The following is a 230,686-nucleotide window of genomic DNA, read 5'->3' as shown; positions in this document are numbered from 1 at the left end:
GTTAGGGAGTGTCTTATAATTCAGGATCGAAATGATCGCAATGGCTAAAATAATAGCAATGTGAATGAGAAACCAATAGTTGGAATAGGTGAGCTTGTTTTGGCGGAAGGTGGTATCAATTTTAACTCGTTGAGGTGCTCCTACAGTTGTAAGTGATCCTTTTATCTTTTTCATCTTGAAATGAAATAACATATTTAATGCAGCCCAGTACACAATGAAAATCATTGTGCAAACACCGGTAATCATTGCGGTAGACTCTTCATTAGCAGATCGGAGTAAATACAGGCAGACAAGTATAATAATCCCGTTTCCGATTAGACTTACGGTAGCAAACGTTCTCCGTAGCTTACGTAAGACTGGTGTGTAGTAGTTATATTCACTTACCGTAACCCCAAAGCTGATTGTTTCCCTTGTCACATATGGTGCAAAGGATAGAAGTAAGGCTAACGGAGCAAAGATTAAAATGATAGGTAATATACTAAATAGTTGCATACATAACACACTCCCTTGATTCTTTATTCTTTGTTGTGACCTATCTTCACATCATCATACATTTGGTCTAACACCGCAGATAGTTCCTCCTTGGTCATTCCGCGACAAATCGCTTCGGCAATAATCGGTCTTAATTCTCTTTGCTGCTTTTTCAAAAAATCATCCGTTAAATCAGGCATTCCATCAGGGTTCACTACGACTCCCTTTTGTCTATGAACTTGAATGTATCCATCTTGCTTGAGTAGTGTATAAGCCTTGTTGACCGTATGAAGGTTAACCCCAATATCTGCGGCCAAATTCCGAACCGAAGGTAGCGCCTCACCTAGCTGTAACTCACCACTGGCAATACCTTCGATAATTTGATAAACAAGTTGCGAATAGATGGGAAGTTCGGATTGCATATCCAGTTGAATAATCAAGAGTTCACCTTCTCTTTGTTATCTGTTATATATCAAGTATAACAGTTATAACACAAGTGAGCAATATATATGAAAAAAAACCGCATATCCATCGAAAGGGTAAGTTTCCTGACCCTCCACCATTGATATGCGGCTTATCCTGTTGAGCTTATCGATATGTTTCAAGAGCAAACATTAGTGGTGACACATGACACAGTTGTATTTCAAATTCCATTCAGAGCTCAGTCTTATCTTCAACTATCCGATAATGGATTTTGCGAACTATAATTTTGATAATCATATATAGCGGAATAACGATGATCATCCCAAGAATATTTCCCAGATCTGCACCTACGAGCAGCAAGATGACGGTAGTCAACGGATGAATGTCCAACTGTTTGCCATAGACATAAGGAGAGATCAGATTGTCCTGGATCTGCTGGGCGATGACAATGATGACAAGCGACCAGATCGCCATTGAAGGTGATTCAATGAACCCCACAATAACGACAGGAATGGCTGCCAGTAAGGCCCCTACATAAGGAATGAAATTCAGAACAATAGATACGGCCGTCAGAAGCAATGCATATGGCAAACCGAGAAAGAGAAAACCAATATACATCAGGATGCCCAAAGCCACATTGACAATGACACGACCTACAATATAGCTGCTCAAAGCTTCGTCGATTTCATGGACCGTCTCTTCTCCATCTTTACGGTAACGTCTCGGCAGCAACAGTGTGAGATTGGTTCCAAATTTGCTGCCTTCCTTGAGCATGTAATACAGCATAATCGGGAACGTCGCCAGAATAATGACCAGATTGGATACGACCGAGAACAACCCGGATACATAATCCGTTACCTGGGCAATCCCTTGACTCAGAAAATCAGAGAAGCGTGAGAACAGATCGGAATCCTCAGGTATATATTTTGAAAGGAAACCACTTCTTTCGAATTCAGCCAACTGATCACTGAGCGAAGTAACCAGTACAGGGGCATTCTCCACAAAATTCAACAGTTGCTCACGCAGTGAAGGCCATACAAGCACACTGAATCCTGCCATAATCAGCGCAATTACCACGTAAATGATAAGAACGGACAGTGCACGCTTCATTTTGTGCCGTTCCATATAGTCGACGAGCGGACGCAGCAAATAATAGAAGAAACCAGCAATCAGCAGCGGAATGATGATGATGTGAATTAGCGAGGTCAGGGGGCTGAAAATAAAGTTGACTTTATCCCCCAAATACACGATGAGCAGCAGCAAAATAATTGCTGTGCATATACGGTAAAACTTGTTGTTTATCAAGAAACGTGATCCCTCCATACGCTGCTCTGCCAAATACGACTGCGGCGATAATATGTATGTAATGCAATTTAATACAGCATGGGCAGCGTGTTCCATTCCAAGCCGTATTCTTATGTATGATTATATGTACCCTTAAATGCTAGTCATGCCACAGTGGATGATGAATATACTCGCTTTCTGAAAAAGAAATTGGGCAAAAAAAAGAAGCAGGCGATTAGCCTGCCACATCTCTTTTGTTGAATACAACCCATGAGATCAACATGAAAATGACATAATATACAGCTAGCACAGCAATAGAAAACCCAAGTGTCATACCTGCATTTCCATCTTCAAGCAATCCATAATCCGCCGCTGAATCCATATAACGACTGAGATCCATGTTATTGAACAGAACATACTTGGCCCATTCGTAACGAACGGGATTGAAGATCAATGAGAACAAATTCTGTGTAAACATGATAAATAGAGACAAACCGATGGCCAGAGCTCCTGAACGAAACACGGAGGAAACCATAAAGGCAATAGCGAGCGTAATAAACAGGTCCACGTACAGATATCCCCATAGTGCAAATGCGTGTGATGCAGAAGCCCCGCTTCCATCCTGAGTTACGGAATGGGAGAACAGGATATACGACATTACGGTTGCCAGAATAACAACAAGTAATGTACTCAGAATGCTAAATCCAATCACGGTCAAATATTTGGATGCCAGTATTTTGCTGCGTGACCACGGACGAATCAGCAGTAATTTAATCGTTCCCCAGGTGAATTCCCCAGCTACCGCTTCAGCTGCAATGACGACACAGAAGATGGTATTCAGGAAAAAGACGATTTGAACGGTAGTAATAGCTGCTTGCCAGTATGGAACCTCACTGGACCCCATGCCTTGATTAAGAAGAACCGGCATCAACAGCGAGATCAATGCCAGAATGGATAACATAATCCAAGTACGCGGACGACGGAAAATTTTCATGTTTTCATTCATAATGAGATTGCCGAAATTACCCAATGCTTCCGCCCCCAGTCACCTGCAAAAATTGATCTTCCAGCGTATGGGTTACGTTACGGATACCATATACCTGAAACCCTTCACTAACCAGCCTCGCATTCAAGTCCGGAATCTGCTCACGGGATAAACGAATCACAATGGCATTGCCCTGAACTGTAGCCTCGCTAAAGAGTTCGGCTGCACGCGGGGCATCATTTACCTCAAAAGCAACCTCAGTAAGTACGTCCACTCCCGCCTCAGCTCTGAGATTTCTTACATCAATCAATTTGCCATTTTGGATAATCGCAACGGTATCACACATCAACTCCATCTCCGACAACAAGTGACTGGATACAAAGACCGTGATCCCTTCCTGCTGACAGAGCTGACGCAAATAATCCCTAAGTTCCCGTATTCCCTGTGGATCGAGCCCGTTGGTCGGTTCATCCAATACCAATAATTTGGGTTTATGTAATATGGCTTGGGCCACGCCCAGACGCTGGCGCATACCCAGAGAATAGGTCTTTACCTTGTCATGAATGCGAGCTGTAAGCCCAACTCGTTCAATCGTCTCGGCAATGCGTTCCTTCGTAATACCAGGTGACATCCGAGCAAAGTGGACGAGATTCTGATATCCAGTCAGAAACTTGTACATTTCTGGATTCTCGACAATAGCCCCAACCTGAGCTATGGCTTGCTCAAATTCATTCTTCACACTGTGTCCCGAGATGATGATATCTCCTTGACTGATGGACATCAGTCCTACCATCATTCGAATCGTTGTTGTTTTCCCCGCTCCATTGGGTCCTAAAAAACCAAAAACCTGCCCCGGAGAAATATCCAGAGTCAGGTCACTGACCAATGATCGGGAGGAGATGATTTTACTGACGCCCTGAAGACGGACGACCGGCTCCTGCTGCATTCCATTTCCTCCTTCATCAACGAACATTCACATCATGTCCGTTTCTCATATGAAGATAGTGTATCATAATCTTTAGTATATTGTCCCGCAAACTGGGATTTCCCCTGACGTTTCGTATGAACTACACACGCTTCACAGCATCCAAGCGGCATCTCACTCCGATAAAATCCGGTGCGAAATACGTGATTGCCTCCACAGTCCTCTTCCTTTAGTTCGACAGAGCCCCTAGCGACCGACACAATCATCCCACAACTGACACAGTAAAAGCGGTCCATTTCGATCAATGAATTTCCTTCCCCTCACAAGGAGCATTGGAGTCCCTGTTATTTGTCGTTAGACGCTGAATTTTGATACATTTTGTATCTAACTCGTAATTTACTTGACACCGGGACTAATGTCAACCCCCTACAGGTTTAAAAAGAAATGAAATGCAAAAAAAGCTCTATAAATGCGACTAAAGTCTCGCATTTATAGAGCCATTTCAAGTACAAATGATACAATTCGGTTCATCGTATGGGTTGATACTATCAGTCGGCTTTGTCATGCTCAGTCTTGGTATCTCCATTCTTCGGATAATACCAAAGCAGCGTCCAATCGTCCCCATCCTTTACGATATAACAATCCTGCACGATTTGAAATTGACCAAAGGTTCCCGAAAACTTCTGGGTAACACTAATGCGATACGCCTCTGCAAATGGCTTAACGCCATCAATTACCGTAACGTCAAACTCACGCTCTGGTTTTTCCATCTCCAGATCAAAGGTTTCCACCCCAAAGTGCTGCATGAAAATATGCGCTCTGGACTGTAAATAGACGCTTTTGGGAAAGCGCTCTTTCATCAATGGATGAAACAACTCCCATGAACTGCCGAAATCACCCGTCTGCTCATATTCGTAAAACTCTTGGGCAATGGCAGCAGCTTCATCTGGTGCATCTGCACGAAACAGATATGGGATGGTTCTGCCTATGAGCCATAACAGCAGCAGCACAAGTGCTATGAATCCGATCTTTTTAAGTAACGCATTCCGGTTCCTTCTTCGCAGCATGCCCCGTCCCCCCTTGTCCTACTTCCATACTTATGATGGATAGCAAGCAAGTAGAAGCGTGAACTAACGAGCAGCATTTCCTGGGAAATCACTTTCTTTTGACTGAAGAACGCCTTGGGGACCTGAATCTTCTGTAAACAACATTAACACCCATATATAAGGCAATTCCGCCACATCCGCCAAGCAGGTCCACGCCAACATCACGGATTGAACTCGTCCGGTTTGGGCTGAACTGCTGAATATATTCATCAATGGAGGCGATAACCGCTACTACGGTCAACGCAGCAGCGATACAAGCCCACATTCGCAGTTTCCTATATCTCAGCCCACCATAGATAAGCACCGCCAGCACAGCATATACAAATAAATGCGCACTTTTCCGAAATATGAACTCAACAAAATCATACGGTCGTTGTCTTAAGGAATAATCAAGCTCACCGTATGTGAATTGCACATCGGGTAGTGCAAATCCGATCTTCACCTTTTCAGACCATTTATGCAGCCAAGGCTGGATGGTCTGCTGCTGATATGATTGGGTAGAAAAGTGCCAGATCACCAAAACCCAGGCGGCAATCAGCAGCAGTGACAAGATATAAACATAAGGTCGTTGTTTACGCCTATGCTTATGTCTTCGTTTCCCGTAATCCTCCTCCATAAGCAAGGTCCTCACCACTTTCATAAGCCTTCCATTATTTCTGTTTATTTCTCCAAATGTTCTTCAATTATTCCGTGAATGCGATCCCTTTCCTGCTGATCCACGATGTAATAATAAATCCCATTGATTTTCTCGCCTTTACCCTTAATCTCCACCGTATCCACATTCTCCAGATCATTGCGATATTCGAGGAGAAGTTCCTTCATCTCATCAAAAGTAACATCCGTTCTGACATGAGTACCCAGTTCCTCTAACATATTTTGGATATGAAGTACACTGGAGAATTGCATTGTATTCTTAAGCATCTGCTTCAGAACCTCACGCTGTCGATCATTACGCCCCAAATCCCCTTTCGGGTCATCATAGCGCATTCTTGAAAAACCGAGCGCAGCAACACCGTCCAGATGAATATTCCCTTGATCGTACCGCTGTCCCTCATAATCAAATGCAAAAGGATTATTTACGTCCACGCCTCCGACCAGGTCGATGATTTTGGAAAAGCCCTCCATATCCACTTTCATATAATAATGAATGGGGACTCCCAAAAATTGCTCGACGGTATTTACTGACATGTCCACGCCTCCGAAGGCATAAGCATGATTGATCTTATCTACTGTATTGTGTCCCACAATGTCTGTCCGTGTATCCCGTGGAATATTAAACATGAGCACTTGTTTTTTCCCTGGATTTACACTCAGTACGATCATCGTATCCGAGCGCCCTCGATCATTCGGACGCTCATCCACGCCCAAAATCAGTGCGTTAAAAGGCTCTTTGTTGTTGATGTCCACCTGCAGCCCACCTCTGCTATCTGTGACCGAGACGGGCTTTACAGGATTTCGGGGCTCATAAATTTGGTCAGCGGTTGATTTAACGGATTGGTAGAGATATATGGCATAACCAAACACAACAACTACAAAAAAGGAAACAATCCAGATGGTAACTTTCATCCACTTTTTCATGGGTTCTGCCTCACTCACATTCAAGATGATGAATAGCGGTTAGATGATTGCTGCCGCTTTCCCTTCCAGCTTCGTCAAACCCGGACGACCAACAGAATAATATTGAAGAGTAGACGCCTGAACCTGTTCAGCGCTATACAGATTACGACCATCAATCATGATGGGATCCTTCATAATTTTGGCCAGTTCATTCAGATCGATATGAGCGAATTCCTTCCATTCAGTCAACACGCACAGGGCGTCTGCTCCTTCAGCAGCATGAAGCGGATTCTCTTCCCACGTGATGGAGGCGACATCTACTTCTTTACGGAAGTTCGCAGTTGCAATGGGATCATAGGCCTTGATTACTGCTCCGGCATCACTTAAATGCTGAATGATATCGATTGCTGGAGCATCCCGCACGTCATCTGTCTCCGGTTTAAACGCTAATCCCCAGACAGCAATTGTTTTTCCTTTTAAAGATCCTAGCGCCTCTTCCAGTTTGTGAATGACATGAAAACGCTGATCCTGGTTTACCTGGACAACCGATTTTAACAGTCTAAAATCATAATCCACCATGCCTGCGATCTGAATTAGCGCCTGTGTATCTTTTGGAAAACATGAACCCCCATAACCAATACCTGCCTTCAAAAAGGAAGCTCCAATACGTTTATCGTAGCCCATGCCTTCGGCTACTCGTGTAACGTCAGCGCCTACTTTTTCACATATATTCGAGATTTCATTGATAAATGAGATTTTGGTAGCAAGAAATGCATTGGAAGCATATTTAATCATTTCTGCCGACCGAATATCCGTAATGATCAGGTTCTCGGTCAATGGCCGATGAAGTTTTTTTAGTGATTTAATCGCACGATCACTGTCTGTTCCAATGACAATCCGGTCAGGATTCAGCGTATCCTTGACTGCAGATCCTTCTCGAAGGAATTCGGGAACCGAAGCCACATCGAAAGGCTGAGATGAAATACTGCTAACCAGCTCACGAACACGATCATTGGTGCCTACAGGAACGGTGCTTTTGGTCACAATAATTTTGTAGCTTTCTATGTGACTTCCAATCTCTATAGCTACTTGCTCCACATAGCTCAGGTTGGCCTCGCCGTTGGGAAGAGAAGGCGTGCCTACAGCGATAAAGATAATATCCGACTGACTAATCGCATCAGCAATATTGGAGGTGAACGATAGTTTGCCTGCTTGCATGTTGGAAGCCATCAACTCTTTGAGGCCGGGCTCGTAGATGGGCACGTTGCCCTCGTTGAGCATCTTCACTTTGGCCTCATTGTTGTCCACACAGATGACTTGGTTGCCGATCTCCGAAAAGCATACTCCCGATACAAGACCTACATACCCTGTTCCAATCACCGCAATATTCATCTTGTTTTCCCCCAATTCACGCAATTTTGGATAATATCTGTCCATTCCATCTCGATTCGTACGATATCCTCTTCCACCAGCTCACTGCCCATCTGAACTTCAATGATTTCAAGTTCTGTGATAGCTCTTACACTATGTTTTCCGCCAGATGGGATTGAAATGGTATCGCCCTGATTAATCTGTTTTAAATCACCATCCAGAATCAACTCACCTTGCCCGGAAACAACTGTCCAAACTTCGTTTCGTTTCAGATGATATTGGTAAGATAAATTTTTATCAGCCCCAATAATAATGCGCTTGGTTAGTACCTCTTCTCCCTGGGAATTCCGTGTATAATCAAGAACTTTATAACAGCCCCAGCGTCGTTCTTCATACATGGGACGTTCCGCACTATCTTTAAGAATTTCTTTGATTTGTGGACTAGCCTCTTTCTCGCTGACCAGAATACCATCTGGGCTTATAGCTACAATTACGTTTGAAACGCCTAGTACACATACCGGGATATTCAACTCGTTGACCAAATGTGTGTTTAATGAGCTATCTGTAACTACTCCCTTACCCACAATGTTGGTGCTCATCTCATCTGTCAGCGTATTCCATGTGCCGAGATCTTTCCAATATCCCTCGTAAGGTGTAACCACAATGTGACTGGCTTTTTCGACTACCTGATAATCAAAGCTAATTTTCTGTAATCTTCCGTATTGTTTGAGAATCTCTTCATACTGAATTGGCAGTTCAAGAGAGATCAGCAGATTAATCAGATAATTCAGTTTGAATGCAAAAACCCCGCAATTCCAAAGGGCAGATTGCTCTATCATCTCTGCCGCTTCAGTCTCACAGGGTTTTTCTTGAAAACGTGATACTTTGGCGTAATGGTTGTGTTTTTCAGTTCCATGTTGATCGGGAATAATATAACCGTATTTCTCTGAAGGATAGGTGGGCTTCACCCCGATTAATGCGAGTTCCGCACCAGACTCATCCAACACTCCTTCAAGCTCCGTAACTTTATAGAAAAAGGATTCCTCCACATATGGATCAACAGGAAGTACAGCGACCGTTTCGTTCAGACTGACACCCTGTACCGAGTACAGATAAACGGCTGCTAAAGCAATTGCAGGAAAGGTGTCTCTGCGTTCCGGCTCGACGACAAGATCAACCTCATCGCCCAGTTGACTTCGCAAAATCTCCACCTGTGGCTTACTCGTTGCAATCGTGGCCTTTTCGCTTAGCCCCGTGTGCTGCAGTTGCCTCCATACGCGTTGAACCATGGATTCAGTCTGCCCTTCAGGGCCCTCCAGTACTTTCAGGAACTGCTTCGATCTCGTATCATTGGATAAGGGCCATAACCTCTTGCCTGATCCACCGGAGAGAAGTACGATTCTCATGGTTATCACTCCACTCTCTATAGTTTACATACATTGGACCCGGATTTTTTATACTGTTGCGGTTGTTTCCATATAGTTAGGCGCAGGTGGAGAACCGGCTTTTGAAGAGGAATCCATGTTTGCCGTGTTAACTTCATGAGTCCAGATGCTATAATATCCCGAGTTTTTCCCGTAGGAGTTATCAATTAGCACATTGGGTTTTGCCATAAGGCAAGATAAGATGTGTCCATGTAATCTGGAAGAATGAATCATGCGATAGTCTGCGAAACAACGAATAGCCTTGTTCACCAGATAATCACTATATTTCATCCATAAAAACTGTGAAATGGCTCGTGACGCCCGCTTTTTCAATCCTTTACTGATGTAATAAATAAATTTCTTTTCATATCTGTTATATAATGTTGGCCAATCTAAGTAGTCACCCTTCTGTTCTGATGAAATCAAAGATTGTTGAGAGATTTGTTCAATATCTGTTCTAAAAAAATTCAGCTTCTCTTTACGTGGGGAATGTTTCACATCAATTGGCCATAATTGATGTGCCATATCAGGAATTAATGCTACCTGACAGTTGGTAAAATTATGGGAAGCAATTTGGAACGAAGTCTCATCCCGTACATATATATGGAGATCTGGATGTTTATTAAAAATAGCAGCGGTTCTATGAAGAGCAGACTGATCCTTATAAAATATCGTTTGAGGAAGAATCACAATCTTATGATTGGGATAATGCTGGACAATATTTTCTCTCAATTTTTGATGGGCTTCGTATAAATCGCCAAAATTCCCGCCACCATGAAGTACAATAATTTGATCTCGCGGTATTTCAATCTGATAATCAAAATCATAAACACTGTATCTATGGGTGACGTGAATACGATGATCTTTAAAAAAAGTCTCTGTTCCTTTCATAATAAGAAGATCTCCACAATTACTATGAACAGGATAATCAATGTAATAAATTTTGGAATTAGAAGGTATGACATCCAGTATGGATTCAAGCCGTTTTTTCAACTCATCCATGGGATGAATCGTTTGCACGTTTGACATCTTTTCCGGCTCCTTTAAGTATATTTTTCTCTCTCAATCTTTCCTTTAGAAACGTAATATCTTCCTTGTTGTACAACATCTTATGCATAGACATTTTGAAAATAATGGATACTGATGCCAATGACATCAATATGCGAACAAAGGAACCAAGCAATAATGCCAACCCTATTCCGTATAAGCCCAGAAGTGGAGTGAGCACAAAAAATAAAGTAATGGTGACAGCCAATGCTACAATTTGCCGGAGTACAATTACACCAGGTCTGCCCAATGCATTGAATGCCGAAGCCAGAATCCAGGACCCTCCGCCAACAATGCATTCCAGAGATAACAAATAAAACACACCGCTAGCTTCAAGAAATTCCGGTCCGAACAGTATTCCAATAAAAAAACGACCAATCAGCATACTAGGTATGATGATGATCGTCATAAGAACCATACTGATGCGGAAGGCTCTGCCTACTAGAGTCAGCACCTTCTGCTGCTCCATGCCTGCGACCTTCGGAAAGATCACATTCGTTATCGCAGTCTGAACTACGTTAAACATACGTGAGAGGGCAAAAACAACCGAATACAACCCAAAATCTTTGGGTGTAAGCAAAGCTAAAATAATAATTTTATCGAACTGGTTATACAAAGTACCAAGCAGTTCCACACCGTATACTCGAATGCCATAACTGAATAGGTGAACACAGGTTCTAAATTGGCCTGCCAGCTTGCTTACTGAACTGAATATTTGCTGCCGCATGGCATACATGTAACAGATCAATACAAGTATATTCGCTGCAAAACTAACAATAATTGCTCTTTCCACCGTCAATATGCCTGTTATCCACAGGAAAACCAGACCAACAAGATTAAATAAGGGAGCAAACAGCCTGGATAGATTATAAATATGGAATTTATCCGTTCCTTGGGCGGCGGCTGCAAGCACTCCCATAAACAGCATTACAGGAACCATGGATACGGTATACCAGCGAGCAATGGAAACGACCGATTCCGAATACCCGGAGAGCCAGAAAGAGATGCCAAACCAACTTACAATCCCAGCGATCAAGCTGATAGGAATTTGAACTGCAAAACTCATGCTGATGTATGTGGGTAATTGATTGATGTTCTTTTTCACATTGTAGATTAACGAGGTTGGCAGACCAAATGCAGCTAGGCCAGATATAAAGGCGGGCCAGAACAATACAGCAGCAAGTTCACCTTTACCCGTTGCCCCGAACATTCGAGCTGTAATAATAGAAGTGAGCGTTGTCACAGCCATAATAAGAATATTGGCAACACTGGTCATAAAAATGGTCTGCACCATGCTATGCTGTCTTGGCTTTTTGGCAATTGCCATGTTCATCAGGTGTTCAGTCCTCTGCTGTTCCGGAAAGACCCTACGATCGTTCCGTTACGATAAGATATCTTTGCCATTTCACTCATGACCTTTTGGACATTATTAAATGAGATTAATATTAATAATGCCGCCTGAATAATCCTTACAGTATGCTTGAATATTCCCCATCCACTCTTCTTATAACGTGTTGCATCACTAATGCCTTGCCAATAAACTCTTCGCAGTAACCAACGTTTAGTTAACCTACTTTTTGCTATTTTGTGCTCTACAATAGCGTATGGACTGTAAAAAACTTTATACTCTTGACGAACTCGGCCAATTAGCTCACTTTCTTCACTTGACATTAAATTGCTACCTACACGTCCCAAATCTTCTCTAAATGGTTTAATCTGCTGAAAAATACTCATCCTGAAAGCTACATTAGCTCCAAAAGGAATAGAAGGTGCCTGCATTTCCACAATATCGCTCGAAAAATCCATCAGCGTATACAGACTAACGATATCATGTGGTATCCAATCAGGCTTTCCCCCCTCCCAGATAGGTACTATTTTTCCACCAACACAACCAATTTGGGAATCCATATCAAAAATTCTAACGACTTCTTTAATCCATGTAGAACACGCTAGTGCGTCATCATCCAGGAATAAAATAAACTCCCCCTTCGCTTCCTGTATCGCTCTATTTCTTGCATAGGATAATCCTAATTGAGGCTCGAAAATATAGCGAACATGCGCTGGCATGTTAAGAGAGTCGAATAATTCTTTGGTATTATCAGTTGAATTATTATCAATAACCAGTATCTCGTAATCAGCACTACCCGTGTCCCCATTCAAAACACTTTCAACAGCCTGCATCGTGTCTATTGCTCTGTTGTGTGTACAAATGGATACTGAAGCCCTCATGATCTCACCCCAAATATCAGTTTTTATTTTAGGCTAATTGCTTCAACAGCTGTCCGCGATGCGACCATAAGCAATGATTAGTGACCCAGTCATAACCGTTATTTCCCATCGTTCTGGCCAGTCCTTCATCTGTAATCAATTCTTCGATACGATTGGCGATTTCCTTTTCATCCAGAGGATTCACCAGATAACCGGTTATCTCGTCCTTTACTGCGTCAGGAATTCCACCACTATTGCCCGCAATCACAGGTAATCTGTAGTAATTGGCTTCAAGGAATACGATTCCGAAGCCTTCTACATCACCTTTTTCCTTAATATCGCGGCTAGGCATGATGAATAAATCAGAACATTCATATAATTGATGCAGCTCATGGTCAGTAATGCCGCCTGTGAAAACAACTACAGAATCTAATCCGTACTGCCTCACCAAACGTTCCAGTTCCCCTCTGTGTGGACCCTCTCCACATATTAGATATTTCAGATTAGGAATCCGCTCGATCACATGACTAATCGCTTTAAGAGTAACATCATGTCCCTTGCGCTCCACCAAACGAGAGACGGTTATCATCACTTTGTTATCATGCAGATTATATTTATCCCGGATATCTTCATGAAGTCCAGAATTAGCGTTTAATTTGCTTACGTTTAATCCTGGTGGGATAATGACAATTTGCAGCTCTGGAATACCGAGCTCAACCAACTTTGACTTCGTATACTGGCTATTGGCAATCACCTTGTCAGACCGCCTCAAAATGAACAACAGGAGTGGGAATAACTTGCTCTTCACCATCCCCATAACATCCAGACCGTGAACATAAGGGAAATATTTCACTCCAAAAAATGTTTTCATCAACGGGCCAGCGATGCCTACTGGAAATATGTTAACAAAATGTATTTCGTCCGCCTTTTTGCGCCATTTCAGAATAATAAGCTGGAAGACTAGGATAAGCTGCGATACGATGAGCAGGAGCTTATTGGAATTCCAAAAGATTCGCTTCCGGATAATCTCGAAATCGGCCTTCTGGTCAAATTGTTCGGAGGCTGCAACATCCTTTATTTTATTCGTTAGAACCGTGGTCTCTTCTGCCGGAATCTGAGATATAAGTCCATAAGCATAATCATGAATCCCTCCTTTTTCCGGGGGGAAATCAATAGCAACAAAAACCTTATTCATACATTTTATCTCCCTTGAGAGGTCTTATCGAAAGAGTATCTACATCGTGTTCATAATGATGTTCACCGTGTCTTTAGCACATTTGTTCCAGGAAAACAGACCCGAGTGATCTTTTCCTTTATAAGACATTTGCTTGCTTAATTCCGGATTGGATGTAATTTCAATCAATTGTGAAGCTGCTTCTTTCGGACTGTCCGGATTAAAATACAAAACAGCATCTCCACATACTTCTGGAATGGATGCACGAGAAGATACAATAACGGGGCAACCTGACGCCATTGCTTCCAAAGGTGGCAAGCCGAAGCCTTCATACAAGGAAGGAAATATAAACCCAGCCGCATCCTCGTAAAGCGCCTTTAATTCCTCATCTGTAACATAGCCCACCCAATTAACAGCATCGGATTTGGCCCATGTCTGTTCACCAAAAACTTTACTGTTTTTAGAACCAACAATAACAACGTTCAGATTGTGAGCTTCGATCTCAGGTAATACTTCAAAAATCAAGTTGAAGTTTTTATAGGGATTCATCGTACTCACAGCCAAGACATAAGGTGATTGAATACCATATTTTTCGATCGTTCCTGCAGCCGCCTTTTTTCGATGAATGTGATCAATACCCAGATGAGTGACCACGAGCTTGTGCTCCGCTATTTTACAGTGCTGCATCAGTTCTCCTTTGGAGAAGTGAGATACAGTAATAATCTTCTTGGATGTTTTCCCCAGTCGAACCATCAAAAATTTGTACCAGGCACGGAAAGCAAAAGAAAAAGCCTTCGGGTAATTGAAGACAGCAGCATCATGGATGGTTACAATCTGATTTTTGTTAAAAGCCGGACCCGTGTTACACAGGTTGATTAACAATCCTCCCTTGGCATAAAAGGGAAGTTCAAGTTGCTCCCAAAGATGTCCTTTCAACTTACCAACCGCTTTGTGGCGTATATGCTTGAATGCTGGTTCGTTAATTATATTGGAGGGAGATAATAAGCAAAATTCATAACGGTTTCCGTCAATTTCACCCCGATCAATCAATTGATCCATTTCTTTTACAAGCTCCAGTGCATATCGCTGAACTCCGGTTATGGTCTGGGTCAAAAAACGAGCATTAATATATATTTTAATCATGTGCATCTCCAGCTCTCTTCGAAAATTCTAAGCGACTCGTCACGGGTATTTCCTGAACAGAAGCTCCTGTAAACGCCTCATAATAGAGCCCCACAATTTCTTCGTTCATCCGAGAAGCGTTAAATTTATCCTTATAGATGGCATAACCTGCCTCACCCATTGCTACCAATTCAGCCTTATCTAGGTTCTTCAGGATGTTCAACAGTTCATGAGAATGTTCAATATCAAAAATATATCCACTTTCACCATGCTGAATGAGTTCCGGTAAAGCTCCGCGACTACTTCCGATAACGGGTTTCCGATTCTTCATAGCCTCGATAGCAACAAGTCCAAAACCTTCCCATCTGGATGGCATGATGACCGCATCACATTGCTGATAATATCGATCGATTTCCGCATTGTTCACCCAGCCAAGACGAATAATGTTTTCGGGAAATTCCCATACCTTGTCTTCAAGTACGGTGTCTCCGATAACATACAAGCGAATGTGCTGCTGCAATTCCGGATGTTTTTTAAACATATCCAGTACAATATCAAGCCCTTTTTGTCGGTCATACCTGCCCACGAATAACAACTGAATGATATCCGTCTCCTCTGAAGATTTGTTTAAGGGAATAAAGTCACTAGCTTCGCGTTCACGTATACCGTTATAGACAAGTTTGGACTTAGAAGCGGATAAACCCAAACGTAAAGATTGTTCCAGTTCATACTTGGAAATATTAACAATGACATCCGTTTTATATTCCATAAGCTTTTCTATTAAAAAATAACCTTTTCTGTACAATGGTTTGGTGTCCATTAGAAAAGCCCAGCCATGGGAACAATAAAAAACGCTAGCTTTTTGTGGAAAAATAAAAAATAAGCCCCTTGCGAGGATACCCGCAAATGAGCTATGAATATGAATAATATCTGGTTGAATAGACTTAATGGCTTGATGAATTTGTCTCATGGCCGCGAAAAAGTATTTGGGGTGACGTGTATACTTATAACGCAGAATGTGATCTGGCTCCAAATCAAAATCAGAAGCCGAATTATAGTCACTCATCAGCAGATAAACATCGAAAAATTCACGTTGGTATCCAACAACTTCATTAAGATAGGTCGCCATTCCACCAACGACGTATTCGCCGATGTGTAAAATCCTCAATCTTCTCACCCCACTTTCTGTGATATTTCCCCTGAATTACGAGACTGAACAATAGCCATGCCAATGAGCATCCAGAAGAAAACGTTGGCAGGAAACAACTCAAGTACATTCGTTGTAAGACTTGCAGCTGCCACTCCCGCGCCAAGTGCAAGTGCCATCTGAGGCAGACGCAAAGGGCTCGAGTCAGTTGACGTATTCATTTTCTTGACAAGAGAGACAACAATCCACATAATTAAAACGACAAAATAAATGATTCCGATCCAACCTGTCTGCTCGTATAAGGAAAAATACTGATTGTCTACCGCAAAATTGCTAGAGTTCACACCGATCATATACGTTCTCCGGCTTGCCGCCCCTACCGAACCAATGCCATTGCCAATTACTCCATTCATCGTAAACGGAGAAGTAAGACTGTTCCCCCATGTCTGTAACCGATCCAATAAGGAAGAACTGGAAAGCAAATTTTTAGATTCAAGCATTCTGCTCCCGAAGAACACAGCTGCTGGGAGCAGCATGAAAGTAACGCCAATTAGCAGTGTGTTTTTTTTGCTATATTTTCGAATCTGGAGAAAGAACATAATGATTTGATATACAAACCATAGTAACAGTGCTGATCGAATGGTCGACAATAGCAAGAAGCTGATTGTCAGTAATTGAATGATTACTCGAAAAAAACGATGTTTCAATGCCATTTTAGTTCGTTCTGCAATCAAGCCTGTTATAAGCAAAGCATACGCATATCCGTCAGGTGAATAGGTTATAGATGACAGGCGAGGTACACCTTCTAAATAGTTTTTAATGTTCACTCCATAGATAAAACCAAGCGAAATCAACTTTTCAATCCCAAGTGAGTACTGAACCAGCCAACCAACAATTAATAAAATAAATATAATCAGGTTTGTTCTGGCAAACGCATAAATGCCTTGACATTGTGAGATGAGCATCCCGGTAAACATCATAATTAACGGTAAAAATGTGATTTTAATCCCGTATATAAGTGTTACAACACTCGCACCCAGTAACAGATTTAACGCACCTAGTGCAATAACTGAACCCAATATGAATAGAAAAGGCCTAATGAATAAAGTCTGGCTTCGGTATACTTTCCCTAAAGCAAAGATCGCGACCAACACCATGCCTACGTCCTTTAGTGAACGAATGATGATGTTATCGACATAAATAGAGACCAAACCATAGATGGATAAATAGATCAGCAATATATAGACGGTTGTATTGAATAGTGAATAATGTGATTCTGGCTTCACATAAACATACGAATGGGGTCTGGCATTCAAGGAAGTAATTTGCATTTTACCCTCCACGCCTGATTAACTTATCGTATATATTGATATGTTCTTTAAGAAGATAGGCTTCATTAAAAGTCTGGCTATGCGCATAACACTGTTGTTTCAATTGAACCTTATCCTGTTCGGGTAAATGATAATATTGAAGAATTCCTTGAGCAATAGCCTCTGAATTGTAGGCAGGAAATGAAAATTTCCCCGGTTCAACCAGAATCTCTGGCATGCCTCCAACACGAGAAGCATACACAGGCGTGCCTACCTGATACGATTCGATCACAACTCTTCCAAAAGGTTCAGCCCAAGTGGAGGGAACAACGGTGAGATCCATCTCTTTCATCTGTAAGGCAATCTGAGATTTATCCAGTTTCCCTCTGAAAATAATGCGTGATTCGGACCCTGCTAACTGTTTCAAATGGTGCAGCAGTGGACCATCCCCAAAAATATGCAGGTTGCCCACAATATCCCGTCCAAGACTTTTTACCGCATCAATTAGATATTGAACACCCTTTACTTCCGTTAATTGCCCAAAATAACCGATATTCAATGGCTGATGATGGTGAATCTCTTTCTGTGCATACAACTGCTGGACATTGTTGTTCTCCTCTACAATGTTATGAATGACATGTTTGGAGGATTGTTCGAAGAAACCAAGCGTTGTATGACTCCCAAGGATATGATTGGATATACCAATGACCGAAGATATCATTCGGCTGGATCTTCTTGATATTTGCCTATATAACCTGGAGTAGGCAGAAATTTTGATCGGGTCAATTAATGAAAAATCACGTAGGGTATGCACAACCGGAATATTCAACTCATGTGCAGCCTTCCAGATCGCCAGGCTCAGACCAGGGATATTCTGGGTATGAATAATAGCAGGTTGTATTCTGGTTAGAAATGCCTTGATGTATCGATATTGCCTGATATTAAAAATATCCTGGACTCTCCACATCATCTTATTGGCTGCGGACGTTTCTTGTACAGTATCTCCGATCCAGTACCGATTGTTATAAGGCAGCCGCGAGACTTCAACCCCGTTAATCATCTCTGTACGTATTTCCCTTTTCTCGTGCCCACCTACAGTAATGACTTTGACCTCATAATGACGATTCATCGTCTGCGCCAGAATTTGTGTTGATATCTCCGCGCCTCCAATAATATGGGGTGGATACAAGCTGTGAGCAATTAATACTTTTTCCATTCTTCTCAACTCACTTTATCAGCTTCATGAGGTTTCCTGCAGCATCGCCCGGTAATGATCGATCGTAAGTTTTAATCCTTCTTCCAAGCCAATCTCCGGTTCCCAATTTAAAATTTCTCGAGCCTTGTCAATGACCGGACGTCTAACCTTAGGGTCATCTTCTGGCAAAGGTAAAAAAACAAGATTGCTGTCTGATTGCGTAAGCTCTTTAACCAAACGAGCAACTTCAAGTACGCTATATTCTGTGGGATTACCAATGTTGATGATTTCCCCATTCGCTCTATCTACAGCCATCAGCTGCTGTAGTCCTCGAATGTTATCATCCACATAACAGAATGAGCGAGTCTGTGATCCGTCCCCGTATACTGTAATATCCTGTCCTGTCAGTGCCTGTGTTACAAAGTTGGAAATGACACGACCATCATCGTTTCGGAGTCCTGAGGAATACGTATTGAAAATACGCGCTACCTTCACGGGAACACTGTGTTTCGTGTAGTATTCATAACAAAACACTTCGCCCAAACGCTTGGCCTCATCATAACAGGCTCTTGGTCCCCAAGTGTTCACGTTACCTCGATAACTCTCAGGCTGTGGATGAACCTCGGGATCTCCATAAGCTTCGCTCGTACTCGAATACAGGAACTTGGCTCCTTTGGTACGGGCGAGCTCCAACAAATGATAGGTTCCTCGAGTGTTCACCCAGATCGTTCCGATCGAATCCGCCTGATAGAATTTGGGTGAAGCAGGTGAGGCCAGATGATAGACTTCATCTACTGGCTGATCTACCAGAAAATCCAGTGAGTCGGGCAGCGTTACATCAGCTTCAAAGAAAAAAAAGAGGGGGCTGTTAGCCACCTCTTGCAGATTTTTAGAAACGCCTGTTGAAAGGTTATCTATTCCGGTAACCTGATGTCCCTGATCAATTAATGATTTGACTAGATGTGAGCCTAGGAAACCGGCCGCTCCCGTCACTACAACATGTTTCAATGCGATCACACTCCATATTATCTAATGAGTAGGTTAAAATGTATTACTTTTAATCATAACGCCAATGGTTTTAAAAATGATAATGATATCCATCTTTAAGGAAACGTTAGAGATGTAGTGAAAATCATATTGCAGATTGTGGTGAATCGGCTCTTTGCGAACATCACTTACTTGCCATAACCCAGTAATTCCTGGTTTCACCAGAAACCGTCTGCGCTCCAGATCCGTGTAGCTTTCTTCTACGATTCGCTTCATTTCAGGTCTGGGACCTATGAAGCTCATGTCACCCTTGATAATATTCAGCAATTGTGGCAGCTCATCCAGGCTCGTTTTACGAAGTAATCTACCCAGCCGTGTAATTCTCGGATCATCGCTTGTCGTTGGAGATACGCCATATTTGGGCGCATCTGTACGCATCGTTCTGAATTTATAAATACTAAATTTAACTCCGTTTTTCCCGTAACGTTCTTGTCTGAATATTACAGGTCCTTTGGAATCAAGCTTAATCATAAGCGCTGCAACAAGCATGACCGGTGATGTAATCAGCAACAGCACAGCCGCAATAATAAAATCAATAAACGGTTTTATTACGTCAGCATATCCGCCAACACGCTGGGAGTAAGGCTGTTCCAATACTGCCGAAGTGCCATCCTTGGCCAGGGCTTCTCCACTCCCAAAGTATTCCGGTCTTGAAAGTTTCACAGACTATCCCCTCCTGCTACAAGCATTTGGTTCAATTGTTCCTTCATCAGAATCTCTTCGATCGCCATTAGAACCGGCGCACGCAATTCTTTATTTTTGAGGGCAAAATCAAGTGTCGTCAGGATATAGCCCAGCTTCTCACCCACGTCAAACCGGGAGCCTTCAAAGTCATAAGCACTGATTCCTTCATCCCGATTCAGCATTTGCAGCGCATCCGTGAGCTGAATCTCACCACCCGCACCCACATTTTGTTCTTCCAGATACTCAAATACTTTCGGTGTCAAAATGTAACGGCCCATAATAGCCAAATTGGAAGGTGCTGTACCCAAAGGTGGCTTTTCAACCATGCTGTTCACAGAAGATAAACGTCCCTCTGTATGCAGGGGATCAATAATTCCATAGCGGTAAGTTTCACTTGGACTTACTGTTTTTACTCCGAGTACAGACTGGTTGACCTTCTCATATTGCTGAATGAGTTGCTTCGTGCACGGCACATCCGAAACCACAATATCATCGCCAAGTAATACAGCAAACGGTTCATTACCAATAAAATTTCGAGCACACCAGACTGCATGCCCGAGTCCCAGCGCTTCCTTCTGCCTTATGTAATGAATATCAACGTTGGAGGACTTCCGGACTTCTTCCAGTAAGCTGAGCTTTCCTTTTTCGAGCAAATTCTGCTCCAGTTCAAACGCGCTGTCAAAATGATCTTCAATCGCACGTTTTCCCTTGCCCGTTACAATAATAATGTCCTCAATCCCGGAAGCTACAGCTTCTTCAACGATGTATTGAATGGTCGGTTTATCCACAATAGGGAGCATTTCTTTAGGCATTGCCTTTGTAGCGGGTAAAAATCGGGTCCCCAAGCCTGCTGCGGGAATGATTGCTTTCCTCACTTTAGTCATAAATACCACCCTATCCATTATTATTTTTTTATGTTTAAAAGCATGAGTTGGATCATTTAAATCCATGAAACCATGAAATAAATTGATGCAATTCTTACTTTTAATTTCATAAAAGGGCATTAAACCCAACCTCACATCACACCCTTGACGATATACGTCTAAGGTACACTACCCACAGTGTGACCGAGTGCCTACCTTGATAAAGGTATAGTAGACATCACCTTGATGACATTATTTATGGATCAAATGTGTGCATTTGTTACACATTTTCCCCATAGTACGCATTCCGGCTCTTGGGCACCTGTACATTGTTCAAAACTGCTCCGAGGATACGTGCATTCACATGTTCAAGGTGGGCTTTTGCCTTTCTAACCAGATCCCTCTTCACCTTGCCTGCACTTACGACAAGAATGACCCCATCACACAATGAACTAATAATTAAAGCATCGGTAACTGCCAGAACAGGAGGTGTATCAAATAAAATCACATCGTATTCTTCCTTCAAATCCTGGAGCAAGGCCGTCATTTTACGAGATCCAATCATCTCTGAAGGATTAGGAGGTATAGGGCCGGAAGACAGAACATGCAGCCCTTCCACTCCGGTTTCCCGAAGTACTTCCGTAACTTTATATTGGCTGGATAATACACTCGTCAGCCCCACATGGTTAGGAACATTAAACATGCGATGCACCGCAGGTTTACGTAAGTCCGTATCCATAAGCAAAACCTTTTTTCCCTCTTGCGCATAGGTAACTGCCAAATTACCTATCGTTGTCGTTTTTCCTTCACCGGACAACGCCGAAGCAATCATGATCGTTTGAATCTGACTATCAATCGATGAGAATTGGATGTTGGTTCTCAACTTTCGATACGCCTCAGATGACGTAGACTTGGGATTAGCCATGGTTACAAGGCTCCCTTTATCATTGGTTAACCGTGGCATACTGGCCATCACCTACCTGTTTTTGAGATATGGTTGTCTGCTTGGAAAAACGGGCGTCTTCTTTTCGGATTCTGGAGATGACAGCTAGTGCAGGTATACCCAGTTCCTTCTCTAGTTCATCCTCTGTTTTCAAAGTATCGTCCAGGTATTCCAACAGGAATATAAACCCTATAGATAGTAGAAGTCCGACAAAGAAACTGATCAGGATGTTCATAACGGGATTTATATTGATAGGTCCAGAGGAGTCCGTAGGTTTGGCTTCACTCAGAATGGTTACATTATCCACTTTCATAATTAAGGGAATTTGGGATTTAAACACTTTGGCAACGGCATTTACCGTTTTTGCCGCTTTTTCAGAAGATAAACCGGTGGCGGTCAAACTCATAACCTGGGATTCATTCGCGGTGGTTACCCTTAGGCTTCGTCCCAATTCATTACCGTTCATGCCAAGATCGGGGTATGTAGCTGCTACTTTATCGAGGATTGCCGAAGATTTGATTATTTCAATATACGAATTAATCACTTTAATGTTGGTTTGAATTGAACTAATATCGAGGCTCGGTACACCTTGAGCATTATATGCCTGGTTCACGATTAATTTGGCATTCGCCTCGTAAATAGGTACAGTCAAAAAATAATTTTTAACACCTGCCCCAATACAAGCAACCGCAACGAAGGCAATGATGATCCAAAAACGTTTGCGTAAAATTTGCATATACTCTTTTAGCTCCATCTCGTATTCCTCCCATTTAAGTCAGCAAATTATGATGAAGATCGTTTCCTCTTAGCTGGTTACCAGAACAACAATCTACGCTTCATCATTACGGGTTCTTCCGGCTCTATGATTTGATAATTGTTCCATACCGAGCACGCATTATTTTGCAAAGTTTGAACTAGACGACTTCCAAATCGGCGTTCAAGCAGGTGATATGCGGCTTTCATTGAGAATGTTCTTTCTTCCATATTATGGGCGTCTGATGAAATGAAATGAAATCCGTTTTCTTTGCAAAAATGGAAACACCATTTCTGAACTTTTCTTCCGAAAAGCCCCAAGACCGATTGAGCCGTGATTTGACATAGAGCACCTTGCTCAACATATTCAACCAACAAATCGGGATTGTTCTGGATTGGACGATTTCGTTCGGGATGAGCAATAATAGGAATGATACCCGCCAACTTAAGTTCTTGGAGTATCCCGGGGAACTGCGAGGGGATATGACCAAAGGGCAATTCCAGCAACATGTATCGGCTCCCGGCGAGTGTGCAGCACTTTCCTGCATATAAGTCTCCAATCAGGTTGTCATGCACCCTGATCTCCTGTCCGGGACGGATCTCCAAGCGAATGTTGCGTTTGCGAAGTTCTGCATGTAGCAGGTCCACTGCCTGATTGACCACGTTGGGTTTATTGTTGTACTGCCCGTTCAGGTGATGCGGAGTAGCAATGATCGAGGTAATGCCTGAGGCTGCCGCTTTCTCAGCCATCGCAATGGACTGTTCCATATGGACAGGGCCATCATCCAGACCGGATAAAATGTGGCAGTGCATTTCAACCATATCCAAACTTCCTCAATGTATGATCCCCCTCGCCCCTTTATTCATTGCGCAAATGCTTTTGGTGTTAAAGAACTAATGCATAACGCTATGAAATATAGTAAAATGGCGTTAAGTACATGCTTGTTCAGAATATGTTTAGAATGTGTTCATTTCATATGGTAAAATCAATGTAATGATAGGTTTCCTGCAAGTTAGGTGGTTCCGATGCCTTCTCATACTGAAACCGGGAAACAGTCGGAAACTGAACTTCTCGAATCATTGTATTTAACTGTCCCGTTATATATAGTGTCTGCTCTTGCTGAATATGCAAGTTTGAATGATACAATGTGAGCTCACCGAAAGGCTGTTTCCATTGCAACTTTGCGTGGAGTCGCACACATACATGGCTATCTTCTACATCCAAACCAATCAGCATCTCTGGTGATATCGGCAAGTCCAGGTCGCTCAGGAAGGTGATCGCTCGTGTGTCCATACCAAGCAACAGAACGGGGCGTCTTTTGCGGTCCACCCATTTGCCATGAAACTCCTGAATGTACATATGGACATTTAATTTGAGATCCGCCCATTCCTGAATCATTGAATTCATGGCTTCATTCCTTTAGAATGGATTAGCTTGCAAGGTTGCCTATACTCCTTCTCACAGGTATATTGGCTAGGCAACGTGGTCATACTTAAAATATCCCAAATGATACATTTTGTAACTCCATACGTCCAATTTACGATACAATTTGTATCATGTCAAGCAGTATTTGGACATGGTTCTTTTGATTTACGACAATATGAGATGTCCTTAGACAGACCTATATACAACTAGGACTACTAAGGCGTTACGATGATGCAGGAAAGCTGCCCTGATCAAACATTTGGCTCAGGATTGTTTCAATATATATTTGATGGCGTTCAGGGGGAAATAGCATATGAGCTACGGAAATCGCATTGCTGAATTAAGGGAACAGCGGGGACTTACTCAAGAAGAACTTGCGAGCTCCATTCATATTACAAGAGCTGCTCTCTCCCACTACGAGAAGAACCGACGCAAACCGGATTTCGAAGTGTTAACGAGACTTGCTGACATCTTTGGCGTATCCATTGATTATCTCATTGGACGGACGAAACAAAGCGATGTCGTGATGGATGAGGACGTAAGGGAATTCGTGGACGCCCTTGAATTATCGGATAAGGAAGTGTTGGAGCGCTTCGGTCTGATGATTGATGGCAAACCCTTAACAGAAGAAGAGGCACGTCGTTTTATTGCTTTTGTCCGTATGGAACGCAGTATGGATTAAATCCGCAAAGAAGACCCAGCACCGAGGAATATCACGCTCCGGTTTCTGGGCTTTTTTATGTCTTGATTTGATTTCCCTCCATCTATTCGATGCTTGTCGATGTGTTGTCAAGCCCGCTTGTTGTTGTCGGAGGATACGAAATGGTTCCAACGCTCCGGGTCGATTCCGCATTGCAGTAAAACTTTCATGATGTCCATCTGGGTTGCTTCGACTGGTTTACCTTTCGGCTTACGATCGCCCCTGTTTGGATGCTTCATATTCATTCCGCTAACCTCTCTTATCTTTATACTTTCCCTGCCCTCCAAAACTAGCCTTATTATACTTGAGAAAGTTCTTCAATGTTGTCGTCTCATGGCGATAGCGTTTTTTGTGCGGGTTCTAATTTTGTCGAAAACCAAATAGGAGCTCTACAGCGCCGCATTGGCCGCCGTAAAGCTCCTATTATTCTTAATACAACCGGTTCATGCAATCGAACAGGAATGGATTAACCGCCTGTACGTGCAAGTTCACGCATGTTGGCTTCAAAAGCAGCCAGCAAAGCGGCCTCTCCGGTGAGGCCTGTTGCCTGAATCCGTTCGATTTGCTCGGTCATTCGTTTGAAGTCCTTCGGAATAACCCGAACAAATTGATCTACAGATTGCTGCCAGTTATCCAGAATGCGCTGTCCAGCCGCACTACCTGTATTTGCAACATGACGTTGAATCATGCCTCGCAGATCTGCACTCTCAGAGACATCTTCGATACGCTCCAAAAGTACCATTTCCAGATTACAACGTTGCAGGAATGTGCCTTTTGGATCATACACATAAGCGATACCGCCGGACATCCCGGCTGCAAAGTTACGACCTGTATCACCCAGAACGACGACACGTCCACCCGTCATGTACTCACAACCATGGTCACCTACACCTTCAACAACCACTTTGGCACCGGAGTTCCGTACAGCAAACCGCTCCCCGGCGATACCACGAATATAGGCTTCACCACTGGTTGCCCCATATAGAGCGGTGTTACCAATGATGATATTATCTTCGGCATCAAATGTGGCTTTTGGTGAAGGCATGACGATCAGTTTACCTCCGGACAATCCTTTACCTACATAGTCATTGGAGTCCCCTTCAACGGTCAATGTCATGCCTTTAGGTACAAAGGCCCCAAAGCTTTGTCCAGCAGAGCCGACAAATTTGAACTGAACCGTATCTTCAGGCAATCCTGCAATTCCATATTTGCGCGTAATTTCGCTGCCCAAAATGGTACCTACTGCACGGTTTACGTTAGTAATTGGAAGCACCGCTTCAACCGGTTGACCGGATTCGATCGCAGGTTGTGCCAATGGCAGCAACTGCTGCATATCCAGCGTCTCTTCCAATTGGTGATTTTGATGCTGTGTACGGTAACGTGCAGAGCCTTCTGGCATTTCAGGCACATGCAGCAATACGGACAGATCTACACCTTTTTTCTTCCAGTGGTCTACAGCCTCTACCGTTTCGAGGCAATCGGTACGACCAACCATTTCCTGAATCGTACGGAAGCCAAGATCTGCCATGATTTCGCGGACATCTTCAGCAACAAAACGCATGAAGTTGACGACATGAGCAGGATCTCCTGTATAATTTTTACGCAATTCAGGGTTTTGTGTCGCTACACCTACCGGACATGTATCCATCTGGCAGACACGCATCATGATGCAGCCGAGTGCAACGAGTGGTGCTGTCGAGAATCCATACTCCTCAGCTCCCAGCAAAGCAGCGATAGCCAAGTCACGGCCATTCAGCATTTTGCCGTCAGTTTCCAGAACAACACGGTCACGCAGATTGTTCAGCATCAACGTTTGATGTGTCTCTGCAAGACCCAACTCCCAAGGCATTCCCGCGTGGCGAATCGAGCCTTGCGGAGATGCACCTGTACCACCGTCATAACCGCTGACGAGGATAATATCGGCACGACCTTTGGCTACGCCCGCCGCAATCGTTCCAACGCCGACTTCGGATACCAATTTAACGTTAATCTCTGCACGTGGATTGGCATTTTTCAAGTCATAGATCAACTCAGCCAGATCCTCAATCGAGTAGATATCATGATGCGGTGGCGGAGAGATCAGACCTACACCTGGTGTTGATCCACGAACCTCAGCAACCCAAGGGTATACCTTACGTCCAGGCAGCTGTCCGCCTTCACCCGGTTTTGCTCCCTGTGCCATCTTAATCTGAATCTCGTCGGCATTAACCAAATAGTTGGATGTTACACCAAACCGTCCAGAAGCCACCTGTTTGATCGCACTGCGACGAGAATCACCGTTGCTATCTTTAATGAAGCGAGCCGGATCTTCCCCGCCTTCACCAGTATTGGATTTACCACCAACACGGTTCATTGCAATGGCGAGATCTTCGTGTGCCTCTTTGCTGATTGAACCGAAGGACATTGCCCCTGTTTTGAAACGGCGCATAATGTCTTCCACGGATTCCACTTCTTCCAATGGAATCGCAGGACCGACCGGTTTCAGTTTCAGCATGGAGCGAATGGTCAGCAACTGATCATTTTCACCTTGCACGAGTTTGGAATACTTTTTATACAGTTTGTAATCGCCCGTACGTACTGCATGCTGCAGCGTATGGATCGTCTGTGGATTGAACAGATGCTCTTCACCGTCGTTACGCCATTGGTATTCCCCGCCGGAATCCAGTACTTTGTCATTGCCATCTTTGTCCGTAAAGGCACGGTTGTGATGAGTCAATGCTTCGGCAGCCACTTCTTCCAGACCAATCCCGCCAATTCGGGAAGGCGTCCAGGTAAAGTAACGATCAACGAAATCTGATTTCAGACCCACCGCTTCGAAAATTTGAGCTCCGCGATAGGATTGAATTGTCGAGATTCCCATTTTGGACAATATTTTAATAACGCCCTTGGTAGCGGCTTTGATGTAATTCTTCACGGCTTTCTCATGTGAGATGCCACGCAGCAGCCCTTGCTGAATCATGTCATCCAGCGTTTCAAACGCCAGATAAGGGTTCACGGCACTTACGCCGTAACCAAGCAGCAAGGCATAGTGATGAATATCACGCGGCTCAGCCGACTCCAGCAAAATGCTGACTTTGGTTCTGGTTCCTTTACGAATCAGATGGTGATGCAAACCTGCTACAGCCAGCAATGCTGGAATAGCGGCATTCTCGGCGTCCACACCACGGTCAGACAGGATCAAAATGTTATGACCTTTGTCAATGACACGGTCCGCAGCTTCAAAGAGCAGTTCCATCGCTTTGCGAAGTCCTTCTGCGCCCTCTTTGGCAGTAAAGAAGATCGGAATCGTCATGGAACGGAAGCCCGGACGACGAACGTGGCGAATCTTCGCAAAATCCTCATTAGAAAGTACCGGTGTATCCAAACGAATCTGACGACAGCTCTCCGGTTCAGGATTCAGCAGGTTACGCTCAGGTCCGATCGTTGTTGCCGTAGACGTTACAATCTCTTCACGAATCGCATCGATCGGTGGATTGGTAACTTGTGCAAACATCTGCTTAAAATAGTTATACAGACGCTGCGGACGATCCGACAGAACTGCCAGCGGTGCATCATAGCCCATGGAGCCTGTAGCCTCCATACCTGTTGAAGCCATTGGCTCCAACACTTTGCGCAATTCTTCAAATGTATATCCATAGGCCAGCTGAAGCTGGGTGACGTTATCATGTTTTGGATCAGGCAGTTCCGGTGCATCCGGCAGCTCATTCAGATCCATCAGATGCTCATCGAGCCAATCCTGATACGGATTCTCGGCCGCAATGAGAGCTTTCACTTCCTCATCTGCAATGATACGGCCTTGTTCTGTATCGACAAGCAGCATACGTCCAGGACGCAGACGATCTTTATATAGAATTTCTTCAGGAGCGATATCAAGTACCCCTACCTCGGAGGACAAAATAATACGGTCGTCTTTCGTTACATAGTAACGTGCAGGACGCAGACCATTACGGTCAAGAGTTGCACCAATCTGCAAACCGTCGGTAAAGGCCATTGCTGCCGGTCCGTCCCACGGTTCCATCATCGTGCTGTGATATTCATAGAATGCCTTTTTGGCAGGATCCATGCCCTCATCTGTACTCCAAGGCTCAGGTACCATCATCATGGCCACGTGTGGTAATGAACGTCCGCTCAAATACAGGAACTCCAGCGTGTTATCAAACATCGCTGTATCCGAACCATCCGGGTTGATAACCGGTTTTACTTTCGAGATGTCGTTACCGAACAATTCACTCTCAAACAGTGACTGCCGGGCATGCATCCAGTTCACGTTACCACGCATCGTATTGATCTCACCGTTGTGGATCATGAAGCGATACGGGTGAGCACGTTCCCAGCTTGGGAATGTATTCGTACTGAAACGGGAGTGAACAAGCGCAATCGCTGATTCCACGAGCTCTTCCTGTAGATCCAGATAGAACTGTCCCACCTGTTCCGTTGTCAGCATGCCTTTGTAGACGATTTTGCGGCAGGACAAGCTTGGCAGGTAGAATGAACCACCCTCTGCTTCCTCCGCCGAATACCGAATAGCCAGCTCCGCACGTCTGCGAATGACGTACAGCTTCCGTTCAAATCCTAATTCATCCTTAACTTCTGCCGATCTTCCAATGAACACCTGACGTACATAAGGCTTCGCTGCAAGCGCAGAACGTCCCAGCATCTCATCAAACGTAGGCACATCACGGAAACCAAGGAATGTCTGGCCTTCTTCTTCAATGATCTTCTTAAGGCTCTCTTCATGCGCGCTTCGAATGACAGGATCTTGTGAAAGGAACAACATCCCTACACCGTAGAAGCCCTGTTCAGGCAACGCAAAACCAAGACGGTCCGCTTCCTGAGCAAAATAGCGATGTGGAATCTGGATCAAGATACCGGCTCCGTCACCGGAATTCGGCTCACTGCCCTGTCCTCCGCGGTGTTCCATGTTACTGAGCATGGTTAGTGCCTGACTAACGATGTCGTGTGAAGGTACTCCTTTGATGTTGGCAACAAAACCCATTCCGCATGCGTCTTTTTCGAACTGTGGGTCGTACAGACCCTGTTTAGGAGGTAATCCGATGTGTCTCATGGAACGCAACCTTTCTATAATGAAGTATTTCGGAAAGATCAAGAACATAGGCAACAAGCAACAATGAAACGGGAGGAGCGGGCATTTTCAATATGAATAATCGCCGCTAGATGAACGAGGGCGACAGCAATAAATGCTGTCAATCTTACAAGTGCTGCTATTGCGGCAGAGGCCAACCATGAGATGAGCTGATCCAGATCGCCGGCAATCAGCTTGGTATAACAACACGCAACCGCTGGCACGGTCGCTGATATGGAGCGACGTTTTTTGATATAGTTCTATTATTTTAACACCGACCTAACATCAGCGCAATTTAAACTTTTTAATACCTCTGATAAGAAATGTTTTGCAGTACAGCTTTAGTGTACTGACGTTAAAATTCATCTCTTTTTCGAATAATTATACACACTTTATGTCAGAGTACAACTAATTTTAATTGCTGACAAAAGAAAATCATTCCATATGTGGCCTGCGTTTAACCATAGTTGAGCTAAATTCTTATACCTTGCTCCAGCGACTATCTTCATCCCTATGCATTTGTATACAAAAAGAGTCTGCAACCCATTTTTGGGTCGCAGACTCTTTGCACTATTTGACTACTATATTGCATAATTTTGATACTTGAGTTCAAAGTTTATTTTCACTATTCTGTCCTATTCCGGTTCAATTCGGCTTATGCCGTCACCACTTGACCGGATTCAGCCACTTCGACTTCTTTTTTACGACGTCTGCCGTTCCAAAGGAAGAAAGCCAAGGTCAGCAGCACAGATATACCTGCATAGATTGCCAAAATGCCGACCTGATGCCACATCACATCGAAATTGCCACTGGATACAACTGCTTTGAAGCCCATGATGCTGTGCGTCATTGGCAGCCAAGGGCTAAATGCCTGAAGCCACGACGGAATCAGCTCTACCGGGAAGGTTCCCGCACTTGCTGCAAGCTGGAAGACCAATAACAGGATGACAACGTAACGTCCTGGCAAGTCAAGCCAAGTTACAAGAGCCTGAACAATAAACATAAAGGTTAGTCCCGTAAAGATCGTAAACAGATAGAACAGCGGTACGCTGTGTGTTTCCAGTCCAAGACCATACAGCATGAAGCTTGCCACGATTACGGATTGGATAATGCTTACAAAGCCGAATACGAGTGTACGGCTGACAAAACGATTCCAACCCGTTGCGCCCGGTACGGAAGTTTCCCGCATTTTCAAAACAATCGTTGAAATCAGTGATCCAACAAACAAACCGATGGACAGGAAGAACGGCGTCAACCCTGTGCCGTAATTGCTCACGTTCTCTGTTGTGTTCTCGGATGTATTCACAGGTTCAGCGAACATATTCACCACATCGTCCGTTTTCTTGACTTCTGACGTTTTCTGAGCTGCATCATTCAGCTTGGTAGCCAGTTCGCTTGAGCCGTCTTTCAGCTCAGTTAAACCATCTGCCAGCTTGCCTGCACCGTCACCGAGTTGTTTGGAGCCGTCCGTTAGTGAACTCACGCCACCGCTCAGTTTACCTACACCCGTTTGCAGAGCTGTGGTTCCCGAACCCAATTGCTTGGCTCCATCTGCCAGCAATGTACCGCCATTTGCAGCCTCGCCCAGCTTGCCGCTAAACTGCTTCAGACCATCGGAGAGCTTTGCTCCGCCTTGGCTAAGCTGTCCAGCGCCCGCCAGCAATTGCTGCTGACCATCCACCAACTGTTTCGCACCTGCCAGAAGCTGCTCTTGGCCTCCATGCAGCTCGGACGCTCCCGCTGCAAGTTGCTGATTGCCCTGGTGTAATTGATCTGCACCCTGCGCAAGCTTCTGTTCGCTCTCATGCAGTTGCTTACTGCCTTCGGCAACTGCTGCACTGGCTGCCAGCAGCTTCTGTACGTCCTCACTGGCTGCCAGCTCAGGGTTGGATGCAGCAAGCTGCTTCAACCCGTCAGCAACGCCCTGAGCACCGTCAGCAACCTTGCTGCTGCCGTCTACTGCCGATTGCAGGCCAGTGGCCAAAGTGCCGCTGCCTTGCACTGCACTTTGCAGACCCTCGGACAGCTTCGCACTGCCCTGCTCAGACGATTGCAGACCTGCTTGCAGCTTGCCTGCTCCGTCTACGGAAGACTTCAGTCCAGTTTCCAGCTTGGCACTGCCGTCCTTCAACTGATCTGCACCGCTCTGAAGCTGGCTTGTTGCGGCTGTTTGAAGCTGCTGCAAACCGGATACCAGATTCGATGTACCACTTTCAAGTTTGGTAGCACCCGTGTGCAGTGCATTGACACCATCACTTAATGGAGACAAGCCATCCTGAAGTTCCAATGTACCGGACGCCAGCTTCGCCAGATTATCCTTGAGCTTCACCGCCCCGTCATCCAGCTTGCCTGCGCCCGTATTCAAGTCTCCTGCGCCATCGCCAGCTTCAGCCAATCCATCCGATACTTCGGAGAACTTGTCGAGCAGGGTCTCCGCATAGGATTCCGTTACTTTGGCCGAAACCTTAGCTTTCAGATCTTTGATGGCCGTCTTGCCAATCTGCGCACCCACGAAGCTGTAATTACCATTCGGTTCGTAGATCAGATCAGCCGGCTGTGGCTTATCATCAAGCAACGTGGTTGCCTGGGATGAAAAGTTTTCCGGGATCGTGATTTGCATATAATACTTGTCGTTTTCCATGCCTTCTTTGGCTTGGCTGGCACTGACAAAGTCCCATTTAAAATCTGCATTCTTCTTCAGTTCATCCACGAGGTCACTACCGACATGTAGTGATTTGCCTTCCAGCTCGGCACCTTTATCAAGGTTAACAACCGCGACCGGCATTTCATCGACATGACCATATGGGTCCCAGTAGGCCGCCAAATAGATACCACTATATAGAATCGGAATAAACAAAATTGCAATAACGGGGATCAACACCTTCGGGTTTCTCACGGCCGATCCCACATCCTTGAAAAACACGGATAAAGATTTCATGTCATTTTCTCCCCTTGTTCTCTCTGCTTTCCAAGCAGAATAACCATAATGAAATTAATTGATGTGTTCCGGAAAATTACCGAAACACGAAGTGACCACTTTCCTCAAACGGTCACTTTAGAGCAAAAAAACAAACCTGTCTCTCGACAAGCCTCACTGCCTGCAATACGCAAGACTAACCCATATTATAGTAGAATAAATTCGGGCTACGTTGCAGCAGCAATTCCTTCCATTAAGAAAAGGCGAAAGTAATTCTTGATTTCCTCTTTGCTCAGCGGCTCGTGTTGCTTGCTCCAATCTGAGGTGAGGGCGATGTACAAACGAATCATCATAAAGGCTACTACCTGTGGATCACAATCCCGAATCTCTCCGTTGTCTCTTGCCTTCTCAAGCTCCCGTGCCAGAAAATCGGAGATGACTTTCTCCACTTTCTCCAAACCTTCTTTAGCCTGAAGAGTTCCAAAATCCTTAAGCTCCTGGGACAATTTAACCAGCAAATCGTGATCACGGCGAAACTCCAGCAATGAATCAAGCACACGAAACAGATTATCAAAAAAAGCACTTTCCTGATGAACTTCACGATGAGCAATATTTTTCATTTCCTGGATGACTTCCACCAAAATCTGATCAAACAATTGTTCCTTATTCGTAAAGAACGTGTAGATCGTTCCCTTGCCAACATTCGCAATCTTCGCTACCTGATCCATCGTGGTTGCCTTGTATCCAAACATGGCAAAAGACTGCGCGGCTGCATGAATGACCTGCTGTCTCCTGTCAATCGGAGCCATCATATCCCTCCTCGTATTCGTTGATCGTCCTCTTTAAATGACCAAAAATACAATTCGGTCATTCGGTCAAAACCAAGAATACCACTCTCATCATCAGATTGCAACCCTAACATTAAAAATTTGTGTTAAATTTTTTTAACCGAAATGCAGTGGAAACTGCTTCTATCGTCGTCTATAGTGTATGATGACTCCAATAACACGGATAAAGACGAAGTTTCGATGTATCAGAACATTAACTATAGTGTAAATATGTAACGAATGAACATGATTTTCCGCTTCGCTGTATATTCATGTAGTAATGCAACGTGCGGTATGACTATGAATGTTAAATTTAAATTGATGAATAAAGGTGAACTCATGCGAAAACCAAGAGTGCTCTTGTTATCCGAAGGTTTCGGCACCGGTCACACCCAGGCCGCCCACGCGCTCGCAAGCGGCATTAAGAAAGTCAGTCCACATGTGCATAGCCGGGTTATTGAGCTGGGCAAATTTTTAAATCCAACCATGGCTCCGCTTATTCTGTCCGCATACCGCAAGACACTAACCGTTCAGCCCAAGCTGGTCAGTCTGCTGTACCGGACGCAATACAACAAATCGCTAAACGGATTTACCAAACTGGCCTTGCACCGGATTTTCTATACACAGACGGCTCAAGTCGTATCCCAATTGAAACCCGATGCCGTGATCTGCACCCATCCATTTCCGAATGCGGTCATCTCACGACTGAAACGTCAGGGACTTAATATTCCACTATATACACTCGTCACAGACTACGATGTGCATGCAACGTGGATTAATCCCGAGGTCAACAAATATTTAGTATCCACGCCACAGGTAAAGGCTCTGCTTGAAATCAGGGGTGTTGAGCCTTCACGCATTCAAATCACAGGCATTCCTGTGCATCCTGATTTCTGGGAAGCCGGAGACAAAGTGAGCCTCAGACAGGAAATGGGGCTTCAGAACATGCCTACAGCTCTGCTGATGGGTGGCGGATGGGGACTTTCTTTTGATGAAGAGCATATGAAAGCCCTCACGTCATGGGCGGATCGGGTGCAGCTGCTGTTCTGTCTGGGAAGCAATGAGAAAATGATTGCCAAGCTGAAGGAAATGTCCTGCTTCCAGCATCCAAATATACGCATTCTAGGGTATACCCGCGAGGTTAGCAAACTGATGGACGTATCGGATGTGCTCATCACGAAGCCAGGTGGCATGACTTGTACGGAAGCATTGGCTAAAGGCCTGCCGATGTTATTCGTACCTCCATTGCCGGGACAGGAAGAAGAGAACTGTGAATATTTTGTACAAGCCGGATACGGGCAGGTCATTCACTCTGCTGACGTTATTGCGGATCGCTTCAGACATTTGTGTGAGCAGGTCTACGCACCGCATCAAGCTGAAAGCCAGCTGAAATCAGTTCACAATCCAGGTAACAGAAACACCTATGATCCAACGTGTTGTGCCCAGGCTGTCCATGATTTATTGTTCCCGGCTACAGCGGAAGTCACATCGGCACCCAAGGAGCGCTTCACAGCCGGAATTGGGGCAACTTCGCTGTCAGGTACCCGAATCCCATTCTAGCAGCTCTATGACCCCTTCTAGTCGTTCTACGAAGGCGTTTCATCTCTTAAAGACATGCACAAAGAAGGTTCCCCTCCATTGATCCGGAAGGGAACCTTCTTTTATTTCGTTCATATCTCCGTATGATTTGCTGCAAAAAAGGGTAATTTAAATAACAACCCCTCATGTCCAAATAAATTAAAAACGAAGAAATAAAACTGCATTTACAGAGCTTTTCAAGGTCTATGTATCAAATACATAGTTAACTACCCTGCCTGTTTGCAGAATTTACAGGTCAATTACTTGTAAAAAGTATGATGCCCGATCGTTTTTACTTTTTTCTGGGAGCGAGCCACTGTGAGATCGTCCGCAAGCGTCAATGACAAGAAATAATACGTATCATCGGCGACTTCCTTTTTCCCATTCAACGCTGCATTAACTGCCTTGATACTGTCCTCATTGGGAGTAACACGTTTCAAGCGCCCGTTCGCTACAGGACTGAATTGAGATTTCTGGTAGATTACTTTGTAAATGGTATCGGGAAAATTGGCTGACCGCAGCCGGTTTAAGACAACATTGGCTACTGCCACTTTGCCTTCGTACGGTTCACCTTCCGCCTCTGCCATGACGATTTTTTGCAGCAGAAGCAGCTCTTTATCGGACACACTGTATGACCAGGTTGCAAGTTTCGAGTCTTCCTGGTTCAGAAGTTTGGTCCGCGTAAAGTAAAGTTTTTGGGGGGGAGTCGTAATTGCAGCTACCGCTTTGGCACGCTCTACTTTCGCCAATTTGAGAGCAGCCTCTTTCTTCGCTTTGGCCGCTGCTGCAGCTCGGGCCGCATGTTTAGCCTTGGCTTCTTTCTGTTGCTGCTCTTCTTGAGCAGTCGTGAGCCAGTTCTTGGCCGGAAGCGAATTGGTCCAGTTATCAGCCTGGATAGACGCCTCAGTAGACAGACTTGTCCCGTCTTCCATCATCCGCCTGTCTCCGCTAAAAGAATTTTCGCTATTTTCCGCAGAAGCCGCAAGTTCGGTCATCTGTTTGCTATCACTTGCCTCATTCCATTTTCCAGTCGCCTGAACGACATTAGCCCCCACTATACATACAAGCAGCACAGATAACATCGGTGCCACCCAACGATTCTTGCTTATAATATCCATTCGAAGATTCCTCCTGTCGAAACAATTCCCTAAACTTAGTAACCACAAAAAAAGAATTTGAATAACGATGGCTAATATTACATAGGGAATAACGTAATGTCAATGTGATTTTATGTCATATCAATGAGTTTCAGGAAAAAGAAAACGTATCCACGACCTCATACATCGGCGCCTGACCTGGCTGTGTCACATAAAGCACAAAATCTTGCACCATCCAAGAATTAACACCCAAAAAGTGCACTGGAAGCACTTCAAATATTCCTTTATCCTCATTTCCTGGGTCCCCACCCAGAAATTTACGCGCGATCGTAATATGAGGAGAATAAGGTCTTAATTCAGGTTCGAATCCAAGAGAGGAAGTTGCATCCACGATCCGTTTTTGCAAAAGATGCAGTTTGTCCGTTTCCCCTTCAACACCTTTCCACAGTACCTTTGGTGTCTCTTCCAAACCGAACGTTCCCCATCCGGATAATTGCAGTTCAAAAGGCTGGAATCCGGACGCTGCCGAGCGCAGCACTTTCCGAAGTTGGCCAATGTCACTAACAAGGGTATCTCCCAGAAATTGCAATGTAATATGATAATCCCGGTAGTCCGTCCATTTGCGAAAATCAAACTTTCCTTGCACCTGTTCCGCAGACATCCGAAGTGAATTCTGAATATGTGCCGGCACTCGAAGTGCAGTAAATAATCGTTCCCGTCGGGATGGAAGATCCGTATGTGAATGTGAATAGTTATTCATGGTATACACCTCTTCTAAAGTTCGCTTTATTATTTCACAGTCGCCTCTATGGTTTCAAGCTGGTTAAGTATAGAGTGACACAATTTTTGGGATTTGCACATGAGGCTGTATTCCTGCCTTTTACGCACATCACCTTCTTTTCTGCTACACTAAAGCCACAACATATTTCCATTTAGGAGGCCACTAACTATGGGTAAAATTGTATGTTTTCCATCCTTGTCGACAAAGCAGCAGCAACGCATTCTGGATGCAGCACCAGGTTATACACTTACGGTTGGCAAAGCCAGGGAGATTGATACATCGGAGTTAAAAGAAGCCGAAATCATCGTAGGCTGGTCTCCTCTGGTAACCGAGCATGCACTGAAAGAAAACAGTCCTCTGAAATGGGTTCAGGTCTGGTCAGCAGGTGTGGATAACCTACCTTTCTCAGATTTGGAACAAAAAAGTATATTGGTAACCAGTGCTAATGGCGTACACGCCATTCCCATTACTGAAATCATTCTGGGCATGATGTTGTCCCACAGCCGCTGGCTCAGACAAGCGATGCTGCACCAGCAGCAGGCGGAGTGGAAATCACCAGGAAAACCACTGCCAGAATTACATGGTAAAACAGCGGTTATCGTTGGCGTCGGAGAGATTGGATCAGAAACCTCACGTATTCTCAAGGCACTGGGCATGAAGGTCATTGGGGTTCGGCGCTCCGGAAAAGACGTTCCGAATGTAGACCAAATGTACAATATGTCCGGCCTTCATGAAGCACTGGGGCAAGGCGATTACGTCATCAATATTTTGCCACTCACAGATGAAACCCATCATATCTATAATCAGACTGCATTTGAGCACTTCAAATCCGGTTCCTGTTTCGTCAATGTCGGACGTGGTCCAAGCGTGAATACGGAAGCTCTGCTGGGTGCACTTAACAGTGGGCAGGTTGCCTTTGCTGCACTTGACGTATTCGAGGAGGAGCCGCTCCCTGCCAATCATCCGCTGTGGGGTAAAGACAATGTCCTGATTACGCCGCACATTGCAGGCAGTACAGAGCAATACACCGAACGGGCGCTTGATATTTTTGTTCAAAACCTGGAAGCGTATATTGCTGGACAAACCCTCCCGCTCAATCTGGTGAATTATAGTCATAAATACTAAAAACGCTAAATTCTCCTATGTGAAATTGTACAAATCCATGTAAGGTAGTTTCCCTACGAAAATCAAAAACCTCGGTACCGGAAAATGAATTTTTTCCGGTACCGAGGTTTTTTCTGTTATTTTCAGTTCAACCGTTCTATGTGCAGAGCCAAATGTGACGTATAAACGTGCCTTTGCTCACCGTTCGATACTGATCAATGTTCCATCCGGCATCCAAAATGTGCCCCGCTACCCATTCGGTGGAAACGATCACTGCCCGTCCTGCAAGTCTCTTCAAACTCGTCAACATAGCAAGTTGCTCCTCATCCGGAAGAATAGAACAGAGATTATATGGCATGTCCAGAATGGCTGCATCGTAGAAACCTTCCAAATCATTCATATCCCCGAGGGTAATACTGGCTGGATCATACCCATAATGAGGAAGATTAATGCGTGCACCCTGTACTGCCAAAGGGTTCAAATCATTGCCTCTTGCCTCAATCCCCATCGACAACGCCTCAATTACAACGGTTCCCATTCCGCAGCACGGATCGAGCAACTGATGTCCCTCCACTTGCGGAATAGCAATATTGACCAACGCTCTGGCTAACGTAACACCAAGGCCCGTAGAGTAATTTTGCGGCTTCTGATGATGGGTTTGCCACGAGCGATCAGCCTCAGTCCATTGACCGAAGAGCCATTTTCCATTCACCTGCATTAGTCCAAAAGTCACGTCAGGCTGTTTCATCATAGCTTTGCCTTGAATGCACATGCCCAGCTCTTTTTCCAGCAGACGGGAATGTGCATAATCCGGCATGTCATCGCCCTCTTTCAAGCAGACAACCTTGAACGTTTCACCAGATGACAGGGCGACTTGTGAAGCAGCAGGTTTCAGACCTGCTACTGTATCCGCTTCGGCCATCACATCCAGTCTGCCCCGGACAAATGGACTTCTACCTGGTGGAATGCAAATATTGGAGCGTACATAAGCGTGATCTCCTGAACCAATATCTGTTCCACGAACGAGCATCGTTTCCAATTCCAATTCACATAGGGCACGTTCATTCTCATGACAAGCGAAGGTATATACGTAACTTCCGACAACTGAATCTTTGCTGTTTGTAGAGCTCAATATGGTAGCCGTCCTTCATGTTTCTTCTATTATAAGAAGAGGTTTTATATTTTTAATTTTTCAATGGAAGAAAGAAGATCTTCGGACAGGTCTTTCAAGGTTTGAATATTGCCGCTAATCGTTTCCATTGAACTCACCTGTTCCTCAGCCGACGCTGACACTTCCTCTACACTCGCCGCGGATTCTTCTGATACTGCCGAGATTTGTTGACTGAAATCATTCATCCGTCCGCTCGCTTCCTGCATGCCTTCCAGACCATCTGTCATTGTACCAATGACTTGAACCATACCCTCTACCGACTCACTAATGGTACGGAACAGATTGCCGGAATTACGTACTTGCTGCTGCCCTCGTTCTGTTTCCAGTACACCTGTTCGCAATTCCTCAACAACACCCTGAGAATCCTTCTGGATGTCCTCCGTGATGACGGTAATCTCCTCTACAGAAGTTCGAACGGCTTCGGACAATTTCCGCACTTCTGCTGCAACAACTGCAAATCCGCGTCCACTCTCTCCTGCACGAGCAGCTTCGATGGAAGCATTCAATGCGAGCAGGTTGGTCTGTCGCGCAATGTCATGAATGACTTGAACCAACTGCGATATATTTTCGTTTTTGCGGTCCAGCTGTTCCATCTTGTTCATGGAAGACGAAACTACACCAGCAATCTGCTGCATCTGGTTTACGGATTGCTCCATGGATTCGCGACCGGTCAGTCCTTGTTTCAAAATGAGATCTGACATCAGTCTAAGCTGATTCCCCTGTTCGGAATGTTGCTGGATATGTGCGTTCAATCCTTCAACAGTACGGGCAGATTCAACAGCCGTTTCCGCTTGACTCTCTGCCGCTTTTGCCGACTCTTCCATCGTTATGGCAATCTGTCGACTGCCGATCTTAACCTCTTCAGAGGAAATGGCCAGTTCGCTGCTTTGGCGGTTGACGGCTTCAGCGATTCGTCTGACATTCAATACCATCGAGGTCAGATTACCTTTCATGTCATTCACGGCTTTGGCTAGAACACCCACTTCGTCTTCATGTTTGGTATGTATGTCCTGGACATTCAATTGACCTTCCGCAATCAGTTTCACGGCACTGATCACCCGAAGCAGCGGTTTAACGACTTGTGAACGAATAATGGGAATGCTGACGGCTGTAATCACAATCATAATCAGGACACCCACAAAAATGATCATCCTGCCATCTTGTACGGATCGAATGGTCTGCGCGGCAGAGATATTGGACTGCTCCTGATTGTACTGCACCAGATAATCGAGATGAACTTGCATGGAATCAAAGGAAGCTGCCCCTTTTTCGGATACTTCCTTGGCCAACTGTTCCTGGCCTTCATCACTCAGCTTGATGGATTGCGTGTTAATCTTGAGGTACGCTTCCCACTTCATCTTCAGTGCGTCCCAATGTTCCTTTTCTTCCGTAGACTTATCCTGTTGATCATACATTTTAATAGCCTGAGCTGTTTCGCGAATGTATTTAGTACGTTCTTCAGCCAGGTTTGCTTTCTCACTTGCCTGGGCATCATAATGGCGATAACTCAATGACAGAATATGTTCTGTCGTATAGTTCAATCGGTTAATCTGCTGGAGTGATGGTATCCAATTATTGGTGATATCATTCGTGTTATTTTCCATTGAATTCATTCGTGTAATAATCGTGACACTCAGAAGAATTAAACAGAGGATTAATAAATAGAACGCAATGCTGATACGCAGACCGATACTCTTGATCCTGAATCTGCTAAACATGTGATTTCCCCCTTGTGCCCATCTTCGGCCACTTCCGTATTTTAGGTGCTTTTGTCGTTGTTTTACCCTTCTTTTGGCATCTTGTAAAATACTCTTTTCTATATTATATCTATAGGAAAAGAGACGTAAAGTATTATAACATTCTTTTGTTTTAGTCATGCTTTATTTTGTAAAATCTTGTGATTATTTCACACCATCTGTTGAACGGAATCGAATAATGTAAAATTATGACCTAAATGAAGCAAAAAAGAGCTGCAGCATACGGCAAATATCCGATCTGCAACTCTTACGATTTGAATCCATGCAGATGGCAGGTATGGACCCGCCATTCTTTGTATCACAACGGCTAACAGTCGTCCTCTCATGCGTTCATCAGTAACTTATAAGAGGCCAACCTTCGTTCGTAATCCGGTCCAGCTGTCACCACAAGTAGCCGATCCGTATCTAGCCTTTGGCACACCTGTTGCAACTGATCCCAGACCTGTGCAGGTGTACCGGCATAATGCCGCTGTACTCCATTCTCAGTGGCATCAGTGGTCCCGTTGTTATTGCTTGAACTTGTGCTGATGTTGTCAGCCTGCGTAGAAATCTCTTTCCCAACGGCTCTGCGTCTTTCCGCCATTTCGCGGCTCCAGGACAACGCCTCTTCCTGCGTCTCCGCACACAGTACACTGACAGCAACCATAACCTCCGGCTCTTTCCTATTGGCGCTGGGGATAAACCCCTCCCGATAACGCCGCACAGCCTCGGTACCATCCGTATCACTCATAAATTGTCCGAATACATACCCCATACCGAAGCGGGCAGCAAACTCAGCGCTCTTTACATTGGTCCCAAGCATCCATAAGGATAATGGAAGCTCCGGAATCGGGCGGGCCGTCACCGGATGTTCTTCATAGGTATAGCGGTCTTCCAGCAGTTCGGTTAGTGCAGCGAGCGACTCAGGCAACTTGGACACATGTTGCAAGTAATTGCCACTCAAGGCCATCGTTGCATGAGGACCGCCCCCAGGAGCACGACCCAAGCCTAACTCAATGCGCCCCGGGTAGAGCGCCGCCAATAGTCGAAATGACTCCGCTACCTTAAGCGGGCTATAATGTGGTAACAGCACAGCACCGGAGCCAAGCTGGATCGTGTTCGTTAGCGCGCCAATATGGGCAAGCAACACTTCAGGTGATGCTGATGCAAGTTCGTCCATATCATGGTGCTCAGACGTCCAGTACCTTGAATAGCCCCATACTTCAGCATGCTGAGCAAGTGTAACGGATTGTTGCAGCGCCTGTTCTGCTGTGGCGCCGTTCAACCTTGGAACAAGGTCAAGTACGCCTAGATTGTATTTTCCACTGATATTCGCACCCAAGCGTCTCATCTCCCTTCGTCTTGCTTATCTCTAATCGAGATCGTAGATGGAACCGACCTTAAGACCGTATAGTTCATTGTATATTTTCTCGGCAAAAGCATCCGTCATCCCGGCAATATAATCGATCACCATATGCTCCCAAGTCCAGATCGGATTCGCCTTCGCCTGATCCTTCTCATAGCGTTGCAGCCAGTCGGACGGAATAATGGATTTGGACGTTTCCGGGTCAAGGAAAGCATCCCACAGACGCTTGATCATCCATTCACTGCGCTTTTGCAACCTCTGCACACGCAGGTCACGAATCATGGTCACCCAGGCAAAGCTCTTGAGCACACTCACCGTACGCAGCATATCGAGATCCTCGGCACCTTCACGGACAAACGTCACCTTTTTCCAATCTCCGTTATCAATAACCCCCAGGCTAGCGACAAAAAGACTGACCCAGTAAGCCTTGACCTCACGGCGGGTACGTGAGTAATCATGCTCGCAGAACGGCATCTTTTCATTCCAGATGCGCAGGAACGAAGCGAGAACTTCTTCGACTTTTTTGCCAATCGCTTCCCTTGTCCATCCGTTCCAGAACAGATCCTCCAGCGTCGTAATCTTATCCACAATCAATCGATTGATATGCGGATCTTGCAGGAAATGCTCGTGTACTTCGATTTTGCCTGCTTTGATGCCATCTTCCAGATCATGTGCGGAATACGCAATATCGTCGCAGAGGTCCATCAGCTGTGCTTCAAGCGTCTTTTTGCCAGCAGGAATGTCCCAACGATTGCGAATCTCGCGGATATACTGCCATTCATGATGGTACATGCCTTTCTTGCTCTCCGTGCCGGGATACGGATACTTGTTGATGCCGAGCAGCACCGCATCCGACAGGTTCAGCCCATCGATATCTTCCCGTTTTTCCAGAAACATAATGAGACGGAAGTTATGCGCGTTGCCTTCAAAATGCTCGTACTTCCGCTTGAGCTCTGCACGAATCTCCGCTTCCGGTTGAGGTGATTTGGCCCCGCGATTTTTCTTCATGATTTTCTTGACCTCTGTGTTAATGAGACCATCGAGGATGCCATCCAGCACTTCTTCACCTTTATGCCCAAAAGGCGGGTGACCGAAGTCATGCGCAATCGCGGCACACTCCACCACTTCCGAATCAATAATCAGTCCGGGACTGTCCGCCTGGTTCAATTCTACCTCCGGGTAGCGACGCAGCAAGCTTCTTGCTGCTTCTCGTGCAATCTGTGCCACCTCCAGGGAGTGGGTCAATCGTGTGCGATAATAATCGCCCGTTCCTGCGCCAAATACCTGCGATTTGCCTTGCAGCCGACGAAAGGTCGGTGAATGTATCAGTCTGGAATAGTCGCGCTCATAGGCTGCACGAGCCCCATCCAGTTTCGTTAGTTCAGGGTATTGTCTATGTTCTCTCAGATCGTTCCATTGCATGTTGATCACTCCTAGCCGACTGTCTCTATTTTGAGTGATTATACACATATTCTGCAGTTTCGAAAAGCAAAACCTGTCTGCGATTGTCATCTCTTCTCACATCAACTTGTGATACACAGTCGTCTTCTCTTATTATACCCTGCCAGACTATCATCCGTGCACCTAAATGATAATGATATAAAATGACATTATAATTCACTCAAATTTTGAGGTGTTTTTTGTCAATAGGAGTTGCTGTACTGAATTCTTACATACGCCCCTAAGGGTTTAAGATAATATTCTAGGTGCGAAAGTTGAGTTAATAAGTACAACGTATCCCATTGATTAAATTCTATTCAAAAAAAAGTTCGATAAAGTATCCCTCAAAGAATGAGAAATCTACTTTACCGAACATTTAATTCTAAGTTCCGACATCCTCACATTACTTTTGATGATTGAAATTTTGCGAGATTCAAGTTGTGAAGAAGGGGTGATTTTTTTTCTCTCGCTAGCTGATTGTAACTTATCCCCAAAAACAACCATGTAGTCAAGTACGAAAATTCCGGGACGGATATCATTAAGGATACATAAATTATTAGCAAAGAAATTTTAAGACCATCATTAAAATAACTTTTCTTTAATTTAAACATTGGATATAAGAAAAATATACTAAATAAAATAAATCCAATAATACCACTATTAACCAATAACGTAGAGAAAAAATCAGTTGAGCGAACATATCCAAATCCAACCCCGAACAACTTGTTGAAAAATGGCATATGTGAAAAATATTCCAGATGTTTGAACATAGAAGAGGATCTTTGAATTCCAGAGTGGGAATCAATCTTATTAAATAGTAAGAATTCAAGAACGGAAGCAATCCTTTTATAATTTAGGATAGCTAAAATTGCGGAGAAATATATTAGTATTTGACAATACCTATCTCTTAAATGATAACGCAAAACTCTATACATGAAATAAATTAATATTCCTAAAAATGCGGTTGAAGAGGTCGATAAAATTAATGCTATTAGCATGGGAATGTGGAATAAAGGTTTGCGTAAATGTATTGCGAATATCCAGAGAGGTAATACAGTTAGCGCGAAAGCGCTTGGCTCTCCTGTTAGACTCTTCATCCTGAGTGTATCTATTCCAAAAGCATCAGTTCTCTGACTCATGCTCCCCAATCTAGGATTACCGTTAATATCTAAAGCAAATACTCTGTTACTTAAAAAGTCTCCAGTTGTTCCAAATAGTAAATAATAAAACCATTCGTAAAACCCATAAATAAGAAATATAGAAGTGCCTATGAATATGTACTTATTCCACTCCTTCTTGTAAAAGTACTTAGTGTAAAAGCAAATTATTGAAGCAGCAATAAGATAAATGGATTGAGTAAATAGGCTCGATCTTAAAAAAACATGCCCATTTTCGTTAACTAATATAACATTGTGTACGAAATTGTAGTCATATCCTCCATTCATTTTGAATAAGACAGTTAATTGTGCTAAGGCGTTAAATAACGTTAACACGTAAACAAAAATAATTAAGTCTCTATAAAAATAATTGGTTACCTGTTTAACTTCCATATTGTTTTTGAATTTTAGACTAATAGCAAATAAAAGCACAAAAACAACTGATAACAAGGATAAAAGTAGCCCAGGCGTTGTTCCTGGATTTGAAGGCATTAAAACCCAAGAATTTATAGGTAAAACAATGGCCCATATTTTAAAATAATTATCAAAAGGTTTAGGGGCGGATAATACTTTAATATACTTTCACCTCTCAATATCGCTTTTGATACAAATTGTATCACTGAGGATAGTATGTATCAATACCAAAGAAATTTTTCTGTAAAAATAGTTTTATTCATTTTCAAAAAATTGCATCAGTAAGAACCACTATCCATAACACATGACCTACCTACATAGCCTCACTTTGTTATTATCACGAATTGTAAAATGAGATGCGACAGTTCCTCTATGAAAGTTCATATTCGGACAATTCAAATACATGAAATATCGCTGTTCTCTCCAGTATCATCCGCCTCTTCACTACTTCCGCTGTTTTTATTAACAAATCCTGATGTCTACAGTAAAAAATCCGACAGGAAGGAAATACCCTGTCGGAGTGCAGATAGTGGTTGCAAGGGTTAGGCCGTTGCAGGTTACAGAAAGAACTCTACCGTACCTTAAACCCTTACGTTACGTAAAATGTTGTAACCTAGCTTTCTTGTTACACCGTTATATCACTGCAGTATTGCGGATTTTAAACCATAACCTTGCAGATATCGTTGGTGAACTCAACCGGGTCTTGAATTGGCAGTCCTTCAATCAGCAATGCTTGATGATACAGCAAGCTTGTGTAAAGGCTCAGTTTTTCTTTATCCTGTGCAAATGCGTCTTTCAAGGATTTGAAGACATCGTGATTTACGTTGATCTCCAGCACTTTGTCCGCCTGTACATTTTCACTGTTCGGCATAGCTTTCAGGATTTTCTCCATCTCAATCGTCAGCTCACCTTCGGTGGACAAACATACCGGGTGGCTTCTGAGGCGTTTGGAAGCTTTAACAGCTTTTACTTTGCCGCCGAGCTGTGCTTGCATCGCTTCGAACAACTCTTTGTTGTCGTTGTCCTGTGCGTCCGTCTCTTCTTTATCTGCACTGTCCTCGATGCCCAGGTCACCGCTGGAGATGGATTTGAATTCTTTTTCTTTGTAATTCGTGATCATCTTGATTGCAAACTCATCGATGTCGTCGGTGAAGTACAAGACTTCATAACCTTTATCGAGTACACCCTCGATCTGCGGCAGCTTCTCAATCCGCTCAATGGATTCACCCGATGCGTAGTAAATGTACTTCTGATCTTCCGGCATTCTGGAAACGTATTCGTCCAGGCTCACCAGCTTCTTCTCTTTGGAAGACGAGAACAAGAGCAGATCCTGCAGGGTGTCTTTGTTCACGCCATAGTCGCTGTATACGCCATACTTCAACTGACGGCCAAATGCTTGATAGAATTTCTCGTAATTCTCACGCTCGTCCTTGAGCAAGCTTTGCAGTTGGCTCTTGATCTTGTTTTTGATGTTCTTCGCGATCAGACTGAGCTGACGGTCGTGTTGCAGCATTTCACGGGAAATGTTCAAGGACAGATCTTCCGAATCCACCATACCTTTTACAAATCCGAAGTAATCTGGCAGCAAATCACCGCATTTGTCCATGATCAATACACCGTTAGAGTACAGTTCAAGGCCTTTTTCATACTCTTTTGTATAATAATCAAACGGTGTGTTCTCCGGGATAAACAGGATTGCATTGTATACCACTGCGCCATCCGCGCTGATGTGCAGATGTTTGAGCGGTTTGTCAAAACCGTAGCGTTTTTCCATATAGAAGTTGTTGTAATCTTCTTCGGTCAGTTCGCTTTTATTTTTACGCCAGATCGGCACCATGCTGTTCACGGTTTGTTCTTCTTTGTACTCTTCGAATTCGTTCTCTGTACCCTCTTTTGCACGCTGACCAGTCACATCCATCTTGATCGGGTAGCGAATAAAGTCAGAGTATTTCTTGATGATGGATCTCAGGCGGTATTCTTCCAAAAATTCGTCATACGAATCTTCTTCGGTATTTTGTTTGATCGTCAGGACGATTTCCGTACCCACGGAATCTTTCTCTGCTGGAGAGATCGTGTATCCGTCCGCGCCTTCGGATTCCCATTTCCATGCTTCGTCGCTGCCCAGCGTTTTACTGGTTACCGTCAACTTGTCCGCCACCATAAATGCGGAGTAGAAACCAACCCCGAATTGTCCGATGATGTTGTGTCCGTCTTTGGCTTCATTCTCTTTCTTGAACGCCAGCGAGCCGCTTTTTGCGATAACCCCCAGATTGTTCTCCAGCTCTTCCTGGGTCATCCCGATTCCTGTATCAGTGAGCGTGAGCGTACGGTTCTCTTTGTCGATGGTAAGCTTGATGTAGTAGTCCTCTTTGTTGAAAACTAGTGTGTCGTCCGTCAGTGCTTTGTAATATATTTTGTCAATGGCGTCGCTGGAGTTGGAGATCAGTTCTCTCAAAAAGATTTCTCTTTGGGTGTAAATGGAGTTGATCATCATATCCAGCAAGCGTTTGGATTCAGCCTGGAATTCTTTTTTAGCCATGAATGGGTGTCTCCTTTCAAATTGGGGATAGAATGATTGGGTTAAATATAGAAAGTAAACCTTTGAATACTCCCATGCAGAATGTTACGTTACTAGAAAAGCCTTCAATCGCTTTGATCCCTAGATTTTTTTGATTCACTCTATTCCTCATTTAAAATAAGCGCATGATTTTGTGCGGTCTAGCCGTTCCGGTTACGAATCGTTCTTTCGATCGCTGTTATCCCCTAATTTCCTTGATCTCCTTTTAAAAAGGGAGAAATTAGGGGATAAAGGCGAACGCTTCGCTTCTACAGAATCGATTTCGTCCCCTTCACTATTGCCGAACCATTCACCAACTGATTTTAAACATTGAGATTTTAATCAATTGAAAATCTATTGATCATTCTTTCGCGTACCAGGCTTTTTCTGGCTCATTCCACTCTCATGTCCTATTCAAAGTTAACTTAATCCATATTCAAAAACACAATCATTCCATATGTAGTCGTGCAGTAAAAACATCATTTGTTAGCACTCTGATGATCGGAGTGCTAAACCCTTCCTTTTATATAACATATGGGAAAATTGGGTGTCAATACGATGGCGGTTATTTTAACAAAATCATCGAATAACACTTCAAGTTTTGCACATCTCTAACCATTTTAGCTCAATACATCATGCAACACAAAAGCCGCCTCGAACCAAAGTTCGAACCGGCTTGGAGACAGATTGTAATAAGTATGTTGGAAGAGTAGTTAGTATCACATCTTTCCCCTCTAATGTATTTTGAAGGGTCATCCACCTTGCTGTGTAGCAACAGGCGCACTGGTTGACTAACTTAGGGGCGGTTGATAATGGCAAGCCCACGCTAAGGAACCTCACTGACGTTAATTGGTCCCTTTAAGATGTTTTCATATTCTAACAAATCGTAGACACGCTATTTCTTACCTTTAGTCGACCTTTGGAGACTTTCCGCAGGTTTTTCGTAAAATAGCGTGTTTGAAAGTCGTTAGACTGGGAGATGGGCAGTAAATCGCAGAATAAGGCTTCCTAAGTTCGTTAGATTTGGAACAGAAGTTGGATTACAGCTACAAATTACACTTACATTTAGCGTTGGCGTTCAAGCTGCGTTACAGCAAAAGTTAGAGTTACAGAGGTCGGTTATACATTTAGGTTACGGTTACGGTTACGGTTACGGTTACGGTTACGGTTACGGTTACGGTTACGGTTACGGTTACGGTTACGGTTACGGTTACGGTTACGGTTACGGTTACGGTTACGGTTACGGTTACGGTTTGAGATGCAAACCTCTACTTTTTGGCCATCTTTGGATCAAGGGTATCGCGCAAACCGTCCCCGAGCAAGTTGAAACCAAGCACGGTGAACATGATGGAAAGTCCGGGAAAAATAAGCGTCCACGGCGCTTTTTGCAGAAACTGGCGGGAATCCGACAGCATTTTGCCCCATTCCGGGTCAGGTGGTTGCGCACCCATGCCGAGGAATCCAAGTGCAGCCGCTTCAATAATCGCTGTTCCAATCCCCAGTGTGCCTTGTACGATGAGCGGAGTGAGACTATTGGGCAAGATGTGGAGGAACAGAATTCGCATATTGCCAGCCCCCAGCGTACGCGCTGACGTAATGAATTCCTCCTGTCTCAAGCTAAGTACCCTTGAACGCACCAGTCGTCCGTAGGTCGGGATGTTCACGATCGCTATCGCGAGCAGTGCATTTTGCAAAGACGGGCCGAGAATCGCCACAATGGCGATTGCCAGCAGGATAGCGGGGAAAGCGAGCAGGATATCGAACAAACGCGAGATGAGCATATCAGCCCATTTTCCATAATATCCAGCAATCAGACCGAGCAATGCGCCCGCAATAATAGAGCCAATAACAGAAAAGAAACCAACCCACAATGAAATGCGCGCTCCATGCAGCACTCTGGAAAATACGTCACGCCCCAGATCATCGGTACCAAACCAATGCTCTGCCGAAGGGGCCTGCAGACGATCCGTAAGCACCTGCTCTTTGTAATCATACGGGGCAATATACGGGGCAGCGAAGGCCAGCAGGATGAAAAAAACGATAATAATCAAGCCTGCCAGCGCAAGCCGATTTTTCCGAAACGTTCTCCAGGCTTCCCGCCACGGACCCGATGCAGGTGCCGACGCGGCGTCAATGGAAGCTCCGGTATTGGTCGATAATTTGGCCATGCGGCGTCTCCCTTCTGTTCATACTCATTTATAACTAATGCGAGGATCGAATACGGCGTACAGTAAGTCTACAATCAGATTAATCACTACGAAGAAGAAGGCCACAATCAGGATGCCGCTCTGGATCACCGGATAGTCGCGCGAACTAATTGCTTCATATATATAGCGACCGACACCGGGCCAAGCAAAGATCGTTTCCGTCAGCACGGCTCCCCCCAGCAAAGATCCGGTCTGTATGCCGATGACGGTGAGCACGGGAATAAACGCATTTTTCAACGCATGTCCATATACGACGAAAAACGGGCCGAGTCCCTTTGCCTTCGCGGTTCGGATATAGTCCGAACTCATTACTTCGAGCATGCTGGAACGCGTCATCCGGGCAATAACCGCCATCGGAATCGTGCCGAGCGCGATACTTGGCAGCAGCAAATGTTTCGTAACCGTCCACAGCTGATCCCAACGTCCGGCAATCATCGTATCGAGCACATACAAGCCCGTAATGGCTTCAACCGGATCACGTGCATTCATCCTGCCGATGGACGGCAACCAGTGCAGTTTATTCGCAAACAGCCACTGCTCCATCAGCCCAAGCCAGAAGATTGGCATCGATACACCCACCAATGCTATGACCATACAGCAGTAATCGAACCACGAGTTATGTTTCCACGCACTGACAATCCCGGCATTCACGCCAATAATGATCGCAAACAGCATACTCGCCATCGTTAATTCGAGGGTCGCTGTCAGATAGGGCACAATTTCCTGGGCAATGGGAACCTTGGTGCGGATGGATGTGCCCAGATCTCCCTTAAACAGATCGCCCAGATAAGCAAAATATTGTTGAAACCAGGGTTTGTCCAGTCCAAGCTGGTCACGCAGAGCTTGCTTGGATTGTTCGGTTGCCTTTTGCCCGAGTATGGTCTCCGCCGGATCACCCGGAATGGCGTGGATAATGGAAAAGACGATCAGGGTCATGCCCAGCAGTACGGGCAGTAACACGAGTATACGTTTGACGATGTAACTGTTCACTCCTCATTCACCTGCCTTTAACGTATAAAAAGCGCTGGCAGACATGCATGCTTTAGATCGTTACATCCTGATGTGGGTTCTGCCAAGCAATGCGTGTACGCCAGCGCTCTGTAACTATTGAATCCTGATAATACTAAATTCAGCTCGTATATAAGTTATTCAAAGTAGGCATTGGCATAAGATTCCGTGCCCAATGGGGACGGTACGAAATCCTTCAGGTTCGCTTTACCTGCCAGAATAGGCGTGGTGTGCACAAGTGGAATCCATGGAGCATCTTGCTTAATAATCACTTGCGCTTGCTTGTACAGTTCCGCACGTTTGTCCTGATCCGTTTCTTTCTGCGCACTCGTCAGCAACGTATGCAGTTCTTCGTTTACGTAGAAGCTGCGGTTGTTGCCCGGGATTGCATCCTTATCGAGCAGCGTGTACAGGAAGTTATCCGGGTCACCGTTATCACCGGTCCAGCCGAGCATGTAAATATCGTCTTTCTCCCCGGCTTTGGCATCATCCAGATACGTTGCCCACTCTGGTGATTCAATGTTGACGGTCACTCCGATTTTCTCAAAATCGGCCTGGATCGCTTCGGCAACCTTCTTGCCGTCAGGCATATACGGCCGGGATACTGGCATGGCATAGAATGTTACCGGATCAGGCAATCCGTCAGGGTAGCCAGCTTCGGCAAGCAACGCTTTTGCTTTTTCCAGATCATAAGCATAGTCCTCAATACTATCGTTATACCCCCACAGCGTTGGCGGCATCGGGTTCACCGCTGGCTGCGCTTGTCCCGCAAAAAAAGCATCAATAATGCCCTGTTTGTTTACCGCATGGTTGAGGGCTTGTCTTACTTTCACGTTATCAAACGGTTTTTTCTTAAAATTGAAACCAATGTAGGCCACGTTAAATGGTGGACGCTCGATTTTTTGCAGTTCGCTATTTCCCTCAAGAATGGACAGATCATCCGGGTTCAGATCCTCCATGATATCAATCTCGCCGTTTTGCAGCGCATTGAAGCGAGCCGTGTTATCTGGAATGGAGCGCACAATCACTTTGTTCAGCCTCGGCAGTCCCTCTTTCCAATAATTCGGATTCTTCTCCAGGGTGATAGAGTCGTTCCGCTTCCACTCTTTGAATACAAATGGGCCTGTGCCTACTGGCTCGCTCTTGAAATTTTCCTTTTTCTCCTGAATCGCAGTTGGACTTGCAATGCCAAATGGCGTCATCGCAATGTTTTGCAGGAAAGGCGCTTGTGGCTGGTTCAGGGTGAACTCGACCGTTGTCTCGTCAATCGCCTTCACTTCCTTAATCACGCGTCCATCTTCCGGACCAAACATAGAGTCATAATAGTCGAAGGAATCTCCCTCGAATTTATATTCACTGGCTGGATCACTCCATCGGTTGAAGTTGAACACCACAGCCTCTGCGTTGAAGTCAGTACCATCGTGGAATTTCACGCCGGACTTCAGCTTGAAGTCATACTTGAGTCCATCCGCCGAAATCTCCCAGCTCTCAGCCAGCCCAGGAACAACCTCGGTTCCACCTTCTTTGTAATCCAGCAATGAATCGAATACCTGATGTCCAATCTTTAGTGACTCCCCGTCTGTAACAATTGCCGGGTCCAGCGCCACCGAATCTCCGCCGCGTCCCATAATCATCGTATCCTGTGCTGCCACTTCTGCCGGAGGCTCGCTACCCTCCGCCGGAGCGGGGGAATTGCCTGTACCCTCGTTACTGGCGCTGGAGCAGCCTGACAAAATCAACACTGTGCTCATGGCCATTGCCATGACCCCGGATAACCACTTTTTTCTCATTCGCATACGTACAACACCCTTCCCTGTCTCATAATGTGTGTGATACTGGCGTGAAAAAACTCCAATGATTACAATCGATCGGTTTGGTGCCTTGTATCATATGAAAGGCTTTAGATGCCTTTGATACCTGTAATGTAAATCCGGATATGTTAAATCATATATATGAAGTGTAAAACGGAATGTAACCGTACACATTTTGTTAGTTTTTTCGGATGATGTGGCGAGTAATAAATGCCGGTGGTCGTTGCGTAATAATTGAACTTAGGTCAATAAGCAACAGCAGAATGGTATCGACTTGGTGGTGGCTTAACAAGGCTGATTTAGATAGAACGGTAGAGTTGTTTGGAATGGAGTTTGCTTAAGGCTTGACTTAGGGCTTGACTTGAAGTTAAACGTCATGGCTAAAATGTAATGGCTTAAAATCCAATGGTGGCAATTAGGTCGCAATTAGATGGAACAGAAAGTTGGTAAACAGAACATTTTAGTGGTTTCTCAAACAGGTTGGGTTGGATTGTTTCAAAACGTTGTGAGATTGATCTAGAGATGTTGGATTTTACAACAGGGAGACATTACAATAACTTTTCATGTTAAAGTCTTGTCATGATGAGGAGGATTGCGTAAATAAACAGTGGTGAAAATCGATTTCGTGTAACTTACTTTACATCACATTCATCAATTAGACAAGAGATTTACGGACATAAGTCTTCAACTTTATTATATATGTTAATATCATTTACATAAAACACAAAAAAGGAACACCATTCGACAAATAGCGTCGTGTGTCCCTTGTTGTGTTCTCTCTTTTATAACTAGGTCTAACTTATATTTTAAGTTATGTCAGCTTATTTTTTGAATAAACCTCTGCGGTACATGACCGTGATAAAACGGTAAAAATCATAACTCGCCCCACTATCGATGCTGAACAGCGGATTTTTGGTGTCATATGCCAGCGCTGCGTCCACGGCAGCTTTTGCCCAGACTGGAACTTCCATCTGCTGGCGCGCCTGCAGTTTATCGACCTGGGATTTCAGCGCATCAAACGCTGCTTTCTCTTCGGCTGTCATCGGTTCGCCCCCTTTCGGTGGTTCGGTTGGATTCGTGGGATTGGTCGGTTCGGATGGCTCTGGCGGCTTTGGTGTTGCTGTTGCATATCTTGCTCTCAATTCCGCTGCCGATCCTTGGAACTCGTTCATATCCACGTTGCCGCTGATCCCGTTCACCTTGCCCGAATCCGTATACTGCCAGAACGTCCAACGTTTCCATGCCGGCTGGTCATCCGGTACACGTGTGTTGCTGTAACGTGCAATCCATAGATCGTATGAGCTGAGTGATGTGTCAAAATTCCCGGCAAATGAATTGCCCGTGTATATGATCGGTTTCACACCCGTGAGACGTTGCAATTCCGTTAAAAATGCCTTAGCTACCGTGTTGATCTGAGCTTTGCTCAGGTTACCCGGATTGTTCTCGTAGTCCATGACAGGAGGTAATTGCAGCGCCTTGGCGCCTCCTACTTTTTGCAGTGCCGTGGCATAATGCGCCGCCTCAGCCTTCGCACCATCGGTAGTCGTTGCGCGGAAAAAATGGTATGTCCCCACCAGCATGCCCGCCGCCAGTGCGCCAGTCACATTGGTTTGGAAATTCGGATCGGTATACGTCTGCCCTTCAGTCGCCTTGATGAACACAAACGTCATGCCGCTAGCCTTCACTTTGGCCCAATCGATCGTGCCCTGATAACGGGAGACATCAATGCCCTGCGTGTTGCCCGAGCTTCTCGTTTGCATGTTTCTCACACCCTTTATGCGGCAAATTGCCGTTTGTATATAGTTAATGCTTGGGGATCAGGGGTTGCTTGTGTGCATGTCCCTGATGTGTTTGAAATGAACTAAGCCTTGTTCACCCGGACACTCCGATGACAGAATAACCTTCCAATCGCTGTTATCCCCGGATTTTTTTGACTCTCTTTATAAATGGGGAAATCCGGGTATAAAGGCGACCGCTTCGCTTTTTCAGGTTTTTTCTGTCCTCTCCGTTATTGTGTGGAATGTTTAAGTTCAATCTGTATAGCCGCCTAATGTAGCCTTGCTTATTTATATTAGTTCTGTTTAATCCGACATTCGTACTGATCAACAAACGCTTAATATAACTATACACTCGCAATATTAAACGTTACTTAACGTTATCTTTGGTTGTCGGTGATTCTGTGACCTCCGATTCTGGATGGGAAGAAGCATCTTTGGGATTCAGAGAGAAGTTACCGGGGAGTTCCCCGGTTCCCCCCTTACCCTTGAGCACTTCAATGGCTTGCCGAATCACCGGTGGAATTGGTGCGCCCAGTTTGCCCCCGTTCTCAATAATGGACAACAACTCATTTGCGATATAAAAAAAGGCGACCGCATCCCTGAACAAATGTCCGTCTCCCAGAACACCGTCCACCAGATGAGCCACCGATACCATTGCAAATATAAATACCTTTCGTGCGATGCCGAACAGCCCGACATTACTCTCCAGCTTGCCAGTCATTCCTGCTGCCGCGATGCCGGTTAGGTAGTCGAGGATGACGAATACGAGCAATACGCCAAGCACGCCTGACCAGCCTCCGAAGAAGTAGGTTACTGAGCTGGTTATTAGAGCAAGGAGCCATTTCCATAGGGTTTCATGTTGCATGGTTTCGCCTCCCTATACAAGGTTTACGAGCTCACGTTCACTTCATGACAACAAGTCCATTTCCTAACATTACGTCTCTCATATTCTAATGTCTAATACCACAACATGCTCATTATTACATAGGTATAATCCTTGTGTTAGGAATGACTTACCTAATAGATCTTCTGTTGTCCTACATTTATGTTTATAGTGTTAACGATGTCCGCATTTTCACTATGCACCACCGCAATTAGACAAATAGACTTTTGATAAACATTAAAATGAGTGCGATCACAATGAGAGTACAGTATAACCGGTATCTGCCCACAACGTCACACCTTTCCATATCCCCTTTGTTTTCAGTTATCTCTGTATGTCTCTCTGTATGTTGTCATCAAGTTGTTAGCAATCGAATATCGGTTCCCCAACTACCTGCATTCCACACGCTGCTATATACGGCATTAGCATACACTCCTAAAATCATATCGCGTGAACTGTCAAAACCAGCAGGCTTTGCTTCTGCTCCATAAGTAGATATAGAACCGACATTATTAGCAGGCGTAACTTCATTAAGCGCCCAGTTATCTTTAGCACTTAAATATAAAGAAGTGGCAGTGCCTGCGACTAAATTTATTTGCATTCCATAGACCGACACAGCCACTTGGCCTACCCCTCCCCATGCAGATGGTGTCAGCTTCCAAAAAAGTCCGTTTGCGTCTTTTAAGGCAAATGAAATTTGCCCTCCATAGCTTGAACTTATACGCAAGGACCATTGACTTGACCCCGACACAGGCGCCAATGATACCGTCTTTACATTAGCCGGGATCGTTACTAAGTTTCGCACCCAAGCAGTTTGATTCGCTGGCACATTAACATCTGTATAACTTAAAGCTGGTACTGAGGCTGAATACACCCCCGTCTGTATCGCCTGTACCTTAGCCGACAACTGCGCCCATGTGTCATTTGTGGATGCACTTCCACCCTTGGCGTTAATGGCACCCACGATCCCATTTTTAGCATCAACGCCAGATTGAAAAACGTCAGGACTCCAAGGACCCCATATACCACCAGACTTTACACGCATCCGATATGTGTAAGACCTGTCCAATGGATAGGCTACTTGAGTTGCGTAAGAGCTGTCGTGCTTTAACACTTCAAGATGCCACCAACCGGAGTCAGGCGCGTTGACAATACCCACTCCCCTGTAAAAACCTGTAGACATATCACTATTGATATCGTAGCCGGAACTTAGCATCATTGTACTACCGTCGTCAGCAGTAACCCTGACTCTTTGCCAAGGCTTAGCATTTATATAGTCTCTAGCATTGGTTTCAGCCGCATTCGACTTTGTTGCCGCGTCCGTAGCCGCGGCGTTAATCGCCGCCACTCTCGCATCCCTAACTGCCCTCTCCGTCGCCGCCACCGTCTCAGACGTGCCGTCCGTCTTACTCGACAACTGCACCTTCCCCTTCTGCGTCAACGATGCATCAGGAATATCCATCTGACTCACCGCTTCACGAAGCGTATCCAAATCCGCTTGCGTCGCAACGCCTGCATCAATCTTCTCAAAAATTCCATTAATACTCTCCCTGGTTACATTCTCATTCCCCAAGGGCAGAGGCAATTTCAGTCGATTCGTTTCTTGTGGCATTACGCCCACACCTCCAGTTCATTCCACGTCAGAGACGCGGCGTCCAGTTCATCCCAGGTCATCTGTTTACTGTCCAGGTCGTCCCAGATCAGATAGTGATACTCATATTCCACATCCATGTGCGCCGGTTTTAGTTCATCAATCGCACGTTTGAGATCATCGATATTGGGCGGGATGCCCATCGTGTCCACAAAGCTCACCGTAAAGCTCCACGCTTCCGGCTGAAACGTTACATCCACCTTGCCTCCGGCGTACGCCTCAGCCACATTCGCAACCAATTTCCCCGAAAACTTCCCTGCACCACGCAGCTTGGACTCCACCACGGCACGCCGCTGATCCACAGGTTTGAGACGATCCATCTCAAGGCCAAGTTCCTGCTCCCACAAATCCAGGCCCCACGTCGCCGTACGGACAAAAAACTGATCCAATGTCTCATCCAGCGCCTGATACAGCAGATCCAGCTCGGATCCTTTGGTCTGCATATCCGCCTGCATGACGCGCGAAGTCTCGTAATACCGTGGCAAATACGAGAACAACTCCCGCCCTTTCTCACTCGTCAGTCCAACATCTACAATAGAAGGAGCACTCATGCCCTGTCCCCTCCCTTCCTTGCACATCATCATGGAACGTCTCGCTCACGAGCTTCAATCCGGATCGGCGTTCTCCCAATCTTCCTTGGTCTCCGCACTCCCCAATTACTTCCTCATCCACCATCTGCCCCACACTACTCATGCACATCCACCGTCCCCAACACCGCCACCTGACTCGCTTTCATCTCGATATTCTGGTCGCTCACACCGTTCACGGTCAGCTCCGAATAGTCGATAATGGGTGGAATGTCGAGCAGGATTGCCGCAATACGGGTGTAGCGCACAAGTGGATCGGCAAAAGCCAACTGTTTCAAATACGCGGTCACCCCGCGTTCGATCAACGCTCGTACATCTGCCAGTGTTGCATCACTTGCAAGAGTCAGCTTCACCTGAATGTTCATCGGCACTTCCTCTGCTGGCATCACGGTCACCACCGGACCAGCAGGAGCAACGCCTTCACCCTGTCCATCCTGCGTTGGATCTACGTATTTCTGCACCGCCGCTACCAGATCGCCACCCGCGGCACGTTTGTCCGTATCCAGCAAATACAATCCCACCGTGCCCGGCCCTTGCCATAACGGAATAACCCGCGTTGCACCAACACCTGGCACTTCACTGGCCCATTGCACATATTGCGATTTGTTACCGCTTGTCCCCTGATTGCGGACTTTGGCATAAAAGCGTTCCAGCAGCGCCGTATCTGCCTCAACATCCGCACCGCCTTTAATCACCTCAACATTAGTTACAGACGTAACGCCACTCACTGGTGTGGACAGCACAGTTACCGTGCCCGCAGGCACATTACTTTCTTTTCCGGCAACAAGCGCTCGCACGCCTACCACCCCGGAGCCCTCTGCATCCAGTTCCAAACGCCCCACCGTTTCATATTCGAGCGAAGCTTCAGCAGATACTTCATCCGCGAGCGTAGCCACGACCGTTCCCGCAGGCACCACTTTCCCCGGCGCACCTACGAACCTCACCGAACCTTGTGACGCCACCGCAGCCCGCCGCATAAGGCCATGCTCTCCCGCGCGCAGATCCAGCTCTTCCGAACGAAAATTCGGATCACTGCTCGCCGCAGTACTCGCAAAGCCGCGCCGCAGCAGTTCCTGCGCCCAGAGCGCCGCCTCAGACAGCATAAACGCTACCGGGGCCTCCGCATCCCACAGGAACGAACCCTCCGACTTATCCAGATCCGCGGGCAAACGATCCAGCATACGCTGCATAATCTGTTCCTCCGTCTGGTCCTCCAAATAACGCGGAATCTCAGCCATCCCGTCAGATCACCTCACTTTCCAAAATAAACATCTCTTCCTGCACACTCGCCACCCGGCACGAAAACATGCACTGCTCCCGATTCCAATCAAACGTGAACTGGTCCACCGAATCCGTGCGTGGATCAGCCAGCAGCGTCTCCGTAACCATCCGGGTGATCTCACTTTCCATCACACCCCGGCTGTCACCCTGACCAACCAACTCATCCAGCTCCGATCCATAGTTTCGAGAATAGATCACATGTCTGTACCGCGGCGTCTTCACTGCTTTGATACACCACTGTATCCAGGCTTCATGCGCACCCGCCGCAGCGACTTTGCCACTTGGAGTCAGCACAAAATCCCCCGCATCGTAATCGAATCGCCAGCCCCGTCCAAATCTCACCTCTTCCGAAGCCGCCCCCGACAGATCTTCCTCATCTCCCCATACCACACCCGTTTCCGGGAACAAACTAGGCATTCGCACTCACCACCTTACACAGCACCACAATGTCGTTACCGCCATTCACCCGCATCGCCAGCACACGGTCACCAGCTTTCAAGCCTTTCCCCAGAGACCACACCGCTTCTTCCACTTCCCCTTTTTGTAAAAGAAACCGTCCCGTTCCCGTCGTTCCGCCGTTTGCCACGTCAGGTATACCGGAAATCGCGCCAGCAGCCTCGCGCTCCGGCAGTCCAAGCGTGCCCGGCAGCTCGGCCACGAGATAGTCCTGCACTTCGTGCTTGAAATCATCCAGCTTCACGCCGGATGAAGTCATTGTACCCAACACCGCGCCAAGGCCACTCACAGCCTGACGGGTTTGTGTGCTCATCGCCCCCCGCATGACCTCGGCAAAATGCCCATACGGATCATCTTTATTCAAGGTAAACCCTCCTTTTCACCATCTCGACAGTACCCAGCTCCAACGTCATCGTTCCAGGTCCAGCGGACAGATCACGGCTAACCGACATGACGATCAATTTCAGCCCTTTGAGCAGCACCACGTCTCCGGCACGAATCGTATTCACATCTGGTGCAGATACGGTAAAGGTCTCCTGAATACCCGTCAGACGGCTTTTCGCCAGCTTCTTGGCAGCAGTCGCTGTTTTCACCTGATCGTCCTCGATCAGCTTTTGCAGCGTGCCCAGCTCGGCTACACCAGCCTGCTCAATCGCGAGCACTTTGGAAGGAACCTCTTTGCCGCTGCTGGACTCCGAGGCCGCCATCACTTTAACTTTGGTGACCGCACCTTCGAGCGTACGCATCTGGGTCAGATCAATCAGTCGATCCAGCTCGTGCACCTTCGCATTACTGCCAACCTTGAATAACTGCAACCCGCCGGGCGTCATCCGCGGATGATACATATCCCCACCGGATTTCACCGTTTCCTTCAGATCGGCAAACATCATCGAAAAAATCGTCTGCGACCGATACACCGCTTTGCTCAGCTTCGTTTTGGTGTCCGGTAGCGCGGCGTATGGAATTTTCCATTCCTTGGCATACGCTTTGAGTCGCTGCGTGGCAGTCTGGTCTTTCGGCAGCAGGAACTCGTCCTCTGATTTTTCCAGATAAATCATCCGGTCGTAGACGGTCAGGGACAGTCGCTTGGTGCCGCTGTTGGAGCTTTCCACTTCCCAGATGACCGCAGGGTGCAGCAAGTGAACCATGGATTTTTCGCCAAAAGGAATCCCGCTGATCCGCACCGCCATACCCGGTGAGATCGAAGGCAGACCTGAAGACGCAGACACCGCCAGCCGGATGTTGGCCTGATAGGCAATCTGGTCGAGCGAGTCCTTCAGCGAAATCGTCTCCACCAGCTTGGTGATGTCATATTTGTCGTCGACAATGACCTTGTAGGTCATGGCATCACCAACTTTTGCCCCGGCTTGATCCGGTTCGGATCACTGCCGATGGTCTTCACATTGAGCTTATAAATCTCGTTCCATTTGGAACTGCTGCCCAGCTCAAGCTTTGCTATTTTGGACAGGGAATCGCCAGATTTGACGGTGTAGGTCTTACTGCTCGTTTTCAGATCCGTACGAGAACCTGACTTGCTCGCAGACGTTGCACCGCCAACCTTCTCCACTTTGGAATCCCGCCACGTTCGCAGCGTAATGTCAAAGTAAATATCCCCGCTCTCACCGCCTCGGAAGGTGGTATTGTGGGAGATCAGATACACGGGCACGTTCACCCCCGTGTTGGTAATGATGAAGCGCAGCGGCTTTTTCGATACCAGAAACGTATTCAGCATATTCATTGCTACACGCGGATCAGGCAAAGGCTCGTACATGCAATAGGACGCATCATATTCTTTGGGAAAAAAAGAAGAGAAGGTGATCTCCTTCACCTTCTCCCCCTGCGCAAAATCAAACTCGCCATACTCCAGCATATTAATCGTTTCATACCCTTTGGAACGGGAGATCGTCAGTTCTTCCGGTTTCACCGGAAATTGAAACTTCGTTTTCCCATCGATCAGGGTAAATTCCATTTTTACACCTTCCACGTTATCTTTAAATACAGTCATGACAGGCCTCCTTTCTGCTTAGGCCATAATGGTTTTGCGATTTTCCATCGCACGGCGCACTTCGCCTGCAAATCTCATTCCAACTTGATGCGAGATCGCATCGTAGTCGATGGCGTTTTCACGGACAGTCACCTGCACAGCTCCTTGTGGTACGTTTACGGAGATCTGATTGGTCGTCTCTGTTTTAAAATCCTTCAGGTAACCGGACAGACTGCTCATCTGGTCTTCGGATATTTGTACCGTCATCGTAGATGATTTGCCATTGGCATTACCAGCAGTTTGCGCTACGTTACCTAGACCCATGGCTTGAGACTGCATCACGCTTGTTCCCATGAAACCAGCAGATGTAGACTGGCCGACCTTATTGTTCATATATGCTTCCGGACCCGTCATTGTCAGTGCCGGTGGAATATAGGAAGGTGGCATCTGCGGACCTGTTGCTACTTGCGAAGGTGAAGACACTGTTGTTGCCGATACGGTCTTGTTCTCCTTCTTCGAGCCAAAACCGAAGAAACTGGATATGCCATCCGTGATGTTTTTTGTTTTCTCAGAGATGTAATCCGCTGCACCCGACAATGCGTTACCCACACCCTCGGTAGCGTTGGACATCAATTTCCCGATATCTTTGGATTTGTCCCCAATCCATTCCCCTGCTGCACTGCCAGCCCAACCGCCGACAGCGCCGCCAACCCATGTTCCGATGCCAGGCAAAAGAACACTACCGATGGCGCTACCAATCGCTGTACCCGCTGTGCCGCCAATCATGGAACCAACCGCTCGGCCTCGCTCCTCTGGAGGTGCGGTTGCAACGTTAGCTACATCAGCAAGCATACTGATGGGTCCAAGCAATTTCCCGGCCCCCTTAGCAAGCCCACCACTCAGTTTGCCGAAAATGCCATCACCCGAGAAGAGGTTGGACATTGCCATAGGAGAACTCGACATCAAGCCTGATACTAAATTTGACTTTTTGCCACCACTAATTCTTCGGTTTCTGTCCATTTTTTTAGCTTCCTGAAAGGCACGCTCAGATGTGTCTGTATCAATTCGGGACACACTTGGCGTTGGTGCAGGAGTTGGAGTAGCTGCTCTGGAAGCAAACCTTCGTCCCCCTCGTCCACCAGATACTTTCCGGACAGGCGGTTTGCTTGATGTGTCACTACCTGTTCTTGAACTGTTTCGAGTTTGATTCTTACCTATCTTACCTTCCGCCACTTCTGTACTCTTACTGGGATTAGAAGCCTTATCCTTTTTAGATTTCCGATCAGACCGCCACTCTTTAAACTTTTTACCTAAATCAGTAGCATTATTAAGAATATCTAAACCAGTGCTGGTGTATTCTAGTGCTTTTTCCCACCACTTTTTATCTTCTTCTTTAGCTGCATTATTTATAGTTGTATTATTACTCCCAATCACAACTGACATAGAAGGCCCACTCACCGGGTTCATTTTCCCCATCGCCACTTCAACCTTTTGCTTCACCTCAACAGATACCGTTCCTGATGCTTTCACCATCTGATTTCGGAAACTGTTCAGTTTTACCAAAGCGCGATCCAATGCTGGACTGAGCTTATCAATCAACCCAATCGTCGGTGTAATTCGCAGCCTGCTGATTCGCACAGCCGTGCTATAAACACTCTCCAGCCTGCGCCCGGTTGTTCTCAGCTCATTGTTCACCTTGATTAGACTCTGATAGCGAACTCTGCCCAGTCGTTCCGTAGAACGCTGGATCTGATCCAGATACCGGATAGTCGTCCGCATTTCCGCATTGGATTTGGACAAACCCACAATCATTTCTGCCATTTCTTTCACCTCCTACCTTTTTTGATTATCGATTCATTTGCGAGGTGATCGCTGCCATTTCCTCTTCCGAGAAAGCAATCAACAGCGAGCGCTCCCCGCGTGGCAAAGACCAGAATTCTCCGGGCCGTAGATGATGACGAACCCACATGTGAAATAAGAACGTAGTCATCCCGCCGGAGTGAATCAGTTTTTTAGGTCTTCAATCTCCACACCGAAGCCGGAAAGCTCCAGCACCTTGTCGCCTACGGCGTCCAGTTCACCCGCAAGAAGCATGCGGCGAACTGCCTGTTCTCCACCAGACAGCTTCATACGGCCTGTGATACGGTTATCTCCCCATCCGGACAGTTCGAGTCCGCGTACATTCATTTTCACCGTTGCTTCGGAGATCAGCAGGGCGTTAAATGTTTCGGTATCCACCTTTTCCTCGGTGCGGCCTTTGACCGTTTTCCGAATCGTACAGCGTTCGCGAATCTGATCCACTTTGGAGGACGTCAATCCACGCAAAGTCAGCAGCAGATCCAAACGTTGAATGCGTACATTCTCTTCCGGCAGACGTTCTGCTGCTTCAAACAACTGATCCAAAATTTGTTCTTCAGACATATTCTCGTTCATACTCATAGGGTGCGATCTCCTTCTCATTTCACAATTGGGTTAATACATCTCCACATTCAGGGACAACAAAGAGACCGAGAATTTCTCGGCCTACATGTGTTCCCATTTCTGTAAGTCTCGTTGCACATACGCCTGATCAGGCAAGCTTCATTAAGAGGTCTTTTAGAAGTTCGAAGTCATTCCATCCTTAGTTCGCTACAATCGGGTTCAACAAATCAAACCCTTCAAATGTAAAACTTGTTTCCTCCGGTACTTCCTCACCCGCTGTCCAGTTGGCAAGTTGGATTTTATCCACCATGCAGCCTTTTAGCAGGACACTCTCATGTCCGTAGGATTCTGGATCGTCCAGCTTCGAGATAATCTGAAACTTGGTGAACCCGCGCTGGATCATGTCCGAAGTGACTTTGTAACCTGTCATCGTACCTGTTCCTTTTTTCGCACCATTCTTGTGTACTTTCCAGTCGTTGCCGACCAGATTCAGCTCACGCTTCTCAATTTCAACGCTGGCCTCCAGCTTATTAATATTGGTCTGCCACACACCATCGATATGCAGCTGACCGTGGGTACCGAGAATGACTCTTGACGCATCCAACATGACAATTCCTCCTTGAGATTATAAAATATCGTATAAACCATCCATTCAACGAATCGGCGTCTCTTTTAAAAGACAGTTTCCTTCTACACAACCTTATTGCACGTAAAACGTTCCAAACAACTGCTCCATGACATCCGTCAGCTTCACATTCCATTGCAGGAATACCTGATCTGCCTCTGGCTTGAGAATTGGTGCAGCACCATAATACGCTGGATCGAGAACGACATCGTATCCCTCAGCTTCAATGACATTGCTCTGTGCGAGCAGCGCCAGATAGGCTTTCATCGCACCGATTAGCGCCTGCCGGCCCTCTTCCGTATTGTTTACTTTGCCGATATACGTATCTTCAGCAGAGCGCTGCAAATCTGTATTAATCGCATCCATCACACGAATAGAACGGATTTTTTTCCATGCATTATTCTGTCCTGCAGCAGGGGTCACGAGTGTATTCACTCCGCGAAGCGCCTTTACCTGACGTCCATCATGGAAGAAAATAAATACGCCATTCTGTACCGCCTGCTCCTGTTCTGCACGAGTCCAGCGACGCGTCACGTCATCGAACGGAGAAGGTGCGTATGTGGTGGATTCATTCAGACGTTGTCCGGCAATTAGACCCGCGACGTAAGCAGACGTTTCCGCCGAGCTGTAGAACGCATCTCCCAGACGCACACCCGTACCAACATTAATCACACCCTCATGATTCAACGTGAGTGAACGTGCCGACGCCTTCTGTGCTGCTGTAGCAGAGGTGTCATCCGCCGTAGAACCGCCGAATACAGCCATCACAGGTTTACCCTCACTGCGCACACGTTTCACCCATGCTGCAAAGCTCGCCAGCAAAGGCTCATCCGCCGCATGATCCAGTGCCAATACGTCAAATTGCTCACCTTCCAGCGCGCCCTGAACGGCAATATACTCCGCATTGGTCAGCCCATCATTGCCACTTGCTCCACCTTTGAACGCCGCTCCCGCAACGGTTGCAACGACACCTGTACCATCGCCAATCGCCTGAGCGTTAATCCAAATGTTGCTTTCATCCGCATTGATCTCTTTCGCCAGCGACGCTGCCGAAATATCCGCAGTCAGCAGTGCATACAACATGCGGTTGCCTTCAAACAAGCGCACTTCATGCTTCGTATTATCAATTACTCCCGGCTGAATGGTGACGTAGAAGCCGTTACCTTTATCACCCGGATACTTGGCGTCCAGTTGCAGCACGGCTGCATCACTACTGTCTTTCAGCGTAAGCGTCGCTGCTTTCGCCGTTTCCCCGGCTACCCGATAAGCGAGCAGTTTTTTCGGTCCGCCTAGCAGGGCGAGCTTCAAAGATGTATAAGCTGTCCCGTTATCCAGGGCATGCGCCGAGAAAATACGATCAATTGCAGCTTCACTGCCAATTTCTACAAAAGTACCTACCGGACCCCAGTTGGCCTTTATCGGCACAACAACCGTCCCGCGATTACCAGCCTGAATGGCCGATGACGCTGCCGCCTGAAAATTCATATATAAGCCCGGAAGTACCGGACGATTCGTTTGCTCCCAAGTTCCGCCTGCCATTATCCCTTCACCTTCGCTTTCATAAATTGGTTGATGCGTTCCTTCGCTTCCTCAATGGAAAACGTCACTTGCGCTGCTTCGTACAGCGCACCATGCAGCACCTCTGCCTTAACGGCAAATAGGGCTTCTGCATGATTCATCAGCTCGGCCCGCGTATATTGCGTGGCAGCCTGTTTGTTTTTTTTCACTGAGCTTGCCATAACCATCTCACCTCATTGTTTGACTACTGAATTCGTTGAACCTGATCTTTGGACTATAATTTTGACCTATGAATTTTTGTCCCTATGAACCTACGAACCTATGAACCTATGAACCTACGAACCTATGAACCTATGAACCTATAAATTTGAAGCTAACGTATGATATTGAATTTCTCATCTGGAACTCCATCTAGAGTCCCTCTCGACTAACACTTACTCTATCCCTTTGCTATGGTGAATCTCGCGGATCAATGGCACATCCGTACCCGGACGGCGAATACGCTGCTGCAGCGTCAGACGAATCTGTCCGTTCAAATAGGCGTCTGCCTGCAAGTCGGCAGAAACTTCATCCACCGTCACATATCGCGTACCGTCTGTATCCGTCAAAGCAATACGGGGCTGCACAGCCAGTTGTTCAACCAGATGTGTGACCGTTTGACGGACATCTGCTACATTCGCAGCCAGTACATGCCCAATCCATTGCTTACGAATCTCCAGCGCAGAAGTCCCTGTGGTGGTTGTGCTGCATCCCGTCAATCGCCACAGGATGGACTTGGCCTTATAACCACCAGGCCAGACATCCCCATATATGGACCATTCCTGCCCGAGCTGGGTTCGTGTCCAGCCCTGAAGTGCAGCCATCCACGAATCTGTTGCTCCAGCCTGAGTGTATTCCACCGTTTCCGGAACATACACCCCAAATCGCAGGCTGCGCGTAACCAGTCCAGAACTGGCATCCACACGATCACAATCCGAAGAACCCAGATAAATACAGGTAAATGCCCCGCCTTCTTCATCCTCCAGCCTGACCTGATGCAGTCCTTCCATCAGCGCTGCTGACCATGCTTCCACTTGTTCAGCCCCTCCATCTTCGGGGCGTGCATAGGGAGAGATTTTGATGATCCTCCTATACCCCGCCCAAGCAGACTTCGGTACTTCTTCTGCAAAAGCAATTACGGCACAAGGTCCGGCTAATACCTCTCCCGGTGCAGGAATATCCTGTACTCGGCCATTCCATGCCGGGACAAGAGCCTCCAGCTTCTGCTTAATCGTTTGCCTGATGATGTTGCTCACTTGCCCTGTGCTGGCCGTGTTGTTTACCCCACTACTCATAGACACATTCATTTCACCTCCTTCAGCTGCAAGTGTGCGATCTGCCCGCATTGTGCAGCGACAATGCTGCAGCAGCAAATTCCCCCTTTAACTCAGCTCTAAATATACCGGCGCCAAAGCTGGACACCATTCACCGCAACAAAAAGACCGGCCCCTTGTGGCCGATCTGTACATTAGCGTATGTGCTTTCGGTGAGTGTCCTTTGCTATGGATCCGATAATACAATCTTACACCCTTTCATCCCTAGCGCAGATGGTGATTCGTACGACTTCGGTGCGAATAAGGGTGTATCTGGGGTGGAAAAAAGACGACTCAGCGCGTCTCATTCCATCAGTACCTTATTTCAGCGTAACCTTCGGATTCAACGTAATCTCAAACGCACGTCCCCAGATGAAATCAGGGTTCGCATATTCCAGGAGTGCACTGCAATACTCCGCATAGTTTGCTTTGCCATTACAGATTTGTTTGATCGCTACGTCCCCTTGGGCAAAGGCTGGTTTTCCTGCCAACGTTGCTGTATGGGTCTGCATCAGATCTCTGAGTAAAGTTTGCAGATGAGCATAATCTTCTTCCGAGTTAAACAACACCATATTCTGATCCGCAAGGGTCGCCACATTGGTATACAGCGCATGCGCTCTGGAATACGTACGAATATCTGCAATCGCTACTGCTTTATAGTAGTAATCTTTCAGGAAACGTTTAAACAACAATGATCCCTGTGCATTCATGGCATCTCGCAACGCGTGAGCATGGGTTTCGGTTGTGATCAGAGCATAACGGGATTGTCCCATACCCACAGCCATACCGATTTTGTTCCCCGGCGTATTCCATGCACTGTAACCCAGCACCCGGCCCGTATACGGACTGTTCAGGAGTGCTTCGGCTACATCGACGTTGGCTGGACCTTTTCCTACAAAATCAATCAGGACCGAAGGAAGCCCCTTCTCACTATTACTCGTCAATTGCGCCACTGCCGCCTGCACCTGATCCAACGCTGTAATGGCAATAATCTCAATGTGCACCGGTTTTTCACCCGGTTTGCCTGGATGACGATTCGTCATGCGATCCAGCTCAGACGCCATATCAAACGAAGAAGCTTCAAGGGCAGATGCAGCATTCGTTAATTCATTTCCATTCTCCACATCGGAAGTTGTATCCGTTACCACATCAGATTTTGGATAAGCGGAATCCGCTACAACCACACCACCAACAATATCCACATGACGCACCACATTTTCATGCACATTCATATATTCATAGGCATTGATAATCGCGGAACCATGAGGGCCAAAATATTTCACTGCATAACGCGTCTTCTTCCCACCACGAAGCAGTTGGTTCGCCATACGTGCCACCAGAGCGTGACCCAGGCCATCCGCATCTGGAAGGATGATCGCCCGATCGGGATTTTGTCCATCCGTCCCACCGAGCCATTCATTGATTCGTGCTTCCACATAATTGATCTCGTTAATCTGAACGCCTTGCGTATTCGCATCGTCGACGCCTACGGCGAGGAAGTCAATATATCCTTTGCGAGCAAGCTTATCCAGAATGTACAGATTGGTTTTGAATTTATGTTGTCTGGTGTTGTAGTACTGTTCTTTATTAAAATACGTCGTTTCCCCATATTCCGTAGACTCTGGAGAAAGGTTATACCCGTTCACAATATCCTCGAATTCCGTAAAGGACTGGCGCTGCTGCTGCATCAGTGCACGTGATTCGTTGTAGGCATCCAATGTGAGACCATCTGCAAAAGAGGTGGTAGCGAGTCGCATAATGGTATCCATCACAAACACCGGTTTACGTGGATATTTCCCTTTAATGGTTTTGATCACATCAAGCAAACGTGTGGTGTTCTGATCATAATCAGGATATATGCCACCTCCATCTTCACGAAGCTGACGACTGCCAATCAGCCCCCCATAAGCCAGCATATCCGAAGAGATGATGAATCCATCCACTTTGGCGGCATTTTTCAAAATGAAATCATGAATGTTGGACGGTTTCCCATACGTAGGCGTAGACGTTCCAAGCAATGTAGACCCTTCTACCGTTTTCTCGGAATCCAGACGATTTTGAATGTCACCCAGGTGCGGTGTAATGATGTGGATACCGGCTGCTTTTCCTTGTACAACGACGTCATCCAGATTCGCTGGACGATCATCCAGTGGAACATACAATACTGTTTTCATATCCGAAAACCTCCTGTTAGATAAGTTGAACTAGAGATGTTACACCTTGTCACTGCGATTGCAGTACCATCTTCCGATCGCTCTTATCCCCAGATTTTCTTGATCCCTTAGTTCAAGGGTAAAATCCGGTGCTAAAGGCGAGAGTATGCTTACGAAGTAGCTTTCTTGCAGAAAGCTTTCAACTTCGCTTCTTCAGATTGGTTCTGCACTCTCCGTTTTGGTGTAAAAATAAAATTCAACTTAATAATGTTATGTTCGTTCTCCCTTTAGTACCCGATCAGAGCAAGTGTGCAATCACCGCATAAAAAAACGACCCTTGGCTGGACCGTACATTAGCGTATGTGCTTATCGGGATAGGCCACTTGCTACTGATCCGATAATACAATCTTACATGTTTAAATCGGTCGCGCTGTCGGTTGTCCGTATGGATTACGTCTATTTGTTGTTGCTCTCACGGCGGTTAAACGTCGATTTCTTGCAGAGACTTCTGTCGGATAACCCAACAAATCCATTCCTGATGCTGTTTATATGATATAGCAGCCTTTCTAACCCTAATTACAATAAAGGATGGATACAATTATGAAAAAAAAGCTCTGGTTCTATCTGTGGATCGCTGTTACCAGTTATATGGCTGGCCCCGTTATGTATGCATTGACAATGTACACCTTTTATCAGGAAACAGATGCTCTAACTACTTCACTCATTGGATGGACCACTGCAACATTCTCATCCGTTGGTATCCTGTTTATCCTGGTCACAGTCATTCTGCTTCGAGTGCTGCACATCTATTATTTCTGGCTGCAAACTCTGCTTTTTGAGTTACTTTTCCTTGTGTTCGTCTATATGACCACTGTTCTGCTTGGGGTTGGAAACACAAGGTTACCCTCGCTCTCCTTTCCTTTTACGTCCGAAGGCATTCCCTTGTGGATGTTCTGGGGGAGTATCGCGCTTATGAGTTCCTGGGGAATATGGTCTGCGCGTCAGCCCATACGAAAATCACCATACATGCTGGCGTCCAGAGTTATTCTAATCCTGTTTATCCTTGAAATATGGCCCCGTTAAAAAGATAAAAAAGAGCACAGCCTTCTCAGGCTGTGCTCTCTTAAATGTATATTGTTGCTCACGCGATAATATAGCGAAAGTTTTCCCAGCTTTCCGGAACTGAATTTCCGTTTCTGGCATGATGGTAGAAGCTGAATGAAAATTTGAACACATGACCTCCATACCAATCGCGGGAACGTCTGTCGGTGAGCCAGTATTCCAGTTCATGTGGAAGTGCAACAGAGCGTTCTGCACGGATCAATGGCAGACGGTCAACTGGAGATTGCAGCGTCGGCATCTCCTGTTCAACATCCACATCCCGGCTCAGTCGCAGCGCCTTGACCATCGTGAGAAAAGGCGGAATGCCTTTGTGGAACAAAGCAGGGTAATCCAGTTCAAATAATATATTAAGCGCATGCCCGTAGGTTAGCATGTGGCCGATCAGATCATGATGTGCTTCTGCCTGATAGATGGTACGAAATGCGCCAAGCTCATCCAGAATCAGCCGGGACAATTGTTCCGGGCGTTCTATATCAGGGAATCCGTCTGCCTCATTTAACTTCAAGCTGCGAATTTCTTTCACCGTTGTGTTTACCCAGGATCTACCTGGAATGGTTCGTTCAAAAGAATCAATAAGCTCAACCATCTGATTCATGTCCTGCTCCGTACCCCAACCATCCAGTTCACGAATGGCTTTTAGACTAAGGGCACCATAGATGGCCTGATGGCCAACCCAGTGCAGCTCTCCAATGGTTCGATCCAGCGCTGCCGTAATACGCGCTTCGGACTCTTCTCTGGGCAAAACCTCTCCCTTCCGGGAGGTCAAGCCATCTTTCAATCCGTGCTGGCGAAGCATCGCTTTCGCCTCAGCTGTAACACTGCCCGCCGCAAGGGCAGTCAGACGATTTTCCCGCACCCAAAAATAAGCCGCAATAGCTCCCGCCCCATAATGGGCGTGCCACAAATCTCCTGTACGCTCCCGACTGGATACCATAATAGCCAGCCCTTCTTCCAACAAACGTCGATCCAACATGCCACCACCCTTCATCGATGCGAATCCTGATATACACACGACCAGCAACAGTTTTTTAGCAAAACACTCCTTTAAAGCGTTTACTTCTATAAGATGATTCAAATGGTGCACATATGACCGTTTTGCCTGCTGTTCCGCGCATTTTAGCCGATTCGAAGTCTCCCAACATCACGAATGGACACTTCCAGCGGATATATGTTAGCATTTTGCTCGGAAAAGAACCAGACTCGCTCCTTCTTCACCACAATAAACAGACCGTTCACATCCCCTATAGGGGCAAATGTATCGCTAATTGCTCTCCATCGTTTCAATCCCATCTGCTCAAGTTCATCTACCGTAGAAAGCACATCTTCCGTAACAAGTCCCACCTCACACACCTGCAGCAGATCCTTCTCCGAAAAGGCGCGGTCACTCTCGTTATGAACGGTATGATGAGCAATCAGCTCCAGAATGTTACCGACAGGATCTTCGAAATAGAGTGAATTCGAGTTCCAATTGGTTGAATAAGTTTCATCCTCACCTTCATGCCTACTTAAACGGACACGTGCCGCTGCCCACGCTTTGGCCTCCTGAAAACGATTTGCTGGAATCATCCAGGCGAAGTGGTAGAACGGATTCTGATCTGCTTCACTTCGCATGAATATCATTTTCGTTAAACCAATCTGTAGCGTGAAGGAATGTTCGGACTCTTCAGCCATGTTCAACCCCAGAGTGTTGATATAAAAGTGCTTGATGTCTTCCAATCGTGCTGTATATAATTTGACCTCTTCAAAAATCATGCTGAGCCCCCATTCACCCGACCGTGTATCTTCTCCCACTCACTCCATGGCACCATGCCGAGTTCCGGCTTCGCTTCATCCGGGAGCATCGATATGAATTCCAGGAAATGACCATCCGGATCGGTAAAATATACGGACACAGCCGGCATCCATCCAAATACGTACAACTCGCCAATATCATCATCCAGAAAGTTACGCGTCTTGATCCCTTTATCCTCAAGGTAAGTGACAGCTTGCTTCATGTCCTCCAACGATACCTGAAAAGCAAAATGCTGTCGCCGCACCTCGGAAGGGTCCTTTTGCCACAGTCCGAGCATCGCGTTGCCTTCACCACCAATCCAGTAAAAGGAGTTCCCACGTTCCTTCTGCCCATAAGCGTGCTGCAATCCAATGATCTGTTCATAAAAATGATGGGATCTCTCCAGATCCGTTACGTTCAGATGAGTCTCAAATATGCCTTTAATCATGATAAAACCCCCTTTTCTTTTAACTCTCGGACGGCTTCCGTACAGCAGTTAACGTCTCGGCAAGGTGCAGAAATGAACCAATCACGCGTTTGATCCGATCCTCAATGTCCTGACTGCCTTCAAATTCTTCGTATCCGTCAAATGTTGCTTCAAATCTTCTGCGTTGTGCACCACCAATGGAAATCCACTCCTGCGCGTTAATACCATGCAAATTGCGAATAATCGCCTGCAGCTGCAAAAGCGAACTTACTCCCACCGCACCTCCTGCTGAGCTGATGGACAATACCGGCTTACCACTGAAATGAGCCTGGCTCAGGTGATCCAATGCATTTTTGAGTACACCGCTGATGCTGCCGTGATACTCTGGCGTAGACAGAATAATGGCATCTGCGGCAAGCATACGTGTGTTCAGGTCAGACAGATGCTGATCTTCATTCTGTTTTTCATCCGGAGCATAGAATGGGAGCGGTGTCTGATATAAATCGAACAAGCTGGCTTCATGCCCCTGACCGCTAATTACTTCCACGGCATATTCCCCTAAACGTGTACTGGTTGCATTTTTCCGATTACTGCCTGCCAAAATGATAATATTCATCTATGTCACTCTCCTTCGATTTTATATAGACATTTCATCTCTTCGTTTCAACTTTCTCTACTCTCATCTTACCTTGCTTCCACCTCGGAATCGTCGGCAGATAGACTTAACTTGCAGCACAAAAAAACTCAACCTTTTGGGTTGAGTTTCTACGACTTTAGACTGAGAGTATATCGGAATGGATCAGACGACCCAACCATTTCTTACAGCATGAAGCGCGGCTTGTGTGCGATCTGCCAGTCCCAATTTGTCCAAAAGATGACTGACATGGGTTTTCACCGTTTTCTCGGTAATGATTAGTTTGATGGCGATCTCTTTATTACTCAACCCTTGTGCGATCAGCCCCAGAACCTCTCTTTCCCGACGGGTGAGCATGTCCGGTCCATGAGAAGTTTCTTTCCCTCGCCCATCCCGCTCTTGCTCTGGAAGTCGAGTAGATGTATGGGGATTAGCATGCCCAGGCAGGTCATTCATTGATTGTTCAGACGAAGCCATCACATGCATTAATTGTCCTGCTGCGGCTGGATGAAGCTCTACCTGACCTGCATGCACATTGCGGATGGCAGCGGCAAGATCCTCTGGCTCAATATCTTTCAGCAGATATCCCTTCACTCCAGCGCGTACGGCGGGTACGACATGATCCTGATCCGAAAAGGATGTAAGTACAATGATACGGATTCCAGGCAAGATCGAACGAAGCCTTCTCGCCGTCTCAATCCCGTCAAGCACGGGCATATGCAGATCCATTAATACCACATCCGGATGCAGCTGTTCTGCTTGTTCAAGTGCTTCCTGTCCGTTTGAGGCTTCTCCGACGACTTCCATATCTGGCTGAGTGGACAAAAAAACGTGCAACCCGCGCCTCACCATGGCATGATCGTCCGCGAGTAAAATCGTAATCGGCATGTCTTCTTCCCCCTGATTTTATACAGATTCGGACGGAAGTGGAATGACGACCGTTACCGATGTTCCCTTACGGGATGAACTCACAAGTTCAAGTCTGCCGCCCAGCGATTGGGCTCGTTCTCTCATGATGGACAGACCAAGTGAACTGGCAGGCAAGGCCTCACGCTTTTTGGCTCCCCCTTTTCCACGATCTGTAACGATTAATACCGCTTCCTGATCGCTTAGCTGGAGGGATATCTCCGCGGAAGGGACCCCTGCATGTTTACGTACATTATTCAGCGCTTCCTGTCCGATACGCCATAAGCCTTCCTCAATACTTTGAGGCAAGGAGCGCATACCCGTTCGATGTACAACGACCTGCAATCCCTGTCCTATACCATATTCCTGCAAGGCACTAAGCAGTCCAGATTCCAACCCCGCCGGACGAAGCTGCATTATTAAGGCACGCATTTCCTTCAATGCTTCCTGTGACAAGGAACGTATATCCTTCATCGCTTCCGCAGCGGGATGCAGCTGTTGTGATCCGGATAACATGCTCTCCGCCCCTTTGGCTGTCAGGGACAGGGAGAACAAAATTTGGTTCACCGAATCATGCAAATCTCGAGCCAGTCGGTTTCGTTCCTCCAGTCGGGTCAATTCCCGGCGCTTGTATACCAGTCTCAGACTCTCCCACGAGGCTGTAATATGTTCAGCGAGTGCATCGAAAACCTCACGATCTGCCTGAAGGAAGCCATTGGCCGAACCCAATCCAACCACCAGTACTGCCGTTTCGCCAGGGGAACTTAATGGGATGGGCGCAGCCAAGCCCGAAGCCAAAACGGACATAGGGAACCGGGTATTGCAAATGGCAGAAACGTCCTGAATTTCCGTCGCCGACAATACCATCGCCCGATGAGAATCAATCACACGATGCATGCGATTCTCCACCTCTGGAGAGAGTTCGGATTGTGTCATCATTTCGGACTTGCCATGAGCATGAGCCGCCTGTATCATAAAGCTTCCGTTCTTCTGGGATAACAGTGCGGCAAATGGCCAGTCGTAATGATGCCCGAGCAGCTTTACAACCGTCTTGGCCATATCGTCTCCACTGTTGCAATCGTTGACCGTCACGCCCAGCGATCGGCTGAACTCCCCCAGTCTGACATACAGATCCGCTCGCCTTTGCTCTGCGCTATATAATCGCATCCGTTCCATTGCACTGCCGATCTGATAAGCTACAGCCTGCAAAAGCGCCAGCTCACTATCACTAAAATGCTCTTTTCCTGGCGCAGCAACATTCAGCAGTCCCAGCATCTTCTCCCCCGAGCGAAGCGGAACCGTTGCATGATGGGTGATGTCCTGGGTATCTCCCCATTGATGATCGACGGCATCCTCCAGACGTTTGCAATTAATAATATTGACGGCATTGTCCAATCTTCCGTCCCGGAAGCGATTCACGCACCAGCAAGACCCGCAGCGCATCGGCTGCTTGTCATGATGCAGCAGAGCAGGAGGCAGACTGTAATCAGCAATACAGGAGTACTCTCCCTGAGCATCGATCAGGAACACCCAGCCCGTAGTCAAACCCGTCAGTTCCAACAGTTTGCCGAGTACCGTATCCAGCATCAGATTCAGGTCGTTGGATGTGTTGAGCGTTTCCGCGATCGTCTTCAGTGTATACATCTCCTGCATTCCGGCTTGTTCCGTCATGCGGATTCCTCTCCTTTGACTGATCCTTAGTGTTGTTTTCAATTATTGTATACAATCAGCGAAGGATATAAAAGGTTGAACTTCTTGTTTCAATTTAGCCCAGCTTCTGTCGTTCTTTGCGAGAGGCGGATAACGGCTCCATATTAATCAGACCACGGTCCGACAGAGCCAGCGCCATTTTATAGAAAGCACGTGTTCGAATCTTCGTATACGTATCCTTGCTAACAGGTGGGTCAAACACATGGTTATACACTTTATAGTCAAATACATCGTCATCCTTCAGGTAACGCTCTCTGACGAGTACACGTTCCTTCTCGCTCAGTCGAGATACCACAAAATCAATCGTATCGCAGTACGCCTGACGTGCGCGCTGTACATCCACATTATAGATTGCCGTTCTGGCAGTGGAATCCCCGGTCACATTCGTTGCACCATGGAAACGCTCAGCGTAACTCGCCGTCACCATCACCTCGCGTTCTTCAAAAGCAATCGTTTTATAAATCCGGTATTTTTCCAGCGCGGCTTCAACAGCAGTCTGTGTTTTGCGTCGGTCCAATTCGGGCAGCATCAGTTCCATATTCATTCTCCTCCTTTAACATTCGTTATAGAATGAAAGTATAGTAGCTTCGCATGTTCCACTCCGATGACAGAAAAATCTTACAATCGCTGTTATCCCCAGATTTTTTTGATTATATTTTCTAATGTAAAAATCTAGTGATAAATGCGAACGCTACGCTTCTCCAGCTTTTTTCTGTCCTCTTCGTATGCATAACTTAAAGTTCATTCTATAAAAGTTAAACTCGCATTCATCTCATCTTTATTAGAGTTATCCAGTTCTCTGAAATAGTAACGACATTTTTCAAGTTTTTTTCTGTTGCCTTTTGGAATCAATTAAAGTCAGCTATGAAGCAGGAATAATTCATTTTCCTCATTATCCAACTTGTCTCAACTTTACATTTTGTTCGTATTTTGTTCGTATTTCTATTTGAGGATACCACTTTCTGGGGATCGGCGTAAACCTTCATTTTGGGTCGTTTTAACTATAAAATAAAAGCCGCGCTCTCATTTCCTTTACCTTTTGGCATAATTGTTTCATATCCCTTTACCTAATGGTATATATACGATATAGTACAGATAATTAAAGATCCTCGTATAAGTCATTTTCTAGTTTTAATATTGAGAAGGTACATTTGAATATTAGATGAGGGCAGTATTGGCACTTCAAAGAGAGTGGCAGTAGTGAAGGAGACGGAATCGATTCTGAAAAAGCGGTAGCGTTCGCCTTTATCCCCGGATTTCTCCCTTTAGGAAAGGGAAAAAAGGAAATCTGGGGATAACAGCGATTGGAAGAACGATCCGGTTCCGGAACGGGGCATCCGCAGATGGTCAAGCAATACCTCATGCCTGTTCTTCTCAATATTAATTAGTAATACACTTGTACGAATCAAAGGAGTGGAATGAATTGTGGAGCACGCTTTTGGTCCTTATCTGAAACAACTGCGCGAGCAACAGGGATACAGCATTAATCAGCTCGCCGAAGCAGCAGGAATCAGCAACTCGCAAATCTCACGCATTGAGAATGGGGTTCGCGGAGTTCCCAAACCTGCTACCATCCGCAAAATCTCGGACGCACTCTCGGTTCCCTACGCGGATATGATGAAACAGGCCGGATATCTGGAAACCGGAAAACCAGCAAGTGAGCTCCATGACGCTCCAGAATGGGCAACTTACAAGGACCGTCGGGACTTCAAAAAGATGCTCGAGGACGAGGATGATCTGATGTTTGACGGCATCCCGCTGGATGATGAGGATAAGAAACGAATTAAGGATGTCCTGACAGGTCTGTTCTGGGAAGCCAAACAGATGAACAAACGCAAAAAAACGAACGATCCGGACGAGCGCCCATGAAGCATTTCAAGCTGAACAAACTAAAGCAGCAGGTGAGATGATATGGATGACATTGTAACAAAGCTGATTCGAAAACACCGGACAAACTGCCCTTTCAGCATTGCCAGAGCCATTGGAATACAGATCCGGTTCACTAATCTGGGCAAGTCTACCAAAGGACTGTATTTCCGAAAGCTCCGTCGCAGATTTATCGTCATTCACAATGATTTACCGCCGGAATGGCAGCGCTTCGTGTGTGCCCATGAACTTGGACATGACCGATTGCACAAAGGCATAAACCGGTTCTTTCTGGAGGAACACTCTTATTTTGCCCCAGGCAAGCTGGAAAGGCAGGCCAATCGTTTTGCCATACAGCTTCTAACTTCAGGGGTGATGCCAGAGCCGGATGAATCACTGGAGAAATTTTGTTTACGTACAGGACTGCCACGTGAAGTGCAGCATTTTTTTTAGTCTTTTTAAGAACATATGTTCCTTGAACATAAAATTCTCTCTTCATCTTTCACTGTGAAAATCTGATGTCACTTTCGGGTTACCTATTTTTACGTGAATAGCGAGATTTCCTAATAATAGTCTGGTAAAATACAACATGAGTTGTGCAAACGCTCACGTAGATTATTATTTATGGGGAGGTTACTGATTCATATGAAAATCTGGAAGACTTACGTTTCGCTTGTGCTCACGCTCTGTCTGCTGTTCGGCAGTGTAGGCATTGCCGCTGCTGCAACGGATACCAATCCGGGCACGGGTAAACACATTACTATTCTACATACGAATGACATGCACGCACGCGCAGTTGAGTCCTCTCCTGCGATGGGTTTCGCCAAAGTGGCTGGCATTGCGGACAAATACCGTAGCGAAAACCCAAATACCCTTCTGCTGGATGCCGGAGATGCAGTGCATGGTACAACCTTTGCTACACTTGTTAACGGGGAAAGCATTGTTAAAGTGATGAACGAAATCGGTTATCAGGCCATGGTTCCAGGTAACCACGAATTCAACTACGGCTCCGAGCGCCTCATCGAACTTGCGGATATGATGAAATTCCCTATGCTCAGTGCCAATGTGAAAAAGAAAGACGGAACTCGTCTCTTCGAGCCTTACCTCATTAAAGAAGTCGACGGCGTGAAGATCGGGATCATTGCGCTGACTACACCGGAAACGATGTATAAAACAAATCCGAAAAATGTGGAAGGTCTTGATATTACAGACCCAACTGCGGAAGCCAAAGTTCTTGTTAACGAAATTCGCAGCAAAGTAGATGTTGTTGTTGTATTGGGACACCTTGGACAAGACGCGTCCAGCACCGATACTAGCTTCAAAGTTGTAAAAGAAGTGCCTGGCATTGATGTATTCATCGACGGTCATAGCCATACAGTTCTGCAAGATGGACTTGTATCCGATAACGGAACATTGATCGCCAGCGCTGGTGAGTACACTAACTTTGTAGGTGTGATCGACCTGTGGGTTGACGGTGACAAAGTAACGAAAAAACAAGCAACACTGATTGATGAAACGGAAGCAAAAGACATCAAGCCGAATGAGAAAGTTGCCGCATTGGTGAACTCCATTCAGAAAGAACAAGAACCCATCCTGAAAGAAGAAGTAGCGAATACAGCAATCCTGCTGGACGGCAAACGTGAACAAGTACGCGCAGGTGAAACCAACCTGGGTGACCTCCTGGCAGATGCCATCCGTGACATCAGCAAAGCCGATATCGCGCTCACCAACGGTGGCGGTATTCGTTCTTCCATTGAAAAAGGTATCGTAACCAAGGGTGATATCATTACAGTACTTCCTTTTGGTAATCAAGTTGTAACGCTTGAAGTAAAAGGCTCCGATGTACTGGCAGCCCTTGAAAACGGTGTAGGATCTTATCCGGAACCAAGCGGCGGATTCCCACAAGTATCCGGCATGACATTCAGCATTGATTCTTCCGCCGCCAAAGGCAGCCGTGTACACTCCGTTATGATCGGAGATAAAGCCCTTGATCCGAAAGCAACGTACACATTGGCTACGAATGATTTCACTGCTGTTGGTGGTGACGAGTACACGATGTTTGCAAAATACACAACGTCCGGCATGTACGGTGCTATGGATGAAGCGTTGATTGAATACATGCAAAAACTGGGCGCTGTAGACATCAAAACAGACGGTCGAATCAAGGAAGCAAAAGCTCCTGCGGTTGAACCGGAAGCTCCAGTAACGGAAACACCAGCTCCAACTACACCGAAACCAGAGACTCCAAAACCAGAAACACCGTCGAAACCGACGCCAAGCAAACCAGCTCCAGCCAAAGTGCATGTTGTAAAATCCGGAGATTCCCTGTATTCCATCTCCAAACAATACGGTACCACTTGGCAAGCTCTGCAAAAGCTGAATAAGATCAAAAATCCACACTGGATTTATCCAGGGCAACAATTGAAACTGCCTGCAGCCTCTTAAGTTCAGGGACGAGCAAGTAGTTGTACCCATACGCTCCAAAAAAAGGGTGTCCCTCAAGCCATACCCGGCTGATGGACACCCTTTTTTATTTTACATATACATCACTCAGTAGTTAACCTGCCGAGTTGTACACTCCATGGTTTATTTACTTGAATATAGCTTTGCTGCAAAAATAAATCCCCCAAAGTCACTTTAAGAGATCACTTCATCTCATGCCTTTACCATGGACTATTGAAGATATCTCCAAAATTGCCACTCTCATGCGGTTATTTCACATTCAAAACGCTATATTTCTCGTTCCATGATTTGCGTATTTGCACATGCATAGATTCCTGACATGTTACGTCTGAAGCTCTTATGGACAAACCGACTGTATACAGAATACAATTTTTCAAATTCTAGTTATTTGGTATGACAATACGCAAATAGTGTTGCATCCTTACATGACTATAGCCCTCTTTTTAATGCTTTAATCCGTTACATAACCACAAACATCTCTTACCGCATAATATCCGGACCTATTATACATCGTTCTATTATATAGAGGCACGTAGCACGGTTTCATAAGGATATATGTTTTTAATTCCGGACTATAGCTGTTCCTTCACCTGACTTACAGCCTCTTGTGCCGACAGACTGATTCGTTTGGATTCACCTCGTGCTGCAAGAACATGCGATCCAAATTCCACCTGTCCCTCTGCTGCACCTCGGCCAATAACAATCTGGACAGGCAAACCGATCAATTCCGAATCCTTAAACTTCACCCCTGGCCGTTCATCCCGATCATCAACCAGTACGCTGTATCCGGCATCTAATAGTTGTTGTTCCAGTTCCAGAGTGAGTTCGCGTTGCTGTTCATCCTTCCAGCTCATTGGGATCAGATGTACATGATAAGGTGCAATGGCTGATGGCCAACGGATACCATCTTCTCCGGCATATTGTTCAGCAATAGCCGCCATCAGACGAGACACACCGATACCGTAACAACCCATTACAGGTGCGCACTGCCGTCCATTGCGATCCAGGAAGGATGCTCCCATAGCGTCACTGTACTTGGTTCCCAGTTTGAAGATATGCCCGACTTCTATTCCTTTTGTGAATACAAGCGATTCTCCACAGGTTGGGCAGCCGTCACCTTCAGCCGCAAAACGGATTCGGTCTACTTTGTCCAATGCAAAATGTTTACCTGGAACTACATTCGAATAGTGTACATCAACTTCATTCGCTCCTGTAATGGCATGTTCCATTGCAGCTACATCCGCATCAATTACAATCGGCAGATCTAGTCCAATGGGACCCAGGAAACCTACAGTTAATTTCGGATGACCCGCTAAGGCAGTTTCATCAGCCAGAATCAGCTCCTCTGCACCCAATACCTGCTTCAGCGCGATATCATTCACTTCATGATCCCCACGAACAAGTGCAGCGACCAGTTGACCATCGGCCTGATATAGCAATGTTTTGATCATATGCTGAGCATCCTCGCCTACAAAGGCGCTTAACTCATTGATCGTACGTACTCCTGGCGTTTGGATACTAACCAAGGTATCCCCTTCGGCTTTACCATCAGCTTGATCAACCGCTTTTAGGTCAGCAGAAGCTTCCACTAGTCCTGGATTCTTAGCAGAAGATTTAGAAGTCTGATATCCTGCCTTCTCCAGATTTGCGGCATATCCACAGTGTTTGCAGGTTACGATCGTATCTTCTCCCACATCAGCAAGTGCCATGAATTCGTGGGTCTCCCCCTGACCACCAATGGTGCCCGCATCAGCTTCCACTCGAATATATTCCAGTCCACAACGCTCCAAAATGCGCGAATACGCCGTATTCATGGCCTGATAGGTGCGATCCAGCTCTTCCCAATCGGAAGCAAAAGAGTACGCATCCTTCATGATGAACTCCCGTCCCCGCAGCAATCCAAATCTTGGACGACGTTCATCTCTGAATTTGGTGCCAATCTGATAAAGTGTAAACGGCAGCTTCCGATAGGAATTAACCTCGTCACGAGCCAGTGCAGTCACAACCTCTTCATGGGTTGGACCCAGGGCGAATTCCCGTGCATGGCGATCCTTCAGACGCATCAGCTCAGGGCCATACTGTGTATATCTTCCGGATTCTTCCCATAACTCAGCAGGCTGCATGATTGGCAGCAATACCTCCTGACATCCTGCACGGTCCATTTCTTCCCGAACAATACGTTCGACATTCAGCAAAATACGACGTCCCAAGGGCAGATAACTGTATATCCCTGCTGCGAGTTGGCGAATCATACCTGAGCGCAATAACCAGCGATGCCCTGCTGCATCTGCCTCTGCTGGTGCTTCACGTAATGTTGGAACAAGCATTTCACTTTGACGCATCTTGTCACACCCCTTATTCTTCTATTCATTATTGTAAATCAGGTTATAAACAGCAAAAAAACACATCCGTCAAGGGACGAATGTGTCGTGGTACCACCCTTATTTAACTGCACATTGCCGGTTGACCCTGCCATCAAACTATCAAGGCATTCGCTATAAACCGGTTCTCCCGTCTGCAACCTATGCAAAACGTGAACGCGCAGTCCTTCAGGGCATAACGGGCCCATCCGGCGAAGGTTACAGGCCGTTCGGGCCTTCTCCTCCGCAGCTCGCGAGGTAGGAATAACGAAACAGCAACAGAAACCTTGCACTAAATGGTTTCCTCCCTGAAGAAGCTGGCTAACGTAATTGTGTCCTCGTTGATCGCTGTTATCATTTTTGATCACCATAGTGTATTTACAAGAAATTGTCAACCATTCACTCAAATACTACCCCCGAATAATATTCCACCACATCACGGATGAGCATGTACGCGTCTCCATTCGTAAGCTCGTTTTTGTTTGCTATACCAGCAAGCGTGTCCTCGCTTAAGAAGTTCTGCATTTGCAATTGAGTAAGTGCCATTTCAGGTGTAGTTTCAGCTTCAGTAGCTCCCATTGCCAAACATAGCATATATGCAGCCTGATTCAAGGTTAAAGGTGAAGCGGAAGCATTCTTCATGCTCATAACAACTTTATCTGCACTGCCTGTATAAAAGGTTGGAAACATAGCTTGCAATCTTTTCAATTTACTTAAGTAGCGTTCCGGATTCATAGTCGTATCCAGATCCCAACCATCATTATTATAATTACCTGAGGTCATATACATACTCGCAGCAGCAAGTAACCCCCTATAATCCTTATGCTCCATGTACTCAGGCTTCTCAAAATTATGCATCGATAGATCCATGCCTTGTTTCTCCAGCATCTTACGCAATTCGGCTGCACGCTCCTCGGAAGCTGAGATTTCCCGGAAGGACTCCTTGTGCACATATGCCAGTTTGACCGCTGCTCCAGCAGCTTCTCCAGTAGCCATCCCCAGAGGAACGACCCTTGCGCTCCCATGTGGAATCGTGTCATAACTTGCTGCTCGTCCCACTACTAACAGACCATCAACGTTCAACGGAACAAGCGAACGGAAAGGTACGCCATATTGAATTGGACTCAGCATAATTGTGCCAGGATTGCCCACACTCGTACTTTGAATATCGATATCGTATGAACCATAACCAATTGCATCCCAATGATCTCGATTCTCCATAACATCAGCAAGTGTCAGACGATATTCACCATAGATGTGACGTGATTCTCTCACGTAGAGCTCATCCGCCGTTCCGGCATATTCAAGCCCTGCAAATTCCTCGTAATTTTTCTTCAAAAAATCAACGATCAAAGGTGCTTCCTTCCGCCCTATTTCCAGTCCCTCTTTCACAGATGCCGGATCCAGCGGATCCACTCCAAAGATCTGCATCGTATTGATCAAGATCGTATCATCGTTTTGTCTCCCAATGTTCAGACTGCGAATCTTGATGCGTTGCGGATCGGTCGATTCATATTTTCGCGCATCACCGTATCCCCAGGCACTCATTTTATCAACACCCGTACCTTCTCTTTCCCTGAACTTCTGCCAGACTTCATCTGTAACACCACTTAGCTTAAATACGAGCGTAGAGACCATCTTGGACTTGCCATCACCAATGTCCTGTCTGCCTATGGAATATGGAACCCCAGCAGCTGCTGCAATATCTGCATCCTGAGTAGCGTCAATGATTGAACGTGTTGCAATTTTTATAACTGTCCCGTCCTCTTTGGTTATGTTCATCCCCATAATTGTAGTTCGCCCTTCCGAGGCAGACTCAGTAATGGGCTCCACATGTTTAACATTCATCAGAAGGTCAATATTAGGTTCGGAATGAATCATTCGATAGAAAACGTTAGCCGCTGTATGAGTATCAAATGAACTGCCCTCTATTTGGTCAAACCACTCCTGAAAAATCCCTTTATTTAGAAAATCAGGCTGTCGCAGGCTGCTTAACCACTCTGGCTGATCAGGGGAGTAATTCAAATCTAACGTATTAAGTCCCCCTTCGGTCATCAACCCTCCCAGCATATTGCGATCTCGTGCTTCAACCAACAATACACGCATCCCATTGCGGGCAGCAGATAACGCAGCCGTAATTCCCTCCGGATCAGTTCCAGCAACAATAACGTTATAAGAATCGGACAGCGTTGTGCTCGATTGTACAGTCTCCAATGGCTGCCACACATAATTATTATTGAATTTATAGTTCTTGTTCCAGATATAAAAGGCAGCATAAGTTACACTAAATAAAATAATAAATACAGCGACCGTAATTGCTGTTGCTTTCTTTTTTTTGCTAACCAAAATAATTAATCCTCCACTATGTAATGTAAATTCATAAAAACTATTAATGTATCACTAGCTCCGATATTCTTCCAACAAAATACTTGTACGCCCTCCTCTCTAACCATAAAATGTCCAAAAAAAAAAAAACACTCCCCAACGGTTTGCACCATGTCAGGAAATGTTGATTATATCGGCAACATGTCATGATTAAGATCCTACGATTTTGCATAACAATCACAACAAAAACTTGGACTGTATCCTAACTTCATCCATTATAAAGACCCCTTTTTGCAATGTAAAGGCATATCAAATCTATACACTTCATATAAAAAGGAACTTCAACACTCCCCAACTGTTATTACTCACTCTCCATGAATTGATGGGCGATGGCTGACATGGCCGTGCGTTCCCTGTAATATAGAGAAATAGAAACCATGTATTAATTGATAAAGGAGCTTGTCCTATGCCATATATTATTTACGATCTTGAATTCACAGTAAGTCGCAATACACGTTACTCTTCTGAAATTATAGATATCGGTGCCGTCAAAGTAACGGAAGGTGAGCACGGCCTGTTCGTATCGGACTCTTTCCACACTTATGTTCGTCCATCCAATAAATCGGTGCTGTCTGCCGATACGATTCAGTTTACGGGTATTACGCAGAAAGACATCGACGCAGCCCCTCTTTTTCCGGAAGCGCTGAATCAATTTATCGCCTGGATGGGAAGTGAATCCTATTATATGTGCTCCTGGGGACCGGATGACCGCACCAAACTGATCTCTCATTGTCGTACTCATCAACTTGATGTAGCCTGGATCACCAACCACAATGATCTTCAGCAGCAATGGTCGCGCACCGTGCGCAAAGAAGGAAAATTCCGTCAGTTTGGACTCGCTCAGGCTCTTGAACTGTGCGGTATTGAATTCGATGGCACCCAGCACCGCGCTTTGGATGATGCGATTAATACAGCCAAAGTATTCATGCATCAATTTGATCAATTCAAACTGGAAACCAATTGCGCCGCAGATGATGAGGGTATCACATCCAAAGTGGTCTATTCCAGCAATACAGAAGATGACGACAAAGATTCCCCTTTCGGAAACCTTGCACACCTGTTTAAGACCAAAGAGTAATTGCGTACAACACATGTTTGAACTAAGGTACAGCAGCCATGATCTATACTAAAGTTCAGTTGTAGATCTCCCGCCAACGTTCCAGACGTTCTTTCATCATGAGGCGATATTTCTCAGGCTCCAGAATTTCGGCATCGGGTCCATATTGAGACAACCAGGTTAGAAACCCTTCTTCATCACTCAATATGGCTTCAAACAACAACGTGCCTTCCGGTTCAATCGTCAAGATGGGGCGTGCAAAAAACTGCTCCTGCATGACACGCTCCACAGCGTGCAGTGAGAATCTGATTTTGAATGCAGTCCACTCCGTACTGCCGCTAAGTTCCTGTGGCGTACGGAAGTGAGATTGTAAAAGGTAATCATCTTTGCGGAACGTGCGTGGCAAAATCCGAACCCTGTACAAACGGTTCACTTGAAATATTCTCAGTTTCTCTGACAGGTGACAATACGCCAACAGATCAAATCGGTATTCACGAGGAATAAGACAGTAGGGGTCCATTCGTGCAATCCCCTTTTTACCTTGAAACAGATATTCTCCTTCAATAGTGTTCTGGGAAATTCCGGCCTGAAGCAAGGTCACCAGTGAATGATTCAGAAGTTCGGTACTTTCATTTTGCCAAGCAGAAGTACCCACCTTGAACAACCCGCCAATTTGCTCAGACCATTCCACTCGCTCTGTTTTGTTTTTCTGACTCGAAGCAACCACTTTCTCATACGCGCTCTCAAAAGCAGGCTTCAGCAACGGACGAATATTCTCCATGACTTCTGCCAGGTGCATAAAGGCTTGAGCTTCTTCATCAGACCAATTCAGCGGATACATGGCAAAATGGCTGATAAACATGTATCCTCTCCCGTGTCCCATATTGGCGATGGGGATATGCATTGCACTGAGGGCCTCCATGTCGCGGTATATCGTCCTTTCCGTTGTCTCGCACCGCTCGGCAAGCTCACGGGCCAGAATACCCGGCTTGGCCTGCACAAGAGTTATAATGCGCATTAATCGGATCAGTCGGTCTGTCATTTTGCCGGACCCTCCACGATGTTGTTTCAATAAATTCGATACAACTCCATCCATTTTTTTATTAGTATGTTGTTTAGTACATTCGACTTATTCCTTGACTTCACCTTCAAAAAATTATGTAGAAACATTCCTTTCCGCCTCAACATCCCTAGTTCTTTATCCCTATTCACCTAACATCGTTTTTCCGCGATTATGAACCATAGAATTAAAAGTAATCCCGTAATGGTACCGAAGTTTCTCCACAATTTCGGCTTCCGCATAATAATCCAGATCCTGTTTGCGAGCCGCTTCAATTAACAAAGCATCTGCGTGACGACGCAGCATATCACTGCCCTCTTGTGTACGACCTCTTTCATAAGCGCGCAAAGCTTGTTTAATCAGAGGAACGGTTTCGTTTAATTTAATCGTCTTCTCTACCTTAGGATCTTCCGGCTGGCGCAGCATGCCCAGATGACTGGTGTACTGAATATACAACTGTTCTCTGCGCAGCAGCACTCTCTGGCTTTGTTTCAACTTTCGCGTACTCCAATAAGCTGAACATACGGCACTTTTCCCCGATACACGAGGTCCCATGGCGAATTCGAGTAAAATTTGTTTACTCTCTCCCTTGTATACATCACCAAGTCTTAGAACCCAACCGATATCCGTTTCTTTGGAACGACAGCCATAGATACCCTTGAGCTGAATTCCAAATTCCGGTTTGAGCAAAAGTTCCAAGTCTCGGGACACAATTTTGGGTGCTATTTTCCTGAGTCTTTTGGCAGGGGCACCGTTACGCCACTCTACCATCATATATACGGGGTCGGCTCCCCCTGTCGGTATGGCCTCTCTATTCCACGAATAAGATACTTCAAAGACTGAGTTCACTGGTAGTCTCTCCCCCGATTTATATGTATTATCTTCTAAGTTATCAGGGTAAATGGACACTATATTGTCACGGAACATATGTTCGCAGGAAATTTTTCCATAATATTAGTTTCTCGTCCCTAAATCCGTGTAATTACGACAATAAACGACGAAAAAGCTTGGCAGTATGCCAAGCTTTTAGACCACTTTTATATGACAAGTCCTAACTTAAATCGTAGAAGTATTCATTCCCATTTTGTGTGAATTTTGTATAGAATCAGGTTCTGTGATTGGCGCATAAGTAATGCTGTCGATAATCAATTCACGCCCGATCGGCTCCCCATTTACAGTAATCATAATGGTTTTGGTTGTTGCAGCTTGTTTAGTTGTGTACATACGTCTCTACCCCTTCGTATTCACGATCTTCATAAAAATCGGATATATTGTTTTCTCTCATTAAATTACAAATTTCGTTAATATGAATAGCAGGCACCCGGAGCTGAAGTAAAAGAATGAGGTCAAAACCGTCCAGAGTGCTGCCCTGTCCTTCTATTACCCCGACACCCTTAAAATTAAACAGCTGTCCACATGTATTGATTTATTCTCAAATAGGGTAATTAAAACTACATCATCTTGAACCCATTGTCCCGGTTTTGACGTATAATGTAAGAGCCGTATTTCAACAAATGACGACGGAATCGGCAAACGATTATGTAACCGAAAGAAGGTGCCATTTATGCCAAAACCCATTCAGGGTTATTTCATTCGGGTGTTATTCACCACATGTGTATTGTTTACTGTTTCTTTGACTTCTACAGTCAGTGCAGCAAATGCCAATATATTCTCCGATATCTATAGTGGATGGGAACGAGTCTCCGAGCTTCCTGGAGAAGTAAACGCCTTGCAGGAAAGCTATAAACAGACGCTGGAGCAATTGAATCAGACCTCTGCCCAATTGGGACAAGCCCAGGCAAATGTCGAAGCATTCAAGGCCCAGAACGAGCTGCTGCTGGCGCAAAACGAAAAACTGACCGACATGGTGAGCAAGCTGCAAAATGATCAGGATGCCAAAACGGCAACTGCCAAACGCATTCAAACGATGATTATTACTGCCGTTTCACTCATATTGGGTTACTTTGTTCTGATTCGTGTGATGCGCTGGGGAATGCGTCGCCGTTCAGGCCGAGTATAAAAGAACAGGAGCAACCGCATGCACATACACCTGAATAATGCCGAAGCTGGTGGAGCCGGACAAGTGGTCACGTTCTCGTTGATCCAGGACGACCGCCTGCACATTCTCCACCCCCAGCAAATTGTCGCTTTTCGCGGCCCAAGCAGCAGTCGCAATGATAAATTTATGAATATTTCAGGTATCTATCGCAAAAAAAAGCTGATCAAATCTGAAATTACCGGTCCTTGTCAATTTGTGGCCGCCCTGCCTCCCGGATTCACCATGAAGGAAGTTGAACTGAGCGAGAACAGTGATCTGCTGTACGACTTCCGCCACCTTTTCTTCTACTCTGACGGCGTCACGATGCACACCAAAATTCAGAAAATCAAAAACATGCTGATCACTCGCGATGCCGTGAAAATGAAGTTTTCGGGCAAAGGCAAAATTGGATTGCTGACACAAGGTCAGGTCTGCCAGCAGGAACTGCACCCTACCGCACCACTGTATGTGGATGCAGGCAGTATTATCGCCTATCCTGAGAATGCGCAGCTTGAACTTACAGTTTATGGAAACAACCTTGCCAGCCAACATATGAACTATCATTGGAAGATGACAGGACATGGCTCTGTACTCTTTCAGGCTGGCCGTGAAAATCATAGACTGGAACAGGATATGAATGATGAAGGCATATTTAAGCGCATTCTGAAGGAAGTCATTCCTTTTGGAAATGTATTAATCAAATGAGCCCAGATGACGTTAGGCTCGGTTGTATATGGGGTCTCATGAAAAGCATGCTCACCGTATTGGAAATGTGTTATACTGTACCGGACAATTGAAGAAGAAAATCCATGCCAATGGCATGGGAGAGGTTCGCGAACTCCCTCTATAAGACTCGACCTTAACTAAGGTCAATGTAGTCTTGCGTACATTTTAGGTAACAACGTACGTAAAAAACTAAGGACACTAGATCGTGCCTGCATTTTTGAAGCAGCTTACGAGAAGGTGTGTTTTTTGATGGATGCCAGTTCATGAACTTCTCTGTTCTTCCGACACTCTGTGCCTATGTGCATGGATTGATCTTAAGAAGATGGAGAGGTTTTTTTATGTTGAACGAAGAAAAAGCAGTCGTTGTATTCAGCGGCGGTCAGGACAGTACAACTTGTTTGTTCTGGGCCAAACAGCAATTTGCTGAAGTTGAGGTAGTTACCTTCGATTACGGCCAGCGCCACAAGCTGGAGATTGAATGCGCCGCAGAGATCGCTCGCGATCTGGCTGTACAGCAAACGGTACTGGACATGAGTTTGTTAAACCAACTCGCGCCCAATGCACTCACCCGTACGGATGTGGAGATTACGCATGAAGAAGGCGAACTGCCGAGTACGTTCGTAGATGGACGGAATTTGCTGTTCCTCAGTTTTGCAGCTATTATGGCGAAGCAAAAAGGGGCTCGTCACCTTGTCACAGGTGTATGCGAAACGGATTTCAGCGGTTACCCGGATTGTCGGGATTCGTTTGTGAAATCGATGAATGTAACGCTGAATCTGTCCATGGACTACCCGTTTGTTATTCACACCCCACTGATGTGGCTGGACAAAGCCCAGACATGGAAAATGGCGGATGATCTTGGTGCCTTTGATTATGTACGTGAGCGTACACTAACCTGTTATAACGGGATCATCGGCGATGGCTGCGGAGAATGTCCTGCCTGCAAACTGCGCAAAGCCGGACTGGATCGCTATCTGGAGCAGCGCACTGATTCTGCTACTGTTGGAACTGCGGGAGCGGACGTGCGATGAGAGAACCGGGAACATTTCGCATTGTGGAGCGGTTGCAGCGGATTGGAGAAGATATCCTGCCTGCACAGCTTCGCTATCATCGCAAACGTGTGCTTGTCAGCAAGGAGTTTACGTTTGACGCTGCGCATCATCTGCATTGTTATGAAGGCAAGTGCAAGAACTTGCACGGGCATACGTATAAAGTCGTTTTTGGCATTAGCGGTTACCCGGGTGAGACCGGACTGACGGTTGATTTTGGACATATCAAGGAGATATGGAAAACACAAATTGAAGGGTATCTGGATCATCAGTATTTGAACGAAACCCTTCCCCTCATGAACACGACAGCTGAAAATATGGTCGTCTGGTTGTTCGAGCAGATGGAGCATGCCTTGCAGACCGAACCGTATGCTGCAATGACCGAAGGTGGTCGAACAGAGTTTGTCCGCTTATACGAGACGCCAACCAGTTATGCCGAGGCCAGACGGGAGTGGATGATCGATGAGTAGTGTGGAACAGAGCAAAGAGGCTCGTATTCCTGTGATGGAGATCTTTGGCCCGACGGTTCAAGGTGAAGGCATGGTCATTGGGCAGAAAACGATGTTCGTTCGCACCGCAGGCTGCGATTATCGCTGCTCCTGGTGCGACTCGGCCTTTACCTGGGACGGCAGCGGCAAGGATCTGATTCGGATGATTACGCCGGAGGACGTGTGGAACGAGCTGCGACGCGTTGGCGGCTCACGCTTCTCCCATGTGACCATCTCAGGCGGGAACCCTGCCCTGCTCGCTTCGCTGGGCGGATTGGTTAAACTGCTTCGGGAGAACGGCATCCGCACCGCGGTAGAAACGCAGGGCTCCCGTTGGCAGTCTTGGCTGGCGGACATTGACGAAGTCACCGTCTCGCCCAAGCCTCCCAGCTCAGGCATGAACACCGACTGGGCTGTGCTGGATGATCTGATCCACCGACTGGTTGCTCGTCCGGTGGAACGAAGCCACAGTCTGAAAATCGTGATATTCGATGAAACAGACTTGGACTATGCCCGCCGTGTGCATACACGGTATCCGGGCACGGATTTATTTTTGCAGACCGGGAACCCGGATGTCACTTCTGCCGATACGCCAGATCTGGCGTCTTCGCTGCTTGCCCGTTATGAGTGGCTGATTGATCAAGTCAGTGCATCCGATGATCTGAACGACGTTCGTGTGCTTCCACAGCTTCATACGTTGGTATGGGGCAACAAACGCGGCGTCTAATGGGCAGTATGGGTGGAATGGGCGGCATGATGTAATTTTGGAAACAACCAGAGGCTAAGATAGCCTATCATATATACCGGTAAGCTTCGTGCGTTGCCGGAAATAAGGAGCGTTTACGAATCCATGAGACAACCTGATGAAATGCAAGATTTAACGTTGCTGGGTAACCAGGGCGTAAAATATACGTTTGAATATGATCCGGGAATTCTGGAGAATTTCGATAACAAACACCCCTACCGGGATTATTTTGTCAAATTCAACTGCCCGGAGTTCACCAGCCTGTGCCCGATCACGGGTCAGCCGGACTTTGCAACGATCTATATCAGCTACATCCCTGATGTAAAAATGGTAGAGAGCAAGTCACTTAAGCTGTACCTGTTCAGCTTCCGCAACCATGGCGATTTCCACGAGGATTGCGTAAACATCATCATGAACGACCTGATCAAACTGATGGACCCACGCTTCATTGAAGTGTGGGGTAAATTCACGCCGCGCGGCGGCATTTCCATCGATCCGTACACCAACTACGGCAAACCGGGTACGAAGTATGAGCAAATGGCTGAGCACCGCATGATGAATCATGATATGTATCCAGAGACGATTGATAATCGTTAATTGGGTAGATACATCAATTATGTTTTGTACACAATAAATTCATAGAACACACAAAAGCCGAACTCTTCTATCTGAAGAAATTCGGCTTTTTTTTACAAAAAATCCGATAGCAAAGTACAGAGACGTCGATGCAACATAGATAGTCAGAAAAGTCATGACTGCCATCAATAGAATGGTCATCGCCAAATTACGTTTGGCAAGAACATATGGTGATAGCGATTTCATATTGATCAGTCCTTTATCATTTCTGATTTAGCAGACCTTAATAGTAGATTTTTTAAAGTATATCAATAGTTTACATTATAAAGAGAACGTTAATTTCACCTGTTCCCCTTGTCGACCTATCAAATCTGTCCTATTATGTAACAATATGCTTAGGCACATCACATCATCAGGCGCTGATCCCTCGTGACCGCGACCAAAGGAGAACTGTTCATGTCCATGCAAAATTCATTATCCAAAGACGCCGCTGCGCGTTCGAAAGCTCCACCCGGATTGGATGCTCAAGGTACCGTTTATCGGATCTTAATTGCCATCAGTCTGGTTCATTTGTTCAACGATTCCATCCAATCTGTCATTCCAGCTATTTTTCCAATTCTGAAAGACTCCATGCATCTCACGTATACGCAGATCGGATGGATTTCGTTTGCTATTAACTTTACTGCTTCCATCATGCAGCCTGTTGTAGGCTGGTTTGCTGATAGAAAACCGACACCATCCATTCTACCCATCGGTATGGGCTTTACGTTTACCGGTATGCTATTGCTAGCCTTCGCCGACAGTTATATGGCTGTCCTGATCTCTGTCATCTTTGTTGGGCTCGGTTCGGCGGCTTTCCATCCAGAGGGTTCACGGGTATCCCATATGGCCGCAGGGCCTCGTCGGGGTCTCGCTCAGTCAATCTTCCAGGTGGGAGGTAACGCCGGTCAATCTCTGGCTCCATTGCTCACCAGATGGATTTTCATTCCGTTTGGATTGTTCGGCGCCATCGGATTCACGGGCATAGCTGCTGCGGGGATCGCGGTGCAAATCTATATCGCTCGCTGGTATGGACGCATGCTGCAATCGGGAGGGTATTTGCGTAGACAGGCGGCAGCCCGTCGTGCTCCCAATCCGGCATTACGTAAAAAGATTGCTGCTGCCATAACCATTTTGATTCTGCTCGTCTTTGTCCGTTCGTGGTATGTCGCTTCGATCGGGAGCTTCTATGCGTTTAACCTGAAGGATACATTCAACTTGTCCACAGAGGACGCACAGATCTATATCTTCTTGTTCCTGGCGGCTGGGGCTCTTGGTACGTTCTTCGGTGGTCCACTGGCGGATCGCTTCGGTAAACGCAACATGATCTTTCTGTCAATGGCTGGAGCCGCTCCACTGGCGCTGCTGCTGCCTTACGCGAATCTGTTCTGGACAGCCGTGCTGCTGACCATTATTGGTTTCATCATGTTATCCAGCTTCTCGGTGACCGTTGTGTATGCACAGATGCTGATTCCGGGCAAAATCGGAACCGTCTCCGGCCTGATTACTGGCCTGGCATTTGGTATGGGCGGTCTGGGCGCTCTCGTGCTGGGGAACTGGATCGACGTGTTCGGCGTATCTCCAGTCATGCAAATGTGCAGCTTCCTGCCACTGATCGGAATCTTCACCTTCCTGCTTCCATCGGATAAGTTGCTGAACCGTTGGGCGGAAGAGAATGGTAGTGAAGAATAACAAATCCTATACAACATAAACTTCAATGCACAATGAAACCAAAGAACACTGTTACGAATGTTTAGCGAAAAGTAACGTCAGATGGTTAACTAACCTTGAATTTACGCTTGCATGTGCAAACGGGATGAAGCCTTTACCTTTAGGCTTCATCCCGTTTTTGTTTTGTCAGCGTTAGCGTCAACCGTGTGCAGCTTCCACCACGCGGTGCCCTACTTCATGACAAGGGTGGTCAGCCAACAAGAGCGGCAGCAACTGAGCCTGCGAGAAATTTTGGAAAACAGTAGGATCACATGTGTATAACGAATCCAGCGCACATTATTAGCATCATTTCTGACAATCCGCCAATGTAACGAATCGTAGACGCCTTATTCCTCATGTTTTGTGTGTTTTCGCATCATTTAGTATGATTATCATGCAAATAGCGATGGTGATATTCCTTAGAATCAGCGCATCCTTCTATAGACCATAATAGGGTGCCCTCGATTCGTTAGCCTCAGAATCAGAACCGAGAGGCTGTGGTCACATAGCCATTTTTGTGAAAAGACATCATTGCGAAAGGCGCTGAAGAATCAGGCGCTTTTTATATAACATTTTTCCGGCTTCGGCAACATCACGAATCGTATTTTTGTTACTCACCGAACCGAATACCATACCCGCAATCGGAATGAGCTGGAACAGCTTTTTCCATCCAAACGATTCACTGTAGGAATTAAAAACCTCCCGCCAGCCCTGCATTTGAGAGATAACCTCAACCTGCTTATCCGGATTATCGTAATCGGCGAGTTCATCAATAATCGCTTTCTTGCCCACAATATCTGCCGAAGAGAATTGCAGACATTTGACGATAAATATGCGCTCTTGAGGTTCGTCGGGATCATATCCATAGCATAACGCCATCTCCTGCAGCACCTTCAGGGAAAGCCCCATCACCATCGGAATATCCGCTGCAATCGTTACAATGCCCCCGATACCTGTTGCAGCCCCTTGTGCAGCAGCAAACCTCGTCCGACTATCCGTAATACTATCGGCAGTGCGATCCAGCACTTCAAGCGGTAAGCCTTCCACGCTGTGAATTTTCGTCGTATCCTTTGACTCTCCATCCTGTTCATCGTAAGAGGTATCGGCCTTCATGGAATAACCGGATTGGATCGCTTCCTCTCGGAGCAGCTCAGCCACCTTCTTTTTCTGAACGAGAAATTTCCCGCCATTCTGCACATACTGGCCGACTTCGTTCAGCGAGTCGCCAATCTTCTGTTTCAGCGCTTTGGGCATCACTTTATCCAGCATGGCAAATGGCAAACGTCCAATTTTGTCCCAAATAAACAAGTCCTTCTGCCCTTTTTCCCATTTTAAAATCTGTTCCAGCTCCCGGTCCAATGTCTCACGCGAATCCATATATGGCCTCCTAATGTTATGTGTATAGTAAATTGTATACTCCTCATACGCTTTGGTCAGAGGGATGGTTGCTTCTATGTAAGTTTATGGTATTCATCCTCATGCCTTCATACACAATGTTTGCATAAATAAGAGCCCTTAATCAGCGTCATTCGCTAACTAAGGGCTCTTTTGATCCAAAACTTCAATTCTTATTTTGCTTTAGCTGCAGCCTTCCCATCCGGAACAGGGACTCCAAAGTGAGGCGTGCCATCTTCGTTCCAGTGAATGACCTGCGCGCGGGCGTGACGATTCGGATCGTAGAGAGGGTCTCCCTCGATGTCCTTGTAATTTCGTGCGTGATAGATGAGAATATCCGTCTTGCCGTCCGGTGATACCGTAAAGCTGTTGTGACCCGGACCATATTGACCATTCTCTTCACACGTTTGGAATACCGGCTTAGGCGATTTCACCCAGCTCGCTGGATCAAGCAAATCGGCGTCTTCATCCGCAGTGAGCAACCCCATACAATAATTATAGTCGGTCGCACTCGCCGAGTAACCAATGAAGATCCGCCCATTGCGATGCAGCACTGCTGCCCCTTCATTTACCTTGAAGCCGATGATCTCCCAATCATATTCCGGCGTAGAAATCATGACCTGCTCCCCACGCAGCGTCCATGGATTTTCCATTTCGGAAATGTACAGGTTGGAGTTGCCCGGAATGTCCGGGTCCTTTTGCGCCCAGACCAAATAACGGATCCCTTTGTGTTCAAACGTTGTTGCATCCAAGGCAAATGTCTCCCAACGCGTCCGAATCTGTCCCTTCTCTACCCACGCGCCTTCGAGCGGGTTGGGCGAGTCGTTCTCCAGCACATACATGCGGTGGTCGAAAAGGCCCTCATTGGTTTCGCTGGTATGGGCTGCAGCGTAATGTATATACCATTTTCCATCGATAAAATGAATCTCAGGTGCCCAAATGTTGGCACTCATCGGTCCTGTCTCATGTTTGTGCCAAGCCGTTACCGGCTCAGCATCTCGCAACTCTTCCAAGGTTTGTGCACGCCGAATCTCAATCCGGTCAAAGGCTGGCACGGAAGCAGAGAAATAATAGTAGCCATCTGTGTGACGGTACACCCACGGATCAGCACGCTGCTCCAGAATGGGATTGGTAAATGTAATGGAATCAGTCATGGGAATGCTCCCCTTTCAAATGTGTGTGTATGGCTCGGAGTTAAGATTTGTAACCTTGTGCGGTAAACATAAAACCTATTGCTGGTGCACCGCGGGCGCTTCGGGGGTGGCAGGGCCTTGTCGCTCTCTTGTCCTCCGATTTCTTTTTCCCACCGCTCTTGGCGGTTGAAATCGGATGCCAAAGTCGCTCCTTCGGCTCCTTCCTCCCCCTTCACTACTGGTGCACCTCAAAAGCAACAGCCTCGCTCTAACCGCGCTCGCTGAACCAAATCCAAACTCCGAGCCGTCGGTGTGGCTCTGTCTCTATGGGGTCGACTGCTTCGCTTGGTCGACTCTCCCCACTAAGTGCATCGCTGGCCATATTTTTTCGGCCAGCCCTTGGTACACCGCGGACGCTCCGGAGGTGGCAGGGCCTTGTCGCTCTCTTGTCCTCCGATTTCTTTTTCCCACCGCTCTTGGCGGTTGAAATCGGATGCCAAAGTCGCTCCTTCGGCTCCTTCCTCCCCCTTCACTGCTGGTGCACCTCAAAAGCAACAGCCTCGCTCTAACCGCGCTCGGTCGACTCCGCCCTAGTTCGAGCCATATCTAAGGCTCTTTACTTCTCCGCTGCGCTGATCTGCTTGCCCCAGACGGCAATGCCGCGGTCGTTCAGACCAGTGACCACGAGCGCAGGCTGGCTTCGCTCCCAGTCCCAGGACGGGAGCAGCTTGAGCTCTTCTGTGGAAGCTCCGCCCCACGGGCTTTCTTTCCACTCCAGTGTCAGTGTTTGTTTGCCGTCAAACGTCCATTTGCCTGAACCGTTTTCGCTTTTCAATTGGCCATTGGCTTGCAAGGTGTAAGGCACCGCCTGCACCTGTCCGTCCACCGACGGGTCAACAGCCAGTCCTTCCCACTCCCCGGCGATCATCGACTTCGGTATGTCCTGTGCGTATTCACCTGCATAACGTTCTGGTGACACCACAGGCCAGCCGTCCTTGGTCCACAGCATTTTACGTACATGCAGATACGGCCAGTTTTTATCCGTCTCACCTCTCGCATGATGCACGATATAATAATCGTCGCCATCCTTAAGGACCGAGTTATGTCCTGGTGCAACCCAGCCTTCACCTTCGGTGAAGCGATAGCCACCCAGAATTTTGGTTCCGACTTCATATTGAGGCAGATGCTCCGTATCCAGCATGTTCATGCCATTTACGTCCGTGTAGGGGCCAGTAATCGAATCAGCGCGGGCTACACGCACGTTATAATCTTCGAATAAGGAATCATACGAGACGAATAGATAATACTTTTTGAACTCCGGGTTATACACTATATATGGACCCTCCACCGCACCTTCTTCTGTAGCACGATCACGGGCGGCAATGCGAATACCATACCCCTCTTCCTTGAACTTTCCGGTTGCCGGATCGAGAGGTGCAATGTATATCCCATCGAAAAAGGAACCGTAGACCATCCATGAATTGCCTTCGGCATCCAATACCGGATTGGCATCAATGGCATTTAACTTATCCTTTTCATTCTCGGATGTCTTAACAACCAACCCTTCATCTGTCCAAGGACCCTCCGGGGACGAGGATGTTTGCAAACCAATAGCCGAACGCGTACTGCCAAAGGTCGAAGCCGAATAGTACATCCGGTAAGTGTCACCAACCTGAATCACATCCGGTGCCCATAGATTTACCGCCCCTGTCCAATCAAGCGCTTCCTTCGGAATGCCCGGCAAAGCCTGACCTACCCATGACCAGTTGATCAGATCATCCGATTTGCGTACCATGACTCCGGGTTTCGCTTCCCCTGCGACACGGACGTCTGTGGAATAGACGTAGTATCCCTGATCTGTTTTGATAATAGCTGGATCATGCGCATTGTTCACCGTCCAACGGGATTCGTCATCCAGAATGGAGGTGTCATACAATTGAGTATCTTGGGGAGCCTTAGGAAAGACCGGCGTGGACACCGATTCCCCTGCGCCATCTCCAGAACAGCCTGTAGCTCCGACCAACAGCAGCAGCAACATAGAAGCAACAACTCCTTTTCCTGAATTCGTCCACCCGCGGAATGTTCTCCGCTGATTCATCCTTTCACTCCAGAGATCGCTACCGATTCAATAATCTGTTTCTGGAAGATCAGGAAGATGATCAATACCGGCAGCAGCGCAACAATGGATGCTGCCATAATGAGCGGATAATCCGTCTGGATCGCATACGTGGCATTAAAGTTCGCAATAACGAGCTGCAAGGTCTGTTTTTCAGGTGAATTCAGATAAATAATCGGTGCCAGATAATCGTTCCAGATGCCCATGAACCAGAGAATCAGCTGAGCGGCAATCGCCGGTTTAATGAGCGGGAACGTAATGCTGGAGTACAGTCGGAAATAAGAGCTGCCATCAATTTTCGCTGCTTCAATAATGGCATCAGGCACACTAAGCAGATATTGACGCAGGAAGAAGATCATGACGACGTTACCAAATAATCCTGGAACGATAAGCGGCAGCAGTGTGTCCACCCAGCCCAGCTTCGAGAACATGATGAACTGCGGAATCATGACTGTCGGATACGGAATCATCATCGATGCGAGCAATGCTAGAAACAATTTATTTTTATGCGGAAATCTTAATTTGGCAAAAGCAAAGGCAGCGATACTCGACGTAAACGTCCCGACAACGGTAACACTGATCGCCACGATCAAGCTGTTTTTGATCCCGCTGAGTAGCGGACCTGCTTCCCAGATTTCCTTATACTTTCCGAATTGGAACACTTCAGGTATCCACACAGGCGGAAGTGCGAACACATCTTGCTTCTCCTTCACGGAAGTGGACAACATCCAGATCAGTGGTGCAATCATCGCAATAGCACCAAGTGCCAACACGATAAAAATGATAGAGTTCGTTAGTTTCCTCTTTTGACTGTAAGACATCTCCGGTTCACTCCTTTCCTAGACCATTAATCCCCATCATAGGCTGATTTTTCGTTCATTTTGAATTGCACCAAGGTAATGACAAAAATGAAAATACCAAGAATCATGGCCATCGCAGAGGCATAACCCATTTGCAGGTTGCTAAATGCTTTCTGCCAGATGTAGAAGACGATGGATGCAGATGAATATTCAGGACCGCCGGTAGGCGTCATAATGTTCATTTCGGTGAAGATTTGGGAACCACCAATGATATTCGTAACAACGAGGAAAAAGGTAACTGGCTTCACCATCGGCCAGGTGATGTTGCGGAAAATCTGGAACCCGTTTGCTCCATCGAGCTCAGCTGCTTCGTAATATGTACGTGACACACTTTGCAGTGCAGCCAGATACAATAACATCGTATAACCTAGACCTTTCCATACCGTCATAATAATCAGGGCCGGTTTAACTGTATCTTTGTTTGCGAGCCAGTTAGGGCCTTCAATACCGAACAGATCCAGGAATTGGTTCACTAATCCGTAATCCCCGTTGTACGCCCAGTTCCACATGATGGACACCGCTGCGAGGGAAGAAATAACCGGAATATAATAGATTACACGGAACGTCGTTGTGCCGGGAATTTTACGATTCAGACCCATCGCCAGCAGCAATGCAAGCAACAAACCAATCGGGATACCCAGCATCAGATAAAAGGTGTTGAACATCGCTTTGTAAAACAGATCATCCGTGAGCAAATCCTTAAAATTGGCTAAACCAATAAAGTTCATCTGTCCCAAGCCATCCCAATCCGTAAACGAACCGTACAAGGAATATAGGAAAGGGAACAGGACAAAGATCAGCAAACCAAGAACCGGAGGCAAAATAAATAAATATCCGTACAGCCTCTCTTTGCGATACAAACTAGATTTTGTAATCACTGCGCTCACCCCTGTTTCTAATATCAGCATGTTGCATGAATCGATACACGCCTGCTTGCTTGATCAATTCATGCAACATACCCGTATGGAATTCAAAATGATGCCAGCAGCGTGATAGCAGGCTGCTGGCACCGCCTTTTTTTGAAAAACGGAATCTACTACTCTATCCATTTGGCTTAGGCTGCTTCTCTCTGAACCTAACTTCATTCTTATTTCATTCACATGATTTCAGCATGTTGCTAAATGTTTTATTTCTGAGATTTCTTCTCTTGTTCTACCGCTTTGTCTAACAGCTTTTGCATTTTGGGCTGCTGCTGCTTCACATATTCTGCGGCTGTAATCTTGCCATCCAGAACCGGTTGAATGTCGGTGAAGAACAGGTCATACCATTCTGCGTTGTACGTGTAGTTCCCTGGAAGAGAACGGCCATAATCTTCTACGATATCAATGAATTCCTGTTTGTTGGCTGGTTTTGTAGATGTATCCTTAGCCCATTCGTCAGCCATATCGAGCAAATTCGGGATCTGTACTTTGGCATCCACCAACTGCTGCATGCCTTCTTTGGAAGCTGTGAGGTAATTAACCAATGCTGCAGCTTCTTCTGGATATTTCGTTTTGGCCGATACACCGATACCGAGTGAACCGATCCACGTTGCGGATTTTCCGGTAGAGCCCGCAGGGAAAGGCAGCAGGTCATACTCGAAAGGCAGTTTCTCGAATGTACTCATATCCCATGGACCTACAGGGAAGAAAGCCATTTCCCCTTTCATCCAGCGTTGGTACGTATCCAATGTTTGCGCTTCCTCAATGGAAGGCGTGATTTTGTATTTGTTTTGCATGTCCGCAAAGAATTGCAGTGCTTCCGCGAATTTCGGATCATCAATGGTCACTTTTGTTTTCGTTTCATCCAGCCAGTCGGCGCCATTGCTCCATACAAAAGCTTGCAAGGCCCACTGTACGTTAAAGCCTGTACCAAATACGTCCGGTTTGCCGTCTCCATTCGTATCCTTGGTCGCTTGCTGATTTACCTTAATGAACTCATCCCATGTATATGGCTTGTCCTTGTCAGGGAATGGAATGCCTTCTTTTTCAAATAAAGTTTTGTTATAACCGAGTGCAAACGGACCCAGATCTTTCGGCATGCCGTAGAGATCGCCCTGACCTGCCATTTTGCCATCATAGCGATACAGATCCACACCATATTTCCAGATGTTATCGAGATCTACATCCGCATTATTTTCAACGTAAGGTGTCAGATTCATCAACACATTGCTGTTCACATAGGCTTTCACATCGCCAGGGTTAAAATAGAATACGTCTGGCAAGCTGTTGCCTGTAATAGCAGCTCTCAATTTGGTTGCGTACTGATCCGCAGCTGTTACGATAATTTTGACTTTGACACCTGGATGCTCTTCTTCGAATTTCTTAACAACGGCTTGATATGCCTTCTGTTCATCTGTTCCGCCCCGGAACATAAACGTCAGTTCCTTGTCCCCGCTTGAACCGCTGCTGCCACCGCAGCCTGCAAACACGATTGCGCTTACAAGCATAAGAAGCATTATCGTAACCAAACTCTTTTTCTTTACCATCTGAACCCCTCCTGATCTGGATTTGTAACCGTATTCAAGTAGCTGGAAATAAGATTTCTGTTGTTAAATTTATCAAACCCAGATCACTTTAGTCAATACTTTATTAAAACATTTTATATTTATTTAAAATAAATTAGTATGTTGGCCATCCGCTGGAATCCCATAGCAAGTCGTTGATTAGCAATTTTGGATTGCCATTATCATCAGCATCATAGGCGTGGCGCGCAATCACATTACCGTTATACACATCCTGACCACCGGGTCCCTTCCACTTGACGTTCCCCGAGTCCAATATCGTTCCGCCGCCATTCAACATGCTCATACCGTTTTTGTCCACATAAGGACCTGTAATACTCGTTGAACGTCCATAGACCATTTTGTACGTGCTATTTACGCCCTGGCAGCAAGAATCAATCGAGGCAAACAAGTAATAATAGCCATTCCGATACACAATACTTGGAGCTTCAATGGCACCACCATTATTCGGACGCGCCGCAATGGAGGATATGCTTCCGGTCGGTTTCATTGTGTTTTTGTCGAGTTTCACAATCTTCAGACCGCTCCAGAAAGAACCGAAAGCTAGCCACGGGTTGCCTGAAGCATCGATGACCAGATTCGGATCAATAGCGTTATAATTGTTGGCGGTTGTGGTTTGAAGCACTAATCCCTCATCCTTCCACTGACCTGCTCCAATGCTGGTTGCAGACGCAAGCCCGATCGCAGATCTGTTGGAGCCAAAGGTAGAGATGGAATAATACAGCCACACTTTTCCGTTGTACTGCTCAACGTCAGGTGCCCATACATCCAGACCGCTCTGTCCCGGAACGGCAGAGGCCCACCAGGATGGCTTACTCAGGAAAATCTGTGGAACCCGATACCATGATGACCCGTTATCCGATTTCAGTACCTGAATGCCAGGACCTGTTGAGAAGGTATACCATGAGTTTCCTTCTTTGATGATGGATGGATCGTGGACGGCAATATCTCCGCTCAGATTCCAAAATGCCGCGAATGCCCGGGACTGACCCGCCAATAGCAAAACAAGTACAAGTAGTGCAGGTAATGCCCAACGCTTCTTCCTGAATCTTGTCATTCCTTTGAACTTTTCCAAATCGAATTCCACCTCTCCTGATCAAATAGTTAATTTGGTTCATGAAGTATTAAATCAATTTAGGTATACTAGGATTATAAAAGCGGTTACATCACATTTCAATGGTATATTTCAAATATATATGAAATGATTCAAGTTATTTTTTAAAGTAAATATTCAACATTTTATGAATATTACGCTCATTTATGCTATGTATACACGGGATTTGGCTTCCTTTTCTCTGCCCTTCCCTTCCATCGGGTAATCATTTATAATTATCTAAAACAAACCATATAAATGTACAGAAGCCTGGAACTCAGAAGGGCTTTGTTCAGAACGTGGAAAGGAAAACCACCTATGATTTATATTAAAGATCTGATGTCTGGCGTTAATATTTTCAAAGCACTCAGTTCCGAAATCCGGATTCAGATTATTGAGTTGCTTGCCAAGAACCAGAGTCTTAACCTCAATGATCTCGCAACCAAACTGGGGCTCAGCAATGGCGCCATTACAATGCATATTAAGAAATTGGAAGAAAGCGGCCTGATTGAGATCAACACTGCGGTTGGCAAACATGGAATTCAGAAGATTTGTTATCTCAATGAGGAAAAACTAATGGTGGACCTGCGTTCACAGGAGATTTTTAACCGATACGAGGTTGAAATTCAGGTAGGTCATTATAGCGATTATCAGGCAGCTCCTACATGTGGTCTCGCCACCCGAGACAGCATCGTCGGTGAGTTCGATGATCCGCGCTACTTTGCTGACCCACTCCGTATTGATGCAGAGATGATTTGGCTGGCCGAAGGTTATCTGGAGTATCGTATTCCCAACTACCTTAAGCCTAATCAGACGTTCAGCGAAATCCAGTTATCCATGGAATTGGGTTCAGAAGCGCCAGGTTTTTGCGATAATTACCCTTCGGATATTTTTTTCTACGTCAACGGCATCGAGATTGGCTGTTGGACGAGTCCAGGCGATTTTGGCAATACCCGGGGTACGTTCAATCCAGACTGGTGGCCGCCGCATCTGAATCAATACGGGATGCTGAAGCTGATCCGCATCACTCAAGAGGGCAGCTATATTGATGGATGCCGCATCTCCGATGTTACTCTGGACCAGATTGGCCTTGATTACAAAAGCGATATCCACTTTCGGATTGCAGTAACGGACGAACCCGTGAATAAACGGGGATTGACGATCTTTGGCAAAAATTTCGGCAATTACGGGCAGAACCTGCTTGCGCGTGTACTTTATAATGTGCAAGAGGAATAGTTGAGTATAAACTGCGTTACACCTCAAAAATCAACAAACAGCCGCCCAGTTAAAAAACGGACGGCTGTTTTCATTTTCTGTTACTTCACTTCGTTCAGACGTTCCGCCAAACGGTCCCAGGTTTCCGTAATTCCCTGCAACATCCCCATATCCATGACGGTTTGCAATGCCTCTGCGGATACATACTCTGATCGATTAACGATCTTTGTCTTGCCCCCAAGATCAATGAATAGCATGGTTACTTCGGTTGTCGGCAGGTTCTCATCTGTGTTGCCTTCGGCGTCCGAGAAATAATCGATATAAACAATCCGTTCCGGCTCAACAATTTCCTTATACACACCTTTTCCCCAAGATTCCATACCGTAAAAATCTCCCTGGTTCTTATCCTCACATTTCATGCAGTAATGCCAAACACCGCCTGGTCGAAAATCCACATTACAGACAGGAATGGCCCACCCTCTCGGTCCCCACCAGTGCTGAAGATGTTCCGCTTCCTTGAACATGCTGAACACAAGCTCACGAGGTGCGTCAAATACACGCTCAAGTACAAGTACCTTTTCATTTTCCACACTCGACGCCATTCCGTTGTTTAACATTGTCATTCCTCCTTATGAGTTAGCGAATACCTATGGTTTGTCTTTCTTACTTTGCAGTTCACGCAAATAATGATCCAGATTGTCAAAACGGTCTTCCATGATATTCTGAAACGACTGCACCCACTCATCCAATGTTTGAAAAGGTTCTGGACGGAGCTTGTAAATCCTGCGGTTGGCCACGGCCTTTACATCCAAAATGCCATGATCACTGAGCACTTTCAAATGCTTCGAAGCTTGAGGTTGACGTAATCCCAGCTGTTCAGCAATTTCCCCCACAGTAAGAGGACCATCACGTAATAATTCGACGATATGCATACGATTCGGTTCAGCCAAAGCGCCCAGCAAGGCCATATCCATACCCGGATTGTGTCCTGACATGCTGTTCACCTCATTCAGTTAATGTGTATAGGTAGAATCTCATCTCCTTCACCAAAATGTTCTTCTTCCTGATATTCAAAGCATACCCCATAAGGAATATTCCTGTAAAGGAATATTATCGAAATAATTATAACTTTTATTAAATAATTCCGAATGATGTATACTACATCCCGATGGAAATACTGAACGTTCCAATCGATACGATTCAAAGTGTTAAACATCAGCCAGCATTATTCCAGATCAGATTGGATAAATTCATAACCAACACGAAGGAAAATAAAATGTACGGTCAGTGGCATGACAACGGACGGCTATTGGACTATTAAATTTTCCCTGAGACAGCAGACAGGACCTCCCTATAAGGAGGCCCTGTTTTGATGTTTCCAATATTAATGATTCTGCCTGTACGTTTTGGGAGACATGCCATACGCCTTTGTGAACTGCCGGGTAAAATAATTACTGTCGTTAAACCCGCATTCATAAGAAATTTCGGTAATGGACAGGTTCCCCTGTTTTAACAGATAACATGCCTTTTCCAGACGCAGCTTCTGTAAATATGAAATGGGCGTCATCTGATAGTAGGATCGAAATATCCGGTTCAGATGCCTTATAGAAACATTCGACTTCCCTGCAATCTCATCTAAGGTCAGGGGTTCCAGATAATGATCCTCGATATAGGAAATGGCATTCGCCAGATGCATCAGATTAGTGCCCTCAATTCCCTTCTCCTGTGTCTCATAATGCCTCGACAAATAAACAACCATCTCCGTAAAACGGGAGATCAGCATCGTCTGATATCCTTGCTGCCTGCTTCTATACTCCTCAATCATGACAGTGATTAGCGATTCCACGTACTCCAGGTTGGGAATAGGCAAGGCCATTTTACTCGGATAGGAATGAATACTGCGATAAAATGGCTCCAAAACAAACAAAGCCTGAAACCCCTTGGATTTTCTCAGATCCGGTCCGGCAGAAGCAAGCATTTCCGGTCTGAACATAATATTGCATATCTGAAAATCATGAGGATCTCTGTAGGCATGGGGAGTTGAACCATTAATCACAAATACATTGCCCTTCTTAACAAAAAATTCCTCCGTATTGACAACATGTGTCGCATTGCCATTCAGGACAATGACAAGTTCCGAAAAGTCCACATGCTTGTGAAGTTCGGTGTCTTCCTCATGTCCTCCATATTGAATATAGAACGGAAATTCCAGATCAGCTGTAAACCAATTCAAATAGGCGTTGCTCAACAGTTCGCCCTCCATGATTCATGTTGGGATGAATGTCTATATCATGCTACTCCATGACCGAAAAATCAAGGTTTGCCGATCATTGGTTCTCTATAATTCCTCATGTAGCGATGCAAAAACAGCACAAATCGAGGGGGTGTCATTAGTCGTGAAAACCCGATTATATGATTTATTTGTCGGGTGCAAAGGCTTTTTTTAAATCCACAATTGTAAACGCATTCAATACAATAACGGATATTATCAGGGGGGTCATTATGGTTCATTCGATGAGAAAGATTGTAAACTATTCCGTCGCACTCACACTTTCATTAAGCTTGCTGGCAGGGTGCAGTAGTAGCAATGAGAGCTCGGAAAGTAAAGAAGGAAATGCCAGTGATACTTCACCGATGACGTTGACATTCTTCGGAGCAGATTCCAACGCGAACTGGAATAAGATGCAGGATGATGTTGGTAAGGAGATTACCAAGCAGACAGGCATTACACTGGATGCCGAATTCGCAGTGTCAGACCCCGCGCAGAGACTGGCACTGATCGCAGCAAGTGGTGATTACCCCGATCTAATCAGTCCCAAGGGGGATTTGGACAAATTGGTTGATGCAGGGGCAATGCTGGACCTTACTGATCTGATCGATCAACATGCCCCAAATATCAAGAAACTCTTCGGCGACCAAATCAAGCGTCTGCGCTACAGTAACGAAGATCCCTCCATCTATGTCATTCCTACGTATTCAGCCATTGACGGAATCAACTTCGTGGCTGGTGCAGGTTTTGAGCTCCAGCATCGTGCTGTGAAGGAGGCCGGGTATCCACAGATCAAGACACTGCAAGACTATGAAAAGGTCATTCGATCCTATCTGGAGAAGCACCCTACCGATGAGAATGGCAACAAAAATATCGGCATGACATTAAACGCCGATGACTGGCACATTCAAATTACCGTAACAAACCCTGCAGCTGAAACCACTGGTAAATCTGGTGATGGAGAGTACTACATTGATCCGGAAACGCATGAAGCAACCTACCATTTCCGCACGGAAGGCGAGAAAGAGTATTTTCAGTGGCTTAACCACATGTATAATACCGGGTTGCTTGATCAGGAGTCTTTTGTTCAGAAAAACGACCAATATCTGGCCAAAATCGCTTCTGGTCGCGTTATTGGTCTGATTGATGCAGACTGGGGCTACTCTGATGGAGAGAAGGCACTGAAGGCGGCAGGCAAAAATGATCAAACCTATGGACATTATTCTGTCATGCTGTCTGACCATTACAAGGACAACCGATATCAGTCTACTGGGTTCATGGCAGGCTGGGGAGTAGGCATAACTGAAAGCGCTGAAGATCCGGTCCGAGCCATTAAATTTCTGGATTTCCTCGCTTCTGAAGAAGGCCAAATCCTTAATTATTGGGGCGTAGAAGGTAAGCAATATACGATGGAGGATGGTAAGCGTGTTGTACCTGCGGAAGTGCAGCAGCGCATTATCAATGACAATATCGCCTTTAGCAGAGAATCCGGCGTAGGCCTTTACACCAATATGGGTGGTCATTACGGGGATGGCGTGAAAGACTCTACTGGCAATTATTATACCAAGAACTTCCCGGAACAGATTATTGAGAATTACACGGATGTAGATAAAGAGACTCTTAAAGCTTATGATGCAACGACCTGGATGGATCTGTTTCCGAATGAGAAGGATTTCCCGGTAAAACCATGGGGAGCAGTATGGAATATCTCTGTGCCAAGTGATGATGAAATCAACATTATAGCTAATAAGGTGAAGGATATTACATGGAAGCAGATTCCGCAGGCCGTCATGGCCAAACCGGAAGAATTCGATGCCATCTGGAATGACTATCAGCAGAAGCTTGTTGATGCAGGTGTCGAAAAAATGGAGCATGGATTCACTAAATACGTCCAGGATCGCGTTAAACTCTGGAATGAATAGGAGCACTACATGATGACGAACTACAGCAATCCCGTGATTCCGGGCTTCTATCCAGACCCCAGCATCTGTCGGGTAGACGAAGATTATTATCTCGTAACCAGCACATTTGAATATTTCCCGGGTGTTCCCATTTTCCACAGCAAAGATCTTGTGAATTGGCGCCAAATCGGCCATGTTCTCACTTCTGTCGAACAGCTTCCACTTGCTAAAGCAGGCAGCTCCGGGGGCATTTACGCACCGACACTACGCCACCATGATGGCTGGTTCTACATGACAACTACCAATGTAAGCGGAGGTGGCAACTTCTATGTACGAAGCAAGCAACCTGAAGGACCTTGGTCGAATCCTATTTTTGTTGCCCAGGACGGTATAGACCCCTCCCTATTCTTTAACGATGATGGTCGTATTTACTTTCAATCCGCCTGTAATGGCGATGAAGGCGAAGGGATCTATCAATGTGAGATCGACATCTTGACGGGAAACAAGCTGACAGAGAGCCAGTTCATCTGGAGGGGAACCGGCGGTGCTGCACCTGAGGCCCCGCACTTGTACAAAATAAATGACTATTATTATCTAATGATTGCCGAAGGGGGAACCGAATACGGGCATATGGAAACCATTGCGCGAAGCACAGATCCATACGGGCCATTCGAACCCTGCCCTCACAATCCGATCCTGTCGAATCGCAGCATGAAAACCAGTATCCATGCCACCGGTCATGCGGATCTGGTGCAAGCACAAGACGGGAGCTGGTGGGCGGTATGTCTTGGCTTCCGTCCGGCAGCCTACCCCATGCGGCATCACTTGGGACGTGAGACGTTTCTGGCACCCGTGAACTGGACGAGTGACGGATGGCCTATAATCGGTCATGACGGACATATTGAGCCTGTCATGACCAGGCCACAGCTTCCTGAAGTCCAATGGCCTTGCAAGGAAATCCGGGATGATTTCAATGTGACCACACTGGGTCTGGACTGGCTCTTCCTGCGGAATCCGGCTCCAGGCAGTTGGTCACTCACAGAGCACCCGGGCCATCTTGTTCTGCGAGGGAACTCTGTATCTCTCAATGATGGTGGAAATCCCGCCTTTGTAGGTCGTCGCTTGAGCCATTTCTTATGCAGCATGGCTTCCAAACTGAGCTTTGAACCAACGCATGATGGCGACGAAGCGGGATTGACCGTCTATATGAATGAGAAATATCATTATGATCTGGCTATTACGCGGATCGACGGTCACAAAAAATTGATATTCCGACGAACGGTTGGTTCTTTAAGAACCGAAGTAATTCGGGATTGTGAAGCTGGACCTGCGATATTACAGATTCAGGCCCAACGTGATATGTTCACTTTCTCCGTACAGCAAGATTCAACAACTGACTCTTTCCTCGGCTCTGGCGAAACCCATCTGCTCTCCACTGAAGTGGCCGGTGGCTTCACAGGAATCATCATTGCCATGTATGCCCACAATCCATCGGGAGAAGGTGCGCCCAGCCTGTTCGATTGGTTTGATTATGAACCACAGGATTAAATAATGGTGTAACCTTCGAATTTAAATGTAAAAACTATAATATAACCTCTATTACAATCATCCCCTTCAAGTAGATACTCTTTAAAAAGCCTTGTGTGGTAACATAAGGAAAGGAGTGAACTTGAAGGGGATTTTGCTATGGCTAAATCCCTCGATCCGCTCAAGAAACGTTCTGCATGACTCCCCCTTAAATCTCAGAAAAGATTCATTGATTTATTAGAGAAGTTCTCCTAATATTTTTAGTAGGAACACCCAGCAGCTCGGCACCATGGTAATACTTCATTGTCTTTATGAGAGCGCTATCGCTGCAGCTCTAAAGAAAAACGGGAGGTTGCAGATATGAAATGGAATCACTTCAAGTCCAAGCTTCTGCTTAAGTACACGCTATCCTATATCTCCATTTTCCTTATCCCTCTTGTTATATTAACCATCATTATTTATCACAATGCTGTGGACACACTCCGTTCAGAGATCGAACAGACCAATGTCAATCAGTTGACCCAAGCAAAAACGGTCATTGATGACCGCATGAAGGAATTGCAGGATATCGCATTTCGTATCGCCTATGATGAGCAGCTAACCCGTTATTGGACACACCATCCCTATTATAGTCGGGAATCGATTAGTGCCTTGGTCAAATATAAAGCCACCAGTTCCATTATCGATGAGCTATTTCTGTTCTTCCGCGGAGATGATAGCATCTACTCGTCTCAGGGCTCTGAGAACCTGGATGTATTCACGGGCCGCTACAAATTTAATACATGGAACAAAACGGATATGATCCGGGATTTGAATAACGTTCAGTTTCCCACGATACGACCAGCTGAACAAGTCGTTCAAGGAACCAAAGTACCCAATTCCATGCTGGCCTACCTTGTACCGATTGCACCTAATAATACGCCCGCCCACGGCACTGTCATGTACCTGATTCACGAGTCCAATCTGACCGGATTGATTGATTCCATTCTCAGCGACTACCATGGGATGACTTATATTTTCGATAATTATGGGCAGGTGCTGGCCGCCAATTATAAGGGGGAGACCATTACCGAACAGGAAGTCAAAGCTCTGTTTGAACTTGAGCCGGGAACACACAGCCTCTCCTTAAATCAAGAACCGCATTCGGTTGTATCCGTCAAATCAGACGCCGGCTGGACTTATGTAACCGCGATGCCAAGCAATCAATTTTTCAGCCGAATTGTTCATATTCGTACCTTTGTTGTTCTTGTTTTCTCCTTCATGGTGGTGATGGGCACCTTCCTCGCCATTTTGTTGGCTCGCAGACAATACCATCCGATTTCAGACTTGATGGAGTTTATCCGTTTAAAGAATAATCCTGAACCATCCACAACCAGCAACGAGCTGGAATGGATCAAAAAAACGCTGCATGATTACAGCCAGCGTGTGGACCTTCAGGAGCCCTACGCTCGTAATCATATTCTGCTTATGTTACTGAAGCATGGTCATATCGGAGAGCTCCCCTCTGAGTTTACGGACAATCTCGGCATACGCTTTAACCGGTCCCATTATTTTGTCATGACTTTGGGATGGGAAATGCATGCTTTTCCCATCGTAGATCATCCCGAACAGCGTACTATCATGCAGCTGATCAACGATATGGAACTGCCGGAGTTGTCTGCTTATGCTTATGGCGTGGAGCTTCCACAGCCAGACCAAGTAGCCCTCATCGTCGGATTTGATGCCGAAGTCGGGCATGAATCAAGCTTGAATGCTCGTATGGCGTCTATTGTTGAATCACTGCAATTAATGGTGACAGAGCACGTCGGAATCGCTCCCGCGATCGGGATCGGCAACAGCTATAATTCTCCATTACAGCTGAACCAATCCTATATCGAGGCATCAACCGCGCTGGAAGCGTCTATGCTGCACGGACAAGGCAGCAGCACCTTCTTCAACGCCCTTTCCGGCTCTAGTGAAGAGGATTCTTCCTTCTGGGTCCCTAAGGATGTGCTGCTGAAACTGGTTCAGAGCTTGAAACAGGGCAGTTACGATGTGGCGGTTCAGATGGTATCAACCGCGTTGAATACGCTGAAATCCGAAATGCCGTCTGTACCGCTGCTGCGCTGCATCTGCTTCGATATTCTGAATACGATGCTCAAAACGGCCTCGGAGCTTGGCATTCATCACGTGGTTAATCAGCTTCCAAGGATCACTTCCTACGACTCGTTGGAGGATTTGGAGAAAAAACTGACAGGACTTGCCTCCGAGATCTGTGCCCATGTCGAGGCGAAGAGCGAGACGGAAGAAAGCTCCCTGATGGATGAAATCGTTGCTTATATTGATGCCAATTTCTCGGATTATGACCTCAGCCTGGGTACAATTTCATCGAAATTCACGATCTCTTCATCGTATTTCAGCCGTTCCTTCAAAGAGAAGATCGGTATGAACTTCACCCAATATATCTGGCAGAAACGGATGGATGAGGTCATAAGACTGCTGCTGCATACGACCGACCCGTTAAAAGATATCATCACGCGCGTGGGTTATCTGGACACACCGAACTTCATCCGTAAATTCAAGAAAGAAACGGGTTATACCCCAGGGCAGTACCGCAAAATACACCGTCCCAACGACTCCTCCGATTCCCCGGATGACGATGACGAGGAATGCCTTGGTTAATGAATGGATTCGTAAAATAAATATAAACCTCCCCCAACCTTTTGGTTGGGGGAGGTTTTGTATGTTTTTGGCTCATATAGGCAAGCCGATCCTTCGCAACTGACGCTCTTCTTCTATTTCTTTACCGGAACATCTTGAAGCCCTTGATGTATTGCACCCAGCAGACGATGAGTCGGATCACAGCCGTATTCCCAGAACATAATGCCGGCCAGTCCCTGATCCTTCACGTAATCGCATTTGCACTGAATCGATTCTTCATCATCATAAGATATGAAGCTCGACCCATTAAACAGAAACGGTGCACAGGCTTCCTCATCCCAATAACGAATGTAACCATTCTTGTTGATGTATTTCGCTTCCAGTTCGGCAAATGCCGGACCGTAGCCGCCTGTGCTACCGGCCATTTGGTGAAGGCCGTGGTTTCGGTCAGGAACCTCAGTCCAGATCCGGGAGTAGAACGCAGCGCCGATAACGATCTTCTCCTTCGGTACGCCGGCGCGGATGAACAGGTTCACGGAGGCATCTGTACTAATTCGGAACAGATCTCCGGTTGGTGTATACAGATTCGTATGATGTCCGGTCAGAACCTGAAAACCGCCGCGCATATCATAGGTCATCAACTGCACAAAGTCCAGGTACTGCTGCACCTCAGCCATCTCGGTACCGTCTACGTAGTATTGATCAGCCCCAGCCGCAATGGTGAGCAGATAATGACGGCCATCCTCGGAGCCCTTGGCATCCAGCGTTTCCCGGATCGTCTTGAGAAGTAAGGTGAAATTCCGCTTATCATCAGGACTTGATGCGATACCGGCTTCACCGTAACAAGGATACTCCCAGTCCAGATCGATTCCGTCAAAAGGATATTCCTCCAGCACTCTAACCGCCGATGCAGCCATGCTGTCCCTCCCAGCCTGCGTTGAGGCGGCTTCAGAGAAACCACCAGCGCTCCATCCGCCCACGGACAGCAGCACCGTTAGATTGGGATGCTCCCGCTTAATATTACGGACAACCTCTCCGTTTTTTAAATGCTCGGTGGTGATTTCATCATTCTTGACATGACCAAAGGCTACATTCAGATGTGTTAATTTCAACAGATCCTCATCCGTCATGTCGGGAAGAACAGAATCGACGACATAACCAGCAGCAATATATTTCGTCATCCGCTTTCACTCCGATCCATTCAATGATTGAGATATCGCAGCAGCAATCTGCAGAGCTTCCTTGCCTGTACCAATCTTGTAGCCGGAGGCCAAGTATCGGATTTGATCCTGATGATCCAGCACGAACAGATGCGGATAGCCCGCTTCGTGAGCGGCAGGTTTCGAAATGAAACCGGACAAGGACGCATAGCTTGAATCCCGTACAAAAATCGTACATACCGGCAGCTTCGGATAAGCAGCAGAGTCAAAGGAGGTGTTCCATTCTGTATCTCCGATTACCAGCACGATTGGCACGCCCAGCTTATCCAACGGCTCAGCCAGCTCACACAGCTCACGAATCAGATGTTTGGTCGGTTCACGTTCTGGTTCAATCCAAGCAGCAATGGCCCCCTCAGCTCCCAAAAGATCCTTCAGTACCACCTCTGAACCATCCAGACGAGTCAACTCATTGCCGGTTGCCAGTTTGCCCAGCACAGGGATGTCTACCACCGTCTCGCGATAAGTTAGTACTACCTCTGTGGTGTCTCCGGCGCGAACGGTGCAGTAGATGAAGCGGACTCTTACCGTTCCATCTTTCAGACGGATACCGGTCGTTAAGCGATAAGCTCCCGGTTCAACCTCAAATGGATCGCTATAAACATCGGTGTGACCATATGGATAAATCAGCGTTTTGTACACGCCATCCTCCAGACGGGCCAACGAGAAATTCTCCGCATAGGATGCAGCCGGCGCATCCTCCCGAGCCTCTGAATCCTTGAGAAGTTGCAGCATTCCCCAGCTTGAGCTCTCCTGATTTCGAGAAGAAGTTAGACTGAACACTGCATCCTCCCAGCCTTTGTCACTAAGATACTGCGGTTTCTGCTCGCTCGGATGCAATCGGGCCGGAATGCCCAAACTGCGGCACACAGCGACAAACAGAATATCGAGCGACTGTGGATCTCCCTTCATCAGGCTGTAAGTACCTACAGGGTTTCCCTTGCCTTTCAAGTTAGGGAGATCCTCATAATACGAATAGCTCTGTTCCAGCTTGCATACAAGCTTCGAAGGATCTTCCCAGAACGCCGCTGCTTCTTCCTCGGAATAAGCATTCTGGAATACGGATCGATAAGGCACCATCATTTCATAGGAGACTCTTGGGCACAGGATGTACTTCACAAACGTCTCTTCTGCCCATTGTCCACGCTGCGAGAGTGAACCTATAAGATGATCGTCCAGTGTCGGCCGAAAAGTGTCGATCAAATCTTTTTCGTTCATCGACTCCAGCAACTGTAGTGGCCACTCGCCAAATTCACCGGAACGCCCCTCTAGGAAAGCAGCGATTTCGCGGCTGTTGCCCCGTGCCTTCTGTAGAATATCCCGTACGCGCTCCGGAGGCAGTCCAGTTGTATGAGCCAATGCATATGCATCTTCCTCACTCAGGAATGTATCCTCATATCCACTCCGAATCTTCGTACCTTCTTCCAGGCGGCGGTTGTGATTCAGGATCTTCTCTTCTGGTAACGAAGCCACTACTTCTCCCTCCCCTTCCGGAGGAGGAACCATATCAAAATTCAAGATCCCTGATGGCTGCTCTAACGAATTCAACACGAGCTCAACATGAGCGACTTCCTGAGCTTTGAATAGAATTTCACCCCACTTGCCACCACTAACCGCACGAATCACTAGGTCGCCATGACCTGTCTTAAAGGAAGCTTCTCCTTGTGCGTCCGTCTTGATTTCGGCGATCGGATAAAATTCAGCACTATTGTATACCTCAAAGCGGACACTCGCTTCAGACACGGGCGCACCCTGCTCATTTATCACCTTCACGCAGATGGTATGCGCTGGCGCATAGTTCTCCAGTAAATTGATCTCCGTATATCCCTTCTCGGAGAGTGTTATATCCTCCGGTCCCGGATAGTCGGCAAATATTCTCGTATTAATCAGCATGGCCCTGCGGGCTGGTGGACTGAACCATCCTTGATTCAATCCGGCTTCCGGTTCGCATGCCCCAATGTAATACCATTGGCCGTCCGCCCAGGCTTCTACCCAAGCATGATTGCTGTCACAGTGAGCCCAGCGTGGTGTGTAGACCTGACGGGCAGGTATGCCGATGCTACGAAGAGCGGCTACCGCCAGCGTGGATTCTTCTCCACAGCGGCCGCGGGCATTTCGAATCATCGTCAGTGGCGATATCGTTCGCAGATCACTGCCAATATAAGTCGCTTTTTCATGACACCAGTAATTGGTCTCCAAAATGGCATCCGCCATGGATAACTTCGCTGTCCGGTCGGCCAACTCGTCAAAGATAATGCCACGGAAATCTTCAATATTCTCTGTATTGATTCGATAGGGAAGCACAAAATGCAGAAACAGATGATCTGGTACGCGCTCCCCCCAAGGCACACGCTTGCGAATGTCCAGTGCCCGACGCACATGACTGAGGAACAGTTCCCCATCATAATCAGCCAGGTCGTTCACTGGCATGTAGGCATACACATATTTCAAAGCCCATGCCTCTTCTTCAGTTAATGGCTGCTGAAACACATGAAACAGCTTATCTTTGCGGGTATCCGCAATGTTTAACTTCTCCTGGAACTTCTGCTCGATCCGCTCCAAGGACTGTGCATCCATTGAGAACACCAAGGTTTGGCTGGTCATCGCTAGCTCACTCCTTCCACAGCTTTCCGTCTTCCCGAATACAGATTAAGGTAGTGCCATCCGAGGAAGGCGTACTAATCTGGAATAGGCTACGGGTCGTTTCAATTACAGGCTGGCAAATCAACGATTCCTCACCCATAAGTAACTTCACATCTTGTATAAATTCACCATGGGCTTCAAAATAATTGCGTTCACGGTAATAGAGTCTGCGAAGCTCCCATTTAATTCGTTCATCTTCTGGCAGCTCAAAGGGCTGATCCGTTCCGTCATCCGAAAATACGACATATCCCCATAGCTCCGGATAATGCATGTTGATAATACCCATGGGCGACCAGACCCAGTTGTCCTCCGGATAAGGTTTGCCTGTATCCGGATTCAGCACTTTGCGGTACTCACCATCCTGCACCTCAGTCTGCCATTCCACCCGTGAGAAGTTGACACGCCAGAACTCACCCGGTGCTGGCGGACGGTTACCTTCGGCACATTCCTTTAGGCTGGTCCAGGGAATCGCGACCTCGACGCTCCATTTTCGGTTATCGGCGCCAGGTGTGTTCAGCTCCCCATCGATATGTACGGCTGTCTTAAGACCGCTGATATCCCAACCGTTGACCGGAGGTCCACCATCCCGATATGGCTTCACCAATAACAGGTCCCATACTGTATTCAGCGCATTGATCTCGAACTCATAATATTGATGGGTATCCCCGTCGGGATCGATAAAAATCTCAAAATCATTGTCATAGAAAATAACAGAATCCCGCTCGGTCAACGTAGCCCATATCTGATCTTCAATAAGTTCGGCAGCAAAGTAGAAATAGTCGTCATCCCACAGCATTTTTACCCGAGTCTGTTTTCCGGGTTTCGGACGAAGATCCCCTTCGATATCAACGAAATTCTCCGTCCAATCGGCCGCACCCCAGAACGCCTTATCTACGCAGCCGTCCAGCATCAGCGGTTCCTGCGCACGCTTGCATATATAATGTTTGGGAGCATACTCAATCTTCGGCTCAGGTACTCCACTTTGGTTCATATCGCTCTCTCTCCGCTTCATGAGGGAAGGCATGCATCTATAGGTGCATGCCCTCCCGTAATGTTAGTTATGAGTAACAACGGCCCCTGAACCGCCGTACATTTCCAGTTCCTCGTCGAATTCGAGCTTAAGAACCGTCACCTGCTCATGTGTATCCTCCGGAGTCATTTTGATCCACGTTGTCCCCGGGATATTGAACCAAGGCACGCCCCCATGAATCTCATGGTTAAGTTCTTTGCCCGAATGCAGCACAGTAATCTTCTTGATCTTATTGCATAGTCCCTTGATGCATACATTCTCTTTTGGATCGTCATAAACAAACAGATACAATGCCTTTCTATCCTCGGATACGGTGCTTCCCCCCAGATAATAGCGAGGCATAATACCTTCACCCGTTCCGAAGACGGCCTCTTCATGGGTTCGGATCCATTCTCCCAGCCCAAGCAGAATATCCTCCTGCCTCTTATCAATGGTGCCATCCTCGCGTGGACCGATATCCAGCAGCATATTGCCCCCCATTGAAATACAATCACAGAACATCCGAATGATCTGATTTAACGATTTGTATTTATGGTCTGTTGGCACATAGCCCCATGATGTGTTGATCGTGGTGCAGAACTCCCATGGTCCCTCTGGTCTTGTAATCGGAATACCTTGCTCTGGCGTTTTATAATCCCCATAACCTTGAAGGCGGGAGTTGATGATGACATCCGGGTTCAAAGATTGCAGGTAATGCTTGAACTCCGGCAGATTCCACTGCTCGGCGCTCCGCTCCCAGTCCCCATCGAACCACAGCAGATCCACCTTTCCGTAATTCGTCATGATCTCTTGCAGCTGTTGGTTATTGAACTCAAGGAATTTCTCCCATTTCTCCTGATCCTGAACACCATCTACAGGACTTGTATGCCGATTGACATTGCTGAGATCCTCTGGTACCTTTCCACCTTCAAACACGCTAGGATAATCCGGGTGCGACCAATCAATCAGCGAAAAGTACATCCCTAGATGTATGCCTTTCTCCCGAATTGCTTCCGCATATTCCCTCACGAGATCCCGATTCGCTGGTGTCTGTTTAACGACATTGAGGTCACTATACTGCGTATCCCACAGAGCAACACCATCATGATGCTTCGTTGTCAGCACGGCGTATCGGGCTCCGGATTTCTCAATCAAGTCCGCCCACTTCTCCGCATTAAACTTCGATGCCGTAAAGCCGTCCAGCTGCTTCATGTACTCTTCGTAAGAGATCCTTCCATTATAGAAGGACCACGATTCCGAAACCCCGTCGACAGCATAGATGCCATAGTGGATGAATATTCCCAGCTTGGCCTCTTCAAACCATTTCTGCATCCTTGTTCACACCTCTTTCTGGAGTCCTTGTTCTTATTGGCCTGTGTTCCAGCGATCGTAGGCCCCTTGATACAGTTCAACGATACGGTCGCTGCCCATTTTTTTGATCTGCGCAATATACTTATCCCAGTTCTCAAGCGGCTCTTGGCCTGTTACGAACTTCGCTTCCATCTGCTTGACGTACGTATCCAGATCAGATAATAAAGCGGTCGCTTCGCTTTGCTCTTCATTTGTTAAATAAACGTTAGGGAATGGTGATTTTCCGATAGGCACCAACTTCTCTTGATTCTGCTGGTCAAGCCATTCATCAAATTCGGTGCGAAGACCTTTCGCTATATCCGGATCATTAATACCCGGTGTCAAAATGCCATAGTTCGGCGTGATTTTACCGCGATATTCCTCACGATCCCCGCCGCCAGGAACAGGCAGCCACTCTTTTACGAGATTTTCCTTGTCTTTGAATTTCCACAGCAGACCTTCAGGACCTTGATTGAACAGGGTCGCCCCATCATAGCTGTACATATAATCGATCCAACGCATAGTTGCCTCAGGGGACGGGTTGCTACTAGTAATAGCAAAGGTACCACGTGCCGATATGCCTGGGTGTTTACCGTATACAGGTGAGTCTGCGATCTCACTCTTCACGGGTGTCATCAGCGGATGTTTTGTGCTAGGCTCGCCGCCGAGTGTGAAGTATGGATGGTAGTCATTGAACAGCGCAAGCTTGTTGCTTTCGCCTTTTGCTTTTTTCTGATCGCCGGTTTGGGAGAAGGTCTCATGATCCAGCAAATCTTCTTTCCACAAGCGGTTCATGAACGTCAGATAACCTTTGTAGCCTTCTTCTTGGTAAGGATAGTGAACTTTTCCGTCCTTATCCGCATAGATTCCTTCGTTGTACATTCCCCAGAATCCGAAGAAGTACATACGGAGATCATCCAGTTTTACAGAAGTAAGCGGAATTTCATCTTGTTGTCCGTTGCCGTTAGGGTCTTCTTCCTTAACACGCTTCAGGTACGTATATAATTCTTCCGTAGTCTTAGGTTCCTCTACATTAAGTGCTTTTAGGAATTCCCCGTTATACCACATCGGGCCTCTGTACCATACGGCAGCCGTATCAATAAATGGCAGTGCATACATATGTCCGTCAGGCGTTGTAAATGATTTGCGAACATCCGGGTTTTCGTCGAGAATCTTCTTAATATTGGGGGCGTAGCCCTCATCAATGTATTTTTCCAGTGGGATCAGAATGCCTTGAGTTCCATAAGTAACCTGCTCAGCTGGCTTGAGATCCGCAGCATAGAACATATCCGGTAAATCGCCGCTTGCGAATACCAGGTTCTTCTTTGTTTCAAAGCTGTCGATCGGCGAAAGCTGATACTCCAGCTTGATGCCTGACAATTTCTCCATCTCTTGCAGGACTGGCATCGTGTTCCAGTCGGCAACACCCGCATCCTGGGACATGACCTTTAACGTAAGTGGTTTGTCCACAATCGGGAATCCTTCTTTTTTGACCCCTTCGACATTTGAAGTCGCAGAACCTCCATCTTCATTGGAACCACAAGCTGCAAGCAATGCTGCGGATAGGGTAAGGCAGAGTACAATGGATGAAGCCTTGCGAAGCTTTTTCATGACGACAACTCCCCTTTTTTTAGTGTGGATTATGGTTTAAGATCATCCCTTGACGGAACCGATCATAACACCCTGTACAAAGTAACGCTGAAGGAATGGATAAATCGCAATCACAGGTAAGGTTGAAACAATAATGACGGCATATTTGACCAACGCAGCAATTTCCGCTTTGGAATTCATCGCCGTTGCTGAAGAGGTATCGATAGCTCCACCGCCCTGTGCTGCCATCTCCTGAAGTACCAGGATTTGGCGAAGAAAGAGCTGCAGCGGATACTTCGAGGAATCATTTAAATAGATCATGGCACTGAAATAGCTGTTCCAGTGTCCGACTCCGTAGAAGAGCGCCATCACGGCAATGATCGGCATGGAGAGCGGAAGCACAATTCGGATGAACAACCGGGTGTTGGTACACCCGTCGATATGGGCCGCCTCCTGCAGCTCCTTGGGAATGGTCGATTGGAAAAACGTACGGCATACGATAATATTCCAGATAGATGCAGCTCCTGGCAGAATAAGAGCCCACATGCTGTTCACCATACCAAGATCCTTAATCAGCAGGTAGCTCGGGACAAGCCCTCCGCTGAAAAACATCGTTACCATAAACATCGCCATGAAGAATCCGCGTCCCACAAAATCAGAGCGACTGAGCGCGTAGGCTGCCGGAAGAGTGACCATCAGGTTGACGAGTGTACCTACGACGGTATAGATGATCGTATTTTTGTACCCAATCCAGATGTTGGTGTTCTCAAATACGCGAGCATACCCTTCAAACGTAATTCCTTTGGGTAGCAGCCACATCTCACCGGAGCTTACAAATTTGGGATCGCTGATTGAGGCGCTAATGATGTATAACAGCGGGTAAAGCACAATGACGAGCGCTATCGTCAGATAGATGTAGTTGCACCATAAGAACACTTTATCGCTTCTGCTTTCCTTAACCGCGGTTGACATGTGTTTTCCCCTCCTTTTACCACAAACTGTTTTCACTGGTGCGACGTGCAATTTGGTTCACCGTAATCAGCAGAATCGCATTAACTACCGAGTTGAACAATCCTACAGCTGTGGAGAAACTGTACTGTGCATCGACCAGACCGGACCGATAGACAAATGTCGAGATGACATCGGACGAACCCATGTTCAACGGATTTTGCAGCAGTAAAATTTTCTCGAATCCGACGCCCAAAATACTGCCCATATTCAGAATTAACAAAATGGTGATCGTAGGGATGATCGCTGGAATGTTAATATGCAGAATCCGCTTAAACCGACTCGCACCATCCACCACGGCAGCTTCATGCAGTTGAGGGTCCACACCCGAGAGAGCTGCGAGGTATATAATGGTACCCCAGCCTGCACTCTGCCAGACACCTGAGAGTACGTACACCGTCTTGAACCACGCAGGGTCCGTCAGAAATTGAGGGGCCTGAAATCCAAGAGCCTCCACCAAATTGACAATCATGCCTGACGAAGGTGACAAGAAGGTAATGATCATACCCGACATGACTACGACCGAAATAAAATGTGGTGCATACGTGACCGTCTGTACGGTACGTTTGAAGAAGGAGTCCTTTACTTCATTGAAGGCTAACGCCAGAATGATCGGCAGTGGAAAACCTATAGCCAGCTCATACAAGCTGATACTGAGGGTATTCCATAACAAATCCCAGAAATAATACGAATTAAAGAAGCGGATAAAATGATCGAAACCAACCCACGGGCTTCCTGTAACACCAAGCGTCGGGATAAAGTTTTTGAATGCGATTTGTATGCCGTACATCGGCCCGTAATGAAAAATCAGAAAGTATAGAAATGCTGGCGCGATAAACAGATACAACTCCCAGTTTCGAATCATCCTTCTCCATAATTTATTTTTCTTGCGGTTCGGAATCGTGTACACCGATAGGTTTTGCGACAAGGCGGACTTCCCTTCTGGCTGCATCAGTTGTTTCCTCCTTTTCTAAATGAAAATCCGTCCGTTTTGTAAGAAGAGCGAAACACTCCTGTTCAAATGTAAGGAATGAGTCCCGGACCACATTTCTATCATGCGAGGCCCTTGTTCCCCTCGCAAATTGGTAACGCTTACATACTGAGTTTATGGATCATTTCCGAATTCGTAAATATGCTATTTCGATCTTCACTCTTAAAAACACGGAAAGTACTGTTAAAACAGGGGTTTACGCTTTTGGTTCCAGCTTGTCATTGTCATTTCGGAGACATAAAACATGTGGAATTTGACCCATTTCCCTCTTGAAGTTGTCGTTTGGAGTAGCTTCGCATGAACTTGAGAGATGTCCGATCTGAATGAAAGTTGAGAAACAGACCTTAAAGTCAAAACCCACATATGTTTAGGAAAGAGCTATTCCATGTGTAGGTCGCATTCTGGATTCACATCGGTCATACAGGTCGCAAGGTCTTAGCATGCATAGCGCATTACCATCTTGAATGTAATAGAAGTTCCTCTTCATTGCTACTGTGTTTCGACCTCCTCCTCATGCATTTGACCTTCTAATGTCTTTCGGTCTGCTCTTGTAATGGGTGAGGCGCACCTTTTCTCTCTTGATGCTTAGGAAAAGTAAAGGATAGATTTAATTCAACCACATAAATGTAATATTATCTATCACACATTTACCACCTGCATCAAGCTCCCTTATGGCTTGGCTTTATTCTATGAGTTTCTTCCCGTCTCCGTAAATATGTCGTTTTCACCCTTGGCTACAAGGCACATAAACGTAGATAAACACTGGGTATATCCAGTCATATATGTTGAATTTGCACATGACATGGAGATCTTGAATGAATGATAATTTCCGGATCAGGCCAGAAAAAAAGCCGCTCCGTTAACATGAAGCGGCTTTATCACCTCAATAGATATTGATTTACATCTTATACACGACAATCTTAATGTTATTTAACATAACATCAATTACCTTAATTTCACTTTTTGAATTACTTACGAGTTACAAAATGTAACATACATAAATAGAATCAATACTTTTCAGTCGGACTAATCAAGATTCGAACTGAAAGACGGCCGCTCTCCCTACGCAAGCTTTTTCATATCGATCGTCGGTTTCAGAAAAAATAAAAAAAAGCGCGCTCCGATCTCAGATCGGAGCACGCTGGCAAGGCTTGATTATTTTCCAGAAGGCTGTGCTTCTGCAGTGTATCCTGTTGGTATGTCTGTCTCTGCGGTTACATCGGTAATAACCATTGGATACATCATGTCCGGGTCAGGTTGGATAATCGTATACAGCACGATGGCACGTCCATCCTTCTCCAGTTTCACATCTTCAATCTTCAACCCATAACCAGGATGAGGCATTTGCGCGGTCAGTTTGACTTTTACAGTCTTGTCATCCACTTTGGTTGATGTCACGGTAGGCACAATCCCTTGTTGGCCTTCGCCTGGATTCGTTGGAGTCGGTTCTGTCGATCCGCCATTGCCGTGCTTATCTACAAATTCAAGTGCATTGAAGATCATGCTTGCAGCCTCCATACGGGTAAGCGACTGATCTGGACGGAAGTTTCCGTCCTTATCCAGTTCAATGATGTCCATGTTCAGCAGGTTCTGGACCGCAGATTTGGCGTCCTTACCGATTTTATTTTCGTCCTTAATATCATTATACAGCATGATCACCGGATATTCTCCGGTTGTGTTAATCCCTTCAAGGAGCAAAATGGCAAACTGCTCACGCGTCATTTTGGCCTGTGGATTCAACTCCACCGGAATGGACAAACCATTCTGTGTTGCAGCCTGAACCGCATCGGCGTACCAAGTCGTTGGACTAATTTTATTTTGTGCCGAAGCGGCAGCGTATTCATTTTTGAGACCAAAAGCGTTCACAATCAGTTGAACACCCTGTGGCTCGGACAATGCGAGATCCGGACGAAATAGATCCGCCGTTACTCCATTAACAACACCCTTGGAATGTAACGAGTCCACAATCGTTTTTTGTCCTTCATCTTTTACATCCGAAAATGCAAGTACCGATGCACCTCCTGCCGTCAAAGACACGCAGAGCGCAAGCGTTGCAGCCAATCCTTTTTTATGTTTCATTTCTTGGCACCTCCATATTTAGTAAACCCAATTTTTGACCTCTTCAATCCTACAGACGGCAGCCCCCCCTGAAATGTTTCAGTAAAATCGACATCTGGTGAATAAATGATGGAAATACTGCATATATCCCTTACCCTACGGGCGCCGATCTGCTTTCTTTCCATTATGCTTGCTTGCTTCGTTGACATCCTTACCGTTTAGCGCAAAAATAAGAATAGAGAATTCTAGCGAATAACGGATAAACTGCAAACCGGATCGCATAAAGTAAGAGGGCACGACGCGCTATTATCAGGTGTCGGCCCTTTTCTTGACTCCGATTCCAAACCGACTCTCACCCTGAACAAAGGAGAACAAATCTTATGTCCAAGAAAGGATTACTACGAGGCTATGTCATTGCCAACTGGCCCGTATATCTGTTCGCTGTACTACTGATTATTGCCTCCAATGTGGGTCAGGCGTCCTTACCCCGAATTCTGGGCAGTTTCACGGATCAACTCATGCAGAACACACTTCAGATGAATACGGTCATCCGGTACAGTCTTTCGCTTTTGGCTATTGCCATCGCTTATAATCTGTTATTCGGTACCGGACAATTCATGATCATGAAGCTTGGACGCCGCTTCGAATTCATGACACGCGAGCGCATTTTCGGCAAGTTTTCCGAACTTAGCGAGTACTATTTTTCCAAACAGGGAAATGGGAAACTGCTCAGTTACGTCATGAATGATGTTACCTCTGTACGTGAAGCCATCTCCAACGGCGTCACCATGATGACCAATGCAACATTTCTATTATTATCTTGCATCGTGATGATGCTGCTCAGCGGAATCCCGATGAAACTTATTCTGATCAGTATTGTGCCTTTGCTGGCCATTCCCTTTCTGGTCGTTTTTTTCGGTCCGCGAATTCGCAAGCGCTCTCGTGATGTGCAGGATGCTCTTGCAACGATGACGGAATCCGCAGAGGAACAGCTCGGTGGTATTCGTGTAACCAAAACATTTGCCATTGAAGACAGCGCCCGTGAACGATTTGGGTTCACAGTAGATGCAATCAAAAGTAAACAGCTGCGGCTTGTTCGTCTGTCCTCTCTATTTCAGGCCTTGCTACCGCTACTGGGTGCCATTTCATTGGTTGTCTCCCTGCTTGTCGGCGGAATTTTGACGATGCAAAATTCCATTACACTCGGAAGTTTTGTCGCATTGACGTTATATTTGCGGATCATCATGGGACCGCTTCAACAAATCGGTAATGTGATCAATACTATGCAGCGTTCTGGAGCATCACTTGAGCGGGTAAATGATCTGTTGACGGAAGTGCCTGACGTGCGCGAGCTTCCCAATGCGACAAGTCTCCAAGCCGTGAACGACATTACGATTGAGAATCTGTCTTTCTCTTATCCCGGCAGTTCATCCGCTGCGCTCAAAAATATCAGTCTGAATATCCAGGCAGGACGAACCGTGGGTATTGTGGGTAAAACAGGTTCTGGTAAAAGTACCTTTGTGAAGCTATTGCTGCGTACATATGAGCCGCCTGAAGGCACAATCCGCATTAACGGCACCGACATTCGGCAGCTGTCGCTGGAAAGTCTGCGATCCCGTATTGCCTACGTACCGCAGGATGGATTCCTGTTCAGTACAACCATTCGGGACAACATCGCTTTTAGTGACCGCGAGGTTCCGCTGGACACCGTAGAGCACAGCGCACGACAAGCGATGATATACGAGAACATTATCCGGTTCCCGGATCGGTTCGATACCCTGCTGGGCGAACGTGGACTCACGTTGTCTGGCGGTCAGCGTCAGCGCACCAGTCTGGCGAGGGGTTTGATCAAAAAAGCGCAGGTACTCATTTTGGATGACAGTATGAGTGCTGTGGATGCCGTCACCGAAAGTGGCATTCTGCACAGCCTGCGTGAGATTGGTAAAGGCAAAACAACGCTGATTATCTCCCACCGGATCAGTGCAGTCCGGCATGCCGACGAAATTATCGTTCTGGATGAAGGCCGAATCGCTGAACAGGGAACACATGCAGGGCTGATGGCCGCAAAAGGGTTATATGCTGCAACCTATCGTTTGCAGGAGGAGGGATTACATCATGACTGACCGTAACGCTGAAGTTCGTTCAGATGCGGGAGCACAAGCACCGTCAGGCCATGGGTCCGGTTCCGATGCAGGCGCAGACCAGAGTAAGCGGACTTCCTTCAAAGCGATGATGTCCTACGCCCAACCTCATAAATGGGCCTTTGCAGGTATCTTTTTCTGTTCGCTGCTGGGTATTTCCGCCGATCTGCTTCAGCCTTATCTGGTGAAGATCGCGATCGATGATCATCTGGCAATTGGTCAGACTAGTGTAGGCTTTCTTGTCCAGTTGGCAGCTATCTTTTTGGGGCTGGCTGTAATCAGCTTTATTTTTACCTATGTACAAAACAATCTGCTGCAACATGTCGGTCAGAACATCGTCTCTCGCATTCGTAAGGACCTGTTCAAGCATATCTCCAAAATGTCGATGTCTTTCTTCGATCGCTTCCATATCGGCAGTCTGGTGACGAATGTATCCAGTGATACGGAAACGATCAGCAGTTTCTTCACTCAAGTACTGCTAAGTCTCATCCGGGATGGCATGATGCTGGTGCTAATTATCGTCTTTATGTTCCAGCTCGATCCGGTACTCGCAGGGTACTCTCTCATCGTGCTGCCTGTGATCGCCATCGTTGCTGTATTATTTCGGAGCCAACTACGCAGGGCTTATCAGAATGCCCGAACTCGTCTCTCCCGTTTGATTGCATTCACGGCAGAGAACCTGTCCGGCATGTTTTTGATCCAGGCGTTCCATCAGGAAGAAGAGCAGAAGAAAAGATTCACGGAACAGAACCAACTTCACCTGAAGGCCAATATCACACAAGCCCGTTCGAATGTCATATTCAACCGGACGTTTGATATCCTTGGCAATGCGGCGCTCGTTATGATGGTCTGGCTTGGAGGACGTGCCGTGCTGGGTGAATCATTGCAGGTGGGTGTGCTCTATGCGTTTATCAGTTACATCCGCCAGTTCTTCCAGCCGATTAACCAGATCACCATGCAGTGGAACACATTCCAATCAACCACCGTATCCATGGATCGGATCTGGAACATTCTGAGTACCCGTCCGGAAGTCGCTGACCCCAAACCCGGGACTGCCTCCACACTTGAACCACGGAGTGTGATGGGACAGATTGATTTTAATGATGTATCGTTCGGTTATCGGGCAGATCGCCCCCTGATTCAGCATATGAATCTGCATCTCTATCCAGGTGAAATGGTGGGCATTGTAGGCACTACAGGAGCTGGAAAAAGTACGTTGATCTCCCTGCTCAATCGCTTTTACGATGTGAATCAGGGCAGCATTGAAATTGATGGCATAGACATTCGCCATTTCCCGCAGGCCAATCTTCATCGGATCGTTGGTCTGATCCAGCAGGAACCATTCCTTTTCTCGGGCTCCATCATTGACAATGTACGAATGTTCCGCGAGGATATTACTAGAGAGCAGGCTATTCAGGCCTGCCGATTCGTCGGAGCACATGCCATGATTTCACGTTTGCCACAAGGGTATGATACACGTCTTTCCGAACGCGGAAGCGGTCTGTCCGCCGGAGAACGTCAACTGATATCGTTTGCCCGAATCGTGGTCTTTCAGCCCCGTGTGCTTATCCTGGATGAAGCAACCGCGAATCTGGATTCGCATACCGAACAATTGGTACAACAGGCGCTGGAATCCGTCTCTCAGGGAAGAACAACAATTGTTATTGCGCATCGTCTCTCTACGGTCATGCATGCAGATCGGATTCTCGTTATGGAGAATGGTGAAATTGTCGAAGAAGGCTCACATCAGAAGTTGATCGATGCTGAAGGGGTATATGCTGATCTTTACACCCATGCTCGTGAAGCCGGTAATGATTCAGCTATTTCTGGATAGCTCATCGAACCAAGTGGGGTTAAATAAACGTTGAACGTGCCGCTCTGCGATGCAGGCGGCATGTTTGATATATTTTCTGGGAAATGATGTTAAGGAGGCGTATTTATGAAACCTGAATTATATAAATCATCAGAGTCGAAGCTGGAGCATCGACAGATTGGCTATCGCCGTTTCACGGCTGTATGGAAAGGAGCAATATGTCTTCTGTTCTTGCTATTATGTGTCACCCTGTTATGGATCATCTATGAAGATCACGCTGAACAACTGGAGACATTATATTATTCCATCGCAGCCATTCTTGGCATGTGGTTTATCGGGCCCATATTTTTTATGTTTCTGTCCCGGGCAATCGCAAGTCCCCCTGTGTTATTATCCTGGAATGATGAAGGGCTTCGTATCCTTAAACGGACCATTCCCTGGAATGAGATTCGTAAAATTGAGATTGGCTCTCCCGCCTTCAGCAAATGGATATTGTCTGCTTCCCCCATGATTGCCCTGTATTTGAAAGACGGCACCCGGCGTCATATCCAGACCGATCATTTGCTAACCAAAAAAGAGCTCAGTCGAGCAGTTGGTCTTCTGCAGGAGACGCTGCGTGAGAAACAGCAACAGGACATCTGAATTCAGCTCACATCATTCCGACTTTTCGATACCAACAGACAGGTTCATTCTATAATTTCCATACGGCAAAATGGCTTCCAGCAAACTGCCAAGCTGCTCCATTGTTCCTGTGCGTACGATCATCAGATAGCAGCCCTCTCCGCTGACACGGTGAACCTCCACGATGTCTTCACGTGCAGCCATAAATTCACGGAAGGCGGCATGTAGGTCGCCGGAATTCAGAAAAATCATTACAAATGCCTGCAGGCCCAAGCCGAGGCGTTCCGGGTTCCATTTTACCGTATACCCTTCAATAACACCCAGATCATGCAGCTTGCGTACTCTCGCACCTATAGCCTGTCCGGTCAAATGCACCTCTTCGCCGATCTCTTTATGAGAGCGTTTGGCGTCCTGGATCAGGCATTTCAGTATGCGTATATCTGTATCATCAATCGTCTCATTCATCTATTTTGCAATCCTTTCAACTTGAAATTAAAGTGGTCTGTTTTCTTTCAGTGTGTTATTTACGCCCATAAACGGGTTGTATAACATATAGGATAATAACATTAATTCCCGAAGGAGTGCAGCTTCAATGAAAATTCAATTGATTCGTAATGCTACATTATGGTTGGAATATGGGGGTCTGAATATACTGGTTGATCCCATGTTGATGGATAAAGAAGTAATGCCTGCTTTCCCGAACACACCCAATGAGTTACGCAATCCTAGAGTCTCCTTACCCGAGACGGAAACGGATTATGTGAATCCGGATCTGGTGATCGTTACGCATACTCACCCCGATCACTGGGATGAAGCAGCAGCGAAGCAGCTCCGCAAGGATGTACCTCTGCTGTGCCAGCCAGGAGATGAGGCCGTGTTCACTGGAGCCGGATTTACCAACGTTACCGCCGTGAATGAGAAACATGAGTATCATTCTGTACGTTTGGCCCGCACTTCAGGACAACATGGAACCGGAGAAATCGGCGAACGTATGGGCAAGGTGTCTGGTTTTGTATTGGAAGCTGACGAAGAACCTGTCGCCTATATCGCCGGGGATACCATCTGGTGTGAAGAGCCAGCCGAGGCCATTCGTCAATATCAACCTGAGGTGATTGTGGTGAATGCCGGCGGTGCCCGCTTCCTGCAAGGAGATCCGATCACGATGGACGGACCTGACGTAGCTGAAGTGAAACGCCATGCGCCGGATGCTCATATCATCGCTGTGCATATGGACGCCATTAACCATTGCATGATGTCCCGGATGGACCTCGCCAGTTATCTGGCATCCGAACAATTGGACGGACAGGTGCTCATTCCACGCGATGGCGAGAGCTTTGTGTTTGGGCCGGGAGCCGGGTTGGAGTAAAATTTTCGTTGAGACATGTTATGCCGAAAAGGCAGTCTCCGGGTCTTAAGTATGCGCGAATATAAGGGACTGCCTGTTTTGAATATTTCATCGGAATTCCAAAGTTTAGCGAACAATGTTAGTTAACTGTCTAGGGTTGCTGTTTGTCCAAACATCTAAGGAACCCGGGACACTCTATATGGCGAAATAGTACACGTTTTTATATCACGAAAAAAGGCTGGATGCGTATAAACTCGCATCCAGCCTTTTTTCTTATTAAGATCACAGAAATACGGGATCATTCTGCCATCGGAGTGCCCTGTGTTCCGTTGTTCCCTTTATTCCCGGTGCAACCCGCATGAATCTTCCTGATCTACTATTGGACTTTCAATCGGATTACGTTCCACGAAGCTTTGGCCAGGCTTGCCGTGATCAGTGTATCTGATACTTCTGCATCACCACGATTATGCGGAGCAACACGATTCGGCTGTGCTGCGGTATTGGCTGCTTTTAGATCATCACTTTCCAGCACAATATGCTCAATCAAGCGGCACTTCCCAAAGCTGCGCAGATCCACTTCAAGCGGAAGTGATTCTTCCAGATGACGGTTCACGGCAAACACAGTTACTTCACCCTGCTCCTCGTTATGCACCGCAATGCCCTCCAGATAAGGAACATCCGTAATTTGTTTGGTATCATATTTCGGTGACTGAATCAACGGCACAAGTGCTGTTCCACGTCCGAACACGGAAGCATGCATGAACGGATAGAAAATCGTCTGTCTCCATGCAGCACCGCCATTATCCGTCATGATTGGAGCGATCACGTTGACGAGCTGCGCCAGACATGCCATCTTGACTCGGTCCGCATGTTTCAGCATGCTGATCAGCATACAGCCCACAAGCAGTGCATCTTCATGGTTGTATACGTCCTCCAGCTGTGGCGGAGCAATCTGCCATGGGTCCAACTTCTTGTCACTTTCATTGGAGTGGTACCAGACATTCCATTCATCAAAGGAAAGGAACATCGTCTTCTTGCTGCGCTTCTTCGCTTTGATATAATCACAGGTCGCTTTTACCGTCTCAATAAAACGATCCATCTCAAGGGAACGCGCAAGGAATGTTGGCGTATCCTGCTCAGCATTACCGTAATACTGGTGAAGCGACAGATATTCAACATGATCATACGTATGATCCAGCACAGTTGCTTCCCATTCCGGGAAGGATGGCATACCGAGGGATGAACTTCCGCAAGCGACCAGCTCAATCGTCGGGTCTGTCCACTTCATCACTTTTGCCGCTTCAAGTGCAATCCGTCCATACTCTTCTGCTGTTTTGTGACCAATCTGCCACGGACCGTCCATTTCGTTGCCTAGGCACCAGGTTTTGATGGCATGAGGCTCTTTGTATCCATGTTTAATACGCAAATCACTATAATAGGAACCTTCCGGATGATTGCTGTACTCCACGATGTTGCGGGCTGCGTCTACACCCCGTGTTCCCAAGTTGACGGCCATCATCACTTCCGAATTCGCCTGTTTGGACCAATCCACAAATTCGTTAAACCCGAATTCATTGGTCTCGATTGTTCTCCAGGCTAGTTCCAGTCTGCGTTTGCGTTCAGATACAGGCCCAACCGAATCTTCCCAGTTGTAACCGGATACAAAGTTACCGCCAGGATACCGCACAATCGGAACCTGCAGCTCCTTAACCATCTCCAGCACATCACCACGGAAGCCCGCTTCATTCGCTGTAGGATGACCTGGCTCATATATTCCACCGTATACGGCACGTCCCAGATGTTCAATAAATGAACCGTATAAACGTTTATCAACTACGCCAACTGTGAAATCCTTGTCTACCGTCATTTTTGCTTTTTCCATCGTGAAGTTCAGCTCCCTAAGATTAATATAAAAATTAATTGATAATCTATGGATCAACGTTCATATTTATATTAAAATCGATTATGGCAGCAATTTCAACCTGAATTTTGCAAAATGTTATTCTTTTGACTGGATTTATGTTTAACTTAATTCTATAAATCAAAAATGGAGGAACAGATGTGATTAGAGCAAATACCGATGCAGAATGGCTGCCCCTTTACGAAGCACTCGCGAGTGAAGTCCGTCTGCAGATTATCAGGCTTGTCGCGGAGACCCCAATGAACGTGAAGGACATTGCGGCATCACTCGGCCTGAGCAGTGCAATCGTAACCATGCATGTTCGCAAGCTTCAGGATGTGGGCATCATTCAATCCAAAATGATTCGCAAGGATGGCGGCACGCACAAAATGAACAGCCTCGCTGTCGACTGGATTGGCATCTCCATGCCACAGGAAACGGGCACCACCCGCAAGCTTCATGAAGTAGCAATCCCAGTCGGGCATTACACCCATTTTGATGTGTATCCAACTTGTGGACTGGCTACATCCGATCACGTCATTGGACAGTATGATGATCCACGCTATTTTCTGGATCCCGAGCGAATGCATGCCCATATTCTCTGGTTTGGACGCGGCTTCGTGGAATACAAAATTCCAAACTATATCTTGTTAGGCCAACAGATCAGTGCCATTGAATTGTCACTTGAGATAGGTTCAGAGGCCCCTTCGGTCAACCCGAACTGGCCTTCGGATATTACATTCATGCTCAATGGTATTCGACTCGGTGAATGGACAAGTCCTGGAGATTCGGGAAATGGACGAGGCATGTTTACCCCGGATTGGTGGAGCGACAGTGTCAATCAATATGGCATGCTCAAGGTGCTGCGGATCACCCATGAAGGCACATTTATTGATGGACAGCATATGTCCGAAGTTACGCTTGCCGATATTCCCGTGGAACGTAATCAGTGGACATTGCGCCTCTCCGTGGAGGAAGATGCGCAGCATGTGGGCGGGCTGACGTTGTATGGTCAAGGATTCGGCAACTATGATCAGGATATTCTGTTCCGTCTGTACTACCAGGACTAATAAACAACAAAAAGAACCTTCCATCCCCCGTATAGGCAGAGATGGAAGGTTCTATATGTGGTCATTATTTAATAAGCATGCTGGAACTTAAAGTGCACTTCCACCAAACAGGAAACGGTACTCCCAATGTTTGCCGGAGATATCACTAATCGTTACACCGCCGCCAGCGTTGGAATAGGTGTGCAGTATTTTGCCGTCACCCAGATAAATTCCCGTGTGGGTAATCGTAGCAGTGGATTTGTTAACACTAGAATACGATGAAGCCGAACTGCCTTTGTAGGACATAAAGTACATCAGGTCACCACGCTTCAGATTTTTCCAATTGGTCTGAACGGTACCGTTGGCTTTCACATAAGCACCTTGTTTACGCGAATCGGATGGAAGCTTGATTCCAAGTGCATCGATAAATGCCTGGCGGACAAAGCTTGAGCAATCAAACGTAGCCGTACTGTTACGACTTGCCCCAAATTCATAAGGCGTTCCCCAATACTTCATGCCAGCCGCTATGACTTTCTCTACAGAAGCACTGCCTGTAACTGAACTTCCTGTTGTCGTGTTGCCTTTCACGGCTTGTGTATATTTTGAAGAAGAAGATATGTATCCTGTCCGCTTACCGGAGTCCGTAACTTTATACCAGCCTGATCCGGATTTTTGCAGTACCGTAATGGTCTCCCCTTTTGGCACCAAACGAACAATGCTTGCGGAAGAAGATGGTGACGTACGCAAATTTACTCCCCAGATGACTTTAACTTTTGAATTTTCAACTGCGGCTGCCGATGCAGGTGTCGTTAATGCTCCTGTTGTCAGACTTCCCATCAGCATCGTTGCTGTTACACTTGCAGTAATGATCTTGCTTTTCCAGTTCATGATGTCGTGTTCCCCCTGATGTTACAGAATTTTAACCTGGCCTCATTCGCCGGGCTTGCCCCATTGTAAAACGGGCTGTCCATAACGATCATCAGTCCAAAGTCCTGTATTCAATCAGGCAGGCTTGAGCACTAAGAATCAGGGAAACTTCTCACACCCGTTGGCTAAAACTGCCGCAAATCTCTTCTTTTTCAAAGGTTAAATTATTGTAACTATTTGCTGTGCTTCGTTTTACGCAGAAATGAGGCCTAAACCCATCATCACTTGGGACATGCGACATATGACCTATATTTTAATATTTAAATTCTATATTTGGTAAATATTACTATGATTCATTTCTCGATTATCCAAACCTATACTCCTAAAATCATCACAAAAAAGCCGGAGATATCTCCCCGGCTATACTCGTTTCAATATGAATTAATTATGGCTCAATACCCCAAGCATTGACTCCGCCAATATAAGCGGTCACTTTATTCCAGGCGCTGAAGGCCGTTTTGGTCGCATCGAAGGAATAGTCATTGGTCTGATCAAAATTCGTCCAGTTGTTCTTCGAGAAGCGACCTTGGATAATTCCCGTCTCTGCTCCCGCAGCCAGACTGCCTGCTTCGGATTTAAAACCAATCTCCAGATACGTATCCGCTGTGCCTTTGGCCGGATCTACCGTCACAAATTGAGCTTCAACGTTGGCGCTTCCAACCTGAGCGTAATCACACCAGAAACTCAGATCGGATGCACTATCCTTCGTAAAGTAATACCGCACCTTCACCTGACTCAGATCTACTGCTGTCGTGCCTGTGTTCTTGATATTGAACTGCGGGGTCACCGCATTGCCTGACGTCCCTGAACCGCCATTGCGATATTGCACTTCAAGTGCACCTGTTGTTACAGGAGGCGCTGTTGGTGTCACCGTCACTACATTGGACAAGGTCTGCCCGCTTGCATTCACTGCCACCACTCGGTAATTGTATGCAGTACCGTTCACTGCCGTGGCATCCGTGTATGTCAGTGCCGTCAGACCTGCAGCCAGATCGGCGTAGGCTCCACCTGCTACCGAGCGTTGTACCTTGTAACTTGCAGCTCCGGTCGATGCGGTCCATGTCAGCACAGCCTGACTATCGCCTGCCGTTCCCGTAAGGGTTAACACGCCCGGTATGGAAGTTCCCGCTTGCGGTGTTGCAGAGGCTTGAGCAGAAGGTGCAGATTCACCAGCAGTATTCACTGCCGTCAATACATAATAGTACGTTTTTCCATTCGTCAGTCCTGTATCCGTGAAGGTCGAACCGGTAACCCCTGTTGCTATGGAAGTATACGGGCCACCGTTCACCTCTGCACGTTTTACCGTGTAAGAAGCTGCACCCGTGGATGCGGTCCAGTTCAGAACAACCTGCTCACTGCCTGCTGCAGCTGTCAGACCGGCCGGAGCTGCTGGCACTTGGACCCCTGGGCCTCCTGCGTCACCTAGGAGACGATCAAATTCGCCATACGCGGTAGCCATATCCACCTGTGACCAGAAACGGTGATACGTAAAGGTTGGTGCGCCATTTTCCCATTTTTTTGTTGTTGGATTATAAGACGTTTTGTACAGATTATCCAGATAAGCCCATGCCGGATCTTGCTTGATGGCTGGACGCAGGTCAGAATAACCAATGTATACGCCATTACCACCCTTGGCCGGGTCAGAAGGTACGCCGGCTGTACCCGGTATCGTGTTACCCTGTCCGAAGGTTCCCGTCCAGTTCGCCGGAATATAAATCTCTTTGGCGAAGAAGCGGAAGTAGTCTTTACGTACTTCCTCGGTCACAATCCCCACACCATCATTGTAATCCCACGCCGTGTTCAACAGTTTCTCTGCCATATCTTTGGCTGCCTGACCTTTGGCACTGAGTACGCCACCTTCGGCTTGAGTTCCCGCTGCAAAGAACGTCAGGGTTTTGATATAACTTCCTAGCACGCCTGTATCCTGAGCAGGATCTTTGGTTATCACATGGAAATTAGGATTGTTCGTAAAGGAACTGAACCCGTTCCATTTGTCCGGTTGCCCCTGCCATTCCTGGCTGCCTGGAATCCAGAATTCGCCCGGTGCAGGTGTAGTCGCAACCTGTACATTGGTACCGCCAAGAATCCGTTGACCTGCCGCGTTCAGATAATATCCTTCTGCATCCGTCACTGGACGCTCATCAACGAACACATAATCCTTGGCCCAGTCGACCCACTTGGTAATGACTTTTTTGGCCATCTGGAAGTTCTCGGAGCTGAGGTCCCCGCTTTCGGCCAAAATGTAATACATCTCCGCCACGCGCTCCAGCGGCCATGCCTGGAATCCAAACCAGGTGTTGGAATCCGGGTCACGATATACTGGTGCTTCTTGATAGGCCATGTCATAGAATGTGCTTGTTCCTGCCGGATAAGCTGCATATGAACCGCCTATACTGTTGGTTGCTCCCCCGCCGATAGCTCCTTCATGAGATTGTAGCCAAGTGTAGAATTCAAGCTGACGTTTCAGCGTAGCATTCCAATCTGCTTTGGCTGTTGCTGATTTCGGAATCAAGCCGCCAGCCGGATCAGACAAGGCATAGGCTGCCACCGGATTTTGATATGCCTGATGGGTATGACTCGCTCCAATCCGCCAAGCCCAATCCCCACCTTGACCCAAGCCGCCGCCCCATGACGTATACCAGGCCATGAGATACATGTTGGAATCCTTGCCTGTACCCGGAGTTGGTGTACCGTTCTTGGCACTTCCAATCTTTTGGAAGTATTTATCATACATGCCATAGCGAAGATAGTCCCCCATTTTCTTCGCCTTATCCAGATATTCCGTATTGTTGTATCCCATCTCCTTCGCCCAATACAGCACCTGTATAGCACGCGCATCGGCATCCGTTGCGTTCGTGTAACGCCATTGCGCTGACGGTGTCTGATTTTCCTTTGTGAACAAGCTCATGAAGCCTTCGTTTGCCTTACCAAAGGATTTATCATCCTGGGATGGATGCGGGATGGCTTCCCACACAGACTCCTGCTCCCCACGCTGGAACGTGTTCACATAGGTAGCCGTATGCGATGGATTCAGCAAGTTGCCATATCCATACCAATCATCCACATCGACCAGCCAGTGCATGAGATAAGTCTGATTGTCACCATAGGTCGCCTTGAGTTCGGTATCAATTGGGTCTTTACCCGCTGCATATTGACCATTAAGTGGCGATGGATATTGGTCCGGGAAAGGTTTTTCCGCCGCATAGGTAGCAGGGCTGTTCGGGTTGTATGAGCTCATCGTAGGCTGCTCTTCCTTCCCGTCACCTTCGTTGACCGGGATAATATATTTCTCCATGCTGTCCCAAGCCGCTTCCAGTTGAGACCAATCTCCCGTATAGTGACCATACATTGTTTCCAGCCAGAGCCAGTAGCTATATGCCTCGGATGTTGTCATGTGTCCATAATCCGGTGCCTCGCTCATCAGCGTTTCAATGGAATGATAGGGAAGGCCTTCTGGAGAGAAATAACCGTTCGCCGGATCTTTCAGCTGATCATACAATTGCAAAAATCGAGCTTCGTTTATCCCATCCGCCTGAGCATCAATGGTCTGCTCTTCGGCATAAGCCGTTTGGGGGCCCGCCCATAACCCGGAGTATCCGGTCAACATTACAGTCCCTGCAAGCATGGCCGTCAAACTTTTTTTCGCAGCTGATTTCAACATGTACTTACCTCCCTGGAATGGTGAAATTCAATTTGAATTACTTTGGGTCTGCGCATGCTGTTAAACTCCCTTTTAGGTTACGGCTCCATGCCCCAGACTTTCGTCCCTCCCTGAAACCCAGTTACGTGATCCCAGGCAGCAAAGGCCGTCTTGGTTGCATCATAGGAATAGTCGTTGCTCTGATCAAAATTACTCCAATTATTCTTGGAAAAGCGCCCCTGGATCACACCCGTCTCCGCTCCGGCAGCCAGGCTGCCAGCCCCGGATTTGAAGCTGATCTCCAGATACGTATCCGCTGTACCCGTTGCCGGAGTCACCGTGACAAATTTGCCTTCAACATTGGCTGTGCCGATCTGGGCATAATCACACCAGAAGGTCAGATCCCCTGCACCATCCTTGGTAAAATAGTAGCGGAGCTTCACGGTACTCAGATCAATCTCCTGCGTTCCTGTGTTTTTCAGATTAAACTGCGGAGTCACCGCATTGCCGGACGCACCTGACCCTCCGTTACGATACTGCACCTCAAGCGTGCCCGTCGTTGCCGGAGGCGCACTCGGTGTCAACGTCACGATATTGGACAACGTCTGTCCACTCGCATTCACGGCGGCGATCCGATAACTGTACGGCGTGCCATTTACCGCGGTGGTATCGATATAATTCAACACTGCCAATCCAGTTGCCACATCGGCATATGCGCCGCCCCCAACGGAGCGCTGTACCTTATAAGTCTCAGCTCCCGTGGCTGCCGTCCAGGTCAAAATCGACTGGGCGTTCCCTGCTGTACCGCTTAACGTCAGTGCGCCAGGCAACGATGTTCCAGCCTGCGGCGTGGCAGTGGCTTGTGCAGATTCGGGCGATTCCCCGGCTGAGTTAACAGCCGTCACCACATAATAATAGGTCTTCCCGTTCGTGAGCCCCGTGTTCGTATACGTCAAGCCATGTAAGCCTGTCGCTACAGAAGTATATGGACCCCCATTTACCTCGGCACGCTTCACGGTATACGATTCTGCCCCCGGTGATGCTGCCCAGTTCAGGATTACCTGAGCATTCCCCGATACAGCCTGCACCCCCGAAGGTGCAGCAGGCATGACGACCGGTGTGACACCAGGTTCCTGACCGTATATCCGTATTCCCGCATCGTAGACTGGGAGATATACGCTCTTCGTCACATTGCCTGTGCCCAAGCCCTGGAATGAATGATCGTTATTCGCATTCCAGGCGCCTTGCGGGCCGGTAATGCGGAACTGGACCTCTTTGCGATAATGTCCTTCCCCGCCTGGATAGATCTTGGTTCCCGTAAAGTCCGCAGTAACAGCGTAGATTCGTTTCGCCGCATCAACCACAAGCGGTTGGGATACGGTAGCGCCCTCGGCGTATTCGGTTGTAACCTTGACATCAGATACGGTATATCCTGCAGCGTAAACTTCACTCAGATCCACGAAATAGCGAAAAGACAATTTATCCCCCATCCGCGCAGGCCAGCCCGAACGATTGTTCAGTTGAGCCTTGATTTCCGTGTAATTTGAACCGGATGCCTTCACGGCAGCTTCGACAAAGAACTCATCCGTCTTCACTTCTGGAGCCGGAAAATTCGCGATGGGCTGATCATTTTGGCCAAATAACAGATTCATCTTGGCTAACGCGCCTGTAAAGCCTGCATTGTAATCGGTTGCCACCTCATTGCTGACATAGTCACCAATGGAATCGGTATAGGCATCCGTCTCATCCGGTCCACCAACCATCGCTCCGTACAACGTGTGACGGTGCTCTGATGGTGTATTTTCAGAATTCATCCATGAACTGTGGGAGGTTCGGTGATGTGGGTGTTTAGGCGAATTCTGACCATAACCGACCACATAGCTGCTCTGGCGAGGATTATCCCCCAGGATATAGTTCATTTGTGAAACGGCAAAGTCCTGATACCTCGCTTTCTTCACCGGATCACTGACCCAGTCAGAGTACACAAAAGCAATAAAGGATGCATTCGCTGCATAGCGGAGCGATCCCCATGTATCAAGCCAGGCAAGCCCGCCCGGTGTATACTTGATCCGTTGTCCATTCGTGCCTACAGACCAATAATCCAGATTGCGCTCCGTGGATTGAATGAACCGCGTCGCTTCTGGCATGTTCAGGCTCGACGTAATGCGAGCGAGCAGAATCTGGGCTCCGTAATGTTTGTCATCCCAGCCTTGGGTCCATGTGTAGGCCCAATTCCCGTTCTGTCCATCCGCCTGCCACAAATTCGCCGTAGCAATCGCTTTGGACAAGTAAGCGCTATCATTTGTCGCCATATATAACCATGTTGCAGCCCAGGCAAGTTCATCATAGTAACCTGTCCATGAATTGTAGAACGATTGAGCATCTGTAATGCAATCCGAGTATTTGCCTCGATACGTATCACCGAAGCTGTACAACTCCTTGGCATGCTGAAGCAGTTTGTTGGCATAAGCCGGGTCACTGTCACGGAACACAATGGATGAAGAAGCGAGTGCCGCTGCGGTTTCTCCCGCAAGTTCACTTCCCGGACAGGATGCATCGATCTTATAAGCAGGACGGTTCATCTGCATCACTTCAGCCGGTCCCCACCAGGCATGGTCTGTATTGCCTGCTCCAACCTGTCCCCATAATTCATTTGGTTTCGTATGCGCTTTCACAAAATAGTCTGTGGCCCATCTCAAGTTATCCTTAATCTCCTCCAGTTGCCCTGCCTGCTCGTATCCCTCACGGTATTCCACAACAGACCAAGCTAACATCGTAGCCGAATAGGCCATAGGCAGACCAAATTTCACATGATCTCCAGCATCGTACCACCCTCCGGTCAAATCAACCCCAACATCCGCTCCGTCATTTAATCCGGAATCACCACGCCATTCCACCCGATTGTCTTCCGGCAATTTCCCTGAACGCTGTGTTTCATAGAAATAAACCGCCTTCTGCAATGCTTCCGCATAGTTATGATTCCCGGCAGCCGCATCTGCCTTTCCATTCCATGCCTGTATGGATGTACTTCCTGCCAGTAGCCCTGCCGATAACGCAAGAATAGCGATTCGTCTCCACCAGCTTCCCTTCATCTTCAACCATTCATCTCCTTTGGCAATAGTCGTCTCGTCATTCTTCAATTACACTGATGAAATAACCCGCTCCCTTCTATGGTGTAACTCCATGTATTTCCACCATTAATTACCATTATATCCTTTTGTTCCAGTTGCAATATCAGCGCTGGTGACTTCTGAAATAACATTGTTGTGACATGTTTGGGTAGTGATATGACAAAAAAGACTGCCCCTCATATCGCATGAATGCAATATGAGAAACAGCCTAGATATTTCGTATACCCCGTGCTACAGACTAAATTATGATCAAGCCTTTATCCAATCTGAATATCCTTCTTTCGGATCGTTTACACTCTGAATTTGTTGATTTGCTCCTGCAACTCTTCAGCCATTTTGGACAATGAGCCTGCAGATGAAGCAATCTCTTCCATCGAAGCCAGCTGCTGCTGGGTTGCGGCAGATACATTATGTACCCCACCTGCTGCTTCTCCCGCAATGTTGGAGATCTGACCCACATACCCTACCACTTCACTCGTACTTGCAGACATTTCCTCCGAACCTGCCGATACTTCCTGGATTTCACCAGCGACCTTGTTCACTGCATTCGAAATCTGTTCAAAGGCTTGTCCCGCCGCGGTTACAATCTCAATGCCTGCCTCTGTTTCATTGCTATTTACTTTCACAGCCTGCACGGCATGATCTGTATCCTTCTGAATCAATTGCACGAGATCCGTAATTTTTTGAGCAGATTCAGAGGATTCCTCGGCCAGCTTACGCACTTCTCCGGCAACAACAGCAAAACCTCTGCCATGCTCTCCTGCTCGTGCCGCTTCAATCGCTGCATTCAATGCAAGAAGGTTGGTCTGACGAGCAATATTGTTGATAACCTCGGTAATGGTACCAATCTCTGCGGAACGCTCTCCCAGCCCTGTAACCAGTTCTGTCAGTGATGCAATGGAATTGCGTACAGATCCCATCTGTTCAACTGCCTGCTGAATAATCATATTTCCTTCTGCAGACTGATTTGCTGCATCAACGGCAGACACGGATACACTTTGAGCAAGCTCAGCAATCTGTTCCGAACCCAGAGCCATCTCACTCATCGCCTGTGAAGAACGTTTCACCATATCTACTTGATCCGATGTCCCTACAGCCAATTCCTCAACCGTCTCGGAGATCTGTTCTGACGCCCTTGTATTCTGCTCTGCACTCGCGAGAAGTTCTTCCGAGGAAGCGGCTACCTGTTCGGATGTCATCGATACGGATTGAATCATCTCCCGCAGGTTGCCAGTCATCACATTGAAGGAATCGGCCAGCGTTCCCAGCTCATCCTTGTTCTTGAGAACAATCTTCTCACTGGTCAAGTCACCATTAGCAATCAACATCGCTGCTGCATTCATCTTCTGAATTGGACGTGAGATGATGCTTGCAATGAAGAAGGCGATAAACATGGCAATCAGGAAAGCAACAATGGTTACTCCTAAAATAATATTAAATGCTCTTTCGGCGGTCTCAACCGATCCATTCGTAGCTTGATCTGACCCTTGATTCCCCATTTCAATCAATTTGACAATGGAATCGTTGGCTGTATACCACAATGAATAAGCCTCTGTGTGCAGTTTACTGGCCTCGTTATAATCGTTTTTCAATCCTAGTTCAATGAATGCAGGCATCTTTGCCAGATATGCCTCATAGTTGGTGCTAAACTCATTGTAAAGTTTCATTGCCCCTTCATTGCTATTTATGAAAGTTAACAATTGTTTTCGTTCATCTTCTATCTTGCTAAGAAGCTGATTCAAAGCCTCGTTCAACTTGGCAGTTTCATTTTTGTCCTGTTCCACAATGACTGCGAGCGCAAGGCGTTCCACATCGGAAATATCACCATTCATCTGGCCCAACAGAGATACGCTGGGCATCCATGTCTTGTCCACATCATCGGCTTTGTTAGACATATCATGGATTTGAGTCAGCGCATAAATGCTGACAAAAGCTAACAACCCCACTACCATTAAAAATCCGGTCAATAATTTCATACGAATTGTAAATCTAAGCTTCCCCATCACGCTTCCCCGCGTACCTTCCATATTCCCCACTCCTCAACTTAGTGCATAAACTACTACATATTTATAATATATCGACACCTTTCGTCATGAATTGTAGATATCGGAATTCAATTTTTAAAATTTCAGTTAACTTCGAAATAAACACAAAAAAACCTTAAGTCTTTGGCTCCTCAAAGACTTAAAGTTTTCATATCTGAAACTTCTCTTCTGATACCTGCTATATTCAACCGTTTCTAACGGAAAACCCGCTGGTGAATCTTAATGAAGAAATCGGGAATCGACTTGGTATAATTACGCGTAGCAATCAAGATTACACTGACCAGGCTTCCCAGAATGAATCCGCCCAGAATATCCCCGGGATAATGTACACCTACATAGACACGCGACACTCCTGTCAGCACAGCAAGCAACAGCATCCATCCTCCGAAGCGGCGCCCGATAAAAAACGAAGCCGCAGCAAGCGCGAATACAAAGGAAGCATGTTTGCTTGGAAAAGATGGATCTGGCACATGCGGAACCAGTTGATTCACCGTGCCTTCCATGAACGGCCTTGGATGACCTACCACAGGTGAAATTCCCCATTTTGCCAGACCAAGTGCTACGATCGAAGCTACACACGCATAAAACACAATTCGTTGCTTCGAAGGATCGCCAAGAAACCACACAATCACAAGAAGCCCTATCATTACCCAAACCGCATATTCAGCTGATGTAATCATAAACCAGTCCAGAAACGGAATTCGGTCTGCAAACTGGTTGATCCAATTAAATACAGATTGATTCATAAAGTGTTTAATACCTCCATTACACAAAACGCGATTATTTTTTACATAATAAATATACACTAACTATTTGTCAAACATGTCGCCTGATAACCGAACTTTCGAAATCAAAGAGGACATTTCTCTTACTTTTTGTTAAACTAGTTTGGGTTACATAATAGTTCATTCATAGAAAGGTGAAGATTATGCTTAAGAAATGGTTATGGGGGACATCCCTAACCCTGGCACTTGCCATAGCCGGCGTTATTGTATATTACGGATACTCGATTGTTCATTTTGCCAATAGCATCTCAACCGCTTCCGAGACTTCCACTTCTGACACAAACCAAAATACGGACACCCCAACCACCCCTGTTCCCAAATGGGAAGGGAAGGAACGAGTTAACATTTTGCTGCTTGGCGGTGACACCAGAGGGGAGGATGCCGGTCGTTCAGATTCGGTTATGGTCGCTTCCATTGATCCTTTATCCAAGAAAGCCCATCTCTTCTCTGTTCTGCGTGATACATACGTTGATATTCCGGGACATGGCAAGAGCAGACTCAACGCGGCCTTCTCCTACGGCGGAGCGGAATTAACCAAACAAACGGTAGGTGACTTGCTCGGCATTCCTATCCAGCACTACGTGTATACTGATTTTGTCGGATTCATGGCGCTGGTTGATGCTGTAGACGGGATCGATATTGATGTGGAGAAAGACATGTATTACACCAGTAAAGCAGATAAACATATGTACGATATTGATCTCAAAAAAGGACTTCAGCATATGGACGGTAAGACTGCCCTCCAATATGTACGGTTTCGGCATGATGCCACATCAGACTTTACGCGTACCGAACGGCAACGGATTTTCATGACTGAGCTGGCCAAAAAGATGCAAAGCACCACTTCACTCTTCAAAATTCCTGAAATATTGGAAGCTGTCGCTCCATATATCGAGACAGACCTCAGTCCAACGCAGATGTTGAAATTGGCTTCGCTCGGATTTGATATTAACGTGAATGAAATCGATAAACAGCAGATCCCTCCTAACAAGCTGCTTACCAATGAGCTTGCAGGTTCTGCCCAGGTACTCGGTGTAAATAAACCGAAACTCCAATCATACATTCAGAATTTGTTCGAGGAAGATGCAAAATCTTCAGAGGATGAATCAGCGAAAGCACAAGACTTAAACTAAATGGAACGGAAAGAAAACGAAGATGGTATCGTAATTCGAAATGATAACTTTGATTAAAAAGATGGCAGCCGCCATCTTTTTTTGTACCTTTTTTCCCCATTTAATGCAGCCTTAATGTTCAACAGGTACCCTTAAATGATGAATTCCGGTTACACGAAGGAGGAATACACGTGAATAAACCGCGAATCGTGGAATGGACACAACTGCGCGGCCTTGCCTTTCTCGCCATTGTGATGCAGCATAACATCGCGGAATATATATATCGCACCGATATTGAACAACCTGATTCCGTCATGCTGACCATGATTTATCATCTGACTCGTTTTGGTACGCCGACATTTGTCTTTCTGTCCGGTGTAATGCTGTTCTATCATCACAGTCGCACCAAACCGGATTACCCCCGTTTTATCCGTAAGCGGTTTGGAGATATCTATGTGCCCTTTGTGGTATGGACGTTCATCTATTGGTTGTTTGTCCGGATATTCACGCCCGAGTTCTGGCTTTCGGGTATGCCGGATTTCCATAGTCTTGTTCGTGAACTGTTCCTCCCCCAGACGGGATATCATCTTTGGTTTGTTATTATGGTGTTTCAGTTCTATATTCTGTTTCCCCTGTTTCTTGCGGGAGCCAAGTTCATTCAGAGACGTATTGAAAAAGTTACACGTTTCACCCCAATGCAATCCGTCATCACGCTGATTCTCATTGGGATGGCATTATACACGGTGCTTATGAAATGGTCCTACTACAATATGGGTGGATGGGCAGCTTCCTTACCCCAACCCTGGTCGGGTTTGCTGCAGTATCGCTCCTATTCATGGGTTATGTACTGGTTTTACTTTTTGCTTGGCGCAGTCTGTGCCTGGTCAGTGGATAGCTGGAGAAGTTGGACTGCAAAGGCATTGCCCTGGATGGTCTGTCTGTTTATCGGCATGTACATCTGGCTTGGATATGACGTGCTGCGGGGATCGGACGATGTCGTTAACCTCAATATATCAACCTATCTGAAGCCAACAACATTCATCATCATCATGGCCCAGATGTTCATGTTCTATGGGTTCCTTGTACTTCTGCGAGGCAAAGATACACCATTTCAGCGTCTCCTGACATGGATTGGGCGATATTCGTTTGGTGGCTATCTGGTTCATGCACTGGTGATCTACTGCATCGCGTATATCACCCGGCCACTTACACTAACTGGATGGCACCTACCGGTTACATTGCTTTCGTTTCTGGTCACCGTAGCAACGTCTCTTGCAATCAGTTGGGGACTTTCCCAGCTTCCTGGTTCTCGCTTTACCATCGGATTACAGCGGAAGAAACGCCCGGGTTCCCGTTTGCATGATACTGTTTCTGCGAGCAGAACAAGTTCATCCGAGCGTAATCCTTCAGTCAGCGCAAATCGCAGTCCGGAAACTAGCTAATCCTGGTTGAATATAGAAAAGGCGTCTCCCTTCGTGGAAGACGCTCTTTTTCACTTCACTTCTGTGGAAGCGGATCGACCAGGTACAGGTTCGTGAGGACCAGGAGCTTGATGTGTATGGCCCTTCTGATTAACGAACCTTTTCAGGTCACCCGTCAACTGCTCCTTCAGCTTGTCTACCAGCTGCGTTTCACTGATGCCTTTTGACTGAGCAATCTCAGCAAGTGACTTCCCGCTCTGGAGCTGCTGATGGAGCTGCTCCGGAGTGATGCCGATAAAGCGGGCAATAGCACCCTTGTCCATCATTGGACGTCTGTTGCCATGGTGAGCGAACTCACGTCTTAATTCCCGCAGTGGTGTGTTGATTACCTTCTTCAGCTTCGTATCCATCCCTGCTTTGGCTGCTGCTGCCTGCTCTTTCGTGAGACAGCCTTCTTCCGCTGCTTTATCCACTCGCTGAGAAAGCGAAGGCTTCAGCTTCTCTAACAATTGTGCCTCACTAAGTCCCTTGCGCTCCTTGGCAATCTGAGTCAACGTTTTGCCAAGCTCCATCTGTTCTTTTAAATCACGGAGCCCAATACCGAGCAGGTCTGCCGTTTCTCCTATCATAAACAGGCCATGACCTGCTTGCATGCATGGCTTGGTCTGGTTTGTGGAGGAGGATGGTGCCGCTACTTGATCCTCAATAGATCCATTTGGATCAGCGGATGCTGTATAGCCGGTTGATGCTGTTATAAATACGGCTGCCAGTCCGACTGCCATCCATTTTTTCCATTTGCATTTCATTTTTCTTCTTCCTTTCATATGTCAAAATCCTGTGCTCTCTTAGTTTGAGCCTAACCTCCGCTTTTTTATGCCATAAAAATACAAAATGTCATTGTTTTTTTCACAATTCATCACAAAAACTCCTATTTTTTTCAATTCATTTCCGGTATACTGGAAGTAACTTCATGATCTAGTCGAATAGTCCTTAATCACTTTATTATGGGAAGGGCGTAACCAAACGATGCGGAGAGAATGGTTTGATCCGTTTAGATCCGATGTGGAGGTGGTGTTCGCTGCAGCAGAGCAGCTGGTACAGAAATATCCTGAACCAATGTCAGAACATGCACTAGAACAACTTCATTTGGTCAATCCGTTGTTACGAGATTCGGGTCACAGCTACATTGGCTACATTATTCCTTTGTGGATGCAACTCTCGGATGGTTTGCCTCCAGAGAAGGCACACAAACTGAGTACGGCTTGTCTCCTGCATATGCTATATTTTCTGAATCAGGATGAGGTTATGGACGAACAGCCAGAAGATGTGACACTGAAATTATCACTGGGTAATCTTTACTACGTGGATGCGATCTGTGCCTATTCAGAGCTATTCAGTCTTTCTTCCCCGTTCTGGACGTATTTCAGACAGTATGTGGAGGATTGGGCCATGAGCGTCAACGGTGAGAACACCATCGATTATTTCAAGAGAAGCCCGCTATTCATCGCCCAAAAAGCCGCCCCACTTCAGCTTGGAGCTGCTGGCTCACTCCTTCTTCTGGAACAGGAGCATCGCATCACTCCAGTATGTTCTGCCGTCAACATTGCACTGATGACCCTCCAGATGACAGATGACTTCACAGACACGAAACAAGATGCTGTGCATGGAAATTACAACAGCTTCCTCTCCCACATATCCGCAGCACTGGAACACAACTACCCGGTTCATCCGGTAAGCGAACGTATACATGATAATGTATACAATACTCAATTGATGAACTCCTATGTAGACATTGCTCAGCAATATAACATCAGACTAACATCTTCTAACTCGGGAATTACGCATCTCGAAGCGTTTAATTCTTACTTATGCGGCATTCTGGGACAAACTGTTCAGGACATTGAACAACACAAAAAAATGCTTTTTCAAGGCGGGTTTCATTACTGGATCAGCGAGAAACAACATTTGTCCTAATCAGAAAAGAAGAGCTGGTACAGTTGAATTTTAAATATGAAGGGAATGTTGACGATGATGGTATCAGAGAAAACGTTGCACGAGGATATTATTGAAAAGGCCTGGACCGATGAGCACTTCAGACAACAACTGCACTCCAACCCGAAGCAAGCGCTTCGCGAAGCATTTGGCATTGATATTCCTGAACACATTCAAGTCCGTACCGTTGAAGAACAACAGAACGACTACGTTCTCGTGATTCCTCCCAATCCAGCCAAAGTGAATTATGACGTAAATTGCGGACCGTGGAGAAGCTAAACGGATTCAATTGAATATGTAATGGAACGACACAAGGGGTAGCGAACAAAAAAGCCATCGTACACTTCTGCCACTCGTCATTCGACGAACGCGGCAAAAGATACAACGGCTTCTGTTCCTACTCCTTTTGTACTTGTAAAGCTGATCTGCCCATGCATGGCTTCAACGATCCGGAAAGTCACCATCATGCCAAGGCCTGTGCCCTTGATTTTATTCGAGAAATAAGGCTCCCCAAGCCGTACCAGCGCTTCCTCATCCATGCCTTCACCGTTATCCCTAACATGTACCTTGATGACCCCATCTTGGGCATAAGCCCAAATATCAATCTGACCCTCTCCTTGCAGCGCTTCTATACTATTCTTAATAATATTAATAAAAGCCTGTTTGAACTTGGAAGAGTTCCCTCTAATCCATAGATCTGGTGGAATGTCAGTTGTTATTTTGCCGCCTTCCAGATTAGCCATCGGTACAAGAATACCTTCAATATGATCAAATTCATCCGCGATATTGAGAGAGACAATATGATCGAACTCCGGTTTGGCAAACGTGAGGAAGTCGGTAATAATGCCGGAAGCCCGATCAAGTTCCTCCAGAGCAATCCGCACATACCCCTTGTTTTTGTTGTCTTCCTGCTCTGTCATGAGCTGAAGGAATCCTCGCGTCACCTGCAGCGGATTACGAACCTCATGAGCAACCGACGCCGCCAGTTCGCTAATGATCTCCATTTTCTCGGATCGCTGCAATTCATTATTGAACAATTCCAACTCTTTCGAATATTCAAGCACTTTGGTATGTTTTTCAGCAAATCGGCTTCCCAGTATGGCAATAAGTGAGATAATAAAAGCAACCATGGACCATTTCCACCATATCAGATGATATGTTCCATTACGCTGGTAATACCACAGAAGTTCAGCAACACTGATTAAGGCAAATGTGCCGAATCCCGTAGCCAGCAAAAGAGCTTCCCGGCTCCGTTGAAGCGCTTTGGCGATGGTGCCGATCATTAAGATGCTCAACAGGATCACGAGAACGAATCCAATTACATTCTGAACCAGCAAACTATAGAGCATGTCCCATTGACCGCCTGAAATAAAATCAATCATCAGGGCAGCCACAGCTACTATAGAATAGATGAATTGGAATTTTCTTAGTTTGGTAAAGATGCCATAACGACCTGGTCCGATAATTTGTTCAAAAAAATAACAGAGTGCAGGCATGCCCATCAGCATAGCCAGGTCAAACAATACGGAATAGAGATTACCATAAACCTGGTAGAACGTATATAAAAACTGTGAATAAGTGATAATCATCGTTCCGATTGAACCCATCACGATACATAGCGAAATCCACAACCCTTTATGGAATTTGCCCAGGAAAAATGTGCAGCTCAGCATCGTAAGCGCCGTGAATACAAAGGTCGCTCCCAATATCACATCAAGCAGTCCATTGTGAATATACTTTTCCTGTAATGTAGCATAAGGCCCGACCTGAACCGTTCCGTAGATGCCAAGTCTGCCTTTCTCATTCTCGGACCATATATACAGTTTACTATCTGAATTCTCTCTCGATAAGGGTAACAGCACAGCATTGTTGTCATAATTGTAATGATAATTCTCGTACACCTTACGATCGTCCAGATAGATCACAATGTGGTTCCCTTTAATATTTTCAAAACGGATTGCCGAGCTATCTTCGGTTATTTTAGGAATGGTCACACGAGTCCACATGGAACCCGAAGGAGCTTCTACACTGCTGTATTCCAGCCTTTCTGCACCTTGCTTCTCCCAGATCTCCTCCGAACCTTGAACCTCACTGATGAATCCCTGATCGTGTACATTCCCCCACTTTACTTCCCATCCCGTAATGGATACAGGTCTGTCAACTTCTCCTGCATTCGCTGAGACGAAACCATGCGGCAAGCAGAGAATATTCAACATACTTATCCATAAGATGATGATAGCTTTGGGCACATTTTTCATTCACAGCACCTCAAAGTTCTTATTTTCTCTATTCCCAAGTTCTCTCATTTATCATTCGCCACAGTTTAACGTGTCACCTTCTTGTGGGGAAATGAAAATTCACATTTTAGTAGATTTATAGTTTTATTTCCATTTTATTGATAGAATCCGAGTGTTTTCTCCATTATCCGCGCAGATCCTCGAACTGGTTCTCAATCATTTCGCGCTCTTTCTGTTCAATCTTCGTGCGATATTCCAGCCACTGCTCCGTTTCCTCATCGTCATAGATCGTCCATATATCCGAGAAAAGATAATCCCGCAACTGGACAATCTGTCCTGACCATATCCCGCCTACCCAGAACAGCCCGTCCGGGCGGCGTATAACGGTACGGGAAAACCCAGGCGTAGACGCTTTTTGCCCGATTCGGATTTGAGTGATCATATTGCCTAGCGTAAACCAATCCAATTGGAATCCCTCCCTCATATATCCATGTTTTATCATAACATAGGCCAAAGATGAAAAGCTGTAAAACTGACCTGAGCGATTCAATCGTGCCTTCCGGGTGTAATGGTTCCTCAAAGCAAACAATTACCCTTGAGGAGATGATTCAAATGAATGAGCCACACAGAACGGTAGAGGTAGAGCATAAGGATGTCCAACACAAATCGGATTCAAGTATGGTCGCTTCCACGTTTATCAAGTATGCGGCTTATATCATTATTTTCTTTGGATTCCTGTACTTTCTGGTCAAATATGTATTTCCCAAGTTTTAAAGTATATAGATTGAATCTGTAATCCGTACATCGTTCACTTTCATCTTATATTCATATTTGGGGAACACAAGGGAATCCTAATGGGTGCGAGATTACAACGTTAGCCCTTTGGGTAACAACGAATAATAACCTTTTCAACATAACTACCCCGTCAAAAAAACCATTAAATATAATCCACTTAAAGGGAGTGTTATTGATGTCAGACAGACCGATTAGCAATGAAGAGAGCGAACGCTACTACGACCGGTATCAGAGGTCACGTGATATTCCACTGGAAACCGAAGTGCCTGAAGGTGACATAGACACTTTTGATGAAGTTACGGGAAGACGCATCGAAACAGAGGAAACAGTCGATACAGTGAATCCGCCTCTGGCAGCGACTACACAAGAACCGGAATTGGAGTCACGGACAGCAGAGCCTGCACTCGAATCCGTACCTGATGCTGATCTTATCCAACCCAATAGTCCGGTTGATCCCGCCGCACCCGACCCCAATGCCCTTCATGGGACGGACTTGCTAAACGGCGCAGGGGCGGACGCCAAACCGGAGAATAATATTCCACCTCGGCGTTAATCCTCATGTCACAGCCTGAATTAGGAGGTGCAGACACGATGAAGGATGATCACAAGCGACAAGTACATGAGCCCGACAATCTGGTAACCGAACGGGATATTGATCCGAATTTTGGATTGTTTACGGAAGATTCCTTTCCGGATGCCCTAGCGGATGAGGATCAGCTTGATGCTGTTGAACATGCAATCCCGAAGGAAAACGTTTCCCGAAAAGATTCATCCTCAGATGAATAGGAACGCATTACAGATCCAATGAGAATATAAGGAAACCTCTTGGTCAAGAGGTTTCTTTTTGCTTTTATCTTCCTGGTAAAAGACTTATCCTGAAAAAGAGATGGCTACCGTAGCTTTACGGTGCCATCCCTTTTCTACTATCCCAATAGCCATTTCATATTTTGGCGTTTTTAATTACTTCGCCAAAGGTTTGCCCGAGCCGGGCAACTTCTCCTCCAGTCGGGACCATTTCGCCACAATGGCGGTAATCAGAAGCGCTACTCCATTGATGATAAAAATCCACCGAATCGGCAGCCAGCCACCAAGAACACCACCAATTATCGGCCCCGCCATCGTACCGATCTGGGAAGCTGATTGATTCAGGCTGAATGCTCTTCCCCGGAAGCCAGGTTCGGTCACTTGCACAATCATTGCATTAATCGCCGGGAACACCGCAGCAAAGAACAATCCATATACAAAACGCAATATGCCGAATCCAATATAACCTGTAGTGAAAAACTGCAGCAGGTTACCAATCGCCCCTCCAACGAGGCCAATGATCAGTACTTTCCCATACCCGATTCGCGAACCGATTTTACCCCAGCGCGGCGCCATAATGACCGTAGCTACACCAACCGCAGAGAAAATTATCCCTGAGCTGAGAGAAGCACGATCGGGCTGAATGCCCATTTCCATCACGTATACGGTCAATAATGGCTCCAGAATCATCACGGAGAAGGTACATATACCCATCATGCCAAGCACCGTAATAAACAATCGATTGGCCCTGGCTTCGCGTATGTCGTCCATCACATGAGAACGTGCCTTGTTCCGGTTAAAATTCTCTTCTTTGACCCAGAAGGTTGCGATCAACGCCGAGACCAATACAACGATGCTGGAAAATAAAAACGCATTGCGGTTGCCATAATAGTGGCTTACCACCCCGCCAATTAACGGGCCGATTATCCCTCCTGTTGCCCCGGCTGTAGACATGATACCAAGTGCATACCCTGTCTTCTCTTCCGGTGTATTGGTACCGACCAGTGCAATCGCCGCCGGAACAAACCCCGCGAGCAATCCCTGAAACAAACGAACCACGATTAGTGAATAGGGGTCCTGCACAAAATAATTGATCAAATACAAAACCGCAAGGCTGTATCCCGACCGGATCAGCATTGGCTTGCGCCCGTATTTGTCAGCCAGCGATCCCCAGAAGGGAGACACCAGCGCACTTGCCAGAAATGTAATGCCAAAGGCAAGCCCGGACCAGAACTCCAGGTGATCACGAACGCCCAGATCGCCACTCAGAAACAAAGGCAGAAATGGGATGGAGATTGAATAAGCGGTGCTGCAAAAAAATACACCAATCCACAAAATCACCAGATTACGCTTCCACGAGAAGTCCATATACCCGCACGCCCTTTCCGTTACTGACGCCGGGACTGCCGTGTATTGGAGCGGACGGAACAGACCCGTACGTCCCTGACTGCGGAAGCATTTTCCTTATTTTACACCTCTGTAAGCATTTACACCATCCCTTATCGCCCACAATATCCTGCCTTGCATTGCCATCTTGTCCGCAAAAACGGTATGATAGTTGAGGAATTATCCGACAATAATTCGGACTAAACATTTTATGCAGAGATGCAAGGGGGAACGTTCTCATGTCTTTTCGGTGGAAAAAAACAACAGCTATGTCGCTGGTTCTAGCGATGCTGCTTATCGTCATTAGTGGTTGTGGGCGCCCTTCAAGTGGCGCGACGGAAACACCGGTCCCGGCTGCACCCGAAGGGCCAAATCCAGTGGCCACAATTGAAATGCAAGACGGTCAGAAAATCGTCATTGAGCTATATCCCGAAATTGCGCCCAATACCGTGTACAATTTCATTTCATTGGCGAATAAAGGTTTCTATGATGGGTTGATCTTTCACCGTGTTATCCCAGGCTTCATGATTCAGGGTGGTGATCCAAACGGAAACGGAACAGGCGGCCCGGGTTATGCGATCAAAGGTGAATTCACATCCAACGGTCACAAAAACCACCTGAATCATACGCGTGGGGTCATCTCCATGGCGCGCGAATCTGATAATCTGGACTCCGCAGGCTCCCAGTTTTTCATCATGTTAGCAGATGCTGATTACCTGGATAATGCCTATGCCACATTCGGTAAAGTGACAGAAGGTATGGACGTCGTTGATGGAATCGCTGCTCAGGAAATAGGCGAAAAAGACAAACCTGTTACCGATCAGGTGATGAAAAAGGTCACTGTGGACACCCACGGTCTGGAATATCCTGAACCGGTAAAAATGCCTTAAACTTTGAAACGGATCTTAGTAATTCATCTTGATTCACAACCTGTAAGACAAACAAAAGCTCTGTCCTGCGTATGCACGCAAGGCAGAGCTTTATTCAATGTTAGCGTTTACACGAATGACTTTATAAAAAATGCCCTCTTCTGGCACAACTCTATATGCAGCAGCTCTGCAACCCGCTGATTTCAATACATCCATCCCATCAAACGCAACCAACCGATGATCGCAATCCATAGCGGACAGCTGAAAGCAACACCCCATGCAAGCCCTTTCAGTAAACTACGGTTTACTTCCACGAACAACGACTCCTTTCTCCAGGGAATAGTCGCAGTATCGGTAATAATATATGAATTTATACCCGTTTTCATTCGTCACGCTACCCCCTATCTCCTGCTTTTGTTCCGCGATTTCATGGAATGGGTATGGTGAACCTGATATAATATGTTTACTGAACGAGAATGGAAGCTGATTTATGTTTTTGAGAGGAGATCATTCTATGGCAAAATCCAAAAAACACACCCCTGCTCCCAAAGCAGCACAGGATAAACCGACCACACTAAAAGATCTGCTGAGCAGTGATGTGCTAGAAAAACTGAAAGCTCAGGCGGATGAAGCCAAGGCTGCCGAGGCAGACCGCAAAGAGCAGGAGCGCCTGCAGGCGGAAGAAGCGCGTAAAGCTGAACAGAAGCGAAAAGATAATGATTTTGAGTACCTGTTGAATAACAGTTCGATGGACTGGAAGAAACACAAGTAACTTTTTCAGCAATCAGATCATCTTGATATCTAAATTATAGATACAGGGCCGTTCAACGGTCCTGTTTTTTGTGTAATGCGTATGATTCATGACTCTTAAGTCGGGTATGTAGAGATAGAGAGTTACTGATAATTCATACAATACGGAGGGATCAGGATGACTGAACAACGTTTGCAAGGAAAAGTGGCGATTGTAACCGGAGGTGGCTCAGGAATTGGTCAGGCGACAGCCATTCGTTTCGCTGAGCACGGAGCCAAAGTGTTCATGCTGGACCGGACCCCGGAGAATGCAGAGGAAACCAAACAGACGATTGAGAACGCAGGCGGAGAAGCCCACGTTATTGAATGTGATATATCCAAACCGGACAATGTGCAGAAAGCAATCAATCAGGCGGCAGAGCAAGCAGGCCAGCTTGATATTGTATTTGCCAATGCGGGCATCAACGGCACGATGGCTCCGATTGAAACGATGGAACCTGAGGACTGGGATCAAACGATGGGCATCAATATGCGCGGCACGTTCGCAACTGTGAAGTACGCCATACCCCATTTGAAGGACCGCGGAGGAAGCATTATTATCACGAGCTCCATCAACGGTAACCGTGTATTCTCTGGTATTGGCTTCTCTGCATACGCTTCCAGCAAGGCAGGTCAGACGGCTTTTACGAAGATGGCTGCATTGGAACTGGCTCGTTACAAGATCCGTGTCAACGCCGTTTGCCCGGGAGCCATCGATACGAACATCGATGACAACACCTATCCTTCGGACGATCTAAAAGAAGTACAGATCCCGGTTGAATTTCCCGAAGGTCATGAACATCCACTCAAAGGTGAACCTGGAACGTCGAAGCAAGTCGCCAATCTGGTGCTCTTCCTCGCTTCCGATGAATCTTCCCATGTGACCGGTACCCGGATTTACGTGGATGGAGCGGAATCTTTGCTCCGCGGATAAAAGTTAGAAACATACTCCATATGGAGTTAACTACCGAACATCCCGCAAACGGCCTGGATATCCAGAACGCAGCGGGATGTTTGGTTTGAAATATATATAGAAGAACGAAGGAAAAACTCGTCGCTTCCTCCCTGGTTTTGAATGAATTGTTAACCAGGGCTTGTCTTCAAATCTGTTGAATAGAGAAGCGTTCCCGAGCGTGTCCAGCGTACGCAAGTGAGCTGTATTTTGAATGTTCGAGCATGCGCCCTTCATCATGAACGAGCAAACGCTAACGAATCTGAGGCGTCTTATTCAAGGATTTGAAGCGTCCGCAGAAATCTAAGAAACTTAAGACACGTTATATCAGAATAAAAAGCCGGTTGCAGCGTTTTTGCCAAGAGATTTTGGGAAATAACGTGTCTGATGTTCTTTACAATTTAAAAAGAGAGCCTAAAGGCCAAATAAGACGCCCTGTGTTCCTTAGAAAATCATCTGGCCATTCGGTGAGAATCAGCCAGCCCCGACTTCAAGACTTTTTGGAACCCGACCTCCATCATTGTATAGCTTGTCTGAGTTTGAAGACATACCTAGAGCGCAGAACTCTTTCCTCTTTTCACTCGATTATTCAGACGCTCCGGAATCGCAAAGAGCAGGATGTACATCAGAGAGAACATCACTACTGCCAACACCTCTTCCCCAAGAATGTACAAGGGATAGGGACCCAACATATCGAGCACTGAAGGCGTATCCGGTTTGTGTCTCAGGAACATATAATTGGCGTCAAGCACGACATCCACACCGTATACGACCAACGCAGCCACATTCACGAACATCATCGAACCCAACACAGATCTCCAGCTTGGACGAAGCTGCTCCACCCAAGTCATATAGAGCAACGCCAGAATAATACAAGCGTGAGCAGTAAAAAATTGAATGAACCGAAAATGTGCATAAGCATAACCGAGATTAGGCGTTACGATTGCCATCAAGGCTCCTGCTATTCCTGCGAACAGCAATGCTGAATGCAGCAGTCGGCTGCGTGTCAACAATAGCAGCGCCGATAACAATAGTGACAGACTGCATAGCTCCAGTGGCAATGAAGTTTGCAGACTCCACACATCCCCATATATATACCAGAGCTGAAGCACAATTTCACAGCCGAACATGACACATGCCAGAGCGATCCGAAAGGTACGGCGTGTGTTGAATGAAAGTGAGCGCAGCCAAGTACGAAACAGGAACATCAATATAACCAGTGCAGCAATAAGGCTGATCGCCCATAGGTGCGAAGTGGAAAACAGTATAAACGGTTTTGCATCATAAGGGTCTAGCCACTGGGGATAAGCCATGCGCCTCTTCCCTCCTTCTCATTACACAAACAAATATATCTCTTTAATGTTAACTTTTTCATTTTGGCATTGAATGAACAGACTGTCCAGATGGAATTCTAAAATAGGATTGTATTTTAAATATCTTTATGTTAAGATAAATCCAACAACAAAACAAACTAAAAGTTAGTAACTTTCTTTACGGAAATACTATAAGAAATAATTTAACCATCAGGAGGAATTTATAATGCAAATCAAAGGACTTCACCACGTATCCGCTCTAACAGCTCATGCCGATCAGAACTATCGTTTCTACACCAACGTCATGGGATTGCGCCTGATCAAAAAAACAGTCAACCAGGATGACGTGTCCGTTTACCACCTCTTCTACGGCGATGAAAAAGGCAATCCGGGTACTGAACTTACCTTCTTCGAGATTCCGATGGCCGGACAGACTCGTGAAGGCGTAAACAGCATCTCCGCAACGTCACTGCGTGTTCCAAGTGATGCTGCACTTACGTACTGGCAGCAGCGTTTTGACGAATTCGAAGTCCCACATGGAGAGATCGTTGAACGGGGTGGTCGTGCCACGCTCTCGTTCACAGATTTTGAAGGACAACGTCTGATTCTGGTCTCGGATGAAAACAATGCAGGTGTCGCTGGGGGTAAACCATGGGATCAGAGCCCGGTGCCTGCCGAATATGGCATTGTAGGTCTTGGTCCCATCCATCTTACGGTAAGAGATGCTTCCCTTACCGCTCCGGTTCTTACCGAACTGCTTGGTTTCAGAGCGAAAGGAAGTTACCCTGCCTTTACTCCCGGGCAGCCTGATGTTCTCGTCTTCGAATCTGGTGAAGGTGGAAGTGGCTCCGAGGTGCATGTTGAGGAACGAAATGACCTTGCCCAAGAACGTCCTGGACGTGGCAGCGTACACCATGTTGCGTTCCGCGTGGATAATGAGGAAGAACTGAAACAATGGGTGGAACGGGTTCATAACTTCCGATTCCCTAACTCTGGTTTTGTAGATCGCTTCTACTTCCGCTCCCTGTATTTCCGTGAAGCGAACGGTATTCTGTTTGAGCTTGCAACGGATGGTCCGGGATTTGATACAGACGAAGAAATGGAGCATCTGGGAGAATCGCTTGCCTTGCCTCCATTCCTCGAAGGTCGCCGCGCTGAGATTGAAGCGAACCTGAAACCACTGGATACCGTGATCCGCTAATATTCGTAACTGGCGTGTAATTCAGCAAAAAGATTTCAATTCAAAACAAAAATAAAAACGATGTTCACCAGGCAACTCTGAATACCGGATACGGTTCAGGAATCCCTGGTGAATCATCGTTTTTTTATGTTTAAGCTTGCCTTGCCCCTTCTGTAAGGTGGCAAACCTGCAAATTGTGTTTTACTTCGTCAGATACGATGTTGTCAGCGGTACAAACAGAGCCGAACCTGGATCTTCTGACACAATCTCGACATAGACAGCGTCTGTACCTTTAACGTCCACATCTATACTCATCATACCGCTTTCTGGAGTGATATTGAACTTTTTGAGTGTCGCGAGATCCTGATCATAGATATGAATCTCCTGATTTCCTGTTAGCGCGGCAAGTTCCAGGTGCAAAGAAGAATATTTTTTACCCGTATTAATCTGGATGTCGTCCCCCTGTTTTGAAGGATCCTTATGCAGATAAACATCCTTGTAATCCTTGCCTTTATATGTGGTATCCTTAGGATCTTTGGTGTGCCATGCGGTAGATCCCAGTACGGATGTTCCAAGTGCACTCAGCGTTACTTTTCCGTTAGTTACAGGCGCAGATCCATTCGTTCCGCCAATGAGGACGGATGAAGTTGCACTGTCATACGTGATCTCTGTTCCAAGCAAGGATCCCACAGCACGCACAGGCAAATAAGTTGTTCCGTTATACGTAATAGGCAACACCGTTTTACCATTGGCATCTTTGGCTGTCACCGTGGCACCATCCAGTTTTAGCGTAATCTTGCTGTTTAGATAGGCTTTAATCTGTTCCAACCCTGTTGCTGCAAGTGCACCTGTCCCGATCCCAAGCGTTAATGTGCCTACCATCAAACCCAGTACAACCTTCTTCTTCATCAAAATCCCTCCTGAACGTTAAAATAATTTGTCCTTTATACATTTAAACGACTAAAGTGATAATGTCAATTGTTTACTGCATTTTTAGTACATTGTTCCTATCTGTAGGCAGCACAAAACGAGGCTGAATGTCCCGATTTTTTTCAACCTCGTCCTGTTTCCTACTGCCCGATAAGGCAGAAAGGAAGATATTCTTTGCACATCCTTATCTAGCAGAACTTCTCTTTCACCACGAGAACTGCCAACCTTCGTCCCACCAGATGTCTACACGACCCTATCAATCAAAAGATTCATAATATTCTTCTTCATACACTTCCATGCTGTATTTCAAATTTGCAGCTTTCCACTCGCCATCTTGATACACATAAGCGAATGTCAGATCACCAGCATATAAAGCTGCACCGTAAGATCCTGCTGCTGATACGACAAGTTGGCCATCCTCCACGCTGTAATACGTTACTCCACCGAATCCCAACTCTTTGTTATACAAGCCGCCACTCGTGTCTCCTTCGATCCGTGAAGGTTCTGCTTGAACCCCATCAACGGCAACATCAACATCTACACGGTCTGATCCAACCGTAACCTTTGACTCCACATGCTGCTTCACAATCTCATCCAGAGATTGCATCTTCATCTCTTCCAGCGTTATCGGATTAATGATACGGGCTTGTCCCAAATAAATTCCTGTTCCATGACCGGCTGTATACAACACAACAATCTCCTTCTTGCCATCTCCATTCAGATCCAGTTCGTGCACTTCGGGTTTGTAAGACCCGCCTTCTCCCTTCCAATCACTAAATTCTTGTGTCTTACCGTCCACTTCCAGCACCATTCCGTTATATATATATCCTGAACCCTCCACTTTCATGGGATACAGTCTTACGTTCTCATTTTCGGGAGCAACTGAGATGTATTCCTCCTTGACGGAGGATGCTTCTTTCGTTGTAAAAGCTGTTTCATTCATTGTTTCTATATTGGAAGCCGCGACCGCTGAGGTCTGGCTGGATGGATCATCTATGTTAAGCTGTTTTTGCGATTCATTCATGGTTCTGGCAGACGAAGTTGTACTAATCGTAGCTACCGCCAAAATAATCATCAGCAGGATACCTGTCCAAGTTTTCAATATGCTGGGCTCCTTATCTGTTGTGTAATACTACCATTATATCTTCATTTATCGCCCAAGCGTTGCGAATTTGTTAATGTTTCATAAAAAAATCTTTACATATTTCAGTTTTTGCGAAAGAATGTTCGGCTTTAACCATAATAAGCAAAAAAACATCCCGGAAACAGCTCAAGGCTGCATCCGAAATGCTTTCGTTTTGTCCATTAACCGATCCGTTAATTGTCTCAGCTCTTCCGCTGAGGATGAAATCTCCTGCATGATCGCAGTCTCTTCATGTGCCGCATCCATGATCCGTCTCGCCTCATCCGAGAATGTTCCGGCTTTTCCTTGGATCTTTTTCACATGACCATGCGTCTGTTCCACGCGGCTGGTCTGTTCCCCAATTTTGGATCCGATCTCATAAGCACCCTTCATAAACACTTCTACCGTACCTGTAAGCTCCTGCAACGTCTGATCAACAGAGATCGTACGCTCCGACTCGTTCACTACGAGGCCATGCTGTTCATGGATCAGTTGGGCTGTATCCTTGATACGTTGCTGAACACGACTGATCAGCTCATTAATCCGATGCACCGATTGTTTACTCTCATCTGCCAGCTTACGAATCTGCTGAGCCACGACAGCAAATCCTGCACCCTCTTCTCCCGCACGCGCAGCCTCAATGGAAGCATTCAGGGCAAGCAGCCCTGTTTCCTCTGCAATGTTTTTGACAGACTGAGTGATGGCTTCAATATCCGAGGCTTCCTTCTCGAGCAGCACCATGATGTCCCGGGAACGATTATGAGATTCCGTTAGCTCGTCCATTCCTTTCATCAAAGAAGAGAAGGTCTGCTTCGTATGATCTACCGAACGTTCCATCTGGCCGGACATCTCTGTCATACCGATCGACTGACTGTGCATACGCTGAAAATCGTTCAACATCTCATCGGCTGTAATCAACGACTGATGCGAAGTCGTCTTCTGTTCTTCCACACCCACAGCAATATGATCCACCGCATCTGACATCATTTCGATCTGTTCTGCTGCCTGGGCAATTGCTTCACTAAGTGATTGGGCATTCTGCGAGGTTGTACGTGTACTATCTGTAATATCGTTTACAATACTCCTCAGATTGAAAACCATTACGCGAAAAGCATCATATAATACAGTAATTTCATCCTGTGTACGCCGTTCTGGAATCTCGGCTGTCAAATCCCCCGATGAGACTTGTTGCGCCGCACGGGACAAATGTACAATTGGACGAGTCAACCAACGGGAGGCAAACCAGCCCAGAATCGCGTTCCAGCATACGCCCATAATGAGTACGATAGAGATATATAACCAGCTTGGCATAGAGAACGAGAGCCAGTCCTGAAGGAAAAATATAAAAAAGCCGCTAGTTCCGTACGTAATTAGAGAAATCAGTACCAAACCTGCGACGGTTTTTGCGCCTAAAGTCCATTTCATATTCACACCTCATAGTCCTTTTTTCCTATTTTACCAGTAGATAACCAAATAACATGTGATTTAGATCACTGAAAACGACAAATCCACCACTCATCTTATTCTTCATGCATGACTTCTCCTCTAAGTTGAGCATAATTGAAAAGACGAGTTTTGACTGACTAAACCTTTAATCTGCCAAGGTGATATCCTTAATTTAAATTATTTATCGGTAAAAAGGGTGAAATGATTTAGCTTGGCATCCATTTTGCTTAAATGATATACTGAGTGCGCTTCGGCATTGCCGGAGCTGACCTATTTTTGGATGCCACTGGAGGCGAACGAAATGTCTACAATGTCCACAAGGACGGAGAAAGATTTTATTGGAGAAAAAGAAATTCCTGCTTATGCTTATTATGGAATACAGACGGTTCGGGCTGTGGAGAACTTCCCGATTACCGGCGTTCCGGTACACCGGGAGCTAATTACAGCTCTGGCTGCGGTGAAAAAGGCTGCGGCAATCACGAATATGGAGCTGAAGATGCTGCCACGCAAAATTGGCGATGTCATCGTCATGGCTGCTGAAGAAATGATGAAAGGCCATCATCTGGATCATTTTATTGTTGACTCCATTCAGGGCGGTGCAGGCACCTCCATGAATATGAATATGAACGAAATTCTGGCCAATCGCGGACTGGAACTGTTATTGCAGAACAAGGGTGACTATTTCCACTGTAACCCGAATAACCATGTGAACATGTCCCAATCCACCAATGACGTAATCCCAACTGCACTGCGCATTGCTGCGTATCGGTTGTCTGAAACGTTGCTGGATACGATGAAGCGTCTGCAGGATGCGTTCCGCAAAAAAGAACAGGAATTTGACGATGTAGTCAAAGTAGGTCGGACACATCTTCAGGATGCTGTGCCTATTCGCCTTGGACAAGAGTTCGGAGCCTATGCACGCGTGATCGGACGTGATATCGAGCGTCTCGAGTTCGCAAATCGTCGTCTGCTCACCATTAACTTGGGTGCGACGGCTGTAGGTACAGGTCTCAACGCGAAACCGGAATACATCATCAAGGTCACGGAGCATCTGTCCGATGTGACCGGATTGAATTTGCAGACGGCCGAGGATCTTGTGGATGCGACACAGAATACGGATGCCTATCTGGAACTGTCGGCTGCACTGAAAGTATGTGCTGTCAGTCTATCCAAAATCTGTAACGATATTCGCATGATGGCTTCCGGCCCACGCGCAGGATTCAATGAGCTGCGTCTTCCACCGCGTCAGCCAGGTTCGTCCATTATGCCAGGTAAAGTGAACCCGGTTATGGCGGAAGTGATCAATCAGGTATCCTTCCAGGTGATGGGCAATGACCATACGATCTGTATGGCCTGTGAAGCGGGTCAATTCGAATTGAACGTCATGGGTCCTGTTATTGCGTTCAACTTGCTGCAATCGCTGAAAATCATGAATAATGGTATCGACGTCTTTACTCGTTATGCTGTTGAAGAAATGGAAGCAAACCGTGAGCGTTGTGCATTGATCATGAAGCAGAGCTTTAGTGTAATTACAGCGCTCAATCCACATCTGGGCTATGACGTGGCAGCCTCCATTGTGAAGGAAGCGTTGAAGACTGGAAACACCTTGCAGGAGATCATTCTTGAGCGGGGTCTGCTGACACCGGAAGAATTGGAAGAAATTTTGCATCCGGAGCAGATGACTACTCCTGGTATTGCAGGTGAGCACTTCCTGCACAATATGGAACGGTAATAAGCTGTTTTTAAGCTCTACTAATGAATATATACATTGAAATTCCGATGACCGAAAACAACCTTTCAATCGCTGTTAAATCGGAACAAGTAACCCCCGCAGACCGTTACCACGGCTCGCGGGGGTTACTTGTTTCTCCGTTATGTTTTGTTGTTACTGAACCACAGAATTATTTTCGCCAGCGTTTACGCTCAAGTGAAGGTAGAATCTGAAGCTCTTCCCTGTATTTCGCAACCGTTCTGCGGGAGATAACGATGCCTTCATTCGCGAGTAATGTCGTGAGTTGGCTATCCGAGTAGGGGCGTTCCGCCCGTTCAGAACGAATCAGCTCTCTCAATCTGAGCTTCACCGCCGGTGCAGAGGCCATCTCTCCATTCGTTGTTTCAATTCCTGTTGCAAAAAAAGCCTTGAGTTCAAACACACCGTGCGGTGTCTGAACATATTTGCCATTGACCGCACGGCTCACCGTCGACTCATGCATGCCGACAGCCTCGGCAATCACCGCCAGATTGAGCGGCTTCAAACCGGCAGGTCCTTCACGCAGAAAAGATTTCTGTTCACTCATGATCGCCGCCATGACACGCATCAGAGTTCGGCGACGCATGCGCACGCTGCGAATGATCGCTCGCGCCTCTGCTGCCCGGCCTGACCAGACCTCGTCTGCATCGATCTCCCTGATCCAGCGGCAGCAAGCTTCGTTCAGCGATACCCGCGGCACCCCCGCTGAGTTTAAGCGTAGAGACACCTCATCATTCCTTATCTGCACAACGGCATCCGGAATAATATAATGTGCATGTTCCGTACACCCGATGGATCGGCAAGGTTTCGGGTCCAGACAAGCAATATAATCATAGGCTGCCTGAGCCTGCTGCGACGAAATCCCCAATCTTGTTCCCACTCTTCCTGGATGGAAACGAACCAATTCCTCGAGACCGTGCTCCACCATTTGCTCCGCATGCTGGTTAGCGAATGGGTCACGCCCGATCTGAAGCAACAAGCATTCACGCAAATTTCGTGCGCCCACACCTGCGGGGTCCAGCGACTGGAGAATGTGCAGAGCTGCCTCAGCCTCAGGCATCGATACTCCCCTCGCCGATACAACATCCGTCAATTCCATCGTCAGATAGCCATCCTCGTTGACGCAACCAGCCAAATATATAGCTGTTGACTCCATTGCTGGCGGAAGATTCTGCAACCGCAGCTGAGATATCAACAGATGTTCAAGTGTAGGTTCGGCCCCTTTCATCTGTAACAGCGGATCATAAGAGGAGAACCTCTCCCGATTCAGACGTCGGGGAAGACGGGTGCGTAGGGCAGAGGCCTCTTCTAGCTCAAGCACCGGATTTTCATCCGCCGCCTCCTGCAAATAACGAGCCAATTCCTGACCCGACAAGGTCAGCAGATGAATGGATTGCTTCATCTCCGGCGTAATGGATAATCGAATACGCCCCTCCTGCACCAACTGAAATCCTAACATCCGTCTCCCCCCCTTAAGCGCTGCTCAAGCTACTACAGTATACTGACGAACAAAGACTATTTTCAGGAAATGATAGCATATACACCAAGCGATTGTCAGCGGGCCCAAACCCAATTTTTCAACTTAATATTTCTCCGATACCAACTTCGCCTGGGTGAAGAGCAGCAAGTAGTCTCTTCCTCCTGCCTTCGAATCCGTTCCCGACATATTAAATCCGCCAAATGGATGTGTACCCACCAGTGCACCTGTGCATTTACGGTTAAAGTATAGATTCCCCGCAAAAAATTCCCTTCTGGCTTGTTCGAGATGTTCGCGATTGCGAGAGATCACCGCACCGGTCAGTCCATAGTCGGTATTATTGGCAATATCCAGCGCATCCTCGAAGGATTCTGCCTTGATAAAGGCCAACACCGGTCCAAAAATCTCTTCCTGTGAAATCCGTGCTTGCGGGTCGACATCGGCAATAATGGTCGGTTCAATGAAATAACCTGCCTCGTTCCCTGTACTACCACCGAGTACAAGGCGTCCTTCCCCCTTGCCTATTTCAATATATTCTGTGATCTTGGCATACGCCTTGTCATCGATAACCGGACCTACCTGATTTCCGACTTCAAGCGGACTGCCCATGCTCAGCAGCTTGGTCCGTTCAATCACTTTTTGCAATACCTCGTCATATACATCTTTATGAATAATCGCGCGGGAACACGCGGAGCACTTCTGTCCCGAGAAACCAAATGCTGAAGCTGTGATGGATTCCGCAGCCAATTCCAGATCACTGTCGTTATCGACAACAATTGAATCCTTGCCGCCCATTTCGGCAATCACCCGTTTAATCCATTTCTGTCCCGGCGCGGTGCGTGCTGCACGCTCATTGATTCGCAGACCGACGTCTTTGGAGCCTGTGAAGCTGATAAAGCGGGTGAGCGCATGGTCCACCAGATAATCGCCAACCTCACTGCCCGGTCCTGGCAAATAGTTCACTACGCCATCCGGCACACCCACTTCTGCAAGCAGCTCCATAAATTTAGCGGCAATAACCGGTGTTGTACTGGCTGGCTTCAATACAACGGTGTTGCCGGATACCAATGCAGCAGAAGTCATGCCTGCCATAATCGCGAGTGGGAAGTTCCATGGTGGAATGACAACACCCACACCAAGCGGAATATAACTCAATTCATTATCTTCGCCTGCAATTCGTGTGAGCGGCTGTGGTTCACTCAGACGCTGCATCTCACGGGCATAAAACTCCATAAAATCAATAGCTTCGGCTGTGTCCGCATCCGCTTCTGGCCATGTTTTGCCTGCTTCGTATACCATCCATGCCGAAAATTCATGCTTACGACGCCGCATGAGCGCCGCCGCTTTGTACAAATAACGGGCACGTTCATTCGGGTCCGTATGCTTCCAGGTGCGGAATGTTTCCGCAGCCGTCTGGATGGCCTGTTCGGCAAGCTCTTGATCGGCCTGACAGATCTTTCCGACGATCTGATTTTTGTACGCAGGATTCACGGAGGATAACGTGCGGGCGCTCGTTATTTTTTGCCCACCGATAATAATAGAGTATTCCTGGCCAAGTTCAGCCTCCACCTTGCGAAGTGCGTTCTCAAAAGCTTCCCGGTTGGCCGGGACTGCAAAGGATGTGAATGGTTCGTTAACAAAAGGGATATTCATAATGATTTCCTCCTTCAGATGTGGGGGTTCGCTGGCTGTTTGCCTGAGTTGCCATGCATTTTTACTCATCACCCAATATATGTAGCAAGATCCGTGCCAACTCCGGTTGATGAAGGAATATTTTTATAAATAAATGTTTTTCTTCAAAATAACCGCCCGTTATCTTCTATCCAGAACAATCTTGGCATGATTATTGCTTGATCACTTTGTTATAAAGAAACATGATCCATAAGGAGGAACCCCGATGAGTATCGGAACGGAAATGTACCGTAAAACGCTGCTGACCGTCGCAGGTAATAAAGCTGTGGAGAATCTCTCCATCAAATACGGCAAAAAGCTGGCTGGCAAGTTTATCGCAGGCAACACACTGGAAGAGGCTCTCGAAGAGATTCGCGTACTCAACAACAAAGGCATTATGGCTACACTGGATCATCTCGGCGAGGGCATTACCCATTTAAGAGAAGCTGCGCTGTATCGGGATGAGTATATACGTCTGGTGGAAGGCATTGCCCGTCAGAATGCGGACTCCAATGTCTCGCTAAAACCAACCCAAATGGGACTCGCGCTGGACCCTGAGGAAGGTTATCGAAATATACGTGCGGTTGCCACCCAAGCGAAGCTGCATGATCTGTTTGTGCGGATCGATATGGAGGACAGTCCGTTTACCCAAGCGACTTTGGATATTGTGCGCCGTTTACATTCGGAAGGACTGGATAATACAGGTACGGTACTGCAAGCCTACTTGCATCGTACCGTGGAAGATACACGTGATATGATTCGGGAAGGAATCCGGCTGCGTCTGGTCAAAGGTGCTTACAAGGAACCTGCATCTGTAGCTTATCAGAACACTTCAGAAGTAATTGATCAATTCAAAACGATGATTCGCAGCCATCTCGATCAAGGCGTATACACAGCGGTTGCTTCACATGATGACCATATCATTGCCTGGACCAAGCAATACGCGAAGGATCGGGGAATTTCCCCGGATGCGTTTGAATTTCAAATGTTGTACGGCTTGCGTATGGGCGAACAGGAACGCCTGGCCAGAGAAGGCTACCGCATTCGTTGTTACGTGCCCTATGGAACCATGTGGTACCCGTACTACACCCGCCGTCTGGCTGAGAAACCCGCAAATCTCTGGATGGTGGTCAAAAACATGTTCAGATAATTTCCCGGCTGGATTCAGTTATATAAAATACAACGAGAAAAACAAAAACCATGCTGCCACTTTCTTTCAGGGCGCATGGTTTTTGTTCTGTACAACACAGCATTCCAGAGCATCCAGCTTTTCTTTTCTCCGGTTCATCTCTCAATGTCTAAAAAATGAGCATCCCCAATTTAAAATGTCTATTTTTCTGGACACTATTTGATTAGCTGCTCAATTGTTGGATGAGAATGGAAGCATTCGCATTGATCTGTGATCCGCCTGCTAGTGTTTGCAGATCAACAGCCGATGCACTGGAATGATTTCGTAAAGTTATCACATCACCAGGAACAGCGGTAATAATAATCATTCCTGGATTCGGTTGAGTACCAGCTCCTGAACCATAGACACTGCCACCGACAGGGGCTCCGTTTTGATAAAGGGTAAATTGGTTTGCCTGAACACCTGCAATGATAAAGAACACCGCATAGTCCCCAGCATTACCAATATTAATTTCAGCCGTGCCAGGTGTATGAGTAATGTTGGTAAGGTTTTCGTTGCTATCGAAGGTTATATCCGTCTCGGTAGCTACAGACTGAGCTGAGGTGTTAAAGATATAGCCATACGATGCCAAACCTTGGCCTGTAGAACCTGTGGCTCCCGTCACTCCAGTGCTGCCTGTGACTCCCGTCACTCCAGTGCTGCCTGTTGCTCCCGTCACTCCAGTGCTGCCTGTTGCTCCCATCACTCCAGTGCTGCCTGTTGCTCCCGTCACTCCAGTGCTGCCTGTTGCTCCCGTCACTCCAGTGCTGCCTGTTGCTCCCGTCACTCCAGTGCTGCCTGTTGCTCCCGTCACTCCAGTGCTGCCTGTTGCTCCCGTCACCCCAGTGCTGCCTATTGCTCCCGTCACTCCAGTGCTGCCTGTTGCTCCCGTCACTCCAGTGCTGCCTGTTGCTCCCGTCACTCCAGTGCTGCCTGTTGCTCCCGTCACCCCAGTGCTGCCTGTTGGTCCGGTTGAGCCTGCTCCTACACCTGTGGCTCCTGTCGCACCTGTGGCTCCTGTCGCTCCGGTTACACCTGTTATGCTCAGGGCTTCACCCAGCAACTCTTGGGATACCAATCGGTGAGCCGTGACTAACTCGCCTTCGGCGCCTTTGCCCCATACGGAAATTTGCGCTTCCGGGGCAGCGAGGTCTGCTGTGGAAAATATAAACTCGAACGCATCAAAATTTGCGCTATAGTCTTTGGTTATGACCTGATTGGGCAACACATTAAACATTTCTTCCACATATAACGTTCTGACTCCATCGAGATAGTAACCCATAAGATGAACGCTATATGCATCTATTGAATCCCGATTATCGATTTTGACGGTGACGAATTGAGTGGGGCGGGTACCGGTTACACCTGAAATATTATTTTCAATAGGGCCGGTTGATAGAATGGCCATTTCATCAGCCTCCTTTTTTATTCTTCTTCATACGGATTGAGCCTTCGTATAGCATTATTCAGAAGTTTCTTAATGGTGTGGACAATTCATGCTCTATATGAATAATCACTTAACCAGCCCGGTATCGGGATAAGAGGTAACAGTGTAATTTACCATTTCAAATGTTAGTTTTAATAACTCATACCTTACCCGAAATCCTGATTCGTCCATTTTAATCAACAATTATTCCCAAACCATAAAATTGTAAGCGCATAACAAAAATCAACAATCAATACTTCTCCCTTCTATGCCGATAGCATGTATGCTTCATGTCAAAAAATATATACACACTTCATTTGGAAAGCTATAATATGGGTAACCATCATTCTCCCAATCATTTTATATGCAGAACACTTATAAGCAGCTCGTGTAACTGGTGTAGTTTCCGAACGTTATGCTCTAACTGAGGTGATACCGATGAAACATTTACTTCCAGATTTGATGTCCTTATTACGTACAGATATGAGTATCCTGGATTCAAGCCTCTCCATGCCCAGCATCCCTTCAACCACTGGACTGGCCGACGCCATCCCCCTGTTCAATACAAGTCCTTATCTGTTAATTCAGGATGATGGACCTTCGTTGGGCTATATTGCTGTATCCGATGTTCTGCAAGAAATGATGCATGCCCATCGGCTTATGGAGGCTTATTTCGAGACAACACTGGAGACAGCAGGCTCAGCTCTGACGTTGATTAATGAAGAAGCAAAGGTAACCTACTGGACATCTGGTGCGGAGCATGTTTTTTCCATTAACAAAAAAGATATCATCGGCAAACCGGCAGCGGATTTCTTTCCCCCGGATCGCCTTCAATCGCTCAAAACGTTATATACAGGGGAAACTGTGTATCGAAAGCAGCACCAACCAAGACCCGATCTGTTCGCCCTGATTAATGCACGTCCGGTGCATCTCGATGGACGTATTGTAGGCGCGGTTGCCGCCGAAGTGGATATAACAACCGAAATCCGTCTGCATCAAGAGTTATTACATATGACTTCCAAAGTCCAGCATCTGGAGAAAGCCGTTGCCCGTCTGCGGCCGGATTCCGATCCGTTTGCCAGAATCAAGGGCAGCAGCCCGGTAATCAACCAGTGTCTGGAGACTATTCGCAAGATCAGTACCACCTCAGCTACCGTGCTTATTCTTGGAGAGAGCGGAACGGGCAAGGAGTTATTCGCCAAAGCCATTCACGACCTGCGTGAACCGCAGACAGCGCCGTTTATTGCCATTAACTGCGGAGCTATTCCTGGTTCATTATTTGAGAGTGAATTATTTGGCTACGAGAAGGGTGCATTTTCAGGGGCTGATCCCAAAGGAAAAAAAGGGAAAATTGAACTAGCCGAAGGCGGTACGCTCTTTTTGGATGAAATAGGTGAGATGCCACTGGAGCTTCAGGTGAAGCTATTGCGTGTATTGCAGGAGAAAAGTTACTTCCCTGTCGGTGGAACACACATGAAACAGGCCAGCTGCCGGATTATCGCCGCAACCAATCAGAATCTGCTGGGCATGATCGCCCGCAACCAATTCCGTGAGGATCTCTACTATCGACTGAATGTCATTAACCTCGTCATCCCTCCTCTGCGTAAGCGCAAGGAAGATATTTACGAGTTGACACAGACATTCCTGCAAGAGTTTTCCTTGCTCTATAATCGTCATATTGAATTGGTTCCTCCTGAGGTGTTCAAGCTGTTATTCCAATATGACTGGCCGGGTAACGTACGGGAATTAAGAAATGTGATTGAACGGATCACCATTCTCACCACGGATGGCGAGGTTAAGCCCGAATATCTCCCTGACACCTTCATTTCATCCATGGATCAGGCACAATCCATTTTGCACGAGACGGAGCAGCTTCATCCACAGCCTGGCCTGGAATCGGGCTCATCTCCTCTCCCAAGTGGCACGGGCCCATCTGTTCCAATACATGAAGGAGAAAACGAGAAGTCCACGGATACTTCGACCCTATCCTATCAGGAGCAGTTAGACACCTATGAGTCGGAACTGCTGCTGCAATATTTGAAAGCCGCCGGAGGCAACAAAAGAACACTCGCCCGGCAGCTCGGCATCTCCAGAGCAACGCTCTATAACCGCATGAAGAGGCTCGGTCTATGACCAGCCTCTTCTTATCGATATTCTGGTACGGACGGAACCCCATAGCCATTCTCATCCAGATAGAAGAACTGGCCGATTGGTTAGTGGAAACGAAGCGTTAATACTTCCATTTTGACTAACTTATCAGCTTCATGAACCTTGTATCTCATAGTCATCTGATTAAGATTGACACCATCAAAAAAAACACGCAGATCTGGCTCAATTGGCCAGTTACTGTGTGTTTTTTTAGGTTATTTCAATGATTAAATTTCCAGTCAGCCCGCATTATGCTTTCTGTCACTATAGCACTCTTGCCAATCGGACCAAAGCGGCTCGCAGATGCCGATAGAATGTGGCCCGGCTCATTGAGCATGCCTGCGCTGCGGCAGTTGGATTGCCAGCATGTGTCCAATAGGCCGCATATAACAGCAGCTGATCCTGCTGGGAGATACCATGGACCCGACCCTCCAGCAAATCCAGGATATGCGTCTGTAGGTGGATTCCACCCGACATGCCATTCACTCGCGCAGCATACTCATGCAATTCTCCGGGAGAGTGCAGATAAGTCAGCATTTTACGCACGTCCTGTTCGGACCAGGGAACCTGATTCACTCCAGATGCCCCCTGCTGTACCCCACTGCCCTTTGTATCCGGAACCAAGAGGGACATCACCCAATCCCCGAATTGTCCACTGCGCAAATCCAGATCCAGTACATCTGCCTGATCTTCATAAAGGTCACATAAACGAGTACGCGCTCTTTTACTCCGAAAACCAATGCTCTGCAAAAACAGCTTCAGATAAGGATTGGTTGCGACCAGTATAACCCTGGCCCCTTCTCCCAGTAGTGACAGCCGATCCAGCGACATATAACCCACAAGTTCTTCACGTTTGTAACCTGGCACATCAGCCCTTGCTGCAGCAAGTACCGCAAAGTGAGTATCCGTCTGGTCCGGATCGCAATCCAGCTCTTCCGGTGTGAAGCATTCCTGCATTTCGGCTGGAAAATAGTTGCACAACAGCCCGCTGCTCTCCCGGTGCACGAGTACCGTAATGAACATCGCGATCGGAACGCCCTCCTTGTCACGCATTAATACAATTCCCTCAGGATAACGCTGTGCCAATTCGTCTAAAAAAGCTGGATAAGACGGCGCCTGCCACGGCTCCACGCTATATTCACACCACTGTTGAAGCAATTGGTGCAATGCCGGCAAGTCTTCCGCTCGCATCACTTCCAGCGGAGAAAACAGTGAATCAGCCGACACATCAGCGTACTTCCGATGCTGGAGCATGGATTCCTGACACAAAAGGAGCATTTTCCTCGTAATCTGGCGTCTCTCATGCGGACCCGCTTGTTCATGGAGCGGCTTTAACAGACCTGCTATTCGCACACGCATGGCTTGCAGACGCTGTGGTTCGCGTTGGCGAAAATCCCGAAGCAGATGTAATCTGGCCATATCATGCAGCGCCAGACCATTGGGCCCGGAACGAATGAACGACATACGCCTCAGAACGTTATATTCCTCAAGCGTCACCTCTGTTTGCAGCACGGAGGCCAACAATTCCTGATTCGCTGTTTCCAGCAGCGTTAATACCTCAACCATCGGGTGCAGGCGGGGTAGCGTCAATTCAAGCAGCAGCCTGGCGCTAATCATTTGTGACAATTCGGTCCAATCAGAAAAGGGAACATGCCTGCGCTGATCCGCAGCCTCCACAGCAAGCGCCAGCCCGAGCGGATGTCCATCTGTCATACGCGCAATCGTCCCGGCCAAGTTCTTATTCAATGATCCTGCCACCGCAATATATTCGGACACTTCTTCACCCGTAAAATGTTGGAGAGGCATCTGTACGAGGCGCTGCCGCAACCTTGGATGTGTCCGCCACGCTGAACCGGGCTCCGGCCTTGAGGCCAAAATGATAAGTACACCATATAAAGGCAGCTTGGATACGAAGACTTCCATAAACCAACTTTCGAGAAGAGCCAGCTCTTCATAATTATCCACAGCAAGGACCAGCCGCCTCTGTACTGAAGGCTTATTCAGCAGGCTCAATGGCCGCGGGTTACCATCACCCCCCATGGTCTCAAGTCCCAATGTAGAGGAGAGATACTCCAAAAAAACTGACGGTGTCGAGCCGCAGGATCTGCCATCCATCCATATTGCGGTCGCTCCCTGGTTTCGAGCAACGGACAACATCTCGGACAGCAAGGAAGATTTACCGATGCCTCCCATGCCCGTAACTGAAAAAATGGTTAAAGGTGCTTCCGGATTGCCGAGCCATCGGTCCAACATCATCAGTTCCTTGGCTCGACCCACAAAACGTTTTCCATGACCATAGTGGCTATCGTATTGAACCTCACTACTGTTCTCCATCTGTGTCCTCCGTACTAGATACTGGTACTTTCCATATATCTTATTTCCTCACAAGTTGAGACTATATTGAGACGCACAGTTACATGTGAAGTGATAAAATCTAGATAAAAGCCAAATTATAGTAAAATATATAAAACAGCTATATGTAAACGTTTAACACAGGGTACATACAGCTTTCATTCCGCTGTTTAATATAATCGCCATTCCGCTAATCGAGCACACCAATCAAGTGGGCATTGGATGTGATGCAGAACGCTGAAGTCCATTAGCATCACCTATTTTCGAACTTCATGCTTCCCTTTCAGAACCTATACAGCCCGATATTCAAGGAAAGGCGGATTTGTGTGAAAAAAAACCTCGATATCTGTAATCTGAGCGGACAACTAGGAATCAACCGTGAACGACTTGATGAATGGTTGCGTCAAAGCGTTGTTTCATCCAAAAAGATGGAGACGGAAACTCTTCCGGAGCGCAGCTCTTCGCCATATCGCTTGGCCGCTCCCACCTCGTTATCCCTTGCACCTTCCTCCGGACAACCCAAACTGTTTCGCGGCCGCCGTTCGGATTCTGGCACAACCGTATTACCGAGAGAATTACGACAAGCCCGTCGCATCAGTAAAAATTGCTAGACTGTGCATATCTTCCATTGATGCACAGTCCGGACTGTCTTCCAGCCTGATCCATCAAGACGAAAAATCCTGTTCCTCCTCGATCATGGCATGAGCAAGCAGCGCCATCTCCAGGCAGATTCTTCTTTCCTGATCCATAAAATCAGGTCCCATTAATTCTTCTAACTTCTCCAATCTATTGTACAGAGTTTGCCGATGTATGAACAATTGAGCAGCCGCATCCCGCTTGGAACCGAAGTTTTGCAGAAAGGCATCCAAGGTCTCCACCAGCCTTAGATGATGTGTCCGATCATAGTCAATCAGGACGCCCAGATGGTCATTTACAAAAGGCTGTAGAAACGATTGGGGCAATGCTTTTAGCATTTGATATATACCCATACGTTCGTAAAAATGAATATGTTCCAGCTGATCTACGGATCGTGAAACTTCGATAACCTGATACGCTTCCCGCAGACTGTCCGGTAACCCTGTTAATCGGTTACGCACCTTGCCAAATCCGGCATGGATCGTGACCTGCTTCAGGTTGCGACTCGCAAATCTCTTTACATCACCAAGAATGCCTTCAAGTGATTTTACCAGTTGATTTCGTGTGGATGTCTTGCTCTCTTCCTTGGCACAGCATACGTATACCTGATTATTTTTCAGCATGATGAGGCTGGCCAGATTGTTCTTTTTGAGTAAAGAACGCAGCAGCACCAGAATATCCTGATGGTTGGTTTCCATTCGCTCACGGCCGATGCCTTTCAGACGGTGCTCCATCTCAATAACTCCGCCGGCAAACCAGTACTGTCCCTTCACCAACAGACGGAGACCCATTCGGGTCTGAGCCTGCTCCTCATGAAGAATGTTGCCGTTCATCAGATCCTGGATCAGCTCATTCTGGTTGCGTACCATCTTCTCCTCCAGAAACTGGGATCGCAGAGTCAGCGCTGCCGCTGCCTTCGCCGTATAATCGAGCAACAGTTTAAGAAACTCGACGGGTGCTGAAGGATGTACAACCATGCCTACCGCAGAAAAAACCTGACCAAAACATACGACCGGGTGACACAGTAACACCTGTTCATCATCCAGATGGAACCATAGCTCAGTGTCTGAATCATTAAGATCCAGATGCTCAACCTCCTGTTCGTACCATGTGTAGATTGCTTGCTGTATGTCCGAAGGCAGTTCCGGCACAAAACTGCCCGGTTCCATGGACGAGATGTACACAACCGGCTTGGCCGCGTATTCATGCAAAAGGTTAAGTACAGCCGACATGTCTGTACTCTGTAATGTTCGCTGCTGAAGCTGACGGGAATAGGTTTCCAGGCTCTTCAGCAGCTGGTGTTGATGGTTGATGAGCAAAGCGTGGATATCCTGCGTGATCTCAACAAAACGGACCGGTTGCTCAAACACGATAAGCGGGAATTGATGCCTGTCAGCCAGTTCAATCAACTCTTCGGGAATGCCATGAATGCTTGTGCCAAACTCCACGCAGAGCCCTGCCGCTTCGCTCCGGATTAACTGGAGCAGATATTCTTCACGCCCTTCTTCCGATTGAAGCCATAGTCCAGTGGATAAAATAAGATCATGGGGACTTACAAAGGGAGAGACATTGGTAATCTCCAGCACATGAACCCATCCAACTTGACGTGATGTTCCTTCTTTCCCCGCAGCAAGCCGGGCTTTGGCAAAGACGGGGCGAGCCAGAATATCCTTTATCGTAAACACGCGGTCATTTCTCAATATCGATCCCTCATAGTGTCATTTTTTCTTACATTATAAGCGATGGACAAATGTCCTGAATAGTCTTTTCTCGACATTATGTTGATTCATTTTTGCAAAACATAGACATAAGGTAAGGTGCAAAACGATGCTCCAGGTCATAAACTTGTAGTATAAGCTAACAACCATTAAATGGACGAGGTGCATGGCGATGAGAATCGGAATCCCGAAAGAAATCAAAAACAATGAAAATCGTGTAGCAATGACCCCAGCCGGAGCTGCTGATTTTGTCAGAGCCGGACATCAGGTCATGATCGAACGTGGCGCAGGATTGGGTAGTGGATTCACAGACAACGAATATCAATCGGCCGGAGCGGAGCTTCGGGATACAGCTTCAACTGTGTGGGCGGAGGCAGATATGATCATCAAGGTCAAAGAACCCCTTGCCAGCGAATACGCCTATTTTCGTCCTGGCTTGATTCTCTTCACCTACCTGCACCTCGCAGCGGAACCTGCACTGGCAAAGGCACTGATTGAAAGCCGGGTGACCGCCATTGCGTACGAGACACTCGAAGTTAACGGTACGCTGCCTCTGCTCACCCCGATGAGTGAAGTTGCCGGACGGATGTCGGCTCAGATTGGAGCGCAGCTGCTGGAGAAAACGGAGGGCGGCAAAGGCATTCTGTTATCCGGCGTACCTGGCGTAAGCCGTGGCAAGGTCGTCGTTATTGGTGGCGGCACGGTGGGCACGAACGCCGCCAAAATCGCGATCGGTCTGGGTGCGGATGTGACCATCCTCGATTTGAATCTGAATCGTCTGCGCCAGCTGGATGATATTTTTGGCAACCAGATTCATACGCTGGTATCGAGTCCATCCAATATTGCGTCGGCTGTTGCGGCTGCCGACCTGCTGATCTGTGCGGTGCTGATTCCAGGCGCCAAAGCGCCAACCCTTGTCAGCGAGCAAATGGTTACCACCATGGCACCCGGTTCGGTCATTGTGGATGTGGCGATTGATCAGGGCGGAATTGTGGAGACCATTGATCATATCACGACCCACGATGAACCGACCTATGTGAAGCATGGTGTGGTGCATTACGCGGTAGCGAACATGCCAGGCGCGGTGCCGCGCACGTCTACGGTGGCGCTGACTAACGCCACCATGCCTTATGCGCTGCAGCTGGCGAACCATGGTGCAGCCGCCGCGATTCGCGGCAGTTCGTCCATTCGCAGCGCGGTGAACGTGCTGAATGGACATATCACGTATGAGGCGGTTGCCCGGGATCTCGGGCATGACTATGTTCCCGCAGGACAGGCGCTGGAGAATACCGCCGCGGTCCAGTAATCTTGATATGACCGTTCCACCCGGCGCCTTGCCGCTGGCATGTGGAACGGAATAGAAGCGCCAGTCCGGGCAGATCCTGTCCAGGCTGGCGCTTCTTGTTTTATTTTCACATGAAATAGGAATGAGATCTGAAGATGCTTCGGGTGGCGCTCTATACTACACGTTCGCTGCATACCTCACGGAAATTACAGTCCCGGCAAGCGCGGCGCGAAGGCATGGGCGTGAAATACGAAACGTCCTTGGGACGGTTGTAATACTCATCATCCACACAGGAGCGCATCTCCGCAATATACCGCCCCACGTTCTCCTCCACCTTCAGAATATCCTCTTCCGTTGCCGTAAACTCTCGGTGTGTCCCGGTTAACAGGTACTCCACCCGCAGCTCAATCTGCTCCAGCGGAACCCGGTAATGCTCCCTCACATAGGATGCGTACAGCATCAACTGATCCGAGAAGTCATCCTCCTTACCCGTCTTCCAGTCCACAATGACGATGTTGCCGTTGCTGCGGCGATATAACAAGTCCATCTTCACATATACACGCGTATCGTGCAGCATCATCGTATCCCATTTCTCAATCTCCAAAATATCCGTACTCGCACGGGACAGGTCCTCCCATGTAAGCGTCTGGTACAGATTGCCGACACAGGCCGAGGCCCGTTCTTTGATCGTGGCAATCCGGTCATTCAACGTGTCATCCCCGTAATACATCTCGGACAACATCACCCGGTTCTTGGGGTCGAGCCGCCACTGATCCTGATCCATCGATTCCACATACGCCTGATTCAGCAGCTTGCGCATGGTCTGTTCCAGAAAGTGCTCACGCGGTTTATCCTTGCCTTCTTCCCTGCTGCGTACCGCTGATTCACACATCCGATGCGCGAGGTCACCAAATACGAGGTATAGATTACTGAGCTGCTTCAACCGATACAGACGTACCTGCATCTCATCGGCTGACTCTGCCTTCCAGCCGTTATGTGCTCCATAATAATGATAATAATATTTGCGCAGGCACTCATCGAACATACTCGCCCGCGACTGCGAATAAGACCACTGCGGGTATTGTGCCATAAGATATTCTGCCTTTCTGTATGCCGGATCTGCATGAGATCCCTTAATGCTCACAGTATATAGGAAAGGGCAAAAACGCCGCAAGCACCCTTCCGTAATTTTCTTCTATCCGCAACCGTTTCCGATTCGATGCGTAACGTTTATATAGTAACATCACCAAAAGATGAAATTACAGAGTTGAACGTATACTATACTAAAAGAGTACAGGATTTTGCAGTTAGACAGATGAATTGTACAGGCATATCCTAAAAGGAGGCACCACCCATGAATCGACCGGATTGGTTCCAGGCGGAAGAAGCATTACAACAAATCCAAGTCATTGGAAGCGACCGGAATGAGCTCGTGAACATCATTGGCCATGTAGAAGGATTGAATTGTATCGGCACAGGAACGGATGCGGCGGTATTTACGTATGACGGATTGCCGCAGTATGCCTTCAAGATGTACTCAGATCATGCCCTGGACAAACTTGAAAATGAAAAACAGGTATATGAGCAGCTCCAAGGCCTGCCCTATTTCCCCACCTATTACGGCAGCGGCCGGAATATTCTTGTGATCAGTTTTGAAGCGGGAGATACCTTGCTCGAATGTCTGGAAAAAGGAATCCCGGTCCCCGAGCAGGTCATGCTCGATGTGGACGAAGCGCGCGAGGCAGTACGCAGCCGCGGCCTGAATCCACGAGATATTCATCTGAAAAATGTCATTCTTCAGAATGGACGCGGTAAAGTCATCGACGTCTCGGAGTATATTCAGGACGGCAACGATAATCGCTGGGAGCATCTCGTCTGGGCCTATCACAACATTTATCCACGGATCAAAGGCACACCCATTTCCCCACGCATGCTGCAAACGATCAAATGGGGTTACAATCAACTGGATCAGGCCAATATCAAATTGGACGACCTCTCCAAAAAGGCTAATCGATTATTCTCAAAATTCATGAAATAAACATCTTCATAAACAGAATACGTTTCTGATATCTGATATTGATAAAATAATCCGGATTACTCGCGCATCTCTGGCGGTGATCCGGATTTTTGTTTGTTTGTACCATGTTGACGCAAGGCCTTCCTATTTTAATCGCCCCTGCGAGGGTGTCATCCCTTTGTATTGTTTATACAGCTTCGTAAAATAGTTAGCATTATCACAGCCAACCTGGGCAGCGATCTCGGTAATGGTCAGGCTGCTCTCCTGCAGCAGCTGTTCGGCTTTCGTCATTCGGCACCCGTTCACATATTCCACAAAGGTGCGTCCAGTCAGTTTTTTGAACATTTTGCAAAAATGATACGTGTTCAGCCCTACCTGCCCGGCTGCCTCGGTAACGGACATTTTCCCTGTTGGCTCCGCTTCAATCTGCTCAATCAAAAGCTTGAATCGTTCCCGATTGGGAAAATACGATCCCGTTGTTTTATCTGGGAGATGGTGTGGCATAAATGTGCGGGCAAGCAGAGTGAACAAGGCATGCAGCTTGGATTTCACAACCAATTGATAGGCCAGCGGCTGTGAGGCCATCTCCTCGATAGCTTCATCCAACAGGGAGTAATAGCCTTGGCAAGCTATGTCGTGCTCCGCCGGTTTTACCGGGAACCTTACCTTCCCTTCCAGATAGGGAGCAACATATTTCAAGTGAACGGGGTCATGGGTAAAATCATGAAATAACGCACTGTTGAGCACAACCGAATCATAGTGGATATCCCCTTCCTCCAGAGCATACCCGACATGCAGCGCCCCACCAGGAATAATAATGACCTCACCTGCTTGAGCTACGTACGGCCTGCTGTCGATATGAAACAGGGCACTACCCTTCCGCATAAAAATCAGTTCAAAGTGTTCATGCCAGTGCAAGTACAGAATGCATTCTTCCGTTTTCATCCCCCAACAACGATTCTGGAACAGCTGAAATGGATGCGATTTATGGTCAATGCGGGTATTTTCGTGAAGCGCTTTCAGATCCAGCACGCTGTCTCCTCCTTTCCCCACAAGATCAGACTAATATTGCACAAGATTGTATAGAGCCATCCGGCAGATGCCCGGCTATAATGAGTGTGTCACGAAGTACTATAAGCCAATATTGGAGTGAAATACAACCATGAATAATCCGTTACGCATAGGCACCCTTGTAGGTGGACACGACGCAGTCCGCGTCATTCCACAGATTATGAAACATGGCTTCGAATCATTCAATCTGACCTTCTGGCAAACAACTGGTGATCTGAACCTCGCCGAGATGGCCAAACGTGTCCGTGAAATCGTGGATGAACAGGGAATTGTCATCTCTGCAGTAAGTGTGTTTGGCAATCCGCTCACCGGAGCCGGGGATAATGCCGATACACTAGCCAGTTGGGAACGGGTAATTGACCATGCCCAGCTCTTCGGAGCGGATATCGTCTCCGGGTTCACCGGACGACTGACCGATCAACCGATTGACCAATCCATCCCGCGATTCAAAGAAGTGTTTGGAGAACTGGCACGCCGGGCTGCAGACCGGGGTGTACGCATTGCATTTGAAAACTGTGATATGGGTGGTACATGGCAGATGGGGGATTGGAACATTGCTCATAATCCAACCGCCTGGGAGATGATGTTCGATGCGGTTCCCGATGAAAACATCGGATTGGAATGGGAGCCATGCCATCAAATGTCCAGCCTGATCGACCCGATTCCGCAGCTGCGCAAGTGGGCGCCTAAAGTGTTCCATGTGCACGGCAAAGATGCCACCATTGCCTGGGACATCGTCAAAGAATATGGCGTGCACGGCCCACGTGAATTCGTCTGGCACCGTACGCCAGGCTTCGGGGATACCAACTGGTCTGACATCATTACGATTCTGCGCCAAAACGGGTATCAGGGGACGATTGATATTGAAGGCTGGCACGATCCTGTCTACAAAGATGAACTCGAAATGACCGGACAGGTGCACGCACTAAACTATTTAAAACAATGTCGCGGTGGAAACTTTGTTCCCAATCCGGTATAGAAACGGGATTAACATGGAGTGGCATGATGTCCATTGCACGAGCATAGAAAATGAAAAGCATAAGGAGATGATAGGATGAGTCATCCTTATCGGGTAGTTGTGGCAGGCTGTGGGGCCATGTCCAACACCTGGGTGGATTACGCCATGCAAAGGCCGGACACGGAAATTGTGGGGCTTGTCGATCTGTATGAACATACCGCCGTTGCACTTGCTGCACGGCATGGCCTTTCCTGTCCCACGTTTACGGATATCAGTGAGGCCATTCGAGCAACAGATGCCAATATCGTATTTGATGTCACCATTCCAGCGAGCCATCACGGCATTGCCATGACGGCGTTACAACAAGGATGTCATGTATTTGGCGAAAAACCTCTGGCGGAATCCTTCTCTGACTGTGAAGATATTGTTCAGACGGCACGACGTACGGGCAATATTCAGGCCGTGATGCAAAATCGCCGTTTCGATCCACGTATTCGTGCTTATCGGCAGTTGATTGACGACGGAACGATTGGTCAGGTCGGTTTTGCTGGGGCAGATTTCTTCCTCGGACCTCATTTTGGAGGATTCCGTGACCTGATGGATAGTCCACTGCTGCTGGATATGGCGATTCACACCTTCGACCAGGCACGATATATTCTCGGTGCCAACCCGGTTTCAGTGTACTGTCACGAATTCAATCCTCCAGGGTCGTGGTATCAAGGCAATGCGATGGCATTGTGCATCTTTGAAATGTCCGATGGCTCCGTGTTTAACTATCGCGGGTCCTGGTGCACAGAAGGTGTGCCTACTTCATGGGAAGCATCCTGGCGTGTGACCGGCGAAAAAGGAACCGCCATCTGGGACGGACATGATGACATTTATGCTGAAATTGTCTCGGCGCAGCATCTGGATGCAGAAGGCAAACCATCCTTTTTTCAACCATGTGAGCGGATCGAAGGAAAGCAGCCTGTCATGGACAAAACAGGACATCACGGCTGCCTCGAAGACATGTTCGCTGCACTGGAATCTGGACAACTGCCTGAGACCGATTGCAGTGACAACCAGTTCAGCATGGCCATGGTCCTTGCGTCCCTCGAAAGTGCCCGCACAGGTCAAAAGGTGTTCATCGCCGATCTGCTGAAGACTGTATAGCGAAGCCGTGAGTAACATAGCCTTCCTCATAAACCAAGCCCAAACTGCGAATCTTTTGCAGTTTGGGCTTTATTGTTTTTTAACTACTTCCTTTTCCTATACAAGGTACAAAAAAAGTTTCTGATAAAACGCGAAGTAGTGGAGGGAACGAAATCGATTCTGAAGAAACGAAGTGCTCGCCTTTATCCCCGGATTTCGACTTTACAAAAGGCGATCAGGAAATCCGGGGATAACAGCGATCGAAAGAACGATTCGTAACCGAAACGGCCGCTTTACGAGGAGTAAGCAAGCTTTTTTTACATGTATCTTTTATAGAATTCCTTTTTTCATTGCTTTGTACACAAGCTGCGAGAACAGGCTGTTGGACCAAGCAAACCAGGGCCTTGTGAACGTGTTTGGATCATCCGAATGAAAACCTTCATGCATGTACCCAGTGCCTGCATCCGTGTTCTCCAGCAGCTCAATCATCTCCAGCATTTCCTTATCATTGTCTGCGGTCAGACCCTGCATGGACAGCGCCATATGCCAGATGTATCCGGGAGGAGTATGAGGGCTGCCGATGCCTTTGGCTGCTTGTCCTTCATAATAAAACGGATTTTCCTTGCTCAAAATAAAGCGCCGTGTATTCTGGTACACGATGTCCTCGGTGGAAGCATACTCCAAATACGGAATAGACATAAGTCCCGGGGTACCTGCATCATCCATTAGGCAAAAGTTGCCGTAACCATCCGTCTCATAGGCATAGATCTGCCCATACTCGGGGTGACGGTAAATACCGTATATGGAGATACCATGTCGTATCTCTTCTTCCAATTGGGCCATCACGCTGACCAGCTTCTCATCTCGAAATACCCACCTTGCAATCTCCCCCATTTGACGCAAAGTCACCGCTGCGAACATATTTGCCGGGATATTATAATGAAAATCACATGCATCATCACTGGGGCGGAAACCGGACCAGATCATCCCGGTATAGTTTACCGGCATCCCCAATCCTTCGTTACGAAGCGTGTCATGAGCTGGACAATTCCGGCGCATGAATCGATATGGGGACTGCTCACCATGACGCTGCTCCGTTTTCCACAGACTGACTATGCTTTCCATCACCCTCTTGAAACGCTCGTCAAATATATCCGTCAATTCCGTCTCACGCCAATACGCATAGGCGAGCCGCATAGAGAAACAGAGTGAATCCAGCTCAAACTTGCGTTCCCATACCCAAGGCGACATCTCTGTCTCATCATTTGCATCCCAATGCCATCCATTAGCCGTTTCGTTGAACGCATTGGCATAGATATCAATGTCCGCATAGAACGTATGCCGTTTGATCAGCCCCCCAATAATCCGTTGCAACTGTTCGTCTTCCTTCGCGAGCGGAACGTAGTGCATCACCTGCTCCACCGAATCACGCAGCCACATTGCCGGGATATCCCCTGTAATAACAAAGGTTGTCCCATCATCCAATAGCTTTGTCGTCGTTTCCAGCGTGTTGGGAAAACAGTTACGGAACTGTGCCAGCAATCTTGGTCTATGTTGGAGCCGTTCCTCGGCCTCAGTAAGAATGTTCTGCACAGCTTGCGGTAATTCCAGATGCGGCATGGGGATTTTCGGTAATCTGAACTGTTCCATGGATGTCGTCTCCTTTGAATTGAAGTTTCCATATTTGTTTGCATCGTTTCATTCAATGAATTGTGTCGCATTGTTATTTTCGTTATGATAAATTATAATAACATTATTATTTGTAAGTGTACTTTGCCGGAAGATGATCGTCAATTCATAACGGATGGTATATTAAAAAATAAATTGGATCATATGTTGTAGATTGAAATGGCTCGTTGGTTTTATGCAAATTGTTTACATATGAAGGAGTAATGAAATGTCACGTAAAGTATCTATCCAGTCGCTGGCCGACCAGCTTGGATTATCCAAATATGCCGTCTCCCGTGCACTCAGCGGCAAGACAGGCGTCAGCGAAGCGACTCGCGCCCGTGTGCTTGAATTAGCCCGTGCCTTGGGATATCGCCAAAGCACCCCAGGAAGCAGTACTGTTCCAACAGCTACCCACGCAGAACAATCCGAGCCCCCATTTGCTCTCATCTGCATGAATCAGCTCAACCGGGGTGAGCCTCACTATTGGCAGCGCGTCCTCTCCGGCATGATCTCTGCCTGTAATGAAAGAGGATGGCATCATGCCATTGTATCTCCCTCTCTGGGAGTTGCTGATGAACACACACCTCCAGAACGGGCAATCGCTCCTCACTTGGATTGGGAACGTTGTGCCGGGGTCATCGTTATGGGCGCTTTCCCCCATGCTGTCCTGCAACGACTGGCTCAGACAGGTCGTCCCATTGTACTCGTGGATCATCAGGAGCCACTGTTGAACTGTGATACCATCAGCCATGATAACCTGGAAGCAGGCATAACTGTGGCGAGATATTTAATGTCGATGCAGTGCCGTCGCATCGGTCTGATTACGGATGATGGCCGAGCTGCCAGCTTTGCACAGCGGAAGATCGGCATCGAACTGGCCTTGAACCATTTTCACACAGACAGCAGTCGGTTGATCACGTTCAGAGAATGGAATATTCCTTATGAGAACGGCGAATGGATCGACCAATTGGCTGCCACAATCAAAAACATGCCCGCCGACGAACGGCCCGATGCCTGGATTGGCGTCAATGATGATATCGCCTTGCAGTGGATGAATAAACTGCAGGAAATGGGATTCTCCACACCTGAGGATTGCCTTGTCATCGGTATCGACAATGTGCATGCTGCTGCTACATCGTCCCCGCCTCTGACCACAGTCAACCTATGCAAAGAGGAACTCGGTCAGCGTGCGATCGAAGCTTTACAGCGCCGGATTGAACGTCCAGGCACACCGAAGGAAACGGTCATGTTATCCACGTCCCTTATTCCACGGGAATCGGCGTAACTTTAATTTATTGAATACCAAAAAGGCCTCGCATGTTATTATGCGGGGCCTTTCATCACTATCTTGTTATTCATCCAAGCTTATTCCATTCCGTTCTTGGCATTCATAACTGTTATTTCTGCCAAGGCAGACTGGTGTACGACGGAAGATCTACTTCCCAATTCACGTCTCGATACTCACGATTAACTACGGTTCGTTTTAAGGTTAATTTCGTTCCATCTTCTTTGTAAAAACCACGGATGACCAATTTCAGATTGTCTGCAAAGTATTCTCCGTCATTATTAGGCTGGTCTGGATAACCGATTACTTGAACAGGATACTCTTTTCCTTCCGAATCTACGGCCACCCAGCGATCGCCATTAAAAGCATTTCGGAACGTTCCTATTCCCTCCAGGACTAGTGAGTAGTTTTTGTCATAGGATTCCCACACCGGTTTGTAATTGAAGTCAGAAAATAAAATTTCATCTCCATATTGTTCAAATTGCAATACGTAGGTGTAAATTTCAGCATCCTTACGCATCTTTTCCAGATCCACTTCCACGGACTTCTCCTCCCACACTGGGATGGTGTAGCCTTCCAGAATAAAGCGAATCTTCTTCGCATCCACCGTAACAAAAGCAGGGTCCCATGTCTCCGATAACTTCAATGGACCGCCATCCATTAATCCACTCAAATCTCGGAGCCGGAACTTGGCTTGACGGGCATCTGGTCTGCTCCCGTTGAATATTCGATACTCATTCGTTTCAGGAATTTCGAGGTGATACATTAAGTCCATATCATTCGCCCAATTCTCTCCGACTTTGGCACGCAGTTGATCATCCAGACTGATGTTCATGTCAAGACGGGTCCCGTTTGGCGTACGTACAAGCTGTGTCATATCCAGTTTCATGCCCTCAGGAGTGGTGTAGGTATTGTTCATGGGAGCCTCAACAGCCAGTGATTTGGCTTTGGTCATATCGATGTTGAATTGAAAGCTCCAATCTATAACAGCATTTTTATCTTCGTATGATTTTGTCTCAAAATTATAATAGCTGCCTACTTTTAGATGCCCAAGTTCTCCACGCACGATCACCTGATCCGGGATATCATCATGCAACTGGAATATAAATCGTTCAGCTGCCGAACCGCTTGTTCTGGTATCCCGGGCGAGAGTTGCAACCTGCTGCCCCTGATCGTCCGTAATATGAATTCTCCCCGCCTCTGGAGATATCGCAAAAAGCCCTAGCCCATCAGGTGTTGTTTGTTTCATTGTGATCACGATTTGAGAACGATCCACCAACACATCTTCAATCTTAAGCGTGTAGCCCTTATCCTCGATTTGGATGTTGGGATTAACTACGAGACCGAGCGGCTTCAAACGTTTGTAATCATCGGCAAAATAGGAATACTTGAGTTCTTCTGGAACAGGTATGTTAGGCAAAGGCGGGTTATTTACAGCATTTACCGTTGGTTGCGTCGATTTTGCTGTGTGATCAAAAGCAAACCAGGCCCCTCCCACAAGGATTACAACTGCCGCCGCTGTGATTCCCGTACGGCGCATCCAATGGGACTTGGAAGCCTTTTTCGTGAATGGATCCACGTCTTCTGCGCTCTCCATGGACACCCCTTCCAGCTTCCGCATCACCTCAAGCGTAAAGTCCGCATCCGGTTCTTCACGGAATAAATGCTGTTCCCACAATCGATCCTCATCATTTGGAATAGGCTTCATACGTCGATAAACCTCCTTTGCGCTCCATTTGTTTCTTCAACGTTTTCTTCCCTCGATAAAGTGCATTACGCACTTGCGTCGGACTCATGTCCGTGATATCTGCAATCTCTTCATAGCTCAGCTCATTCGTATATTTAAGAAGCAGCACAAGCCGATACGATTCTGGCAGTTGGTCCATCTGGCGATAGATTTCACGCTGCATCTCCTTATGCAGTACATGTTTCTCTGGCGTTTCACCACTGGTTTGTTCCAAACCCGTATGAACAGCGGTCATCACAGGTTTCTGTTGCCGCATAAAATCCCGCATCCGATTCACAGCGATGGTGTATACCCAAGACGAGAAACTGCTTCCTTCCCTTCGTGTCGGAAGATAGCGGTACATCCGGAGAAACGTATCCTGAGCGAGATCCTGTGCATCCTGATGACTCGCACCCATTCCGCGCAAAATGCCGAAGACTTTATTTTTATATCGATCCACGAGCACAGCAAATAACTGTTTGTCCCCCGCAATAATACGCTGAATGAGCTCCTCCTCTGGTATCTGTTGAGTCATGTAATCCCCCTTCTCTACAGCTTCCATGCATGGTTCTGTACTATTTAGACGGAAGCACTTCCTGAAACCTCTCACTTTATCCAAAAAAAAGAATTCGCGCCACCCGGTGTAAACCGGATAGCCGAACTCTGCAACCATTGAAGGTTCATTGTTACTGCTGCACTTGCTGCCATGTGGAGTTTTCTTTTTTGCTTCGTTTATCAGTCCTCTCTGCTTTTCTCGGAGACAAAATCACTAAGCTGTGAATAGATCGCTACGATCTCATCCATCGACATACGCACGAGTCCACTGGATGACGGGGCAACAAACTCATGAATTTCCTTGACGACCGGGTCGTCCTGAAATCCCCATTCTGCTTTGGCACGCTGACTGTACTGGGTGTATACCCCTTTCCCAACAAAACAGGCGATGTCTGGTCGGTATTCCTCCAGCTTTTGCCGTAAAATCTGCCGTCCCTCTGCATATTCTTCCTTTGTAATATCGTCCATACCTTTTGTTGGCCTGGCAACAATATTCGTAAATCCGTACCCCAGCTTCAGCAACTCCCCATCCTCTTGTGCATCATATAAACGAGGTGTCAATCCGGAACGTTCAAGAATGCGCCAGAAACGGTTTCCTTTATAAGCATAATGATGACCCGTCTCTCCAGACGTAATGCTCGGATTGAATCCAATAAATAAGATTGATAAACCATAATCCAGATGATCTGGAATCATAATGAAGAGCCCCCTTATCTTTTTTAGTCAATTACATCTTTGATCTGTGTCAGCATTTTGCATAATTCGATTCTAATCGTTCTCGGGTACAAGATATTGACGAATAGAACCATTTCGATCTATATCTTGCTGATTGAAAGTCACTCTTTGGATTTTTGCAAAATGCTCGTCTATAAAATGATATAATGGTTGAAGTATTTTCGAAATCGGACTGAAATTTTCATGAAAAAGGAAGCTGAACTGATGATTGCAGACATCATGCTTGAAGTCGTCCTGCCCGTCTTTCTCCTGATTGCCGTCGGGTCCTGGATGCAAAAGGTGTTCAAGTTGGACTTGTACACCCTTGCCAAAATCAATTTCTATTGTATTACCCCCGCAGCCGTCTTTATGAGCATGTATCACTCCGATATGTCAGGGGAATTGCTCGGAACTGTAACGCTCTTTTACGCCTTATATGTACTTATTCTCTATATTGTGGGGTCTGTGTTCGCACGCTCGCTTCGCATGAATAAAGGCATGAAGGCCGCCTTCAACAATAGCATCATGCTGGACAACGCAGGCAATTATGGCCTGCCTATCAACTCCCTGGTATTTCGTGGTGATCCACTGGCCTCTTCCATCCAGGCACTGGTCATGTCTTTACAGGCATTGCTGACGTTTACCTATGGTGTGCTTTCCATTCAAGGTGCGAAGCTCAAAGGCAATTACCGTGCGGTAATCATTGGATTTCTAAAAATGCCCGTTCCTTATGCGCTGTTGCTCGGCATTTTTTTTCATATGGGAAATATTCCACTGCCCACTTTCCTGTCCATGCCGCTGACTTACGCGCAGCAAAGTATGGTCGCTGTAGCACTACTAACACTCGGCGCCCAAATTGTAAAATATCCGATCCGCTTGTATCGTCTTGATGTGTATATTAGCACATTTCTGCGTTTGCTGATTGGTCCAGCTATTGGGATTTCCATTGTACTGCTGCTCGGTTTGCAAGGTATCGCCGCTCAGGCCCTTATTATCGCATCCGGTATGCCTACCGGAGTCAATGCGTCCATTCTGGCCGAGGAATACGATAATGAGCCAGACTTTGCCGCCCAGACGGTTCTGATCTCAACTTTGCTTAACATCATTACGATTACCGCACTGATTTCGTTTGCGAAGACATTCTGATGCAATATTTTAAAAAATGTCCAGTTCACTCTCCTCCAAGGAGCAGTGAACTTTTTTTGTTATGCGGATGGATGATATAACAGTTGAACTAAAAAAAGTCCAATGCACCCATATGCCGGATGCCTTGGACCTCTACTATTGCCTGCATATGCCATCTGATCAAGTCATTGTACGACTTACCAGCCTAAAAAAACTAAGATTCACATGTCGTTCGTTCAGGGAACTTACCGCCTTCTCTGAACAAACACCGAACCAGTCGCTGTGCGGCCCGATTGAAATAAAAACTCGGACTGACACCCTCCACCTGAACAGGCTCCAGTTCCTTCACACTTTCTTTGACCTTATTCATTTCAATGAGTCCCATCTTCCGCTCATTCGGTCCGAATCGATAAATAACCTTTTCATCGTCTTCCGTCTGTTTCACCAGCAGAATCATTGACGCCATACAGGTTACCCCCTATCGTTACGTTGTGAGATTCCAATGACCACTTGCTTACTATTAATTATTACCCAGAACGGATAGGAAACATATAGGGCTTTAGTTATTTATATTAACGTTAAAACTCCTAATTTTAATTATCTTGAATGAAATATTTTGACGAAAAATAACAAAAACAGGTTTGGATATACCAAACCTGCCCTATTACCTTGCACCTAAAGGAATCATAAGTCTCATGCTTCATCGATCCTTTTACAAACGTGGGTCCACCGATTCAGACTCCAGATGTGCAAATACGCACGACCTCGTACTTTAATCGCAGGTTGGAGCCCACACCTCTTGCAGTGCAAAACGGAAGATCCGATCCAGTTCTTCATATTGAATAATCTGTTCATTCTCCAGTTGGGATGCCAGTTGTTCATAATGCGCAATCTTCTCAGCCAAAAAAGCCTGTATGGCGGGCAGCTGCGGCTCCAGATCAAGTTCCTCGCCTGCCTTTTTCCGGCGCAGCAGTTCATGAATCTCCGTATACAGCGATGTATTCGCAGGTACAAGTTCTTGCACTAGCTCTTCAAATGCCATCGGTGGCATCGCATCATAACGTTCGATCCACCCACAAGCGAGCAATGGACGAAGAACATAGAAGTACTTTTTAATCCTCACGCGCTCACCTTGTAAATAATCTCGAAAATTGCCCTTCGCCATATTCAGATAATGATACATGCAGGACTTGGGCGAGAAGGTCAACGGTGAAAGGGCCCGGATATGCTGCGCCACGTTATATTGTTCATCATACTGAATCGGAGATTGCAGCCACTCCAGCAGCGGTGGATTCGACTTGCGAAACAGCTTCAAAGCTTTGCGCAAATCCCAACCATTAATATCAAGCTGATCACTGATCGGGCGTTCGATAACATCCCTTTTATCCTCAATGGACAAGTACCATTCCAGCGGTCTCACATACAGAAAACGAACATCGTAATCGCTGTCCTGTGAGGGAAATCCCCATGCCCGACTGCCAGATTCACAGGCATAAATGATCCGTACCTGCTCCTCCTGTTCAATCTGCTTCAACTGTTGTCTGATCGTATCTTTCATTTCTTCATTAACGTAGGTCATGGTCAGCCGCCTCCACATTTTCCAATTTAAATCTCTGTCTCTCTCACCCGGTTCGCGAGTGTATCATATCCTGCCACAGTCTCGGCAATATACGTCAATACCGCTTCACTCCAACCGTAGATATAAAAGGTTTTGCCATCCCGTGGCGGTACCATTGCCTGCTGATAAGGTGCTATATCCACAATAAATGCCTTCAGCTCCGGATTCATCATCCGGCGATATCGCTCAAGCTCGGCATATAACGGGGTGCCTTCATTCTGCTGTTCATCGGTGATCATAATGATCTGATCCACTTTTTCTCCGATATCCCGAAGCTCTCGTACAGGCCGTCTCGTGTCTGTTCCACCTTGTGCACGAATCCGGTGAGCTTGGGAAAGAATGCTTTCATCCATCTTTGGACGAGCATCCTCAACCATATGGTCGAATAACCAGAACAGCGAGTTGCCGCGTGTTTGTTTATATAGCGCCAGTGCCAGCACCGAACCAATCCGCAAATAATCCCCTTGCATGGAACCGGAGCGATCCAGAAAAATGGCGGTTCTTCCCGGCAGCAATGGCAGGTTGCCAATCGATAGCTCCACCGCTTCCCGCAAAGCATATCGCAGCTCTTCTCTTGCGATCATTTCATACGCACTGGCAAATCGGAAAGGCAGGATGCGCGACTTGCGCAGGGCTTCTGCATCCGTTAAACGGCCCGTCACGTAATCGATATTTTTCGATTTATCAAAAACACCTGCCCGATCCATTGCATTCAGATGACGTAACAAGGCAAAGGTCGGCATCTGGGACATCAACGCCTCCCATACCGTACGTGTCGGCTGCATGATCGATGTGACCACCGAATACGGCAGTTTGCCTTTTTCGATCAGATGCATCCGACTCGCCGGGTTTGGGGTAGCTTTCAGCTCTTCCAGCGCCTGCAACTGCGGCAGTTCCGCAAGATCCACCTCATGTCCTCGCAAATAACGGAACAGGGCTTGTTGCTTCATATCTGTCGGCTTGGGGTGTGCTGTAGCGATCATATCGCCCAGACTGTATCCACGTCCGCGCCCGTTGTATTTGATCGCCCAATATTCAGTAATGCCGTTCAAAAATTGACTTACCTGACGCTTCACCGCTCGACCGCCCTGCCCCCGACCTGTTCCTCTTAGAATCGTCAGAAAATCGGCCAAGTCAGCCGGTGTCTGTACGACCTTGGAGAATATCTTCGCAAACTGATCCGGCTCCACCTTGGACAACAGTGCCAGACCGTACAGAGGCTGTAAACGCATCAAGCCTTCATTACGAGCATAGACCAGCGCCCGCGCCATAAACCCTGCATCGACCTCAGCCATCTCCTGATGACTGACCATCGCATCGTCCATCAATTGCTGTGTATCTGCATAGAACGTATTGTTCAATGTATTGGTCATCAACAACTGTATATATTGTTCCTCCACCAAACGCTCATAGGCACCGTAGCCCCCATGATTACGTGTCGTTGGCTGAGGTTGATTGAATAATTGTTTCGCTCTGCTCATCACTCATGACCTCCCGGTGTGAGTCTATTTACTGATATTCCATAATAAAATGTTCCGAGGAAAAAGGTGGGAAGGTATAATACCCGCTCTACCGCTGAGCTACACCGCCATGAACGGCGGCGATTGGATTCGAACCAACGACCTGGTCGATTAACAGTCGAAGTAACCCTCCCTGGCGCCTCGGAACCTTGATCCGCAGAGTTTGTTGCTGCCCCGCTTCACAACCTTATTATGCCTCACACATTTGCACGCGAACATGGCGAAAGTATGGCGACGAATCAATTTCATAACTCATAAAAATATCGTTTTCAACCTCCATAAGTTTAAAATGAAACCAGCCACTCATCCTGATACAATGAAGGGATAACGGTAAATGGGAAGATCACGAATGATTCTATATAATGCAGAATTGTTCTGCCAACATAGTCATCCACTACATCCGCCTGACTCCAGGCCACCAAGGAGTGAATGTTCATGGCTAAAGAGAGCTTTGACAAAGAAATTCAATTTCTGCGCATGCTGTCCCTGACAAGTGGTGCGTATAACCGTAAACAGTATGCCGAACGGCTTGGCATATCCGTACATACTTTTGATAAAACCCAACGCAGATTAAAAGAAATCATGCAGACCGTCGCTGACCAACGCTCAGGCTCGGAACCAAACAAAGAAATGGCGGATCTCGTCCGCTTCCAGTACGGAGAATCTGCTGAGCCCATGCTGCTCTTCCTCTTTCGCGCCAAGTCGATGAAAGAGACTGAAGTTCAGCGTCTTTCTATCCTTTTGCATACCTTACAAGATCAAGCTTTAACCGCCATGGAGTTACTGGATGCCTGCTGCGCGGATCTGCCTGAGGAACTGGCGCTACCTGACGAAAAGACCATTCGCTCCGATCTGAAGTATCTGGAAGAAGTAGGGGTGATCCGCAAGGAACCTGGCGGCAGGCCCTATCGTTACCTTTTGCAGCAGGACGTACTTACGGGTTTAACCGTGGAAGAACAGCTGGAGCTGTATGATTTTGTGGATATTATGGCGAACACCCAGGTTCCGTCCGTACAAGGCTATATATTGCGGGACAGTCTCAAAAAAGCCATTGCTACAAGCTATCCACAGGAAGAAGCCACCGAGCCATTTATATATAAATACCACTATTATTCACGCATTCTGGACGAAGCACATCTGTACACTCTGCTTAGTGCGATTCGTCAGCGAAAGTATGTCCAGTTTCTGTATTATTCACCCAAAAAACCGTCCAGCTACAGCTCGCAGAATACGAATCCGCGCTTCGAACGGGAAGCAGGCGGACGACCCAACCGGATCGTACCGCTTGAAGTTGTCTATGACCATCAGTATGGTCGCTGGTATGTCATTGGATATCAGGGACGCCGAGGCTTTGTGAAATTCCGGATGGAAGGTATTACACAGCTGGAGGAACAGGATTCGATTGAAGAAGGATATATGCTCGAATTGAAACAACAGTGGGCCGAGATCAGCCGCTACAGCTGGCTGGTGGATACGGGGAATACCGTGACGGTTCAAGCCCGATTCTTCCATCCTCAGGACGGCCAGCGTAACTTCATTCTGGATCGGGTTCGTTTGCAAGGCCAGTGGGGAACGATTACGCCCGAAACGGAACATACCTTTCTATATGAAATTCAGGTCAACGGTACCACCGAGATTAAGCCGTGGCTTCGGAGTTTTGGTTCAAGCTGCGAGGTGATCGCTCCACAGAGGCTGCGTCAGGAGATGATTAAGGAATGGAAGGAGATTGCGCAATATTATGAATCTGTTCGAGAAGATGTTCAACTACCAGATGATGACGAGATTGAATGAAACCGGACTGTTCACCTGGACTTCACAGGAAAGAGCCTGGCTGCGCATGATGCTGAATCACCCTGCCGCACCAGAAGCGCTGCACCCTGATACGTTGCACAAAATGCATGACATGCTGGATGCAGAGCAGGATCTGGACCTTCAGGATTACCTGACCGAAAAAGCCAAAAGTGAAGAGAACAGTGTCTTTCATCCACTGCTTAAACCATTACGGCAGATGATTTTGCATCATCAGGGGTTTCGTTTGACAGGGCGTGTCCGCAATGGACGAATCAGCCAGGATCAGTTTGGTTACCCCTACAAGCTCGAATATTCCATGGTCAAAAAAGAATGGTACGTGCTCTGGTATGCTCCACTCTACAACAAACTGATGTCCACCAAGCTGCACAGCATCATTACCGCGGAAGCCCAGCCGCTTCAACCGGAAACCGCTTCTCAGTATGCTGCCAAAATCGCAATTTTAACGGAGAACCGAAAGACAACCGTAACGATCGAAGTGCTGCCGGAGTTTAATCAGGAGTTGTCGCGAATTCTATATGCCTTTTCCTGCTTCGAGAAGCAGGTGGAATTTGTGGAAGCCCAACAGACGTACCGCATTGAACTAACCATTCCCCGGAATGAGATGGATTACGTGCTGTCCAAAATGCGTTTTCTGGGCAAACGGGTACGGATTGCAGACAATGCCGCGCTTCGGGAGCGAATGTCCGAGACAGCCGCCAAAGTATTGGCACGTTATGCTGAATCCGAGCCTGAAGCAAAGCCGGAACGGACTTCTGGAGGAGTGCGGAGCCACCACGGAGAGGAACCTATTGTAAAGAAGGAAGGCAGTGATTCTGCATAATGATTCTGCCTAAAGTATGTCTTTTATTTCCAATCATTTACAGATAACTTGCTAACCAATTGCCGCAAAACACAAAGGGGTTATCCCGAGTCATGAAGATGAGGGGATACCCCCTTTTGATGATTAGCTTACGCGCCACTACCGGCAGCCGAATTCCTTCTTTTATTAATTGCATGCACACCCATCACAACCGCAATCAATTCATACGTATCCAGATGTTCTGATTGGTTGTCTAACACAAACGCGCCGGAACCGAACCAGCCACTTGTACGCTTGAAGCTTGCCACGATTTTGCCGCCCATCCCGGTGATATCATATTCCTGTGAAAACGCCGGAGCGGAGACATCATACACACCACGCGGTCCTGCATCGTACTCATACTTTTTACTGAAGAAGCTGATCCTCGCCCGTAAGACACCCCATTCCCTTCCATCGGCTGAAGTCACATCCCAACGGTTACTTAACATGCGGAATTTACCACTGCAGATGAGCCCCGAGTTATCGAATACATCAAGCGATGAACCAAATGCACTTTTCAAATCGAGATGACCTGCCTGTTCCTGTTCATGGTTCATAATCTCGGTGTACCCAGCATTAAAGAAATTATCTCTGAAATAGAGTTCCATGGAATCCCTCCCTTACAAGAAATAAACCTTCTCCCTTATTGCAAAACGACATATATCCCTATTTACGTATAAGAACTGGGAATTTATTCAAATAAAAAAATCTGCCAGCTAAATTGCAGCTGACAGCATCTTAACTTAAACTTCAACTTTTTTATTATTCAGATATACGGCAACACCAACCAAAATAACAGCCACGATGATTTCAAAAATAATACTGGCCCATGTTCCATCTGACCATGTAATCCGATTGGACGTAAAGGAGAGCGCTGTGCTTTCTTCAGTGAAATGAAATAATTCATTGGTGTTAAAGCGACCCGAGAAGATGATATTCTCCAGCCAGCTAATGACATTGATTAGTACGAAAAATGCGACAATACTAATCCATGGTCCTGTTTTAAAGCGGAAGCTGCCTCCAATCGAAATGGAGAGAAAGATGATTATGATACAGAATATAGCCACCCACCAGAGAAACAGCAACACATTGAGAATCTCCGAAAGATGAATACCCGAATCGTTCATGTAGCTGGTAAAGTTAATCCCTGTATGCGTTGTACTGTAAATAAAGTAGTGAATGGCAGCAACAACCATTAAGCCCAGCCAGCAGAGTGTTCCAAAAATGATCGGAGACAAGACGTGAGACAGCCCTGTTACCGGCACAAGACGGCGGTTGAACGAACGGATATTGGATCGATATGTCTTGATCATTTTCACATAAATGGCCACACCTGCTCCGACATATGCAATGACACCTACAAGACTCCCTGTTACTTCAGAAAAAAACAATGCCAGCCCAATCTGAACGATAATCAATACGGCTAGCCCAGCCAACAATGTATTCCAATTCCTTCTAAAGTCATACTTCAGCAGTGTCATCATTCCGCATAAACCTCCTTGAACATTTCATCCACACTTTTACCGTACTTGAGGCGCAGTGTCTCCACTTCTTCCCGCATTACCAATTCCCCTTCACGGATGAAGATCACTTCATCAAAAATTCGTTCAATATCCGTTACGAGATGTGTAGAGATGATCAGACTGCTGTCTTCGTCATAGAACTTCACAATCGCATCCAGAATTTTGCCACGTGCAACCGGGTCTACCCCGCCAATCGGTTCATCGAGCAAATAAAGACGAGCTTTACGAGAAAGAGCCAGTGTTAATTGCAGTCGTTCATTCATGCCTTTCGACAGATGTCTTACCTTTTCGCCCTCTCCCAGCTTCATGAAATCAAGCATCTCTCTCGCTTTCTCTTGATCAAAATCAGCGTAGAAATCACGGTAATACGCAATCGCGTCCCGTACCTTCATCCAACTCTCGGTTAATGGGCGGTCCGGCATAAAGGATACCAGTGACTTCGTTTCCAAGCCTACCGCTTTTCCCGTAACACGAACATCTCCACTGCTGGGGTGCAGAAGCCCTGCAACCAATTTCATCAAAGTACTTTTACCGCTACCGTTACTGCCCAGCAGACCTACAATTCGGCCTGGTGCAATATCAAGCGTGATATCTTGAAGGGCTTTCTTGCCGCCATACGTTTTGCTCACATGATTCAACTCAAGAATATTACTCATTCACTGTTCCTCCTCTTCCATCACGATGCAGTGATTGCTTTCCTTCTGCAACGGCATCCGCCACGATATTTACGATATCCTGTTCTTCGATGCCCAGCTCCTGCATTCCTGTCAGAAAACGCTCCAGCAATTCACCAGCCATCTCTTTTTTGATCGTCATAATTTTCGACTCCTCACTTGTCACGTATCGGCCCAGACCTCGCTTGGTTTCAACCACTTCTTCCCGCTCCAACTCCTGAAATGTTCGCTGTACTGTATTGGGATTGATCTGTAATTCGGCCGCGAGCTCACGAACCGAAGGAATTTTATCGCCTGCCTTAAGTGTACCGGTCACAATCTGTCTTTTGATGTACTGCATAATCTGCAGGTAGATTGGCAAGTTGTTGTCAAATTCGATGCTCACAATGTCCTCGCTCCTCTCTGTATCTGTGTGTTAGTTACATAGTACACTAGTGATTTGTTGTTGTAAAGCCCATTTATTTAAAATGGCTTCAAATGCAAAAAAAAGAACAGATCCTCAGATCTGCTCTTATTACTCTTGATTCTTTCAACTACATTCATTGTATGATGTAATGGGTCTGACAAGAAGTTTTCTATACGATATCCAAAGGCACTTTGCCCTTAGGTGCAGGGAATGCCTCGTTCAACCGAACAATTTCATCTTGGGTCAAAACAACGTCCATTGCCGCAGCATTTTCGGCAACATGTTCCAGCTGTACAGCTTTCGGGATCGCCAATATGTCTCCATCCCTGATAACCCAGGATAACGCAATTTGGGAGGGACTGACACCTCGATCCTTGGCAATCTCCTGAATGACTGCATGCTCCAGTAATTCTTTACGAAGTCTACCACCTTGGGCCAGCGGGCAATACGCCATCACAGGAATACGGCGTTCCCTCAACCAGGGAAGAAGCTCGTATTCTATACCACGAGAAGCTGCATGATACAGCACCTGATTCACTGCACAATGCTGACCAGCTGGAATGTTCCAGAGCTCCTGCATGTCCTCAATATCCAGATTCGAGACACCCCAGCGCAGAATTTTGCCTGATTGTTTCAACTGTTCCAGAGCTTCAACCGTCTCTTCCAACGGCACACCTCCACGCCAGTGCAGCAGGTACAGATCCAAGCGATCTGTACCCAGACGCGAAAGGCTGCGCTCACAAGCAGTAATCATCTGCTTCCGATCCGCATGATGAGGATACACCTTGGATACCAGGAATACATCATCGCGACAGTCTGCTATCGCCTCACCAGTGACCTCTTCCGCCCCGCCTTCTGCATACATCTCGGCCGTATCTATCACTGTCATTCCACGTTCAATGCCATAACGCAGTGCCTGAACTTCTTCTCTCCGACTGGATTGTTTCTCACCCATGTACCATGTTCCCTGTCCGATTGCAGGCAGTGTTGTCCCATCGGGCAGCTGGATCGTACGCGTTTGATTTCCTTGTTGCATCTTTACTCCTCCAATCTGAAAATAGTCCTCATTATCTATTCATTATTAAACCGATCTAAGCTATTACCTTCACTCGCCCCTTTATTCGAACGCTTCCAACGCTCCACCATCATGATATACAACTGATCCAGTGGTAACGTGAGGCTGTTCTGGGCAATGCTTACTGTCGCATCGACTATGCTGCTGTTTACCGTCATTAATTTGCGTTTCATCCCATTCTGACGATCCAGAAACGCTTTCTCGTCCCACAATTTAACCCCAATCATCTTCTGTCCCATGAATTCATACATAAAAATATTCTCAACATCTTTCCAGGCAATTAACCCTCCTGATGTGTAAGAAGATGAATCCACAAACCCATGCTCATCGACAACAAAGGAAGGTTCCTTCTTAATTATCTTCACCAGGCTGTAGCAGAGACAAAGCCCAAAAAATAAAATGGAGAACATGCCTATAACCGAAGAAATGGCAGAACCTTTGGCTGAAGAATCATCAAACAATAAAAAAAATCCGGCTGCTACAAAAAGTGCCGCCCCCACTGTAAGCCATGCCATTCGTTTCCGGCTCGGGTATTCCACGTGCTGTTGATCATAGGATGTGGACAAAGTGATGTTCCTCCTTCATGGTGACTGAGACAAGAATATTCTATATCAACGAGGTACAGCTCATTAAATGGGCTGGATTACCAAATATACTTAAATAGCATTGTTCATTAAACAGATTCAACTAACATTAAACATCATGTTCAGACAGGTTTTCGTCCATTTCATGACTATTCAAACATTAGGATTCGTCATGCTTCCAATAATTCCTTTCGGGCACAGGCGATATTGTTAAGAAATAGGAGTATGTTCATTCAGAATCGTGTTGTCCTGCCTCATGCTTTCCGTTAATATAAATGGAAAGGTTAGGAAATTAAAACAATCTGATTTGTGGTGGGAGGACAAACAATGAAGAGTCTGCGCGGCATAACATCGGAGGATCTTTTTCAGATTACATGGGTTAATGATCCAACTCCGTCTCCTCAGGGCGGACAATTGGTATATGTAAGCCGGAAAACAAACGAAGCACGAGACGGTTATTCTTCTCACCTGAGACTCCTTAACCTGGAGAACCAGAAGGACAGACCTTTCACATCCGGAAATCAGGATCACGCTCCTGTTTGGTCGCCGGATGGTTCACAGCTTGCTTTTTTACGAGAGCACGAAGGCAAAACACAAGTGTGGGTGATCGCCTCAGATGGTGGAGAAGCACAGCAAATCAGTCATTTAGAACATGGCGTCAGCTCCCTGCTCTGGTCACCAGATGGGCTCACTTTGCTTGTTAAATCATCTGTGGACACGAGCGAAAAAGACGAAGATGGAACTAAAGATATCGATAAAAAACTGCTGCAAGAACTTGTGGTGGATCGAATTCGAATGAAATCTGACAGCGGTGGACTGTGGAACGGTCGCCGAACCCATCTCTTCCGTGTTCCAACCGAAGGTGGAGAGGCGATCCCTGTAACGACAGGCCATTATGACGTTGGGGACTATGCGTGGTCGCCGGACGGAGAGTCCATTGCGTGGATCGCTCAGTTTCCGGAAGAAGGCGAGCAGCATAACGATTACACCCTGACGAACCATGTGTATCGTGCCAAGGCTGACGGATCTGACGTGCAGCAGTTGACTCCGGAAGGATACTCTTTCGGCCGGCTGACGTACGCACCCGATGGACAGTCCTTTGCGTTGCTTGCCAGCGACCGCTCCTATGGAAATGCTACGCTGGTCAAACTCTACACCCTTCCGATCTCGGGCGGCAAACCCACATGTCTGAGCAAGGATTGGGATGTACAGATCAATCACAGCCTCGTTGGTGATATGCGCTCACACCTGACCAATACAGGTCCTGTATTCAGTCGTGATGGTTTATCCATTCTCTGTCTTGCCACTATTGAAGGCAGTGTCCGGATGGCCCGATTTGCACGGGACGGCAGTCATGCCGAATACATTTTGCCGGACGGGAAAGAGTTCTATCAGTTTGCTGAGCTGGAAAATGGACAGATTGTGGCTGCCGTAGCAGACGTACTTCGTCCTGGTGATCTCTTTCTATATACTCAACCTGATGAAGTTGGGGCCGAGCCTATACAATTGACCCATAGCAATCCTCAACTGGTTGAAGAGATTCAACTTAGCACACCCGAGACCTTCTGGTTCGATTCCTCTGATGGCCTGCGACTGCAGGGCTGGATGCTGAAACCAGCTGGCATGGTGGAAGGAGTCAAAGTCCCAACCATCCTTGAGATTCATGGCGGTCCACATATGATGTATGGCTTTACGTTTATGCATGAGTTCCAGATCCTCGCAGCACAGGGATATGCTGTTGTGTATATCAACCCGCGAGGTGGGCTCGGATACGGGCAGCAATTCGTAAATGCCTGCCGGGGTGACTATGGCGGCGGGGATTATCGTGATCTGATGGAAGCCATGGATTATGCGTTATCCCAATATTCGTTTATCGACGAGTCCCGTCTGGGCGTCACTGGCGGCAGCTATGGTGGCTTTATGACCAACTGGATTGTTGGACATACCGACCGTTTCAAGGCAGCCGTCACTCAGCGTTCCATATCTAACTGGCTCTCGTTCTACGGGGTGAGTGATATTGGATTCTTTTTCACGGAGGACCAGATTGGCGGTAATGCATGGGATGACACCGAGAAGTTATGGAAACACTCCCCGCTTGCATATGTAGGTAATATCAACACGCCGCTGCTGATTTTGCATGGTGAGCAGGATCTTCGTTGTCCGATTGAACAGGCTGAACAACTCTATGTTGCCTTGAAGCGGCGCAAACAGACCACTCGGTTCGTTCGTTTCCCGGGAGCCAATCACGAGCTGTCCCGCGGAGGTCACCCTCACTTAAGGGTACGTCGTCTGGAGCATATTGCTGGATGGTTCAATGAGCATCTATAACGCCATCATAAGATCACATTTATGAAATAAAAGGTAAATTTTCTTCCTCCTGCTACCTATGTCTGCCTGAGCGAGAAGAATTCTGGATCAGCAAAAAACCACCAGCAGAATCGGTCATATCATGACCTTCTCTGGTGGTTTTTACTGTTTGGACGTTTAGAAATAGGGTAAATACTGCGTCACTGTCCATACGCACGCTCGAATCATTGTTATTACATGAATAAAGTCCTGGATGCAGCCCCATACAAAATGGAACCCATCTGCTCGTTACAAGTTGCGAAATTATCAAATTTATTAGATAATAATCTGTCGATTGTAGTCGAAGGAACGGATTTCAAGGGGGATTTAAGCAATGAGCAAGAGCAAGAGCAATAGTCATACATTTGACGAGCAGATTAATCGGCTCTCTACGGGATCAGAGAAATGGGATGCGCTTGAGGAGATTTTTGGTGTGACGGATGCACTCCCCATGTGGGTTGCTGATATGGATTTCGCCGCTCCACCATCGGTCATTCAGGCGTTGAAGACTCGAATGGAGCATGGGATTTTTGGCTATACGGTGCGGACAGATGCGTATCACGCAGCGCTATCGGGATGGATGGAGCGACGTCACCACTGGAGTATTAACGATGAATGGGTTGTATTCACCCCAGGTATTGTGCCTGCACTCAGTATTGCTGTCCAACGGTTCACCGAACCGGGAGATGCAGTAGTAATTCAGACTCCGGTGTATGCACCCTTCTATGATGTGGTACTTGGTCAAGGCAGAGAACTGATGACCAATCCGTTGGTGGAGAACGATGGACATTACTCCATGGATCTGGAGCATCTGGAATCCTGCCTGAAGACGGGTCGGGTCAAAATGTTAATTCTGTGCAGTCCTCATAACCCGGTTGGACGGGTATGGACTCATGAAGAACTTCAAAGCCTTGCTGCTCTCTGCGTGCAATATAATGTACTCATCGTTTCAGATGAGATTCATGCCGATTTGGTCCACCAACGCGGTGCGCATACACCAATGGCCCTTATTTCTGAAGCTGTCGCTGAACTCAGCATCATCTGTACAGCACCAAGCAAAACGTTCAACATTCCGGGTCTCTGCACCTCCAATATCATCATTCCAAATGTCAAACTGCGGGAATCATTCATGCAGGGCGTGAAAACGATGGGACTTGCCAACATCAGCACGTTGGGAGCAGTTGCATCCGAAGCGGCCTACAACGGTGCTGAAGAATGGCTGGATGACTGCCTTGCCTATATCCGCGGAAATATGGAATACGTGCAGGAGTATGTCGCAGAGCATATGCCGCAAATCGGAATCCGGCTTCCGGAAGCGACTTACCTGCTATGGATGGATTTCCGGAAGCTGAATATACCGCATGCGCAGCTCTGTACGATGCTGCTCAAAGAAGCGGGACTCGCTTTCAATGATGGAAGTATCTTCGGAGCAGAAGGCACAGGATTCATGCGCATGAATGTGGCCTGCCCACGTTCCACAGTGGAAGAAGCCATGCGCAGATTGTCTGTGCTGGTGGGCAGACTGTCGAGCAAGTAAGTTGAACTACGTTAAAACTATTGAATATGCTAACGAATTGGATACACCTTATTCCGAAGGTTAGCGTGAAATGGGAAAGCTAACGAACTTCAACCTCTTTATTATCGTTTGCATAGCAAAATTCTGTGAAAATACGGAAATACGGGCGTATAAGGCGTCTACGATTCGTTACAACACCAAAACTGTAGAATTTCGTCTGATCGCGCGCGCTCACTTCATTAAAATATTGATTTCGTTAAAATTGAAAAAGGGGCTGTCCTTGTAGTCAAATCCATGATTCATGTTCATGGTGGACTACTCGGACACCCCTTTTATATTGGAAAACGGTTTATACCCCATAAGTTATGAAATTGGCATTTGAACAATCCGATCGCATAACCTGTCCAGTAACTTACGGTCATGGCTGATGATTAATAGTCCCAGGTTGCGCTGACGCGCGATATTCATCACCGTATGCCAGATCTGGGCCTGTGTGATCGCGTCCAGCATGGTGGTCATCTCATCCGCAATGACGTAACGTGTCCCTGTACCGAGTGCGCGTGCAATGCAGAATCGTTGCAATTCGCCGCCTGACAACTCACCGGTCCTGCGATCCAGCCAATTCGTCTGGATACCCAAGTCATTGAGCATCTCCTGATCCTCGATTGCCGCTTCCCCCAAGACACGGCGCATCCGCCAGCGAGGATTCACCGCTTTCTCCGGATGCTGGAATACAAGCTGAACCGGACAGGCTCCGGTTTGCGGAAGCGACTTCCCATCCAGCAGCACTTGACCTGCCATCGGTTCCATATAACCTGCAAGGATTCGTCCAAGACTTGTTTTGCCACAGCCACTGGGACCCCACAAGCCAACGACTTCTCCCTGCTGTACTTCCATACTTATATTCTGAAATACCCAAGCGTCTTTACCATAACGATACCCTGCATTTCTAACCTCAAGTGGCATGAATGCACCTCACTTCCCCACCACGAACCTTGCGCAGCTCAGGACGTTCACTCGTGCAAGCCATGGTCGCTCCAATGCAGCGTGGTGCAAATGAGCATACTTCTAACTGTTGCCGACCTGCTGCAGGCTGGGTACCAGATAGAGGTTGAAATTCATTTTGTGGCAATGCGTTCCAGAGCGCCTTTGTGTATGGATGTCTTAACCGTTCGCCCTTTCCCGTAAAATCACAAGCCTGTGCCGTCTCCACATTGGAGCCTGCGTAAAATACAGATATGCGGTCTGCTGCCGTCAAGGCAGTCGTAATATCATGGGTAATCCAAAGAATGCCGACCCCTTCATTGGCCAGTTGACGAAAATGCTTCATCGTTTCAGCCAGCACTTCGGGATGAATGCCAGGTGTTGGCTCATCTGCAATAATGAGTTTCGGAGCACCAGAGGTAGCTGTTGCCATCAACACCCGCCGAGCCATACCACCTGACAGCTCAAACGGATATTTGCCCGACGTGCCATGAGGCAATCCATAACGTCCCGTCAGCTCCTGCTCTGCCTTTTGCATCGTGAATCGGAGCGTCGATTCGTGCTTACGCCCTGTCTTTTGGCTAACAGGTTGAACCTGCCTGCCCACCTTCAATAACGGGTCCAAATAACTGACCGATTGCGGAATGTACACCAGCTCATCTCCACGCAGATGAAGCTGCCGATCCTTGGTCAGGTGCTCGCCTGCATAGCTAATCTGACCTTCTATCGTCGCATTGGCAGGAAGAATGCCCATGATCGCCTGCGCCAGCACACTTTTGCCAGATCCACTTGCCCCTACGACGGCGACAATCTCCCCTTCATTCACAGACAGATTCAGATCCTGAATAACATGGTTCTCCTCGTGCCCAAACCATCCCCGAGCACGCCGGAACGAAACCGATACTTCCTCCACTTCAAGAAGTGCCATGTTTACATCACCTCCCTTGAACTGCCGGTTCCCGTTAATGTCTTCAGACTACCGCCCAACACATCAAACGCACGGACAACCAACAACAATGCGAGACCTGGGAAAAAAGCCAACCACCACATACCTGCGGATAAATATCTCATCGACTCTGATAAAATAATTCCGATCGCTGGCTGCTGCGGTGACAACCCCAGCCCCAGAAACGTAATCGCTGCCTCATGCAGAATGGCATGAGGGAAGATTAGCAGTACTCCCACGAACAGCTGTGGAATCAGATGGGGCAGCATGTGCTGCACCGCAATACGCATTCGCGAATGACCCAATCTGCGTGAGATGTGAATATACTCGGCTGATCTCAGCTGAATCATCTCTGCCCTTACAATGCGGGCCAGATTCGGCCAATGGGTCAGGGCAATCGCTAACGCCACCCCAGGCAAACCTCCACCGAACACAAAAGCCAACATTACCAGCGACACCAAGTGAGGAACACTCAGGAAGAGGTCAATGATCCATGAAATGACCCGGTCCGCAGCTTTCCCTGAAGCAGCAGCAAGACCCAGCAATAGCGCGATAAGTCCGCCGCCGCAAGCCGCGAGTAACCCCACCTGAATGCTCGTTGCCAATCCTTTCAATGTGCGCATGAACATATCTCGTCCCAGCCAATCCGTACCGAAGGGATGTTCCCAGGCCGGAGCCAGATTCCGATCCATTAATGAAATCAGCGTCGATTCAGCCGGAAGCAGTCTGCCTGTCAGCCACACGGTGGCAATCCAGATCACACCCAGGCCACCCCAGATCATCGCCCATTTGCGCGGATTACGAAAACGAGGATTACTGCCACCTGAATAACCTTTCCCACCATGAGTACGTGGATGGACTGACCTCCAATTCCTCTTGTTCCCCGCCTCACTTCTGGGAGAGTTAACTTTCGGATGCTGTGCAGTCTGAGCCGCAGGCCGGGAGGGACGTTCCAATGTCTGTTTCATCCTGTAGCCTCCTCCTTCATGCGCGGATCAATGATACGGTACAGAATATCGGCAATCATGTTGCCTGTAAACACAAATATCGCACTGCACAGTACAAGTCCCAGCAGCAGCGGGACATCACCGCGCAATCCCGCCTGGACCGTTGCTTGACCCAATCCGGGATAGGAAAACACTTGCTCCGCGAGCACAGCTCCACCGAACAATTCACTAAAAGATGCAAATTGCAGCGTCAAAGCTGGCAGTACCACATGCCTGAACCCATGACGACGAAACAATTGAACACCTCGCTCACCTCGTGCCCTAGCAAAAAGAATATAATCCGAGTCCAGTACATCCACCAGCTTCTGCCGGGTATGCAAGGCAATGGCGGCTACACCCGTCAAGCTCAATGTGAGCGCAGGCAGAATCATGTGTATGACCCGATCGCCCCATGACACTTGATCTGCCGCCATGCCCGCAGGTACACCAAGCCCAATGGGCAGCCAGCCAAGCCATACACCGAATACCATGAGCAGTAACAGCGCGATCCAGAATACCGGCGTGGAAGCCAGTGTGTAACAGTACCAACAGATCAGACGATCCAACCGTGAATCCCGTTTCATGGCAGCAACGACGCCCAGACCGAATCCAATCAGACCGGATAACACCCAGGCCACCGCCATAAGAGCGACAGAATTCATGAATCGTTCCTGGATGATGTCCGCAACCGGCTGTCTATAGATCATCGATGTTCCCAGATCGCCCTGGACTAGTGCCTGCCCCCAAGTTAGCAGCCGTTCTACGGGTGAAGCATTGAGCCCCCAACGTTCTTCAATAAGACTGCGCTGTTCTGCGCTCACCCTGATCATATCTCCACCAATGTAGGCTTCCACCGGGTCCACTGGAGAGAACTGCATTAATATAAACGACACCACACTGACTCCTGCCAGCAAAGATAACAGCCGCAGCATTTTAAATCCGACAAATCTGGCCCATCCCATCCTGTCCTCCATCCAATCTCTCCCCAATTCAGGCTAAAGCTACCGCAGCGTTTCTATTCCGAATCTTCTTCCCAAGACCATTCTTCCAGGTTGGATGTCACCGGCCACCCATGACCATGTGGATGGATCTGCTGTTCACCGATGTTGAGTCCATTCTTCACCAGATACAGATGGTCAATGTTCACCAGCCATGCCCATGGCGCATCGCCCTGGTAACTGAATCCTGTCGATCCATCCCACTCCGCTTTCTGCCAGAAGGGCAGTGCCTCTTCTTCCGTTGTCGCTTGGAGAGCCTGCTGCATCCAGTTGTCCACGGTTGGATTACTGTACAATCCAGTGTTGTAGTACCCTTCCCCTTTATGGGAACTACTGTAGAGGTTGTATGTCTCAAGCGGATCATGACTGCCCCACCCGAATAATACGGCATTGGTATAAGCCAGCTTTTTCGTCTCTTCCCGGCTCTTTCCCTCTACATTGACCTTGATCCCCGCTTGGGCCACCATATCCGCAGCAGCCAGTGCCAACGACTGTCTCGTTAAATCGCCTGCAAAATAAAGCAGATTGAACTCGGCCTTTGTACCGTTCTTCTCGACAATTCCGTCACCATCTGTATCCACCCAGCCCCCATCAGCCAGAATCTGCTTCGCTTCATCCGGATTCGCATCTGCAAATACAGAATCCGGATTGCTCCACGGCAGGTCGTCGCTGACCGAGTAGGCCGGACGACCATGGCCCTCCAGTACCCCTTCCACCAATGCTGTGCGATCAATCGCCACATTTACCGCTTTGCGAATGGAGATGTCGGATGTAACATCATTGCCTGCCGGCAGGCCATCACCAGACTTCACGCCTGCGGGCTGCATCGGGAACATGATGCCCCGGTTATCCACTGTTTTCACTGATTCCAGCTTCATGCCGTTCACCTGCTGCTTGCTGAACGCCGCCGGGATAGCCGCAATATCGACTGTTCCGGCTTGCGCTGCTGCAAAGGCTGCATCCTCATCCAGATAGAGGAACGTCAGTTTATGGAATGTGGACTTTTTCCCGTAATATTGTTCGTTAGCCTCGACGATCGCCTGCTGACCCTTATCCCATTGCACCAGCTTGTATGGACCAGACCCAACCGGATGCTCGGCATAATCAGGACCATAGGCGTGCTCGGGCACAATTCCGAGTGTCGTCAGAAGACTGATAAACGTGGACTGCGGCGACTTTAATGTAAAAACGACAGTGGTTGTATCCGGGGCTTCCACATCAGCCATATTGGTCAAATCGATGACCGAACCGCTCTTGGCAGCCGTTTCAAATGTAAACCTGACATCTTCGGCCGTCAGTGGCTCACCATCGGAGAACTTTACATCATCCCGGAGTGTGACGGTCCAAGTCAGCCCATCTTCACTGACGGAATGCTCTGTCGCCAGATCATTGGCCAGTTGAAGTTTGGCATCCCTTTTTAACAAAGTGCTCTGAAAGAGCGGTGAACCGTACTGTCCCCAACCCGTAGTGGGATCAAATCCGCCCTCCGGTTCCGTGCCAACAGCCAGCACCAATTCGTCTTTGGGGAGAGAAGTCGCCGCCTGATGAACGCTCTCTATTGTTGAGGATGTCCCCTGTGTACATCCCGATAGCCCAACTGTGCATATAAGTAAAATGCCTAATCCCGCTCTAACTGATCGTTTCCCCCATGAAAATCCGTGCATTACGCTGTTCCCCCTTCAATTTTTACGATTCAACCCATTACGTGTTACTTTTTTTGAAAATTGTAGCACAAAATAGTTTTATTGTGTCAACAAACTTAACTTCGAAATCCATTTATTTTCATTTACAGGGAATTTAAACGAGATTAACAGGGGGGTCCGTAGATGGTACAGCGTTTCAAGTTAGGTATTATAACAAAACAAAAAGAACAACAGATTATCGGTAATGGACCAATAATCTGTTGTTCTACATACGTGCTATGGACAAAGTCGGCTAATGCCAATGAATCGGTTATTGAAATTTTGAAAGTTAATCCGTTGAAGAATCAGGAGAATGGTGAGGATGGTGATGACTTTGTTGATTTTGGCTGTGATCATGATTGTGAGGACTGTGGTGGCTTGCCATTTTGTTGAGCTCATCCACATACGTTACGGACAGCTCTGCATACAGTACTCCTTTTTGAACCTGGATCTGCTGATGCAGATGACGTAATCGTCCTAGGTTGCCCCGTACCGCAATGACCTCCAGACACTGATCATGGTTCAGGTGCACATGCATATTGGAGATGATGTCATGGTGTGCCTCGTGCTGCAGCTCCATTAACCGAATAGGAAGATCACTGATATGGTGGTCATACACCATCACAATGGTTCCAGCTACATCCTGCTCGGAATGCAATGCAGAAGGCTCCAGCAATGTTTTACGGACCAAATCACGGAAAGCTTCTGAACGATTCTTATACCCCTGCTCTTCGATATAGCTGTCAAACTGTTCAATCAGAGGCGTGGGAAATGCCACACCGAACCGGGTCAAATCTTCTTTGTCTGCCATTCATATCCTCCTGCCGCCTCGTTTGCTTCGAGTGTACCACAGTCCTGTCTTCTCATCGACTATACTGTTGTTTCTCGGTAGTGGCAAAAAGGATAATGTAGCTCGTATTTATTTAGGTATCTTGGTCAGTTCCTGTCTGACTTTGGTATAGGTAGCACTTACCTTCTGTTCCAGTGTATAGATATGTTGTTTGGAGCCTGCCCATTTCTCCGCTGCTGCGGATAAGGAGTTCAACGAGCTTAATACGCGTGATGACTGGCCTAGTTTTGCACTCTGTTTGAACTGCTGCAACGCGTTTGAATATCGCTCTTTCGATAGGCTCGCCTGTTTTTTGCCCGTTTGAATCTGCTTCTTCACGGGATCAGCTCCAGCCAGTAAAGTACGCAACCGTTTCACTTCTGTGCTCTTTCGTTTGCGGGCTTCGGCAAGCTCCTTTTTCTTGAAACGAATGTCTTGTCGAGCAAGCTGAACAACTGGTTTTAACGTATCCGCTTGGGTGCGAATAGCCGCACTCCATTCCTTGTTTTTGATCGCTTTGGCGGCATCGAGCTGCCTATTCACTGAACTGTACAAGGCAAACAAAGACTCATACCGGGCCTCGGTTTGTTTTACCTTTTCGGTTAGACCAGCGATCTTTGCATCATCGATTTGCCTTATACCCACACGTAATTGTTCCAGCTCCTTGCTATTAGCGGCATGAATGGTCTTTGTCTTTTGCTCCCAAGCTTGTTCCTGCGTCGTCCAGTTGCCAACGTTCTCGTACGCTCGTTGCAGGGACAACTTGGTCTGCGAATCGGCCTTGCTCAGCACCGTCTCCCACGCCTTCTGGGCTGTTACGCCAAGCTCGGGACCCGCCGCTTCAGCAGCGGAGGAATAATACATCACACTCATACTGAATATGATGATGAGTCCCAGGCTCATACGGGTCCATACGTTAGCGCGAAGGTTAGGGCGCGCCCCGCATCGGTTGCTCAGGTTGCTCATGAAACTATGATTCTTCATGCTCCTCATAAGGGATTGATTCATAATCTTTTGGTTGTTATCATTCCCCTCATTTATGCCGTGTTCCCTGATTTGTGTTGCACACGAACAAAGACCCACCTGATGATTTTCCTTTTCTTCCAAAATTCCAGTTTGCATTCTCTTCTACCCCCTCAATGTGAATTGATAATTAGAACCTGCTGGATGTGTCTGTGCGGTGACTCGATTACGATCCCTGATATACAAACTGGCAAAAAACAAAAAAAGCACCCGCAAGTCAGGCGTATTGCCTGCTCTTACGGGTGCTTCCCTCATAAGCCGTTCCATATGGGATTCGCCGAAATGGTCATCATCTCGAATCGAACCATTACCTTTCCCTAATATATTCCATACTTGTATTCTGGTCAAGTCAGATAGAGAAACCAGCATATCAACCGGGAGAACCCTTCCCGCTTGCAGATTACTTTACCGTCCAGCCAGGATGGCTTTCATTTCTTCTGTCAGGTCTTCTTCTTTCAGGATCATGTAAATGTTCTCCCCCTGGGTAACATTCAACTTGATCTGATAGATGGTATCTTTCTCTGTTTGATAACCGGACCTTTGACGTTGAAGCAATTCGCTGATAATTTTTTTATTTTTGGTAGCGATCTGTTTGTTGCCACTTAAATTCCCGTCCACATATTCTGACTGAGGGTACACCATCTGAGGATTTCCGGGACTGTTAATCTCTTGCATCACAAACTGCGCGGAAGCCACCTCATCTACTGAAAATTCCAGTTGTTCGTATAATTTGTTTTCTTTCAGCCAATTCAATACCCGATCATAGCTTGGTTTGATCTCAAAATTCCACATCTCCTTAGGCTGAAAAGGATCATTCGATGAAGAATCCTGATTCATTTCCGCAAATGCAAAAGACTGCCACGGGGAACGTTGCTCCTCGTAAGTCTGGTCCATAATGTCCTGCTTCAGCAATTCCTTGAACTCACGAACTTGCTGCGGATTACTGATATATACCTTCAGATAAGGACTAATGGTTGAGCGAATTCCAATACTCAGCGCGTCCTCTTCCAGCTTATACGTATCGTATGCAACTCTTTTGTAGTCCTGGGTCTGTTTCAAAGTCATTAATTCCTGACGGAACTCCGCTTCGGGAATGTAGTATTTACGTTTCATCACCTTGCCGTTATCCAGCTTGTAATTAATAAACACATACTCGTCATTACGCATACCTGGATTGATGGGATCATCCAGCAAAGACAGATCAGAATCCACGATCTTCTGATGAAGAGCAATAACAGCTTTCATATATTCAGAATCACTTGAATAGAAAGGACCATCATCCATTTTCGATGAGACACCGTTAATATAAGTGTATCTCTCTCCACCTAGCTTGATACTGTTAACCTTGTTCAACTCAGGCACTCGTGCAGCATATCCATTCCAGCTGGCAACAGGCACGTACAAAATCAGTCCGGCGACGATAGCATATAAAACCATCTTGGGCAGCAGCTTGCTGCTCCAAATCAACCACGTCTTGCGAATAATCATCTCGGCTACAATATAACCGACAACTCCACCGAGGATATATCCGAAGATTCCCCACCCCGATGATCCTCTTGGAGCAATAATGGTGAAGTAGGCTCCACTAATTAAAACCAGCGTAAACATTAAACCAAATCGGAATATGGGTTTAACAAGTGTAAATGTCACCGCTTGGGTAGCAGATTCCACCTGTCTCTTCGCATAGAATACGTAAGATAACAGAATGAACAACACTGTCAATATGGAATAAATAATGAGTTCCCAACCGATCACAGGAGCTCCACTAATCGAACCCATGCGAAGAACTAAAGATATTTTTTCTGCATTTCGCCCAACATCATCGTACGGATATCCAAGCAGGTAATGTTGAAGATGCAAGGAAAAAATGAACCATACAACAACAGGCAACAGTAGGAGTGCGTATACGGTGAGTCCCTGTAATACAGACTGTCCAATGCACATGCCTACCACCACGGTCAGCATGAACATAAACAGCGAGTAAATGCTCATACTGAGGCCCCACATCCAGATTGAACTACCACCGAAAGTAAAAGCTGGATGATCCAGTACTGCCCATACCCAACCGGTTATTGCTGCGGTAATCCAGACCGGAACCAAAGTCACGACGAACCCCGTCAACAAATTAACGGTTAACAGATGCTTGCGGCGCAGCGGCAAACTGTGGAACAGATCCGAAGGTGCACCAGATTGCATATAACGGAATAAAAATATACCCGCAGCTACCGGGAACGTAATGGCAAACAGAATTTGCACTTCCCCATTCGCCTGGAACAAGCTGGTAATCTGCTGTGGTACTTCCCGGTACTCTGTACCGATATAGAGCGGCAGCGAAAACAACAACGTGAGCAGATACAAAATGCCAATCCATCCATGCTGCCTGAAATTTTGGAACAGGATGCCCCGGTTACAGAACAATCGGTTGAATATCATATCCTGCATCCTCCATTTCATAGATAAATATTTCTTCCAGCGTCAGCGGCAGCACATCCAGCAGATAGGGATCAAGTGCACGGAAGCGTTCCGTTACAGCCTCGCGATTGCCTTTCACAATAAACAGGGATACACTGCCACGCTTCTCTTCATGCAGAATATTCACCTGTTCCTCCATAGCCTTGGCATGATCCGGATGACGGAATGCGACCTGTATTTTATGCGTATCAGCCTTCAGATCATCCAGATCTTTCTCTACGATAATCCGGCCTTTGTGCATGATGGCAACATGGTCGCACAGGTCTTCAATCTCGCGCAAATTGTGAGACGAGATCAGAATCGTCACCTGACGCTCCGCTGCTTCCTGGAACAGCAGATTCTTGATCTGCTGCCGCATGACCGGATCAAGCCCATCGATCGGCTCATCCATGAGCAGCACTTCAGGCATGCAGCTAAGTCCAAGCCATACGGCTGCCTGACGGCGCATACCTTTGGACATGCGATGCAGTTTACGTTTCACGTCCAGTTTAAATACACTGCCGAGCTGTACAAAACGTTCCTCATTCCAGCGAGGGTATACCGAACGATAGAAGGCAGCCATCTGATGGATGGACGATTGCGGGAAAAAGTATGGCGCGTCTGCCATAAAAATGGTACGTCCCTTGAGGTCCATATTTTCATATATTTCTTGTCCATCCATGCGAACCGTACCGCTATCCTGACGATAGATACCTGCCAGTATTTTGAGCAGCGACGTTTTGCCTGCCCCGTTGGAACCGAGCAAACCGTAGATCGATCCCTTATGTACTTGCATCGTGACGCCATCAACGGCTTTTTCCTGTTCAAATGCCTTAATGACCTGATTCAGCTCAATCATGCGGCTCCCCCTTCTCTATACGGGCCATCGCTTCCTCAAATAAAAGCGTCATATCGGCTTTGCTGAGACCGGAATATGAAGCTTCCGCAATCAGCTTCACCAGAGCGGCTCTGATTTCATCTCTCATGGCTGCATTCGGATGTTCCACGGACGATGATACGAAGCTCCCTTTTCCCTGCAATGAATAGATATAACCTTCACGTTCAAGTTCCCGGTACGCCTTCTGAATCGTATTCGGATTAACCGTGAGCTGCCCGGAAAGTGTGCGAACGGAAGGCAGCTGCTCATCGGGTTGGAGAACACCGTACACGATCATTTCTTTGATTTTGTCCACTAGTTGCTCATAGATCGCCTTACGGCTGCGTACATCCAATTCGAACATCCCGCACCTCCTCTCTATAAAAGTTGTAATACCCTATTGATGAACGATGACTGTATTTTGAAGTGTATGTATCCAACCCTAAGGTGTATTAACTGTACTACTATTATTAATACAGTTAATACAGATTGTCAACCATTTACTTTGACTTCTTATATAATTCGCGTTAGGTTTATATATATGATCAAAGTGACATATTAACGAGCTGAAATAGATCACTCCGCTAGATAAAAGGCGTAATTTTGGGGTTCAGTTTGGTTCGGGCGGGTCTCTCCTGGTGGTAAAATCACTTTTCGGGCTAAATACGTTCAAAGCTTGTTCTGATCTTTCCCCTTCCGTTATGATGGAGAAGAACGTTGTACTTGCATACTGGTTCTCTTGCTCGCTTCGCTCGTTGCTTGTACAGTTGTCCTAACGTCTGACATATGCGTACATATTTTATAGATGGCTTTATAAAAACCTCATGAGGGAGAATCCGGGATGAATGAACAGAAACAGAATGATTCTATAGATCGTAATCGCCCAGAAACTACAAGCGTGTCAAATCGCTTTGAAACAAACGCGACAGCAGCAGCATCGACAAAGCGTGTATTAATCGTAACCGCCGTTGATGCGGAAAAAGAGGCTGTACTGCGCGGCCTGGGTGACCAGGCAGCAGAACGCTTTGATGTTATTGCTGCGGGCGTAGGCCCTGCCTCGGCCGCAGCAGGAACCGCTGCCGCGCTGGCCTTTGCCTCAGCAGCGGCTGGCGCAAGTGCGCTGGCGCAAGGCTCCGCCGCGCCAAGCCAAACTGATGCGGCACAGGCATCTGCCGCATCCTCAAGGCCGGGGCCCCTTGCCGGGACCGGACTGACCCCAGCGTACACGCTGGTGGTCAGTGCCGGCATCGGCGGCGGGTTCCCCGGCCGGGCGGACGTCGGCTCCCTCGTGGTAGCCGACGCCATGGTTGCCGCCGATCTGGGCTCGCAGACGCCAGACGGCTTCCTCAGCGTGGACGAGCTCGGTTTCGGCTCGTCCCGTGTGGCGGCGGACGCGGCGCTTGCCGCGCGCCTGCGCCATGAGCTGCAGCGGGCAGGGCTCGCTGTCAGCGGAGGCACCGCGGTCACCGTATCCACGGCGACCGGAACGGCCGAGACGGCCGCGGAGCTGCTGCGCCGCGTGCCAGATGCCGCCGCCGAAGGCATGGAAGGCTTCGGCGTGGCAACGGCAGCCCAGCAGTTCGGCTTGCCAGCACTCGAACTGCGGGCCATATCCAACGCGGTCGGCCCACGCGACCGCGACGCCTGGCGCATCAAGGATGCCCTGGATGCGCTCCAGGCTGCAAGTTCCATTTTACGGGAGGTACTTACATCATGAAAATTGCATTTTCCCCTTGTCCCAACGATACATTTATCTTTCACGCCTGGGTGCATGGACTGATTCCTGGTGCACCTGAGCTTGATGTCCGTTATGCGGACATTGATATTACCAACGGCCTTGCCGCAAATCCGGATGGACCAGATACACCTGAAGTCATGAAAATATCCTATGCAGCACTGCCTTATGTGCTGAATGATTATGCGCTTTTGCCTGCGGGCGGCGCACTTGGCAGAGGATGTGGTCCACTGGTTCTGACCGCTAACGGCACAACCGATCCGGCCTATCTCTCGGGACGCCGAGTTGCCGTGCCGAGTGAACGTTCAACAGCCTACCTGCTATTCCGTCTCTGGGCAGCACAAAATGTTCCCGGCGGTGTAGGCGAGATTGTCGTTATGCCATTCGACCAGATTATGCCTGCTGTCCGGGATGGCAAGATCGATGCCGGCCTGGTTATCCATGAAGCACGCTTCACGTACCAGAATTATGATCTCAAACTGATGACAGATCTCGGTAACTGGTGGGAAAGCGACACAGGTCTGCCAATCCCGCTGGGTGCAATCATCGCCCGTCGCAACCTGGATGCTCACGCCCTTGCAGGTTGGGCACGTGCCTCGGTGGAATACGCATGGGCGCATCCGGATGAGTCCAAAGCATACGTCATGGAACATGCACAAGAGATGGACCCTGATGTAACTGCACAGCATATCGGCCTGTACGTTAACGAGTTCAGCGCCAACCTGGGCGATGATGGTTACGGTGCAATTACAGCATTGCTTGGACGAGCGATGAAAGAAGGACTTGTTCCCGAGTTCGATCTGGATTTGTTGCGGATCTAATTCGCAAGGGCATCAATCCAAACAATCAATGAAGCTAGGCTGTGCCAATCTCTTTTTCTATTTTCTGCTGGGTACAGTCTCATTGCTAATATCTCGTGTCCGAGGCGCTAACGAATCGGTAACACCTTATTAAGCAGAATTGAGCGGAACGGCAATACTTACGAACCTCAGTCACGTTATTCCGTTAAATCTCAGCGAATAGATAGAAAAAACAGAAAGAACGGCGAAATAACGCTTCTGTGATTCGTTAGATTCCAGTATCCGTGGAATTCCGCATATTAACGTGACTCAAGTTCGTTAGATAATACAAAGGGCTGTCCTATAAAGTCATATTCATGACAATAGGACAGCCCTCTTTAATTTATTTCAATAACAAACCGAACCTATACACACTGATAATCCAAACCTCGGCACATTGATCCCACCACGCGTATAAGACCTAACCACTCAGCGGATCTAACCAATCATCCATTCAATGTAATCTCAAACGTTCTTCTTACAACGATCCAAACTTTATTACACCCCCACTACCGTGCGAATCATAACCCGCAGAGCATCCAGCATCATGGGGATGGGCAGTGACGGCACGGAAGGCTGAAGCACAGCCATTTCTGTTGAAGCTGGAAAATGTACAAATCCGGCACGAATCGGAAGCTGTTTCAACCGGATATGATCCAGCACCCGGTACATCGTATTGTTACAAATATACGTGCCTGCCGTATTGGACACCGCAGCCGGTATGCCTGCTGCCCCCATGTTATTCACCATCGCACGAATCGGCAATGTGGAGAACAGACCGTCCGGGCTGCCTTCCACTATGAGCTCGTCCACGGGATGCTGGCCTTGGTTGTCCGAATAGGAGCCAGGAGGAACATCTTTGACATTAACAGCAATCCGTTCAGGTGTAATGGCTGTCCTTCCTTTGGCCAAACCACAGGCGATGACGACATCCGGTTGATAGGATTCCATCTCTGCGATCAGCAGATCCGCACATTCATCGAAGTGCACAGGCAGCAGGACTGTTTTCAATTCCGCTCCCTCTATCACTTCCTGCACAAGTGCCTCCATCAGCTCTCCCGTCGGATTGATCGCATCCCCGCCAAAAGGTTCAAATCCGGAGATCAGAATTTTCAGCATCGCTTTTCCTCTCCTGTCTATTTCTCGGATTTGTAACGCAAGCCCCACTGCCCGCGGATCGTGTCCATCAACTTCATAATTTCCAGGGATTCGTCCAATTGGATCGTTCTGCTCTCCGTACGTCCTTCCAGAATGCAGCGCCCTGCTTCCTCTGCTTCAAACGCATATCCAATGCACGTCCGGTCATCGGTAAATGTCTCCGGTTCGTCCTGGCCGTTCACGTGCAGATAAGCTTCTTTGCCTGCCAGGAAAAGTGGTAAACGAATATACCCTTCTGTGCCATATATGACCGCTTCGTTACTCAAGTTAAGACGAATGGCCCCATTCAGCGATGCAGAACGACCTTCGGAATAAGACAACAGTACGGAGAACTGTTCGTCCACACCCGTCTGTCCAATATTCGCCGTACTCCACACATGCTGAGGCTGCTCGCCAAAAATCATGGACGCGAAGGAGATCGGATATACCCCTGCATCAAGCAAAGCCCCACCACCCAGATCCGGGTTAAGCAACCTGCCTTCCGGCTCCCAGCCTACGCGGAAACCAAAGTCGGCTTTGACCAAACGTACCTCGCCGATTCTGCCTTCCGCAATCCATGCTCTGGCTTGGGTAATCGGTGGCAGAAAGCGTGTCCACATGCCTTCCATAAGAAAAAGCTTGCGCTCACGCGCCTCCTCGACCAGCTGCTCCAGCTGACGGGCATTCATCGTAAACGGTTTCTCACAAAGTACTGCCTTGCCCGCTTCCAAACAAGCAAGCACATTTTCCTTATGTAACGGATGCGGTGTTGCCACATAAATAATATCCACTTCAGGGTCCTGCAGCATCTCATCGTATGAACCGTAAGCGCGTGCAAAACCATATTCAGCTGCAAACTTCTCTGCGCTTTCAGATGTTCGTGAACCCACCGCCGCTTTTACGGCGTTCCCGGCATGCTCCAGGTCTCGTGCGAACTGGGATGCAATCCATCCCGTACCCATAATGCCCCAATTCACCTTGTCCCGTCCAACAACTTTCGTCATCGTAAAGCCTCCCCTGATATCAACATATTTTAAAAAGATCACGATCTCGATTAGGCCAACACGGAGTCTTCTTTATTTTACCAAAAAGAACCGCTTGCGTCAGACCCGTTTCATCTTTCACATTCCATGATGTCATTTCATTGATCTAATTGAGATCCACTCTCATTTCAATTTTTCTGTATTTTTGCTAAGATGATTGCAGATCACAGATGAAAGGACGACCCGACTTTGTCCACACTGTTAACCATTGATAAACTAGTGAAACGTATCGGTTTAACCGAGCAGCATATTTTATTTGAACATGTGAACGCAATCGTGGATCAGGGAGAACGCATTGCCATACTTGGTGCATCCGGCCAAGGAAAAAGCACATTGCTCCGCATTCTCGCCCTGCTGGATATTCCTGATGAAGGAGACCTGATCTGGAAAGGAATTTCTTATCGGGATTCGGACCCTCGTATCTGGCGCATGCGCATGACTTATGTCGCACAGCAGGCTGTCATGCTGGCAGGCAGTGTGGAAGATAACCTGAAAACCGTGCACCTGCTTCACAGGCAGCCATACGATCAGGACCTCGCCCGCCTCCTGCTTGCAGGAATGGGATTGGAGAATCTTGATATTCATAAGCGGGCCATCGACCTCTCCGGTGGGGAGAAACAACGCATAGCCCTAATCCGTTCCATGATGCTGCGTCCTGAGGTCCTGCTGTTGGATGAAGTGACTGCTTCCCTGGATCGGACCAACGCACGCCTGGTGGAGGAACAATTGACCCGCTGGAGCCAGCAGGAAGGCACTTCGCTCGTCTGGGTTACCCATGATCAGGAACAGGCACAATCATTCAGTACAACCACCTGGTTTATGGGCAATCAGACACTGCTGGAGCGCCAGCCAACAGCTCATTTTTTTGACAACCCGGCTACGGACCTGGCCAGACAATTCATTATGCATCCTGCCCCCGCGGCAGAATAAGGAGAAATCATGTCACTCATCGCTCTGAGTTTTACCATTATATTCGTGATGGTCACCATGCTCATCTCTGTCTGGCAGAAGCTTGATCTGGAAAAAGATATCGCTATAGGCACCGTTCGTTCCGCTGTACAGCTGTTGCTTGTCGGATATATACTTCAATTTATTTTTAACTCGGATCACCCCGCTCTTATCGTTGCCATTGTCGGATTCATGATTATCGTAGCCTCCCTTAATGCTGGCAAACGCGGCAAAGGACTTCGCTGGATTTCCTTGTATATTGCGGCTGCAATTACGGTCACGGAGCTGCTCATGATGGGGCTGTTGTTAGGACTGGGTATTGTAGAGCCTACCCCCCAATACATTATTCCGTTGAGCGGGATGACCATCGGTAATGCCATGGTAGTGTCCGGGCTGTTCCTGAATCAGATGAAACGCGAGGTCGAGTCCTCCAAAGGAGAGATTGAATCCCTGCTTGCACTGGGCGCAACGCCAAGACGTGCTTTTCAGGACGTATTGAAACGTTCCGTAAAATCCAGCATGATCCCCACGATTGATGGCATGAAAACGGTAGGACTTGTACAGCTTCCTGGTATGATGACAGGCATGATTATTGCGGGTGCCGATCCGGTTGAGGCCGTGCGTTACCAGATTCTGATCGTGTTTGCTTTTACCAGCTCAGCCGCCATTACCAGCATTCTGCTCAGCCTGATGACGTACCGGCAGTGGTTCACATCGGATATGCGTCTGCGCTCGCTATGATATATCCACCTTGCGAGGAAAGGAGGTCACACCATGTTAACCCATCCAATCACCAATAATAACGGCAGCACCTCCCATACATTGACCCAGCCGGATCACCCGAAACGCTCTGATGAATCCATGTCCCGAACGGAAATGGATGCTTTTCTGAACGATGCGCTGCTCGAACTGCGTCAGGCAGAGCTGGTTACCGTGAATACGCATTGGCAATGGAGTCAAACGGAGCTTCCACACCATACTTTGGTCTACATGCACAAATTCACGGGCAAGCTGGTAGCGAACGGTATCGAATCCCTTGTCACTCGTAAGTCCGCCTTCTTGTCTACACCGGGAAACTTTCTTGAGCTTATCTCTGATACGGACCAAGAGATTGAATTGTATATCATTCATTTCGATCTGTTTCGGGTGGCTGAGAAAACGAAAGAACGGCGAATATATGAGCGAGAGCTTGGTTCCCCTGTAACAGGATGGATTCAGGGCCCTTACTATGGGATACAGCGAATTGCCGCACAATTAACAACTGAAGCTTCACAGACCAGCCTGAAAGTGCAGCTGCTTCTGACTGATCTGCTTCATATGCTCTGGCCGCAGGAAGGTCAGGTGCATGCGGAAGCACAGGACGAGCCTGAACAATGGCTCAGATCCACCTTGCAGTACATGCGGGAAAACTATATGAACGAAATCAAGCTGGAGAAGCTGGCCGAACTGGCAGGTATGCATCCATCGTATTATTCACAGCTGTTCAAGAGCCGGATGCAGAAAAATCCTATCGAATATATCACTCATTTACGAATGAATCGGGCCAAGGAATGGCTCATGACTTCAGATCTGCGTATTCGTGATGTGGCCCGCCAGGTAGGCTATCGGGACGAATTCTATTTCAGCCGCCGCTTCAGAAATCATGCCGGTTATGCGCCAACTTCCTATGCCAAGCAGGTACATCGAAATATCGTCTCACTCTCCTATCCATACACCGATCACCTGATGACGCTTGGCATCACACCCTGTGCAGCTCAAATCCAGGGCCATCTGCCCCATGTTCCCAAATCGTTGACGCTGCCGTTCCATGCCTATGAACCATGGGAACAGGGACGCCAGGCATTCCTGGATGTGAATCCCGATTTGATTCTGACCAAGGACAACGCAGCCGTTAAAGCGATGGAACATATCGGAGATGTCGCTCCAATCATCACCATCCCTTGGAATCAGACAGATATGTTTGGTCATTTGCAGAAAATTGCCTCTATTGTTGATCGTACTCAAGCGGCTAAGGAGTGGCTGGATCGGCATGAGCGCAAGGCGGAGCGGGCTCGCAAAAAGATCAGGGAGACAGCGGGTCAGGTCACCGTCGCGATCTGTACCTTAACTGCAAAAGGACCGCGCATGTACAGCAATCGTAACTTCGGACATGTATTTTACCGCAGCCTGCAACTGGCCGCTCCTGATCGAATTCAGAAGGAACTAACGGGCAAACCTGCCGGAGTGGGATTCAACTGGATGTCTTTCACGCCTGGAGAATGGGATGGATTGGAAGCGGATGTGCTGCTAATTGCGGTTACGTCCATGCACGAACGTACCACTCTGTTACAGCAGATTACTGCTGATCCATTGTGGAAAAACTATCCCGCGGTAAAGGCTGGGCGCGTACATGTCATAGACTGGAATTCATGGGTCGTATACGCTCCGTATTCCATCAACATCCAGCTCGATGAAGCGCTCTCTATGTTGACGAACCATGCAGCATTTCTGTAATCTAAAAAATGTCCATCTCTATAATCTTAATTTATGCCATGTACGGGCCTGAATTAAGATTTTATAATGTTCACTAATTGATAATGATAATCAATAACAACAGCAATGCGTTGTTGGTACCAAAGGAGTGACCCGCATTCAACATCCGGGACTATCACAACGTCCGTCTAAACCAAGAAAATCCGCAGTCACGGTTGGCCTCATGTTTTTGGCGGCCATTGCCGCACTGCTGCTTAGTATGTTTGTCGCCATTTCTCTTGGTGCCAAAGGGCTCACACTGGAGACCGTATGGACTGCCATATTTCAGTACAACCCGGCTTTAACGCCGCATCAGATTATTCACGAGCTACGGCTGCCACGAGTCATTGCTGCTGCAGTGATTGGTGCCGCCTTTGCTGTGGCCGGAGCGCTCATGCAGGGAATCACACGCAATCCGCTGGCAGACACCGGCATTCTGGGGATCAATGCAGGCGCTACCTTTGTCGTGGCTCTAAGCTTCGCCTTCTGGCCGGGATTGCCTTATGGCTGGATTATGTTCCTGTCATTTGCAGGGGCTGTGCTTGGCACGCTGCTCATTTTCCTGCTGGGTATGGCGGCCCCCGGAGGTCTGACCTCCATCAGGCTTACTGTTGCGGGGGCCGTTATTGCAGCCATGCTGAGTTCGCTCAGCACCGGTGTCGCCATCTATTTTGACTTGAGCCAGGATTTGGCCTTCTGGTATGCGGGTGGGTTCGGGGGAATTGAATGGCGGCATCTGAAGCTGATTCTGCCTGTTCTGCTCGTTACTCTGGTACTCACTTTGCCTATGGCCCGTCGGATATCTCTCATGTCGCTAGGAGAAGAAGTTGCGATTAATCTCGGAATCAACCTCCGCTGGACCAGGCTGTTTGCCTTGACGGCGGTTGTTGTGCTGGCTGGCGTATCCGTTTCCGCTGTAGGCTCGATCGGCTTTGTTGGACTGGTCATTCCACATATTTCCCGCAAATTGGTTGGCGTGGATTATCGACTCATCATTCCGATGTCCTCCCTGCTCGGAGCCGTCCTGCTCGTGCTCGCCGATCTGGGATCACGCATTGTGAACCCGCCTCAGGAACTGGCAGTAGGCATTATGGTCGCCTTTGTCGGTGTACCCTTCTTCCTCTATCTGGCCCGTAAAGAAAGGAGGGCCCTATAGCGATGAACACCAATACACCCTCACGGGGCAAACGTTCCATAGCGGTCAGCGTTGCGCTGCTCTGCATCGCCTGTGCCGTTATCGTGATCAGCCTCAACTCGGGAACAATTCGCCTGTCACCAATAGCCGTGCTTCACACCCTGCTTGGTTATGGCACGCCGGATGATCAGATTGTATTGTTCGACTATCGACTGCCACGCATTCTGGTTACTGTACTCGCCGGAGCGGGACTCGGTGTGGCTGGTGCGGCACTGCAAGGCATTACACGCAATCCATTGGCCGATCCGGGCATCCTCGGCTTGCATGCAGGAGCGGCTTTTGGATTGATGGTATTCGTAAGCTTCTCCCATTCCATGAATGGCTCAGTTGCCTTGCTGATTCCGTTGTTTGCTTTTGCAGGGAGTGTCGCCGCGGCGTTGATTATTATGCTGCTATCCTATGACCGACATAACGGAGTATCCCCCATTAAGCTTATTCTGGTGGGCATTGCCGTAGCAGCCGGTTTCCATGCCCTGACGCTCTATCTGTCCCTGCGTTTGGATGAAGACACCTATTCCTTCGCCGCCCGCTGGCTGGCAGGCAGCGTCTGGGGCAGAGACTGGGTTCATGTTCAGGCGCTGCTTCCATGGATTGTGCTGTGCATCTCGTACATATGGAGCCGCTCCAAAACGCTGGATGCCTTCAATCTGGGAGATGCTGCCGCGACCAGTATTGGTACACCCGTCAGATCCCAACGTGTTATTTTGCTATTGTGCACGGTAGCATTATCTGCCGTCAGTGTGTCCATGGCTGGCGGGATCGGATTCATTGGTCTGGCGGCGCCGCATCTGGCCCGCAGACTGGTTGGCCCGATGCATCGCCATCTGATCCCAGCCGCCGGACTCATCGGCATGGTGATCCTGGTTGCAGCCGATACAGTCGGGCGAACGATCTTTCAGCCCAATTCCATTCCGGCAGGCGTCGTGGTCGCGGCGATCGGCGCACCTTACTTTTTATACCTGCTGGTACGAACCAAGTAATGGCTTTATCGGAACAATCCGAATGAATAATTTTACCGGTACACCCAACATAAAAACGACATCCATGAGATGTTCAAGGAGATTGAGATTACCCATGTTAAAGAAAAACCTGTTGCTCTTCATGAGCATCTGTCTGGTGCTTGTACTCGCAGCCTGCGGGAACGCCAATAATTCATCCTCTGCGTCGGAAGGTTCTACGAAGGACACTTCGAACGCTGCACAGGACACCCATTCCGCTTCTGGAGAACAACGCATCGCATCCATGTCGATCCATCTGACCAATGACCTGCTGTCTCTCGGCATTACCCCGGTTGGTTCGGTGATCGGCGGGGAAGCCAAAGCCTTCCTGTCCCATGTTGCTGACCGTCTTCAAAATACAACGCCGCTTGGTCCCGTTAAGGACCCGGACATGGAAGCCTTACTTGCCCTGAAACCGGATGTCATCTATCTCGACGAAGAATTCTCCGGTGATGATATTGCCAAATTCGAGAAAATTGCCCCTGTACACGTCTTCAATCTGGATGATGGCACTTGGCGCGACCACCTGAAGGACATTGGTAAACTGGTCAACCGCGAGAAAGAAGCCGAACAATACATTCAGGATTATGCAACTGAAACGGAAGAAGTGAAATCCCTGATCCACGATACAATCGGTGACGGCACTGTAATGGCGATCCGTGTTACTGCCAAAGAACTGCGTGTATTCAGTACACGCCGTCCAATGGGCCCGATTTTGTACGAAGATCTGGGGTTAACTCCAGTTAAAGGTATTAAGGATTTCGACTCGTCCAAACCGTATCAAGTTATTTCCCGTGAAGTGCTGCCGGACTTTGATGCCGATGCGATCTTCGTAGTTGTGAACTCGGATGATGAAGCTCAGAGCATGTTCAAAGAACTGCAAAACAATCCGATCTGGCAAGGACTGAAGGCTGTCAAAGCAGGTCATGTCTACCCGATCGGTGCTCAACCTTGGCTGGACTATTCTTCAATCGGCAATAAAATGGCCATGGATGAAGCCAAAGAAATGTTTTCTAAGAAATAAAATGTTCCTTATGCACAACATATAAAAAAACACCAAAAAACCTCTCTTTGTAGATCGAAACAGAGTCAGCGAACATGCTCTCTTCATCCACTCAAAGCAGAGGTTTTTTTATTATCCAAATCGGTATCCCTGTAGATAAAAGTCCGTCGGCATGGCCGAATCACAAGGTACAAACGACGATCTCAACATCCGTTTCGGCAAAAGCATTCTGAATAATGCCCTTCACCTTATCCCACTTCAACCTGTCCAGCCCGCAGCCGATTTGCGGCATCGCCAGTTTGTTGAGCCCCTCTCTAACGCATATGTCACGCATGGATTCCACGGCACGAGTAAACGACTGATAGGTCGGTTTGTTCGAAAACTTGGCCTTGGTGACCAAATTCAGCGTCCGTCCTACCGGATAACATTGTCCGATCTCAAGCGGCTCCTGCTGCGCCTGCTCCTGGAGAACCTCCAATCCAAATCGCTGCCGAAACTGCACAGCAATTCCTGCACCCATGCGGGCATCTGCGGAAATACAGTGTGCAAGCGTGTAACTGTCATCCATGGTAAACAAATCCTGCTGTATTTCGCGAAACTCCATATTGTCCTCTTCCCCTTTACAACTTTTACTTTTTCAATTTCTCCAACTCAGTCTCCCGCCAAACGATCCTCAAACGCCTTGAGCGTTTTCTGTCCTGCTGACCGGTCCAATACGGCAAATACGATTCGTTCAAAGGAATGCCTAAATTTCTCCTCTACCAATACATCATGGAAATACTTCGCTACGTCCGCCGGATCATTCCTGAATACCCCGCAGCCATATGCACCTAGTACAATGGTTTGATGTCCATGCAGCGCGGCCACGTCCAGAATATAGCGAATACGCCCTTTCATGACGGACTCAATCTGCTGCTCATCGGCATCCTCCCGATCTCTCACCACTCCTGCATTTACAGCAGGCGCTGTGATGAATGACGTCAGATAATATTTGCCCAGCAGCCGATCCTCGTCATCGCGAATCACCGGGACAGCAGGCGAATAGATCATGTAGTCCGAGTACAAACAGGATCTCAGCTTTCGATTGTAATCATACATTTCGCTCATTTGGGCGATACATGGGTACAGGCCTGTAGCACGAGCCAAGCTTTCCTCCTGTGCCTGGCTGCCTCCCAGGAAGCCGCCGCCGGGGTTTTTCGCTGATGCAAAGTTCAGGCAAACGACATCTTCCCTTCCTTCATCCACAGAAAGACGTGAAGCGGCTGCGAGTGTGGTCTCGCCCGTAACCTCGATGCGAACGGCCGAAGCTTCGGTGGCAGGTTGCATCTGAACCATTTCTTTAGCTCTCTTTTCTCGAAGATCGATAAGCTCCGTTGGACGATATAATATCGAATCCCGGATCGCTCGCTGTAAATCCATACCGATCTGAACTCTGCGATCATACTCGTTCACGTATTCTCCTTCTTCCAGAATAGCCAGCGTCTGATGGGCGATATGAGATCGTTTGGAACGTTGATTTGTGCTATGGAAATCTGTTGTTTTACTGCGATTGTTGTTCTGTATATTGTTCTTATATTGTTGATCGTTCATCTTCATCACTTCCTATATTTTCTCTAAGACGGGTGAGGATCTCACCCAGCCAGTTGGTTCCCCGCCACGTTTTTCTATTACGGATGCGCGGGTCTTCTTCCGCCAATCCAACACCCCAGATGCGGTCATCCGGGCTTGCTTCCACCAGGGTCGTGCCGCGGGTGGCGAGCAGTGTGGTCAGCAGTTGTTCGTTTTGGGTGAATTTGGCTTCGTTGCCCTCATAGACAATGCGTTTGCACTCCGCTTCCCATACCGTCTGGTCGAACCCTGCGACCTGTCTGCCCAGCTTTTTTTGTACGGAAGCGGAGCTTGCTTTCAGGATCTTGTCTGCAATAATCTGATCGCCGAACAGCAGTGCTTTCTGGTGCATCATATATTGCTCTGCACTCGTGTAATGAATGCCATTCACGGTAAAATCCGCCGGGTGCCACTGTGAGAACGGAGACGCTGTGCGCCAGAAAAATGTAAACTTCTCCATCGATAATCCCTCCTAACTTTATGGGGCCAATCTTTCCGGGTTCAGTCTGTATAAACGAGAGGGGCGATGTCCGGCATTCCCTGTATACTCCCCCGTTTCGATGACCCAATCGGCGATTTTGCGCCGGAAGGCGGCAGCCAGAAGTTTTTTGCCACTGATGGTCTCATATACTTTCTGAAGAGCGGTGAGCGTGAACGTCTCCGGCATCAGATTAAAAGCTATATCGGTATACTCCACCTTCGCCCGCAGACGTTCCAGCGCATAGTAAATGATCTTCGCATGATCAAAAGCAATTCCTTGAACCTCATTCACGGTAATGTTGCTGCTGCGCACTCTGCCTTCCAACGTTTCCTTCGTCTCAATAACAGCCGACAATTCCTCTGTTCCATTGGTCAAAATCAATTGCACCCTGCGCTCCGTCACACGTCCACGCTCATGAATATGGCGTTTCTCCTCCAGAAGCCGTTGCTCCATTCGGAACCAGTCTGCTTCACTGGCATCGTCGCCAGCCTGAAGTTGCAGTTCGCTGCTGTCAACCAGCGCCATGTAGGAACAGCTGATTACACGCGTACGCGGATCACGATGCACATCTCCCCAGGTATACAGCTGCTCCAGATAAATATCATCCAGTCCGGTTTCGGTGAACAGTTCCCGCCTAGCGGCATCTTCCAACGATTCCTGCATGGAGACAAACCCACCCGGAAGCGCCCACTGCCCCATATAGGGATGACCGCCACGACGGATCAGCAGCAACTGGAGCTCAGGTTCCGCAAGCTTGCGATAGTTCTCCTGCGTTTCACTTCGTATTGTAAATACCAACATATCCACCGTTACGGAAGGACGTTCGTAATCGCCCGCGTCATAGGTTTCTAGAAACTGTTGTTCACTTATATTCACGTGATTCTGATGCGCTAATGGATTTTGATCAGAATTACCCTTATGTGTCATTTCGAAAGACCTCATTCTGTTATTAACATTTTGTTATTAACAATTAGTTAATAACAATCTAACATATCTTTTTGACCTAGGTCAATATTTCCAATTAGGAATAAATCAGTTGTTTTATTTAATACAAATGTGTTATTTTATTTTAAAACACTTGTGTTAGAAAAGGTGAGGCAATGAAACGAATC

The 230,686-nt window shown here is 47.1% G+C and carries 195 protein-coding genes and 1 pseudogene (2 of these 196 running past the window's edge); 59 read left to right on the top strand and 137 right to left on the bottom strand.

Features of this window, described 5'->3' with window-relative positions; translation table 11 throughout:
* The 25 genes from BMY78_RS02190 to BMY78_RS02070 all read right to left on the bottom strand — a co-directional run.
* Positions 1 to 492: the beginning of a DUF1648 domain-containing protein gene (locus BMY78_RS02190; protein WP_090894264.1), read on the bottom strand. 609 nt of this gene lie to the left of the window's left edge; the window shows 492 of its 1,101 coding nt (coding positions 1-492); its start codon is at positions 490 to 492; the stop codon falls past the left edge of the window.
* A 23-nt stretch (positions 493 to 515) separates the two neighbouring features.
* Positions 516 to 911 carry a GntR family transcriptional regulator gene (locus BMY78_RS02185; RefSeq protein ID WP_090894262.1) on the bottom strand — a complete coding sequence of 132 codons (396 nt, stop codon included), beginning with the start codon at positions 909 to 911 and terminating at the stop codon, positions 516 to 518.
* 214 nt (positions 912 to 1,125) lie between these two features.
* Positions 1,126 to 2,199, bottom strand: a complete 1,074-nt coding sequence (locus BMY78_RS02180; protein ID WP_090894260.1) for an AI-2E family transporter — start codon at positions 2,197 to 2,199, stop codon at positions 1,126 to 1,128.
* Between the two features lie 214 nt (positions 2,200 to 2,413).
* Positions 2,414 to 3,208 (bottom strand): ABC transporter permease, encoded by a 795-nt coding sequence (locus tag BMY78_RS02175; protein ID WP_090894257.1) that lies wholly within the window; start codon positions 3,206 to 3,208, stop codon positions 2,414 to 2,416.
* Positions 3,201 to 4,109, bottom strand: a complete 909-nt coding sequence (locus BMY78_RS02170; protein WP_090894255.1) for an ABC transporter ATP-binding protein — start codon at positions 4,107 to 4,109, stop codon at positions 3,201 to 3,203. The genes BMY78_RS02175 and BMY78_RS02170 overlap by 8 nt, the downstream gene beginning before the upstream one ends.
* A 527-nt stretch (positions 4,110 to 4,636) precedes the next feature.
* The gene (locus BMY78_RS02165) at positions 4,637 to 5,155 is read right to left on the bottom strand and encodes a hypothetical protein (protein WP_090894252.1); all 519 of its coding nucleotides are present in this window, start codon (positions 5,153 to 5,155) and stop codon (positions 4,637 to 4,639) included.
* A gap of 88 nt (positions 5,156 to 5,243) precedes the next feature.
* Positions 5,244 to 5,810, bottom strand: coding sequence for a VanZ family protein (locus BMY78_RS02160; RefSeq protein WP_177185629.1), 567 nt, complete (start codon positions 5,808 to 5,810; stop codon positions 5,244 to 5,246).
* 44 nt (positions 5,811 to 5,854) lie between these two features.
* On the bottom strand, positions 5,855 to 6,772 hold the full coding sequence (locus BMY78_RS02155; protein ID WP_090894246.1) for an LCP family glycopolymer transferase: 918 nt from the start codon (positions 6,770 to 6,772) through the stop codon (positions 5,855 to 5,857).
* A 39-nt stretch (positions 6,773 to 6,811) separates the two neighbouring features.
* A complete protein-coding gene (locus BMY78_RS02150) occupies positions 6,812 to 8,143 on the bottom strand; it encodes a UDP-glucose dehydrogenase family protein (RefSeq protein WP_090894244.1) in 1,332 nt (443 codons plus the stop codon).
* Entirely contained in the window at positions 8,140 to 9,528 is a 1,389-nt protein-coding gene (locus BMY78_RS02145) for a sugar phosphate nucleotidyltransferase (protein ID WP_090894242.1), read from the bottom strand. The genes BMY78_RS02150 and BMY78_RS02145 overlap by 4 nt, the downstream gene beginning before the upstream one ends.
* 48 nt (positions 9,529 to 9,576) lie before the next feature.
* Complete coding sequence (locus BMY78_RS02140) at positions 9,577 to 10,575, bottom strand: polysaccharide pyruvyl transferase family protein (RefSeq protein WP_090894239.1); 999 nt, start codon at positions 10,573 to 10,575, stop codon at positions 9,577 to 9,579.
* Positions 10,541 to 11,926, bottom strand: a complete 1,386-nt coding sequence (locus BMY78_RS02135) for a lipopolysaccharide biosynthesis protein (RefSeq protein ID WP_090894236.1) — start codon at positions 11,924 to 11,926, stop codon at positions 10,541 to 10,543. Before BMY78_RS02135 ends, BMY78_RS02140 begins: the two co-directional genes overlap by 35 nt.
* Positions 11,926 to 12,822 carry a glycosyltransferase gene (locus BMY78_RS02130; protein ID WP_090894233.1) on the bottom strand — a complete coding sequence of 299 codons (897 nt, stop codon included), beginning with the start codon at positions 12,820 to 12,822 and terminating at the stop codon, positions 11,926 to 11,928. The genes BMY78_RS02135 and BMY78_RS02130 overlap by 1 nt, the downstream gene beginning before the upstream one ends.
* Positions 12,823 to 12,850: 28 nt before the next feature.
* Positions 12,851 to 13,996 carry a glycosyltransferase family 4 protein gene (locus BMY78_RS02125; protein WP_090894232.1) on the bottom strand — a complete coding sequence of 382 codons (1,146 nt, stop codon included), beginning with the start codon at positions 13,994 to 13,996 and terminating at the stop codon, positions 12,851 to 12,853.
* A 39-nt stretch (positions 13,997 to 14,035) separates the two neighbouring features.
* Positions 14,036 to 15,118: a glycosyltransferase family 4 protein gene (locus BMY78_RS02120; protein ID WP_090901916.1), complete on the bottom strand. Its 1,083-nt coding sequence runs from the start codon at positions 15,116 to 15,118 to the stop codon at positions 14,036 to 14,038.
* Complete coding sequence (locus tag BMY78_RS02115) at positions 15,111 to 16,265, bottom strand: glycosyltransferase (protein WP_256221919.1); 1,155 nt, start codon at positions 16,263 to 16,265, stop codon at positions 15,111 to 15,113. Before BMY78_RS02115 ends, BMY78_RS02120 begins: the two co-directional genes overlap by 8 nt.
* A gap of 5 nt (positions 16,266 to 16,270) precedes the next feature.
* Complete coding sequence (locus tag BMY78_RS02110) at positions 16,271 to 17,575, bottom strand: hypothetical protein (protein WP_090894230.1); 1,305 nt, start codon at positions 17,573 to 17,575, stop codon at positions 16,271 to 16,273.
* 1 nt (position 17,576) lies between these two features.
* On the bottom strand, positions 17,577 to 18,770 hold the full coding sequence (locus BMY78_RS02105) for a glycosyltransferase family 4 protein (RefSeq protein WP_090894227.1): 1,194 nt from the start codon (positions 18,768 to 18,770) through the stop codon (positions 17,577 to 17,579).
* A 24-nt stretch (positions 18,771 to 18,794) separates the two neighbouring features.
* Positions 18,795 to 19,757, bottom strand: a complete 963-nt coding sequence (locus BMY78_RS02100; protein WP_090894225.1) for an SDR family NAD(P)-dependent oxidoreductase — start codon at positions 19,755 to 19,757, stop codon at positions 18,795 to 18,797.
* Between the two features lie 33 nt (positions 19,758 to 19,790).
* Positions 19,791 to 20,459, bottom strand: coding sequence for a sugar transferase (locus tag BMY78_RS02095; protein ID WP_218152266.1), 669 nt, complete (start codon positions 20,457 to 20,459; stop codon positions 19,791 to 19,793).
* A complete protein-coding gene (galU, locus tag BMY78_RS02090) occupies positions 20,456 to 21,364 on the bottom strand; it encodes a UTP--glucose-1-phosphate uridylyltransferase GalU (RefSeq protein ID WP_079695397.1) in 909 nt (302 codons plus the stop codon). The genes BMY78_RS02095 and galU overlap by 4 nt, the downstream gene beginning before the upstream one ends.
* A 259-nt stretch (positions 21,365 to 21,623) precedes the next feature.
* Entirely contained in the window at positions 21,624 to 22,307 is a 684-nt protein-coding gene (locus BMY78_RS02085; protein ID WP_090894221.1) for a CpsD/CapB family tyrosine-protein kinase, read from the bottom strand.
* A complete protein-coding gene (locus BMY78_RS02080) occupies positions 22,288 to 23,040 on the bottom strand; it encodes a YveK family protein (RefSeq protein ID WP_090894219.1) in 753 nt (250 codons plus the stop codon). Before BMY78_RS02080 ends, BMY78_RS02085 begins: the two co-directional genes overlap by 20 nt.
* A 59-nt stretch (positions 23,041 to 23,099) precedes the next feature.
* A complete protein-coding gene (locus BMY78_RS02075) occupies positions 23,100 to 23,861 on the bottom strand; it encodes a tyrosine-protein phosphatase (RefSeq protein WP_090894218.1) in 762 nt (253 codons plus the stop codon).
* A 151-nt stretch (positions 23,862 to 24,012) separates the two neighbouring features.
* On the bottom strand, positions 24,013 to 24,447 hold the full coding sequence (locus tag BMY78_RS02070) for a hypothetical protein (RefSeq protein WP_090894216.1): 435 nt from the start codon (positions 24,445 to 24,447) through the stop codon (positions 24,013 to 24,015).
* A gap of 331 nt (positions 24,448 to 24,778) precedes the next feature.
* On the opposite strand from BMY78_RS02070, the gene BMY78_RS02065 reads away from it, so the two are divergent.
* Positions 24,779 to 25,147: a helix-turn-helix domain-containing protein gene (locus BMY78_RS02065; RefSeq protein WP_024632898.1), complete on the top strand. Its 369-nt coding sequence runs from the start codon at positions 24,779 to 24,781 to the stop codon at positions 25,145 to 25,147.
* 107 nt (positions 25,148 to 25,254) lie between these two features.
* Here the strand turns inward: BMY78_RS02065 and BMY78_RS32710 are convergent, their stop codons facing one another.
* From BMY78_RS32710 to BMY78_RS02050, 4 genes are all read right to left on the bottom strand, one after another.
* On the bottom strand, positions 25,255 to 25,410 hold the full coding sequence (locus BMY78_RS32710; RefSeq protein WP_161634243.1) for a hypothetical protein: 156 nt from the start codon (positions 25,408 to 25,410) through the stop codon (positions 25,255 to 25,257).
* A gap of 221 nt (positions 25,411 to 25,631) precedes the next feature.
* The gene (gltB, locus tag BMY78_RS02060; protein ID WP_090894214.1) at positions 25,632 to 30,230 is read right to left on the bottom strand and encodes a glutamate synthase large subunit; all 4,599 of its coding nucleotides are present in this window, start codon (positions 30,228 to 30,230) and stop codon (positions 25,632 to 25,634) included.
* 673 nt (positions 30,231 to 30,903) lie between these two features.
* Positions 30,904 to 33,186, bottom strand: a complete 2,283-nt coding sequence (locus BMY78_RS02055; protein ID WP_090894211.1) for a YhgE/Pip family protein — start codon at positions 33,184 to 33,186, stop codon at positions 30,904 to 30,906.
* Positions 33,187 to 33,392: 206 nt separating this feature from the next.
* On the bottom strand, positions 33,393 to 33,974 hold the full coding sequence (locus BMY78_RS02050) for a TetR/AcrR family transcriptional regulator (protein WP_090894209.1): 582 nt from the start codon (positions 33,972 to 33,974) through the stop codon (positions 33,393 to 33,395).
* A gap of 357 nt (positions 33,975 to 34,331) precedes the next feature.
* On the opposite strand from BMY78_RS02050, the gene BMY78_RS02045 reads away from it, so the two are divergent.
* Positions 34,332 to 35,552: an MGDG synthase family glycosyltransferase gene (locus tag BMY78_RS02045; protein ID WP_090901907.1), complete on the top strand. Its 1,221-nt coding sequence runs from the start codon at positions 34,332 to 34,334 to the stop codon at positions 35,550 to 35,552.
* Positions 35,553 to 35,830: 278 nt separating this feature from the next.
* Here the strand turns inward: BMY78_RS02045 and BMY78_RS02040 are convergent, their stop codons facing one another.
* Together BMY78_RS02040 and thpR are read right to left on the bottom strand one after the other, a co-directional pair.
* Positions 35,831 to 36,688, bottom strand: a complete 858-nt coding sequence (locus BMY78_RS02040) for a cell wall hydrolase (RefSeq protein WP_090894207.1) — start codon at positions 36,686 to 36,688, stop codon at positions 35,831 to 35,833.
* A 130-nt stretch (positions 36,689 to 36,818) separates the two neighbouring features.
* On the bottom strand, positions 36,819 to 37,427 hold the full coding sequence (gene thpR / locus BMY78_RS02035) for an RNA 2',3'-cyclic phosphodiesterase (RefSeq protein ID WP_090894204.1): 609 nt from the start codon (positions 37,425 to 37,427) through the stop codon (positions 36,819 to 36,821).
* 189 nt (positions 37,428 to 37,616) lie between these two features.
* Here thpR and BMY78_RS02030 point away from each other — a divergent pair, with 189 nt between their 5' ends.
* Positions 37,617 to 38,573 (top strand): D-2-hydroxyacid dehydrogenase, encoded by a 957-nt coding sequence (locus BMY78_RS02030; RefSeq protein WP_090894202.1) that lies wholly within the window; start codon positions 37,617 to 37,619, stop codon positions 38,571 to 38,573.
* A 136-nt stretch (positions 38,574 to 38,709) separates the two neighbouring features.
* Here BMY78_RS02030 and BMY78_RS02025 read toward each other — a convergent pair whose 3' ends face one another.
* The 24 genes from BMY78_RS02025 to BMY78_RS01905 form a co-directional block, all read right to left on the bottom strand.
* Positions 38,710 to 39,684: a TRM11 family SAM-dependent methyltransferase gene (locus BMY78_RS02025; RefSeq protein WP_256221918.1), complete on the bottom strand. Its 975-nt coding sequence runs from the start codon at positions 39,682 to 39,684 to the stop codon at positions 38,710 to 38,712.
* Between the two features lie 44 nt (positions 39,685 to 39,728).
* Positions 39,729 to 41,441: a methyl-accepting chemotaxis protein gene (locus tag BMY78_RS02020; RefSeq protein WP_177185628.1), complete on the bottom strand. Its 1,713-nt coding sequence runs from the start codon at positions 41,439 to 41,441 to the stop codon at positions 39,729 to 39,731.
* Positions 41,442 to 41,802: 361 nt separating this feature from the next.
* Positions 41,803 to 42,801 (bottom strand): MsnO8 family LLM class oxidoreductase, encoded by a 999-nt coding sequence (locus BMY78_RS02015; protein WP_256221917.1) that lies wholly within the window; start codon positions 42,799 to 42,801, stop codon positions 41,803 to 41,805.
* Between the two features lie 30 nt (positions 42,802 to 42,831).
* On the bottom strand, positions 42,832 to 44,247 hold the full coding sequence (locus tag BMY78_RS02010) for a deoxyguanosinetriphosphate triphosphohydrolase family protein (RefSeq protein ID WP_090894198.1): 1,416 nt from the start codon (positions 44,245 to 44,247) through the stop codon (positions 42,832 to 42,834).
* Positions 44,248 to 46,494: 2,247 nt separating this feature from the next.
* Positions 46,495 to 48,375 (bottom strand): molecular chaperone HtpG, encoded by a 1,881-nt coding sequence (gene htpG / locus BMY78_RS02000; RefSeq protein ID WP_063564526.1) that lies wholly within the window; start codon positions 48,373 to 48,375, stop codon positions 46,495 to 46,497.
* Between the two features lie 1,286 nt (positions 48,376 to 49,661).
* Positions 49,662 to 50,561, bottom strand: a complete 900-nt coding sequence (gene nikC, locus BMY78_RS01995; RefSeq protein WP_090894195.1) for a nickel transporter permease — start codon at positions 50,559 to 50,561, stop codon at positions 49,662 to 49,664.
* Between the two features lie 24 nt (positions 50,562 to 50,585).
* Complete coding sequence (locus tag BMY78_RS01990; protein WP_090894193.1) at positions 50,586 to 51,590, bottom strand: ABC transporter permease; 1,005 nt, start codon at positions 51,588 to 51,590, stop codon at positions 50,586 to 50,588.
* Between the two features lie 155 nt (positions 51,591 to 51,745).
* A complete protein-coding gene (locus tag BMY78_RS01985; RefSeq protein WP_371129112.1) occupies positions 51,746 to 53,404 on the bottom strand; it encodes an ABC transporter substrate-binding protein in 1,659 nt (552 codons plus the stop codon).
* 836 nt (positions 53,405 to 54,240) lie between these two features.
* Positions 54,241 to 55,179: a glycoside hydrolase family 25 protein gene (locus tag BMY78_RS01980; protein ID WP_090894191.1), complete on the bottom strand. Its 939-nt coding sequence runs from the start codon at positions 55,177 to 55,179 to the stop codon at positions 54,241 to 54,243.
* Positions 55,180 to 55,564: 385 nt separating this feature from the next.
* A complete protein-coding gene (locus BMY78_RS01975; protein ID WP_090894189.1) occupies positions 55,565 to 56,062 on the bottom strand; it encodes a phage holin family protein in 498 nt (165 codons plus the stop codon).
* Positions 56,063 to 56,435: 373 nt separating this feature from the next.
* Positions 56,436 to 57,692: a pyocin knob domain-containing protein gene (locus BMY78_RS01970; protein ID WP_090894187.1), complete on the bottom strand. Its 1,257-nt coding sequence runs from the start codon at positions 57,690 to 57,692 to the stop codon at positions 56,436 to 56,438.
* Positions 57,692 to 58,282 (bottom strand): YmfQ family protein, encoded by a 591-nt coding sequence (locus BMY78_RS01965; RefSeq protein WP_090894184.1) that lies wholly within the window; start codon positions 58,280 to 58,282, stop codon positions 57,692 to 57,694. Before BMY78_RS01965 ends, BMY78_RS01970 begins: the two co-directional genes overlap by 1 nt.
* A 134-nt stretch (positions 58,283 to 58,416) precedes the next feature.
* On the bottom strand, positions 58,417 to 59,556 hold the full coding sequence (locus BMY78_RS01960) for a baseplate J/gp47 family protein (RefSeq protein ID WP_090894183.1): 1,140 nt from the start codon (positions 59,554 to 59,556) through the stop codon (positions 58,417 to 58,419).
* Positions 59,557 to 59,560: 4 nt separating this feature from the next.
* Positions 59,561 to 60,016 carry a DUF2634 domain-containing protein gene (locus BMY78_RS01955; protein WP_090894182.1) on the bottom strand — a complete coding sequence of 152 codons (456 nt, stop codon included), beginning with the start codon at positions 60,014 to 60,016 and terminating at the stop codon, positions 59,561 to 59,563.
* Positions 60,009 to 60,419: a hypothetical protein gene (locus BMY78_RS01950; protein WP_090894179.1), complete on the bottom strand. Its 411-nt coding sequence runs from the start codon at positions 60,417 to 60,419 to the stop codon at positions 60,009 to 60,011. The genes BMY78_RS01955 and BMY78_RS01950 overlap by 8 nt, the downstream gene beginning before the upstream one ends.
* Positions 60,412 to 61,398: an XkdQ/YqbQ family protein gene (locus tag BMY78_RS01945; RefSeq protein WP_090894177.1), complete on the bottom strand. Its 987-nt coding sequence runs from the start codon at positions 61,396 to 61,398 to the stop codon at positions 60,412 to 60,414. The genes BMY78_RS01950 and BMY78_RS01945 overlap by 8 nt, the downstream gene beginning before the upstream one ends.
* On the bottom strand, positions 61,395 to 62,024 hold the full coding sequence (locus tag BMY78_RS01940) for a LysM peptidoglycan-binding domain-containing protein (RefSeq protein WP_064641062.1): 630 nt from the start codon (positions 62,022 to 62,024) through the stop codon (positions 61,395 to 61,397). Before BMY78_RS01940 ends, BMY78_RS01945 begins: the two co-directional genes overlap by 4 nt.
* A 54-nt stretch (positions 62,025 to 62,078) precedes the next feature.
* Positions 62,079 to 63,860, bottom strand: coding sequence for an MFS transporter (locus BMY78_RS01935; RefSeq protein ID WP_090894174.1), 1,782 nt, complete (start codon positions 63,858 to 63,860; stop codon positions 62,079 to 62,081).
* 183 nt (positions 63,861 to 64,043) lie between these two features.
* Entirely contained in the window at positions 64,044 to 64,478 is a 435-nt protein-coding gene (locus BMY78_RS01930; RefSeq protein WP_053783415.1) for a phage tail assembly chaperone, read from the bottom strand.
* A 181-nt stretch (positions 64,479 to 64,659) separates the two neighbouring features.
* Positions 64,660 to 65,067, bottom strand: coding sequence for a phage tail tube protein (locus BMY78_RS01925; RefSeq protein WP_090894171.1), 408 nt, complete (start codon positions 65,065 to 65,067; stop codon positions 64,660 to 64,662).
* 93 nt (positions 65,068 to 65,160) lie between these two features.
* Positions 65,161 to 66,624, bottom strand: coding sequence for a phage tail sheath family protein (locus BMY78_RS01920; protein WP_090894168.1), 1,464 nt, complete (start codon positions 66,622 to 66,624; stop codon positions 65,161 to 65,163).
* Positions 66,624 to 66,824: a YqzN/YkzM domain-containing protein gene (locus BMY78_RS01915; protein WP_090894166.1), complete on the bottom strand. Its 201-nt coding sequence runs from the start codon at positions 66,822 to 66,824 to the stop codon at positions 66,624 to 66,626. The genes BMY78_RS01920 and BMY78_RS01915 overlap by 1 nt, the downstream gene beginning before the upstream one ends.
* 213 nt (positions 66,825 to 67,037) lie before the next feature.
* Positions 67,038 to 67,943: a hypothetical protein gene (locus BMY78_RS01910; RefSeq protein WP_143066997.1), complete on the bottom strand. Its 906-nt coding sequence runs from the start codon at positions 67,941 to 67,943 to the stop codon at positions 67,038 to 67,040.
* Positions 67,944 to 68,275: 332 nt separating this feature from the next.
* A complete protein-coding gene (locus BMY78_RS01905) occupies positions 68,276 to 70,129 on the bottom strand; it encodes a DUF4127 family protein (protein WP_090894160.1) in 1,854 nt (617 codons plus the stop codon).
* Between the two features lie 579 nt (positions 70,130 to 70,708).
* On the opposite strand from BMY78_RS01905, the gene BMY78_RS01900 reads away from it, so the two are divergent.
* A complete protein-coding gene (locus BMY78_RS01900) occupies positions 70,709 to 71,191 on the top strand; it encodes a hypothetical protein (RefSeq protein WP_090894157.1) in 483 nt (160 codons plus the stop codon).
* Between the two features lie 58 nt (positions 71,192 to 71,249).
* Here the strand turns inward: BMY78_RS01900 and BMY78_RS01895 are convergent, their stop codons facing one another.
* From BMY78_RS01895 to BMY78_RS01865, 7 genes are all read right to left on the bottom strand, one after another.
* Positions 71,250 to 72,203: a hypothetical protein gene (locus BMY78_RS01895; RefSeq protein WP_090901895.1), complete on the bottom strand. Its 954-nt coding sequence runs from the start codon at positions 72,201 to 72,203 to the stop codon at positions 71,250 to 71,252.
* A gap of 143 nt (positions 72,204 to 72,346) precedes the next feature.
* Positions 72,347 to 72,982, bottom strand: coding sequence for a VOC family protein (locus BMY78_RS01890; RefSeq protein ID WP_090894154.1), 636 nt, complete (start codon positions 72,980 to 72,982; stop codon positions 72,347 to 72,349).
* Positions 72,979 to 73,449: a VOC family protein gene (locus tag BMY78_RS01885; RefSeq protein ID WP_090894152.1), complete on the bottom strand. Its 471-nt coding sequence runs from the start codon at positions 73,447 to 73,449 to the stop codon at positions 72,979 to 72,981. Before BMY78_RS01885 ends, BMY78_RS01890 begins: the two co-directional genes overlap by 4 nt.
* 19 nt (positions 73,450 to 73,468) lie before the next feature.
* Positions 73,469 to 74,044, bottom strand: coding sequence for an NADPH-dependent FMN reductase (locus BMY78_RS01880; RefSeq protein WP_090894149.1), 576 nt, complete (start codon positions 74,042 to 74,044; stop codon positions 73,469 to 73,471).
* A gap of 183 nt (positions 74,045 to 74,227) precedes the next feature.
* Positions 74,228 to 74,950: a response regulator gene (locus tag BMY78_RS01875; RefSeq protein ID WP_090894145.1), complete on the bottom strand. Its 723-nt coding sequence runs from the start codon at positions 74,948 to 74,950 to the stop codon at positions 74,228 to 74,230.
* Between the two features lie 18 nt (positions 74,951 to 74,968).
* On the bottom strand, positions 74,969 to 76,639 hold the full coding sequence (locus BMY78_RS01870; protein WP_090894141.1) for a GAF domain-containing sensor histidine kinase: 1,671 nt from the start codon (positions 76,637 to 76,639) through the stop codon (positions 74,969 to 74,971).
* 94 nt (positions 76,640 to 76,733) lie between these two features.
* Positions 76,734 to 77,216 (bottom strand): ArpU family phage packaging/lysis transcriptional regulator, encoded by a 483-nt coding sequence (locus BMY78_RS01865; protein WP_064640192.1) that lies wholly within the window; start codon positions 77,214 to 77,216, stop codon positions 76,734 to 76,736.
* Positions 77,217 to 78,100: 884 nt separating this feature from the next.
* Between BMY78_RS01865 and BMY78_RS01860 the strand changes: the two genes are divergently transcribed.
* The 3 genes from BMY78_RS01860 (at position 78,101) to BMY78_RS01850 (ending at position 80,989) form a co-directional block, all read left to right on the top strand.
* Positions 78,101 to 78,547, top strand: coding sequence for a helix-turn-helix domain-containing protein (locus BMY78_RS01860; RefSeq protein ID WP_090807984.1), 447 nt, complete (start codon positions 78,101 to 78,103; stop codon positions 78,545 to 78,547).
* Positions 78,548 to 78,589: 42 nt separating this feature from the next.
* Complete coding sequence (locus BMY78_RS01855; RefSeq protein ID WP_062323893.1) at positions 78,590 to 78,997, top strand: ImmA/IrrE family metallo-endopeptidase; 408 nt, start codon at positions 78,590 to 78,592, stop codon at positions 78,995 to 78,997.
* 192 nt (positions 78,998 to 79,189) lie between these two features.
* A complete protein-coding gene (locus BMY78_RS01850; protein ID WP_090894139.1) occupies positions 79,190 to 80,989 on the top strand; it encodes a 5'-nucleotidase C-terminal domain-containing protein in 1,800 nt (599 codons plus the stop codon).
* Between the two features lie 590 nt (positions 80,990 to 81,579).
* On the opposite strand, the gene BMY78_RS01845 is transcribed toward BMY78_RS01850, so the two are convergent.
* Both BMY78_RS01845 and BMY78_RS01840 read right to left on the bottom strand, forming a co-directional pair.
* A complete protein-coding gene (locus BMY78_RS01845; RefSeq protein ID WP_090894136.1) occupies positions 81,580 to 83,349 on the bottom strand; it encodes a proline--tRNA ligase in 1,770 nt (589 codons plus the stop codon).
* 417 nt (positions 83,350 to 83,766) lie between these two features.
* Positions 83,767 to 85,713: an FAD-dependent oxidoreductase gene (locus BMY78_RS01840; protein WP_256221916.1), complete on the bottom strand. Its 1,947-nt coding sequence runs from the start codon at positions 85,711 to 85,713 to the stop codon at positions 83,767 to 83,769.
* 445 nt (positions 85,714 to 86,158) lie between these two features.
* On the opposite strand from BMY78_RS01840, the gene BMY78_RS01835 reads away from it, so the two are divergent.
* Positions 86,159 to 86,830 carry a 3'-5' exonuclease gene (locus BMY78_RS01835; RefSeq protein ID WP_090894131.1) on the top strand — a complete coding sequence of 224 codons (672 nt, stop codon included), beginning with the start codon at positions 86,159 to 86,161 and terminating at the stop codon, positions 86,828 to 86,830.
* A gap of 55 nt (positions 86,831 to 86,885) precedes the next feature.
* Here BMY78_RS01835 and BMY78_RS01830 read toward each other — a convergent pair whose 3' ends face one another.
* The 3 genes from BMY78_RS01830 to BMY78_RS32705 form a co-directional block, all read right to left on the bottom strand.
* Complete coding sequence (locus tag BMY78_RS01830) at positions 86,886 to 87,851, bottom strand: helix-turn-helix transcriptional regulator (protein WP_090894129.1); 966 nt, start codon at positions 87,849 to 87,851, stop codon at positions 86,886 to 86,888.
* Positions 87,852 to 88,013: 162 nt separating this feature from the next.
* Positions 88,014 to 88,718 (bottom strand): hypothetical protein, encoded by a 705-nt coding sequence (locus BMY78_RS01825; RefSeq protein WP_143066996.1) that lies wholly within the window; start codon positions 88,716 to 88,718, stop codon positions 88,014 to 88,016.
* Between the two features lie 207 nt (positions 88,719 to 88,925).
* Complete coding sequence (locus BMY78_RS32705) at positions 88,926 to 89,093, bottom strand: hypothetical protein (protein WP_167434599.1); 168 nt, start codon at positions 89,091 to 89,093, stop codon at positions 88,926 to 88,928.
* A gap of 340 nt (positions 89,094 to 89,433) precedes the next feature.
* Between BMY78_RS32705 and BMY78_RS01820 the strand changes: the two genes are divergently transcribed.
* The 7 genes from BMY78_RS01820 to BMY78_RS01790 all read left to right on the top strand — a co-directional run bounded on the left by BMY78_RS01820 (position 89,434) and on the right by BMY78_RS01790 (position 95,222).
* A complete protein-coding gene (locus tag BMY78_RS01820; protein WP_090894123.1) occupies positions 89,434 to 89,889 on the top strand; it encodes a hypothetical protein in 456 nt (151 codons plus the stop codon).
* Between the two features lie 18 nt (positions 89,890 to 89,907).
* The gene (locus BMY78_RS01815) at positions 89,908 to 90,612 is read left to right on the top strand and encodes an AIM24 family protein (RefSeq protein ID WP_090894121.1); all 705 of its coding nucleotides are present in this window, start codon (positions 89,908 to 89,910) and stop codon (positions 90,610 to 90,612) included.
* Between the two features lie 362 nt (positions 90,613 to 90,974).
* Positions 90,975 to 91,664 carry a 7-cyano-7-deazaguanine synthase QueC gene (queC, locus tag BMY78_RS01810; RefSeq protein WP_090901892.1) on the top strand — a complete coding sequence of 230 codons (690 nt, stop codon included), beginning with the start codon at positions 90,975 to 90,977 and terminating at the stop codon, positions 91,662 to 91,664.
* Positions 91,661 to 92,152 carry a 6-carboxytetrahydropterin synthase QueD gene (queD, locus tag BMY78_RS01805; protein ID WP_090894119.1) on the top strand — a complete coding sequence of 164 codons (492 nt, stop codon included), beginning with the start codon at positions 91,661 to 91,663 and terminating at the stop codon, positions 92,150 to 92,152. Before queC ends, queD begins: the two co-directional genes overlap by 4 nt.
* On the top strand, positions 92,145 to 92,897 hold the full coding sequence (queE, locus tag BMY78_RS01800) for a 7-carboxy-7-deazaguanine synthase QueE (protein ID WP_090894115.1): 753 nt from the start codon (positions 92,145 to 92,147) through the stop codon (positions 92,895 to 92,897). Before queD ends, queE begins: the two co-directional genes overlap by 8 nt.
* Before the next feature lie 123 nt (positions 92,898 to 93,020).
* A complete protein-coding gene (gene queF, locus BMY78_RS01795) occupies positions 93,021 to 93,512 on the top strand; it encodes a preQ(1) synthase (RefSeq protein ID WP_063564570.1) in 492 nt (163 codons plus the stop codon).
* Positions 93,513 to 93,953: 441 nt separating this feature from the next.
* Positions 93,954 to 95,222: an MFS transporter gene (locus tag BMY78_RS01790; RefSeq protein ID WP_090901889.1), complete on the top strand. Its 1,269-nt coding sequence runs from the start codon at positions 93,954 to 93,956 to the stop codon at positions 95,220 to 95,222.
* A 546-nt stretch (positions 95,223 to 95,768) separates the two neighbouring features.
* Here BMY78_RS01790 and BMY78_RS01785 read toward each other — a convergent pair.
* From BMY78_RS01785 to BMY78_RS01755, 7 genes are all read right to left on the bottom strand, one after another.
* Entirely contained in the window at positions 95,769 to 96,617 is an 849-nt protein-coding gene (locus tag BMY78_RS01785; RefSeq protein WP_090894113.1) for an EcsC family protein, read from the bottom strand.
* 191 nt (positions 96,618 to 96,808) lie between these two features.
* The gene (locus tag BMY78_RS01780; RefSeq protein ID WP_090894111.1) at positions 96,809 to 97,789 is read right to left on the bottom strand and encodes a glycoside hydrolase family 43 protein; all 981 of its coding nucleotides are present in this window, start codon (positions 97,787 to 97,789) and stop codon (positions 96,809 to 96,811) included.
* 595 nt (positions 97,790 to 98,384) lie between these two features.
* The gene (locus BMY78_RS01775; RefSeq protein WP_090901886.1) at positions 98,385 to 99,806 is read right to left on the bottom strand and encodes an arabinan endo-1,5-alpha-L-arabinosidase; all 1,422 of its coding nucleotides are present in this window, start codon (positions 99,804 to 99,806) and stop codon (positions 98,385 to 98,387) included.
* 56 nt (positions 99,807 to 99,862) lie between these two features.
* The gene (locus BMY78_RS01770; RefSeq protein ID WP_090894108.1) at positions 99,863 to 100,705 is read right to left on the bottom strand and encodes a carbohydrate ABC transporter permease; all 843 of its coding nucleotides are present in this window, start codon (positions 100,703 to 100,705) and stop codon (positions 99,863 to 99,865) included.
* Between the two features lie 26 nt (positions 100,706 to 100,731).
* The gene (locus BMY78_RS01765) at positions 100,732 to 101,622 is read right to left on the bottom strand and encodes a carbohydrate ABC transporter permease (protein ID WP_062324023.1); all 891 of its coding nucleotides are present in this window, start codon (positions 101,620 to 101,622) and stop codon (positions 100,732 to 100,734) included.
* Positions 101,623 to 101,870: 248 nt separating this feature from the next.
* The gene (locus BMY78_RS01760) at positions 101,871 to 103,211 is read right to left on the bottom strand and encodes an ABC transporter substrate-binding protein (protein ID WP_090894106.1); all 1,341 of its coding nucleotides are present in this window, start codon (positions 103,209 to 103,211) and stop codon (positions 101,871 to 101,873) included.
* Positions 103,212 to 103,344: 133 nt separating this feature from the next.
* Positions 103,345 to 104,304 carry an arabinan endo-1,5-alpha-L-arabinosidase AbnA gene (locus BMY78_RS01755; protein WP_177185777.1) on the bottom strand — a complete coding sequence of 320 codons (960 nt, stop codon included), beginning with the start codon at positions 104,302 to 104,304 and terminating at the stop codon, positions 103,345 to 103,347.
* A gap of 354 nt (positions 104,305 to 104,658) precedes the next feature.
* Between BMY78_RS01755 and BMY78_RS01750 the strand changes: the two genes are divergently transcribed.
* The gene (locus tag BMY78_RS01750) at positions 104,659 to 105,576 is read left to right on the top strand and encodes an ArsR/SmtB family transcription factor (RefSeq protein ID WP_090894102.1); all 918 of its coding nucleotides are present in this window, start codon (positions 104,659 to 104,661) and stop codon (positions 105,574 to 105,576) included.
* 80 nt (positions 105,577 to 105,656) lie between these two features.
* Here the strand turns inward: BMY78_RS01750 and BMY78_RS01745 are convergent, their stop codons facing one another.
* Both BMY78_RS01745 and BMY78_RS01740 read right to left on the bottom strand, forming a co-directional pair.
* Positions 105,657 to 106,172, bottom strand: coding sequence for an SRPBCC domain-containing protein (locus BMY78_RS01745; RefSeq protein WP_090894100.1), 516 nt, complete (start codon positions 106,170 to 106,172; stop codon positions 105,657 to 105,659).
* Positions 106,173 to 106,202: 30 nt separating this feature from the next.
* Entirely contained in the window at positions 106,203 to 106,550 is a 348-nt protein-coding gene (locus BMY78_RS01740) for an ArsR/SmtB family transcription factor (RefSeq protein ID WP_074093855.1), read from the bottom strand.
* Between the two features lie 188 nt (positions 106,551 to 106,738).
* Between BMY78_RS01740 and BMY78_RS33130 the strand changes: the two are divergent.
* Positions 106,739 to 106,876, top strand: a pseudogene (locus BMY78_RS33130) (thymidylate synthase); the annotation flags it as partial.
* 63 nt (positions 106,877 to 106,939) lie between these two features.
* On the opposite strand, the gene BMY78_RS01730 reads toward BMY78_RS33130, so the two are convergent.
* A complete protein-coding gene (locus tag BMY78_RS01730) occupies positions 106,940 to 107,803 on the bottom strand; it encodes a helix-turn-helix domain-containing protein (RefSeq protein ID WP_090894097.1) in 864 nt (287 codons plus the stop codon).
* A 254-nt stretch (positions 107,804 to 108,057) separates the two neighbouring features.
* Here BMY78_RS01730 and BMY78_RS01725 point away from each other — a divergent pair, with 254 nt between their 5' ends.
* The 3 genes from BMY78_RS01725 to BMY78_RS01715 all read left to right on the top strand — a co-directional run bounded on the left by BMY78_RS01725 (position 108,058) and on the right by BMY78_RS01715 (position 113,913).
* A complete protein-coding gene (locus BMY78_RS01725; RefSeq protein WP_090901882.1) occupies positions 108,058 to 109,746 on the top strand; it encodes an ABC transporter substrate-binding protein in 1,689 nt (562 codons plus the stop codon).
* Positions 109,747 to 109,755: 9 nt separating this feature from the next.
* Complete coding sequence (locus BMY78_RS01720) at positions 109,756 to 111,273, top strand: glycoside hydrolase family 43 protein (RefSeq protein WP_090894094.1); 1,518 nt, start codon at positions 109,756 to 109,758, stop codon at positions 111,271 to 111,273.
* A 339-nt stretch (positions 111,274 to 111,612) separates the two neighbouring features.
* Entirely contained in the window at positions 111,613 to 113,913 is a 2,301-nt protein-coding gene (locus tag BMY78_RS01715) for a helix-turn-helix domain-containing protein (protein WP_090894091.1), read from the top strand.
* A gap of 113 nt (positions 113,914 to 114,026) precedes the next feature.
* Here the strand turns inward: BMY78_RS01715 and BMY78_RS01710 are convergent, their stop codons facing one another.
* From BMY78_RS01710 to BMY78_RS01675, 8 genes are all read right to left on the bottom strand, one after another.
* A complete protein-coding gene (locus tag BMY78_RS01710; protein WP_090894089.1) occupies positions 114,027 to 115,073 on the bottom strand; it encodes a glycoside hydrolase family 18 protein in 1,047 nt (348 codons plus the stop codon).
* A gap of 6 nt (positions 115,074 to 115,079) precedes the next feature.
* A complete protein-coding gene (locus BMY78_RS01705; RefSeq protein WP_090894085.1) occupies positions 115,080 to 117,713 on the bottom strand; it encodes a transglutaminase domain-containing protein in 2,634 nt (877 codons plus the stop codon).
* Positions 117,714 to 117,720: 7 nt separating this feature from the next.
* On the bottom strand, positions 117,721 to 118,743 hold the full coding sequence (locus BMY78_RS01700) for a carbohydrate-binding family 9-like protein (RefSeq protein ID WP_090894082.1): 1,023 nt from the start codon (positions 118,741 to 118,743) through the stop codon (positions 117,721 to 117,723).
* 63 nt (positions 118,744 to 118,806) lie between these two features.
* Positions 118,807 to 120,093 (bottom strand): alpha-L-fucosidase, encoded by a 1,287-nt coding sequence (locus BMY78_RS01695; RefSeq protein ID WP_090894080.1) that lies wholly within the window; start codon positions 120,091 to 120,093, stop codon positions 118,807 to 118,809.
* A gap of 33 nt (positions 120,094 to 120,126) precedes the next feature.
* The gene (locus BMY78_RS01690) at positions 120,127 to 121,722 is read right to left on the bottom strand and encodes an extracellular solute-binding protein (protein ID WP_064640230.1); all 1,596 of its coding nucleotides are present in this window, start codon (positions 121,720 to 121,722) and stop codon (positions 120,127 to 120,129) included.
* Between the two features lie 42 nt (positions 121,723 to 121,764).
* Entirely contained in the window at positions 121,765 to 122,673 is a 909-nt protein-coding gene (locus BMY78_RS01685; protein ID WP_063564587.1) for a carbohydrate ABC transporter permease, read from the bottom strand.
* A 16-nt stretch (positions 122,674 to 122,689) separates the two neighbouring features.
* Positions 122,690 to 123,661, bottom strand: coding sequence for an ABC transporter permease (locus BMY78_RS01680; RefSeq protein WP_063564588.1), 972 nt, complete (start codon positions 123,659 to 123,661; stop codon positions 122,690 to 122,692).
* 1,194 nt (positions 123,662 to 124,855) lie between these two features.
* Complete coding sequence (locus BMY78_RS01675; RefSeq protein ID WP_063564589.1) at positions 124,856 to 125,779, bottom strand: S-layer homology domain-containing protein; 924 nt, start codon at positions 125,777 to 125,779, stop codon at positions 124,856 to 124,858.
* Between the two features lie 359 nt (positions 125,780 to 126,138).
* Here BMY78_RS01675 and BMY78_RS01670 point away from each other — a divergent pair, with 359 nt between their 5' ends.
* From BMY78_RS01670 to BMY78_RS01660, 3 genes are all read left to right on the top strand, one after another.
* On the top strand, positions 126,139 to 127,881 hold the full coding sequence (locus BMY78_RS01670; RefSeq protein WP_090894077.1) for an ABC transporter ATP-binding protein: 1,743 nt from the start codon (positions 126,139 to 126,141) through the stop codon (positions 127,879 to 127,881).
* Between the two features lie 106 nt (positions 127,882 to 127,987).
* Positions 127,988 to 129,733, top strand: coding sequence for an ABC transporter ATP-binding protein (locus BMY78_RS01665; RefSeq protein ID WP_090901879.1), 1,746 nt, complete (start codon positions 127,988 to 127,990; stop codon positions 129,731 to 129,733).
* Between the two features lie 105 nt (positions 129,734 to 129,838).
* On the top strand, positions 129,839 to 130,354 hold the full coding sequence (locus BMY78_RS01660; protein ID WP_090894075.1) for a hypothetical protein: 516 nt from the start codon (positions 129,839 to 129,841) through the stop codon (positions 130,352 to 130,354).
* Positions 130,355 to 130,366: 12 nt separating this feature from the next.
* Here the strand turns inward: BMY78_RS01660 and BMY78_RS01655 are convergent, their stop codons facing one another.
* Complete coding sequence (locus BMY78_RS01655; protein WP_090894073.1) at positions 130,367 to 130,798, bottom strand: Lrp/AsnC family transcriptional regulator; 432 nt, start codon at positions 130,796 to 130,798, stop codon at positions 130,367 to 130,369.
* A 127-nt stretch (positions 130,799 to 130,925) separates the two neighbouring features.
* Here BMY78_RS01655 and BMY78_RS01650 point away from each other — a divergent pair, with 127 nt between their 5' ends.
* Entirely contained in the window at positions 130,926 to 131,699 is a 774-nt protein-coding gene (locus tag BMY78_RS01650) for an MBL fold metallo-hydrolase (protein ID WP_090894070.1), read from the top strand.
* A 355-nt stretch (positions 131,700 to 132,054) separates the two neighbouring features.
* On the opposite strand, the gene BMY78_RS01645 is transcribed toward BMY78_RS01650, so the two are convergent.
* On the bottom strand, positions 132,055 to 133,560 hold the full coding sequence (locus BMY78_RS01645) for an arabinosylfuranosidase ArfA (protein ID WP_090894068.1): 1,506 nt from the start codon (positions 133,558 to 133,560) through the stop codon (positions 132,055 to 132,057).
* A 182-nt stretch (positions 133,561 to 133,742) separates the two neighbouring features.
* Between BMY78_RS01645 and BMY78_RS01640 the strand changes: the two genes are divergently transcribed.
* On the top strand, positions 133,743 to 134,648 hold the full coding sequence (locus tag BMY78_RS01640) for an ArsR/SmtB family transcription factor (protein WP_371129145.1): 906 nt from the start codon (positions 133,743 to 133,745) through the stop codon (positions 134,646 to 134,648).
* 87 nt (positions 134,649 to 134,735) lie between these two features.
* Here the strand turns inward: BMY78_RS01640 and BMY78_RS01635 are convergent, their stop codons facing one another.
* From BMY78_RS01635 to BMY78_RS01615, 5 genes are all read right to left on the bottom strand, one after another.
* The gene (locus BMY78_RS01635) at positions 134,736 to 135,515 is read right to left on the bottom strand and encodes a C40 family peptidase (protein WP_090894063.1); all 780 of its coding nucleotides are present in this window, start codon (positions 135,513 to 135,515) and stop codon (positions 134,736 to 134,738) included.
* A gap of 424 nt (positions 135,516 to 135,939) precedes the next feature.
* Positions 135,940 to 139,215 (bottom strand): glycoside hydrolase family 48 protein, encoded by a 3,276-nt coding sequence (locus tag BMY78_RS01630; RefSeq protein ID WP_090894061.1) that lies wholly within the window; start codon positions 139,213 to 139,215, stop codon positions 135,940 to 135,942.
* A gap of 77 nt (positions 139,216 to 139,292) precedes the next feature.
* A complete protein-coding gene (locus tag BMY78_RS01625; protein WP_090901876.1) occupies positions 139,293 to 142,286 on the bottom strand; it encodes a glycoside hydrolase family 9 protein in 2,994 nt (997 codons plus the stop codon).
* Positions 142,287 to 142,615: 329 nt separating this feature from the next.
* Positions 142,616 to 144,352 carry a methyl-accepting chemotaxis protein gene (locus tag BMY78_RS01620; RefSeq protein ID WP_090894059.1) on the bottom strand — a complete coding sequence of 579 codons (1,737 nt, stop codon included), beginning with the start codon at positions 144,350 to 144,352 and terminating at the stop codon, positions 142,616 to 142,618.
* 212 nt (positions 144,353 to 144,564) lie between these two features.
* A complete protein-coding gene (locus tag BMY78_RS01615) occupies positions 144,565 to 145,116 on the bottom strand; it encodes an undecaprenyl-diphosphatase (protein WP_090894057.1) in 552 nt (183 codons plus the stop codon).
* Positions 145,117 to 145,298: 182 nt separating this feature from the next.
* On the opposite strand from BMY78_RS01615, the gene BMY78_RS01610 reads away from it, so the two are divergent.
* Together BMY78_RS01610 and BMY78_RS01605 are read left to right on the top strand one after the other, a co-directional pair.
* Positions 145,299 to 146,288 (top strand): LCP family protein, encoded by a 990-nt coding sequence (locus BMY78_RS01610; protein WP_090894055.1) that lies wholly within the window; start codon positions 145,299 to 145,301, stop codon positions 146,286 to 146,288.
* 170 nt (positions 146,289 to 146,458) lie between these two features.
* Positions 146,459 to 147,709: an acyltransferase gene (locus BMY78_RS01605; protein ID WP_090894053.1), complete on the top strand. Its 1,251-nt coding sequence runs from the start codon at positions 146,459 to 146,461 to the stop codon at positions 147,707 to 147,709.
* A 50-nt stretch (positions 147,710 to 147,759) separates the two neighbouring features.
* Here BMY78_RS01605 and BMY78_RS01600 read toward each other — a convergent pair whose 3' ends face one another.
* Positions 147,760 to 148,494: a hypothetical protein gene (locus BMY78_RS01600; protein ID WP_090894051.1), complete on the bottom strand. Its 735-nt coding sequence runs from the start codon at positions 148,492 to 148,494 to the stop codon at positions 147,760 to 147,762.
* A 220-nt stretch (positions 148,495 to 148,714) separates the two neighbouring features.
* Here BMY78_RS01600 and BMY78_RS01595 point away from each other — a divergent pair, with 220 nt between their 5' ends.
* Together BMY78_RS01595 and BMY78_RS01590 are read left to right on the top strand one after the other, a co-directional pair.
* A complete protein-coding gene (locus tag BMY78_RS01595; protein WP_090894049.1) occupies positions 148,715 to 149,662 on the top strand; it encodes a hypothetical protein in 948 nt (315 codons plus the stop codon).
* A gap of 54 nt (positions 149,663 to 149,716) precedes the next feature.
* The gene (locus tag BMY78_RS01590) at positions 149,717 to 149,959 is read left to right on the top strand and encodes an NHLP leader peptide family RiPP precursor (protein ID WP_090894046.1); all 243 of its coding nucleotides are present in this window, start codon (positions 149,717 to 149,719) and stop codon (positions 149,957 to 149,959) included.
* A 77-nt stretch (positions 149,960 to 150,036) separates the two neighbouring features.
* Here the strand turns inward: BMY78_RS01590 and BMY78_RS01585 are convergent, their stop codons facing one another.
* Positions 150,037 to 151,938 carry a sensor histidine kinase gene (locus tag BMY78_RS01585; protein WP_090894042.1) on the bottom strand — a complete coding sequence of 634 codons (1,902 nt, stop codon included), beginning with the start codon at positions 151,936 to 151,938 and terminating at the stop codon, positions 150,037 to 150,039.
* Between the two features lie 163 nt (positions 151,939 to 152,101).
* The gene (locus BMY78_RS01580; protein WP_063564602.1) at positions 152,102 to 152,383 is read right to left on the bottom strand and encodes a hypothetical protein; all 282 of its coding nucleotides are present in this window, start codon (positions 152,381 to 152,383) and stop codon (positions 152,102 to 152,104) included.
* Between the two features lie 146 nt (positions 152,384 to 152,529).
* Here BMY78_RS01580 and BMY78_RS32700 point away from each other — a divergent pair, with 146 nt between their 5' ends.
* The 3 genes from BMY78_RS32700 (at position 152,530) to BMY78_RS01570 (ending at position 153,498) form a co-directional block, all read left to right on the top strand.
* Positions 152,530 to 152,691: a hypothetical protein gene (locus BMY78_RS32700; RefSeq protein ID WP_017690239.1), complete on the top strand. Its 162-nt coding sequence runs from the start codon at positions 152,530 to 152,532 to the stop codon at positions 152,689 to 152,691.
* Positions 152,692 to 152,887: 196 nt separating this feature from the next.
* The gene (locus tag BMY78_RS01575) at positions 152,888 to 153,265 is read left to right on the top strand and encodes a hypothetical protein (protein WP_090894040.1); all 378 of its coding nucleotides are present in this window, start codon (positions 152,888 to 152,890) and stop codon (positions 153,263 to 153,265) included.
* Between the two features lie 38 nt (positions 153,266 to 153,303).
* A complete protein-coding gene (locus tag BMY78_RS01570) occupies positions 153,304 to 153,498 on the top strand; it encodes a hypothetical protein (protein WP_090894038.1) in 195 nt (64 codons plus the stop codon).
* Between the two features lie 174 nt (positions 153,499 to 153,672).
* On the opposite strand, the gene BMY78_RS01565 is transcribed toward BMY78_RS01570, so the two are convergent.
* Positions 153,673 to 154,884 carry an MFS transporter gene (locus tag BMY78_RS01565; RefSeq protein WP_076290204.1) on the bottom strand — a complete coding sequence of 404 codons (1,212 nt, stop codon included), beginning with the start codon at positions 154,882 to 154,884 and terminating at the stop codon, positions 153,673 to 153,675.
* Between the two features lie 257 nt (positions 154,885 to 155,141).
* Between BMY78_RS01565 and BMY78_RS01560 the strand changes: the two genes are divergently transcribed.
* Positions 155,142 to 155,792, top strand: a complete 651-nt coding sequence (locus BMY78_RS01560) for a peptidylprolyl isomerase (protein ID WP_090894034.1) — start codon at positions 155,142 to 155,144, stop codon at positions 155,790 to 155,792.
* 182 nt (positions 155,793 to 155,974) lie between these two features.
* On the opposite strand, the gene BMY78_RS01555 is transcribed toward BMY78_RS01560, so the two are convergent.
* Positions 155,975 to 156,157 (bottom strand): hypothetical protein, encoded by a 183-nt coding sequence (locus BMY78_RS01555; RefSeq protein WP_024632483.1) that lies wholly within the window; start codon positions 156,155 to 156,157, stop codon positions 155,975 to 155,977.
* A 128-nt stretch (positions 156,158 to 156,285) separates the two neighbouring features.
* Here BMY78_RS01555 and BMY78_RS01550 point away from each other — a divergent pair, with 128 nt between their 5' ends.
* Positions 156,286 to 156,543, top strand: a complete 258-nt coding sequence (locus BMY78_RS01550; protein WP_024632484.1) for a YqkE family protein — start codon at positions 156,286 to 156,288, stop codon at positions 156,541 to 156,543.
* A gap of 156 nt (positions 156,544 to 156,699) precedes the next feature.
* Positions 156,700 to 157,494: an SDR family oxidoreductase gene (locus tag BMY78_RS01545; RefSeq protein ID WP_090894031.1), complete on the top strand. Its 795-nt coding sequence runs from the start codon at positions 156,700 to 156,702 to the stop codon at positions 157,492 to 157,494.
* Positions 157,495 to 158,063: 569 nt separating this feature from the next.
* On the opposite strand, the gene BMY78_RS01540 is transcribed toward BMY78_RS01545, so the two are convergent.
* The gene (locus BMY78_RS01540) at positions 158,064 to 158,825 is read right to left on the bottom strand and encodes a YwaF family protein (RefSeq protein ID WP_090894029.1); all 762 of its coding nucleotides are present in this window, start codon (positions 158,823 to 158,825) and stop codon (positions 158,064 to 158,066) included.
* 226 nt (positions 158,826 to 159,051) lie between these two features.
* Between BMY78_RS01540 and BMY78_RS01535 the strand changes: the two genes are divergently transcribed.
* A complete protein-coding gene (locus tag BMY78_RS01535; RefSeq protein ID WP_090894027.1) occupies positions 159,052 to 160,026 on the top strand; it encodes a ring-cleaving dioxygenase in 975 nt (324 codons plus the stop codon).
* A 180-nt stretch (positions 160,027 to 160,206) separates the two neighbouring features.
* Here BMY78_RS01535 and BMY78_RS01530 read toward each other — a convergent pair whose 3' ends face one another.
* The 3 genes from BMY78_RS01530 to BMY78_RS01520 form a co-directional block, all read right to left on the bottom strand.
* Complete coding sequence (locus tag BMY78_RS01530) at positions 160,207 to 160,914, bottom strand: stalk domain-containing protein (RefSeq protein ID WP_090894024.1); 708 nt, start codon at positions 160,912 to 160,914, stop codon at positions 160,207 to 160,209.
* Between the two features lie 277 nt (positions 160,915 to 161,191).
* Positions 161,192 to 162,037 (bottom strand): hypothetical protein, encoded by an 846-nt coding sequence (locus tag BMY78_RS01525; protein ID WP_090894021.1) that lies wholly within the window; start codon positions 162,035 to 162,037, stop codon positions 161,192 to 161,194.
* 168 nt (positions 162,038 to 162,205) lie between these two features.
* Positions 162,206 to 163,483, bottom strand: a complete 1,278-nt coding sequence (locus BMY78_RS01520) for a methyl-accepting chemotaxis protein (RefSeq protein WP_090894018.1) — start codon at positions 163,481 to 163,483, stop codon at positions 162,206 to 162,208.
* Between the two features lie 322 nt (positions 163,484 to 163,805).
* On the opposite strand from BMY78_RS01520, the gene BMY78_RS01515 reads away from it, so the two are divergent.
* Positions 163,806 to 165,236, top strand: coding sequence for an aspartate ammonia-lyase (locus BMY78_RS01515; protein ID WP_090894016.1), 1,431 nt, complete (start codon positions 163,806 to 163,808; stop codon positions 165,234 to 165,236).
* A gap of 169 nt (positions 165,237 to 165,405) precedes the next feature.
* Here BMY78_RS01515 and rpoN read toward each other — a convergent pair whose 3' ends face one another.
* Together rpoN and pruA are read right to left on the bottom strand one after the other, a co-directional pair.
* Entirely contained in the window at positions 165,406 to 166,713 is a 1,308-nt protein-coding gene (gene rpoN / locus BMY78_RS01510; protein WP_090894013.1) for an RNA polymerase factor sigma-54, read from the bottom strand.
* Positions 166,714 to 166,836: 123 nt separating this feature from the next.
* A complete protein-coding gene (gene pruA, locus BMY78_RS01505; RefSeq protein ID WP_090894011.1) occupies positions 166,837 to 168,384 on the bottom strand; it encodes an L-glutamate gamma-semialdehyde dehydrogenase in 1,548 nt (515 codons plus the stop codon).
* Positions 168,385 to 168,628: 244 nt separating this feature from the next.
* Between pruA and BMY78_RS01500 the strand changes: the two genes are divergently transcribed.
* On the top strand, positions 168,629 to 169,552 hold the full coding sequence (locus BMY78_RS01500; RefSeq protein WP_090894010.1) for a proline dehydrogenase family protein: 924 nt from the start codon (positions 168,629 to 168,631) through the stop codon (positions 169,550 to 169,552).
* 202 nt (positions 169,553 to 169,754) lie between these two features.
* Here the strand turns inward: BMY78_RS01500 and BMY78_RS33125 are convergent, their stop codons facing one another.
* A complete protein-coding gene (locus BMY78_RS33125; protein WP_177185625.1) occupies positions 169,755 to 170,978 on the bottom strand; it encodes a BclA C-terminal domain-containing protein in 1,224 nt (407 codons plus the stop codon).
* Between the two features lie 456 nt (positions 170,979 to 171,434).
* Here BMY78_RS33125 and BMY78_RS01490 point away from each other — a divergent pair, with 456 nt between their 5' ends.
* Entirely contained in the window at positions 171,435 to 173,129 is a 1,695-nt protein-coding gene (locus BMY78_RS01490; protein WP_090894008.1) for a sigma-54 interaction domain-containing protein, read from the top strand.
* 279 nt (positions 173,130 to 173,408) lie between these two features.
* Here BMY78_RS01490 and BMY78_RS01485 read toward each other — a convergent pair whose 3' ends face one another.
* Positions 173,409 to 175,478 carry an ATP-binding protein gene (locus BMY78_RS01485; protein ID WP_090894007.1) on the bottom strand — a complete coding sequence of 690 codons (2,070 nt, stop codon included), beginning with the start codon at positions 175,476 to 175,478 and terminating at the stop codon, positions 173,409 to 173,411.
* A 344-nt stretch (positions 175,479 to 175,822) separates the two neighbouring features.
* On the opposite strand from BMY78_RS01485, the gene BMY78_RS01480 reads away from it, so the two are divergent.
* Positions 175,823 to 176,107, top strand: coding sequence for a hypothetical protein (locus BMY78_RS01480; RefSeq protein ID WP_090894006.1), 285 nt, complete (start codon positions 175,823 to 175,825; stop codon positions 176,105 to 176,107).
* Positions 176,108 to 176,161: 54 nt separating this feature from the next.
* Here the strand turns inward: BMY78_RS01480 and BMY78_RS01475 are convergent, their stop codons facing one another.
* Positions 176,162 to 177,832 (bottom strand): PucR family transcriptional regulator, encoded by a 1,671-nt coding sequence (locus BMY78_RS01475; protein ID WP_090894004.1) that lies wholly within the window; start codon positions 177,830 to 177,832, stop codon positions 176,162 to 176,164.
* A gap of 190 nt (positions 177,833 to 178,022) precedes the next feature.
* Here BMY78_RS01475 and ald point away from each other — a divergent pair, with 190 nt between their 5' ends.
* A complete protein-coding gene (ald, locus tag BMY78_RS01470) occupies positions 178,023 to 179,156 on the top strand; it encodes an alanine dehydrogenase (RefSeq protein WP_090894001.1) in 1,134 nt (377 codons plus the stop codon).
* Between the two features lie 151 nt (positions 179,157 to 179,307).
* Here ald and BMY78_RS01465 read toward each other — a convergent pair whose 3' ends face one another.
* A complete protein-coding gene (locus tag BMY78_RS01465; protein WP_090901870.1) occupies positions 179,308 to 180,225 on the bottom strand; it encodes a PD-(D/E)XK nuclease family protein in 918 nt (305 codons plus the stop codon).
* Positions 180,226 to 180,489: 264 nt separating this feature from the next.
* Between BMY78_RS01465 and BMY78_RS01460 the strand changes: the two genes are divergently transcribed.
* Positions 180,490 to 181,173, top strand: coding sequence for a serine/threonine protein kinase (locus BMY78_RS01460; RefSeq protein ID WP_090893999.1), 684 nt, complete (start codon positions 180,490 to 180,492; stop codon positions 181,171 to 181,173).
* A gap of 123 nt (positions 181,174 to 181,296) precedes the next feature.
* Here the strand turns inward: BMY78_RS01460 and BMY78_RS01455 are convergent, their stop codons facing one another.
* Positions 181,297 to 182,184 (bottom strand): helix-turn-helix transcriptional regulator, encoded by an 888-nt coding sequence (locus BMY78_RS01455; protein WP_090893996.1) that lies wholly within the window; start codon positions 182,182 to 182,184, stop codon positions 181,297 to 181,299.
* Between the two features lie 130 nt (positions 182,185 to 182,314).
* Here BMY78_RS01455 and BMY78_RS01450 point away from each other — a divergent pair, with 130 nt between their 5' ends.
* Together BMY78_RS01450 and BMY78_RS01445 are read left to right on the top strand one after the other, a co-directional pair.
* On the top strand, positions 182,315 to 183,202 hold the full coding sequence (locus BMY78_RS01450) for a sugar phosphate isomerase/epimerase family protein (protein ID WP_090893993.1): 888 nt from the start codon (positions 182,315 to 182,317) through the stop codon (positions 183,200 to 183,202).
* Positions 183,203 to 183,277: 75 nt separating this feature from the next.
* Complete coding sequence (locus BMY78_RS01445) at positions 183,278 to 184,333, top strand: Gfo/Idh/MocA family protein (RefSeq protein ID WP_090893991.1); 1,056 nt, start codon at positions 183,278 to 183,280, stop codon at positions 184,331 to 184,333.
* Between the two features lie 309 nt (positions 184,334 to 184,642).
* On the opposite strand, the gene BMY78_RS01440 is transcribed toward BMY78_RS01445, so the two are convergent.
* Positions 184,643 to 185,962, bottom strand: coding sequence for a glycoside hydrolase family 125 protein (locus BMY78_RS01440; RefSeq protein ID WP_090893987.1), 1,320 nt, complete (start codon positions 185,960 to 185,962; stop codon positions 184,643 to 184,645).
* Between the two features lie 247 nt (positions 185,963 to 186,209).
* Between BMY78_RS01440 and BMY78_RS01435 the strand changes: the two genes are divergently transcribed.
* Positions 186,210 to 187,268, top strand: coding sequence for a LacI family DNA-binding transcriptional regulator (locus BMY78_RS01435; protein WP_090893984.1), 1,059 nt, complete (start codon positions 186,210 to 186,212; stop codon positions 187,266 to 187,268).
* Between the two features lie 112 nt (positions 187,269 to 187,380).
* Here the strand turns inward: BMY78_RS01435 and BMY78_RS01430 are convergent, their stop codons facing one another.
* The 3 genes from BMY78_RS01430 to BMY78_RS01420 all read right to left on the bottom strand — a co-directional run bounded on the left by BMY78_RS01430 (position 187,381) and on the right by BMY78_RS01420 (position 190,245).
* Positions 187,381 to 188,976, bottom strand: coding sequence for a DUF4179 domain-containing protein (locus BMY78_RS01430; RefSeq protein ID WP_090893982.1), 1,596 nt, complete (start codon positions 188,974 to 188,976; stop codon positions 187,381 to 187,383).
* Positions 188,957 to 189,529: an RNA polymerase sigma factor gene (locus BMY78_RS01425; RefSeq protein WP_090893980.1), complete on the bottom strand. Its 573-nt coding sequence runs from the start codon at positions 189,527 to 189,529 to the stop codon at positions 188,957 to 188,959. Before BMY78_RS01425 ends, BMY78_RS01430 begins: the two co-directional genes overlap by 20 nt.
* A 200-nt stretch (positions 189,530 to 189,729) precedes the next feature.
* Positions 189,730 to 190,245 (bottom strand): mismatch-specific DNA-glycosylase, encoded by a 516-nt coding sequence (locus BMY78_RS01420; protein ID WP_090893977.1) that lies wholly within the window; start codon positions 190,243 to 190,245, stop codon positions 189,730 to 189,732.
* A gap of 243 nt (positions 190,246 to 190,488) precedes the next feature.
* Between BMY78_RS01420 and BMY78_RS01415 the strand changes: the two genes are divergently transcribed.
* The gene (locus tag BMY78_RS01415) at positions 190,489 to 191,409 is read left to right on the top strand and encodes an AEC family transporter (RefSeq protein ID WP_090893975.1); all 921 of its coding nucleotides are present in this window, start codon (positions 190,489 to 190,491) and stop codon (positions 191,407 to 191,409) included.
* 193 nt (positions 191,410 to 191,602) lie between these two features.
* On the opposite strand, the gene BMY78_RS01410 is transcribed toward BMY78_RS01415, so the two are convergent.
* The 3 genes from BMY78_RS01410 to BMY78_RS01400 form a co-directional block, all read right to left on the bottom strand.
* A complete protein-coding gene (locus tag BMY78_RS01410; RefSeq protein WP_063567677.1) occupies positions 191,603 to 191,854 on the bottom strand; it encodes an RNA-binding protein in 252 nt (83 codons plus the stop codon).
* A 306-nt stretch (positions 191,855 to 192,160) separates the two neighbouring features.
* Positions 192,161 to 192,967, bottom strand: coding sequence for a nucleotidyltransferase domain-containing protein (locus BMY78_RS01405; RefSeq protein ID WP_090893973.1), 807 nt, complete (start codon positions 192,965 to 192,967; stop codon positions 192,161 to 192,163).
* A gap of 26 nt (positions 192,968 to 192,993) precedes the next feature.
* Entirely contained in the window at positions 192,994 to 194,487 is a 1,494-nt protein-coding gene (locus BMY78_RS01400; RefSeq protein WP_090893971.1) for a TROVE domain-containing protein, read from the bottom strand.
* Positions 194,488 to 194,961: 474 nt separating this feature from the next.
* Between BMY78_RS01400 and BMY78_RS01395 the strand changes: the two genes are divergently transcribed.
* Positions 194,962 to 196,317 (top strand): helix-turn-helix transcriptional regulator, encoded by a 1,356-nt coding sequence (locus BMY78_RS01395; RefSeq protein WP_090893969.1) that lies wholly within the window; start codon positions 194,962 to 194,964, stop codon positions 196,315 to 196,317.
* Positions 196,265 to 197,158, top strand: a complete 894-nt coding sequence (locus BMY78_RS01390; protein ID WP_090893967.1) for a WYL domain-containing protein — start codon at positions 196,265 to 196,267, stop codon at positions 197,156 to 197,158. The genes BMY78_RS01395 and BMY78_RS01390 overlap by 53 nt, the downstream gene beginning before the upstream one ends.
* A 128-nt stretch (positions 197,159 to 197,286) precedes the next feature.
* Here BMY78_RS01390 and BMY78_RS01385 read toward each other — a convergent pair whose 3' ends face one another.
* From BMY78_RS01385 to BMY78_RS01360, 6 genes are all read right to left on the bottom strand, one after another.
* Positions 197,287 to 197,784 (bottom strand): LURP-one-related/scramblase family protein, encoded by a 498-nt coding sequence (locus BMY78_RS01385; protein ID WP_090893966.1) that lies wholly within the window; start codon positions 197,782 to 197,784, stop codon positions 197,287 to 197,289.
* A gap of 135 nt (positions 197,785 to 197,919) precedes the next feature.
* Complete coding sequence (locus tag BMY78_RS01380; protein ID WP_090893964.1) at positions 197,920 to 198,660, bottom strand: hypothetical protein; 741 nt, start codon at positions 198,658 to 198,660, stop codon at positions 197,920 to 197,922.
* Positions 198,657 to 199,355: an ABC transporter ATP-binding protein gene (locus BMY78_RS01375; RefSeq protein ID WP_090893963.1), complete on the bottom strand. Its 699-nt coding sequence runs from the start codon at positions 199,353 to 199,355 to the stop codon at positions 198,657 to 198,659. Before BMY78_RS01375 ends, BMY78_RS01380 begins: the two co-directional genes overlap by 4 nt.
* The gene (locus BMY78_RS01370) at positions 199,348 to 199,758 is read right to left on the bottom strand and encodes a GntR family transcriptional regulator (protein ID WP_090893961.1); all 411 of its coding nucleotides are present in this window, start codon (positions 199,756 to 199,758) and stop codon (positions 199,348 to 199,350) included. Before BMY78_RS01370 ends, BMY78_RS01375 begins: the two co-directional genes overlap by 8 nt.
* Before the next feature lie 190 nt (positions 199,759 to 199,948).
* On the bottom strand, positions 199,949 to 200,815 hold the full coding sequence (locus tag BMY78_RS01365; protein WP_090893959.1) for an aldo/keto reductase: 867 nt from the start codon (positions 200,813 to 200,815) through the stop codon (positions 199,949 to 199,951).
* 35 nt (positions 200,816 to 200,850) lie between these two features.
* The gene (locus BMY78_RS01360; protein ID WP_090893956.1) at positions 200,851 to 201,420 is read right to left on the bottom strand and encodes an STM3941 family protein; all 570 of its coding nucleotides are present in this window, start codon (positions 201,418 to 201,420) and stop codon (positions 200,851 to 200,853) included.
* A 345-nt stretch (positions 201,421 to 201,765) separates the two neighbouring features.
* Between BMY78_RS01360 and BMY78_RS01355 the strand changes: the two genes are divergently transcribed.
* Both BMY78_RS01355 and BMY78_RS01350 read left to right on the top strand, forming a co-directional pair.
* The gene (locus BMY78_RS01355; protein ID WP_090893954.1) at positions 201,766 to 203,766 is read left to right on the top strand and encodes a S9 family peptidase; all 2,001 of its coding nucleotides are present in this window, start codon (positions 201,766 to 201,768) and stop codon (positions 203,764 to 203,766) included.
* Positions 203,767 to 204,118: 352 nt separating this feature from the next.
* Positions 204,119 to 205,321, top strand: coding sequence for a MalY/PatB family protein (locus BMY78_RS01350; protein ID WP_090893953.1), 1,203 nt, complete (start codon positions 204,119 to 204,121; stop codon positions 205,319 to 205,321).
* Positions 205,322 to 205,663: 342 nt separating this feature from the next.
* Here BMY78_RS01350 and BMY78_RS01340 read toward each other — a convergent pair whose 3' ends face one another.
* The 10 genes from BMY78_RS01340 to BMY78_RS01295 form a co-directional block, all read right to left on the bottom strand.
* Positions 205,664 to 206,266 (bottom strand): ABC transporter ATP-binding protein, encoded by a 603-nt coding sequence (locus tag BMY78_RS01340; protein ID WP_090893950.1) that lies wholly within the window; start codon positions 206,264 to 206,266, stop codon positions 205,664 to 205,666.
* A complete protein-coding gene (locus BMY78_RS01335) occupies positions 206,256 to 207,212 on the bottom strand; it encodes an oligopeptide/dipeptide ABC transporter ATP-binding protein (protein ID WP_090893949.1) in 957 nt (318 codons plus the stop codon). The genes BMY78_RS01340 and BMY78_RS01335 overlap by 11 nt, the downstream gene beginning before the upstream one ends.
* 2 nt (positions 207,213 to 207,214) lie before the next feature.
* Positions 207,215 to 208,198, bottom strand: coding sequence for an ABC transporter permease (locus BMY78_RS01330; RefSeq protein WP_256221915.1), 984 nt, complete (start codon positions 208,196 to 208,198; stop codon positions 207,215 to 207,217).
* A complete protein-coding gene (locus BMY78_RS01325; RefSeq protein ID WP_090893947.1) occupies positions 208,195 to 209,190 on the bottom strand; it encodes an ABC transporter permease in 996 nt (331 codons plus the stop codon). The genes BMY78_RS01330 and BMY78_RS01325 overlap by 4 nt, the downstream gene beginning before the upstream one ends.
* A 41-nt stretch (positions 209,191 to 209,231) precedes the next feature.
* Entirely contained in the window at positions 209,232 to 210,878 is a 1,647-nt protein-coding gene (locus BMY78_RS01320) for an ABC transporter substrate-binding protein (protein ID WP_090893945.1), read from the bottom strand.
* Between the two features lie 307 nt (positions 210,879 to 211,185).
* On the bottom strand, positions 211,186 to 211,707 hold the full coding sequence (gene nikR, locus BMY78_RS01315; protein ID WP_256221914.1) for a nickel-responsive transcriptional regulator NikR: 522 nt from the start codon (positions 211,705 to 211,707) through the stop codon (positions 211,186 to 211,188).
* Positions 211,708 to 211,815: 108 nt separating this feature from the next.
* Complete coding sequence (locus BMY78_RS01310) at positions 211,816 to 212,709, bottom strand: hypothetical protein (protein WP_143066995.1); 894 nt, start codon at positions 212,707 to 212,709, stop codon at positions 211,816 to 211,818.
* Between the two features lie 444 nt (positions 212,710 to 213,153).
* Positions 213,154 to 215,181 carry a hypothetical protein gene (locus BMY78_RS01305; protein ID WP_090893941.1) on the bottom strand — a complete coding sequence of 676 codons (2,028 nt, stop codon included), beginning with the start codon at positions 215,179 to 215,181 and terminating at the stop codon, positions 213,154 to 213,156.
* Positions 215,156 to 216,058, bottom strand: coding sequence for an ABC transporter ATP-binding protein (locus tag BMY78_RS01300; protein WP_090893939.1), 903 nt, complete (start codon positions 216,056 to 216,058; stop codon positions 215,156 to 215,158). The genes BMY78_RS01305 and BMY78_RS01300 overlap by 26 nt, the downstream gene beginning before the upstream one ends.
* Positions 216,051 to 216,440, bottom strand: a complete 390-nt coding sequence (locus BMY78_RS01295) for a GntR family transcriptional regulator (protein WP_053783970.1) — start codon at positions 216,438 to 216,440, stop codon at positions 216,051 to 216,053. Before BMY78_RS01295 ends, BMY78_RS01300 begins: the two co-directional genes overlap by 8 nt.
* A 477-nt stretch (positions 216,441 to 216,917) precedes the next feature.
* Here BMY78_RS01295 and BMY78_RS01290 point away from each other — a divergent pair, with 477 nt between their 5' ends.
* Together BMY78_RS01290 and BMY78_RS01285 are read left to right on the top strand one after the other, a co-directional pair.
* Positions 216,918 to 217,793 carry a futalosine hydrolase gene (locus BMY78_RS01290; RefSeq protein WP_177185624.1) on the top strand — a complete coding sequence of 292 codons (876 nt, stop codon included), beginning with the start codon at positions 216,918 to 216,920 and terminating at the stop codon, positions 217,791 to 217,793.
* Positions 217,790 to 218,632, top strand: a complete 843-nt coding sequence (locus tag BMY78_RS01285) for a 1,4-dihydroxy-6-naphtoate synthase (RefSeq protein ID WP_063568235.1) — start codon at positions 217,790 to 217,792, stop codon at positions 218,630 to 218,632. Before BMY78_RS01290 ends, BMY78_RS01285 begins: the two co-directional genes overlap by 4 nt.
* A gap of 516 nt (positions 218,633 to 219,148) precedes the next feature.
* On the opposite strand, the gene BMY78_RS01280 is transcribed toward BMY78_RS01285, so the two are convergent.
* Both BMY78_RS01280 and BMY78_RS01275 read right to left on the bottom strand, forming a co-directional pair.
* Complete coding sequence (locus BMY78_RS01280) at positions 219,149 to 219,769, bottom strand: pyroglutamyl-peptidase I (RefSeq protein WP_090893937.1); 621 nt, start codon at positions 219,767 to 219,769, stop codon at positions 219,149 to 219,151.
* Positions 219,770 to 219,786: 17 nt separating this feature from the next.
* The gene (locus BMY78_RS01275; protein WP_090893935.1) at positions 219,787 to 220,791 is read right to left on the bottom strand and encodes a Gfo/Idh/MocA family protein; all 1,005 of its coding nucleotides are present in this window, start codon (positions 220,789 to 220,791) and stop codon (positions 219,787 to 219,789) included.
* A 228-nt stretch (positions 220,792 to 221,019) separates the two neighbouring features.
* Here BMY78_RS01275 and BMY78_RS01270 point away from each other — a divergent pair, with 228 nt between their 5' ends.
* From BMY78_RS01270 to BMY78_RS01245, 6 genes are all read left to right on the top strand, one after another.
* The gene (locus BMY78_RS01270; protein WP_090893933.1) at positions 221,020 to 221,760 is read left to right on the top strand and encodes an ABC transporter ATP-binding protein; all 741 of its coding nucleotides are present in this window, start codon (positions 221,020 to 221,022) and stop codon (positions 221,758 to 221,760) included.
* Between the two features lie 9 nt (positions 221,761 to 221,769).
* Positions 221,770 to 222,519, top strand: a complete 750-nt coding sequence (gene fetB / locus BMY78_RS01265) for an ABC transporter permease (RefSeq protein WP_090893931.1) — start codon at positions 221,770 to 221,772, stop codon at positions 222,517 to 222,519.
* 33 nt (positions 222,520 to 222,552) lie between these two features.
* Entirely contained in the window at positions 222,553 to 224,271 is a 1,719-nt protein-coding gene (locus BMY78_RS01260) for a helix-turn-helix domain-containing protein (protein ID WP_090893929.1), read from the top strand.
* Between the two features lie 202 nt (positions 224,272 to 224,473).
* Positions 224,474 to 225,445: a FecCD family ABC transporter permease gene (locus tag BMY78_RS01255; RefSeq protein WP_177185776.1), complete on the top strand. Its 972-nt coding sequence runs from the start codon at positions 224,474 to 224,476 to the stop codon at positions 225,443 to 225,445.
* A 2-nt stretch (positions 225,446 to 225,447) separates the two neighbouring features.
* The gene (locus tag BMY78_RS01250) at positions 225,448 to 226,464 is read left to right on the top strand and encodes a FecCD family ABC transporter permease (protein WP_090893927.1); all 1,017 of its coding nucleotides are present in this window, start codon (positions 225,448 to 225,450) and stop codon (positions 226,462 to 226,464) included.
* Positions 226,465 to 226,558: 94 nt separating this feature from the next.
* On the top strand, positions 226,559 to 227,506 hold the full coding sequence (locus BMY78_RS01245) for an iron-hydroxamate ABC transporter substrate-binding protein (protein WP_090893925.1): 948 nt from the start codon (positions 226,559 to 226,561) through the stop codon (positions 227,504 to 227,506).
* A 160-nt stretch (positions 227,507 to 227,666) separates the two neighbouring features.
* On the opposite strand, the gene BMY78_RS01240 is transcribed toward BMY78_RS01245, so the two are convergent.
* From BMY78_RS01240 to BMY78_RS01225, 4 genes are read right to left on the bottom strand one after another with little or no spacing between them, the layout of a single operon-like run.
* Entirely contained in the window at positions 227,667 to 228,089 is a 423-nt protein-coding gene (locus tag BMY78_RS01240; protein ID WP_090893923.1) for a macro domain-containing protein, read from the bottom strand.
* Between the two features lie 47 nt (positions 228,090 to 228,136).
* A complete protein-coding gene (locus BMY78_RS01235) occupies positions 228,137 to 229,075 on the bottom strand; it encodes a TIGR02452 family protein (RefSeq protein WP_090893921.1) in 939 nt (312 codons plus the stop codon).
* Positions 229,056 to 229,553 (bottom strand): NADAR family protein, encoded by a 498-nt coding sequence (locus BMY78_RS01230; protein ID WP_090893917.1) that lies wholly within the window; start codon positions 229,551 to 229,553, stop codon positions 229,056 to 229,058. The genes BMY78_RS01235 and BMY78_RS01230 overlap by 20 nt, the downstream gene beginning before the upstream one ends.
* 18 nt (positions 229,554 to 229,571) lie before the next feature.
* Entirely contained in the window at positions 229,572 to 230,501 is a 930-nt protein-coding gene (locus tag BMY78_RS01225) for an NUDIX hydrolase (protein ID WP_090893914.1), read from the bottom strand.
* A gap of 173 nt (positions 230,502 to 230,674) precedes the next feature.
* Between BMY78_RS01225 and BMY78_RS01220 the strand changes: the two genes are divergently transcribed.
* Positions 230,675 to 230,686: the start of a DUF418 domain-containing protein gene (locus BMY78_RS01220; RefSeq protein ID WP_090893912.1), read on the top strand. Its footprint extends 1,137 nt past the window's final position; 12 of the gene's 1,149 nt are visible here — the first part of the coding sequence; its start codon is at positions 230,675 to 230,677; its stop codon lies off the right edge, out of view.

The sequence above is a fragment of the Paenibacillus sp. OK076 genome, from assembly GCF_900110055.1.
Classification (GTDB): domain Bacteria; phylum Bacillota; class Bacilli; order Paenibacillales; family Paenibacillaceae; genus Paenibacillus.
This window is presented reverse-complemented; position numbering and strand designations above follow the sequence as displayed.

What these genes read in the sequence shown, in the direction of transcription:
- BMY78_RS01585 (WP_090894042.1), bottom strand. Translation starts at nt 151,938, where the DNA reads ATGAAAAATGTGCCCAAAGCTATCATCATCTTATGGATAAGTATGTTG.
- BMY78_RS02135 (WP_090894236.1), bottom strand. Translation starts at nt 11,926, where the DNA reads ATGAACATGGCAATTGCCAAAAAGCCAAGACAGCATAGCATGGTGCAG.
- BMY78_RS01875 (WP_090894145.1), bottom strand. Translation starts at nt 74,950, where the DNA reads ATGCCGATTACGATTTTACTCGCGGACGATCATGCCATGGTGAGGCGC.
- thpR (WP_090894204.1), bottom strand. Translation starts at nt 37,427, where the DNA reads ATGAATAACTATTCACATTCACATACGGATCTTCCATCCCGACGGGAA.
- BMY78_RS02020 (WP_177185628.1), bottom strand. Translation starts at nt 41,441, where the DNA reads ATGTTTAGCAGATTCAGGATCAAGAGTATCGGTCTGCGTATCAGCATT.
- BMY78_RS32700 (WP_017690239.1), top strand. Translation starts at nt 152,530, where the DNA reads ATGAATGAGCCACACAGAACGGTAGAGGTAGAGCATAAGGATGTCCAA.
- BMY78_RS01255 (WP_177185776.1), top strand. Translation starts at nt 224,474, where the DNA reads ATGTTTTTGGCGGCCATTGCCGCACTGCTGCTTAGTATGTTTGTCGCC.
- BMY78_RS01275 (WP_090893935.1), bottom strand. Translation starts at nt 220,791, where the DNA reads ATGACGAAAGTTGTTGGACGGGACAAGGTGAATTGGGGCATTATGGGT.
- BMY78_RS01930 (WP_053783415.1), bottom strand. Translation starts at nt 64,478, where the DNA reads ATGAGTATGAACGAGAATATGTCTGAAGAACAAATTTTGGATCAGTTG.
- BMY78_RS01485 (WP_090894007.1), bottom strand. Translation starts at nt 175,478, where the DNA reads ATGGAGAACAGTAGTGAGGTTCAATACGATAGCCACTATGGTCATGGA.
- BMY78_RS02040 (WP_090894207.1), bottom strand. Translation starts at nt 36,688, where the DNA reads ATGGATATTATAAGCAAGAATCGTTGGGTGGCACCGATGTTATCTGTG.
- BMY78_RS01975 (WP_090894189.1), bottom strand. Translation starts at nt 56,062, where the DNA reads ATGCAACATGAAACCCTATGGAAATGGCTCCTTGCTCTAATAACCAGC.
- BMY78_RS01885 (WP_090894152.1), bottom strand. Translation starts at nt 73,449, where the DNA reads ATGATTAAAGGCATATTTGAGACTCATCTGAACGTAACGGATCTGGAG.
- nikC (WP_090894195.1), bottom strand. Translation starts at nt 50,561, where the DNA reads ATGGCCAAATTATCGACCAATACCGGAGCTTCCATTGACGCCGCGTCG.
- BMY78_RS01615 (WP_090894057.1), bottom strand. Translation starts at nt 145,116, where the DNA reads ATGAATCAATCTGTATTTAATTGGATCAACCAGTTTGCAGACCGAATT.
- gltB (WP_090894214.1), bottom strand. Translation starts at nt 30,230, where the DNA reads ATGAGACACATCGGATTACCTCCTAAACAGGGTCTGTACGACCCACAG.
- BMY78_RS01260 (WP_090893929.1), top strand. Translation starts at nt 222,553, where the DNA reads ATGTTAACCCATCCAATCACCAATAATAACGGCAGCACCTCCCATACA.
- BMY78_RS01325 (WP_090893947.1), bottom strand. Translation starts at nt 209,190, where the DNA reads ATGGAGGACAGGATGGGATGGGCCAGATTTGTCGGATTTAAAATGCTG.
- htpG (WP_063564526.1), bottom strand. Translation starts at nt 48,375, where the DNA reads ATGGCTAAAAAAGAATTCCAGGCTGAATCCAAACGCTTGCTGGATATG.
- BMY78_RS01945 (WP_090894177.1), bottom strand. Translation starts at nt 61,398, where the DNA reads ATGACCTACAAGGTCATTGTCGACGACAAATATGACATCACCAAGCTG.
- BMY78_RS01740 (WP_074093855.1), bottom strand. Translation starts at nt 106,550, where the DNA reads ATGTCAGGACACAATCCGGGTATGGATATGGCCTTGCTGGGCGCTTTG.
- BMY78_RS01305 (WP_090893941.1), bottom strand. Translation starts at nt 215,181, where the DNA reads ATGATATTCAACCGATTGTTCTGTAACCGGGGCATCCTGTTCCAAAAT.
- BMY78_RS01235 (WP_090893921.1), bottom strand. Translation starts at nt 229,075, where the DNA reads ATGAACGATCAACAATATAAGAACAATATACAGAACAACAATCGCAGT.
- BMY78_RS01385 (WP_090893966.1), bottom strand. Translation starts at nt 197,784, where the DNA reads ATGGAACTCTATTTCAGAGATAATTTCTTTAATGCTGGGTACACCGAG.
- BMY78_RS01820 (WP_090894123.1), top strand. Translation starts at nt 89,434, where the DNA reads ATGCCAAAACCCATTCAGGGTTATTTCATTCGGGTGTTATTCACCACA.
- BMY78_RS01600 (WP_090894051.1), bottom strand. Translation starts at nt 148,494, where the DNA reads ATGAAATGCAAATGGAAAAAATGGATGGCAGTCGGACTGGCAGCCGTA.
- BMY78_RS01745 (WP_090894100.1), bottom strand. Translation starts at nt 106,172, where the DNA reads ATGTTAAACAACGGAATGGCGTCGAGTGTGGAAAATGAAAAGGTACTT.
- BMY78_RS01685 (WP_063564587.1), bottom strand. Translation starts at nt 122,673, where the DNA reads ATGTCAACCGCGGTTAAGGAAAGCAGAAGCGATAAAGTGTTCTTATGG.
- BMY78_RS01515 (WP_090894016.1), top strand. Translation starts at nt 163,806, where the DNA reads ATGTCTACAATGTCCACAAGGACGGAGAAAGATTTTATTGGAGAAAAA.
- BMY78_RS01960 (WP_090894183.1), bottom strand. Translation starts at nt 59,556, where the DNA reads ATGGCTGAGATTCCGCGTTATTTGGAGGACCAGACGGAGGAACAGATT.
- BMY78_RS01530 (WP_090894024.1), bottom strand. Translation starts at nt 160,914, where the DNA reads ATGAAGAAGAAGGTTGTACTGGGTTTGATGGTAGGCACATTAACGCTT.
- BMY78_RS01535 (WP_090894027.1), top strand. Translation starts at nt 159,052, where the DNA reads ATGCAAATCAAAGGACTTCACCACGTATCCGCTCTAACAGCTCATGCC.
- BMY78_RS01710 (WP_090894089.1), bottom strand. Translation starts at nt 115,073, where the DNA reads ATGACGAAATATATTGCTGCTGGTTATGTCGTCGATTCTGTTCTTCCC.
- BMY78_RS01520 (WP_090894018.1), bottom strand. Translation starts at nt 163,483, where the DNA reads ATGAAATGGACTTTAGGCGCAAAAACCGTCGCAGGTTTGGTACTGATT.
- BMY78_RS32710 (WP_161634243.1), bottom strand. Translation starts at nt 25,410, where the DNA reads ATGAATATGAAGCATCCAAACAGGGGCGATCGTAAGCCGAAAGGTAAA.
- BMY78_RS01430 (WP_090893982.1), bottom strand. Translation starts at nt 188,976, where the DNA reads ATGAAGCCTATTCCAAATGATGAGGATCGATTGTGGGAACAGCATTTA.
- BMY78_RS01680 (WP_063564588.1), bottom strand. Translation starts at nt 123,661, where the DNA reads ATGCAGCCAGAAGGGAAGTCCGCCTTGTCGCAAAACCTATCGGTGTAC.
- nikR (WP_256221914.1), bottom strand. Translation starts at nt 211,707, where the DNA reads ATGGCAGACAAAGAAGATTTGACCCGGTTCGGTGTGGCATTTCCCACG.
- BMY78_RS01725 (WP_090901882.1), top strand. Translation starts at nt 108,058, where the DNA reads ATGGTTCATTCGATGAGAAAGATTGTAAACTATTCCGTCGCACTCACA.
- BMY78_RS01720 (WP_090894094.1), top strand. Translation starts at nt 109,756, where the DNA reads ATGATGACGAACTACAGCAATCCCGTGATTCCGGGCTTCTATCCAGAC.
- BMY78_RS01320 (WP_090893945.1), bottom strand. Translation starts at nt 210,878, where the DNA reads ATGCACGGATTTTCATGGGGGAAACGATCAGTTAGAGCGGGATTAGGC.
- BMY78_RS01750 (WP_090894102.1), top strand. Translation starts at nt 104,659, where the DNA reads ATGATTTATATTAAAGATCTGATGTCTGGCGTTAATATTTTCAAAGCA.
- BMY78_RS01295 (WP_053783970.1), bottom strand. Translation starts at nt 216,440, where the DNA reads ATGTTCGAATTGGATGTACGCAGCCGTAAGGCGATCTATGAGCAACTA.
- BMY78_RS02070 (WP_090894216.1), bottom strand. Translation starts at nt 24,447, where the DNA reads ATGAATTCAATGATTCAGGAATGGGCGGATCTCAAATTAAATGTCCAT.
- BMY78_RS01300 (WP_090893939.1), bottom strand. Translation starts at nt 216,058, where the DNA reads ATGATTGAGCTGAATCAGGTCATTAAGGCATTTGAACAGGAAAAAGCC.
- BMY78_RS02065 (WP_024632898.1), top strand. Translation starts at nt 24,779, where the DNA reads ATGAGCTACGGAAATCGCATTGCTGAATTAAGGGAACAGCGGGGACTT.
- BMY78_RS02165 (WP_090894252.1), bottom strand. Translation starts at nt 5,155, where the DNA reads ATGCTGCGAAGAAGGAACCGGAATGCGTTACTTAAAAAGATCGGATTC.
- BMY78_RS02125 (WP_090894232.1), bottom strand. Translation starts at nt 13,996, where the DNA reads ATGAATAAGGTTTTTGTTGCTATTGATTTCCCCCCGGAAAAAGGAGGG.
- BMY78_RS01545 (WP_090894031.1), top strand. Translation starts at nt 156,700, where the DNA reads ATGACTGAACAACGTTTGCAAGGAAAAGTGGCGATTGTAACCGGAGGT.
- BMY78_RS01560 (WP_090894034.1), top strand. Translation starts at nt 155,142, where the DNA reads ATGTCTTTTCGGTGGAAAAAAACAACAGCTATGTCGCTGGTTCTAGCG.
- BMY78_RS01335 (WP_090893949.1), bottom strand. Translation starts at nt 207,212, where the DNA reads ATGGCACTTCTTGAAGTGGAGGAAGTATCGGTTTCGTTCCGGCGTGCT.
- BMY78_RS01425 (WP_090893980.1), bottom strand. Translation starts at nt 189,529, where the DNA reads ATGACTCAACAGATACCAGAGGAGGAGCTCATTCAGCGTATTATTGCG.
- galU (WP_079695397.1), bottom strand. Translation starts at nt 21,364, where the DNA reads ATGACTAAAGTGAGGAAAGCAATCATTCCCGCAGCAGGCTTGGGGACC.
- BMY78_RS01555 (WP_024632483.1), bottom strand. Translation starts at nt 156,157, where the DNA reads ATGAAAACGGGTATAAATTCATATATTATTACCGATACTGCGACTATT.
- BMY78_RS01595 (WP_090894049.1), top strand. Translation starts at nt 148,715, where the DNA reads ATGCGGAGAGAATGGTTTGATCCGTTTAGATCCGATGTGGAGGTGGTG.
- BMY78_RS01250 (WP_090893927.1), top strand. Translation starts at nt 225,448, where the DNA reads ATGAACACCAATACACCCTCACGGGGCAAACGTTCCATAGCGGTCAGC.
- BMY78_RS01625 (WP_090901876.1), bottom strand. Translation starts at nt 142,286, where the DNA reads ATGAAGGGAAGCTGGTGGAGACGAATCGCTATTCTTGCGTTATCGGCA.
- BMY78_RS01760 (WP_090894106.1), bottom strand. Translation starts at nt 103,211, where the DNA reads ATGGTAAAGAAAAAGAGTTTGGTTACGATAATGCTTCTTATGCTTGTA.
- BMY78_RS01925 (WP_090894171.1), bottom strand. Translation starts at nt 65,067, where the DNA reads ATGTTGGATGCGTCAAGAGTCATTCTCGGTACCCACGGTCAGCTGCAT.
- BMY78_RS01550 (WP_024632484.1), top strand. Translation starts at nt 156,286, where the DNA reads ATGGCAAAATCCAAAAAACACACCCCTGCTCCCAAAGCAGCACAGGAT.
- BMY78_RS02010 (WP_090894198.1), bottom strand. Translation starts at nt 44,247, where the DNA reads ATGCAATGGAACGATCTGAGAGAACATAGACAATACCCTGAACTAACG.
- BMY78_RS01355 (WP_090893954.1), top strand. Translation starts at nt 201,766, where the DNA reads ATGAAGAGTCTGCGCGGCATAACATCGGAGGATCTTTTTCAGATTACA.
- BMY78_RS01980 (WP_090894191.1), bottom strand. Translation starts at nt 55,179, where the DNA reads ATGCAAACGAGAAGCTCGGGCAACACGCAGGGCATTGATGTCTCCCGT.
- ald (WP_090894001.1), top strand. Translation starts at nt 178,023, where the DNA reads ATGAGAATCGGAATCCCGAAAGAAATCAAAAACAATGAAAATCGTGTA.
- BMY78_RS01815 (WP_090894121.1), top strand. Translation starts at nt 89,908, where the DNA reads ATGCACATACACCTGAATAATGCCGAAGCTGGTGGAGCCGGACAAGTG.
- BMY78_RS01450 (WP_090893993.1), top strand. Translation starts at nt 182,315, where the DNA reads ATGAATAATCCGTTACGCATAGGCACCCTTGTAGGTGGACACGACGCA.
- BMY78_RS01400 (WP_090893971.1), bottom strand. Translation starts at nt 194,487, where the DNA reads ATGAGCAGAGCGAAACAATTATTCAATCAACCTCAGCCAACGACACGT.
- BMY78_RS01590 (WP_090894046.1), top strand. Translation starts at nt 149,717, where the DNA reads ATGATGGTATCAGAGAAAACGTTGCACGAGGATATTATTGAAAAGGCC.
- BMY78_RS01230 (WP_090893917.1), bottom strand. Translation starts at nt 229,553, where the DNA reads ATGGAGAAGTTTACATTTTTCTGGCGCACAGCGTCTCCGTTCTCACAG.
- BMY78_RS01675 (WP_063564589.1), bottom strand. Translation starts at nt 125,779, where the DNA reads ATGAAACATAAAAAAGGATTGGCTGCAACGCTTGCGCTCTGCGTGTCT.
- BMY78_RS01285 (WP_063568235.1), top strand. Translation starts at nt 217,790, where the DNA reads ATGAAAATTGCATTTTCCCCTTGTCCCAACGATACATTTATCTTTCAC.
- BMY78_RS01365 (WP_090893959.1), bottom strand. Translation starts at nt 200,815, where the DNA reads ATGCAACAAGGAAATCAAACGCGTACGATCCAGCTGCCCGATGGGACA.
- BMY78_RS02050 (WP_090894209.1), bottom strand. Translation starts at nt 33,974, where the DNA reads ATGGCTCCGATTGACAGGAGACAGCAGGTCATTCATGCAGCCGCGCAG.
- BMY78_RS01565 (WP_076290204.1), bottom strand. Translation starts at nt 154,884, where the DNA reads ATGGACTTCTCGTGGAAGCGTAATCTGGTGATTTTGTGGATTGGTGTA.
- BMY78_RS01375 (WP_090893963.1), bottom strand. Translation starts at nt 199,355, where the DNA reads ATGAGTAATATTCTTGAGTTGAATCATGTGAGCAAAACGTATGGCGGC.
- BMY78_RS01465 (WP_090901870.1), bottom strand. Translation starts at nt 180,225, where the DNA reads ATGGCACAATACCCGCAGTGGTCTTATTCGCAGTCGCGGGCGAGTATG.
- BMY78_RS02155 (WP_090894246.1), bottom strand. Translation starts at nt 6,772, where the DNA reads ATGAAAAAGTGGATGAAAGTTACCATCTGGATTGTTTCCTTTTTTGTA.
- BMY78_RS01645 (WP_090894068.1), bottom strand. Translation starts at nt 133,560, where the DNA reads ATGGAAAAAGCAAAAATGACGGTAGACAAGGATTTCACAGTTGGCGTA.
- BMY78_RS01890 (WP_090894154.1), bottom strand. Translation starts at nt 72,982, where the DNA reads ATGATTTTTGAAGAGGTCAAATTATATACAGCACGATTGGAAGACATC.
- BMY78_RS02140 (WP_090894239.1), bottom strand. Translation starts at nt 10,575, where the DNA reads ATGTCAAACGTGCAAACGATTCATCCCATGGATGAGTTGAAAAAACGG.
- BMY78_RS01935 (WP_090894174.1), bottom strand. Translation starts at nt 63,860, where the DNA reads ATGGCAGAAATGATTGTGGGTTTGTCCAAATCCAATGCGGAAATGCGG.
- BMY78_RS01225 (WP_090893914.1), bottom strand. Translation starts at nt 230,501, where the DNA reads ATGACACATAAGGGTAATTCTGATCAAAATCCATTAGCGCATCAGAAT.
- BMY78_RS01970 (WP_090894187.1), bottom strand. Translation starts at nt 57,692, where the DNA reads ATGCCACAAGAAACGAATCGACTGAAATTGCCTCTGCCCTTGGGGAAT.
- BMY78_RS01785 (WP_090894113.1), bottom strand. Translation starts at nt 96,617, where the DNA reads ATGGATTCGCGTGAGACATTGGACCGGGAGCTGGAACAGATTTTAAAA.
- BMY78_RS02080 (WP_090894219.1), bottom strand. Translation starts at nt 23,040, where the DNA reads ATGGAGCTAAAAGAGTATATGCAAATTTTACGCAAACGTTTTTGGATC.
- BMY78_RS01830 (WP_090894129.1), bottom strand. Translation starts at nt 87,851, where the DNA reads ATGACAGACCGACTGATCCGATTAATGCGCATTATAACTCTTGTGCAG.
- BMY78_RS01420 (WP_090893977.1), bottom strand. Translation starts at nt 190,245, where the DNA reads ATGATTCCAGATCATCTGGATTATGGTTTATCAATCTTATTTATTGGA.
- BMY78_RS01435 (WP_090893984.1), top strand. Translation starts at nt 186,210, where the DNA reads ATGTCACGTAAAGTATCTATCCAGTCGCTGGCCGACCAGCTTGGATTA.
- queF (WP_063564570.1), top strand. Translation starts at nt 93,021, where the DNA reads ATGAGACAACCTGATGAAATGCAAGATTTAACGTTGCTGGGTAACCAG.
- BMY78_RS02105 (WP_090894227.1), bottom strand. Translation starts at nt 18,770, where the DNA reads ATGGAAAAAGTATTAATTGCTCACAGCTTGTATCCACCCCATATTATT.
- BMY78_RS01410 (WP_063567677.1), bottom strand. Translation starts at nt 191,854, where the DNA reads ATGGCGTCAATGATTCTGCTGGTGAAACAGACGGAAGACGATGAAAAG.
- BMY78_RS01630 (WP_090894061.1), bottom strand. Translation starts at nt 139,215, where the DNA reads ATGTTGAAATCAGCTGCGAAAAAAAGTTTGACGGCCATGCTTGCAGGG.
- rpoN (WP_090894013.1), bottom strand. Translation starts at nt 166,713, where the DNA reads ATGTTAGGATTTCAGTTGGTGCAGGAGGGGCGTATTCGATTATCCATT.
- BMY78_RS01770 (WP_090894108.1), bottom strand. Translation starts at nt 100,705, where the DNA reads ATGTCTTACAGTCAAAAGAGGAAACTAACGAACTCTATCATTTTTATC.
- BMY78_RS01855 (WP_062323893.1), top strand. Translation starts at nt 78,590, where the DNA reads ATGGATGACATTGTAACAAAGCTGATTCGAAAACACCGGACAAACTGC.
- BMY78_RS01340 (WP_090893950.1), bottom strand. Translation starts at nt 206,266, where the DNA reads ATGCCACTTGAGGTTAGAAATGCAGGGTATCGTTATGGTAAAGACGCT.
- BMY78_RS01870 (WP_090894141.1), bottom strand. Translation starts at nt 76,639, where the DNA reads ATGACGGAACAAGCCGGAATGCAGGAGATGTATACACTGAAGACGATC.
- BMY78_RS01330 (WP_256221915.1), bottom strand. Translation starts at nt 208,198, where the DNA reads ATGAAACAGACATTGGAACGTCCCTCCCGGCCTGCGGCTCAGACTGCA.
- BMY78_RS01915 (WP_090894166.1), bottom strand. Translation starts at nt 66,824, where the DNA reads ATGGCAAGCTCAGTGAAAAAAAACAAACAGGCTGCCACGCAATATACG.
- BMY78_RS01570 (WP_090894038.1), top strand. Translation starts at nt 153,304, where the DNA reads ATGAAGGATGATCACAAGCGACAAGTACATGAGCCCGACAATCTGGTA.
- BMY78_RS01920 (WP_090894168.1), bottom strand. Translation starts at nt 66,624, where the DNA reads ATGGCAGGCGGAACTTGGGAGCAAACGAATCGTCCGGTACTTCCGGGC.
- BMY78_RS01700 (WP_090894082.1), bottom strand. Translation starts at nt 118,743, where the DNA reads ATGAACCAAAGTGGAGTACCTGAGCCGAAGATTGAGTATGCTCCCAAA.
- BMY78_RS01670 (WP_090894077.1), top strand. Translation starts at nt 126,139, where the DNA reads ATGTCCAAGAAAGGATTACTACGAGGCTATGTCATTGCCAACTGGCCC.
- BMY78_RS02075 (WP_090894218.1), bottom strand. Translation starts at nt 23,861, where the DNA reads ATGGTTGAAATGCACTGCCACATTTTATCCGGTCTGGATGATGGCCCT.
- BMY78_RS01690 (WP_064640230.1), bottom strand. Translation starts at nt 121,722, where the DNA reads ATGAAAAAGCTTCGCAAGGCTTCATCCATTGTACTCTGCCTTACCCTA.
- BMY78_RS01445 (WP_090893991.1), top strand. Translation starts at nt 183,278, where the DNA reads ATGAGTCATCCTTATCGGGTAGTTGTGGCAGGCTGTGGGGCCATGTCC.
- BMY78_RS02045 (WP_090901907.1), top strand. Translation starts at nt 34,332, where the DNA reads ATGCGAAAACCAAGAGTGCTCTTGTTATCCGAAGGTTTCGGCACCGGT.
- BMY78_RS02160 (WP_177185629.1), bottom strand. Translation starts at nt 5,810, where the DNA reads ATGGAGGAGGATTACGGGAAACGAAGACATAAGCATAGGCGTAAACAA.
- BMY78_RS01610 (WP_090894055.1), top strand. Translation starts at nt 145,299, where the DNA reads ATGCTTAAGAAATGGTTATGGGGGACATCCCTAACCCTGGCACTTGCC.
- BMY78_RS01650 (WP_090894070.1), top strand. Translation starts at nt 130,926, where the DNA reads ATGAAAATTCAATTGATTCGTAATGCTACATTATGGTTGGAATATGGG.
- fetB (WP_090893931.1), top strand. Translation starts at nt 221,770, where the DNA reads ATGTCACTCATCGCTCTGAGTTTTACCATTATATTCGTGATGGTCACC.
- BMY78_RS01695 (WP_090894080.1), bottom strand. Translation starts at nt 120,093, where the DNA reads ATGCAGAAATGGTTTGAAGAGGCCAAGCTGGGAATATTCATCCACTAT.
- BMY78_RS01775 (WP_090901886.1), bottom strand. Translation starts at nt 99,806, where the DNA reads ATGTTGCTGCTGCTGTTGGTCGGAGCTACAGGCTGTTCTGGAGATGGC.
- BMY78_RS01905 (WP_090894160.1), bottom strand. Translation starts at nt 70,129, where the DNA reads ATGAAAACAGTATTGTATGTTCCACTGGATGATCGTCCAGCGAATCTG.
- BMY78_RS01405 (WP_090893973.1), bottom strand. Translation starts at nt 192,967, where the DNA reads ATGACCTACGTTAATGAAGAAATGAAAGATACGATCAGACAACAGTTG.
- BMY78_RS01660 (WP_090894075.1), top strand. Translation starts at nt 129,839, where the DNA reads ATGAAACCTGAATTATATAAATCATCAGAGTCGAAGCTGGAGCATCGA.
- BMY78_RS02055 (WP_090894211.1), bottom strand. Translation starts at nt 33,186, where the DNA reads ATGAAATCTTTATCCGTGTTTTTCAAGGATGTGGGATCGGCCGTGAGA.
- BMY78_RS01460 (WP_090893999.1), top strand. Translation starts at nt 180,490, where the DNA reads ATGAATCGACCGGATTGGTTCCAGGCGGAAGAAGCATTACAACAAATC.
- BMY78_RS01415 (WP_090893975.1), top strand. Translation starts at nt 190,489, where the DNA reads ATGATTGCAGACATCATGCTTGAAGTCGTCCTGCCCGTCTTTCTCCTG.
- BMY78_RS01540 (WP_090894029.1), bottom strand. Translation starts at nt 158,825, where the DNA reads ATGGCTTATCCCCAGTGGCTAGACCCTTATGATGCAAAACCGTTTATA.
- BMY78_RS01500 (WP_090894010.1), top strand. Translation starts at nt 168,629, where the DNA reads ATGAGTATCGGAACGGAAATGTACCGTAAAACGCTGCTGACCGTCGCA.
- BMY78_RS02110 (WP_090894230.1), bottom strand. Translation starts at nt 17,575, where the DNA reads ATGCAAATTACTTCCTTGAATGCCAGACCCCATTCGTATGTTTATGTG.
- BMY78_RS01755 (WP_177185777.1), bottom strand. Translation starts at nt 104,304, where the DNA reads ATGACAAGATTCAGGAAGAAGCGTTGGGCATTACCTGCACTACTTGTA.
- BMY78_RS01955 (WP_090894182.1), bottom strand. Translation starts at nt 60,016, where the DNA reads ATGCCTAGTTTGTTCCCGGAAACGGGTGTGGTATGGGGAGATGAGGAA.
- BMY78_RS01350 (WP_090893953.1), top strand. Translation starts at nt 204,119, where the DNA reads ATGAGCAAGAGCAAGAGCAATAGTCATACATTTGACGAGCAGATTAAT.
- BMY78_RS01240 (WP_090893923.1), bottom strand. Translation starts at nt 228,089, where the DNA reads ATGGAGTTTCGCGAAATACAGCAGGATTTGTTTACCATGGATGACAGT.
- BMY78_RS01665 (WP_090901879.1), top strand. Translation starts at nt 127,988, where the DNA reads ATGATGTCCTACGCCCAACCTCATAAATGGGCCTTTGCAGGTATCTTT.
- BMY78_RS01655 (WP_090894073.1), bottom strand. Translation starts at nt 130,798, where the DNA reads ATGAATGAGACGATTGATGATACAGATATACGCATACTGAAATGCCTG.
- BMY78_RS01895 (WP_090901895.1), bottom strand. Translation starts at nt 72,203, where the DNA reads ATGTTGGATCGACGTTTGTTGGAAGAAGGGCTGGCTATTATGGTATCC.
- BMY78_RS01985 (WP_371129112.1), bottom strand. Translation starts at nt 53,404, where the DNA reads ATGCGAATGAGAAAAAAGTGGTTATCCGGGGTCATGGCAATGGCCATG.
- BMY78_RS01940 (WP_064641062.1), bottom strand. Translation starts at nt 62,024, where the DNA reads ATGGAATTTACCCTGATCGATGGGAAAACGAAGTTTCAATTTCCGGTG.
- BMY78_RS01790 (WP_090901889.1), top strand. Translation starts at nt 93,954, where the DNA reads ATGCAAAATTCATTATCCAAAGACGCCGCTGCGCGTTCGAAAGCTCCA.
- BMY78_RS01575 (WP_090894040.1), top strand. Translation starts at nt 152,888, where the DNA reads ATGTCAGACAGACCGATTAGCAATGAAGAGAGCGAACGCTACTACGAC.
- BMY78_RS02130 (WP_090894233.1), bottom strand. Translation starts at nt 12,822, where the DNA reads ATGAGGGCTTCAGTATCCATTTGTACACACAACAGAGCAATAGACACG.
- BMY78_RS01835 (WP_090894131.1), top strand. Translation starts at nt 86,159, where the DNA reads ATGCCATATATTATTTACGATCTTGAATTCACAGTAAGTCGCAATACA.
- BMY78_RS01965 (WP_090894184.1), bottom strand. Translation starts at nt 58,282, where the DNA reads ATGAGTGCTCCTTCTATTGTAGATGTTGGACTGACGAGTGAGAAAGGG.
- BMY78_RS01880 (WP_090894149.1), bottom strand. Translation starts at nt 74,044, where the DNA reads ATGAATATTATCATTTTGGCAGGCAGTAATCGGAAAAATGCAACCAGT.
- BMY78_RS01705 (WP_090894085.1), bottom strand. Translation starts at nt 117,713, where the DNA reads ATGACCAGCCAAACCTTGGTGTTCTCAATGGATGCACAGTCCTTGGAG.
- BMY78_RS01380 (WP_090893964.1), bottom strand. Translation starts at nt 198,660, where the DNA reads ATGATGACACTGCTGAAGTATGACTTTAGAAGGAATTGGAATACATTG.
- BMY78_RS01635 (WP_090894063.1), bottom strand. Translation starts at nt 135,515, where the DNA reads ATGAACTGGAAAAGCAAGATCATTACTGCAAGTGTAACAGCAACGATG.
- BMY78_RS01865 (WP_064640192.1), bottom strand. Translation starts at nt 77,216, where the DNA reads ATGGAACTGATGCTGCCCGAATTGGACCGACGCAAAACACAGACTGCT.
- queD (WP_090894119.1), top strand. Translation starts at nt 91,661, where the DNA reads ATGAGAGAACCGGGAACATTTCGCATTGTGGAGCGGTTGCAGCGGATT.
- BMY78_RS02150 (WP_090894244.1), bottom strand. Translation starts at nt 8,143, where the DNA reads ATGAATATTGCGGTGATTGGAACAGGGTATGTAGGTCTTGTATCGGGA.
- BMY78_RS01395 (WP_090893969.1), top strand. Translation starts at nt 194,962, where the DNA reads ATGGCTAAAGAGAGCTTTGACAAAGAAATTCAATTTCTGCGCATGCTG.
- BMY78_RS02120 (WP_090901916.1), bottom strand. Translation starts at nt 15,118, where the DNA reads ATGATTAAAATATATATTAATGCTCGTTTTTTGACCCAGACCATAACC.
- BMY78_RS33125 (WP_177185625.1), bottom strand. Translation starts at nt 170,978, where the DNA reads ATGGCCATTCTATCAACCGGCCCTATTGAAAATAATATTTCAGGTGTA.
- BMY78_RS02145 (WP_090894242.1), bottom strand. Translation starts at nt 9,528, where the DNA reads ATGAGAATCGTACTTCTCTCCGGTGGATCAGGCAAGAGGTTATGGCCC.
- queE (WP_090894115.1), top strand. Translation starts at nt 92,145, where the DNA reads ATGAGTAGTGTGGAACAGAGCAAAGAGGCTCGTATTCCTGTGATGGAG.
- pruA (WP_090894011.1), bottom strand. Translation starts at nt 168,384, where the DNA reads ATGAATATCCCTTTTGTTAACGAACCATTCACATCCTTTGCAGTCCCG.
- BMY78_RS02170 (WP_090894255.1), bottom strand. Translation starts at nt 4,109, where the DNA reads ATGCAGCAGGAGCCGGTCGTCCGTCTTCAGGGCGTCAGTAAAATCATC.
- BMY78_RS01850 (WP_090894139.1), top strand. Translation starts at nt 79,190, where the DNA reads ATGAAAATCTGGAAGACTTACGTTTCGCTTGTGCTCACGCTCTGTCTG.
- BMY78_RS01715 (WP_090894091.1), top strand. Translation starts at nt 111,613, where the DNA reads ATGAAATGGAATCACTTCAAGTCCAAGCTTCTGCTTAAGTACACGCTA.
- BMY78_RS02085 (WP_090894221.1), bottom strand. Translation starts at nt 22,307, where the DNA reads ATGCCACGGTTAACCAATGATAAAGGGAGCCTTGTAACCATGGCTAAT.
- BMY78_RS01490 (WP_090894008.1), top strand. Translation starts at nt 171,435, where the DNA reads ATGAAACATTTACTTCCAGATTTGATGTCCTTATTACGTACAGATATG.
- BMY78_RS01440 (WP_090893987.1), bottom strand. Translation starts at nt 185,962, where the DNA reads ATGGAACAGTTCAGATTACCGAAAATCCCCATGCCGCATCTGGAATTA.
- BMY78_RS01845 (WP_090894136.1), bottom strand. Translation starts at nt 83,349, where the DNA reads ATGCGTCAAAGTGAAATGCTTGTTCCAACATTACGTGAAGCACCAGCA.
- BMY78_RS02030 (WP_090894202.1), top strand. Translation starts at nt 37,617, where the DNA reads ATGGGTAAAATTGTATGTTTTCCATCCTTGTCGACAAAGCAGCAGCAA.
- BMY78_RS01780 (WP_090894111.1), bottom strand. Translation starts at nt 97,789, where the DNA reads ATGACTGATTCCATTACATTTACCAATCCCATTCTGGAGCAGCGTGCT.
- BMY78_RS01900 (WP_090894157.1), top strand. Translation starts at nt 70,709, where the DNA reads ATGAAAAAAAAGCTCTGGTTCTATCTGTGGATCGCTGTTACCAGTTAT.
- BMY78_RS01390 (WP_090893967.1), top strand. Translation starts at nt 196,265, where the DNA reads ATGAATCTGTTCGAGAAGATGTTCAACTACCAGATGATGACGAGATTG.
- BMY78_RS01245 (WP_090893925.1), top strand. Translation starts at nt 226,559, where the DNA reads ATGTTAAAGAAAAACCTGTTGCTCTTCATGAGCATCTGTCTGGTGCTT.
- BMY78_RS01620 (WP_090894059.1), bottom strand. Translation starts at nt 144,352, where the DNA reads ATGGAAGGTACGCGGGGAAGCGTGATGGGGAAGCTTAGATTTACAATT.
- BMY78_RS01280 (WP_090893937.1), bottom strand. Translation starts at nt 219,769, where the DNA reads ATGCTGAAAATTCTGATCTCCGGATTTGAACCTTTTGGCGGGGATGCG.
- BMY78_RS32705 (WP_167434599.1), bottom strand. Translation starts at nt 89,093, where the DNA reads ATGTACACAACTAAACAAGCTGCAACAACCAAAACCATTATGATTACT.
- BMY78_RS01290 (WP_177185624.1), top strand. Translation starts at nt 216,918, where the DNA reads ATGAATGAACAGAAACAGAATGATTCTATAGATCGTAATCGCCCAGAA.
- BMY78_RS01310 (WP_143066995.1), bottom strand. Translation starts at nt 212,709, where the DNA reads ATGAAGAATCATAGTTTCATGAGCAACCTGAGCAACCGATGCGGGGCG.